This window comes from Micromonospora sp. NPDC023869, from assembly GCF_055559695.1.
Genome location: NZ_JBVHKD010000005.1, coordinates 196678 through 418248 on the forward strand (window position 1 = coordinate 196678; position 221571 = coordinate 418248).

The 221571-nt window shown below is 71.8% G+C and carries 203 protein-coding genes, 2 pseudogenes and 1 riboswitch (1 of these 206 only partly in view); of the genes and pseudogenes, 129 read left to right on the forward strand and 76 right to left on the reverse strand.

Going from position 1 to position 221571, the window contains the following annotated elements; translation table 11 throughout:
* The 23 genes from ACZ31C_RS17045 to ACZ31C_RS17155 all read left to right on the forward strand — a co-directional run.
* Nucleotides 1-1174 carry the 3' portion of a hypothetical protein gene (locus tag ACZ31C_RS17045; protein WP_465796086.1) on the forward strand. Its footprint begins 344 nt before the window's first position, so only the last 1174 of its 1518 coding nucleotides appear in the window; the start codon falls outside the window, past its left edge; the stop codon is at nucleotides 1172-1174.
* Between the two features lie 12 nt (nucleotides 1175-1186).
* Nucleotides 1187-1405 (forward strand): hypothetical protein, encoded by a 219-nt coding sequence (locus ACZ31C_RS17050; RefSeq protein ID WP_465796087.1) that lies wholly within the window; start codon nucleotides 1187-1189, stop codon nucleotides 1403-1405.
* Nucleotides 1406-1672: 267 nt separating this feature from the next.
* Nucleotides 1673-3091 carry a phage portal protein gene (locus ACZ31C_RS17055; RefSeq protein ID WP_465796088.1) on the forward strand — a complete coding sequence of 473 codons (1419 nt, stop codon included), beginning with the start codon at nucleotides 1673-1675 and terminating at the stop codon, nucleotides 3089-3091.
* A complete protein-coding gene (locus ACZ31C_RS17060; RefSeq protein ID WP_465796089.1) occupies nucleotides 3088-3780 on the forward strand; it encodes an HK97 family phage prohead protease in 693 nt (230 codons plus the stop codon). The genes ACZ31C_RS17055 and ACZ31C_RS17060 overlap by 4 nt, the downstream gene beginning before the upstream one ends.
* 8 nt (nucleotides 3781-3788) lie before the next feature.
* A complete protein-coding gene (locus ACZ31C_RS17065; RefSeq protein ID WP_465796090.1) occupies nucleotides 3789-5315 on the forward strand; it encodes a hypothetical protein in 1527 nt (508 codons plus the stop codon).
* Between the two features lie 62 nt (nucleotides 5316-5377).
* Nucleotides 5378-5716 carry a hypothetical protein gene (locus tag ACZ31C_RS17070; RefSeq protein WP_465796091.1) on the forward strand — a complete coding sequence of 113 codons (339 nt, stop codon included), beginning with the start codon at nucleotides 5378-5380 and terminating at the stop codon, nucleotides 5714-5716.
* A 1-nt stretch (nucleotide 5717) separates the two neighbouring features.
* Entirely contained in the window at nucleotides 5718-5942 is a 225-nt protein-coding gene (locus ACZ31C_RS17075; protein WP_465796092.1) for a hypothetical protein, read from the forward strand.
* A 3-nt stretch (nucleotides 5943-5945) separates the two neighbouring features.
* Nucleotides 5946-6581 (forward strand): hypothetical protein, encoded by a 636-nt coding sequence (locus ACZ31C_RS17080; RefSeq protein WP_465796093.1) that lies wholly within the window; start codon nucleotides 5946-5948, stop codon nucleotides 6579-6581.
* Nucleotides 6581-7009: a hypothetical protein gene (locus ACZ31C_RS17085; RefSeq protein ID WP_465796094.1), complete on the forward strand. Its 429-nt coding sequence runs from the start codon at nucleotides 6581-6583 to the stop codon at nucleotides 7007-7009. Before ACZ31C_RS17080 ends, ACZ31C_RS17085 begins: the two co-directional genes overlap by 1 nt.
* Nucleotides 7010-7017: 8 nt before the next feature.
* Entirely contained in the window at nucleotides 7018-7383 is a 366-nt protein-coding gene (locus ACZ31C_RS17090; RefSeq protein WP_465796095.1) for a hypothetical protein, read from the forward strand.
* A 3-nt stretch (nucleotides 7384-7386) separates the two neighbouring features.
* On the forward strand, nucleotides 7387-8124 hold the full coding sequence (locus ACZ31C_RS17095) for a hypothetical protein (RefSeq protein ID WP_465796096.1): 738 nt from the start codon (nucleotides 7387-7389) through the stop codon (nucleotides 8122-8124).
* A gap of 11 nt (nucleotides 8125-8135) precedes the next feature.
* Nucleotides 8136-8549, forward strand: a complete 414-nt coding sequence (locus tag ACZ31C_RS17100) for a radical SAM protein (protein ID WP_465796097.1) — start codon at nucleotides 8136-8138, stop codon at nucleotides 8547-8549.
* Between the two features lie 3 nt (nucleotides 8550-8552).
* Nucleotides 8553-9023, forward strand: coding sequence for a hypothetical protein (locus ACZ31C_RS17105; RefSeq protein WP_465796098.1), 471 nt, complete (start codon nucleotides 8553-8555; stop codon nucleotides 9021-9023).
* 2 nt (nucleotides 9024-9025) lie between these two features.
* The gene (locus ACZ31C_RS17110; RefSeq protein WP_465796099.1) at nucleotides 9026-9412 is read left to right on the forward strand and encodes a hypothetical protein; all 387 of its coding nucleotides are present in this window, start codon (nucleotides 9026-9028) and stop codon (nucleotides 9410-9412) included.
* Nucleotides 9413-9602: 190 nt separating this feature from the next.
* Nucleotides 9603-11603: a hypothetical protein gene (locus tag ACZ31C_RS17115; RefSeq protein ID WP_465796100.1), complete on the forward strand. Its 2001-nt coding sequence runs from the start codon at nucleotides 9603-9605 to the stop codon at nucleotides 11601-11603.
* Nucleotides 11603-12460, forward strand: coding sequence for a phage distal tail protein (locus ACZ31C_RS17120; RefSeq protein ID WP_465796101.1), 858 nt, complete (start codon nucleotides 11603-11605; stop codon nucleotides 12458-12460). Before ACZ31C_RS17115 ends, ACZ31C_RS17120 begins: the two co-directional genes overlap by 1 nt.
* A gap of 2 nt (nucleotides 12461-12462) precedes the next feature.
* Complete coding sequence (locus tag ACZ31C_RS17125; RefSeq protein WP_465796102.1) at nucleotides 12463-13560, forward strand: hypothetical protein; 1098 nt, start codon at nucleotides 12463-12465, stop codon at nucleotides 13558-13560.
* A 1-nt stretch (nucleotide 13561) separates the two neighbouring features.
* Nucleotides 13562-15985: an alkaline phosphatase D family protein gene (locus tag ACZ31C_RS17130; RefSeq protein WP_465796103.1), complete on the forward strand. Its 2424-nt coding sequence runs from the start codon at nucleotides 13562-13564 to the stop codon at nucleotides 15983-15985.
* A gap of 2 nt (nucleotides 15986-15987) precedes the next feature.
* Nucleotides 15988-16713 (forward strand): hypothetical protein, encoded by a 726-nt coding sequence (locus ACZ31C_RS17135; RefSeq protein WP_465796104.1) that lies wholly within the window; start codon nucleotides 15988-15990, stop codon nucleotides 16711-16713.
* A 40-nt stretch (nucleotides 16714-16753) separates the two neighbouring features.
* The gene (locus ACZ31C_RS17140; RefSeq protein ID WP_465796105.1) at nucleotides 16754-17692 is read left to right on the forward strand and encodes a peptidoglycan-binding domain-containing protein; all 939 of its coding nucleotides are present in this window, start codon (nucleotides 16754-16756) and stop codon (nucleotides 17690-17692) included.
* Nucleotides 17689-17985, forward strand: a complete 297-nt coding sequence (locus ACZ31C_RS17145) for a hypothetical protein (protein WP_465796106.1) — start codon at nucleotides 17689-17691, stop codon at nucleotides 17983-17985. The genes ACZ31C_RS17140 and ACZ31C_RS17145 overlap by 4 nt, the downstream gene beginning before the upstream one ends.
* 17 nt (nucleotides 17986-18002) lie before the next feature.
* On the forward strand, nucleotides 18003-18194 hold the full coding sequence (locus tag ACZ31C_RS17150) for a hypothetical protein (RefSeq protein ID WP_465796107.1): 192 nt from the start codon (nucleotides 18003-18005) through the stop codon (nucleotides 18192-18194).
* Nucleotides 18191-18445: a hypothetical protein gene (locus tag ACZ31C_RS17155; protein WP_465796108.1), complete on the forward strand. Its 255-nt coding sequence runs from the start codon at nucleotides 18191-18193 to the stop codon at nucleotides 18443-18445. The genes ACZ31C_RS17150 and ACZ31C_RS17155 overlap by 4 nt, the downstream gene beginning before the upstream one ends.
* A gap of 5 nt (nucleotides 18446-18450) precedes the next feature.
* Here ACZ31C_RS17155 and ACZ31C_RS17160 read toward each other — a convergent pair whose 3' ends face one another.
* The 4 genes from ACZ31C_RS17160 to ACZ31C_RS17175 all read right to left on the reverse strand — a co-directional run bounded on the left by ACZ31C_RS17160 (nucleotide 18451) and on the right by ACZ31C_RS17175 (nucleotide 19677).
* Nucleotides 18451-18810 (reverse strand): hypothetical protein, encoded by a 360-nt coding sequence (locus tag ACZ31C_RS17160; protein ID WP_465796109.1) that lies wholly within the window; start codon nucleotides 18808-18810, stop codon nucleotides 18451-18453.
* A gap of 323 nt (nucleotides 18811-19133) precedes the next feature.
* Nucleotides 19134-19343, reverse strand: a complete 210-nt coding sequence (locus tag ACZ31C_RS17165) for a hypothetical protein (RefSeq protein WP_465796110.1) — start codon at nucleotides 19341-19343, stop codon at nucleotides 19134-19136.
* Nucleotides 19334-19549, reverse strand: a complete 216-nt coding sequence (locus ACZ31C_RS17170; protein ID WP_465796111.1) for a hypothetical protein — start codon at nucleotides 19547-19549, stop codon at nucleotides 19334-19336. Before ACZ31C_RS17170 ends, ACZ31C_RS17165 begins: the two co-directional genes overlap by 10 nt.
* Nucleotides 19549-19677, reverse strand: coding sequence for a hypothetical protein (locus ACZ31C_RS17175; protein ID WP_465796112.1), 129 nt, complete (start codon nucleotides 19675-19677; stop codon nucleotides 19549-19551). The genes ACZ31C_RS17170 and ACZ31C_RS17175 overlap by 1 nt, the downstream gene beginning before the upstream one ends.
* A gap of 67 nt (nucleotides 19678-19744) precedes the next feature.
* Here ACZ31C_RS17175 and cutA point away from each other — a divergent pair, with 67 nt between their 5' ends.
* Entirely contained in the window at nucleotides 19745-20056 is a 312-nt protein-coding gene (gene cutA, locus ACZ31C_RS17180; protein ID WP_465796243.1) for a divalent-cation tolerance protein CutA, read from the forward strand.
* Here the strand turns inward: cutA and ACZ31C_RS17185 are convergent.
* Together ACZ31C_RS17185 and ACZ31C_RS17190 are read right to left on the reverse strand one after the other, a co-directional pair.
* Nucleotides 20010-21230, reverse strand: a complete 1221-nt coding sequence (locus ACZ31C_RS17185) for a helix-turn-helix domain-containing protein (RefSeq protein ID WP_465796113.1) — start codon at nucleotides 21228-21230, stop codon at nucleotides 20010-20012. The two genes, cutA and ACZ31C_RS17185, sit on opposite strands and share 47 nt — an antisense overlap.
* Before the next feature lie 100 nt (nucleotides 21231-21330).
* On the reverse strand, nucleotides 21331-21654 hold the full coding sequence (locus ACZ31C_RS17190) for a hypothetical protein (RefSeq protein ID WP_465796114.1): 324 nt from the start codon (nucleotides 21652-21654) through the stop codon (nucleotides 21331-21333).
* 80 nt (nucleotides 21655-21734) lie between these two features.
* On the opposite strand from ACZ31C_RS17190, the gene ACZ31C_RS17195 reads away from it, so the two are divergent.
* Both ACZ31C_RS17195 and ACZ31C_RS17200 read left to right on the forward strand, forming a co-directional pair.
* Nucleotides 21735-22106, forward strand: coding sequence for a hypothetical protein (locus tag ACZ31C_RS17195; RefSeq protein WP_465796115.1), 372 nt, complete (start codon nucleotides 21735-21737; stop codon nucleotides 22104-22106).
* Nucleotides 22107-22131: 25 nt separating this feature from the next.
* Nucleotides 22132-22458, forward strand: a complete 327-nt coding sequence (locus ACZ31C_RS17200; protein ID WP_465796116.1) for a hypothetical protein — start codon at nucleotides 22132-22134, stop codon at nucleotides 22456-22458.
* A gap of 53 nt (nucleotides 22459-22511) precedes the next feature.
* On the opposite strand, the gene ACZ31C_RS17205 is transcribed toward ACZ31C_RS17200, so the two are convergent.
* The 15 genes and pseudogenes from ACZ31C_RS17205 to ACZ31C_RS17275 form a co-directional block, all read right to left on the reverse strand.
* Complete coding sequence (locus tag ACZ31C_RS17205) at nucleotides 22512-24545, reverse strand: hypothetical protein (RefSeq protein WP_465796117.1); 2034 nt, start codon at nucleotides 24543-24545, stop codon at nucleotides 22512-22514.
* A 21-nt stretch (nucleotides 24546-24566) separates the two neighbouring features.
* A complete protein-coding gene (locus ACZ31C_RS17210; RefSeq protein WP_465796118.1) occupies nucleotides 24567-25925 on the reverse strand; it encodes a hypothetical protein in 1359 nt (452 codons plus the stop codon).
* Nucleotides 25922-26212 (reverse strand): hypothetical protein, encoded by a 291-nt coding sequence (locus tag ACZ31C_RS17215; protein WP_465796119.1) that lies wholly within the window; start codon nucleotides 26210-26212, stop codon nucleotides 25922-25924. The genes ACZ31C_RS17210 and ACZ31C_RS17215 overlap by 4 nt, the downstream gene beginning before the upstream one ends.
* Before the next feature lie 92 nt (nucleotides 26213-26304).
* A complete protein-coding gene (locus tag ACZ31C_RS17220) occupies nucleotides 26305-26493 on the reverse strand; it encodes a hypothetical protein (protein ID WP_465796120.1) in 189 nt (62 codons plus the stop codon).
* Nucleotides 26494-26514: 21 nt separating this feature from the next.
* On the reverse strand, nucleotides 26515-26706 hold the full coding sequence (locus ACZ31C_RS17225) for a hypothetical protein (RefSeq protein ID WP_465796121.1): 192 nt from the start codon (nucleotides 26704-26706) through the stop codon (nucleotides 26515-26517).
* 15 nt (nucleotides 26707-26721) lie between these two features.
* The gene (locus tag ACZ31C_RS17230; RefSeq protein WP_465796122.1) at nucleotides 26722-27921 is read right to left on the reverse strand and encodes a hypothetical protein; all 1200 of its coding nucleotides are present in this window, start codon (nucleotides 27919-27921) and stop codon (nucleotides 26722-26724) included.
* Nucleotides 27918-28451, reverse strand: coding sequence for a DUF6907 domain-containing protein (locus ACZ31C_RS17235; RefSeq protein WP_465796123.1), 534 nt, complete (start codon nucleotides 28449-28451; stop codon nucleotides 27918-27920). The genes ACZ31C_RS17230 and ACZ31C_RS17235 overlap by 4 nt, the downstream gene beginning before the upstream one ends.
* Before the next feature lie 81 nt (nucleotides 28452-28532).
* Nucleotides 28533-28805 carry a hypothetical protein gene (locus ACZ31C_RS17240; protein ID WP_465796124.1) on the reverse strand — a complete coding sequence of 91 codons (273 nt, stop codon included), beginning with the start codon at nucleotides 28803-28805 and terminating at the stop codon, nucleotides 28533-28535.
* The gene (locus ACZ31C_RS17245; protein WP_465796125.1) at nucleotides 28802-29020 is read right to left on the reverse strand and encodes a hypothetical protein; all 219 of its coding nucleotides are present in this window, start codon (nucleotides 29018-29020) and stop codon (nucleotides 28802-28804) included. Before ACZ31C_RS17245 ends, ACZ31C_RS17240 begins: the two co-directional genes overlap by 4 nt.
* A gap of 11 nt (nucleotides 29021-29031) precedes the next feature.
* Nucleotides 29032-29595, reverse strand: coding sequence for a DUF6907 domain-containing protein (locus tag ACZ31C_RS17250; protein ID WP_465796126.1), 564 nt, complete (start codon nucleotides 29593-29595; stop codon nucleotides 29032-29034).
* A gap of 32 nt (nucleotides 29596-29627) precedes the next feature.
* Nucleotides 29628-29831, reverse strand: a complete 204-nt coding sequence (locus ACZ31C_RS17255; RefSeq protein WP_465796127.1) for a hypothetical protein — start codon at nucleotides 29829-29831, stop codon at nucleotides 29628-29630.
* Complete coding sequence (locus ACZ31C_RS17260; RefSeq protein WP_465796128.1) at nucleotides 29828-30571, reverse strand: hypothetical protein; 744 nt, start codon at nucleotides 30569-30571, stop codon at nucleotides 29828-29830. The genes ACZ31C_RS17255 and ACZ31C_RS17260 overlap by 4 nt, the downstream gene beginning before the upstream one ends.
* Entirely contained in the window at nucleotides 30568-30834 is a 267-nt protein-coding gene (locus ACZ31C_RS17265) for a hypothetical protein (RefSeq protein WP_465796129.1), read from the reverse strand. Before ACZ31C_RS17265 ends, ACZ31C_RS17260 begins: the two co-directional genes overlap by 4 nt.
* A 101-nt stretch (nucleotides 30835-30935) precedes the next feature.
* Nucleotides 30936-32369, reverse strand: a pseudogene (locus ACZ31C_RS17270) (YifB family Mg chelatase-like AAA ATPase); the annotation flags it as partial.
* Nucleotides 32370-32520: 151 nt separating this feature from the next.
* Entirely contained in the window at nucleotides 32521-32880 is a 360-nt protein-coding gene (locus ACZ31C_RS17275) for a YraN family protein (RefSeq protein ID WP_350693687.1), read from the reverse strand.
* A gap of 228 nt (nucleotides 32881-33108) precedes the next feature.
* Between ACZ31C_RS17275 and ACZ31C_RS17280 the strand changes: the two genes are divergently transcribed.
* The 8 genes from ACZ31C_RS17280 to ACZ31C_RS17315 all read left to right on the forward strand — a co-directional run bounded on the left by ACZ31C_RS17280 (nucleotide 33109) and on the right by ACZ31C_RS17315 (nucleotide 42206).
* A complete protein-coding gene (locus tag ACZ31C_RS17280; protein WP_465796130.1) occupies nucleotides 33109-34140 on the forward strand; it encodes a hypothetical protein in 1032 nt (343 codons plus the stop codon).
* Between the two features lie 328 nt (nucleotides 34141-34468).
* Nucleotides 34469-35365 carry a 30S ribosomal protein S2 gene (gene rpsB / locus ACZ31C_RS17285; protein ID WP_465796131.1) on the forward strand — a complete coding sequence of 299 codons (897 nt, stop codon included), beginning with the start codon at nucleotides 34469-34471 and terminating at the stop codon, nucleotides 35363-35365.
* Nucleotides 35366-35500: 135 nt separating this feature from the next.
* A complete protein-coding gene (tsf, locus tag ACZ31C_RS17290; protein ID WP_350693691.1) occupies nucleotides 35501-36328 on the forward strand; it encodes a translation elongation factor Ts in 828 nt (275 codons plus the stop codon).
* A gap of 150 nt (nucleotides 36329-36478) precedes the next feature.
* Nucleotides 36479-37246 (forward strand): UMP kinase, encoded by a 768-nt coding sequence (pyrH, locus tag ACZ31C_RS17295; RefSeq protein ID WP_350693692.1) that lies wholly within the window; start codon nucleotides 36479-36481, stop codon nucleotides 37244-37246.
* Between the two features lie 84 nt (nucleotides 37247-37330).
* On the forward strand, nucleotides 37331-37888 hold the full coding sequence (gene frr / locus ACZ31C_RS17300; RefSeq protein WP_131057263.1) for a ribosome recycling factor: 558 nt from the start codon (nucleotides 37331-37333) through the stop codon (nucleotides 37886-37888).
* A 295-nt stretch (nucleotides 37889-38183) separates the two neighbouring features.
* Nucleotides 38184-39584, forward strand: a complete 1401-nt coding sequence (locus ACZ31C_RS17305) for a phosphatidate cytidylyltransferase (RefSeq protein ID WP_465796132.1) — start codon at nucleotides 38184-38186, stop codon at nucleotides 39582-39584.
* Between the two features lie 104 nt (nucleotides 39585-39688).
* The gene (gene rlmN / locus ACZ31C_RS17310) at nucleotides 39689-40840 is read left to right on the forward strand and encodes a dual-specificity RNA methyltransferase RlmN (RefSeq protein ID WP_465796133.1); all 1152 of its coding nucleotides are present in this window, start codon (nucleotides 39689-39691) and stop codon (nucleotides 40838-40840) included.
* A 31-nt stretch (nucleotides 40841-40871) separates the two neighbouring features.
* Complete coding sequence (locus ACZ31C_RS17315) at nucleotides 40872-42206, forward strand: DivIVA domain-containing protein (protein WP_465796134.1); 1335 nt, start codon at nucleotides 40872-40874, stop codon at nucleotides 42204-42206.
* A 93-nt stretch (nucleotides 42207-42299) separates the two neighbouring features.
* On the opposite strand, the gene ACZ31C_RS17320 is transcribed toward ACZ31C_RS17315, so the two are convergent.
* A complete protein-coding gene (locus ACZ31C_RS17320) occupies nucleotides 42300-42521 on the reverse strand; it encodes a DUF2631 domain-containing protein (RefSeq protein WP_396752420.1) in 222 nt (73 codons plus the stop codon).
* Between the two features lie 228 nt (nucleotides 42522-42749).
* Here ACZ31C_RS17320 and ACZ31C_RS17325 point away from each other — a divergent pair, with 228 nt between their 5' ends.
* A complete protein-coding gene (locus ACZ31C_RS17325; RefSeq protein ID WP_465796135.1) occupies nucleotides 42750-44327 on the forward strand; it encodes a Rieske 2Fe-2S domain-containing protein in 1578 nt (525 codons plus the stop codon).
* A 131-nt stretch (nucleotides 44328-44458) separates the two neighbouring features.
* Nucleotides 44459-45361 (forward strand): pyridoxamine 5'-phosphate oxidase family protein, encoded by a 903-nt coding sequence (locus ACZ31C_RS17330; protein ID WP_465796136.1) that lies wholly within the window; start codon nucleotides 44459-44461, stop codon nucleotides 45359-45361.
* A 124-nt stretch (nucleotides 45362-45485) separates the two neighbouring features.
* Here ACZ31C_RS17330 and ACZ31C_RS17335 read toward each other — a convergent pair whose 3' ends face one another.
* Together ACZ31C_RS17335 and ACZ31C_RS17340 are read right to left on the reverse strand one after the other, a co-directional pair.
* Complete coding sequence (locus ACZ31C_RS17335; RefSeq protein WP_465796137.1) at nucleotides 45486-47081, reverse strand: phytoene desaturase family protein; 1596 nt, start codon at nucleotides 47079-47081, stop codon at nucleotides 45486-45488.
* A gap of 50 nt (nucleotides 47082-47131) precedes the next feature.
* Nucleotides 47132-47986, reverse strand: coding sequence for a YhjD/YihY/BrkB family envelope integrity protein (locus ACZ31C_RS17340; RefSeq protein ID WP_465796138.1), 855 nt, complete (start codon nucleotides 47984-47986; stop codon nucleotides 47132-47134).
* Nucleotides 47987-48080: 94 nt separating this feature from the next.
* On the opposite strand from ACZ31C_RS17340, the gene ACZ31C_RS17345 reads away from it, so the two are divergent.
* The 3 genes from ACZ31C_RS17345 to ACZ31C_RS17355 all read left to right on the forward strand — a co-directional run bounded on the left by ACZ31C_RS17345 (nucleotide 48081) and on the right by ACZ31C_RS17355 (nucleotide 52218).
* Nucleotides 48081-48635: a GNAT family N-acetyltransferase gene (locus tag ACZ31C_RS17345; RefSeq protein WP_465796139.1), complete on the forward strand. Its 555-nt coding sequence runs from the start codon at nucleotides 48081-48083 to the stop codon at nucleotides 48633-48635.
* 90 nt (nucleotides 48636-48725) lie between these two features.
* Nucleotides 48726-51293, forward strand: a complete 2568-nt coding sequence (locus ACZ31C_RS17350) for a M14 family metallopeptidase (protein ID WP_465796140.1) — start codon at nucleotides 48726-48728, stop codon at nucleotides 51291-51293.
* Between the two features lie 202 nt (nucleotides 51294-51495).
* Nucleotides 51496-52218 (forward strand): endonuclease V, encoded by a 723-nt coding sequence (locus ACZ31C_RS17355; RefSeq protein ID WP_465796244.1) that lies wholly within the window; start codon nucleotides 51496-51498, stop codon nucleotides 52216-52218.
* Here the strand turns inward: ACZ31C_RS17355 and ACZ31C_RS17360 are convergent.
* On the reverse strand, nucleotides 52188-55370 hold the full coding sequence (locus tag ACZ31C_RS17360; RefSeq protein WP_465796141.1) for an FG-GAP repeat domain-containing protein: 3183 nt from the start codon (nucleotides 55368-55370) through the stop codon (nucleotides 52188-52190). The two genes, ACZ31C_RS17355 and ACZ31C_RS17360, sit on opposite strands and share 31 nt — an antisense overlap.
* A gap of 448 nt (nucleotides 55371-55818) precedes the next feature.
* On the opposite strand from ACZ31C_RS17360, the gene ACZ31C_RS17365 reads away from it, so the two are divergent.
* Together ACZ31C_RS17365 and ACZ31C_RS17370 are read left to right on the forward strand one after the other, a co-directional pair.
* On the forward strand, nucleotides 55819-63624 hold the full coding sequence (locus tag ACZ31C_RS17365; RefSeq protein WP_465796142.1) for a ricin-type beta-trefoil lectin domain protein: 7806 nt from the start codon (nucleotides 55819-55821) through the stop codon (nucleotides 63622-63624).
* A gap of 10 nt (nucleotides 63625-63634) precedes the next feature.
* Entirely contained in the window at nucleotides 63635-64012 is a 378-nt protein-coding gene (locus ACZ31C_RS17370; protein ID WP_465796143.1) for a hypothetical protein, read from the forward strand.
* Between the two features lie 316 nt (nucleotides 64013-64328).
* Here the strand turns inward: ACZ31C_RS17370 and ACZ31C_RS17375 are convergent, their stop codons facing one another.
* The 3 genes from ACZ31C_RS17375 to ACZ31C_RS17385 are packed head-to-tail and all read right to left on the reverse strand — an operon-like array spanning nucleotide 64329 to nucleotide 65094.
* Nucleotides 64329-64589 carry a hypothetical protein gene (locus ACZ31C_RS17375; RefSeq protein ID WP_465796144.1) on the reverse strand — a complete coding sequence of 87 codons (261 nt, stop codon included), beginning with the start codon at nucleotides 64587-64589 and terminating at the stop codon, nucleotides 64329-64331.
* Complete coding sequence (locus ACZ31C_RS17380; RefSeq protein WP_465796145.1) at nucleotides 64586-64843, reverse strand: DivIVA domain-containing protein; 258 nt, start codon at nucleotides 64841-64843, stop codon at nucleotides 64586-64588. Before ACZ31C_RS17380 ends, ACZ31C_RS17375 begins: the two co-directional genes overlap by 4 nt.
* Nucleotides 64840-65094 carry a hypothetical protein gene (locus ACZ31C_RS17385; RefSeq protein ID WP_465796146.1) on the reverse strand — a complete coding sequence of 85 codons (255 nt, stop codon included), beginning with the start codon at nucleotides 65092-65094 and terminating at the stop codon, nucleotides 64840-64842. The genes ACZ31C_RS17380 and ACZ31C_RS17385 overlap by 4 nt, the downstream gene beginning before the upstream one ends.
* 212 nt (nucleotides 65095-65306) lie before the next feature.
* On the opposite strand from ACZ31C_RS17385, the gene ACZ31C_RS17390 reads away from it, so the two are divergent.
* On the forward strand, nucleotides 65307-66188 hold the full coding sequence (locus ACZ31C_RS17390) for a helix-turn-helix domain-containing protein (protein WP_465796147.1): 882 nt from the start codon (nucleotides 65307-65309) through the stop codon (nucleotides 66186-66188).
* A gap of 4 nt (nucleotides 66189-66192) precedes the next feature.
* Nucleotides 66193-66375, forward strand: coding sequence for a DUF397 domain-containing protein (locus ACZ31C_RS17395; RefSeq protein WP_396745473.1), 183 nt, complete (start codon nucleotides 66193-66195; stop codon nucleotides 66373-66375).
* Nucleotides 66376-66587: 212 nt separating this feature from the next.
* Here ACZ31C_RS17395 and ACZ31C_RS17400 read toward each other — a convergent pair whose 3' ends face one another.
* Both ACZ31C_RS17400 and ACZ31C_RS17405 read right to left on the reverse strand, forming a co-directional pair.
* Nucleotides 66588-66920 (reverse strand): helix-turn-helix domain-containing protein, encoded by a 333-nt coding sequence (locus ACZ31C_RS17400; RefSeq protein ID WP_396745375.1) that lies wholly within the window; start codon nucleotides 66918-66920, stop codon nucleotides 66588-66590.
* Complete coding sequence (locus ACZ31C_RS17405; RefSeq protein WP_396745372.1) at nucleotides 66917-67285, reverse strand: type II toxin-antitoxin system RelE/ParE family toxin; 369 nt, start codon at nucleotides 67283-67285, stop codon at nucleotides 66917-66919. The genes ACZ31C_RS17400 and ACZ31C_RS17405 overlap by 4 nt, the downstream gene beginning before the upstream one ends.
* A gap of 126 nt (nucleotides 67286-67411) precedes the next feature.
* Here ACZ31C_RS17405 and dxr point away from each other — a divergent pair, with 126 nt between their 5' ends.
* Genes dxr through ispG form a run of 3 tightly spaced genes read left to right on the forward strand, consistent with a single transcriptional unit; the run spans nucleotide 67412 to nucleotide 71055 of the window.
* Nucleotides 67412-68623: a 1-deoxy-D-xylulose-5-phosphate reductoisomerase gene (gene dxr / locus ACZ31C_RS17410; RefSeq protein WP_465796148.1), complete on the forward strand. Its 1212-nt coding sequence runs from the start codon at nucleotides 67412-67414 to the stop codon at nucleotides 68621-68623.
* Entirely contained in the window at nucleotides 68623-69873 is a 1251-nt protein-coding gene (locus tag ACZ31C_RS17415; protein WP_465796149.1) for a M50 family metallopeptidase, read from the forward strand. Before dxr ends, ACZ31C_RS17415 begins: the two co-directional genes overlap by 1 nt.
* Before the next feature lie 9 nt (nucleotides 69874-69882).
* Nucleotides 69883-71055, forward strand: a complete 1173-nt coding sequence (ispG, locus tag ACZ31C_RS17420) for a flavodoxin-dependent (E)-4-hydroxy-3-methylbut-2-enyl-diphosphate synthase (RefSeq protein ID WP_131052779.1) — start codon at nucleotides 69883-69885, stop codon at nucleotides 71053-71055.
* A gap of 319 nt (nucleotides 71056-71374) precedes the next feature.
* Here ispG and ACZ31C_RS17425 read toward each other — a convergent pair whose 3' ends face one another.
* Complete coding sequence (locus ACZ31C_RS17425; protein ID WP_396745363.1) at nucleotides 71375-71953, reverse strand: PadR family transcriptional regulator; 579 nt, start codon at nucleotides 71951-71953, stop codon at nucleotides 71375-71377.
* A 185-nt stretch (nucleotides 71954-72138) separates the two neighbouring features.
* On the opposite strand from ACZ31C_RS17425, the gene ACZ31C_RS17430 reads away from it, so the two are divergent.
* Nucleotides 72139-72978, forward strand: coding sequence for a GNAT family N-acetyltransferase (locus ACZ31C_RS17430; RefSeq protein ID WP_465796150.1), 840 nt, complete (start codon nucleotides 72139-72141; stop codon nucleotides 72976-72978).
* A 124-nt stretch (nucleotides 72979-73102) separates the two neighbouring features.
* The gene (locus tag ACZ31C_RS17435; protein WP_465796151.1) at nucleotides 73103-76774 is read left to right on the forward strand and encodes an ATP-binding cassette domain-containing protein; all 3672 of its coding nucleotides are present in this window, start codon (nucleotides 73103-73105) and stop codon (nucleotides 76772-76774) included.
* Nucleotides 76775-76826: 52 nt separating this feature from the next.
* On the opposite strand, the gene ACZ31C_RS17440 is transcribed toward ACZ31C_RS17435, so the two are convergent.
* From ACZ31C_RS17440 to ACZ31C_RS17450, 3 genes are all read right to left on the reverse strand, one after another.
* On the reverse strand, nucleotides 76827-77894 hold the full coding sequence (locus ACZ31C_RS17440) for an NADH:flavin oxidoreductase/NADH oxidase (protein ID WP_465796152.1): 1068 nt from the start codon (nucleotides 77892-77894) through the stop codon (nucleotides 76827-76829).
* A gap of 72 nt (nucleotides 77895-77966) precedes the next feature.
* Entirely contained in the window at nucleotides 77967-78719 is a 753-nt protein-coding gene (locus ACZ31C_RS17445) for a DUF998 domain-containing protein (protein ID WP_465796153.1), read from the reverse strand.
* Nucleotides 78712-79677: a glutathione S-transferase family protein gene (locus ACZ31C_RS17450; RefSeq protein ID WP_465796154.1), complete on the reverse strand. Its 966-nt coding sequence runs from the start codon at nucleotides 79675-79677 to the stop codon at nucleotides 78712-78714. The genes ACZ31C_RS17445 and ACZ31C_RS17450 overlap by 8 nt, the downstream gene beginning before the upstream one ends.
* A gap of 105 nt (nucleotides 79678-79782) precedes the next feature.
* On the opposite strand from ACZ31C_RS17450, the gene pcaF reads away from it, so the two are divergent.
* The 8 genes from pcaF (at nucleotide 79783) to ACZ31C_RS17490 (ending at nucleotide 92653) form a co-directional block, all read left to right on the forward strand.
* Complete coding sequence (pcaF, locus tag ACZ31C_RS17455; RefSeq protein WP_465796155.1) at nucleotides 79783-80985, forward strand: 3-oxoadipyl-CoA thiolase; 1203 nt, start codon at nucleotides 79783-79785, stop codon at nucleotides 80983-80985.
* A gap of 115 nt (nucleotides 80986-81100) precedes the next feature.
* On the forward strand, nucleotides 81101-81919 hold the full coding sequence (locus tag ACZ31C_RS17460; protein WP_465796245.1) for an SAM-dependent methyltransferase: 819 nt from the start codon (nucleotides 81101-81103) through the stop codon (nucleotides 81917-81919).
* A gap of 4 nt (nucleotides 81920-81923) precedes the next feature.
* Complete coding sequence (locus tag ACZ31C_RS17465; RefSeq protein ID WP_465796156.1) at nucleotides 81924-84083, forward strand: putative bifunctional diguanylate cyclase/phosphodiesterase; 2160 nt, start codon at nucleotides 81924-81926, stop codon at nucleotides 84081-84083.
* 169 nt (nucleotides 84084-84252) lie between these two features.
* A complete protein-coding gene (locus ACZ31C_RS17470) occupies nucleotides 84253-84753 on the forward strand; it encodes a DUF456 domain-containing protein (protein ID WP_465796157.1) in 501 nt (166 codons plus the stop codon).
* A 403-nt stretch (nucleotides 84754-85156) separates the two neighbouring features.
* On the forward strand, nucleotides 85157-86521 hold the full coding sequence (locus ACZ31C_RS17475) for a glutamine synthetase family protein (RefSeq protein WP_465796158.1): 1365 nt from the start codon (nucleotides 85157-85159) through the stop codon (nucleotides 86519-86521).
* Between the two features lie 195 nt (nucleotides 86522-86716).
* Entirely contained in the window at nucleotides 86717-88072 is a 1356-nt protein-coding gene (locus ACZ31C_RS17480) for an aldehyde dehydrogenase family protein (protein ID WP_465796246.1), read from the forward strand.
* A gap of 3 nt (nucleotides 88073-88075) precedes the next feature.
* On the forward strand, nucleotides 88076-88840 hold the full coding sequence (locus ACZ31C_RS17485; RefSeq protein WP_465796159.1) for a 3-oxoacyl-ACP reductase: 765 nt from the start codon (nucleotides 88076-88078) through the stop codon (nucleotides 88838-88840).
* A 174-nt stretch (nucleotides 88841-89014) separates the two neighbouring features.
* Nucleotides 89015-92653, forward strand: coding sequence for a SpoIIE family protein phosphatase (locus tag ACZ31C_RS17490; protein WP_465796160.1), 3639 nt, complete (start codon nucleotides 89015-89017; stop codon nucleotides 92651-92653).
* An 18-nt stretch (nucleotides 92654-92671) separates the two neighbouring features.
* On the opposite strand, the gene ACZ31C_RS17495 is transcribed toward ACZ31C_RS17490, so the two are convergent.
* Entirely contained in the window at nucleotides 92672-92986 is a 315-nt protein-coding gene (locus ACZ31C_RS17495; protein WP_396745331.1) for an STAS domain-containing protein, read from the reverse strand.
* 94 nt (nucleotides 92987-93080) lie between these two features.
* On the opposite strand from ACZ31C_RS17495, the gene map reads away from it, so the two are divergent.
* On the forward strand, nucleotides 93081-93938 hold the full coding sequence (map, locus tag ACZ31C_RS17500) for a type I methionyl aminopeptidase (protein WP_465796161.1): 858 nt from the start codon (nucleotides 93081-93083) through the stop codon (nucleotides 93936-93938).
* The gene (locus ACZ31C_RS17505) at nucleotides 93935-94651 is read left to right on the forward strand and encodes a VIT1/CCC1 transporter family protein (protein ID WP_396745325.1); all 717 of its coding nucleotides are present in this window, start codon (nucleotides 93935-93937) and stop codon (nucleotides 94649-94651) included. The genes map and ACZ31C_RS17505 overlap by 4 nt, the downstream gene beginning before the upstream one ends.
* A 12-nt stretch (nucleotides 94652-94663) precedes the next feature.
* On the opposite strand, the gene ACZ31C_RS17510 is transcribed toward ACZ31C_RS17505, so the two are convergent.
* The 7 genes from ACZ31C_RS17510 to ACZ31C_RS17540 all read right to left on the reverse strand — a co-directional run bounded on the left by ACZ31C_RS17510 (nucleotide 94664) and on the right by ACZ31C_RS17540 (nucleotide 101216).
* Nucleotides 94664-95383, reverse strand: a complete 720-nt coding sequence (locus ACZ31C_RS17510) for a nucleotidyltransferase domain-containing protein (protein ID WP_465796162.1) — start codon at nucleotides 95381-95383, stop codon at nucleotides 94664-94666.
* 69 nt (nucleotides 95384-95452) lie between these two features.
* Complete coding sequence (locus ACZ31C_RS17515) at nucleotides 95453-95971, reverse strand: nitroreductase/quinone reductase family protein (protein ID WP_465796163.1); 519 nt, start codon at nucleotides 95969-95971, stop codon at nucleotides 95453-95455.
* 63 nt (nucleotides 95972-96034) lie between these two features.
* Nucleotides 96035-98752, reverse strand: coding sequence for an FtsX-like permease family protein (locus ACZ31C_RS17520; RefSeq protein WP_465796164.1), 2718 nt, complete (start codon nucleotides 98750-98752; stop codon nucleotides 96035-96037).
* Nucleotides 98753-98775: 23 nt separating this feature from the next.
* On the reverse strand, nucleotides 98776-99489 hold the full coding sequence (locus tag ACZ31C_RS17525) for an ABC transporter ATP-binding protein (RefSeq protein ID WP_465796247.1): 714 nt from the start codon (nucleotides 99487-99489) through the stop codon (nucleotides 98776-98778).
* Between the two features lie 92 nt (nucleotides 99490-99581).
* Complete coding sequence (locus ACZ31C_RS17530; RefSeq protein ID WP_396745313.1) at nucleotides 99582-100163, reverse strand: PadR family transcriptional regulator; 582 nt, start codon at nucleotides 100161-100163, stop codon at nucleotides 99582-99584.
* Between the two features lie 82 nt (nucleotides 100164-100245).
* Nucleotides 100246-100707, reverse strand: a complete 462-nt coding sequence (locus tag ACZ31C_RS17535; protein WP_465796165.1) for a ferritin-like domain-containing protein — start codon at nucleotides 100705-100707, stop codon at nucleotides 100246-100248.
* Nucleotides 100704-101216, reverse strand: a complete 513-nt coding sequence (locus tag ACZ31C_RS17540) for a hypothetical protein (protein WP_465796166.1) — start codon at nucleotides 101214-101216, stop codon at nucleotides 100704-100706. The genes ACZ31C_RS17535 and ACZ31C_RS17540 overlap by 4 nt, the downstream gene beginning before the upstream one ends.
* Nucleotides 101217-101390: 174 nt before the next feature.
* Between ACZ31C_RS17540 and rimP the strand changes: the two genes are divergently transcribed.
* The 10 genes from rimP to ACZ31C_RS17590 all read left to right on the forward strand — a co-directional run bounded on the left by rimP (nucleotide 101391) and on the right by ACZ31C_RS17590 (nucleotide 111334).
* Nucleotides 101391-102047 carry a ribosome maturation factor RimP gene (gene rimP, locus ACZ31C_RS17545; protein WP_350693760.1) on the forward strand — a complete coding sequence of 219 codons (657 nt, stop codon included), beginning with the start codon at nucleotides 101391-101393 and terminating at the stop codon, nucleotides 102045-102047.
* A complete protein-coding gene (nusA, locus tag ACZ31C_RS17550; RefSeq protein ID WP_465796167.1) occupies nucleotides 102044-103087 on the forward strand; it encodes a transcription termination factor NusA in 1044 nt (347 codons plus the stop codon). Before rimP ends, nusA begins: the two co-directional genes overlap by 4 nt.
* A gap of 49 nt (nucleotides 103088-103136) precedes the next feature.
* The gene (locus ACZ31C_RS17555) at nucleotides 103137-103373 is read left to right on the forward strand and encodes a YlxR family protein (protein WP_465796248.1); all 237 of its coding nucleotides are present in this window, start codon (nucleotides 103137-103139) and stop codon (nucleotides 103371-103373) included.
* 153 nt (nucleotides 103374-103526) lie between these two features.
* On the forward strand, nucleotides 103527-106517 hold the full coding sequence (infB, locus tag ACZ31C_RS17560; RefSeq protein ID WP_465796168.1) for a translation initiation factor IF-2: 2991 nt from the start codon (nucleotides 103527-103529) through the stop codon (nucleotides 106515-106517).
* A gap of 90 nt (nucleotides 106518-106607) precedes the next feature.
* Entirely contained in the window at nucleotides 106608-106901 is a 294-nt protein-coding gene (locus ACZ31C_RS17565) for a DUF503 domain-containing protein (RefSeq protein ID WP_350693767.1), read from the forward strand.
* A gap of 142 nt (nucleotides 106902-107043) precedes the next feature.
* On the forward strand, nucleotides 107044-107550 hold the full coding sequence (gene rbfA, locus ACZ31C_RS17570; RefSeq protein ID WP_465796169.1) for a 30S ribosome-binding factor RbfA: 507 nt from the start codon (nucleotides 107044-107046) through the stop codon (nucleotides 107548-107550).
* A gap of 194 nt (nucleotides 107551-107744) precedes the next feature.
* The gene (locus ACZ31C_RS17575) at nucleotides 107745-108740 is read left to right on the forward strand and encodes a bifunctional oligoribonuclease/PAP phosphatase NrnA (protein ID WP_396745458.1); all 996 of its coding nucleotides are present in this window, start codon (nucleotides 107745-107747) and stop codon (nucleotides 108738-108740) included.
* 65 nt (nucleotides 108741-108805) lie between these two features.
* On the forward strand, nucleotides 108806-109213 hold the full coding sequence (locus tag ACZ31C_RS17580) for a hypothetical protein (protein ID WP_350693770.1): 408 nt from the start codon (nucleotides 108806-108808) through the stop codon (nucleotides 109211-109213).
* Nucleotides 109213-109422: a DUF6186 family protein gene (locus ACZ31C_RS17585; RefSeq protein ID WP_396745455.1), complete on the forward strand. Its 210-nt coding sequence runs from the start codon at nucleotides 109213-109215 to the stop codon at nucleotides 109420-109422. The genes ACZ31C_RS17580 and ACZ31C_RS17585 overlap by 1 nt, the downstream gene beginning before the upstream one ends.
* A gap of 562 nt (nucleotides 109423-109984) precedes the next feature.
* Nucleotides 109985-111334, forward strand: coding sequence for an MATE family efflux transporter (locus ACZ31C_RS17590; RefSeq protein ID WP_465796170.1), 1350 nt, complete (start codon nucleotides 109985-109987; stop codon nucleotides 111332-111334).
* Nucleotides 111335-111352: 18 nt separating this feature from the next.
* On the opposite strand, the gene ACZ31C_RS17595 is transcribed toward ACZ31C_RS17590, so the two are convergent.
* Nucleotides 111353-111673, reverse strand: coding sequence for a hypothetical protein (locus ACZ31C_RS17595; RefSeq protein ID WP_465796171.1), 321 nt, complete (start codon nucleotides 111671-111673; stop codon nucleotides 111353-111355).
* 142 nt (nucleotides 111674-111815) lie between these two features.
* On the opposite strand from ACZ31C_RS17595, the gene truB reads away from it, so the two are divergent.
* The 6 genes from truB (at nucleotide 111816) to dapB (ending at nucleotide 119061) form a co-directional block, all read left to right on the forward strand.
* Nucleotides 111816-112700, forward strand: a complete 885-nt coding sequence (truB, locus tag ACZ31C_RS17600; RefSeq protein ID WP_465796172.1) for a tRNA pseudouridine(55) synthase TruB — start codon at nucleotides 111816-111818, stop codon at nucleotides 112698-112700.
* Between the two features lie 52 nt (nucleotides 112701-112752).
* Nucleotides 112753-113682, forward strand: a complete 930-nt coding sequence (locus tag ACZ31C_RS17605) for a bifunctional riboflavin kinase/FAD synthetase (RefSeq protein WP_396745273.1) — start codon at nucleotides 112753-112755, stop codon at nucleotides 113680-113682.
* Between the two features lie 170 nt (nucleotides 113683-113852).
* Complete coding sequence (gene rpsO, locus ACZ31C_RS17610) at nucleotides 113853-114122, forward strand: 30S ribosomal protein S15 (RefSeq protein WP_117226670.1); 270 nt, start codon at nucleotides 113853-113855, stop codon at nucleotides 114120-114122.
* A gap of 225 nt (nucleotides 114123-114347) precedes the next feature.
* Nucleotides 114348-116708 carry a polyribonucleotide nucleotidyltransferase gene (locus tag ACZ31C_RS17615; RefSeq protein WP_465796173.1) on the forward strand — a complete coding sequence of 787 codons (2361 nt, stop codon included), beginning with the start codon at nucleotides 114348-114350 and terminating at the stop codon, nucleotides 116706-116708.
* Nucleotides 116709-116808: 100 nt separating this feature from the next.
* Complete coding sequence (locus tag ACZ31C_RS17620; protein WP_465796174.1) at nucleotides 116809-118218, forward strand: M16 family metallopeptidase; 1410 nt, start codon at nucleotides 116809-116811, stop codon at nucleotides 118216-118218.
* 69 nt (nucleotides 118219-118287) lie between these two features.
* Nucleotides 118288-119061, forward strand: coding sequence for a 4-hydroxy-tetrahydrodipicolinate reductase (gene dapB / locus ACZ31C_RS17625; protein ID WP_465796175.1), 774 nt, complete (start codon nucleotides 118288-118290; stop codon nucleotides 119059-119061).
* Nucleotides 119062-119396: 335 nt separating this feature from the next.
* On the opposite strand, the gene ACZ31C_RS17630 is transcribed toward dapB, so the two are convergent.
* A complete protein-coding gene (locus ACZ31C_RS17630) occupies nucleotides 119397-120020 on the reverse strand; it encodes a GNAT family N-acetyltransferase (RefSeq protein WP_465796176.1) in 624 nt (207 codons plus the stop codon).
* A 35-nt stretch (nucleotides 120021-120055) separates the two neighbouring features.
* Between ACZ31C_RS17630 and ACZ31C_RS17635 the strand changes: the two genes are divergently transcribed.
* The gene (locus tag ACZ31C_RS17635) at nucleotides 120056-121363 is read left to right on the forward strand and encodes a glycosyltransferase family 87 protein (protein WP_465796249.1); all 1308 of its coding nucleotides are present in this window, start codon (nucleotides 120056-120058) and stop codon (nucleotides 121361-121363) included.
* On the opposite strand, the gene ACZ31C_RS17640 is transcribed toward ACZ31C_RS17635, so the two are convergent.
* A complete protein-coding gene (locus ACZ31C_RS17640; protein ID WP_396745258.1) occupies nucleotides 121262-121813 on the reverse strand; it encodes a GNAT family N-acetyltransferase in 552 nt (183 codons plus the stop codon). The two genes, ACZ31C_RS17635 and ACZ31C_RS17640, sit on opposite strands and share 102 nt — an antisense overlap.
* Nucleotides 121814-121892: 79 nt before the next feature.
* On the opposite strand from ACZ31C_RS17640, the gene ACZ31C_RS17645 reads away from it, so the two are divergent.
* From ACZ31C_RS17645 to ACZ31C_RS17670, 6 genes are all read left to right on the forward strand, one after another.
* Complete coding sequence (locus ACZ31C_RS17645) at nucleotides 121893-123122, forward strand: winged helix-turn-helix domain-containing protein (RefSeq protein ID WP_465796177.1); 1230 nt, start codon at nucleotides 121893-121895, stop codon at nucleotides 123120-123122.
* Nucleotides 123119-123811 (forward strand): DUF2752 domain-containing protein, encoded by a 693-nt coding sequence (locus ACZ31C_RS17650; protein ID WP_465796178.1) that lies wholly within the window; start codon nucleotides 123119-123121, stop codon nucleotides 123809-123811. The genes ACZ31C_RS17645 and ACZ31C_RS17650 overlap by 4 nt, the downstream gene beginning before the upstream one ends.
* 184 nt (nucleotides 123812-123995) lie before the next feature.
* Complete coding sequence (gene thyX / locus ACZ31C_RS17655) at nucleotides 123996-124739, forward strand: FAD-dependent thymidylate synthase (protein ID WP_396691897.1); 744 nt, start codon at nucleotides 123996-123998, stop codon at nucleotides 124737-124739.
* A gap of 81 nt (nucleotides 124740-124820) precedes the next feature.
* Complete coding sequence (gene dapA / locus ACZ31C_RS17660) at nucleotides 124821-125747, forward strand: 4-hydroxy-tetrahydrodipicolinate synthase (RefSeq protein WP_465796179.1); 927 nt, start codon at nucleotides 124821-124823, stop codon at nucleotides 125745-125747.
* 52 nt (nucleotides 125748-125799) lie between these two features.
* On the forward strand, nucleotides 125800-127491 hold the full coding sequence (locus ACZ31C_RS17665; protein ID WP_350693796.1) for a ribonuclease J: 1692 nt from the start codon (nucleotides 125800-125802) through the stop codon (nucleotides 127489-127491).
* 71 nt (nucleotides 127492-127562) lie between these two features.
* Nucleotides 127563-128747 carry a S1 family peptidase gene (locus ACZ31C_RS17670; protein ID WP_396745245.1) on the forward strand — a complete coding sequence of 395 codons (1185 nt, stop codon included), beginning with the start codon at nucleotides 127563-127565 and terminating at the stop codon, nucleotides 128745-128747.
* A gap of 57 nt (nucleotides 128748-128804) precedes the next feature.
* Here the strand turns inward: ACZ31C_RS17670 and ACZ31C_RS17675 are convergent, their stop codons facing one another.
* Nucleotides 128805-130514 (reverse strand): YbjN domain-containing protein, encoded by a 1710-nt coding sequence (locus ACZ31C_RS17675; RefSeq protein ID WP_465796180.1) that lies wholly within the window; start codon nucleotides 130512-130514, stop codon nucleotides 128805-128807.
* Nucleotides 130511-130978 carry a type III secretion system chaperone family protein gene (locus tag ACZ31C_RS17680; RefSeq protein WP_465796181.1) on the reverse strand — a complete coding sequence of 156 codons (468 nt, stop codon included), beginning with the start codon at nucleotides 130976-130978 and terminating at the stop codon, nucleotides 130511-130513. The genes ACZ31C_RS17675 and ACZ31C_RS17680 overlap by 4 nt, the downstream gene beginning before the upstream one ends.
* 113 nt (nucleotides 130979-131091) lie before the next feature.
* Between ACZ31C_RS17680 and ACZ31C_RS17685 the strand changes: the two genes are divergently transcribed.
* Nucleotides 131092-133545, forward strand: a complete 2454-nt coding sequence (locus ACZ31C_RS17685) for an FtsK/SpoIIIE family DNA translocase (RefSeq protein ID WP_465796182.1) — start codon at nucleotides 131092-131094, stop codon at nucleotides 133543-133545.
* Nucleotides 133546-133656: 111 nt separating this feature from the next.
* On the opposite strand, the gene ACZ31C_RS17690 is transcribed toward ACZ31C_RS17685, so the two are convergent.
* Nucleotides 133657-133899 carry a hypothetical protein gene (locus ACZ31C_RS17690; RefSeq protein WP_131057160.1) on the reverse strand — a complete coding sequence of 81 codons (243 nt, stop codon included), beginning with the start codon at nucleotides 133897-133899 and terminating at the stop codon, nucleotides 133657-133659.
* A gap of 82 nt (nucleotides 133900-133981) precedes the next feature.
* Nucleotides 133982-134296, reverse strand: coding sequence for a DMT family transporter (locus tag ACZ31C_RS17695; protein WP_350693802.1), 315 nt, complete (start codon nucleotides 134294-134296; stop codon nucleotides 133982-133984).
* A 60-nt stretch (nucleotides 134297-134356) separates the two neighbouring features.
* A riboswitch (guanidine-III (ykkC-III) riboswitch) is annotated at nucleotides 134357-134422 on the reverse strand.
* A gap of 93 nt (nucleotides 134423-134515) precedes the next feature.
* Between ACZ31C_RS17695 and ACZ31C_RS17700 the strand changes: the two genes are divergently transcribed.
* The 7 genes from ACZ31C_RS17700 to pspM all read left to right on the forward strand — a co-directional run bounded on the left by ACZ31C_RS17700 (nucleotide 134516) and on the right by pspM (nucleotide 140801).
* Nucleotides 134516-135439: an ornithine cyclodeaminase family protein gene (locus ACZ31C_RS17700; protein ID WP_465796183.1), complete on the forward strand. Its 924-nt coding sequence runs from the start codon at nucleotides 134516-134518 to the stop codon at nucleotides 135437-135439.
* Nucleotides 135440-135574: 135 nt separating this feature from the next.
* On the forward strand, nucleotides 135575-137110 hold the full coding sequence (gene rimO / locus ACZ31C_RS17705; protein WP_465796184.1) for a 30S ribosomal protein S12 methylthiotransferase RimO: 1536 nt from the start codon (nucleotides 135575-135577) through the stop codon (nucleotides 137108-137110).
* 56 nt (nucleotides 137111-137166) lie between these two features.
* Nucleotides 137167-137760: a CDP-diacylglycerol--glycerol-3-phosphate 3-phosphatidyltransferase gene (pgsA, locus tag ACZ31C_RS17710; protein ID WP_465796185.1), complete on the forward strand. Its 594-nt coding sequence runs from the start codon at nucleotides 137167-137169 to the stop codon at nucleotides 137758-137760.
* 49 nt (nucleotides 137761-137809) lie between these two features.
* Nucleotides 137810-138334, forward strand: a complete 525-nt coding sequence (locus ACZ31C_RS17715; protein ID WP_465796250.1) for a CinA family protein — start codon at nucleotides 137810-137812, stop codon at nucleotides 138332-138334.
* Between the two features lie 125 nt (nucleotides 138335-138459).
* Nucleotides 138460-138918: a helix-turn-helix domain-containing protein gene (locus ACZ31C_RS17720; RefSeq protein WP_131057730.1), complete on the forward strand. Its 459-nt coding sequence runs from the start codon at nucleotides 138460-138462 to the stop codon at nucleotides 138916-138918.
* A 204-nt stretch (nucleotides 138919-139122) separates the two neighbouring features.
* On the forward strand, nucleotides 139123-139995 hold the full coding sequence (locus ACZ31C_RS17725) for a PspA/IM30 family protein (RefSeq protein WP_350693812.1): 873 nt from the start codon (nucleotides 139123-139125) through the stop codon (nucleotides 139993-139995).
* 23 nt (nucleotides 139996-140018) lie between these two features.
* The gene (pspM, locus tag ACZ31C_RS17730; protein ID WP_465796186.1) at nucleotides 140019-140801 is read left to right on the forward strand and encodes a phage shock envelope stress response protein PspM; all 783 of its coding nucleotides are present in this window, start codon (nucleotides 140019-140021) and stop codon (nucleotides 140799-140801) included.
* A 467-nt stretch (nucleotides 140802-141268) separates the two neighbouring features.
* Here pspM and ACZ31C_RS17735 read toward each other — a convergent pair whose 3' ends face one another.
* Both ACZ31C_RS17735 and ACZ31C_RS17740 read right to left on the reverse strand, forming a co-directional pair.
* Nucleotides 141269-145048, reverse strand: a complete 3780-nt coding sequence (locus ACZ31C_RS17735; protein WP_465796187.1) for a hypothetical protein — start codon at nucleotides 145046-145048, stop codon at nucleotides 141269-141271.
* Nucleotides 145049-145294: 246 nt separating this feature from the next.
* Nucleotides 145295-146128 (reverse strand): zinc finger domain-containing protein, encoded by an 834-nt coding sequence (locus ACZ31C_RS17740; RefSeq protein WP_465796188.1) that lies wholly within the window; start codon nucleotides 146126-146128, stop codon nucleotides 145295-145297.
* Between the two features lie 111 nt (nucleotides 146129-146239).
* Here ACZ31C_RS17740 and ACZ31C_RS17745 point away from each other — a divergent pair, with 111 nt between their 5' ends.
* Nucleotides 146240-147457 carry a hypothetical protein gene (locus ACZ31C_RS17745; RefSeq protein ID WP_465796189.1) on the forward strand — a complete coding sequence of 406 codons (1218 nt, stop codon included), beginning with the start codon at nucleotides 146240-146242 and terminating at the stop codon, nucleotides 147455-147457.
* Nucleotides 147458-147509: 52 nt separating this feature from the next.
* On the opposite strand, the gene ACZ31C_RS17750 is transcribed toward ACZ31C_RS17745, so the two are convergent.
* Nucleotides 147510-147752 carry a CPCC family cysteine-rich protein gene (locus ACZ31C_RS17750; protein WP_465796190.1) on the reverse strand — a complete coding sequence of 81 codons (243 nt, stop codon included), beginning with the start codon at nucleotides 147750-147752 and terminating at the stop codon, nucleotides 147510-147512.
* Between the two features lie 24 nt (nucleotides 147753-147776).
* Complete coding sequence (locus ACZ31C_RS17755) at nucleotides 147777-148610, reverse strand: SAM hydrolase/SAM-dependent halogenase family protein (protein WP_465796251.1); 834 nt, start codon at nucleotides 148608-148610, stop codon at nucleotides 147777-147779.
* 114 nt (nucleotides 148611-148724) lie between these two features.
* On the opposite strand from ACZ31C_RS17755, the gene ACZ31C_RS17760 reads away from it, so the two are divergent.
* Complete coding sequence (locus ACZ31C_RS17760) at nucleotides 148725-149285, forward strand: hypothetical protein (RefSeq protein ID WP_465796191.1); 561 nt, start codon at nucleotides 148725-148727, stop codon at nucleotides 149283-149285.
* Between the two features lies 1 nt (nucleotide 149286).
* On the opposite strand, the gene ACZ31C_RS17765 is transcribed toward ACZ31C_RS17760, so the two are convergent.
* Nucleotides 149287-153870: an ATP-dependent helicase gene (locus ACZ31C_RS17765; RefSeq protein WP_465796192.1), complete on the reverse strand. Its 4584-nt coding sequence runs from the start codon at nucleotides 153868-153870 to the stop codon at nucleotides 149287-149289.
* 178 nt (nucleotides 153871-154048) lie between these two features.
* Here ACZ31C_RS17765 and ACZ31C_RS17770 point away from each other — a divergent pair, with 178 nt between their 5' ends.
* The 11 genes from ACZ31C_RS17770 (at nucleotide 154049) to ACZ31C_RS17820 (ending at nucleotide 166507) form a co-directional block, all read left to right on the forward strand.
* Nucleotides 154049-154387 carry a hypothetical protein gene (locus ACZ31C_RS17770; RefSeq protein WP_465796193.1) on the forward strand — a complete coding sequence of 113 codons (339 nt, stop codon included), beginning with the start codon at nucleotides 154049-154051 and terminating at the stop codon, nucleotides 154385-154387.
* Between the two features lie 535 nt (nucleotides 154388-154922).
* Nucleotides 154923-157760 (forward strand): Na+/H+ antiporter subunit A, encoded by a 2838-nt coding sequence (locus ACZ31C_RS17775; protein WP_465796194.1) that lies wholly within the window; start codon nucleotides 154923-154925, stop codon nucleotides 157758-157760.
* Complete coding sequence (locus tag ACZ31C_RS17780; protein WP_131053514.1) at nucleotides 157757-158227, forward strand: Na(+)/H(+) antiporter subunit C; 471 nt, start codon at nucleotides 157757-157759, stop codon at nucleotides 158225-158227. Before ACZ31C_RS17775 ends, ACZ31C_RS17780 begins: the two co-directional genes overlap by 4 nt.
* Before the next feature lie 37 nt (nucleotides 158228-158264).
* Nucleotides 158265-159767, forward strand: a complete 1503-nt coding sequence (locus ACZ31C_RS17785) for a Na+/H+ antiporter subunit D (protein ID WP_350693827.1) — start codon at nucleotides 158265-158267, stop codon at nucleotides 159765-159767.
* Nucleotides 159764-160372: a Na+/H+ antiporter subunit E gene (locus ACZ31C_RS17790; RefSeq protein ID WP_465796195.1), complete on the forward strand. Its 609-nt coding sequence runs from the start codon at nucleotides 159764-159766 to the stop codon at nucleotides 160370-160372. Before ACZ31C_RS17785 ends, ACZ31C_RS17790 begins: the two co-directional genes overlap by 4 nt.
* Nucleotides 160369-160632, forward strand: coding sequence for an MrpF/PhaF family protein (locus tag ACZ31C_RS17795; RefSeq protein WP_131053511.1), 264 nt, complete (start codon nucleotides 160369-160371; stop codon nucleotides 160630-160632). The genes ACZ31C_RS17790 and ACZ31C_RS17795 overlap by 4 nt, the downstream gene beginning before the upstream one ends.
* Before the next feature lie 47 nt (nucleotides 160633-160679).
* Complete coding sequence (gene mnhG / locus ACZ31C_RS17800; protein ID WP_465796252.1) at nucleotides 160680-161015, forward strand: monovalent cation/H(+) antiporter subunit G; 336 nt, start codon at nucleotides 160680-160682, stop codon at nucleotides 161013-161015.
* Between the two features lie 164 nt (nucleotides 161016-161179).
* Nucleotides 161180-162733, forward strand: a complete 1554-nt coding sequence (locus tag ACZ31C_RS17805) for a M28 family metallopeptidase (protein ID WP_465796196.1) — start codon at nucleotides 161180-161182, stop codon at nucleotides 162731-162733.
* Nucleotides 162734-163152: 419 nt separating this feature from the next.
* Complete coding sequence (locus ACZ31C_RS17810) at nucleotides 163153-164502, forward strand: hemolysin family protein (RefSeq protein WP_465796197.1); 1350 nt, start codon at nucleotides 163153-163155, stop codon at nucleotides 164500-164502.
* Nucleotides 164499-165566, forward strand: coding sequence for a hemolysin family protein (locus ACZ31C_RS17815; protein WP_465796198.1), 1068 nt, complete (start codon nucleotides 164499-164501; stop codon nucleotides 165564-165566). Before ACZ31C_RS17810 ends, ACZ31C_RS17815 begins: the two co-directional genes overlap by 4 nt.
* 11 nt (nucleotides 165567-165577) lie before the next feature.
* Nucleotides 165578-166507, forward strand: coding sequence for a sporulation protein (locus ACZ31C_RS17820; RefSeq protein ID WP_465796199.1), 930 nt, complete (start codon nucleotides 165578-165580; stop codon nucleotides 166505-166507).
* Nucleotides 166508-166638: 131 nt separating this feature from the next.
* On the opposite strand, the gene leuE is transcribed toward ACZ31C_RS17820, so the two are convergent.
* Complete coding sequence (leuE, locus tag ACZ31C_RS17825) at nucleotides 166639-167301, reverse strand: leucine efflux protein LeuE (RefSeq protein WP_465796200.1); 663 nt, start codon at nucleotides 167299-167301, stop codon at nucleotides 166639-166641.
* On the reverse strand, nucleotides 167298-168542 hold the full coding sequence (locus ACZ31C_RS17830; protein ID WP_465796201.1) for a bifunctional pyridoxamine 5'-phosphate oxidase family protein/GNAT family N-acetyltransferase: 1245 nt from the start codon (nucleotides 168540-168542) through the stop codon (nucleotides 167298-167300). Before ACZ31C_RS17830 ends, leuE begins: the two co-directional genes overlap by 4 nt.
* Before the next feature lie 34 nt (nucleotides 168543-168576).
* Between ACZ31C_RS17830 and ACZ31C_RS17835 the strand changes: the two genes are divergently transcribed.
* The 9 genes and pseudogenes from ACZ31C_RS17835 (at nucleotide 168577) to rny (ending at nucleotide 179166) form a co-directional block, all read left to right on the forward strand.
* Complete coding sequence (locus ACZ31C_RS17835; protein WP_465796202.1) at nucleotides 168577-169917, forward strand: aminotransferase class I/II-fold pyridoxal phosphate-dependent enzyme; 1341 nt, start codon at nucleotides 168577-168579, stop codon at nucleotides 169915-169917.
* A gap of 83 nt (nucleotides 169918-170000) precedes the next feature.
* A complete protein-coding gene (locus ACZ31C_RS17840; RefSeq protein ID WP_465796203.1) occupies nucleotides 170001-170702 on the forward strand; it encodes a UdgX family uracil-DNA binding protein in 702 nt (233 codons plus the stop codon).
* A 27-nt stretch (nucleotides 170703-170729) separates the two neighbouring features.
* Nucleotides 170730-171869, forward strand: coding sequence for an acyl-CoA dehydrogenase family protein (locus tag ACZ31C_RS17845; protein ID WP_465796204.1), 1140 nt, complete (start codon nucleotides 170730-170732; stop codon nucleotides 171867-171869).
* 66 nt (nucleotides 171870-171935) lie between these two features.
* Complete coding sequence (locus ACZ31C_RS17850) at nucleotides 171936-173321, forward strand: MFS transporter (RefSeq protein WP_465796205.1); 1386 nt, start codon at nucleotides 171936-171938, stop codon at nucleotides 173319-173321.
* A gap of 5 nt (nucleotides 173322-173326) precedes the next feature.
* Nucleotides 173327-173527: a DUF3046 domain-containing protein gene (locus ACZ31C_RS17855; protein WP_131053787.1), complete on the forward strand. Its 201-nt coding sequence runs from the start codon at nucleotides 173327-173329 to the stop codon at nucleotides 173525-173527.
* Nucleotides 173528-173712: 185 nt separating this feature from the next.
* Nucleotides 173713-173925: pseudogene (locus ACZ31C_RS17860) on the forward strand (recombinase RecA); the annotation flags it as partial.
* Between the two features lie 9 nt (nucleotides 173926-173934).
* The gene (gene recA, locus ACZ31C_RS17865) at nucleotides 173935-176049 is read left to right on the forward strand and encodes a recombinase RecA (protein WP_465796253.1); all 2115 of its coding nucleotides are present in this window, start codon (nucleotides 173935-173937) and stop codon (nucleotides 176047-176049) included.
* Nucleotides 176050-176057: 8 nt separating this feature from the next.
* On the forward strand, nucleotides 176058-176807 hold the full coding sequence (locus tag ACZ31C_RS17870) for a regulatory protein RecX (protein ID WP_465796206.1): 750 nt from the start codon (nucleotides 176058-176060) through the stop codon (nucleotides 176805-176807).
* A gap of 592 nt (nucleotides 176808-177399) precedes the next feature.
* A complete protein-coding gene (gene rny / locus ACZ31C_RS17875) occupies nucleotides 177400-179166 on the forward strand; it encodes a ribonuclease Y (RefSeq protein ID WP_465796207.1) in 1767 nt (588 codons plus the stop codon).
* 71 nt (nucleotides 179167-179237) lie between these two features.
* Here rny and ACZ31C_RS17880 read toward each other — a convergent pair whose 3' ends face one another.
* The 4 genes from ACZ31C_RS17880 to ACZ31C_RS17895 form a co-directional block, all read right to left on the reverse strand.
* Nucleotides 179238-180230 carry an amino acid ABC transporter permease gene (locus ACZ31C_RS17880; RefSeq protein WP_465796208.1) on the reverse strand — a complete coding sequence of 331 codons (993 nt, stop codon included), beginning with the start codon at nucleotides 180228-180230 and terminating at the stop codon, nucleotides 179238-179240.
* Nucleotides 180227-180934 carry an amino acid ABC transporter permease gene (locus tag ACZ31C_RS17885; RefSeq protein ID WP_396745147.1) on the reverse strand — a complete coding sequence of 236 codons (708 nt, stop codon included), beginning with the start codon at nucleotides 180932-180934 and terminating at the stop codon, nucleotides 180227-180229. The genes ACZ31C_RS17880 and ACZ31C_RS17885 overlap by 4 nt, the downstream gene beginning before the upstream one ends.
* 23 nt (nucleotides 180935-180957) lie before the next feature.
* On the reverse strand, nucleotides 180958-181836 hold the full coding sequence (locus ACZ31C_RS17890) for a glutamate ABC transporter substrate-binding protein (RefSeq protein ID WP_396745144.1): 879 nt from the start codon (nucleotides 181834-181836) through the stop codon (nucleotides 180958-180960).
* Nucleotides 181837-181900: 64 nt separating this feature from the next.
* Nucleotides 181901-182668: an amino acid ABC transporter ATP-binding protein gene (locus ACZ31C_RS17895; RefSeq protein ID WP_396745141.1), complete on the reverse strand. Its 768-nt coding sequence runs from the start codon at nucleotides 182666-182668 to the stop codon at nucleotides 181901-181903.
* 170 nt (nucleotides 182669-182838) lie between these two features.
* Between ACZ31C_RS17895 and selD the strand changes: the two genes are divergently transcribed.
* Both selD and ACZ31C_RS17905 read left to right on the forward strand, forming a co-directional pair.
* The gene (selD, locus tag ACZ31C_RS17900; protein WP_465796209.1) at nucleotides 182839-183828 is read left to right on the forward strand and encodes a selenide, water dikinase SelD; all 990 of its coding nucleotides are present in this window, start codon (nucleotides 182839-182841) and stop codon (nucleotides 183826-183828) included.
* Nucleotides 183829-184088: 260 nt separating this feature from the next.
* Nucleotides 184089-184568: a hypothetical protein gene (locus ACZ31C_RS17905; protein WP_396745135.1), complete on the forward strand. Its 480-nt coding sequence runs from the start codon at nucleotides 184089-184091 to the stop codon at nucleotides 184566-184568.
* 176 nt (nucleotides 184569-184744) lie between these two features.
* Here the strand turns inward: ACZ31C_RS17905 and ACZ31C_RS17910 are convergent, their stop codons facing one another.
* Nucleotides 184745-184963, reverse strand: coding sequence for a DUF2277 family protein (locus tag ACZ31C_RS17910; RefSeq protein WP_117226614.1), 219 nt, complete (start codon nucleotides 184961-184963; stop codon nucleotides 184745-184747).
* Between the two features lie 51 nt (nucleotides 184964-185014).
* On the opposite strand from ACZ31C_RS17910, the gene miaB reads away from it, so the two are divergent.
* On the forward strand, nucleotides 185015-186520 hold the full coding sequence (gene miaB / locus ACZ31C_RS17915) for a tRNA (N6-isopentenyl adenosine(37)-C2)-methylthiotransferase MiaB (RefSeq protein ID WP_465796210.1): 1506 nt from the start codon (nucleotides 185015-185017) through the stop codon (nucleotides 186518-186520).
* Between the two features lie 46 nt (nucleotides 186521-186566).
* On the opposite strand, the gene ACZ31C_RS17920 is transcribed toward miaB, so the two are convergent.
* The gene (locus ACZ31C_RS17920) at nucleotides 186567-188000 is read right to left on the reverse strand and encodes a pectate lyase family protein (RefSeq protein WP_465796211.1); all 1434 of its coding nucleotides are present in this window, start codon (nucleotides 187998-188000) and stop codon (nucleotides 186567-186569) included.
* 419 nt (nucleotides 188001-188419) lie between these two features.
* Nucleotides 188420-189628 carry a DUF349 domain-containing protein gene (locus ACZ31C_RS17925; RefSeq protein WP_396745124.1) on the reverse strand — a complete coding sequence of 403 codons (1209 nt, stop codon included), beginning with the start codon at nucleotides 189626-189628 and terminating at the stop codon, nucleotides 188420-188422.
* A gap of 258 nt (nucleotides 189629-189886) precedes the next feature.
* Between ACZ31C_RS17925 and ACZ31C_RS17930 the strand changes: the two genes are divergently transcribed.
* Genes ACZ31C_RS17930 through dapF form a run of 3 tightly spaced genes read left to right on the forward strand, consistent with a single transcriptional unit; the run spans nucleotide 189887 to nucleotide 192410 of the window.
* Nucleotides 189887-190654 (forward strand): class III extradiol ring-cleavage dioxygenase family protein, encoded by a 768-nt coding sequence (locus tag ACZ31C_RS17930; protein WP_465796212.1) that lies wholly within the window; start codon nucleotides 189887-189889, stop codon nucleotides 190652-190654.
* Entirely contained in the window at nucleotides 190651-191568 is a 918-nt protein-coding gene (miaA, locus tag ACZ31C_RS17935; protein ID WP_465796213.1) for a tRNA (adenosine(37)-N6)-dimethylallyltransferase MiaA, read from the forward strand. The genes ACZ31C_RS17930 and miaA overlap by 4 nt, the downstream gene beginning before the upstream one ends.
* A gap of 8 nt (nucleotides 191569-191576) precedes the next feature.
* Nucleotides 191577-192410 carry a diaminopimelate epimerase gene (dapF, locus tag ACZ31C_RS17940; protein WP_465796214.1) on the forward strand — a complete coding sequence of 278 codons (834 nt, stop codon included), beginning with the start codon at nucleotides 191577-191579 and terminating at the stop codon, nucleotides 192408-192410.
* Between the two features lie 181 nt (nucleotides 192411-192591).
* Here the strand turns inward: dapF and ACZ31C_RS17945 are convergent, their stop codons facing one another.
* Nucleotides 192592-194064 carry an NAD-dependent malic enzyme gene (locus ACZ31C_RS17945; RefSeq protein WP_396745111.1) on the reverse strand — a complete coding sequence of 491 codons (1473 nt, stop codon included), beginning with the start codon at nucleotides 194062-194064 and terminating at the stop codon, nucleotides 192592-192594.
* A 174-nt stretch (nucleotides 194065-194238) separates the two neighbouring features.
* On the opposite strand from ACZ31C_RS17945, the gene hflX reads away from it, so the two are divergent.
* Nucleotides 194239-195687, forward strand: coding sequence for a GTPase HflX (hflX, locus tag ACZ31C_RS17950; protein ID WP_396745108.1), 1449 nt, complete (start codon nucleotides 194239-194241; stop codon nucleotides 195685-195687).
* Nucleotides 195688-195739: 52 nt separating this feature from the next.
* Nucleotides 195740-197722, forward strand: coding sequence for a hypothetical protein (locus ACZ31C_RS17955; protein ID WP_465796215.1), 1983 nt, complete (start codon nucleotides 195740-195742; stop codon nucleotides 197720-197722).
* A gap of 61 nt (nucleotides 197723-197783) precedes the next feature.
* On the opposite strand, the gene lexA is transcribed toward ACZ31C_RS17955, so the two are convergent.
* Nucleotides 197784-198563 carry a transcriptional repressor LexA gene (gene lexA / locus ACZ31C_RS17960; RefSeq protein WP_396745102.1) on the reverse strand — a complete coding sequence of 260 codons (780 nt, stop codon included), beginning with the start codon at nucleotides 198561-198563 and terminating at the stop codon, nucleotides 197784-197786.
* Nucleotides 198564-199129: 566 nt separating this feature from the next.
* On the opposite strand from lexA, the gene nrdR reads away from it, so the two are divergent.
* The 3 genes from nrdR to ACZ31C_RS17975 all read left to right on the forward strand — a co-directional run bounded on the left by nrdR (nucleotide 199130) and on the right by ACZ31C_RS17975 (nucleotide 203074).
* The gene (nrdR, locus tag ACZ31C_RS17965) at nucleotides 199130-199618 is read left to right on the forward strand and encodes a transcriptional regulator NrdR (protein WP_350693877.1); all 489 of its coding nucleotides are present in this window, start codon (nucleotides 199130-199132) and stop codon (nucleotides 199616-199618) included.
* A 69-nt stretch (nucleotides 199619-199687) separates the two neighbouring features.
* Nucleotides 199688-202564 (forward strand): vitamin B12-dependent ribonucleotide reductase, encoded by a 2877-nt coding sequence (locus ACZ31C_RS17970; protein WP_465796254.1) that lies wholly within the window; start codon nucleotides 199688-199690, stop codon nucleotides 202562-202564.
* 270 nt (nucleotides 202565-202834) lie between these two features.
* Nucleotides 202835-203074: a DUF5522 domain-containing protein gene (locus tag ACZ31C_RS17975; RefSeq protein WP_465796216.1), complete on the forward strand. Its 240-nt coding sequence runs from the start codon at nucleotides 202835-202837 to the stop codon at nucleotides 203072-203074.
* 4 nt (nucleotides 203075-203078) lie between these two features.
* Here ACZ31C_RS17975 and ACZ31C_RS17980 read toward each other — a convergent pair whose 3' ends face one another.
* Nucleotides 203079-203768 (reverse strand): metal-dependent transcriptional regulator, encoded by a 690-nt coding sequence (locus ACZ31C_RS17980; RefSeq protein ID WP_350693881.1) that lies wholly within the window; start codon nucleotides 203766-203768, stop codon nucleotides 203079-203081.
* Between the two features lie 97 nt (nucleotides 203769-203865).
* Here ACZ31C_RS17980 and ACZ31C_RS17985 point away from each other — a divergent pair, with 97 nt between their 5' ends.
* From ACZ31C_RS17985 to ACZ31C_RS17995, 3 genes are read left to right on the forward strand one after another with little or no spacing between them, the layout of a single operon-like run.
* Nucleotides 203866-204720, forward strand: coding sequence for a sulfurtransferase (locus ACZ31C_RS17985; protein ID WP_465796217.1), 855 nt, complete (start codon nucleotides 203866-203868; stop codon nucleotides 204718-204720).
* A 37-nt stretch (nucleotides 204721-204757) separates the two neighbouring features.
* Nucleotides 204758-205939: an acetoin utilization protein AcuC gene (locus ACZ31C_RS17990; protein ID WP_465796218.1), complete on the forward strand. Its 1182-nt coding sequence runs from the start codon at nucleotides 204758-204760 to the stop codon at nucleotides 205937-205939.
* A gap of 25 nt (nucleotides 205940-205964) precedes the next feature.
* Nucleotides 205965-208517, forward strand: coding sequence for a bifunctional acetate--CoA ligase family protein/GNAT family N-acetyltransferase (locus tag ACZ31C_RS17995; protein WP_465796219.1), 2553 nt, complete (start codon nucleotides 205965-205967; stop codon nucleotides 208515-208517).
* Between the two features lie 48 nt (nucleotides 208518-208565).
* Here the strand turns inward: ACZ31C_RS17995 and ACZ31C_RS18000 are convergent, their stop codons facing one another.
* Nucleotides 208566-208982, reverse strand: coding sequence for a VOC family protein (locus ACZ31C_RS18000; RefSeq protein WP_465796220.1), 417 nt, complete (start codon nucleotides 208980-208982; stop codon nucleotides 208566-208568).
* Nucleotides 208983-209148: 166 nt separating this feature from the next.
* A complete protein-coding gene (sigB, locus tag ACZ31C_RS18005) occupies nucleotides 209149-210159 on the reverse strand; it encodes an RNA polymerase sigma factor SigB (protein WP_465796221.1) in 1011 nt (336 codons plus the stop codon).
* Between the two features lie 274 nt (nucleotides 210160-210433).
* On the opposite strand from sigB, the gene ACZ31C_RS18010 reads away from it, so the two are divergent.
* Complete coding sequence (locus ACZ31C_RS18010) at nucleotides 210434-211222, forward strand: sporulation protein (protein WP_465796222.1); 789 nt, start codon at nucleotides 210434-210436, stop codon at nucleotides 211220-211222.
* Nucleotides 211223-211279: 57 nt separating this feature from the next.
* On the opposite strand, the gene dtd is transcribed toward ACZ31C_RS18010, so the two are convergent.
* Together dtd and ACZ31C_RS18020 are read right to left on the reverse strand one after the other, a co-directional pair.
* Nucleotides 211280-211702 (reverse strand): D-aminoacyl-tRNA deacylase, encoded by a 423-nt coding sequence (dtd, locus tag ACZ31C_RS18015; protein ID WP_465796223.1) that lies wholly within the window; start codon nucleotides 211700-211702, stop codon nucleotides 211280-211282.
* Nucleotides 211702-213186: a DUF7782 domain-containing protein gene (locus tag ACZ31C_RS18020; RefSeq protein ID WP_465796224.1), complete on the reverse strand. Its 1485-nt coding sequence runs from the start codon at nucleotides 213184-213186 to the stop codon at nucleotides 211702-211704. Before ACZ31C_RS18020 ends, dtd begins: the two co-directional genes overlap by 1 nt.
* A 178-nt stretch (nucleotides 213187-213364) precedes the next feature.
* Here ACZ31C_RS18020 and ACZ31C_RS18025 point away from each other — a divergent pair, with 178 nt between their 5' ends.
* Nucleotides 213365-214585 (forward strand): S8 family peptidase, encoded by a 1221-nt coding sequence (locus tag ACZ31C_RS18025; protein WP_465796225.1) that lies wholly within the window; start codon nucleotides 213365-213367, stop codon nucleotides 214583-214585.
* A 115-nt stretch (nucleotides 214586-214700) separates the two neighbouring features.
* Here ACZ31C_RS18025 and ACZ31C_RS18030 read toward each other — a convergent pair whose 3' ends face one another.
* From ACZ31C_RS18030 to ACZ31C_RS18040, 3 genes are all read right to left on the reverse strand, one after another.
* On the reverse strand, nucleotides 214701-215759 hold the full coding sequence (locus ACZ31C_RS18030) for an ABC transporter ATP-binding protein (RefSeq protein WP_465796226.1): 1059 nt from the start codon (nucleotides 215757-215759) through the stop codon (nucleotides 214701-214703).
* 106 nt (nucleotides 215760-215865) lie between these two features.
* On the reverse strand, nucleotides 215866-217401 hold the full coding sequence (locus ACZ31C_RS18035) for an ABC transporter permease (RefSeq protein ID WP_465796227.1): 1536 nt from the start codon (nucleotides 217399-217401) through the stop codon (nucleotides 215866-215868).
* A gap of 65 nt (nucleotides 217402-217466) precedes the next feature.
* Nucleotides 217467-218528: an iron ABC transporter substrate-binding protein gene (locus tag ACZ31C_RS18040; RefSeq protein ID WP_465796255.1), complete on the reverse strand. Its 1062-nt coding sequence runs from the start codon at nucleotides 218526-218528 to the stop codon at nucleotides 217467-217469.
* A gap of 134 nt (nucleotides 218529-218662) precedes the next feature.
* Between ACZ31C_RS18040 and ACZ31C_RS18045 the strand changes: the two genes are divergently transcribed.
* The gene (locus ACZ31C_RS18045; RefSeq protein WP_465796228.1) at nucleotides 218663-219244 is read left to right on the forward strand and encodes an HhH-GPD-type base excision DNA repair protein; all 582 of its coding nucleotides are present in this window, start codon (nucleotides 218663-218665) and stop codon (nucleotides 219242-219244) included.
* A gap of 136 nt (nucleotides 219245-219380) precedes the next feature.
* Here ACZ31C_RS18045 and ACZ31C_RS18050 read toward each other — a convergent pair whose 3' ends face one another.
* The 3 genes from ACZ31C_RS18050 to ACZ31C_RS18060 form a co-directional block, all read right to left on the reverse strand.
* Nucleotides 219381-219524: a hypothetical protein gene (locus ACZ31C_RS18050; RefSeq protein WP_465796229.1), complete on the reverse strand. Its 144-nt coding sequence runs from the start codon at nucleotides 219522-219524 to the stop codon at nucleotides 219381-219383.
* A 154-nt stretch (nucleotides 219525-219678) separates the two neighbouring features.
* Complete coding sequence (locus ACZ31C_RS18055; RefSeq protein ID WP_350694095.1) at nucleotides 219679-219873, reverse strand: DUF397 domain-containing protein; 195 nt, start codon at nucleotides 219871-219873, stop codon at nucleotides 219679-219681.
* A gap of 38 nt (nucleotides 219874-219911) precedes the next feature.
* The gene (locus tag ACZ31C_RS18060) at nucleotides 219912-220634 is read right to left on the reverse strand and encodes a DUF5753 domain-containing protein (RefSeq protein WP_465796230.1); all 723 of its coding nucleotides are present in this window, start codon (nucleotides 220632-220634) and stop codon (nucleotides 219912-219914) included.
* 457 nt (nucleotides 220635-221091) lie between these two features.
* Between ACZ31C_RS18060 and ACZ31C_RS18065 the strand changes: the two genes are divergently transcribed.
* Nucleotides 221092-221433: a hypothetical protein gene (locus ACZ31C_RS18065; RefSeq protein ID WP_350693907.1), complete on the forward strand. Its 342-nt coding sequence runs from the start codon at nucleotides 221092-221094 to the stop codon at nucleotides 221431-221433.
* Nucleotides 221434-221571: the final 138 nt, after the last annotated feature.

Consider the following 221571-nt stretch of genomic DNA (forward strand, 5'->3'; position numbering starts at 1 on the left):
GCTTGAGCGGATCATCCGCCGATCGAAGCATCTGCTGCGCCTGGTCGAGCAGTTCCGGCAGGGCAGCGGCGAACAGAAGATCGTGCTGCGCGACGGCCGGATGCTGGAGTATTCGACCCGGTCCGCGTCGGCGATTCGTGGTTTCTCGTCCGGGAAGATCGTGCTGGACGAGGCGCAGGCGTTGAACAGCGAGCAGATGGCCGCGATCCTGCCGGCCGCCTCGGCGATGCCCAACTGGCAGGTGTGGTTCTTCGGCACGCCGCCACACGACCCGGAGGCGTGGGCGTACGGGCTGCGCGCCGACGGTGAGGCGAGCGAGAAGCGGCTGGCGCACTTCGACTGGGGCGCCGACCTGGACCCGACGAAGCCCGCCGACCGGGAGAAGGCCAAGGATCCGGAACTGTGGTACGCCACCAACCCGGCGCTCGGAACGACACGAGCAGACGGCAGCGGCATCGAACTCGAAACCGTCGAAGACGAGTGCAAGCCGTCCGGGCTGGGTGACAAGTTCCTGATCGAGCGATGCGGCGCGTGGCTTCCCCGGCTGGTGGGCGGCGGCGTGCTGGATCCGCAGCGGTGGTCGGACATGTTCGACGCCACGTCGAAGCGTTCCGGCGACATCGCGGTGATGGTCGACGTGACGCCGATGCGCGACCACGCGTCGATCGGCATGGCTGGTGTCCGCGACGACGGCCTGGAACACCTGCAACTGCTCGACTACCGGCCGGGCACCGACTGGATCGTGGACCGCCTGGTGGAGCTGCGGCGGGTGCTCGATCCGGCGGTGTTCGTGGTCGACGCGAAGAACGGCGCCGCCGCCCTGCTCGACGACCTGGCCGAGCACGGGATCCGGGTGGCTGAGGATCCGGAGCGGGTGCAACGCGGTGAGGTGCTGGTGCTGGACGCGGCCGGGATGGCGGCGGCGGTCGGCCAGTTCATCGACGCGTTCCGCCGGCCGCAGTCGGTGCTGCGGCACATCGGCCAGGATCCGCTGAACACGGCGGTCCGGAACGTGCGGACGCGGCAGATCGGCGACGCCGGGCAGATCGCGTGGGGCCGGAAGGTGTCGGAGGTCGACATCGGCCCGATCGTGTCGGTGACAGGCGCCCGGTACGGGCTGCGGCAGTGGAGCACGAACCGGGTTGTGGAGCTGACCGGCTCGCTGATGGCGTGAGGGGTGGTCGCGGTGACGACGTTGACGGCGACAGTGGACCGGATCAACGAGCGGGCCGGGCAGGTGGACTGGCGGCGTGTGCTGCTGGTGGCGCTGATGGTGCTGCCGTTCGCAGTGTTCTACGCGGCCCGCCTGGTGGTTCGGTCGGTCGGCTGGATGCTGGCGTGGCTGTGGGCTGCGGGCATGGTCGGCTGGGAGGCTGCCGGCTCGAAGCGTGACGGGGCCGGCTGATGCAGGAGACGGTGCGCAGTGCACAGAGGCCGCCTCGGGTCGAATCGTCGCCTCACTCCGGCCTGTGCGCGGTCATCGACCGGGTGGGCCGGTGGCGGCACCTGGTCTATCTCGTCGAGAACGATGTCCGGCAGTCGACTGGCCCCACCGGGGGCGGCTGGACCGTCTGGGGTGCGCGGCTTGCCCACCGGGTGGCCCTGAGGTCGCTTGCGGCGGAGGTACGTCGCCGTGACGGCCAGGTGCCGAGGGAGAGGCGAGTGATCCGCCATGGCGGGTAAGGGGCTGTTGGAGCGCATCCAGGCGCGGCGGCGCGGCGACCACCAGCGTGCGTGGCCGGTCGGCAAGGGTGAGCTGATCGCCCCCGACTACGCGTTCGGACACGACGACTCCCGGTTCTCGCCGGAGGAATACGGCGACTATCTGGCCACCAGCAACGACATCTATTCGGTGGTGGCGCAGAGGGCGCGGCTCATGTCCGGGCTGCCGCTGCGGTTCTTCCGGGGGCGCGGCTCCGACAAGACGGAGGTCGACCGGCATCAGGCGGTCGACCTGTACTGGAAGGTGAACCCGTTCTGGTCGGCGGAACGCCTGGCCCGCATGGACGAGATGTCGATGGGGGTGTGGGGCGAAAGCTACTGGGCGCTGGAAGGTCCGAAGGGCCGTCCACACGAAATCTGGTGGTTGAAGCCGAGCAGGGTGCGGCCGGTGCCACACGAGACGGGGTACATCGCCCGGTTCGCGTACCACTCGGTGTCGGGCGAGATCCTGTACTTCGAGCCACACGAGATCGTATGGCACCGGTACCCGAACCCCGTCGATGAATTTTCGGCGCTGTCACCGCTGGCGGCGGCCCGCCTCGCGGCGGACACCAGCCAGGCGATGATGCGGTCCAACTCGAAGATGTTCAAGCAGGGCATGCAGGTTGCTGGCCTGATCGTGCCTGCGTCGGACAAGGTGACGTTCTCACCGGAACAGGCGACCGACCTCGAACGGCAGCTTGAACGGCGGCTGACCGGAGAAGAGAAGGCGCACCGGTGGGCTGTGCTGCGGTACGAAGCCCAGTTCAAGCAGCTCGGCATCACGCAAAAGGACGCCGAGTATGTGGCCGGGCTCGGGCTGACGTTCCGGCAGGTGTGCCGGGCGTACGGCATGCAGCCGGCGCTGCTCGGCGACTTGGACAACGCGACGCTGGCGAACGCGACCGCGTTCGAGCGGATCGAGTGGACGCGGGCACTTCGCCCCGACGCCGAGTTCCGGGCAGCCGAGATCCGCGAGCAGTACCTACCCCGGTTCCGGGGCGGCGGCGCACCCGACTGGTGCGAGTTCGACTTCTCGCAGGTGCCGGCGTTGCAGGAATCCGCGTCTGAGGCGTGGGCCCGTGAGGCGCAGATGCTCGACCGGGGCGCCCTGACGATCAACGGGTGGCGCAAGTCGAAGGGTTGGCCGCCGGTGCCGTGGGGCGACGTGTGGTGGGCGCCGGTCAACAAGGCGGCCGTCGACTCAGCCGACTCGGCACCGAACAACAACCCGGACCTGCCGGACCATCCGAATCTGCCGGACGACGAAGTCAACCCGGTCAACCAGGCGCCGCAGGTGTCCGGGGAGAAGTCGCATCCGGTCGATCACATGAAGGCGCGGGAGCTGCTGGCCGCGTTCGCGGTCCCGATCAACGGAGTGAAGCTATGACGTTCCACCGGGCGAGCGGATACATCGTCCGCGAATCCATCCGCGACGGGGCACCTCTGCGGGTCGTCATGGCCAGCGAGGGCGAGCAGGCCGACGGCATCGACCTGCGCATGTCCGGCGCCCAGTACGACCGGTTCCGGAGCAACCCGGTGCTGGGCTACGGCCACTCGTACTGGGGCCGGACGAACCTGCCGATCGGCCGGGTGATCCCCGAGTCGATCGCCATCGAAGGGTCGACGTCTGTCGGTGAGCTGGAGTTCGACCAGGACGACGAGTTCGCCCGCGAGGTCGAACGGAAGATGCGCAAGCGGTTCCTCAACGCGGTCAGCATCGGGTTCGACGTGCTCCAGTGGGAGTCGGCCGACCAAAACTACTGGCGCGGCGGAGTGGCCACAAAGTGGGAGCAGACCGAACTGTCGGTCACGCCGATCCCGATGGACGCGAAGGCGCTGGTCACCTCCGGCCGCGCCGCGTTGACCGATCCGGCGCTGCTCACCGCCGTGCGTGACATCTCGCCCGCCGACTTCGATCAGATGCTCGAACGGCTTCGCGCCGTCCGGGACGTACTGGTTCCCGACCTGGGCGCCACCGACCCGGCCGACGCCGGCCGCACCAACTCCCCGACGCCGCCGGTGTCCGGGGTCAACCAGGACAAGGCGCGGGACTTCCTCGCCGCCTTCCACCTCTGAGGAGAGAGATGAGCGACCAGCTCACCCTGGAGGCGCTGGGGACCGAGGTCCGGCAGCGCATGGACGCGGTGTCGAAGGACATCGCCGACCGGACCAGCGACGAGAAGCTGACGGAGATGATCCGTGGCGTCGTCGACAGTCTCACCGAGGACACCGAGTTCGTTCGCAAGCTGCGGTTCGGGCAGGGCCCGGCCGAGCGTCAGCTTGTCGGCACCAAGTACGCCCGGTGGGGCCTGACCGTCGCCGACGTCGAGTTCCTGTACGACCTCCAGAACAGCCTGCGCGGCATGCCGTCGAAGAAGCACGGCGTGCACCCCGGCCCGTCCGAGGAACTGACCCGGACCTTCGGTGCCATCTCGGCGGCCCGGTACCTGCCGGCCGACAAGGTCCGCGAGATCGACCGCAAGGCCATCGACGACCTGTTCCCCCGTATCCCGGCGTCCGAGTTCCACGGCGAGGACAAGGAGTTGGCGGCTCGGGGCGCGTTCGAGCTGACCGGCGCCTACCAACGGGCCATCCGCGCGATGGACACCGCCGAGGCCGGGTACGGCCAGCAGCTCATCGGCGCCCAGTACGTCGGCGAGCTGTGGGAGGCGCCGCGCCGTTTCGGCCGCGTGTTCCCGCTGATCGACTCGTTCGAGATGACCGACCCGACCGCGTACCTGCCGGTCGAGGTGGACATCCCGGAGATGCTGTTCGTGTCGGAGTCGACCGCGAACAACAGCCCGAACTTCGCCACGGTGAAGACCGGTTCGCAGCGCGTCCAGGTCGACGCGAAGAAGTTCGTCATCCACCAGATGTGGTCGGGCGAGATGGAGGAAGACTCCATCATCCCGTACATCCCGTTCCTGCGGCGCCAGGCGGCCCTGTCGGTGGCGCACTACTCCGACTCGCTGGTGCTCAACGGCGACACGACCAACAGCGCGACCGGCAACATCAACCTGGACGACGCCGACCCGGCGGACACCAAGCATTACCTGGCGTTCGACGGCATCCGGCACGCGTCGCTGGTCGACAACACCGGCAACGCGGTAGACGCGGCCGGATCGCTCACCTACGCGGGGCTGCACGGTCTGCGCGGCCGGATGATCGACACCGCGCGGCTGGTCGACTGGGGTCACCCCGTCGACCCGAACGACCTGGTGTACCTCGCCGACCCGGAGACCGCCGACAAGGCGGCCCTGCTCGACGAGCTGATCACCGTCGACAAGTACGGCAGCCAGGCAACGGTGATCAACGGGGAGATCGCCCGCATCGGCCGCAACCCGTTCGTGTCGACCATCGCCATGAGCAAGACCGAGGCCGACGGCAAGGTGTCCAACACCCCGGCGAACAACACCAAGGGCCAGGTGACCGCGTTCAACCGGCGCGGCTACAAGGTCGGCTGGCGGCGGCGCGTCCAGGTCGAGACCGAGCGTCTGCCCGGTTCGGACCAGTGGCGCGTCGTCTACTCCATGCGGCTCGGCATGGGCCGGTTCACGCCGACCGGCGCGGCCGGCGGCATCGAGTCGACTTCCACGCTCTACAACATCTGACCGAACCACCCGTAGGTGCCCCGGACCCGTGCTGGTCCGGGGCACCTGGCTTGGAGGAAGCCATGCCACGCGAGTCCATCGCGACGGCGCCGAATGGCCGCGCCAACCGCTGGTCGGTGAAGCCGTCGGAAACCCTGTCCGGACACCGGACGCTGTCGTACGACGAGATCGAGCGATTCAACGCGGTGGCGTTCAACTGCAACGGCGCCGCCCGCAACCTGATCCTGCCGGCCGAAGAGGTCAGCGCGGGCGTGTACCTGCATGTCCGCAACGCCACGGCAGCCACCCACGCGCTGACGGTGCAGAACGACGCCGCCGGCACGGTCGTGGCGATCCCTGCCGTCACCGGGGCGATCGTGTGGTGCGACGGCACCGCCTGGCACAGCATCCTGGGGTCGTGACATGGCCCGATACGAGGTGCAGCGCCCGTACACGGCGGCCCGGGACGGCCTGAGGTTCGGTCCCTGGGTCGAAGGCGACCAGGTGGAGCTGGACGGCGCCGACGCCGCATGGATCGAACGCGACTCGCCCGGCGTGCTCGGCGAGGTGAAGCCCGCCAAGTCGGAGCGGCAGAAGCCGGCCGGCGCGGACCGGCAGCATCGCGGCGGCGCAAACCGTAGCGGGTGACCGATGACGGTCGTCAACGGCTACTGCACCACCGACGAACTGCGGGAACACTTCGGCGACGACCCGAACCCGGAACTGGCGAAGCTGCCTGACGCGGCACTGAATCGGGCCATCAACGCCACATCGCAGGCCATCAACCTGCACTGCGGTCGCCGGTTCTGGCGCGACCCGGAGAACGCGTTGACGACCCGCACCTACCGTGCCGATGACCTGCACGAAGTGGATGTCGCCGACATCTCCACCCGACAGGGGCTGGTGGTGGCCACCGACCCGGGCAGCGACGGATCCTGGTCGACCACCTGGGCGCTGTCCGACATCCAGTTGGAGCCGTTGGATGTCGACCTGGAGTACCCGGAGGCGCACGCCTGGACGCGGCTGGTCGCTGTCGGTGCCTCCACGTGGCCGGTCCACCGTCGCCGCGCCACGGTGCGGGTGACGGCCCGGCACGGCTGGTCGGCGATCCCGGCTGGCGTCAACCAGGCGTGCATCCTGCGCGCGGCGGCCATCTTCAAGCGGCGTGAGGCCGTGTTCGGGGTGACCGGGCTGAACGGGTTCGGCGAGGTGCGGATTACCCGCCGCGACCCCGACGTCATCGAGCTGCTGCACAACTACGTGCGTATCCGGGTGGGGGCGGTCTGATGGCGTCACTCACCGAGATACGCAAGGCGGCCGGCGAGACGTTGGAAGCCGCGATCTCCGGGTTGAAGGCGCACCGGACGGTGCCCGGCTCGGCGGCCGGCGACGTGGTGGTGGTGCAGCCGGCCGAAGACTTCGCCGACTTCAACGTGGCCATGGGCCGGGGCTCGGTCACCTACCACCTGGATCTGCTGGTGCTGGTGCCGAACCGGGACATGGAGTTGGCGCAGGACGCCCTGGACGCGTACGTGAACAGCTTCGGTTCCCAGTCGGTGCAGCAGGCCATCTGGAACGCCCGCACGTTGGGGCTGCCCCACACGAACGCGCACGTGACCGGCGGTGGCGCGTACGGCATGGATCACACGCTCGGCGAAACCCGGTATCTCGGCGCGTCGCTGCGCCTGGTCGTGCACACCAAAGGCACCGAGTAGGAGAACCAATGGACATCAAGCTTTGCGGGCGGAACGGCGACGGCTGCTACGAACCCGCCGTCGGCACCGGCAAGCGTCCGGTGCGGCACTGCCGCCCCCACTACCTGGACGAGATCGCCGATCAGATCGTGCGCGTCGAGGTGGTCGGCGACGTGAAGGTCACCGACGTGCGGACCGGTGAGAGCGTTGGCCGGGGTGGTGTGGTCGAGCTGGATCCGGCGGAAACGAACATCACGCAACTGGTGTACGCCCGGCACGTCAAGGTGCTGCCGAAGTCGGGCGGCCCGGTGCCGGCCGGATCCACGGAGACGGTGGGCGCGGGTGAGGCGGTCGTGAAGCCGGCCGGGTCGAAGCCGGCCGCCCGGAGGGGCTGACCGGTGGAGACGTTCGCCGCGAACAACATCTGCACCTGGTTCGGCGGCTTCGACCTGACCACCGACCTGTCGCAGACCACGATGCCGATCGGGTTCGACGGCCTGGACGCGACCACCTTCGGTCCGCTCGGCCAGCGCACCGCCCGGTCCCGGGTGGCCGGACTCGAAGACACGTCCAGTCAGGTGGCCGGGTTCTGGCAGGCCGCCAACGGCCTGGACGAAACCGCGTTCACGTCGCTGCGCGGGGCACCTCAGGTCATCACCCACTCGCATGACGGCGCCGAAGGCTCACCGGCGTACTTCTACCGGGCTGCCGCGTTCACCTACCAACTGTTCGGCAACATCGGGGAGCTGCTGCCGTTCAACCTGACCGCGCAGGCGGCCAAGGGCAACGGGGCGACCGGCGTAGTGCGCGGGTTCGTGCTCAAGACGCTCGGCGAGGTCGACGCCACCGGTGCGACCGGGACACCGATCGAACTGGGTGAGGTCGCCGAGGGCCAGTACCTGTACGCGGCGCTGCACGTCACCGACCCGGGAACCACGGTCACCGCCGTGTTGGAGTCCGACGAAGACGACGGGTTTGCCTCCGCAACGACCAGGGCCACGTTCGGGCCGATCACCACCGCCAGCGGCGTCTGGGCCGCCCGGGTAGCCGGTCCGATCACCGACACCTTCTACCGGCTGCGCGTGTCGGCGCTGACCGGCGCCGCCACCGTCGCCTGCGTCGCAGGCATCAAGTAGGGAGCACCAGGATGGGCACGCTCGCGTTCATCGACGCCCGCGTTGAGGTCAACTCGGTCGACCTGTCGCCGTGGGTCACGTCGGTGCAGTTGCCGATCGAGTTCGAGGCGTTGGAAAACACGGCCATGGGTCAGACCGCGCGCACGCGGCAGGTGGGCCTGGAAGACGGCACCGTGACGATCAACTTCAATGACGATTTCGCCCCGTCTGCGGTCGACGCCACGCTGTGGGCCGCCCGCAAGACGGGCGTCGTCGTCAAGGTACGCCCCACCACCGACGCGATCAGCACCAACAACCCGGAGTACGTGGGCACCTATCTGGTGAACCAACTCAACCCGTTCGGCAACAGCGTCGGCGAGTTGGCCACCCGGTCGGTGTCGTGGCCACTGTCCGACCCGGACGGCGTCGCCCGCAACACCGCCTGACCGATGGGGTTCGGCGTCCAGGTGTCCGGCGGTGCCGACCTGGCCGCCGTACGCCGCCAACTGCGGGCGGCCGGCGACCGGCAACTGTCGCAGCGGATGGCGCGCGGTCTGTCCCGCGCGGCGAAGCCACTGAAACCGGCGGTGCAACAGTCGGCGGTCAAGGTGCTGCCCAGCGGCTACGGGCCCACCATGTCCCGGTCGGTGCGGGTACGCACCACCACCCGGGAGCGGCGCGGCGCGGCCACGGTCAGCGTTCGCGTGTTCGGCAACGGGAAGCGGGAGAACCGCGACGTGAACCGCATCAACGCGGGCACGTTGCGCCACCCGGTGTTCGGCCGCCGCCGCAAGGCGTGGGTGGCGCAAAGGGTGCGGCGTGGCTTCGTGGACCGGCCGGTGGACCGGCTGGTGCCGGAGGTGTCACGGGAGATGCGACAGGTCGTGGACTGGGTCGCCGACGTAATCACGAAGGGTTGACGATGGCGCGTGTTCTTCCCCCCGTTCGGTTCAGGTTCGGCGAACCCGACCGGGAACAGTACGGCGACGGCTGGTACGAGTTCGACGAGGCGAAGCTGAACGAGCTGCGTGCCCGTGAGCTGGTGGCCATCGACAAGGAGTTGGGTGCCGAACTGGGCCTCAACGTGTTGACCGCGTTGGAGTCGTTCATGCGCGGCGAGACGGCCGGTGGGCTGGCCATCATGTGGCTCGGCCTGCGACTCAACGGCACGACGGTGCCGCTCGCCGACTTCGATCCGCTGCCGATGCTGGCCGAAACGAAGGTCGTCAAGGACACGTCGACCGAGGCGGCTGATGTCGACCCCCCGGACTCACCTTCCTCTGGCTCGGATACGAGCACGGAGGACTAGCCGCACTACTCGCCGAGGTGGGGCCGATCCTGTCTCGCTCATATGTGGCGCTGCACCCAGCCGCCCAGCGGGAGATGACGTTGCGGGACATCCAGGCGCACCTGGACGCCCTGGCGGCACCAGCCGACGAGCCAGCCGACGAGCGTGAGGCCGCAATGCGGCAGCACCCGGCCCTGCGAGGGAGGTCACGGTGAGCATCCGCAGCGTCCGCGACATCATCGTCAACCTGCTCGGCCGGGAAACCATCTCCGGTGCGGCCAAGAAGGCTGACGACGGGCTGGGCAAGCTCGGCGACCGGATGAAGGCGACCGCCGCCGACGGCCACCGGCTTGACGCCGAGATCGGCAAGGCGGAGAAGAGTCTCAAGGATCTTGCGCTCCAATACTCGCGCACCCAGGACGCGGCCGAACGTGTCGACCTCAGCAAGGCGATGCGTAAGCAGCAGTCGGAGATTCGTCGGCTGACGAAGGCGCGGGATCTGCTGCCGCCGTTCGACGTGATGGGCCGCGAGTCCGCCGACAAGTTCGGTGTCAGCTTCGCCGGCCGCATCGGGCCGGTGCTGGCGAAGGTGCCGATGGGGCCCGCTGGCGCGGCGATCGGTGCCGGCCTCGCTGCCGGAATCCTGCCGCCGCTGTTCGCTGCGCTCGGCGGGGCGACGCTCGGCGCCGGTGTGGCCGCCGCTGTGGCTGGTGGTGTGGTGGTCGCGTCCCGCGACGCGCGGGTGCAGTCGGCCGGCAAGGCGCTGGGGTCGGCGGTACTCACCGATCTTGAGAACGGCGTCGGGGCGGTGTTCGTCGGCCCGACGCTCGACGGCATCCGGATCATCCGGCAGGGGTGGCAGGACGTCCGGTCCGACGTCAAGGGCGTCGCCCGGGAAGCCTCCCAGTTCGTGGCCCCGCTGGCGCGGGGTGTCGTCGGGCTGGTGCGGGAGCTGATGCCGGGCCTGCGCGAGGGGCTGTCGAAGGCTGGCCCGGTGGTGCGGGAACTGGAACTGGGTCTGACCCGCATCGGCCGGTCGCTGGGCGACTTCTTCCGGCTGCTGGGCGACAACGCCGACGAAGGCGCGGCCGGTCTGCGCTGGCTGTTCATGGCCATTGACGACGGCATCGGCGTCGTCGGTGGCGCCATCGACGTGTTTGGCGACTTCTACCGGGTGCTGCTTGAGATCAATTCGGTGGCGGAGTCCGTGTCGTCGATGTGGAGCTGGGTGCCGGTCGTCGGCGGCTGGATCGACAGCAATCGGGCCAAGCTCGACGAGCAGCGGCAGGCGATGGAGGCGGGCGGCGAGGCCGGCGAGGAAGCTGGCAACCGAACCGCGACTGGTTTCCAGCGGGCGGGACAGGCGGCGGCCGACTCTGCGCGGGAAGTCCAGACGTGGGCGCAGGTGTTGGAGGAATCGCGACTACGGGCGTTCGAGTCCGAGCAGGCGCAGATCGGTTTCGAGCGGGCGATCCGTGAGGCTGGCGAAGCGGCGAAGGAAGGTGCCCGCAAGGGCATCGACCCTGCCACCGAGGCGGGCGAACGCAACCGGCTGGCGCTGCTGGGGTTGGCGGAAGCCGCGAACCGGGCGTCCGCCGACATCATGAAGACGACGGGATCGCAGGAACTGGCGTCGGCGGCGACCGAGCGCGGGCGGGCCAAGTTCCTGGCCACTGCGGCGGCGATGGGTGTGAAGGCGGGCGAGGCTCAGGCACTGGCCAACAAGCTGTTCGGGATCCCGAACGTCGACCGGAAGGTCAAGGTCGACACCAAGGGCGCCATGTCGCAGGTGGAGGCGTACCGGCGGTGGCTGCAATCGGTGAACCTGGACAAGACGTCCACGGTGTATCAGCGGACCGTCGCTGAAAGCCGCACGTCACGGGGCGGGCACCGAGAGTTCAGCGGCGGCGGCTACGTCGATGGCGCGGGACCGAAGGGCATCGACAGCGAGTGGGCGAAGGTCGCCCCGGGCGAGGGCATCCTGACGTCCCGCGAGGTGGATCGGCTGGGCGGCCGGTCCGGGTTCGAGCGGCTGCGCAACATCATCCGCAGCGGCGGACGTCCGGCCACGCCTGCCACCGGACACAGCCGCATGTCCGTCGGCCGGGGCGGCGCGGGCATCACGGTGGAGAACCTCACCATTCAAGCCTGGTCGGAGCGGTTCAGCCTGCGTCAGGTCCAGGACGAGTTTGCCATGTACGGGGCGGTGTGATGGCGCTCGACGAGGGGCAGTGGCAGATCCGGGACTTGGTGCTCGGTCCGGGCACGTTCTACGGCGTCATGGACACCACCAACCCGTTCAACTGCCAGGTGCGCGCGGATCAGGGCGGCGACCGGGCGTGGGCGCACGGCGGCTGGTCCGGTGTGGAGTGGCAGGCCGAACGGGTGGTGCCGATCACGGTCCTTATCGACGTCGGCGCCGAAGACGTCGGCGCGGCGATCGACGCCCGGCACGCGCTGGCGGCGGCGTTCCGCGCGTCGCACACCGACCTGCCGCTGACGTTCAAGCTCGGCGGCCGGGAGTACCTGCTGTGGGGGCGGCCACGGATGGCCGAGGCGGGCGTGGACCTGCTCGGCCTCGGCCGCTCCTACGTCCGGTGCGCCTTCGTCGCCTTGGACCCGATGATCTACAGCGCGCAGGAACACGAGGTCGGGCCGGTGGGTCTGCCGACGTGGTCGGGCGGGCTGACGGTGCCGTTCACGGTGCCGTTCACGGTGCCGGCGATCCAGACCGGCGGCATCGACGAACTGTCTACTGCCGGCACGGCGGAGGTCGGTCTGCGGCTGCGGGTCGACGGCCCGGTGCCGCAGCCACGCATCAGCATCACCGACCCGGACGACGTGGCATCGACGCTGCGGGTCGACATCACAGTGCCGTCCGGGCAGTGGCTGGACATCGACACGCAGGCACGGACGGTGCTGCTCAACGGCGATCCGGCCGCCAGTAGGCGCGGCCAGGCGGTGGGCGACTTCCCGCTGCTGCAACCAGGTGTGAGCACCCTGCGGTTCGCCGCAGCGGAAGAGGCTGCCGGCACGCTGCGCGTGCGGTGGCGGGATGGGTGGTGGTGACAATGCCAGCAGATCCGCTGTTCATCAACGCGTCGAGCGGCGCACCGTCTTACACCAGTGCCGAGCTGCGTCGCGGCCTCGGCGTGCTCGTGTCGCAGGCGGGCACCGCCGACCGGTTTGGTGCCCGCTCGGGTGTGCACCCGTCGGGGTCGGCGGCGCTGACCTTGTCCGGGTTCACGCTGACGGTGCAGCACATCCAGGCGGTGGTGTATCCGGCGGCGTCCGCGACGCAGGGCCCGTACCTGGTGCAACTGCCCGCGCACACCTACACGGTGCCGGCCGCATCGGCGCAACCCCGCAAGGACATCGTCGTGATGCGGGTCCGTGACAACGACGAGGACGGCTCGGGGGAGCGCGACGCCGACAGCGTGTATCTGACGGGCACGGCGGCGCCGTCGCCGGTCGAACCGTCTGTGCCGGCCGGCATGTTCCGGATGGGCACGATCGACGTTCCGGCGACCGGCGGCGGCAACCCGACGCTCACCTTCAACAGCCCGTACACGGTCGCACTCGGCGGGATCCTGCCGGTGCGGGTGGCCGGCGAGCTGCCCACGACGGGCCTGCACGAGGGTTCGTACGCGGACCGGTGGGACAACGACACCCTGTACCGGTGGACCGGGTCGGCGTGGCAGGCGGTCGCCTCGAACGCCGCCTACAACGCCGCGTTCGAGCCGGACGCGCTCGGCTACGCGGGCACGGGCACGAACGTCACCGGGGTCACCAGCACCACCTTCGAGCCGGGCACGTCCTTCGGCACGTCGTTCGTGGCACCAGCCTCAGGCAGCGTGCTCATCACCTTCGGTGGCCTGGTCCGGATCACCGCGACCACCGATGAGACGGTGCTGCTCGGCATGCAGGTGCGTACCGGCGGCACGGTGGGTTCGGGAACGGTGTTCTCGGCGGCGTCGGACGTGGACACGGTCCGGCATCGCAAGTCCACCACGGCGTCGAACAGCATCGGCGAGACGCAGGCGTCGTACCAGACGCGGGTGACTGGCCTGACGGCCGGATCCACCTACAACGTCCAACTCTTGCACAGGGTGACCGGCGGCACCGGGACCATTTCCAACCGGCGGGTGTCGATCCAGAGGTGGAACTGACGTGCCTGTCATCAACATGATGGTGGGCGCGGTCACCCCAGGCTCGGCGTGGGTGCGTGCCCGTGTGTCGGGTGCGTCGTCGGTGCGGCTGATCGTCGCCGACAACCCCGCCTTCGCCGGACCCGCCTACTACGGGCCGGTCGCCCCGACCGGGCAGGGTGTCGCGTCGATCGAGGCTACTGGGCTGGCACCGAACACCCGCTACTGGTATCAGATGGAGCTGGACGGCAGCCCGGAGGCGCCGACGGGCCGGGTGCGGACCCATCCGCCGGTCGGTTCACCGGCCACGTTCACGTTCGCGGCGATCGGCGATGCGGGCCTGTCGCCGACCAGCCGGGGCGTCGGCGCGGTCCTCAACTCCAACAAGGTGTCCAACCATCCGGCGTTCGCCAACGTCGATGCCCATGATCCGCTGTTCACGGCGCACCTTGGCGACCTCCACTATTACGATCTTGGCTCGGGCAATCACGGCATCGGCGGAGGTGCGAGTCTCGCCAACTATCGGCGGGCGTACGACGACGTCTTGTTGCAGCCCAACCAGGCGCAGCTTTACCGCAACCGCCAGCTCGTCTACATCTGGGACGACCACGACGGCGGCCCGGCCGACTGGGACGGCACCCACGCCAACAAGGGCAACGCGGCGGCCGTCTACCGCGAGAGGATCCCGCACTACGAACTGCCCGAGTCCGGCGCCATCTACCACAGTTTCCAGGTGGGTCGGGTGCTGTTCGTGGCCACCGACTCCCGCTACTACCGCTCCCCGTCGAGCAACACCGACAACTCAAGCAAGACCATGCTCGGGTCGGCGCAGAAGGAATGGCTGGCGGGACAGCTCCAAGACAGCCCGGCCGAGTTCCTGGTGGTGCTCACCCAGAACAGGTGGGCACAGAACGCGGCGCCCGACATCGAGTCATGGGGCGGCTACTCGACAGAGCGCGAAGAGTTGGTCCAGATGTTCGGCGACTTCGGGTGGCTGAACCGGATGCTCATGCTCGGCGCCGACACCCACGCCATGGGCCTGGACACCGGCGCCGGGAACCGGTGGGGCGGCTTCCCGATGTTCTTGTGCGCGCCGATCGATGCCACGCCGTCGCCCAGCAACCTGAGCCAGTATTACAACCTCGGGTTCAGTGCGACCCGTGGCCAGTACGGTCTGGTGACCCTGACCGACTCGGGCACCCAGATCGGTGTGACCTGCACCGGGTACATCAACGCCACCCGCTGGCGCACCCACCAGTTCACGATCCTCACCGGCTCGGACCCGGACCCGGATCCCGACCCGGAACCCCCGCCCCCCGGTGGGGAACCGGTGCCGCCACAGACCCCGTCGTCGATCGCCGACCGGGTCCGCTGGCTGGGCTGCGACCTGGTCACCGGTCAGGTCATCGCCGAGCTGCCCGACATCACCGGCCGGGTGTCCCGGATCCTCGGCGGCTACACCACCACCGCCCTGTCGATGCCCATCCCGCTCGGCGGGCCGGGTGCGCTCGGCCCGGTCGCGTTCGAGGCCACCCAGCCGGGCACCACGATGATCGTGGCGGTCGTCAACGACGTCCCCGAATGGGCGGGCATGGTGGTCACCCGCAAGGGCGGCACCGACGGGCGTCTGGAACTGGCCTGCGCCACGCTGGAAGCGTTCCTGGACCGGCGGTACGTCGCGGACCACACGTGGACGCAGCAAGACGAGTCGGTGATCGTCGCTGGCCTGGTCGCTGACGCGCAGGTCGACGGCATCGGCCTGGCCGTGGACGCGCCGCCGACCGGAGTGAAGCGGGACCGCACATACACCACCGACGCCGACGCCTCGGTGTACTCGCGGCTGCGGGAACTGATGGCGGTCGACGGCGGCCCGGAATGGACGATCGACCTGGACTGGACGGATGGCACCCGCACCGCCGTGTCCAAGATTCTGCGGCTGCGGCGGCGGATCGGTGCGGCGGCGTCAACCCCGGCGGCGATCTGGACTTCCGGATGGTCGTCGGAGGGCGCATCGGATGCCCAGTACAACCTGGTCGAGGACTACAGCGACGGGCGCGGCGCCAACCACATCACCGCCACCGCACCCGGCGAGGGTGACTCTCGGCCGCAGTCAACGCCGGCCGTCGACATCCTGCCGGGCTGGCCCCGCTACGAACACCGCTACACGCCGTCAACGTCCATCACCACCCCGTCGGTGCTGAACGCGCACGCCCGCGCCGAGCTGGCGAACCGCAAGGGCGGCACCCACACATGGCTGGTCGACGCCCGCTGGGACGCCTACCCCCGTCTCGGCGTGGACTGGCGCATCGGTGACGACGTCGGCTGGGAACTGCGCGGCCATCGCCACCCGGACGGTGTGACCGGCTCGGGCCGGGTCATCGGCTTCGAGTTGGACATTGCGGCAGGCCGGGTGCGGCCGGTCCTGTGGTCACCGGAAGGGATCTGATCGTGGGCGTGATCGGCGACAACGCAGTGTCCAGCGGCGACGTCATGCGCCGTATCCGCACCCTCGAAAGGAAGATCGAGGAACTGACCGCCGGGCGTCGCCTCGAAGCCGCATCCATCGGCCGTGGCGGGATCACGGTCAAGGACGGCGGCGAAGTGGTGGTCCTCAACGACGCCGGCCGCCGCCTGGTGCGGCTCGGCCAGGTGAGTTTCGCCGACGGGTCGCTGCGGCCGGGAATCGTGGTCTTCCGGGGCGACGAAGACAACACCGTCGCGTTCTCGATCTTCGGTGGACTGGTGGCCGTGTGGGACCGGCAGGGCAACCTGGTGTTCGGCACCGACGAAGACTCGGGGCAGGGCCTGTCCCGCCCGTGGCTGCCCGCCCCCTGGTCGAGTGCGGATCCGTCGGTATGGCCGGGCACCACCAGCGGCAGCTTCACAGCGGTCGCCGGCACTGCGATACCCCGCCAGCAGCCCAGACTCTTCGCCCGGATCGGCTACGACACGTCCGTGTCGGGAACCACCGGCGAGCTGCGGCTGATGTGCAACGACCAGCAGCTTGGCGACACGCTGACGGTCGGATTCGCTGTCGGCTACACCGACATCCAGGCCGAACTTCCACCCGGCCCGTACGGCGAAATCCTCGGCCTGTCCGTGGACTGTCGACGGACGGCCGGGTCGGGGTCGGTGCGGGCCATGGTGACTGCGTGTTGGACGCAGCAGTCATAGGTCGACGCGCTCACCCGTTCGCGAGAAAGGAACACGAACTGTGACACGCGTACCCGCGAACCTGTCGGCTGCCCGGAAGCTGCTCATCGACCACCTGGGCCCGGACTCCACACCGCCCGCCGGGGTGACGATCCTGGATCCGCTCGGCGACCCGGTGTGGGAAGTCGGCATCGTCGGGTCGGCCGCACACAAGGCGGCCGGCACCAGTTACCACCTGGGTTCCTCCGACCTGAAAATGTCGAAGAACCCCTACTCGGTGGTCGAGTCGCCCCGGGACCGAAACGGGCTGACGGACGACGCCGCCGCCCTGGACATCGGCATGTTCCGGGTGCGAACCCCAACCGGCACCTACGACCTGCGGCACTACTCCATCTGGCTGGTGCGGCAATGCGAGGCGGGCACCGCCGACACCCAGCACATCCGCGAGGTCATCTATTCGCCCGACGGCAAGCGGGTGCTGCGCTGGGACCGCCTCGGCCGCCGCAGCACGGGCGACAACAGCCACCTGACGCACACGCACGAGTCGTCGTTTCGTGACGCCATCAAGGCGGGTGTCGACGTGTCGGCGGTGAAGCGCCGCTACCTGGCCGAGATCGGCGTACTCAACACCTCGGAAGGGATGGGCAGCATGAGCATGCTCTGCAAGAAGGGCGACCGCAGCCCGGTCGTCGAGGCCATGCAGCGGCTGCTGGTCATCGCGGGCCACTCGCCCGGCGAGATCGACGGCTACTACTGGGACAAGACGTCCGCCGCGTTGTTGGCCGCCCGGCAGGAAATCGGGACCGTGGCCACGTCCGGCGACAACTTCTCGCCGGCCGCGTACGCGCAACTGATCCAGCTCGTGGCCCGCAAGCAGGGCGGCGGCAAGCCCGGTGCCGACGGCAAGGACGGCAGAGACGGCAAGGACGCTGTCATCGACTACAAGCTGCTGGCGTTGGAGGTCATCGCCGTGGCTGCGCAGCAGTCCGCGAAGTCGTGACCGAGCCGCTTGGGCCAGTTCACATCACCGCCCGCGACATCTATGACGCCCTGATCCGGCTCACCGAAACCGTGAACCGGCTCGTGGACCAGGGCGTCGGGCACGCCGACGACATCCGCGACCACGAACTGCGGATCCGGCTGTTGGAGGACGTTCGCCCGGCGCCTCGCCTCAAGCGGCTGGAAGAACAGGTCGACAGCCTCAAGGCCAGCCGGTGGCCGCTGCCGTCGATTGCGGCGCTGGTCGGTCTGGCGGGCCTGGTCGTGGCTGTGATCAGCATGCTCACCCGATGAAGGACAAGGAGACCCGCATGATCGCTCGTATCCGCAAGGCTGCGGTGGCCGCCGGTGGTGCCGGAGTTGCCGCGTTCGTCGCCGCACTCGTCCAGGCCGGCACCGAGGGTGGGCTGACCGAGGAAGCCGTGTCGAAGGCGATCGGGCTGGCTGTGGCAGCCGGCGCCAGCGTCGGCTGGGCCACCTGGCGTGTGCCCAACGCGAAGTGACCGGCGGCGTCTGGACGTGGGCGTGGCTCGGCTGGTTCGCCTACTTCCTGGTCGTGGAAGGCATGGCCCTGTTCAACTCCCGGCCGGGTGACACCCTGTCGGAGCATGTGTGGGCGTGGTTCGGCACCGCACGACGTGCGCCGGGTGAGCCTGACCGGCCGCGTTCGGGATGGACTCAGCTTCGCCGCGTGGTGCTACTCGCGTTCATGGCGTGGTTGAGCATCCACTTCCTGACCGGCGGATGGGCGTAGACGGTCTACCAGGGCCCGTCGCCGAACTTCGCCCGGCACGCCCGCGCCACCGCGATCTGGGCGTACCCGATCGCCACGTTGTCGGCGTTGCGGGCCGCCTCCGCCAGTTCCTCACCGGCGCCAGCGATCCCAGGATCCGTCGCCTGAGCGGCCTTGAAAGCGGCGTCGGCGTTCGCCACCGGATCGAAGTCGAGGTCGACCGCCTGGACGGCCTGGCACCCGGCCCGGTTGCTGTCAGCACCGGAAGGCACGGCACTGGTCGGGGCGGCCGAGGTGGGTGCGGAGGCGGCGGGTTCGTCGGATCCGCAGCCGGCGAGGGCGGCGACCAGGGCGACGGCAACAAGCATGTGTCGGGTGCGACTCATGCCGGGCACCGTACCGGGTTCGACCAACACGAATGGCGTTCCTGATCCGTCAAGTAGGCGACACTGCACGTCCCGCTGACCCCAGCGGCGGGACAAAGGGCCGCCCCGCGTCTCCCTATCCGGGAGACTGCGGGGCGGCCCTTTCTTCGTCTCCACGCATGTGCGGCGGCACCCACCGATGCTGGTCGACCAGCCGCAGATAGCCGTACGCGGCGACCGTGGGCGGGCACATCCAGTCGCAGTGGCAGATAGGGCACCAGTCACGGCGGCCAGGGCGCGGATAGTGGTCGGTGATGATGACGCGGGCGGCGAGGATCAGCCGGTTACGAACCTGCGCGAGTGTCCACACCGCGCGCCTCCAACCACGCCCGACGGGCCGCCCGGTGTTCGTCCAACACCACCGACGCCCATCCGATGCGGGGGCAGCCGTCCGGGGTGCAGTCGGCGCACCGCAGCCCGTGCGCCTCCACGGCGATAGCGGCCACCGTCACCACCGGCGGCGCCGACCACTCGCGTACATCGGTCACCGCCACCAGCCGCCCCGCTGGTTCTGCGCCGGTGTGTAGAACGGCAGCAGTTGCGTGTCGGCGCACCACCGGTACCCGGGCCGTGCCCGCGCTTCCGGCTCGCCGGCCGGGGCGGCAGCGAACGCGCCCGCCTGATTGGTGAAGCGGATGGCCGCCCCCGTCCGGTCGATGGGCGTCACCTCACGGCGACGGTTGAACGGCCACACCCGCATCACGCACCTCCGACGTCGACCCGGTGGGTGGCGGCGGCGGTCGAGTACATCGCGTTCGGGTCAGGATGTTCACCACCGCCACCCACCGCCAGCGTCACGGCCAGCAGCAGCCGCAGTCCATGCGACACCCGTCCGCCATCTGTCCGCCCCGTCTGCGGACAGCCGGCCGCTAGGGTGTGCCGGGTGAGCGACTACATGCAGGTCAGCACCGCCGCGCCCAGCCGTGAAGAGGGAATCCGGCTCGCCGAGGGTGCCGTCACCCGGCGCCTGGCCGCCAGCGGGCAGGTGCTCGGGCCGGTCACGTCGGTGTTCTGGCACCTCGGCGAGCAGGGAACCGGCGAAGAGTGGCAGGTGCTGCTCGTGACCACCGCCGACCGGTACCCCGACCTGGAACGACACCTGATCGGCGACCACCCGTGGACGAATCCGCAGGTGACCGCCGTGCCGCTCGCTGCTGCGTCTACGGACTATCTGGCGTGGGTGCGGCGGACAGTTGACGGCGGGTAGACACCTCGGCGGCCAGCGTCCGCAGCTCGACGACGCACGGCAGACCGGAATGCGGTTCCAGGCGCCGCAGGAGGGCGTCGACTCGCTGCCCCGGTCGGGTGGATCCGACCCCGGCCGCGAGGCGCACCGCAGCGGCGGCGACCGTGCACGCCTGTTCGATCTCGTTGGCGTCCACGTACGCGTCGGCCAGCCACGACAGGTAGAGGGCCTTGTCTCGGGCGTGGGTGTCATCGAATCCGGCGAGGGTGCGTGTCAGCACCGGGATGGCGCGCATCGGCCGGTGCAGCACCGTCCAGCAGCGGCCGGTCATGATCTCGCCTTCGGTCTGGTCGACCCAGTACACCCAGTCGGGTTCGGGCCGGTCGTCGTGTTCGGTGAGGCAGGTGGTGCCGGTGCCGAGGTGCCTGTCAGCGGCGGGGGCGTCGCCAGCGACGGCGTACGCCCATGCGGCCCGCAGGTGCAGTAGCGCCCGCACACCGGGGGTGGCGCTGCTGCCGGCCGTGTCGCAGGCTGCCGCCGCCGTGTCGACGGCCGCCCGGCCTTGGCTGAGCTGCTGGTAGGCGAGGAACGCGAGCGCGTTACCGGCCAGCGCGCGGTGGTTGGCGTCGTCGGCGGCGGCACGGCTGGCCTGCCACATGTGGGCGGCGTCGGTGTGCTGGCCGGCGTCGAATGCCGCCCAGCCGGCTAGCTGCGCCTGCTCGGCGAGCACCGCCAGCAGTTGCCGTCCCACCGTCTCGTTGTAGGCGCCTTCCCGCACCAGCCGGGTAGTGGCATCCACTTCCGCCGCGAACAGGCGGTGGGTGTCGGCACCGCCGAGGTAGTTGTCGAGTCGCCGAAGCCGGGCGGTGCGTTCGGCAAGCTGCGCGGGAACGGGAGCGCCGATGCGGCGTCCGTGATCGAGCAGGGTGTGAGGTAGGGCGGCGGCGAGGCCAGCGGCGGCCACGAACTCGCGGCGGCCGATGCGGGGCTTGTCGGCAAGCATCGACAACTCTCCGTCTGCGTCAAGGGCGGCGTCGATACGGGCGGCAGTGTCGCGGGTGGGCCGCTTGGTGCCCTTCTCCAACTCGTGGAGGTGCGACTTGCTGTAAAAGGTGAGCTTGGCCAGGTCACGCAGCGACAGGTTGCGCCCGTGGCGTAGCTGGCGCATCCGCTCGGGGAATGACGGCTCGGTCATGGTGGGCCATCCCAGGTAGAGGACCGGTGGCGGCTTTCCGGCCTCTGTCCTTCCGGCCGCCTAGTGGCGCGGTGCGCCCGCCACAAGGCGGAATATAGCGTCACCTATTTGTAGTGTTTATGTAGCGCCGCATGACTTCGGTGTGTTCGCCCAGCGCGCGTACGAGCTGAGAGTTGATGGTCTGACTGTCCGAGAGCGCATTCGTCAGGGCAGACACTGACCGTTCAGTGGATGTGTCGGTGGCAAGGGTCGCCTGATGCCGAAGCTCCCAGTAGATGGCGAGCAGGGCATGGACGGTGGCGACGCTGGGGTTGAGTTCGGCGCCACCGCCGCTCTCGTTCTCATGGTTCTTGATGACGAACCCTGCTCGGGTGGCTTCCATGTCGCCACGCGCTCGATGGTCCGCACGATTCATGTCAGCCACATCTACCCCTCCCTGACGGACTGTCGTAGTCTCGCCGCGCAGAGTGATTGATCGCAATGGCGTGGCGAGGAGGATGCTTCGTGTCGTCGGATCCCATGTGGCGCACCATCGACTTCCAGCCTGCTGCTGTTCATGGGTGGCGGGCCCTGTGGGTACACAGCAAGGGCAACGTTGAAGCGGCGCCCGTCGTGGGGTGGCTCGTGCAGGAACTCATCGGCTTCGTCGACGACGACGGCGAGCGTCTGATGAAGGAGCCATCGACCGGTTACGAGCGGCGGGTGGTAGCTGCTGTCTATGTCGCAGCGTGGGGGCCGACGGCTGAGCGGGTGGACTTGGAAGGTGCGCCCTGGAAGCTTCTACCGCCCGGCGCGCTGGACCCGACACCGGACGAAGTCGCTGAGCAACACGAGCGACAGAAGGCGCGACAGGTCGTGGCCGAATCGATGAAGTAGGAAGACGCTGTGAAGGTGCCGGTGCGTGTTGATGTGGCTGATCAGCGGGGCGAGTGACTGTGTGGAGTCGGTGTGGGACAGTGGAGAGATGATGACGCTGAGCACCCCGCCCGCGAAGCAGCGTGACGTGGACGCCGCGCTCGCTGACCCCGCCCGCGTGCAGCGGTCCAAGGACGACCACGCCGAGGGCCTGCGGAAGCTCGCCACCGCCGCCGAGGTTGCCGTGGGACGTGGCGCGACCCGGGACGAGATCATGGAAGCCGTGACCCGGGCTGTTGACGCTCTCGCCCAGACGTCCACGCTCGCCGCGACCGCCCGCGCCCGGGTGCACGACGGCGACGACAGGTTCTGACCGCTACAGGAAACGGCCCCCACCGGCGTGGTGGGGGCCGTTTCGTTGATCCGTCAGGCCGTGTACTTGCCGCCGTCGAGTTTTCGCAGCTTCCCGTTCTTCGCGTAGTCGGCCACCCACTTGTTGATCGTCTTCATGCTGACCTTGACGCCCCGGCCGTCCAGGGTGCGCTGCATGTCGGTCGGTCCGATCCCTGCCGCACCCGCGTCGCGGGCAAGGTCGATCAGCAGTTCCGGACGCCACCCGGCGCCGTCCTGATCCTGGGCGGCCGGGCGCAGGTCGGCGACCAGGGCACCGAACGCGTCGTCCAGGCGGTCCTTCGGCATCTGGCTAACCTCGGCGCGGGCCGTGAACCGGCGCAGCTTGTCCCGGGCCGCCTGCCGGCGCTCATCCCGCTCGGCTGGCGTCAACGTCTCCCCGCTGTCGACCGGAATCGACGGGGTGGCAGCAGCGGCAGCGGTCGGCTTCTCCGGGGTGTGCGCCACCCCCGCCGCAACCTTCACCGGCTGAACCTGCGTCGCCCGGCCCGCCATGCTGTCCAGCCACGGCCGGAGACGCTGCATCCGCTCCGCGTACGCCTTGCCGCCGACCTGCTGCCCGGCGGCGTCCAGCGTCGGCCGCAGCGACTCGGTGGCCAGCACCGTACGGCGGATCATGTCCGGCAGGATCCGAAACACCTTCACCTGCCGCACCGCCTTACCCGTCTCCGCTCGCCGCATGAACACGGTGCCCGGGTGAACGAGGTCATCGGCGCGAACCTTCGCCCCCGGCAGCACGTATTCGATCTCCGTTTCGTCCTCCACCTGGCCGCAAATCTTGAGCGTGGTCTGCTTGCGGGTCATCACCGGCACCGTCTCCTGCGTGGCCCGCAGCGCGGAGAACAGCACGTTCACCGCCTCGGCCCGGCCGATCCGCAGCACCTCCTGCAACCCCTCCATCGCCTTGCGGGCTACCGGGTTGCTCTCCACCTCTGCCGACTCGTCCACGATGATCGTGATCTGCGGCAGGTCGTGGGTGACCGGCAGCAGGTCACCGCCGGACCGGGCCGTCAACGCCCCGTAGCGGGCCTTTCGGTCCTTGGCGATAGCCGCCGCCACCTGCGCCATGGTGACCGCCTCTTCCGGCGTGGCTGCCACCCAGTCGATCGGCGGCGTCGACACGTCGCCATCGGCGTACGGCAGCATGAACGGCACCGCGCTGCCGCCGCCGTTCAGGTCGACCACCCACACGAGCGAATCGCGGCACCGCAACACCTGGCTGATGAACACGCGCAGCAGGTTCGTTTTGCCGCCGCCCCGCCGCCCCGCGAACAGGCCGGCGGCCTGACGGATGTTCACCAACGCCGGGGTGGTGTCCTCGAACCCGCCGATGGGGAAGTCATCCCACACCGACAGCGCCGACACGTCGGCGGGCAGCGGCAGATCCTTGTCGAACGTGTACACGGTCGAGATCCGCACCACGGCGGTGCCCTGCCGGCGTCCCTGCGCCACACTGATCACGCACCCGTCATCGAGCTGCGCAGCCGCCGCCAACGCGTGCTTCGCGTCGTCGATCTTCTTCCACGTCTCGCCCGACTCCGGCGCCATCGTCACGTACAGGGTGAACCCGGCACCGTTCGACCAGTCCTCTTCGCGCGTGATGACGATCGGCTGGCAGCGGGCAAGCCGCTCGATGCGTGCCTTCCACGCCGCCGCCCGGCTGGCCGACTGCACGGACGCCGGATCCACTACCGGCGAGGTGGTGAGGATGGGCGCATCCTCACCGACGAACGCTGGTGCGATGAACAACCCGAACAGGGCCGCCGCCCCGCCCGCCACCAGGTTGGGCAGGTGCCACGGGTCGGTGATGGTCGACCACGTGGTCCATGCGCCCGCCGCCACACCGGTGGTGAGCCGGAAAATCCGCTCCGACCACGGCCTACCCACCCGCCGGTCCCGCACCACCATGCCGGCCACCGCAGCGGCGGCCAGGGCGCCGGGCACCACCGCTGGCACATCCAACGCCGAGCAGGTGGCGGCGCCGACCAGCGGGCCGACCGTGGCGATGACCCCGGTTGCGACGTTGTCCCAAGAACCCTGACCGCTCACTGCGTGTCCCTCCCTACCGGCTCAGACGTTCCACTTGCGCTCGACAGACACCGACCCGTGCCGGGGTGCCTCCCCGCGCTCGATGTCGGTTTCGTTCTCCCGGCGGACGGTGCCCCGGGTTTCCTCCGCCGTGCCGGCACCGGCCTTGATGTCGTCGGCGATCGACCGCAGACCCTCGGCGACCGGGGCGGCAACCGGCCACTCCGACTCGGCGCGGGACGCAACCTGACGGAAACCCTGCTGGATGTCGTTCAGCGCCTCGCCGAGCTGCGGCATCTCCCGCACCATCTGGTGCATGTCCTCCGGGTCGTACTCGCGCAGTGCGGCGGCGAACTCTTCCGCCGCAGCGCGGATCTTCTGCATGTTGGACATGTCGGTTCCTCCAACCGTTGGTGGTGCGGCCACGACCGGGGCGACCGTGGCTGCCTTCTTGACCTCTTCCTTGACCAGCCGTTCGTCGGTGACCGGCTGGGGCTTCACCTTGGGGGCGGGCGTGTCCTGTTTGCCCTCGTCCGCCTTGTCCTTCGACGCTGCCGGGGTGTCTGCCTTCTGCGGCTTGCGACCGGCGGCGTCGAATCCGCGTTTGAACTCGCGGGTGAAGTCGGCGAGCGGGTTCCATCCCTTCTTCTTGCTGCGGCTCGGCCCGCTGGCCGCCGTCTTGGCTGCCGCCTGCGGCTTGCCGCCGCCGGGGGTGGACGTCTTCGGCTGGCGTCGGAACAGCGACGGGATGCCCCACGGCGTCTTGCCGGCACCGCCCGACCTGCCCGCCTTGCGGCTGCTGCCGGACGGCCCGGATCCGCCCCCGTTCTTCGCGTTCCGGGGCTTCTTGCCGAACCGCCCGAGCAGACCGCCGGTCTTGCCGCCGCCTTTCGGGTTCCGTCCGGGGCCGAGTCCGGGGATCCGGCCGAGCAGTCCACGGCGTCGACCGCCGGTGCTGGTGCCGCCGCCCCGGCTGCTGCCCTTCGGCCCGGCCGGGCTGCGTCCGGGAAGCCGAAGCATCCGGGCGAGCGGGGAGCGGGGGGTGCGGCTGGTGTGGTCGACGCGCCGTGCGGCACGGTTTCCGCGCGACCGACGGCGGCGCCGACGCCACACGATGACACCGGCCAGCACGGCGAGGATCAGACCACCGATGGCGGCGTGTACGAGGATTCCCCAGAACACGCCGCCTACCTGCCACAGCAGCAGCTCGGCGGCGGCGGCGACGAGCAGCACCGCGACGATGACCTTCGGCGGCGGCATCCGCAGCGGCCGGCGGGTTCGCCGAGGCGTGTCCGGTTTGGTTGCGGTCGGCTCGGTGCTGGGTGCTGGCGCCGGGGCGGGCGCGGGCACGGGTTCGGGGTGACTCACCGGGGGGTGACTCACCGGCTGGTCGGTCTTCATTTCTGCACCTCAGAGGGGGTGAGAGAAGGGGTGACGTGGGGGTGAGTCACCTGGGGTGAGTCACCTGCGGGCGGGCGGTGCCGGTCGGCGAGGACGTAGCACAGGACGGCGGTGGCGGCGGTGCCGAGCAGGGCGACGGACATCCACGTGTGCAGCGGCGTCCACCTGCTGGTGCCGGCCGTGGCGGCGGTAACCCAGCAGGCGAGTGCGATGGACGCGGCCAGGGCGATGTTGCCTCGGATGGTGAGCGCCCGGGTTCGCGGCGTGGTGCGCTTGGCGTTTGCCATGATGGGGGTTCCTCCTGGGTTCCTTCGGGAATCTCGGGTGACCCGGGGCGGCGGACATCGCTTTGGTCGGTTGAGGCCGCCGCCCCGGGGGCTTATCTGCTGGTCAGGTTGATGTCGAGGCGCTTCCACCAGGGCAACGCCCGCTTCGCGTCGGCCACCTGCTGCGCGGCGAACGCGTAGGCGGCGGACTCGCGGCCGTCACGCTTCCGAACGGTCCTCAGGGCGCCCCGCCGGACCCGCAGCCGAAACCGGGCCAACCTGGTCTGCTCGCTCATCAACATGGGTTCGTGTCCTTCCGCTGGTCAGTCGGTGAGCTTGGTGCCGTTGGCGATGCGCTGCCGGTCGTCGGCGGCCATGCCGTGGATCTCGCCCTGTACGTCCGCCGGCAGGCTGCGGAAGGCGCCGCGACCGGCGTCGCTGCGTCCGGCCCGTTCGACCGCCAGACGGGCGACTACGTTCGCCAAGTCCTGTCGGGTTGCCTTGCGGTTGCTCATCTCGTCCTCGTCCCCTCAGGCCATCTCGTGCGAGCGGCCGTTGACCCGGTTGTCCTGTCCGCTGTCCGGCGTCTTGTCCCGGACGGCCTTCCAGACGGCGGCGAGCGTGTCCCCGCCCACCCGATGTCCGCGTGCCCGCAACTCCTGTCCGAGCACCGAACGGTTGACCGGCAGACCCTGCCCGGACAGGTCGTACAAGATGCCGTGAGCAACGGACATGAGCTTGTCCGGACCGCTGCCCGCACCGTTGTTCACCTGCGCGGACTCCTTGTCCTGCCCTTGTCCGCCCGCGCTGTCCGACGTGTTGTCCGGGCGACGCTGCCCGCTGTCCTGCTGCTTGTCCTGCCCGGCGGACAAGTCGTCGGTCCGCTTGTCCGGACCGTTGTCCGCCCGCTTGTCCTGTCCGCCGGACAGCCGGTCCGGGACAGCCACGACCTGGCGGCCGAACATCGTTTCCTGCATCCGCACGCCCTGCTGGTATCGCTCGGCGGCGGCCATCACACCCGACTCGTCCAGCGACTCACCGAGGCGCTGCAACCGGGCCGCCAGCCGTGCCGCGCGAGCAGGGGACGCGGACCGCATCCGCCGCGCGGTACGCACCGCCTTGTCCACCCGGCGCCGCTGGAACAACTGGTCGAGGTCGTCGCCGGTACCCGGCTGCACCAGACCGAGGTGCACGCCGAGACGGCGGGGCGTCCAAATCCACGTCGACACCTGCTCGACGGCGCTACCGCGCTTCTCCCGCAGCGTCTCCACGAGGTCGGCCCACCACTGGGCGGCGACCAGCAGAGGCGCACCGAAGCGGATCAGGGTTTCGGTCAGGTTGGGTGCGTTGGTGGCGGCGATCAGCCCGGCCGCCACGGCGATCGTCCAGACCAGCACCCCGTATTGGCCGGGGGTCTTGCCCTTGTCGACCTTGCCCTTGGCGCGGCGGGCGGCACGCAGCATCGCCAGTTCGGCGAACGCGAACAGCAGCAGCGCCTTCCACGGTTCGAGTTGGAGGCGTTCGGTGGCGGCTTCCCACATGCCCTCAGCGGACAGGGCGATGGCGACGACCACGGCGGCGTTGTCGTAGATGGCGCTGCTGCCGCCCCGCTTGCGTGCCCAGATCCGCAGCGCGATCAGGGCGACCAGCAGTGCGGCGGCGGACATGAGGATGGCGTCTCGGTATTCGGTGAGGAACACCAGCACCGCCTGCACGTCTTCGGTGCTCATTCGGCACTCTCCTGGGTGTGTTCGCGGCGCACCTTGACGGGGTGGCCGAGCGGGAAGCGGTGCGCGTCGTCGGCCTGCTGGTGGGCGACAGTGCCGATGGCGACCGCGTTCGGGTTCGGCTGACGGCCCCAGCCGTCGACCTCGATGCCGTCGACCGTCTGCCAGCCGTCCGGCGTGTGGATCTGGTCGTCGAGGCGCACCAGCTCGGCGGGCATGTCGACACCGTCCGGACCGGCGGCGGTCAGGGTGTGCTGCCGCAGCGTCTCGATGAACGCCAGCGTCTGCGCCGGGGTCATGCCCACCGTGCGGTCGTTGGCGATGGCGAGGTCCACGGTGGCCTGCCCGGTGGTGTCCTCGTCGTCGAGCCGCGACACGGCCACGTCCAGCAGGGTCGTGGCGGTGGCGCCTTCGCGGACGGCGTCGACCATGACGGGCGTGGACATGTGGAACACGGATCCGTCGTGCCGGTCCGGTTCGCAGGCCGGCGGCGGGCACCAGGGCGGGCAGTCCGCCTGCGGCTGGGTGTCCATCGGGGTGTTCCTCCGGTAGTTCGTGGTGGGTGGTGCCGCCCGCCCCGTGTTCAGGCCGGGGCGGACGACACCGGGGGTGGGTCAGTACGGGGGGTGCTCGGCGGTGGGCCGCACAGTCCTGCCGGTCGACACGGGCCGTTCGATGCGGTCGGCGGCGGCGAGCTTCATCGCGCGGATGGCCTGCCGTTGGGTGAGTCCGTCGGCGACCAGGCGGCCCCCGGCGGCGACCTTCCACCCGGTCGGGCCGGTCATGGCCACGGCCAGGTTGCCGCCGTGCGGGTTGTCGGCGTCCGACATGGCGTAGGCGCGGTTCTTGGCGACCTCGCGGGAGAGCAGCACCGGCTTCACCTTCACCGGGCCACCACCCGACGTGCCCCGAACTGCGACATGCGCTGGCAGGCGCCGGAGAAGATGGGACGTACCGCCTCGCCGGGAAGTCCCAACATGCGGCTGGTGTCCATCACCGACCGGTGCTCGGCGGCGTACAGCACGAACACCTGCTGCTGGGTGACGGTCAGGGACCGGAGAGCGGCGCGCATACGCGGCGTCATCCGGAACCCGGACCGCATCGGCCGACGCTTCACCGGGCCACCGCCCGCCGCACCGTGACCGGGCTGCCCAGGGCGAACGTCCACCCTTCGCACACCTCGTCGTCGCGTTCGGGGGTGAACGCGGCGGCGTGGTTGGCGGACTCGTCGATCATCACCATGTAGACCCGCTGCCAGCCGTCGCCGGTGAGCAGCACGTCACCGATGCGCAGATCACGGGCGAACGTCGCCAGTTCGCCGGTGGGCAGCGGCTCGGCGTCGTCGGCGGCGTTCAGCAGGGCCGCCGCCATCTTCCGGGCCTCGGTCGGCGTCAGCCGCCAGTCGTCGTTCAGGATCCGCTCGGTGCCGGTGAGGAGGTGCACCACCGGCTTGCCCGCCCCGGTCAGGGCGTCCAGTCGGGTCAGCGAAACGCTGATGCCCTTCTGGCCGGTTTCCTCTTCGGTGGCTTCCACCTCGGCGTAGTCGGCGGCGTGGTAGCGGGTGCCGCCGATGTCGTCCACCCATCCCTCGCAGTCGTGGTCGCACCACGCGGGGCAGGGGATGTCGGCGGCTCGGGTCTGACGCACCGCGTCAGAGTCGATCGTGATGGCGTTCATGTGTCTGCTCCCCAGCAAGACGAAGATCAGCATCAGGAGTTGGAGAAGGCGCGAACGGTCGCGTAGAACGTCTGACCGCCGCAGCCGTCGGACTGGAACACCTCGGCGTACGCGGCGCCCGTGCCGGCCACATCGGCGCGGGCAACCTGCTGCGCGTCCAGTCCGTCGGCGGCCGACGTCACGTGGGTACCGATGAGGTGCCCCGGCCCGTCGAACAGCTCGATCAGGTACGTCACGAAGCCGCCACCTCGGCCTGGTCGCGCTGCGCCAGAACGGCGGCCCGCGCCATGAGCGCGATCACCTGCGTGGTGGCGTCGGGGGTGAACGTCAGGCGCTCCCGCCGGGACTCGTCCACCACCGTCACCCGCGCCACCCCAGGGCGGCCCTTGTCGTCGGAACGCTCCACCCAGACCGCGTACTCTTCCGGGTCGCCGTCGACCGACTCGCAGTAGACGGTGCCGATCAGGGTGCCGTGGGTGGGCGAGTTCCCCACCTCGTCCGGCAGGCAGTCGTCGCACCAGTCGGGGCACAGCATCAGGGCAATGACCTTGGCCACCCGCTCGTCGGCCATCCAGCCGCCCGACCGGATGACGTTCTCCACGCGGGCGAGGGTCTGCGCGGCGATGGCGTCACCGGCCAGCCGGCGCACCTCCCGGCGCATCTCGTCCTTCACCTGCGGCAGAACGTTGGCGGCCTGGATGGCGGCGCCGATCTCCATCAGCATCTCGGGGATGCTCATGGTCTCCGGCACGTCCGCCAGCAGCGGGCCGCGCAGACGCTCCAAGGGGTTCTCGGGCTGGTGCTGGGCGGAGGGTCCGGACACCCGGTCGTCGATCTTCGGCTGTGCCAGCGACGGCGGGTTGATCACCGGGAACGTCTCGACGGAGGCGGTGCCCCGGTAGACGTTCGGGCTGGACGGCTGCGGCCGGGTGATCCCGGTCGGGAGGATGAGGGTAGGGCCGTCGATGTTGTTCACGCGGCACCCCCGGCGATGGTCGCCTGGGCGTCGTACGCCCGGTCCTTCCACGCCTGGAACAGGTCGGCGGACCGGCGCAGAGTCGTGTCGTCCGGGTACCTCTCGGCGGCGACCCGGATGGACTCGCCGAAGTAGCCGGCCAGGTAGGCGGGCGCGAAGTCCATCGCGGCGGCCTGGTCGATGGCGTCGGCGGTGATCGGGTCCACGGTCGGCGTGGCGTGCGTCTCGTTGGTGTTCGGAGTGAGCGTCTGGGACGATCCCATCGGTCCCGTTCCCTTCGTTGCAGGGTTCGTGGGCAAGGGTCCGGTTCGGGGTTGCACCCCCGAGTCGGACCCGTCTTGCTTTCCGACTTCCGTACCTAGTCTGTACTCCCGAGCCGGATGACCCGGTCGAAGCCCCGGGCGGACAGCGACCCGGAGTCCAGCCGGGCCCGCAGGTCGGCGGTGACCGGGTTGGGCAGCCGCCACGGTGCCCGGCGCAGATTCGGCCCGGGTATCTCGGAGTTGAGCCGGCGTCCCAGCGCCGCCCACCGCTCGGCGGCGGCCTCCTGTGCGGCGGCGACCCGCACGGCGACGACCGCCGAGGACTCGTGGGCCGCCGGTTCCATCAGCTCGGCCGCCCGCATCGGTTGCAGGCGGACCTGGAGGTCGATCCGGTCGAGCAGCGGACCGGAGAGCCGGGCGAGGTAGCGGCGGCGGGCCGCCGGAGCGCACTCGCACCGGTCGTCGCCCGCCGGGTTCGCACACGGGCACGGATTGGCGGCCAGCACCAGTTGGGCCCGGGCTGGGTATTCGGCGCCGCCCCGGCTGCGGGTCAGCAGCACCCGACCGTGCTCCAACGGCTGGCGTAGCGCCTCCAGCGCCGGCTTGCTGAACTCGGGGGCCTCGTCGAGAAAGAGCACTCCACGGTGTGCGAGGGAGATCGCGCCCGGCCGGGCCAGTCCCGCGCCGCCGCCGACGATGGAGGGCACGGTGGCGGTGTGGTGCGGGGCCTGGAACGGTGGCCGCCGGATCAGCCGACCGCCGGCCGGCAGCAGGCCCGCGACCGAGTGCAGCGCGGTCACCTCCAGCGCCGCGGCGTCGTCCAGCGTCGGCAGGATCGACGGCAGACGTTCGGCCAGCATGGTCTTGCCGGCGCCGGGCGGCCCGATCAACGCCAGATGGTGTCCACCGGCGGCGGCGACCTCCAGCGCCCGTCGGCCGAGCCCCTGCCCGGCGACGTCGGCGAGATCCGGTCCGGTGACCGCCTCCGGCGCGTCGTCGACCGGCGGTTCGATCAGCGGTCGGCCGTCGCGGACGAAGCAGACCAGCCGATGCAGGCTGTCCACGCCCCGCACCCGCAGGCCGGGCACGACGGCGGCCTCGGCGGCGTTGCCCACCGGCACGATCACCCGGTCGATGCCGGCCCGAGCCGCCGCGGCCACCATCGGCAGGACGCCCCGGACCGGGCGTACCGCGCCGTCGAGACCCAGCTCGCCGAGGATCGCCACGCCGTCCAGCGGGAGCAGCGGCAGCTCACCCGAGCCGCCGAGCAACGCCACCGCGATCGCCAGGTCGAACGTCGACCCGAACTTGGGCAGGGTGGCCGGCAGCAGGTTGAGGGTGATCCGCCGGTTGGGCCAGCGCTGGCCGGAGTTCACCACGGCGGCGCGGACCCGGTCGCGGGCCTCGTGCAGCGCCGTGTCGGGCAACCCGGAGATGACCACTCCGGGCAGGCCCGGTGCGAGATCCGCCTCCACCTCCACCAGGTGTCCCTCCACCCCGACCAGGCCGACGCAGAGCACCCGGGCATAGCTCATCGCGGACCCACCGGACACTCGTACGGCGACACGACCCCGCCGGTCGACGGGGGCACCTCGATGCCGGTCGGCGGGCGTGCTCGACCGCCAGTCGGCGGGCGTGTCCCACCGCCGGTCGGTGGCGGCGCGCTTCGTCCGGCGTCGCGGGGCATCAGAAGGCACCCTTGAGGTGTTCGACCCGGGCCCGGCCGGCTGCGGGCAGCAGGACCGAGAGGACGTCGAAGCGGATCTCGTCGGCAGTGGTGCCGGTGCTCGCGAGCCAGGCGGCGGCGAGCCGGCGCAGGCGGCGCGCCTTCCGGGCCACCACGGCCTCGGCGGGACTGCCGAAGCGGGTGGTGCGACGCGTCTTCACCTCGCAGAAGGCGAGCACCGGCCCGTCCCAGGCGATGATGTCGATCTCTCCGGAGGGGCAGCGCCAGTTCCGCTCCACCGGCCGCAGGCCCGTCTCGATCAGGTGTCGGACGGCGCACCGTTCCCCGTAGCCGCCGACCGCCTGGTTCCGCTTGGTCATGCCGGCACCCTGCGCCCGTACGTGGTGCCGGGGCGACCCCGCCGACGCGACCTGTGGACAACCGCAGGGGCTGTGGACGAACAGACGATCATGCCTTTCGTGTGCTAGGCGTGCGCTAATCCACGAATCCGGCCGTTACTCTGCGTACCTGGTCGAAAGGGGACAGGGCCTCTGGCCAGGCGCGGGACGGGAATGGCGTACGCCCTGCCCGTCGCATACGGTGCCGACGTGGACGGAAGACGCAGCTTTGCCGATGACCAGGAGTCGCGCTGGTACCCGGGTGAACGCGACCGCGGCTACGGCGACCCGGATTGGCGCAGTACCTCGGAGGCGCGGTACCGCGACGAGGATCCCCTGACCGCTCCCGAGCAGCGGGCGGACGACGACGACCGGTACGGCTCGCCACGGCGCTTCGGCACCCCTGATCCGCTCGGCGATGCCCCGGCCGAGACCGAGCGCTACCGGGCGTCGCGCTTCCGGCGGCCGGACGCGGCCATCGATCCGGAGATCTCCGGTGAACTGCCCACCGACCGTCCCGGTCGTCGGGCCGCCCGGGAATCGGCGCCGACCTCCGGCGGAGCGCTGCCGGTGACCGATCCGACCCGGCCGGCCCCGCTGGGCGGGTACCCGATCGTCGAGGCCAAGCGGTCGACGGAGACGCCGAACCCGTTGGAGATGCCGACCGGCTCGATGCCGTCGGTGGCACCTCGAACGGACCTGCCGACCGCCGACCACTCGTATCCGGCGAGCGGCGACACCGGGTACCAGGCCGGCAGCGACCCCGAGCCGTCGGCGGCGGGCGCCGTACACCAGTCCGGTGTCGCCGGTACCGGCTTGCCGGCCGGCGGTGCGGGCACCAGCTTCCCGGCGGGCGGTGCGGGATCCGCGTACCCGGTCGACGCCGCGACCGCCGGCTACCAGGCGCTTGCGACGCAGCCGGGGCTGCCGGCGGGTGACGGTGTCTACCGGTCGCGTCGTCCAGTGCTCGCGGTGCTGTTCGCCGTGCTGGTCGCGATCTTCGAGGTGCCCGCGCTGCTGGTGCTGCTGCACGGCGTCACCGCGGATCCGGTCTCCGCCGCCGACGTGCTGACCGGCATGCTCCTGATGATCGGTCTGCCGATCTTCGCGGCCGGCCTGTACGGGCTGCGGACCACCGGCTTCTCGCTCACCGACGGGGCACGAGGCTGGCTGCGGCCGCCCACCGCGTACCTGACCGTCGGCCTGGCGCTCTTCCTCACTGCCGCGCTGGCCGCCGGCTGAACCACCGGCGGCACCCGCCCGCGCCGTCGCGGCGTCGGGCGGACGTCGGCGTCCCGAGGATGTTAGGAGGGGACCCTTCCTATACCGCAGGCGTTAGTAGGGGGCCCTTCCTTACACCCGGGCGTGGCGGGGTGGGGAGGGCGCGTACACTGGGCGACTGGCGACCGCCTCGCGCGGTCGACCTCGCGTGCCCTCTCCACGAATCGTCGTGGGGCGACGGCCTCCCTGGTCCCGACCCTGTCGGGCCCGTCATGGCCGGCGACCGGGCGCCAGGACGCCCGACCGCCGGTCGGGCGGCACAACCAGGGACCGCAAGGAGTAATCAACCATGGCCGTCGTGACCATGCGTCAGCTGCTGGAGAGTGGTGTTCACTTCGGGCACCAGACCCGGCGCTGGAACCCGAAGATGAAGCGCTTCATCTTCACCGAGCGTAACGGCATCTACATCATCGACCTCCGTCAGACTCTCGACTACATCGAGAAGGCGTACGAGTTCGTGCGCAACACGGTGGCGGAGGGTGGCAGCATCCTCTTCGTCGGCACCAAGAAGCAGGCCCAGGAGGCGATCTCCGAGCAGGCGACGCGGGTCGGTCAGCCGTACGTCAACCACCGCTGGCTCGGTGGCATGCTGACCAACTTCCAGACGGTGTACAAGCGGCTGCAGCGGATGAAGGAGCTGGAGGCCCTCGGTGACCTCAGCGGCACCGCCGCGGGGTACACCAAGAAGGAGACCCTGCAGCTTTCCCGCGAGAAGATCAAGCTGTCCCGCACCCTGGGTGGTCTGCGGGACATGCAGAAGCTTCCGGCCGCGGTCTGGGTGGTCGACACCAAGAAGGAGCACATCGCCGTCGACGAGGCCCGCAAGCTGGGCATCCCGGTGATCGCCGTGCTCGACACCAACTGCGACCCGGACGAGGTCGACTTCCCGATCCCGGGCAACGACGACGCGATCCGCTCGGCTGAGCTGCTGACCAGGGTCGTCGCCGCCGCCGTCGCCGACGGTCTGATCGCCCGCTCCGGCCGTCGCCGGGGCGGCGACGAGAAGCCGGAGGCCGGCGTGGCCACCGACGAGCCGCTGGCCGAGTGGGAGCGCGAGCTGCTCGAGGAGCCGAAGAAGGCCGACGAGCCGCAGGCGGCTGCCGAGCCGCAGCAGCCCGCCGAGCCGCAGCAGGCCGACGAGTCGCAGCAGCCCGCCGAGCAGCCGGCCGCCGTCGCCGGTCAGTGACCGCACCGCCGCCGGCCACCGTCCGTCCCTGACGGCGGTGGCCGGCGGCGGGCAGACCGGGCACGAACCTCTCGGAACCGGGTAATCGTCACCTCAGTCCATTTCACCCGCAGTCCCAACACCGAAGAGAGAGCCATGTCCCAGATCACCGCGGCGGACGTCAAGAAGCTCCGCGACCTGACCGGCGCCGGCATGATGGACAGCAAGAAGGCCCTGACCGAGGCCGAGGGCGACTTCGACAAGGCCGTCGAGATCCTGCGCGTCAAGGGCGCCAAGGACGTCGGCAAGCGGGCCGGTCGGACGGCCGCGAACGGCCTCGTCGCCCACTCCGGTCAGGCGCTGCTGGAGCTCAACTGCGAGACCGACTTCGTCGCCAAGAACGACGCCTTCATCGCGCTCGCCCAGCAGCTGGTCGAGCACGGTGAGCGCTCGGGCGCGAGCAACGCCGAGGAACTGCTGGCCAGCGAGATCGACGGCCGTCCGGTCGCCGACGTGGTCCAGGAGCAGTCCGCCAAGATCGGCGAGAAGCTGGTGCTGAACCGCTTCGCCAAGCTGGACGGCACGGTCGCGGTCTATCTGCACCGCAAGGCCCAGGACCTGCCCCCGGCGGTGGGCGTGCTGGTGCAGTACGCCGGCAAGGCCGACGAGGCCGGCGACGCCGACGCCCGTGGCGCAGCAATGCAGATCGCCGCGATGCGTCCGAAGTACCTCACCCGGGACGAGGTGCCGGCGGAGATCGTCGAGTCCGAGCGGCGGATCGCCGAGCAGACCGCCCGCGAGGAGAACAAGCCCGAGGCCGCTCTGCCGAAGATCGTCGAGGGCCGGGTCAACTCCTTCTTCAAGGACTTCGTGCTGCTGGAGCAGTCGTCGGTCACCGACAACAAGAAGTCGGTGAAGCAGGTGCTGGCCGAGGCCGGCATTGAGATCACCCGCTTCGTGCGGTTCGAGGTCGGCCAGTCCTGACCTTCGGCCGGGCGTACGCGCCCGTGCTGGGCAACGACACGACGAGGAGGCCGCCGGTGTACGCGACACACACCGCGGTCTCCTCGTCCCATAAGGTCGGCAACGGCAGATGCGCGCACCCGGGCGCGGCAGTGGGGGAAGGACGGGCGGATGACGCAGGTTGTGAGTGACCCGACGCTGGCGGTGGACGACCCGACGGCACCACCGCCCGGCCGGGCCCGACGGGTGGTGCTGAAGCTTTCCGGCGAGGTGTTCGGCGGCGGCGAGATCGGCGTGGACCCGGACGTGGTCCAGGCCATCGCCCGGCAGATCGCCACCGTGGTCCGCCGCGGTGTGCAGGTCTCGGTGGTGGTCGGCGGCGGCAACTTCTTCCGCGGCGCGGAGTTGCAGAAGCGCGGCATGGACCGGGCCCGGGCCGACTACATGGGCATGCTCGGCACCGTGATGAACTGCCTCGCCCTGCAGGACTTCCTGGAGAAGGAGGGCATCGAGACCCGCGTGCAGAGCGCGATCACGATGGCCCAGGTGGCGGAGCCGTACATCCCGTTGCGGGCGATCCGGCACCTGGAGAAGGGCCGAGTCGTCATCTTCGGCGCCGGCGCGGGTATGCCGTATTTCTCCACCGACACCACGGCCGCCCAGCGTGCGCTGGAGATCCACGCGGACGTGGTGCTGATGAGCAAGAACGGCGTGGACGGCGTCTACAGCGCCGACCCCCGGATCGACCCGACCGCCAGCAAGTTCGACTCGATCACCTTCTCCGAGGTGCTGCGCCGCAACCTGCGGGTCGCCGACGCGGCCGCCTTCAGCCTCTGCATGGAGAACGGACTACCGATGCTGGTCTTCGGCGCGCAGGGCGACGACACCATCGTCCGCGCGGTGGGCGGCGACAAGATCGGCACGCTGATCACCACCTGAGCTGACCGTCGACGGTGACCTCGGCGGTCCGTCCCGGTGACCCGACAAGCCCACGACGAGCACAAGAAGGAGGCGAGGAGAGCGGTGATCGACGACACCCTCCTCGAGGCCGAGGAGAAGATGGAGCGTGCGGTCGAGCACGCCAAGGAGGAGTTCGGTGCCATCCGCACCGGTCGCGCCACTCCGGCCATGTTCTCCAAGATCATCATTGACTACTACGGCAGCCCCACGCCGCTGACCCAGATGGCGTCCGTGGGCGTTCCCGAGCCGCGCATGGCCATCATCAAGCCGTACGACAACTCGCAGATCAACGCCATGGAGAAGGCGATCCGCGACTCGGACCTCGGGGTGAACCCGAACAACGAGGGTAACCAGCTGCGCATCCTGCTCCCGCAGATGACCGAGGAGCGCCGCCGCGACATGATCAAGGTCGCCCGGAACAAGGGCGAGGAGGCGAAGATCGCCATTCGCAACATCCGTCGCAAGGGCAAGGAAGAGCTGGACCGGCTCGTTAAGGACGGCGAGGTCGGCGAGGACGACGGCCGTCGCGCGGAGAAGGAACTGGACGACGTGACCCAGCGCTACGTGGCGCACGTCGACGAGTTGGTCAAGCACAAGGAAGCCGAGCTGCTGGAAGTCTGATCCGCCGCCACCCTCGCCACGTACGCCCGGCTCGTCGATCATGACGTTGTCGTCCTCCGGCTCTCCGCCCGGTACGGCAAGCTCATGATCGACGAGGCGGGCGGTGGGTACTGGTGCGTCCTGCGGAGCCTCCGGGTGCAGTAGGCTCGGCACGATTCCCGGCGACCCGGGGGTGAACGGTGGAGATCAACCGGCTTACCGGCCGGCGAATCAGACGGAGCGCCTCGCGCGGGTAGGGGATGGTAGTGGCTGTGCGTCAAGTGGTTGATCTCGTACCGCTGTCGTCCGGTGCGTGATGTCCCACCTCGACCCCTACGGTGGCGCCGAGGCCCGCGGCTGGGACCGCCCGGATCGGCCGACCTCGTTGCCCTGGCCCGACCCGGACCTCGAACCCGGCCCGTGGTCGCGCGGCCCGCACCCCGGCGCTGAACTCTCCGCCGAGCCGCGTACCCGCCCGCGTCCGCCGGCCGACAACCCGTACGCCCGGCCCGTCGAGGACCGGGGCGACCCGGTCGGAGCCGGCTTCGGCTCCCGACCCGACCCGTTCGACGACCGTGACGTCCCCGGACGGTACGACGACTCGGCCGGTCCGTACGACCGGGACCAGCCGCGTGACGCCCCCGACGCTGTTCCGCGACGCACCGAGGGCAACGGACACCGCGACCTGGAGCACGAGGACGCGCCGACGGCGCAGTTCGCACCGGTACGCCCCGACGACGGCCGGGACCACGACGACGCGCCGACCACGCAGCTTGCTCCGGTGCCGGCGGACGACGCCCCCGAGCCCGAGCCCGAGCCCGACGCCGACCCGGCCCAGGCCCGACGCCACCGTGGGCGACGGCGGGCCGGTGCCGGTCGTCCGGCGAGCCAGCCGACGCCGAGCCGCGCCGGCCGGAACCTGCCGGCCGCCATCGCCGTCGGGGCCTGCCTCGGCGCCGCCGTCCTGTTGCCGCTGTTCCTGTACACCCCGGCGTTCCTGTTGCTGATCGCGGCGGCCTACGGCGTGGGCATCTGGGAGATGTCCCGGGCGGTACGCCGTGGCGGTGCCCGGGTCCCGCTGGTCCCGCTGATCTCCGGTGGCGTGCTCACCGTGACCCTGGGCTGGTTTGCCGGCCTGGACGCGCTCCTGCTCGGCCTGCTGGTCACCCTCGCGGGCACCCTGGTCTGGCGGCTCGGTGACGGCGTCGCCGGCCTCCGGCGGGACATGACCGCGGCCACCCTCATCGCGGTGTACGTGCCCTTCCTCGGCGGCTTCGCCGCACTGCTCGCCTCCTCGCCCGGTGACGGCCCGTTGCGGGTGCTGGTGACCCTGGTCGCGGTGGTGCTCTCCGACACCGGCGGGTACGCGGCCGGCGCCAACTTCGGCAAGCACCCGATGGCGCCGACGATCAGCCCGAAGAAGTCCTGGGAGGGGCTGGTCGGCTCGCTGGGCGCCGCGGCGCTGGGCAGCGCCGTGCTGCTCTGGCTGCTGTTCGACGTAGCCCCCTGGTGGGGTGCCGTGTTCGGGATGGCGATCTCGGCGGCGGCGGTCATCGGTGACCTCGCCGAGTCCATGATCAAGCGGGATCTGGGCGTGAAGGACATGAGCAACCTGCTGCCCGGGCACGGCGGTCTGATGGACCGGCTCGACTCGGTCCTGTTCGCGGTGCCGACCGCGTACCTGCTGCTGGTGGTCTTCGTGCCGGCGGTGAACTGAGGCATGGACCACGCCGGCGTGCCCGGGTCACGCAGGGGGTCGGAGGGGATGCGCTGCCTCCGGACGGGTGCGTTCCTCGGCGGGCGTGCCAGACTGGACGGGCCATGACGAGTCTGCCCCTGATCCCGGTCGACCCGGACGCGCCCGGCGCGCGTCGGGCGGCGATGCCACCGCAACACCTCGCCGACCTCGACCTGAACGGTCGCAAGGAGTTGGTGACGGAGCTGGGCGAGCCGGCTTTCCGAGCCCGCCAGATCTCCACCCACTACTTCGGTCGCCTGGTGCGTGACCCGGCGCTGATGACCGACCTGCCGGCGGCGTCCCGTGACCGGCTGGCCGACCGGCTACTGCCCCGGCTACTCAACCCGGTACGCGAGCTGGCCTGCGACGACGGGGCGACCCGGAAGGCGCTCTGGCGGCTGCACGACGGCTCGATGGTGGAGAGCGTGCTGATGGGGTACCCGGACCGGGTCACCGTCTGCATCTCCAGCCAGGCCGGATGCGGCATGGCCTGCCCGTTCTGCGCCACCGGCCAGGCCGGGCTGACCCGCAACCTGTCGACCGCCGAGATCGTCGACCAGGCGGTCTACCTGGCCGGGGTGGCCGCCTCCGGCGCGGTCGCCGGGTCACCGCCGAGGCTCTCGCACGTGGTCTTCATGGGCATGGGGGAGCCGCTGGCGAACTACAACCGGGTGGTCGCGGCGATCCGTCGGTTGGTCGCGCCGGCCCCCGAGGGTCTGGGTCTGTCGCAGCGCCACATCACCGTCTCCACGGTCGGCCTGGTGCCCGCCATCAACCGGCTGGCCAGCGAAGACCTGTCGGTGACTCTTGCGTTGTCGCTGCACGCGCCCGATGATGAGCTGCGCGACGAACTCGTGCCGGTCAACCAGCGCTGGAAGGTTTCCGAGGTGCTGGCGGCGGCCTGGGCCTACGCGGCCCGGACAGGGCGTCGCGTGTCGATCGAATACGCGATGATCAAGGACGTGAACGACCAGCCGTGGCGAGCGGATCTGCTCGGGCGGCTGCTGGCCGGCAAGCTGGCCCACGTGAACCTGATTCCGCTCAACCCGACTCCGGGCAGCCGCTGGGACGCCAGCCCGAAGCCGGTCGAGCGGGAGTTCGTCCGGCGGTTGCGCGACGCCGGGGTGTCCACCACGGTGCGGGACACCCGAGGTCGCGAGATCGACGGGGCGTGTGGGCAGCTGGCCGCCGCGGAGGACAGGGGCACCGACCCGGCCGGGGAGATGTCAGCGTGACCGGGCGTGGCGAACGAGACCAGGAGACATAGTGGCGAGTCAGGGTCAGCGTTTCCGGCGTAAGGCGCTCCGCCGGGGCTACAAGGTTGACGAGGTGGACGCTTTCCTGGACCGGGTCGAGGCGACTCTCGCGGGTCAGCCCGTCGGCGCCCCGGTGGTCTCGCAGGAGGTCCACGACGTCGTCTTCCGGGTCCGCTTCAACGGCTACGACGAGTGGCAGGTCGACCTGCACCTCGACCGGGTCGAGCGGCAGCTGGCCGAGTTGGAGGAGCGCGGCGGTACGGGTGGCGTCCGGGGCAGCGACTCCGGGATGGGCTCGTCGGACCGGATGGCGCCCCCGGACCGGATGGGCCCGCCCGATCGCATGGGTCCGCCGGACCGGATGGGACCCCCGGACCGGATGGGACCCCCGGACCGCATGGGTCCGCCGGTGCGCGACGAGCGGGGCATGGCCCCGGTGCCGCAGCCGCCGATGCCGCCCCGGTCGATGCCGGCACAGGCCGGCCCCTACGGCCGCTACGACGAACCGACGGGAGCCTTCGCCGGCGGGTACGACTCCCCGCGCGGCGGGTACGACGGACCGCGCGGTGGCGGTCCGATGGGGCCCGGTGGCCAGATGGGGCCGCCCGGCGCGCAGATGGGTCACGGCGGCCCGCCGCCGCGCGGCCTGCCCGCCGGTCCCGGCGGCTACGGCCCGCCGGATGGTCCGGGCGGGTACGGCCCGCCGGAGGGTCGGGGTGGCTACGGCTCGCAGGACGGCCCGGGCGGGTACGGCCCGCCGGAGGGCCGGGGTGGCTACGGTCCGCAGGACGGCCCCGGTGGGTACGGCTCGCCGGACTACGGTCCGCCGGACGCTCCGGGCGGGTACGGCCCGCCGGAGGGCCGGGGTGGCTACGGTCCGCCGGACGAGCAGCGGTTCGACGGCTTCGAGGCGGGACGCCACGGCCGGACCGACATGACCGCGGAGATCCGGATGCCGGACCGTGAGCAGCGACGCGGCCCGCAGGGGAGCCCGCCCGGGCTGCCGCAACAGGCGATCGGCGGTCCGTCGATGGGCGTGCCCTCGCTGGGTGGCCCGCCGGCCATGGCCGGCCCGCCGATGGCCGGGCCGCCCGGCAGCGACCTCTACCGGGTGGACGAGATCCGGCGCAGCTTCCAGGTGCGTCGCTTCGGCAGCGGGTACGACCCCGACCAGGTGGACCGGTTCTTCGACACCCTGCTCGGTGGGATGGCCGGCCGGAACCCGATGCCGGTCAACCCGAAGGACCTGGACACGCTCCGGTTCGGGCTGGTGCAGGGCGGCTACTTCGAGGCCGAGGTCGACGCCGCGCTGAAGAACGTGCAGGACATCCTCTTCGGCCGTTGAGCCACCACGACGAGAGCCGCCCACCGGGCGGCGCGACGAGGGCCCGCCCCTTCCGGGACGGGCCCTCGTCGTACGTCGTGTCGTCTGCTCGGCTCAGGAACGCAGGCCGTTGCGCCGCAGTACCGTGTCGCCGATCACGATGAGCAGCAGGAGCGCGGCGACCCCGACCAGCCAGAGGTCCTCGACCCTGCCCTCGTGGTTGCCGCAGAGCATGGCCAGCATCGCGAACGCGGTGAGGACCGCGCCGATCCGCCCGGCCTTGCGGTGCCCGGGCTTGTGCTGGTCTGGCGACGTTACCGGCTCGCTTCCCGCCACTGTCGGTCCTTCCTCGCGTTCGGATCTCCGGTTAGTCTGGCACGCCACCCGGGAGGGGACCTGCGGTGGGGCGGATACGCGGGGCCGACGCCTGCTGCGCCGACCTCGGGACCTTCGGCCCGGCCGGGTGGGGCGGGCGACTATGGCGGCGTCGCGGGGCGCAGACCAGACTGCCTCCGGTAGCGTTCTGACGTACACCTTGATTGTCTTTTTTGAGGGGGAACTGCGGTGCGAGTGACCGGTACCGGGCACGCCAGCATGCGGATCGACACGGCTGCGGGCAGCATCCTGTGCGACCCGTGGGTCAACCCGGCCTACTTCGCCTCCTGGTTCCCGTTCCCGGACAACTCGTTGCTCGACTGGGAGACCCTCGGCGACGTCGACTACCTGTACGTCTCGCATCTGCACCGGGACCACTTCGACGCGGCCCACCTCAAGCGGTACGTGTCGAAGAAGGCCACCGTGCTGCTGCCGGATTTCCCCACCTCCGAGATGGAGGACGAGTTCCGGGCGCTGGGCTTCACGAAGTTCCTGAAGACCCGCAACGAGGAGGTGTACGAGCTGGACGGTGGCCTGAAGATCATGATCCAGGCGCTGACCAGCCCGACCGACGGTCCGATCGGTGACTCCTCGCTCTGGGTGGAGTACGACGGTGTCCGGCTGCTGAACCAGAACGATGCCCGCCCCACCGACCTGACCACCTTCGCCGAACTGGGTCACGTGCACGCGCACCTGCTCCAGTTCTCCGGCGCGATCTGGTACCCGATGGTGTACGAGCTGCCGCAGTCGGCGAAGACCGCGTTCGGCAAGCAGAAGCGGGACCGGCAGTTCGACCGCACCTGGCGCTACATCGACGACCTCAAGGCCGACCACGTCTTCCCGATCGCCGGCCCGCCGTGCTTCCTCGACGACGAGCTGTGGCAGTTCAACGACATCTTCGGTGACGAGGGCAACATCTTCCCCGACCAGTCGGTCTTCCTGAGCGAGTACGCCAAGGTCGGCGGCACCAACGGCATCGTGCTGCTGCCCGGCAGCGTCTCCGAGGTGACCACCGAGGGGGCGACCACCACCCACCCGGTGCCGATCGAGGAGTTCTTCGCCAACAAGGCCGCTCACCTGGAGGAGATGCGCGAGCGCAAGCGGCCGGTGATCGAGGCGGAGAAGGCGTCCTGGCGGCACCCCGAGGTGGACGTGCTCAAGGAGATGAAGCGGCGGATCGAGCCGTTGCTGGACGAGTCGATCTATCTCGCCAAGGGCGTCGGCGGCCCGGTCCGCTTCGACCTGGTGGGCTACGACGGCGAGAGCATCGAGTCGATCGTGGTCGACTTCCCCGGCAAGCAGGTCCGGCCGTACGCGGACGAGAAGGTGCGTTACCGGTTCCGCACCGAGCGGGCGCTGGTCGAGCACCTGCTGCACATCGGTGAGGTGGACTGGGTCAACTCGCTCTTCCTCTCCTGCCGCTTCTCGGCCGCCCGGATCGGCCAGTACAACGAGTTCGTGTACGCCTTCTTCAAGTGCCTCTCCACCGAGCGCCTCCAGTACGCCGAGGGCTGGTACGACGAGCACGAGCGGGCGGTGGACGCCGAGGACATCACCCTGGGCGACTGGGTGGTGCAGCGGCGCTGCCCGCACCTGAAGGCGGACCTGAGCCGGTTCGGCATCGTCGAGGGCGACCAGCTCACCTGCCAACTGCACGGGTGGCGTTTCGACCTGCCCAGCGGCCGCTGCCTGACCAGCGTCGGGCACAAGGTCCGCGCCCACCGGGTCGGCGAGGAGGCTCCGGAGAGCCCGCAGCCCGCGAGCTGACTGATGTAAGGAGGGGTCCCCTGCTAACGCCTCGCGTATAGCAGGGGACCCTTCCTAACATTCCAGGCGAGCAGCCGAGGTGCGATGGGTGCCGTAACCGTCGAATTGCGACGCTGACTACGATTCCGGGCATGCAATCGTCCCCTGGCGTCATCGTGCCCGAATCCGCGCTCGGCTCAGCGATCTCCGCGTACCGCACCTGCGAGCTGGCGACGCTCACCAAGGACGGCACACCGGTCGCCTGGCCGACGTCCGGGCTGCTCCGTCCGGACGGCACGATCATGCTCACCACCTCGTTGGGTTACCCGCAGAAGGCGTTCAACGTGCGCCGCGACGGCCGGGTGGCGCTGCTCTTCTCCGACCCGACGGCCAGTGGGCTGACGCAGCCGGAGCAGATCCTGGTACGCGGCACGGCGCACTGCCCCGACGAGGTGCACACCGATCCGACCGGTGACCTGGCCGACTTCTGGACCCGGATGTTCCAGCGTCAGCCGAACTGCCGCAAGTACCTCGACTGGCCGGCGACCATGTTCACCGACTTCTACTTCATGCGGCTGCTGATCACCGTCACCCCGACCGAGGTGACCACCCGCCCGCTACCGGCCACCCCGGAAGCGGGCGAGTCGTCGGCCGAGGACGGGTCGCTGGTCGGTGCGGAGGTGCTGGCGGCGTACCCGAGTGTGGTGCTGGCGGCCCGGGACGGCACCGGCGCACCGCTGCTGGTGCGGACCACCGCAACTGCCGGCGCGGACGGCTACCGGGTGGTGGTGCCGGACGGGGTGGACCCCGTCGAAGGCGCGGCGACCCTGCTGGTCCACCGGCACGACGCGCAGTTGTGGAACCTGCACAACGCCAGCGTGCGCGGTGAGCTGGTCCGCAGCTGCGCACGGTGCGTACCACCCGGGCCGCGACTCGTCGCTACCTGGACCGGCGAGGCTGGCCGCGTCCCACCGTCCCGTGGGCGGCCTACCGCGCCCTGCGCCCGGCCGACTGAGCCGTGCGGGTGTGCACGTGTGCACGTGTGCACGTGTTAGGAAGGGACCCCTCCTATACACCAGGCGTTAATAGGGGGCCCTTCCTTACACCGCGCCCTTCCTTACACCGCGCCCTTCCTTACACTGCACCCTTACACCGCGCCCTTCTTGCGCCGTATCGCGCTCAGCGGCCCAGGTCGGCGAGGATGCGTTGGGCGGCGTTGTGTCCGGCGGCGCCGATCACGCTGCCCGCCGGGTGGCAGCCCGCGCTGCCCGCGTACACCCCGTCGACACCCGTGGCGTACGGCATCCGGTCGGTGAACGAGATGGTGTTGTCGACGTGGTGGATGTGCCCGCCGGTGATGCCGAAGTGCGCCTCGATGCCGGGCGGCGGCAGCGGCACCGCGTCGGCGATCAGGTCACCGGTGCCGGGGGCGTACCGTTCGCAGATCTCCACCAGCCGGGCGACGTATCCGGGCAGCGCCGCGTCCCAGGTGGTGCCGGCCAGCTCGTACGGCACGGACTGCACGAACAACGCCGACGAGTGGTGCCCGTCCGGGTCGGCCAGCGACGGGTCGACGGTGGTGTGCAGATACCACTCGATGGTCGGCTCCTGCGGCAGCCGTCCGGCCTGCACGTCGGCCCACATGGCGCGCAGCGCCGCCATCGGCGACTCGCCGCCGCCACCGGCCAGTGACGCCGACCCGGGCAGCAGGTGGATGGTGGACCCGAACGGGCTGGGCGCGTCCGGCGGCAGGCAGGAGAAGCGGGGCAGGTCGCGTAGCGCCAGGTTGAGCTTGAGCGTGGTGCCGGTGCGCCGGACCGCCGTCATCCGCTCGCCGAGTTCGGTCGGCAACGCGCCGTCGGGCAGCAGCGCCATCAGCCGGTACGGGTCGCAGGCGCCCAGCACCACCTCGGCGTCGACCTGCCGTCCGTCGGCGAGGACGACACCGGAGGCGGCCCCGCCGTCGAGCGTGATCGCGGTGACCGGGGTGCCGGTGACGATCCGGGCGCCGGAGGCGCGTGCCGCGTCGGCGAAGGTACGCGACACGGTGCCCATCCCGCCTTCGGCGATCATCCAGGTGCCGTCCGAGCCGGGCAGCCGGCACATGTTGTGCACCAGGAAGTTGTGCCCGGTGCCGGGGTCGTCCGGGCCGGCGTTGAGCCCGGACAGGCCGTCGGTGACCGCGTACATGCTGACCAGCAGCTCGGAGTGGAAGTCGAAGCGGGCGAGGTAGTCGGCGACCGAGCCGCGTACCAGGTCGACGAAGACCTGGCGCAGCTCGGGCCGGACGTAGCGGTCGGCGGTCTCCTCGGCGGGCAGCGGCTCGGCCAGCCAGACGGGGGCGAGGTCCGTGCGCAGGGCGGCCAGCTCGGCCTGCAACGCGTCGTCGGCGGCCACGTCGGCGGGGGAGAAGAACTCGGCGAGCTGGGCCCGGGTGGCCGTGGCGTCGGTGCCGAAGAGGAGGTACGGCGATCCGACGCCGCCGGGGGTGGGCAGGAAGTAGTGCGGGTCCCGGCGTCGCACCGGAATGCGGACGTCGAGCGCCGCCAGCAGTTCCGGGGGCATCAGGCCGAGCAGGTACGAGCCGGTGGAGTGGCGCAGCCCGGGCACCTTGGGGAAGGGGTTCTCGGTGCGGGTGGCACCGCCGATCACGTCGGCGGCCTCCAGCACCAGCACGTCCAGGCCGGCTCGGGCCAGCAGGATGGCGGAGACCAGCCCGTTGTGTCCGGATCCGACGATGACCACGTCCGCGCGTCCTGGAACCTCACCCCTCATCCCCGCACCCTAACCCGTCCGCACCTGCTCCGGGACCGTGTTGATCATGGTCAGGCCGGCGACCCGTCGTCCGCGCGTGCGGCACGGCGGATACGCCAGTCGGCCAGCGCCAGGGTGGCGGAGTAGCCGGCCAGCACGATCACGTGGAAGAGATAGAGCCAGAGCAGCACGGCCACGGCCGCACCGACCTCGACCAGACCGCCGAAGGGCAGGCCCAGGTCGAGCGGGAGCGAGGCGAACAGCACGAAACCGTGCAGGAAGCCGGAGAGGTTGGCGGCGGTGAACGACCCGACCGCCAGCGTGGAGAGCCAGTCCGGCGACGCCGGACCGACCACCCGGAAGACCCACACCAGCACCGGGGTGAGCACCAGCCAGACCGCCAGGAAGGACAGCACCACGCCGAGCGCGCCGGCCCAGCCGCCCCGCCGCACCAGCTCGGTGGTGGTCGGCAGCGCCAGCAGGATCGACAGCAGCAGGGCCGGGGCCGGGGCGAGCAGCGGCAGCAGCAACACCCGGCCCCGCCAGCCGACCAGGTGCTCGTCGGTGCGGGGCGCGGCCACCGAGACGAAGGCCCGGCGCAGCCCCTCGCCGTAGAGCGACGCGGGCAGCAGCGCGGCCAGCGCCAGCCAGGGCGTCAGACCCACCCCGGCGTCGACCAGGGCGGCCACCGCGTGGGGCGCGCCGATGGCGTCCGGCAGGGTCTCCACGGCGTACCCGGTGAGCCGGCGTACCCGGTCGCCTCCGGCGAGCAGGGAGGTGAGCCAGATCGCCAGCAGCGCCACCGGCACCACCGCGATACCCCCGTAGAAGGTGATCGCGGCGGCGTGCAGGGACAGGTCTCGTCCGCGTACCGGGCGGAAGGCGGCCCGGGTGATCCGTCTGGTTCGTCGCCACGCACCGCCCATCCCGCTTCTCTTCCCCCTCGCGACTCCGCCCACGCCTGGTGTCACCGGCAGCACACCCAACGCGTGGTGGTCGGCGTCGTTACGATCGGCGGCCATGACCGTGGACGTGACCGAGCGGCTGCTGCTGCGCGAGTGGCAGGACACGCCGGAGGACCTGGGCCGGCTCTACGACCTCTACTCCCGAGAGGAGGTGATGCGCTGGCTGGGCGGGGGAGCGGGACGGCTGACCGAGCCCGACCAGGCGGCCCCCCGGCTGGCCGCCTGGCGGGAGCGGTACGCCCCGTACGCCGGCCGGTACGGACTCTGGGCGATCGAGGTCCGCCGGACCGGGGTGGTGGCGGGCAGCGTACTGCTCAAGCCGTTGCCCGGGGCCGACGGCATGACGCCGACCGACGACATCGAGGTGGGCTGGCACCTGCACCCCGACTCCTGGGGGCACGGCTACGCCACCGAGGCGGCGCGGGCGGTGCTGGCCCGCGAGTTCGCCACCGGCACCGAGCGGGTGTACGCCGTGGTGCTGCCGGGCAACGAGCGGTCCACGGCGGTCTGCCGCCGGCTGGACATGACCCACCTGGGCCGGCGCACCGACTGGTACGGCGGCATCGAGGTGGAGACGTTCGCGCTGACCCGCCGCGAGCTATCGACGTAGCACTGTCGCCGCTGGTAGAACAGCCAATCATCACGGTGCCGGCGATCACGAGTCCCCGGCACCCCACCTCCCTCGAGACGAGGTACCTGCGTGGCTGTTCGACGACCACTCATGGCACTGCTCGCCGCAGTGCTCCTCTTCGGACCGGCCCCCGCCGCCGTGGCGGCTCCGGCCGCCCCTGACCCCACCGGCGCGTCGGTCCAGTCGCCCCGCGGTCAGTCCGACACCGACCTGCCGTTCACCGTCGGGTCGCCGCAGCAGCGGGGACGCTCCGCCGACGCCCCCGGCCGGCAACCCGCCCAGCCGGCCCCGTCGGCGAAGCTGCCCGGCAAACCACGGAACGACGTGATCCAGGACGTGCCGGTGGAGCTGACCGACGCGTCCATCCCGCTCAACCTCATCCCGTACCACGACATCCCGGCCGCGCTGCGCGGCCTGCAGCGCAGCGACCGGATCAGTGTGGAGGTCATCGGGCAGTCCGTGCTCGGCCGTGACCTGCACCTGGTGGTGGCCACCTCGCCGATGTCCGACGCCGCCTGGACGTCCTGGCAGAAACTCTCCGACCTGCGGTTCAGTGACCCGGTCGCGGCGCGGGCCACGATGGCGGCCGGCGGCTACGACACCTGGCGGACCCCGTTGTTCGTCAACAACAACATCCACGGCAACGAGTGGGAAGGCACCGACGCCAGCCTCCAGGTTCTCCAGGAGTTGGCCTTCTCCACCGACCCCGAGGTCGTCGGGATGCTCGACCGCCACGTGATCGCCTTCGTGGTCACCAGCAACCCGGACGGCCGGGTCGCGGCGACCCGGGCCAACGCCAACGGCTTCGACATGAACCGCGACTTCATCACGGCGTCGCAGCCCGAGGTCCGCGCCGTGCGCGCGCAACTCGTCCGCTACAGCCCGCTCACCATGGTGGACATCCACGGGTACGTCTCGTGCACGCTGATCGAGCCGACCACCGGTCCGCACGGCGACAACTACGAGTACGACCTCTACATCAAGCACGCGCTGCGCAACGCGCTGGCGATGGAGCAGGCCGTCCTCGCCACCGGCGAGACCCGCGCCTCGTGCGCGGACGGCAGCGGCGGCCGGCGTACCGACATCCCGTTCCGGGACCGGGCACAGGGCTGGGACGACTGGCCGCCGATCTTCACGCCGATGTACTCGATGTACCACGGCACCATCGGGCACACCATCGAGGTGCCGCTCAACCCGCGCGGCAACCTGACCGAGGCGGAGCGGCACGAGCGCACCCGGATCAACACCGCCGTGGCCCGGGCGTCGATCGAGGGGAACCTCCGGTACGCCACCGAGAACCGGGCGGCGCTGCTGGACAACCAGCTCGAATGGTTCCGGCGGGGTGCCGCCGGGGAGCCGACCCGGCCCATCGACGACCCGCTCGCCCTCTCGCTGGCCCGGGGGGACAACGCCAAGACGCACCCGCAGAGCTTCCCCCGCGCGTACGTCATCCCGGCCGGTACCGGTCAGCGCAGTGAGACCGCGGCGGCCCGGCTGGTGCAGTTCATGCTCGACAACGACGTCGTCGTGCACCGCGCCTGGCGTCCGTTCACGCTCGACGGCACGCGCCACGAGGCCGGCGCGTACGTCGTCGACATGCGTCAGGCCAAGCGTGGCCTGGTCAGCGCGCTGCTCGACGTCGGGCGGGACGTGACCCAGGACTTCAACGCGATGTACGACATCTCGGCCTGGAGCCACGGTCACCTCTGGGGCGCGACCGTGCAGCGGGTGACCCGGAACGTCACGCTCGACGACAAGGTGTTGCGTTCGGTGACCGAGGCCCGTGCCACGGGCTCCGTCGCACCCGGCAACCGCACCCAGTACGGGCTGGTCGTCGACTCGGTCGCCGGCATCCAGGCGGTCAACCGGCTCCTCGACGACGGCGTGACGCTGGGACGGACCCCCGACGGGACGTTCGTGGTCTCGGCCCGCGCCGCCGTGGTCGGTCCGGTCGCCGAGGCGTACGGCGTCGAGTTCACGAAGATCACGCCGCCGCAGGCACGGACCGCCACGCCGGTGTCCCGGGTCCGGCTCGGGGTCGCGGCCAACGCCGGTGAGATCCACGCCTTGCGGCAGATGGGCTTCGCACCGATCTCGGTGACGCACACCGCGTTCAACAGCGGGGCGCTCTCCTTCGCCGACTTCGACGCGCTGTTCGTCTCCACCACCTCGTTCAACCCGCTCAGCCTGGACGCCACTCGCGGTGCGGAGTTCACCCGGTGGCTGGGCGACGGCGGGACCGTGGTGGGCCGGGGCAGCAGCGGCAAGCTGTTCAACGACCGCGCCGGGCTGCTCGACGTGACGATCGCGGCGGGCCGCAGCGACGCCAACGGCATCGTCGCGGTGCGCAACGATCCGGCCTCGCCGATCACCGGTAACGCGCTGCCGACCGCGTTCGTCGACGCGCCGCAGTACTTCACCCGGGTCGGCGACGGCGTACGCGTCGACCAGCGTCTGGCCGCCGAGGGCTTCTTCCTCGCCGGACACTGGGGTGGCCAGGAGGCCGCCGCCGGTCACGCGGTGGTGGTCAGCGGTGTGGCCAAGGGCGCGAACGTAACCCTGTTCGGCACCGAACCGCTGTTCCGGGCCCACCCCGAGGGCCTCTTCCCGCAGGTCGCCAACGCCCTGTGGCAGTGACCTGACCGACGATCGCCCCGGCCGGTGCCGCCAGCGCCGGCCGGGGCGATCGCGTTGCGCGGTCACCGGCCGCCGTTACGATTGCGGATCATGGCGATCCTCTCCCCGCACCGGCCCGCCTGACATGCCCTCCGACCCGGCTCTGACCTCCGACCCGGCTCTGACCTCCGACCCGGCTCTGCCCTCCGTCGAGGCGCGTACCGTGGCCGAGGCCGAGCGCGTCCAGCAGGAACTGCGGCAGCACCTGGACCTGACCGGCGGCCCGGTGGCCCCGCCGAGGCTGGTGGCCGGTGTCGACGTCTCCTACGACAAGACCTCCACCCGGCTCACCGCCGCCGCCGTGCTCGTCGACCTGACCACCGGCGTCGAGGTGGAGACCGTCGTCGTACCCGGCGAGGTGACGTTCCCGTACGTCCCCGGGCTGCTGGCCTTCCGCGAGGTCCCGATCCTGCTCACCACGCTGGGCAGGCTGAGCCGTCGCCCCGACACCGTGGTCTGCGACGGGTACGGCATCGCCCATCCACGGCGGTTCGGGCTGGCCTGCCACCTGGGCGTGGTGACCGGCCTGCCCACGTTCGGCGTGGCCAAGACCCCGTTCGTCGGCACGTGCGCCGCACCCGGGTCGCGTCGGGGCGACCGGTCGGTGCTCTCCGACGGCGACGACGTGCTCGGCCACGCCCTGCGTACGCAGACCGACGTCAAGCCGGTCTTCGTCTCCGTGGGTCACCGCACCGACCTGGACCGGGTGACCGAGTTGACGCTGACGCTGAGCCCGCGCTACCGCCTGCCGGACGTGATCCGACGCGCCGACTTCCTGTCCCGCGAAGCCCTTCGCCGAGGCGGGGCTGCTTCCCGGCCCGGGCTCCGGGCTCCGGGCTCCGCGGGTGTGACAGGTCAGCCGAGGATCCGGAACATGGTGTTGTAGTTCCCGGAGAGGACGACCTGCACCGACGCGTCGATGTTGGTGAGGGACGGTCGATGCAGTTGGATCTTCCCGTCCACGCCGGCCCGCACCCAGAGGTCCGGGATCCCGTCGCCGCTGACGTCGGGGATGCCGACGACCGCGTTGTACGTCGTCTCGGTCCAGCCCGTGCCGATCCGCACGTCGCCGTCGCGGGAGTTGGCCGCCTGCTTGAGCGAGTCCAGGTTGACGCTGTTCGGGCCCGACCCGGGCCGTCCGTGGCGGACATAGAGCGTGCCGGCGTCCAGGTTGCGCCAGAGCAGGTCCGGCGTGCCGTCCCGATCGAAGTCGGTGATGTTCAGGATCTCCCGACGGGCCCAGGCGGTGCCCTCCATCAGCGTCGCCTCCTGGAAGCTCGCCCCGGTGTAGCCGGAGAGCACCCAGAACTGGGTCCCGGAGCGCAGCGCCAGGTCGGGCTTGCCGTCACCGGTGATGTCGCCGAGCGCCTTGATCTGGGTCCAGGTCGACGGGGCCGGCACGGTGGCCGGCAGCAGGATCCGCAGCCGCTTGTCCACGTTGAAGCTGCCGTATCCGTCACCGGGGTAGAGCCAGAACCCACCGTCGGGGGTGCGGGCGAACAGGTCGGTGAGCCCGTCTCCCGGGTACGCGTCGGAGTGCTTGGTGATCAGTGCGGCCTGGCCGGTGGCGGGGTTGTACCAGTGCCCGGGCGGGCTCTGCTCGCCCTTGTCGTTGTAGGAGGCGGCGAGGTGGTCGTACAGCTCACCGCCCTCGTCGCCGACGTAGGTGCGCAGGTTTCCGTCGCTGTTGATGATGAGCAGGTCGGGTCGTCCATCACCGGTGATGTCGGCGGGCCCGTCGGCCTCGTCCCGTGGTGGCACGAAGAAGGTGTAGTCGGTGCGGACGCTGCGGTTGCCGACCGCGTCGTAGGCGTACACGTGCAGGGTGGTGGGCCCGGCGTGCCGTGGTCTGAGGTCGGGCACGGTGACGGTGCCGTTGGTGGCGTTCACGGACGTGGTGCCGATGGACTCGAATGCATAGGTGAAGCGGACCGCGCCGGTGGCGGTGAAGGTGATCGGACCGGTTCCGCCGAACTTCACCGTCGCCCAGGTGTCGCCGTCGTGGCTGCCCTCCAGCCACACGTCACTGGTCACCGTCGGGGCGGGCGGCGCGGACGCGTCGACGTTCAGCCGGCAGGGTTCGCTGCCGGGCGGGAAGTACGTCGACGTGGCGCCCACCTGGTCCTCGGCCTGGACGTCCCAGGAGTAGGTGGCCTTGTCCTCCAGGCTGCTGGACGGGATGGTCAGCCGTGCCTCACCGCTGCTGGTGGCGGTGACCAGGGTGCCGGCGGGCACCGTCGAGCCGGTCTTCCAGAAGCGGAACCGCAGCGCCTTGAGGTTGTTGTCGGGGTCGGTGGCCTTCGCGTACAGCTCCAGGTTGGTCCTCGCGACCGTGACTCCGCTGCCGGGGCCGGGCACACAGTTGCCGCCGGGGGTGCTCCTGCCGCCGGTCGGCTCCTTGGGCGGCGAGTTGTACTCGACCGTCAGTTGGGCGGTGCTGACCCGGAACCGGCGCCAGGTCAGCGTGTCGGACTCGCTGGTCGCCTGCATGCCCAGGGTGAGGGTGGAGTCGCTGCTGTCGGCGGCCGACTTGGCGGCGGCCGCCACGTCGAAGCGGGCGTAGTCGTTGTCGCAACTGCCGTCGTAGCCGTAGGCGAAGGACTGCTTGTCCTGCACCGAGCGCCAGGTCGGCTGCTTCTTCCAGGTGGTGCCGGACGAGATCGCCGCCGTGTGCCACAGCTCCATCTGGCGGCGCGTGCAGTTCCAGGAGTGGACGTTGAGCACCCGGAAGGTGGCGGTCTCGATGTCCGGGCCCTTCAGGGTGCTCTTGAAGCCCATCCGCCAGAAGGAACGAGCCGTCAGCGGCGTGTTCTGCTCGTGACCGACCCGTGCGTCCGTGCTGCCGGAGTTGAAGTTGGTGCCGTTCCAGGTGTTGGTGCTCGGGTGCTGCTTGTAGACGGTGGCCCAGGCCTGCGTGGTGGTGTTCAGGGTGGGGTCGAGGAAGATCGGGAAGATCGCGTCGGCGTCGTCGAGCAGCCCGCTGGCGGCGGCGTCGAGGTGCAGGCGTACCTGCCCGGAACCGTCGCCGTCGAGGCGGGTGGGCATCCGCGCGTGGCGGGCGCCCGGCTCCACGCCGCTGAGACCGGAGAGGTTCAGCACGTCGGCGTCGGTGGCCACGGCGGTGCGGGGCGCGGCCGGTGGCGCTTCGGGTTCCTGGCCGGCGGAGTCCCAGGCGAAGGGGGTGGGGATCGAGCCGATCTCCGCCCCGTCGACGGAGTCGAGGATCCGGACGCCGCCGGTCTCCCGGTCGTGGCGGAAGGTCGCGGTCGGGGACTCAAGGCCGTAGACGAGGGACCGGACGGCGTCGATCGTGCTGCTCGCCCGGGTCTTGACGATCAGCAGTTGGCCGAAGCCGCCGTCGTCGCGGGCGACCAGGAGCAGGTCCACGCCGGGCCGGACCTCGGGATAGAGGGCGCGCGGGCCGTCGAGCACCGGCTCGGGCAGCGCACCGGGCCACAGGTAGGTGACCTTGTGGCCGTCGATCTCCACTTCGGCCAGCGGCGTGTCGGCCGCTTCGGTCCGCGTGTTGGCGACCAGTCGCAGCGCGTGGCGGGAGGGGCTCGGCTCGGGGCTGGCCCCGGGGCTGTTCGGTTCGCTGCCGCCGGCGAACCGTACCGGCACCGCGGCGTTGACCGGGCGGATACCGAGGCCGTCGGGGGCGGTGCCGGTACGGGTGAGCGTGGTGTCGATCGGTGCCCACTGCCCGGTGGAGTCCTTGGCGCGCTGTGGCACCGCGTGGGACGTGGAGCGCCATCGACCGCTCGGCAGTGCCCAGGTCAGCGAGGTGGGCGTGGTGGCGGTCTCCACCAGCACCTCCTTGCCGGTGCGCAGCGCCTCGGCCATCGCGGTGGCCTCGTCGATTGGGGGAGTGGACACCGGAACGGCCGGGGTGGCGGTGGCCGGCCGGGAGTCGGGTCCGTCGAATCCGGGCCACCACGGCAGCGTCGCCGCGACGACGGCGGCCAGCAGAAGGCCCATGGTGCACAACAGCCGGGTGCGCGTACGCACGAGTGGGCTGAGCAGGCGAGGCACAGTCACGGCGGTCTACTCCCGTGGGGCCGGGCGGACAGGAAGACGGCGCGCAGAACCGCCCCTGTCGGCGGGCCGTGGGGCAGAAATGCGGGCACACGATCGCACGCCACCGGTACGTCCCGTCTATCCCGTCAACGTTATCAAGCCGTGATCTTCACTCCTTGAATATGTGCCGTAACGCCGGAATTTGATCTTGTGTCTGGATTTGCGGGTCCGGCCTGTCGGACATGGCGGATCTGTGCGTTTAGATGACCTTCGGGATGATCGGAGATCCACTGCGCCAATGGCGGCGTGACGGGGATCACTCCAACTCGATGTTGATCACTTTAGGTGACCTTGAGCTACTCAGCGCTCTGACGGAAGGTGCTCACGCACGGGCCGCACCTGGCATGTGCCCGGTGCGGTCTCCGCACCGTCCTCTTTCGTCTTGACGCCTGGGTGGGAGTCGACGCGCATGCGTGGTACCGGTTTGCTGGCTCGGCGGTGGGGTCGCCCCGCCCGTACGACCTTCGTCCTGGCGCTCACCATGACCATGGCGGTGACGACACTGCCCGCGCCCGCCTTCGCGAAGCCCGGACCGGGTATGAGCCGTGGCGCCATCGAGCTGCCGGAGATTCCGGAGGTCGATCAGGTCTCGCCCGACGAGGAGGCGGTGACGAACCTGCTCACCGACGAGCCGGAACCGTCGGAGCTCTACGAGCCCACGGCCGTCGAGGCATGGGAAGAGGGCAGCGGCACCGTCGACCTGACCGGGGTGACGCCCGGTGAGACGCTGCCGGTCGACGACCTGCCGGTCGCGCTCGGCGTGCCGGACGGCGGCGATCCCGCTGCCCTCGCCGGCACCTGGGCCGTCGACCTGGCCGCACCCGAGGCGTCCCACGACGCCGGGGTGTCCGGCCTGATCATGAAGATCACCCCGCCGGCCACCGCCGACCCGGAGGCCGAGGTCGCCCTCACCGTCGACTACACGCCCTTCGCCGACTTCTACGGCCCGCAGGCCGCCGACCGGTTCGGCGTCATGCTGCTGCCCGACTGCGTCTTCGACGACCCCGACGGTGGCGACTGTGCCCCCGACGACGCCGCCCGAGGAACGGCGGACCCCGCGAGCATCGCCGGTCAGACCGTCTCCAGCGAGGTGGAGCTGGTCCCGGTCGCCGGCTCCTCCGCCCGCAGCGCACGGGTCGCCGGGGTCGAGGAGGGTGCTCCCGCCCGCCGCATGGTCACCAGCAGCCTGCCGGTCGGCGCGCTGCTCGGTGACGCCACGCCGGTGGCGGGTCGATCGGCGATCGGCGCCCAGTCCGCCGCGTCAGGCAGCAGCGTCGTCGGCGTGCTCGACACCGGCGCCTCGGCGGCCGGTGACTTCACCGCCACCCCTCTGCTCTTCTCCGGCTCGTGGGCGGCGGGTTCGTCCTCCGGCGCGTTCACCTACTCGTACCAGGTCCAGGTGCCCGAGACGGCCGGCGGTCCGACGCCGAAGGTCGCTTTGTCGTACTCGTCGCAGTCGGTGGACGGGCGTACCTCGGCGACCAACAACCAGGCGTCCTGGATCGGCGACGGCTGGGACTACGCCGCCGGCTCGATCACCCGGACCTACGTCAACTGCCGTCAGGACTCCAAGAAGGCCGGCTCCAACAACGCCACCCACCGGACCGCCGACCTCTGCTGGGGCTCGAAGAACGCGACGCTCTCCCTCGGCGGCATGACCACCGAGCTGGTCTGGAGCGAGTCGGCCGAGACGTGGACCACCGCCAACGGCGACGGCTCCAAGGTGGAGCTGCTCAAGAACGCGAATCTCGACAACGGCGACGAGGACGGCGAGTACTGGGTCGTCACCACCAGGGACGGCACCAAGTACCACTTCGGCCTGCACCGCCTGCCCGGCTGGACCACCGGAACGCCGGTCACCAACTCGGTCCTGGCCGTGCCGGTCTACGGCAACCACGCCGGTGAGGACTGCTACAAGGCGGGGAACTGGGCCGGCTCGGCCTGTGAGCAGGGGTGGCGGTGGTCGCTGGACTACGTCGAGGACATCCACGGCAACGTGATGACCCTCTGGTGGAAGAAGGAGAGGAACCGCTACGCGCAGAACTTCAACTTCACCAAGCCCGTCCCGTACGACCGCGGCGGCCACCTGCTGAACATCGACTACGGCCAGCGCAACACCAACAACAACGTCTTCGCGACCCCGCCGTTGGCCCGAGTCAAGTTCGACGTCGAGGAACGCTGCTACAACCAGGGTTCGCTGACCTGCTCCGACGAGAACTTCAACAGCACCATCCCGCACGACTACCGCATCTGGTACGACACCCCGGCCGACCTCAACTGCGTTGCGGGCAAGAAGTGCTGGAACGCCTCGCCCTCCTTCTTCACCCGTGTGCGGCTCGAGAAGATCACCACCTTCGCGCAGCGCCGCAGCGGCTCCACCGCCCTGCAGAAGGTGGACGAGTACCAGCTCAGGCAGTCCTTCCCGGTGGAGTGGACCGGGACGAACACCGCGCTGTGGCTGGAGTCCATCGAGCGCACCGGGTACGGCGTCGGCGGTGACACCAAGTCGCTCAACCCGGTGCGGTTCGTACACAATTCCGAGGACATGCCCAACCGGGTCCGCAAGGACAACCGGCCCGGCTTCTCCCGGCTGCGCATCGCCCGGGTCGTCAACGAGTACGGCGGCGAGACCGTCGTCACGTACAAGAAGCCCACCGGCGCCTGCGCGGACGGCACCGGCCTACCCGGCAAGACCGACACCGCCGGGCTGAGGTCGAACACCCGGCTCTGCTACCCCAACTTCTGGCACCCGGACCCGGCCAACGACGACGAGATCGACTGGTTCCACAAGTACGTGGTGGAGTCCGTCGAGGAACTGCCCGCCATCGACGGCGCCTCCAGTTCCACCGTCACCACCTACCAGTACGCGAACGCCGGCTGGAAGCTGGCCGAGGCGGAGTTCACCAAGAAGTCCAGCCGCACCTACTCCCAGTTCGCCGGCTTCGAGCAGGTCACCGTGCTCACCGGCCCGCCCGTCGCCGAGATGGGCAGCGAGCGGACCAAGTCCGTCACCCGCTACTTCCGGGGCATGGGCGACACCGTGTCCGTCAAGGACAACGTGGGCAGCGGCGAGGAGATCGCCAAGGACCGGGAGCCCTTCGCCGGCCGGGTCGCCGAGGAGCTGACCTACGCCAGCGCCGGTGACGCCGACGCCAACTGGCTCACCCGCAGCGTCACCTACCCGACGGCGACCGAACTCGCCTCCCGCCCCCGCGACGACGGCCTCAGCCCGCTCAAGGCGTGGCGGGTCACCGACACCCGGCAGAAGGCGGTGGCCCGGTCGTCCGGCACCGGCGACGACACCCGCACGTTGCGGACCGTCGAGACCAGGACCACCTACGAGAGCACCCACGGCCTGCCGGAGCGGATCGAGTCCCTCGGCGACACCGGCCGCACCGGCGACGAGTCCTGCACCTTCGTCGAGTACGCGCACCACACCAACAAGCATGTCATCGGCCTGACCCGGCAGATCCGCAGCAGCGCCACGACCTGCGCCGCCGCGACCTTCGACGACCTGACTTCGCTCGCCTCCGCCGGCCGGGTCGCCTACGACGGCACCGCCTACGGCGCGGCGCTGCCCGCGAGCGGTCGCGGTCTGGCCACCCAGACCTGGTCGCTGAGGGCCGACGGCTCCGGTTTCCAGAACGACGGCACCACCAGCTTCGACGCCGTCGGTCGGGTGCGGACCCGCACCGACCCGGACGGCAAGGTCTCCCAGATCACCTACACCCCCGCCAGCGGGCAGGCGTACTCGGTCACCGAGGAGAACTCCCTCGGGCACAAGCAGACCCGTGAGCTGGATCCGGGCCGGGGCGTCACGCTCAAGACCACCGACCCGAACGACCGCGTCAGCCACGCCGAGTACGACGGGCTGGGCCGTTTGGTCGAGGCGTGGGGCGCCGGGCGTACCCCGTCGACCTCGTCGGTGCCGGACTTCCGCGCCGAGTACGCCCTGCCGCCGATCGCCCCCGACCCGGACAACCCGGGCGAGAGCATCCGCAAGCCCCCGTACGTCACCACCTTCGCCCGTGGTCACGAGGACCGCATCCAGACCTCGGTCACCATCTACGACGGACTGGGCCGGGAACGGCAGTCCCAGGTGCAGGCGACCAACGGTGGTCGACTGATCACCGACACCCTCTACAACTCGGCCGGCGAGGTCTGGCAGACCAACAATGCCTACTTCGCCGAAGGCTCGCCGATCGGTCAGCTCTTCACGCCGCTGTCGGACACGGTCATGCCCAACGCCACCCGCTACACCTACGACGGCCTCGGCCGGGTGATCAAGGAAATCCCGCTGCTCAACGGCGAGCCGAACGAGGAACGCGCCACCAAGTACAGCTACGGCCTCGACCACTCCACCGTGACCAACCCCGGAGGGGCCGCGTCGTACCGCCTCTTCACCGACGGGCTCGGCCGCACCACCCGGGTCGACACCTTCCGCGACACGGCCCAGACCGACTTCACCTCGATGCGCTACGAGTACGACTCGCGCGGCCAACTGGTGAAGGCGAACCACTCCGCCAACCCTCTGCCATGGACCTGGACGTACGACCAGCGCGGCCGGCTCACCCGGACCACCGACCCGGACACCGGCCTCACCACCATGACCTACGACCACCGGGACCGGCCGCTCACCACGACCAACGCCCGTGGCGTGACGGTGTGGAACGGGTACGACGAGCTGTCCCGTCCCACCCAGCAGCGCCTTGGTGGTAGCGGCGGCACCCTGCTCTCCCAGTTCACCTACGACACGGTGGCCGGCGGCAAGGGCCTGCCCGCGACGTCGACCAGGTACACCGACGGCCTGCCGTACACCCAGTCGATCGGCGGCTACACCCAGGACTACCAGCCGACCTCGACCACGCTGACGCTGCCGCAGTCCATCGCCACCACCTGGGGCCTGAGCCAGCAGTACCGCTACGACTACACGTACACCGACACCGGTCTGCCCGAGTCGAGCACCATGCCGGCGGTCGGGCCGCTGCCCAGCGAGAAGCTGCTGGTCCGCTACACCGCCGACGGCCTGCCGTTGTCCGTCTCCGGCAAGGACTGGTACGGCTCAGAGACGATCTACTCGCCGTACGGACAGGTGCTGCGCTCCACGCTGGGCACCCAGCCGTACCGGGTGTGGACGATGGCCGACTACGACGACGCCAGCGGCGCGCTCACCCGCCAGCAGGTCTTCCGCGAGGTCACCGGCAACCATCTAGTCTCCAACCGCTCCTACGGTTACGACGACGCCGGCAACGTCACCTCGATCCGCGAGCACGCGACCCCGATCGCGGAGCGCCAGTGCTTCACCTACGACCCGCTCGGCCAACTCCGTAACGCCTGGACGTCCAACAGCCAGACCTCCTGCGACGCCGGCCCCGGCACCGCGACCGCGCCCAATGCGGCGGTCGGCGTCGACGGCACCGGCTACTGGCAGGAGTACGAATACGACCTGCTCGGCAACCGCACCAAGCTGGTCGAGCGGGACCTGACCGGTCGCACCTCCGCCGCGCCGCTGGAGACCACCTACGGCTACGGCCGGGAGGGCGGGGCCCAGCCGCGCACCCTCTCCGCCGTCACCAAGACGTACACCACCCCGCAGGGCGCGGCGATCGTCTCCGAGGCCGCCCGGCTGTACGAGCTGACCGGCGAGACCAAATCGGTCACCTCCACCAGCAACGGCGACCAGCAGGAACTGACCTGGACCTACGACGGCCAGATCGAGCGGATCACCGGCTCGGGCAGCAAGGGCCGCAGCCCGTACGTCGGCCTGGCCGCCAAGTGCATCGACCTCAGTTCCGGCACCTCGGAGCCGAACCGGCCGATCCAGCTCTACACCTGCAACAACACCCAGGCCCAGCGGTGGAGTTTCCTCCCGGCCCCGGGTCAGAACAACGCCAACCTGGGCACCCTGTCCGGCTACGACGACTGGTGCGTCCAGCCGGCCGCCAACACCGTGGGCTCGGCCCTGCGGTTGCAGCGGTGCGACGGCACGACCAACCAGCGCCTGGAGCGGATGTCGACCGCGCAGCTGAAGCACGTCGCGTCCGGCCTGTGCCTCGCCGTGCAGGGAGGCACCACGGCGAACGGTACGCCGATCGTGCTGGCCACCTGTGCCGGTGGGTCGGCGGCCCAGCAGTGGAACGCGCAGGACGAGACCCGGCACATCTACGGTCCCGGCGGCACCCGCCTGCTGACCGTGCAGGGCCAGCAGGCCACGCTCAACCTGGGCGAGGCGCAGCTGACCGTGCAGCCGGGCGGCATGCCGATCGACGTCCAGCGCACCTACTCCACCCCGGGTGGCGCGGTGGCCCGTCAGGTGCACGGCACCGTCACCCAGGTGCTGACGGCCCTGGCTGGTGACCACCAGGGCAGCCCGTTGGCCGAGGTGGTGCTCGCCGACGGCATGACGACCCGGATCCGGAAGCAGGACCCGTTCGGCAACCAACGGGGTACCGCGTCCGTGGGCGCGAACATGCACACCAACAGAGGTTTCCTCGGTGCGGTACGCGACGACTCGTCAGGCTTCGTGCCGCTGGGCGCGCGTCTGTACGACCCTGAGGTGGGCCGGTTCATCTCCGCCGACCCGGTCCTGGACCTGACCGACCCGGTCCAGAACAACGGCTACACGTACGCCCACAACAACCCGGTGACCCACTCGGACCCGTCCGGCCTGTCGGTGGCGTTGACCGCGTCGGAGACGGCGGCGGCCCTGGCCGGTGCGGGACTGTCGGCGGCGATGATCTCTCAGGCGCAGGCCAACATGGGCCGGTCGCTGATGTCGGTGGTCCTGGACTCGGCCTGGTACATCCTCAAGGAGTTCATCGGCATCAACGACGCCATGAACTGCTTCGGCGGTGACATGTGGGCGTGCGGCAGCCTGATCATCGGGGCGATCCCGTGGGCGAAACTGGGCAAGATCCCGGCGGTGATCCGAGCGATCGACCGAACGATCGCCGCGATCCAGGCATGGCAGGCTGCGAAGCGGGCCGCGGAGATCGTGCTGGCCGCGGCGCGGGCGGCGGAGGCTGCTGCGTTGCAGGCCAAGAAGCTGGCCATCGAACGGGCCAAGAAGGCCGCCCAGGCAGCCAAGAAGAAGGCTGCTGACAAGGTCAACTCGACAAGCAACAAGGCAACGCAGTCGGCGAAGAAGACGGGTAACCCGGCACAGAAGCAAGCCCAGGCCAAGTCCAACCCGAAGGGCTCGTCCGCAGCCTCCGGCGGTGCCGGTGGCAAGGGCGCCGGTGGTGGCGGCAAGGGTGACTCGAAGCCGGGCGGCTCGTCGGGTGGGTCGAGCCGCAGCAACGGCGGCACCAGCGGTGGCGACGCCCGCTCGTCCGGCGGCGGCGATTCCTGCGCCGTCCCGAACAGCTTCGTGCCGGGCACGAAGGTGCTGATGGCCGACGGCTCGACCAAGGCCATCGAGGACGTCAAGCCGGGCGACAATGTGGTGGTCACCGACCCCGAGTCGGGTCGCACCGAGGTGGACACCGTCACCGCCGCGATCACCGGCGATGGTGTGAAGAAGCTGGTGAAGGTCACCATCGACACCGACGGTGACCAGGGCTCGGCAAGCGCCGACGTCACCGCCACCGACGGTCACCCGTTCTGGGTGCCCGAGCCGGGCGAGTGGATCGACGCCATTGACCTACAGCCGGGCCAGTGGCTACAGACCAGCGCCGGCACGTACGTCCAGATCACCGCCGTCGACCGCTGGGACGTCCCCCGCGCCACCGTCCACAACCTGACCGTCGCCAACACCCACACGTACCATGTGGTGGCTGGCGAAGCTTCCGTACTCGTTCACAACTGCACTACGTCGTATCAGCTATCGCTTGATACGCGGCCGGCAGTTGGTAGCGGAGGTGCGCAAGCTTATCAAATCGCACAAACGGGAGCGACTGAATACCGTGCAATTGGTGGCGGTGAAAGAGTGTGGGCAGACGGTTTCGACAGAGGAACCGGAGAGCTCCTCGATGCGAAGTTCGTTGACAAGCCTGGGCGAAGTCCTTTCATCCCTGGGTCGGGTATTCCTGACTTCATCCGAAATAAGATCTCCGTCAAGACCAACGATGAGTTCAGAAGGTATGCAGCTGTAATCAATGACCCTTCCAATCCGCTAACGGGTCTGCGTGTCATCACGAACCACGCCGACGCTGTGCCATACTTCCAAGGGTTGATGCAGCAGCACGGCATACCAGGGTCGGTTGTGTTGAGATAGGAGTTAATTGGTGACGTACCTTGCCGTCTTCGAGAGTGATAAGTGGCGGCTAGAGCGGGATGCCTTAGCGCGCGCGCTTGCTGACGACTGGCCGCAAGCTCAGGTGAAGCTGGCTGTCCCTGGTTCTGCGGGATCTGAAGTGCGTGACGTGGAATGGCTCTATCGCACAGGGCGCGGTGAGTTGGAGGGGTACGCCCACGCTGACGGGCAGGGAATCTATCTAGAGGGCCCGATCGACGTTGTTGCCGACTTCGTTGTCTGGTACCGACGGATAGTTCCAGCCGAAGAGCAAGTCATATTCTGTGATGAAGCATACAGTTTTGATGGCTTGGTTCCGTTGGATGCCACAAAGGAGGACGTTATTGCGGTGGCGGAACGGTCCTTCTAAAGGATGATTTGTGCTGCGCGGCACTCCGGGAGTCGTTGAAGTGCTGGAGATGGCCGTGTGCGGCGACCGAGCCGGGCTGCGTTTGAGTTGAGGGGTGGGCTTCTTTTTGAATGGTTGTGCCTTCCGGTGAAAGGTTGCGCAGAGTGGTCTGCGTGAGTTGCGAGATGAGTACGGGGCGTAGGTGCTGGTGTGCCGAATTGCCGTAGAAGTGCTGTTGCGGCCTCGTCGGTGAGATCAGTCAACCATGCGCAGGTGGCGTGCGGTGGGCGGTCCTGACTCTGTTCAGCGCGCTGCTTTGGCGTTGCCGCAATGACCGCTACAGGTTGGCAGTGTCGTGGAAACCCGCACATTGGCCGTCGTGTTCCTTGGGACGGCGGCAGCGGACACTGTCGAGTGGGGTGTCGCACCAGACTCGGTGGCGGAGGAACTGGCGGTCTTCTTCGCTGAGTGTCGTCTCGCCGAAGTCGATGGTCGTGAGGTGACCGAGGGAGTCGCGCAGGGCCACGGCGAGGGCGGTGGCATCGTCCAGGGTGGTCAGCCTGGTGGGCAGGTGGATGATCCAGAATGGCGCGCTCATCGTGCCTCCCGATGGTGAGTGGTGTCCGCGTGGCGGCCGACGCTCTGTCGGGACTGCCATTGGCGTAGTGCCTGGCGGATGCGCTCGGCTTCGGTGGTGGCGGTGGTGAGTTCGCGGCGTAGGCGTTCCATCTCGTCGGCGAGTCGATCGAGGTAGGCGTACACCTGGGCGGGGTCGAGGCCGCGTCGACGGGTGTCGAAGGTGGCCGCGCGGACCTGTTGGGGGAGCGGTCGCTCTCCGGTTTTGTGAATCATGGTCGTGACGTCTCCTGCTCGGCGAGCATCGTCTGGATGTCGTGGTCGGTGAGGCCGCGTTCGGCGAGCACCCGGCGGCCCCAGCGGTGTAGCCGGCACGGATGTGCTGCCTGGTCGTTGCGGCAGCGCGGCCCGTCGGGTTGTTGCTCGGCGGCGTGCACCCGGACGGCTCGGAGCGCGAAGGTGACGTCCTCGGCGGTGACGTACGGCGGGAGCGGGATCTCGCCGGGGCTTTCGTCGATCGAATCCACGGGCCGGTCCTCCCTCTGCTGATTGGTGACGTGCCGGGGCGGACGCCGGGATGAGGTTTTGGGGAAGGCGTCCGCCCCGGTCGTGACCGGCGAAAGGGGGTTCGACCGGTTATCTACGATCGTCATTTCGCTATTGGCTGCGCGCAATCATCTGCGGGAGAATGCGGCCCAAGGGATGAGGTGCCTTACGCGACAACAGCGAGGGAGATGACGTGGACGACCCGGGAAGCACCGTCCCGCGTAGGCAACTCGGTAGGTATTTGAGAGAGCTTCGGGAAAGCGCGCACGTGACGGCGGTCGCGGCGGCCAAGGAACTGGAGTGGTCGGCGCCGCGCGTCTGGCGGTACGAGACCGGTCAGGTCCCGATGCACCCGAACGACGTGGAGGCCATGTGCCGGCTGTACGGCGCGACGCCGGAGACCATCCAGACCATGCGGGCCCTGGCCAGGGAGACCAAGGCGCACGGTTGGTGGCACAGCTACGGGGAGGCGATCAAGGACTGGTTCAAGGTGTACGTCGGCCTGGAGGCCGCCGCGACCAGGATCCGGAAGTACGAGTCCAATCTGGTGCCCGGCCTGTTGCAGACCGTCGAGTACATGCGCGAGGTGATCGCCGTTGACCACCCTGATCTGAGCGAGGCGGAACGGCAGGCCAAGGCCGATGTGCGGCTGCATCGGCAGCGGCTGCTGGCGCGGGCGGTGCCGCGAGCCCCGTACTACGACGTGATTCTCAACGAGGCGGTGCTCCGTCGGCCGCTGCGCGACCCGGCCGCGATGGCCCGGCAGCTCGACGCCCTGGTGGTGGCCGGTGGGCAGCACAACATCACCATCCGGGTGTTGTCCCTGCGCGCCGGGCTGTTCCGCTGGGCTGAGACCGGCACCTTCACTGTGCTCGACTTTCCCACCGACGTGCGGGAGCCGGAGCCGACCACCGTCTACATGGACGGTCCGTGCGGGGCGGTCTACCTCGACAAGACGCACGAAATTCAGACCTACGAGGACGCCTGGCGTTCGCTCGGCGAGCGGACACTCGACGTCGACGACTCCCGTGAGCTGATCACGGCGATTGCGAAGGAGATGAACCATGAGACGTGACGGAGTGTGGCGCACGTCGTCCCGGTCCGGCGGGAACGGCGAATGCGTCGAGGTGGCGGGGTTCGCTGACGCGGTCGGCGTACGCGACAGCAAGGACCGGCAGGGCGCGGAGCTGGCCTTCGACGCGACGAGCTGGACCCGGTTCGTCGCCGCCACCCGCGCGGGCCGCTTCGACACCCACGCCTGAGCCCGACGTGAACGGTTCCGGTGCCGGCCCCCCACGGGCCCGCACCGGAACCACACACCTGACGCCCGATCTATCCACTGCCAACACGGTGATGGGCGGGTGAAGCCTCCCCGCCGTCGGCTGGAGTGGCGGGCGTGGCTTCCATGCGGTGCCGCGAAGCTGGGGCAGTCGTGACCTTCAGCAGACGGGGCAAGTGGAGCTGGAGGCGCTGCTCAGGCGACGTTGAGGTGGATGTTGCCGATGCGCGCGACGACGTCGAGGTGTCCGCCAAGTCCTGCGACGTAGGCGCGTAGCGTCTCCAGGTTGGTCACAGTGCCGTTCTCGATCTGACTGATGCGTGCCTGAGATAGTCCCGCCGCCTCGGCGAGCTGCGTCTGGGTCATGCCGAGCTGCTTACGGATCTCGGCCAGCTGAGCGCCGCTGACCGAGGCGAGCATCTGCTCCCGCATCCGGGTGCGCTGGGCGACCCGTTCCTCGGTGTCCCACTCGGGATCGGCCGCCCGGGCCTTGGCCTTCACGTCACGCCAGTTCGTCGCCTCGCTCATCGTTGCTCTTCCTTCAGCCTTGTCAGATGCTCCTCGAAGCGGGCGTCGGCGATCGGGATGGCGCTCTGATACCAGCTCCGCCACTGCCCGGACTTGTCGCCGGCGACGAGAAACACTGCCTCCCGAATCGGGTCGAACGCGAAGATCACGCGGACCTCGGTGGTTCCCGTCGATCCTGGCCGCAGCTCTTTCATGTGGTGGAACCTGCTGCCCTTCAAACGATCCACAAGCGGGCGGCCCAGCGCCGGGCCGTGCTCGACGAGCAGATCGATTGCCTCGGAGACGAGGTCAGCGGTGGTGGGGTCGGTGCGGCAGAGGTCCAGGAACCATGCCTCGACCTCGGAGTGCAACCTCACTTCCCACACGCTGCAACTATAAGCCCTGCTTATTTCCGGCGTGGTGCGGGTTGTCAACGCGCGCCGCTTCCGCTGCCTCAGGGGTAGGGAAGGTGCCCTTCCGTGCACCCGGTCCGCGTGGGGAAGAATGGGCGCGTGACCTCCCCCCGCGATCTTGTGCTGTTGGGTTGTACCGGGTCGATCGGTACCCAGGCCATCGACATCGTGCGGCGAAATCCTGACCGCTTCCGGGTGGTGGCGCTCGGTGCCGGTGGTGGCAACGTCGCGCTGCTCGCCGCCCAGGCGCTCGAACTCGGTGTCGAGGCGGTCGGGGTGGCGAAGGCGTCTGCCGCGCAGGATCTCCAGCTCGCGTTCTATGCCGAGGCGAGTCGACGGGGCTGGACCAGCGGTGACTTCAAGCTGCCCAAGATCGTGGCCGGGCCGGACGCGATGAGCGAGTTGGCGCAGTGGCCGTGCGACGTGGTGCTCAACGGGGTGGTGGGGTCGCTGGGGCTCGCGCCGACGCTGGCCGCGCTGCGCGCCGGGCGTACGCTCGCGCTGGCGAACAAGGAGTCCCTGGTCGCCGGTGGCTCGTTGGTCAAGGCGGCGGTGACGCGGCCGGAGCAGATCGTCCCGGTGGACTCGGAGCACTCGGCGCTGGCGCAGTGTCTGCGCGGCGGCAGTCGGGGTGAGGTGCGGCGGCTGGTGGTGACGGCCAGTGGCGGGCCGTTCCGGGGGAAGCGACGCGACGAGTTGACGGCGGTGACGCCGGAGCAGGCGCTGGCGCACCCGACCTGGAACATGGGGCCGGTGGTCACGATCAACTCGGCGACCATGGTCAACAAGGCGCTGGAGGTGATCGAGGCGCACGAGTTGTTCGACGTGCCGTACGCCGACATCACCGTGATGGTGCACCCGCAGTCGGTGATCCACTCGATGGTCGAGTTCGTGGACGGCTCGACGTTGGCCCAGGCCAGTCCGCCGGACATGCGGTTGCCGATCGCGCTGGGTCTGGGCTGGCCGGATCGGGTGGCCGACGCCGCCGCAGCCGTCGACTGGACCACGGCGCACACCTGGGAGTTCACGCCGCTCGACGACGAGGCGTTCCCGGCGGTGGCGCTGGCCAAGGCGGCCGGCGAGACGGGGCGCTGCCGGCCGGCGATCTACAACGCGGCCAACGAGGAATGCGTCGCGGCGTTCGTCGCCGGGCGACTGCCGTTCCTCGGCATCGTGGACACGCTACAGCGGGTGTTGGAGGACGCTCCCGATTTCGACGAACCGGGTACCGTCGAGGACGTACTCGAAGCCGAGTCGTGGGCGCGCGGGCACGCGCAGGAGATCATCGCTGCTGCGGTGGAAGGAGCTTGATGTCGTTCGCGTTCGGGGTGGTGCTGTTCGCCCTCGGCATCCTCATCTCGGTGAGCCTGCACGAGGCGGGCCACATGATCACCGCCAAGGCCTTCGGGATGAAGGTCACCCGCTACTTCGTCGGTTTCGGCCCCACCATCTTTTCCTTCAAGAGGGGCGAGACCGAGTACGGCCTCAAGGGCATCCCGCTCGGCGGCTTCTGCAAGATCGTCGGCATGACGCCGCAGGACGACGACGTCGAGCCCGGTGACGAGAAGCGCGTGATGTGGCGCTACCCGGTGTGGAAGCGCACGATCGTGATGTCCGCCGGCTCGATCACCCACTTCGGGTTGGCGATCTTCGCGGCCTGGCTGGCGGCGATGACGTTCGGCCTGCCCAACCCCAACTTCCCGAGCACCGAGGAGCAGATCCGCGCCGAGCCGGCGGTGATCGCGATTCAGGAGTGCGTCCTGCCGGACACCACCTATCGGGTCTGCGAGGCCGGTGACGCGCCGAGCCCGGCCGGTGCGGGCGGGTTGCAGAACGGTGACCGGATCACCTCGATCAACGGCACCCCGATCAACAGCTACGGCGACCTGCTGACCACCCTGCGCACCACCACGCCGGGCAGCACCGCCACCCTCGGGTACGTCCGCGACGGTCAGCCCGGCACCGCCGAGACCACCCTGGCCACCACCAAGCGCCCGCCGATCGACGACCCGAACGGGCCGGTCACCGAGGTCTCCGCGCTCGGCGTGGGCCTGGTCGTCTCGACTCCCGGCCTGGTCTCCCACGGCCCGATCGACGCGATCGGTGCGACCAGCACCTTCATCGGTGACATGGCCGTCGCCACCGCGCAGGCGTTGCAGCGGCTCCCGGAGAAGATCCCCGCCCTGTGGACCGCCATCACCGGCGGCGAGCGGGACATGGACACCCCGATCAGCGTGGTCGGCGCCAGCATCCTCGGTGGCGAGGCGGTGGCCAACGACGCCTGGGAACTGTTCATCATGCTGTTCATCTCGTTGAACTTCTTCATCGGGGTGTTCAACCTGTTGCCGCTGCTACCACTGGACGGTGGGCACATCGCCATCGCCTGGTTTGAACGCGTCCGTTCCTGGGTGTACGCGCTGCTGCGCAAGCCCGACCCGGGCCGCGTCGACTACTTCAAACTGATGCCCGTCACGTACGCGGTGATCCTGATCGGTGGCGCGTTCACGCTGCTCACGATCACCGCGGACGTCGTCAACCCGATCTCGATCTTCTCAAGGTGAGTGCTTGAAGTGACCGCTGTCAGTCTCGGTATGCCCGCCGTGCCGCCGCCACCGCTCGCGCCCCGACGGGCGAGCCGTCAGATCATGGTCGGCTCGGTGCCGGTCGGTGGTGGGGCACCGGTCTCCGTGCAGTCGATGACCACCACGCTCACCTCCGACGTCAACGCGACCCTCCAGCAGATCGCCGAGCTGACCGCCTCCGGCTGCCAGATCGTCCGGGTGGCGGTGCCCAGCCAGGACGACGTGGAGGCGTTGCCGGCGATCGCCCGCAAGTCGCAGATCCCGGTGATCGCCGACATCCACTTCCAGCCGAAGTACGTCTTCGCCGCGATCGACGCCGGGTGCGCGGCGGTGCGGGTGAACCCGGGCAACATCCGGCAGTTCGACGACAAGGTCGCCGAGATCGCCAAGGCGGCCTCCGCTGCCGGTACGCCCATCCGGATCGGCGTTAACGCCGGCTCGTTGGACAAGCGTCTGCTGACCAAGTACGGCAAGGCCACCGCGGAGGCGCTCGTCGAGTCGGCGCTCTGGGAGTGCTCGCTGTTCGAGGAGCACGGCTTCCGGGACATCAAGATCTCGGTCAAGCACAACGACCCGGTGGTGATGATCCGGGCCTACCGGCAGCTCGCCGAGCAGTGCGACTACCCGCTGCACCTGGGCGTGACCGAGGCCGGTCCGGCGTTCCAGGGCACCATCAAGTCGGCGGTCGCCTTCGGGGCGCTGTTGGCCGAGGGGATCGGCGACACCATCCGGGTGTCGCTCTCCGCGCCGCCGGTCGAGGAGATCAAGGTCGGCGCGCAGATCCTGGAGTCGCTGGGGCTGCGTGAGCGCGGCCTGGAGATCGTCTCCTGCCCGTCCTGCGGCCGGGCCCAGGTGGACGTCTACAAGCTGGCCGAGGAGGTCACCGCCGGGCTGGAGGGCCTGCCGGTGCCGCTGCGGGTCGCCGTGATGGGGTGCGTGGTGAACGGCCCCGGTGAGGCCCGTGAGGCCGACCTGGGTGTCGCCTCCGGCAACGGCAAGGGTCAGATCTTCGTCAAGGGTCAGGTCATCAAGACCGTGCCCGAGGGGCAGATCGTGGAGACCCTGATCGAGGAGGCCCTGCGGCTGGCCGACGAGATGGGTGCCGAGCTGCCCGAGGAACTGCGCGGCCTGCTGCCCGGCGCCACCGTCAGCGTCCACTGACCCATCAACTCCACCGTCAGCGTGCACTGATCCATCGACGACACCGAGGGGCGGCCACCTGAGTGGCCGCCCCTCGTGCTGTCCGGCGAGTGCCCTACCACCGCCCAGGGACTGCCCTGTCGCGTGTCGCCGCCCGTCCCGGGCACCACGGCGAGATCATGCTCGATCCGGGATCGAGGTGTCTCGTCGCGCCGCTGAAGCCACTCGATCCAGGATCGAGCGTGATCTTGGGAAGGATCCCTGCGACACGAGGCCGACCACTCGCTGACTGCCTCACGTCGGCCGACGGGGCGGTGGATCCGCGTGGGGCGGACGGCGGTCACTCGGATTCGGCGAGGATGGCGTACAGCTTGCGGCGGGTCTCGTCGAGCACCTGGGCGGCCCGCTCGCGCTGGTCGTCCGTACCGGTCATCATGACCTGGCGTAGCGCGTTCATGGCCTGCGCGCCGGCGTCCCGGATGTCGTGCCAACTGTTGATCGTATCCTCGGCGACCTCCGCCCAGGGGGGCGTCTGGGCCGCCGTCTCGGCCTCGGGCCGACCCTGTTCGGTGAGGGTGAACCGCTTGCGGCCGCCGCCGGACTCCTCGGTGGCGACGATGACTCCCTCGTCCTCCAGGAGTTGGAGCGTGGGGTAGATCGAGCCGGGGCTGGGCCGCCAGCCGCCCCCGGTGCGGGAGTCGATCTCCTGGATCATCTCGTAGCCGTGCATCGGCCGCTCGGTGAGCAGCGCGAGCACCGCGCCACGGACGTTCGGGCGGCGTCCCCGACCCCGTCCGCGTCCGCCCCGGCCGTGACCGTGCCCGCCGGGCGGGAAGGGCGGACCGGGCGGGAAGGGCGGGAAGCCGAATCCGCGCATCCGGGCCTCGTGCAGGGCGTGTGCCCGTCGGTGGAACCTCATCAGACTGTCTCCTTCGTAGAACTGTCGCTGATGCGTCGACGATATATCGGAAACACATCGGCGACAAGTCACCCGAGGGGCGGTGGGGAGTTTTGCGACACGTCGTCCGGTAGCGGGTTGTCCAGCCGTCGAGCACCGGTCACTGTCCGCCACCGCGCTCCGGACACATCTGGCAGGCTGTAAGCGTGTTGACGGCGCCGGTGCGGCAACTGGGGGAGTCGGAACGTCGCGCGGTCGAACGGTTGCTCGACTCCGACCCGTACGCGAGCGCGCAGGTCGCGGAGCGGGTCGCCGCGCGCGGACTGGCGTGGTGGCGGGCCGAGGGCCGGGTACTCGGCTACGGCTCCCGCCGCCATCTCGAATCGGTCTGCTGGCTCGGCGGCAACCTCACCCCGGTCCTCGCCTCGTCGCAGGCCGTGGCCGCCTTCGCCGAGCTGCTCGCAGGCGAGGAGCGGCTCTGCTCCTCGATCGTCGGGCGTGCCGACGCGGTCCTCGGACTGTGGGACCAGCTCGCCGGCACCTGGGGGCCGGCCCGCGACGTCCGCCCCAACCAGCCGCTGCTGGCCACCGAGGCGATGCCCGAGGTCCGCGCCGATCCGCAGGTACGCCTGGTCCGCGGCAGCGAGGTCGACCTGCTCTTCCCGGCCGCGGTGGCGATGTACACCGAGGAGGTGGGCGTCTCGCCGCTGGCCGAGGACGGTGGGCGCGGGTACCGCCGTCGGGTCACCGAGATGATCCGCTCCGGCCGGGCGTACGCCCGCTTCGTCGACGGCCGGGTGGTCTTCAAGGCCGAACTCGCGGTCGTCACCCGGCGCACCGCGCAGGTCCAGGGGGTCTGGGTGGCGCCGGAGTGGCGCGGCCGGGGGATCGCCACGGCGGCGATGGCGGCGGTGGTCCGCGACGCGCTGGCTCGGGTCGCCCCGAGCGTCAGCCTGTACGTCAACGATTTCAACCTGCCCGCCCGGCGGGTCTACGAACGCTGCGGATTCCGGCCCGTCGGCACCCTCGCCACCGTGCTCTTCTGACCTGGCCCGCTGCCGTCCGGCAGCCGCCGCCACCAGGTGATCTGCCTCCGGCAAAAATGCGTTGAGCTGCGCGGGCGCGCGACGCAGGCTGGAACCTCCGCCACGAAACCGGAGGAACCGACCCATGCGCCTGCTCCGTGATCTGTGGGTCACCTCGTCTCGCCGGATGACCCTGGTGGTGGTCCTGATCGTGCTCGGCGGGATCGGCCAGGCGGGCACCGCCGCGCTCGCCGGTCCGGTGCTGGTGAACCGCTCCGTCGAGTTCTTCGTGCTGCTCGCGGTGGCCCTGGTCCTGGTGGTCGCCAGCGATCTGGTGGTCAGCCTGGTGATGGCCGGGGTGACCGCCGACTGGGCCGCCGACCTGCGACGTCGGCTGTGCCGGGTGGCGATGGGCCAGCCGATTCCCGCCCTGGAGACCACGCCGGTCGGCGAGATGCTCGACCGGATCGACGGCGACGTGTACGACGTCGCCTCCGGCGTACGCGGTCCCGGGGTGCGCCTGGCCCAGTCGCTGGCGGTGGGTCTGCTCTCCACGCTGGTCGCGATCACCGTCTGGTGGCCGGCCGGGATCGGCATGCTGCTGCTCTGCGTCCTGCTCGCGGTCACCATGCGCCGGCCGGCGAGCCGGATCGCCCCGGCCCGGATGCACGAGGAGGCGGCCTGGTCGGACCTGGCGGCGGTGATGGAGGAGTCCATCCACGGCCAGGACGACGTCCGCACCAGCCTGGCCCGCCCGTACGTGCTGCGGCTGTACGCCGCCCGGGCGGCCGAGGTGCTGCGGCGCGGCTGGCGGGTGTGGCGGTTGTCCGCCCAGGTCAACACCGTGGCCGCCGGGGTGACCCGGGTCGGTGTCGCGCTGGTCGTGCTCGGCGGGGTGTGGGCGCTGACGACCGGCCGGGTCGACTCCGCCCGACTGACCGCGATCTGGCTGCTCGCCCTCTCGCTGGGGATGACCGTCGAGCACGTCAGCCGGATGGTCCCCGAGGTGCAGTACGCCCTCGGCGCGTGGGGCCGGGTACGACTGCTCCAGGCCGCCGCACAGGAACCCGTCGGCGGTGCCGCCCCGGTCGACGGGGACCTGGTCATCCGCGACCTGACCTTCCACTACCCGGCCGCCGACGCCGACCGTGGCCCGGCGTTGCGCGAGGTCGACCTGACCTTCGCCCGAGGGCGCTCGTACGCGCTGGTGGGACGGACCGGCTCGGGCAAGTCGACGCTGGCCAAGCTGCTCACCCGGGCGGTGGACGTACCACCCGCAACGGTGCTGCTCGGCGGGCGCGACGTGCGCGACCTGGACGTCGACCTGCTGCGCCGGTGGATCGCCGTGGTGCCGCAACGCACCGAGATCCTCGCCGGCACGCTCGCCGAGAACGTCGCGTTGTTCGACCCCGAGCTACTCGACGCCGCCGCGCGGGCCCTGCACGAGCTGGGCCTGGCCGGGTGGATCGCCGAACTGCCCGCCGGGCTGGACACCCGGCTCGGCGAGGGCGGGCACGTGCTCTCCGCCGGGCAGGAGCAGCTCGTCGCGTTCGCCCGCATCCTGGTCCGCGACCCGCACGTGGTGATCCTCGACGAGGCCACCGCCCGGCTCGACCCGGTCACCGAGGCGCGGGTGCAGCAGGCCACCGAACGGCTGCTGCGGGACCGGATCGGCATCGTCATCGCGCACCGGCTCTCCTCGGTGCGGCAGTGCGACGAGGTGGTGGTGCTGGCCGACGGCGCGGTGGTCGAGGCCGCCCCGCTGGCCCGGTCGCGTCGCTTCGCCGAACTCCTCGCCGCCGGTGACGCCGACCTGCTCGCCGACCCGGACGCCGACACCGCCGACGCGGCCGACCTGCTGGCCGACCCGGGCGCCGACCGCCTCCGTGGCGAACCGGCGCTGGTCGGCGTCACCGGTGCGGTCACGGAGGGCCACCGCCTCACCGGGTCGCCCGGGCTGACCACCGTGGTGGATCCCGCGCCCGTCGTCGGGCCCGAACCGGTCGCGCCGACCGACGGGCGGGAGATCACCGCCCGGGAGGTCGGTGGACGCGAGGCGGCCCGTACCACCACCGTCGCCGACGAGCCCGCCCCGGCCGCCACCGAGGGAACGGACCGGGCCGGCGACCGGAAGCCCGCGTCCCGGGCGCGGACCCTGCGGGAGATCTTCCGGCTCTGCCTCAACGACCCCCGGTACGGCGCCGCCGCGGTGGGCATCTTCGCCGTGGTGGCCGTGCTGAGCCTGGACGGCCCGATCCTGGCCTGGCTCTGGGCGGACGTGGTCGACGGCACCGGTGACCCGTGGCTGCCCGCGCTGGGCATCGCCGCCGGGCTGGTCCTCGCCATTCCCACGCACTACTGGACGCACCTGTGGTTCCCGGCCTGGTGGGTCCGGCAGATGCTGCGGATCAGCGCCCGCCTGGTGTACGGCCAGACCGGCCCGCGCCGGGTCAGCCGGCACACCCCGGCCGAGGTGGTGGCGCAGGGCGGCGACACCGAGCGGGTGGTGCAGCTCGCCGACCACGTGCTGGACCAGACCGTCGGCGTGCTCCTGCTGGTCAGCATGACCCTGATCACCGGCAGCGTGGTGCCGGGGCTGTTCTTCCTCGGCACGATGGTGCTCTCCGGCTTCGCCGCTACGGCGTTCGGTCCCCGGCTGGAACGCGCGGCACGGGAGACCGTCACCGCCCGTGCGGCGTTCGCCACCGCACTGGTCTCGGCGCTGTCGGCGGCCCGGACGGTGAAACTCGCCGGGGCGACCCGGCCGGTGCTGACCCACCTCGCCGACCTGGACACGGTGCGCAGCGACCGGCAGCGCCGGGAGATCGCCGTGCAGGTCTGGGCCCGCTCCACCCCGTCGATGGCCAGCGGTCTGCTGCCGATCGCGGTGTGGGCGCTGTTCCTGGCCGGCACGATCTCCGCCGGGGCGGCCCTGGTCTCGGTCGCCACGCTGGGCGCGGCGCGCTGGTTCGCCTGGACCACCGCCTCGCTGATCTCCCAGGTGCCCTCGGCGCGGGTGTGGACACGGCGGACGGCGGAGATGACCGGCATCGAGGCGTACTCGGCGCGGGTGCCCGGGATGGACCTGGTGGCCGGTACGGCACCCGCCCCGGCGGTGACTCCGCGTACCCCGTTGCGGCGGCTGGAACTGGTCGGCTTCGGCGTACGCCACACCGACGGCACGGTCGCCGTACGCGATGTCGACCTGACCGTGAACCGTGGACAGTTGGTGTTGGTGGTGGGCCCGGTCGGGGCGGGCAAGTCCTCGCTGCTGCGGGCCCTGGCTGGCATCGCCCCGCACACCGGGTCGATGACCTGGAACGGGGAGCCGGTGACCGAGCCGGAGCTGTTCCTGCGCCCGAACCAGGTCGGCTACGTCGGCCAGTTGCCCCGGGTGCTCTCCGGCACCGTGGCCGACAACATCACCCTGGGGCACCCGGTAGATCCGGCGCACGCGGTGGCGACCGCCCAGCTCGACCACGACCTGGCCGCCACCGGCAGTGGCCTCGGGCTGCTCATCGGGCACAAGGGCACCCGGCTCTCCGGCGGGCAGTTGCAGCGCCTGGCGTTGGCCCGGGCGCTGGCGCCGCGTACCGAACTGCTGGTCGCCGACGACGTGTCGTCCGCCCTGGACGTCACCACCGAGCTGGCGCTCTGGCAGGCGTTGCGTGAACGCGGCGTGACCGTGGTCGGGTCCACCTCCAAACGGGCCGCCCTGGTGCGGGCCGACCACGTGGTGGTGCTCGTCGACGGTGCGGTGCGGGCGCAGGGGCCGTGGCGCGAACTGGCGTCGCGCTGGGGCCACCTGGCCGGTTGATCCGGCACGGCCGTGCCGGATCAACCAGCCCGAGGGGACGGCGGGGGCCGGGTCAGAGTGCCCGGCGGTACTGGTGCGGCCAGTCCGCGTCGGCGCCCAGTTCGGCGGCGGCCCGGCGCGGCCAGTACGGGTCGCGCAGCAGTTCCCGGCCGAGCAGCACCAGGTCGGCCGCGCCGTCGGTGACGATCGCCTCGGCCTGCGCGGGCTCGACGATCAGGCCGACCGCGCCGGTGGGTACCCGCGCCTCGCGGCGGATCCGGGCGGCGGCCGGCACCTGGTAGCCGGGGCCCACCGGGATGGCGGCGTTCGGTGCGGCGCCGCCGGAGGAGCAGTCGACGAGGTCCACCCCGGCCGCGGCCAACTCGGTGGCGAGCACCACGCTGTCGTCGACGGACCAGCCGCCGTCGACCCAGTCGGTGGCCGAGATGCGGGCCAGCACCGGCACGTCCGCACCGACGGCGGCCCGCACCGCGCGGACGACCTCCAGGGTCAGCCGCATCCGCCCGGCCCGGTCCCCGCCCCAGTCGTCGGTGCGCCGGTTGGTCAGCGGGGAGAGGAACTCGTGCAGCAGGTAGCCGTGCGCCGCGTGCACCTCGACGGCGGCGAAGCCCGCCTCCAGCGCGCGGGCGGCGGCGGTCGCGAACGCCTCGACGACCCCGGCGATCCCGGTCGGGTCCAGCGCGGTCGGCTCCCGATACTCGGGCACGAAGGGCTCGGCGGTCGGCCCGACCGGCGTCCAGCCGCCCTCCGCGTCGGGCACGCCACCGCGCTGCGGCGCCCACGGCCGGTACGTCGACGCCTTGATCCCGGCGTGCGCGAGCTGCACGACGGGCACCGCGCCGTGCGCGGTCAGGAAGCGGGTCACCGGACGCCAGGCGTCGACGTGCCGACCGGACCAGAGCCCGGTGTCCTGCGGGCTGATCCGCCCCTCCGGCACCACGGCGGTCGCCTCGGTCATCACCAGCCCGGCCCCGCCCACGGCCCGAGTGCCGAGGTGCACCAGGTGCCAGTCGGTGGGCAGGCCGTCGGGCCCGGCACTGTACTGGCACATCGGCGCCATCGCGATGCGGTTCGGCAGGGTCACGGTGCGCAGCGCAAGGGGCGTGAACAACGAACTCATCGCGCCATCCTCTCCCGGCCGTCGGGCGCGCGACCCGGGCGCGGGCTGTGGGGTCGGGCACTCCCGCGCCGGTCAGCTCCGGTCGGGCCGTCTGCCGGAGGCCAGGGTGAGCGCGGTGGTCAGACCCCAGAGCACGGCGACCGCCAGCAGCAGCCGCTCCAGCACGCCGACCAGCGAGCCCCGTCCGACGAACAGCATGGCGGCGGCCACGGCCCCGGCGAGCGGCAACGCGACCACCGCCGCGATCACGGCCGGCCGACGCAGCCGCCGGTCGGCCTGCGGGGCGAGGGCGAGGGCGATCATCGCGAACACCACCGCTGCGGTCGCGGCGACGCTCGCCCCACCGTGCACCAGGTCCGCCACGGTGGCCGGTTCGAACGGCGGCAGCGGGCAGCCGGCGCTACAGGTCACCGCCCCGGACAGCAGCGTGCACAGCGCACCCGCGACGAGCAGTGCCACCGCGCCGGGCAGCGTCGCCACCTGCCGCAGCACCGCCGCGACCCGGTGTCCCGCGAGCCGCCGCACCACGGCCACGCCCGGGTGCGCCACCCGCGCCGGATCGGGTCGCCGGTCCTCGTCGTGCAGCGACACCGCGAGCAGCAGCAGCGCCGTGGCCAGGGAGAACACCCCGATCCGGTACGTCCACGCGTACCCGCTCTCGGCCACACCGGCCTCGCTGACGTATCCGGTCAGGCCCGGTCCCGGACCGGCGACCACGGCGAGGACCACCAGGGCCGTCCCGGTGACCACGCCCAGCGCGGCACCCGCCGCCGCGACCCCGACCCGTCCCGACGCCCGGCGGTTCGCCGTCGACGGCTCAGTCACGTCCGTGCGGGGTCGTCCAGCCGTGCAGGTCCGGACCGAGCGGCACCACCCCGGTCGGGTTGATCTGGTGGTGCGTCGCGTAGTAGTGCCGCTTGATGTGGTCGAAGTCCACGGTCTCGCCGAGACCCGGGGTCTGGAACAGGTCCCGCGCGTACGCCCACAGCACCGGCATCTCGGTCAGCTTCTGCCGGTTGCACTTGAAGTGCCCGTGGTAGGCCACGTCGAAGCGGACCAGCGTGGTGAACAGGCGTACGTCCGCCTCGGTGATCGTGTCGCCCATCAGGTACCGCCGGTCGGTCAGCCGCTGCGACAACGCGTCCAGCCGGTCGAACAGCGCCCGGTACGCCTCGTCGTACGCCTCCTGGGAGGTGGCGAAGCCGCACCGGTAGACGCCGTTGTTGACGTCCCGGTGGATCTCCGCCATCAGCGTGTCCATCTCGGGGCGCAACGGCACCGGGTACAGGTCCGGTGCGTCCGGTGCGTGCAACCGTCGCCACTCGGTGGACAGGTCCAGGGTGAGCTGCGGATAGTCGTTGGTGACCACCCGGCCGGTGAGCGTGTCCACCAGCGCGGGCACGGTGACCCGGCCGGAGTATTCGGCGTCGGTCGACAGGTACGCCTCGGACAGGTGACCGATGCCCAGCACCGGGTCGAAGCCGTCCTGGTCGAGCGTGAACCGCCAGCCCCGGTCGTCCCGGATCGGGTCGACGGTGCCCAGCGAGATGGCGTCGCCGAGCCCGAGCAGGTTCCGCACGATCAACGCCCGGTGCGCCCACGGGCAGGCGCGGCACCAGATCAGCCGGTAGCGGCCCGCCTCCAACGGCCAACGGTCCTGCGCGTCCGGCCCGCCGCCGGGCGGCGAGGTGGAGTGCGGGGTGACCCGCCCGGTGAACCGGTTGGGCTGCCGGACGAACGCGCCCGCGTCACTGGTCTCCGCGCGGAACTGAGGTCGGGCCATGCCGACAACCTATCGGGATACGCCGGGGATATCCTGGCCGCCGGACGTCCGGCGGGACCCGAAGGGCGGCCGGTGCCCGCCCTTCCCACCCCCGAAGGACTCGCGATGACCGTGGCTTACCTGGTGGCCGGTGTGCGTACCCCGATCGGCCGCTACGCCGGGGCCCTGGCCGGCGTACGCCCCGACGATCTGGCCGCGCACGTGATCCGTGAGCTGGTGGCCCGCCACCCGACGGTGGACTGGGCGCGTACCGACGACGTGATCCTGGGCTGCGCCAACCAGGCCGGCGAGGACAACCGCAACGTGGCCCGGATGGCCGCCCTGCTCGGCGGGCTGCCCGAGCAGGTGTCCGGCACCACGATCAACCGGCTCTGCGGCTCCGGCCTCGACGCGCTGGCCACCGCCGCCCGCGCGGTCGTCGCCGGTGAGGCCGATCTGGTGGTCGCGGGCGGCGTCGAGAGCATGAGCCGGGCCCCGTTCGTGATGCCGAAGGCGACCACCGCCTACTCCCGGGCCGCCGAGGTCCACGACACCACCATCGGCTGGCGACTGGTCAACCCGCTGATGCGGCAGGGCTGGGGCGTCGACTCGATGCCGGAGACCGCCGAGAACGTGGCCGAGGAGTATGGCGTGGATCGCTCCGCGCAGGACGAGTTCGCGTACCGGTCGCAGGCGCGGGCCGCCAGGGCCCAGGCCGACGGGCGGCTGGCCGAGGAGATCGTGCCGGTGACCGTGCCGGTCGGGCGGCGCGAGACGCGGCTGGTCGAGGTCGACGAGCACCCCCGGCAGACCTCGCTGGAGAAGCTGGCCGCCCTGCCCACCCCGTTCCGCGAGGGCGGCACGGTGACCGCGGGCAACTCGTCCGGCGTCAACGACGGCGCGGTGGCGCTGCTGGTCGCCTCGGAGGCGGCGGTCGCCGCGTACGGCCTGACTCCGCTGGCCCGGGTCTCCGGTGCGGCGGCGGCCGGCGTGCCGCCCCGGACCATGGGCGTCGGCCCGGTCCCGGCGACCCGGCGGCTGCTGGACCGGCGCGGGTTGGCGCTGGCCGACCTCGACGTGATCGAGCTGAACGAGGCGTTCGCCGCGCAGGCCGTCGCGGTGCTGCGTGAGCTGGGTTTGCCGGAGGACGCCGAACACGTCAACCCGAACGGCGGGGCCATCGCGCTGGGTCACCCGCTGGGCGCCAGCGGCGCCCGGCTGGCGCTCACCGCCGCGCTGGAACTGCGCCGCCGGGGTGGTCGGCGGGCCCTGGCCACCATGTGCGTCGGCGTCGGGCAGGGCATCTCGCTGCTGCTGGAAGCCGCCTGACCGGCGGCGTCGGCAGGCGCGGCGCGACGCGTACGGGAAAGGTGTTCGTGGATCTCCCTCGGGCGTGACCGACCGGCCTAGAGTGGTCAGCATCACGCGACGAGCTGAGGTGCCAGTGCAGACCCCCGACGGACTCCCCTCCGAGATCGACCTCTCGCGGCCCAGCGCGGCCCGGGTGTACGACTACTTCCTGGGCGGCGCTCACAACTTCGAGATCGACCGTCGGCTGGCCGAGCAGATCGCCGCCACCACACCCCACCTGCCGGCGACCATGCGGGCCGGTCGGGAGTTCCTGCGCCGGGCCGTACGCGTGCTGCTCGACGCCGGCATCGACCAGTTCCTCGACATCGGCTCCGGCATCCCCACCGTCGGCAACGTGCACGAGGTGGCCCGGGCCGCGAACCCGAAGGCCCGGGTGGTCTACGTCGACATCGACCCGGTGGCGGTGGCGCACAGCCGGGAGCTGCTGGCCGACGACGAGTTGACCGGTGTGCTGCACGGCGACCTGCGCGACCCGGCGCGGCTCCTGGCCGACGCCCGGGCGTTGCGGCTGCTCGACTTCGACCGCCCACTGGGCGTGCTGCTCGCCGGGGTGGTGCACTTCGTGCCGGACACCGACCGTCCCGCCGACGTCCTGGCCACCCTGCGAGCCGCCGCCGCGCCCGGCAGCCACCTGGTCGTCTCGCACTCCACCTTCGAGGACCAGCCACCAGAGATGTTGGACGCGCAACGACTGTCGGCACGGACCGCCACCGAGATCACGCTGCGCTCGCGGGCCGAGATCACCGGCTTCTTCGGCGACTGGACGCTGCTGGCACCGGGTGTGGTGCACATGGAGTTGTGGCGTCCCGACGCGCCGTCCGACGTGGCCGCGAACCCGCAACGGTTCGGTGCGTTCGGCGGCGTCGCCCGGAACGACCGGTCCGCCGGCTGACCTGATGTCCGCCGTCGGCGACTCCGGCGGGAACGCCGTGGACCAGACCGGTGCCCAGCGGTACGCGGCCGACTGGGCCCGTGCCGTACGCGGGCTCGGGTTCGTGCCGTTGAGCCCGACCGAGACCGAGCGGCTGTTGCTCGGGCACACCGTGCGGCTGGCCCGTGCGCTGCTCTCCGGTGAGCCGGTGGCCCCGGCCGCCGAGGAGGTCGGGCGGGCGCTGGTGGCGGCCCATCTGATCGCGCCGGGGGTGATCGGCTGGGCGGTGCGTACCCTCGCGGCCCGGTTCCCCACCGAGGTGCTGGACGTCCGGGCGGACCGGCCCGACCTCGCCGACCGGGTCTCGGCGGCCCAGGCGGGCCTGGCCGCCGGCTTCGCCGGTGCGCTGCGCGACCGCACCTTCGCCCAGCAGGAGGGGATCGCACGCTCGGCGTGGCAGGCCCGGGACACCGTGGAGCGGGCGTTGCGCGACAGCGAGGCGCGGTTCCGGGCGGTCTTCAGCGGGGCGGCCATCGGCATCGGCATCGCCGGGATCGACGGCACGATCATCGACGTCAACCAGAGCTTCGCCGAGATGCTCGGCTACGCCATCGAGGAACTGCGGCAGACCAACGTGGCGTCGCTGTTCCACGCCGACGACGCCGCCGGGATGTGGGAGCTGTACCAGGAGCTGATCGAGGGCAAGCACGAGGCGGTCCGGGTCGAGAAGCGTTACTACCGCAAGGACGGCACCGCCGTCTGGACGGACCTGGCGGTCTCGCTGATCCGCCACGACGACGGCCGTCCCCGGTTCACCGTCGCCGTGGTCGAGGACATCACCGAGCGGTACGAACTCCAGCAGCGGCTGCGGTTCCAGGCGCTGCACGACCCGCTCACCGGCCTGCCCAACCGGACGCTGTTCTTCGAGTCACTCGGTCGGCTGGTGAACCGTACGCACCCGCCCGGCCGGGTCGGCGTCTGCTTCCTGGACCTGGACGGCTTCAAGGCGATCAACGACAACCTCGGTCACGACCTCGGTGACCGGTTGCTCGTGCTGATCGCCCGGCGGCTGGCCGACTGCGTGGCCGATCGCGGCTACCTGGTCGCCCGGATGGGCGGCGACGAGTTCGTCATCCTGGTCGACGGCATCGCCCGGATCGAGGACGTGACCGCGGTGGCCGAGACGGTGCTGGCCGCCGTCGCCGCCCCGGTGCACATCGGTGACCAGCAACTCGCCGTGTCGGCGAGCATCGGCATCGTCGACTCGGACCTCGCCGGCACCAGCGCCACCGAGTTGATGAAGGCCGCCGACACCACGCTCTACTGGGCCAAGGGAGAGGGGCGGGGCCGGTGGGCGGTGTACGACCCGGAGCGCAGCGCGCGGGACATCGCCCGGTCGGCGCTCGCCGCCGAACTGCCCACCGCCCTGGACCGTGGTGAGTTCGTGGTGCACTACCAGCCGATCGTGTCCCTGCTGGACGGCCGGATGCTGGCCGTCGAGGCGCTGGTCCGCTGGCAGCACCCGGAGCTGGGCCTGGTCGGGCCGGACCGGTTCATCGGGCTGGCCGAGGAGACCGGCCTGATCGTCCGGCTCGGTGAGTGGGTGCTGCGGCAGTCCTGCCGGGACGCCCAGCGGTGGCACGCCGACTTCCCGGAGGCCCGGCTGGTGGTCAGCGTCAACCTGGCCGCCCGCCAGGCCGACGCCCCGGCGATCGTGGACACCGTGGCCGACGCCCTGGCCGAGAGCGGACTCCCCGCCGAGCTGCTGCAACTGGAGCTGACCGAGAGCGCGGTGATGGGTTCCGCAGGCGAACCGCTGCGGACGCTGTACCGGCTCGCCGCGCTCGGCCTACGGCTGGCGGTCGACGACTTCGGCACCGGGTACTCGAACCTGGCGTACCTGCGCCGCCTGCCGATCACCTGCCTGAAGCTGGCCGGGCCGTTCGTGGAGGGTTTGCGAGGCGACGAGCCGTCCGTCGCCGACCACCGCGACGTGCGGATCGTGGACGCGTTGGTCCGGCTGGCCCACGCGCTGGAGCTCTGGGTGACCGCCGAGGCGGTGGAGACCGAGGCACAGGCCGAGCGACTACGCTCGCTGCGCTGCGACTCCGCGCAGGGCCGGCTCTTCGGCGCACCCGGCCCGGCGGAGGCGATCGTCGCCCGACTGCGCGGCGAGCCGTCATGAGCGGAGACGTCCTACTCGCGGTGTCGCGCCGTACTACTCGCGGTGGCGCGGCGTCCTGCGTGCGGTGTCGTGGCGTGCTGCGTGCGGTGTCGTGGCCCGGCGCGGCCCGGTGGCGGCGCTGGGGCACGATCTCAGGCGACGTGGGCGAGACGATCTGGGGGGAGTCGACGTGGATCTGACGGACACCAGCGGCGTGGTGTCGGTGGTCGCCGCCCTGGCCATCCTCGCCGGGCTGGCCGGGGTGGTGGTGCCCGGCCTGCCGGCGCTGCCGCTGTGCTGGGGTGGCGTACTGGTGTGGGCGCTGTTCGGCGGGGCCGGCGCCGGCCGGTGGCTGGTCCTCGCCGCAGCCACCCTGGTCGCGCTCGGCGGCACCGTGGTCAAGTACGCCTGGCCCGGCCGCAACCTCAAACGCGCCGGGGTACCCACCACCTCACTGCTCGCCGGTGCCGTACTCGGGCTGATCGGCTTCTTCGTGATCCCGGTCGTCGGACTGGTGATCGGTTTCGTCGGCGGCATCTTCGCGATGGAACGGCTGCGGTTGGGCGACACCCGGCTGGCCTGGCCGGCGACGAAGCAGGCGGTCGGCGCGGCCGGTCTGTCGATGCTGATCGAGTTCCTCTCCGGCATGGTGATCGGCATGCTCTGGGTGACCGGCCTGGTCCTCACCTGAGCGGTCGGCCGGGCGTGGTGCTCGGTCGGGCCGTCCGCCCAGCGTCGTGCTCGGCCGGGCCGTCGGACCGCCGGGCGGCGGCGTGGTCGTGGTGGGCCCGTGGCGGAACGGCGGTGGGTGCCGGGTGGCGGGGACGAGTCGATGGGCACGGCGGATGGACGTACCGGTGAGAGAGAGGTGACTCGCCCCGCGCCACCGCGGCTGCCGGGCCGGCCGAGGGCCCGGCGGTGGTCCCGTTCCGGACCAGGTCACCGCCCCAGGATGCGTCCGGCCGGACCCGTCGGGCAACGCATTTACCCACCCGCCCGCCGGCGCATGTTAGGAAGGGACCCCTTTAATACTCCAGGCGTTAATAGGGGTCCCTTCCTTGCACCGAGGGCGGGGCGGTGGTTCGGTGATGCTCATGACGAGAGCCCCGCTGACGCTGGAGCAGTTGCGGGTCGCGGTCACCGAGGGCGAGATCGACACGGTGGTCCTGGCCCTGGTCGACATGCAGGGCCGACTACAGGGCAAACGGTTCCACGCGCCGTACTTCCTCGACCAGGTGGTCGGGCACGGCAGCGAGGGCTGTGACTACCTGCTCGCGGTGGACGTCGACATGAACACCGTCGACGGGTACGAGATGTCGAGCTGGTCGCGCGGCTACGGTGACCTGGCGATGACGCCGGACTTCGACACGCTGCGGCGGGTGCCGTGGCAGCCCGGTACCGCCCTGCTCCTGGCCGACCTGCACTGGCCCGGCGACACCGGCCCGGTGACCGTCTCGCCCCGGCAGATCCTGCGTCGGCAATTGGACCGGCTGGCCGCGCACGGACTGACCGCGTACGCGGGCACGGAGCTGGAGTTCGTGCTGTTCCGCGACTCGTACGAGCAGGCGTGGCAGCGCGGTTACCGCGAGCTGACCCCGGCCAACCAGTACAACGTGGACTACTCGCTGCTCGGCACCGCCCGGGTGGAGCCGCTGCTGCGGCGCATCCGCAACGAGATGGCCGGCGCGGGACTCACCCCGGAGAGCGCCAAGGGTGAGTGCAACCTCGGCCAGCACGAGATCGCCTTCCGCTACGACGAGGCGGTGCGCTGCGCCGACCACCACGTGATCTACAAGAACGGGGCGAAGGAGATCGCGGCCCAGGAGGGCATGTCGATCACGTTCATGGCCAAGCCGAACGCCCGGGAGGGCAACTCCTGCCACATCCACTTCTCGCTGCGGGACGCCTCCGGCGGGTCGGCGATGCTGGGCGACGGGCCGGGCCACCTGAGCGTCACCGGGCAGCGGGTGCTGGCCGGGCTGCTCGCCACGATGCGCGAGTTCAGCCTCTTCTTCGCGCCGAACATCAACTCCTACAAGCGTTACCAGCCGGATTCGTTCGCCCCGACCGCGTTGCGCTGGGGCACCGACAACCGCACCTGCGCGCTGCGGGTGGTGGGCCACGGTCAGGGGATGCGGGTGGAGAACCGGGTACCGGGGGCGGACGTCAACCCGTACCTGGCGATCGCGGCGCTGGTGGCGGGCGCGCTGCACGGCATCGAGCAGGAGTTGGAGCTGGGCGAGGAGTGCACCGGCAACGCGTACGACGACGCGGCGGCCGAACGCGTCCCCGGCACCCTCCGGGACGCGCTGACGCTCTGGGAGTCCTCCACCGTGGCCCGGACGGCCTTCGGTGACGACGTGGTGGCCCACTACACCAACATGGCCCGGGTCGAGCTGGCCGCCTTCGACGCTGCCGTCACCGACTGGGAACTCGCCCGTGGTTTCGAGCGCCTCTGACCGGCCGCCTGTCCTCCGGCAGGGCGACCCACGCGACTGTTCCACTCCGCTGCACGCCGTCCACGCCGGAGTGCGCCGATCATGGAGTCGTGGCGCCTGACCTGTCCGCTTCTACAGTTTTTGCGGGGGGCCACAACTCCATGATCGGCGTGCAGAGGGTGGACGGTGACGAGGGCGAGGGGAGTACGGGTGGGCGTGGGTGAGGTGCGGGATCCGGCCAGCGGGGCGGTGCTGCGCGAGGTCGTGGGAGCGTCGGTGGACGAGGTCGACGCGGCGGTGGCGCGGGCGGCGGTGGCGTACGAGCGGTGGCGTCAGGTGGCGCCGGGGGAGCGGGCCCGGCTGTTGCGGCGGTTCGCGGCGGTGGTGGACGCACACGTGGAGGAGCTGGCCCGGCTGGAGGTCGAGAACGCCGGGCACACCATCGGCAACGCCCGCTGGGAGGCGGGCAACGTACGCGACGTGCTGGACTACTACGCGGGGGCGCCGGAGCGGCTGACCGGACGGCAGATCCCGGTGGCGGGCGGGTGGGACGTGACGTTCCACGAGCCGCTCGGCGTGGTCGGGGTGATCGTGCCGTGGAACTTCCCGATGCCGATCGCCGCCTGGGGGTTGGCTCCCGCGCTCGCCGCCGGCAACACGGTGGTGCTGAAACCCGCCGAGCTGACTCCGTTGACCGCGCTGCGCCTCGGCGAGCTGGCCCGGGAGGCGGGGCTGCCCGAGGACGTGTTCACGGTGTTGCCGGGGCGGGGCGACGTGGTGGGTGAGCGCTTCGTCAGCCATCCGGCGGTACGCAAGATCTGCTTCACCGGTTCCACCGAGGTCGGCACCCGGATCATGGCCGGCTGCGCCGCCCAGGTGAAGCGGCTGACCCTGGAGTTGGGCGGCAAGTCGGCGAACCTGGTCTTCGCCGACGCCGACCTGGAGCAGGCGGCGGCGGCCGCCCCGGCCGGTGTCTTCGACAACGCGGGCCAGGACTGCTGCGCCCGCTCCCGGCTCCTGGTGCAGCGCCCGGTCTACGACCGTTTCCTGGAGTTGCTGGAGCCGGCGGTGCGGGCGTTCCGGGTACGCCACCCGGCCGACGAGGCCGCCGAGATGGGCCCGCTGATCTCCGCCGGGCACCGGGACCGGGTCGCCGGGTACGTCGACGGCGCGCGGGTCGCCTTCACCGGCTCCTGCCCGGACGGCCCCGGCTACTGGTACCCGCCGACCGTGCTGCTCGCCGACTCGTCGGCCGACCGGCACTGGCGCGAGGAGGTCTTCGGCCCGGTCGTCTCGGTGCTGCCGTTCGACGACGAGGCGGACGCGATCCGGCTGGCCAACGACACCGAGTACGGCCTCTCCGGCTCGGTCTGGACCCGTGACGTGGGTCGGGCGTTGCGGGTGGCGCGGGCGGTGGAGGCGGGCAACCTGAGCGTCAACTCGCACTCCTCGGTGCGGTACTGGACGCCGTTCGGCGGGATGAAACGCTCCGGTCTCGGCCGCGAGCTGGGCCCGGACGCCCTGCACGCGTTCACCGACGTCAAGAACGTCTTCATCAGCACGGAGGAGTGAACGATGCAGCGGTTGCAGGACCGGGTGGCCGTGGTGACCGGCGCGGCCAGCGGGATCGGGCTGGCCACCGTACGCAGACTGGCCGCCGAGGGGGCCCGGGTGGTCTGCGTCGACGTCGACACCGACGGCGGTGTCCGGGCCGCCGAGGAGGTCGACGGGACCTTCGTCGCCGTCGACGTGACCGACGAGAGTGCCGTCCGTGACCTCTTCGACGGGGTGGTCGAGCGGTACGGGCGGGTGGACGTCTCGTTCCACAACGCCGGCATCTCGCCGCCGGACGACGACTCCATCCTGGAGACCGGGCTGGACGCCTGGGAGCGGGTGCTGCGGGTGAACACGACCAGCGTCTACCTGTGCTGCAAGTACGTCATCCCGCACATGCGCCGGCAGGGCCGGGGGTCGATCATCAACACCGCCTCGTTCGTGGCGCTGATGGGTGCGGCGACGTCGCAGATCGCGTATACGGCGAGCAAGGGCGGGGTGCTGGCGCTGAGCCGGGAGCTGGGCGTGCAGTTCGCCCGCGAGGGCATCCGGGTCAACGCCCTGTGCCCCGGTCCGGTGGCCACGCCGCTGCTGCGGGAGCTGTTCGCCGCCGATCCGGAGCGGGCCGCACGCCGCCTGGTGCACGTGCCGATGGGGCGGTTCGGCGAACCGACCGAGATCGCCGCGGCGGTGGCCTTCCTGGCCAGTGACGACTCCTCGTTCATGACCGCCGCGCAGTTCGTGGTCGACGGCGGGATCACCGGCGCCTATGTCACGCCGCTGTGATGTTCCCGACACTTCTGGTGATTGATCGGGCGAATCGTATCGGTTGATCGACAAGTGTCGTGGGCTAATCAGCGTCGCCGTCGGCTGATGCGTTACGTTCCTGGTGCGGCGGGGTAGAAGTCCGGTCACGGCAGCGATGATCAGGGCACGTCGCGCACAGGCCGGGGAGGCTGCATGAACTCGGCCCAGGGGGGCGTGGACGGAGGCGATCCGTCGGCGACGCGTGGTGTGGTTCCACCGCTGCTCGCGGCGGCGTTCGCGGGTGGTGGCGAAATGGGCACGCTGCTGCGTGACCGGGACTGGTCGACCAGTCCGCTCGGCGCACCGGAGAACTGGCCCACCGCGCTCGGCAACGCGGTCAGCACGATGCTCGCCTCGAAGGCGCAGATCGTCGTCTTCTGGGGCGAGGACCAGCGTGCCTTCTACAACGACGCCTACCGGCCGACGATAGGAGACAAGCATCCCGCCGTCATCGGGCAGCCGGCCCGCGACCACTGGGTCGAGACCTGGGACGTGCTCGGGCCGCTGCTCACCGACGTCGTACGCACCGGTGAGGCGTACCAGGCGCGGGACCACCACTTCCTGCTCGACCGGTACGGCTTCGTGGAGGACGTCTACTTCGACGTCTCGTACGACCCGATCCGGGACACCGACGGCTCGATCAGCGGGGTGCTCTGCGTCTGCAGCGAGACCACCGGTCGGGTGCTCGGCGAGCGGCGACTGCGTACGCTCGCCGAACTCGGCTCCGAGCTGGCCGACGTGGTCAGCAGCGCGGAACTCGGCCGGGTGGCCGCGGCCGTGCTCGATCGGCACCGGCAGGACGTCCCCTTCGGGCTGCTCTATCTGGGCGGCCTCGACGGCGGCCTGCGGCTGGCCGGGACGAGCGGCCCGGTGACCGGTGCCGAGGAGCTTGCCGCCGGGCTCGCCGAGCTTGCCGCCGCCGGGGGCGGCACGGTGTCCACCGCCGACCTGTTCGGTGAGGTGCCGGCCGACGCCGCCGACGAGGCGCTGCTGCTGCCGATCACCGCCACCGCGGAGCAGGCGGGCGTGCTGGTGCTGGGGGTGGCCCGCCGGCTGCCGCTCTCCGACGACTACCGCACCTTCCTCGAACTGGTCGCCGCACAGGTCTCGCGGGCCGTCGGCAAGCAGCGGGCGTACGAGCAGGAGCAGGCCCGGGCCGCCGAGCTGGCGGCCCTGGACCTGGCGAAGACCAACTTCTTCGCCAACGTCAGCCACGAGTTCCGCACCCCGCTGACCCTGGTGCTCGGCCCGCTGGAGGATCTGCTCGCCGACCCCGGCCTGCCGGAGCCGTACACCCAACGGCTGACGATGATGCACCGCAACGCGCTGCGGCTGCTCAAGCTGGTCAACACGGTGCTCGACTTCTCCCGGCTGGAGTCCGGCCGGTTGGCCGCGCACTACGAGCCGATCGACCTGGCCGACTACACGGCCCGACTGGCCAGCACGTTCCGCTCGGCCACCGAACGCGCCGGGTTGCGGCTGACGGTGGACTGTCCGCCGCTGCCCGAGCCGGTCTACGTCGACCAGGAGATGTGGGAGAAGATCGTCCTCAACCTGGTCAGCAACGCGGTGAAGTTCACTTTCGACGGGGAGATCCGGATCGAGGTCCGGGCGGTCGACGGGATGGCCCGCCTGGAGGTCGTCGACACCGGCGTGGGCATCGTCGCCGAGGAACTGCCGCACGTCTTCGAGCGGTTCCACCGGGCGCCCGGGGTACGGTCGCGCAGCCACGAGGGCACCGGGATCGGCCTGGCGCTGGTCCGGGAACTGGCCGAGATGCACGGCGGCGGAGTCCACGCGACCAGCCGGGTCGACGAGGGCAGCCGCTTCGTCGTCACCGTCCCGTTCGGCTCCGGGCACCTGCCGGCGGACCGGGTGGCCGAGACCGGCACCGACCGCGAGCCCCAGCAGAGCGCGCTCTTCGTCGCCGAGACCGAGCGCTGGAGCGACGGCCGGTCCGGGGCGGGAGAGACGCGCCACCCGGGGTCGGCGGGCCGCATCCTGGTCGTCGACGACAACCCGGACCTACGCGAACACGTCACCCGGCTGCTCGCGTCGACCTGGGAGGTGTTCACCGCCACCGACGGCGTGGACGCCCTGCGACTGGCCGCCGACACCGACTTCGACCTGGTGCTGACCGACGTGATGATGCCGCGGCTGGACGGCTTCGGCCTGGTCGCCGCGCTGCGCGCCGACCCGCGCACCCGGTACGTGCCGATCGTGCTGCTCTCCGCCCGCGCCGGCTCGGCCGAGGAGGTGGCCGGCCTCGCGGTGGGTGCCGACGACTATCTGACCAAGCCCTTCTCCGGGCAGGAACTGGTCGCCCGGGTACGGGCCAACGTCGAACTCGGCCAACTGCGCGGCCAACTCATCCGGCGGTTGGCCGCACTCGCGGACGCCGCCGTGGCGGTGAACACCGCGCGCTCCACGGACGAGGTGCTCCAGGTCGCGGCGCGGCACGCGTTGAGTCTCGCCGAGGCGGTCCGGGTGTCCGTCACCGCCGGTGACGCCCGGTTCGAGGCCGACGGCGGCGGCACCAGCGCCGCCGACCCGGCCTTCGTCCTGCCGCTGACCGGCGTGGGTGGCAAGCGCCTCGGCGAACTGCGGGTGTGGCGTGCGGTCGCCGAGCCGGCCGGCACGGACGAGGCGGCATTGACCCAACTCGCCCGGCTGGTCGGCGTACGACTGGAGAACGCGCAGCTCTACGAGGTGGAGCACCGCATCGCCACCACCCTGCAACACAGCCTGCTGCCGCGCACCCTGCCCCAGTTGCCCGGTGCCGTGGTGGCCAGCCGCTACCTGCCCGGCAGCGACGACGTCGAGGTCGGCGGCGACTGGTACGACGTGGTGACCCGCGAGGACGACGAGATGGTCCTGGTCATCGGCGACGTGGTCGGCAAGGGGGTGCCGGCTGCGGCGGCCATGGGCCAGTTGCGCAACGCGCTGCGGGCGTACGTGCTGGAGGGGTTCGATCCGGGGGAGTCGTTGACCCGGCTCAACCGACTGGTGGGCTCGACCGAGTCCCGCTCCTTCGCCACGGTCTTCTGCCTGTGGTTCAGCCCGCGTACCGGGCGGCTGCGGTATGCCAACGCCGGACATCCGTCCCCGCTGCTGATCCGAGGAGGCGACGTGGCGTTCCTGCACGACCGGGCGCTGGGTCCGCCCGTCGGCGCGATCCCCGGTGCGGAGTACGAGACGGTCACCGGCGAGCTGTGTCCCGGCGACCGGCTGCTGCTCTACACCGACGGCCTGATCGAGGACCGGAACGTCGACATCGACGACGCGCTGGCCCAGCTCCGCGCCGACGCGACCCGGCCGGGGGAGCACGTGGTGGACCTGGTCGACGCGGTCGTGCAGCGGGTCGTCGACCGGCCCCGCCGTGACGACGTGGCGGTGCTCGCGTTGGAGGCCGCCGAACTCAACCGGTTCGCGCTGCGGCTGCCCGCCGACCCGACTCGGCTGAGCGTGCTGCGCAAGCGCCTGGAGGACTTCCTGGTCGCGCACGGGGTGAACGAGACCGACCTGTTCGACCTCACGGTGGCGGTCTCCGAGGCGGCGGCGAACGCCATCGAGCACCCGGTCGACCCGGTGGAGCCGACGATCGGCATCGAGGTGACCGTGGAGGGCCGGACGGTGACCGCGACCGTACGCGACAGCGGACGCTGGCGGGAGTCGACCGGGTCGGGCTTCCGGGGACGGGGACTGTCGCTGATCCAGGCACTCGGGGAGCTGTCGGTCAACCGCACCGCGGAGGGCACGGAGGTGACCCTGCGTCGGGAACTGGGCGCCTGAGCCGGTGGGCGCAGCGGGTCAGACCGGCCGCAACCAGTGCTGCTCGCCCAGGCCGGCGATGTGCAGCACACGGCTGACCTGCCGGGACGGCAGCACCGCCAGGGTGTCCGGATAGTGACGGGCGAGCCGCACCACCGCGTGGATCGCCGCCGAGTCGAAGAAGCTCACCGCGCGCAGGTCGAGGGTCAGCCGGGTGGCCGGCTCGCGCAGCGCGGTCTGCAGCATGGTGTCCGCGGTCGCCATGTCCACCTCGCCGGTGACCACCACGCGGAGGTGATCACCGTCGATCTCCGCGCTGGCGGAGAAGACGGGCGGTGCTCCCCCTTGATCCACGCTGACACCTTGACACAGCACTTGTGGTAGGGCAACAACCGTGGGCGACCGACGGTGGTGGGGGTCGCCCGGAGCGCGGCGATAGGCTTGCCGCATGACCGTCCGTGCGCCGTTGACCCCAGGCACGCTCTCCCCGTGGCGGCCGGTGCCCGCCCACATCGTCCGACCGGAGTACGTCGGCAAGAAGGCCCCCCGGCCGTGGCAGGGGTCGCACGTGCAGACGCCGGAGACGATCGAGAAGATGCGTGTCGCCGGGCGGCTCGCCGCGCAGGCCACCCAGCTCGCCGGTGAGCACTGCAAGCCCGGTGTGACCACCGACGAGATCGACCGGGTGGTGCACGAGTTCCTCGTCGACCACGGCGCGTACCCGTCGACGCTGGGTTACCGGGGCTTCCCGAAGTCCTGCTGCACCAGCCTCAACGAGGTGATCTGCCACGGCATCCCGGACACCACCGTGCTGGCCGACGGCGACATCATCAACGTCGACGTGACCGCGTACATCGGCGGGGTGCACGGCGACACCGACGCCACCTTCTGCGTCGGCGAGGTCGACGAGGAGGTCCGGCTGCTGGTCGAGCGGACCCACGAGGCGATGACGCGGGGCATCAAGGCCGTCGCGCCGGGCCGGCAGATCAACGTCATCGGCCGGGTCATCGAGTCGTACGCGAAGCGGTTCGGCTACGGCGTGGTCCGCGACTTCACCGGCCACGGCATCGGCGAGGCGTTCCACAGCGGCCTGTACGTGCCGCACTACGACAGCCCACGGCCCACCGACGTGATGGAGCCGGGCATGACGTTCACCATCGAGCCCATGATCACCCTCGGCACCCACCAGTACGACATGTGGGAGGACGGCTGGACGGTGGTCACCAAGGACCGCAAGTGGACCGCCCAGTTCGAGCACACGGTGCTGGTGACCGAGGACGGGTACGAGATCCTGACGCTGCCGTGACCGACACCCCTGCGGCCCTGCGGGAGCACCACCACGCGGACGTCTCCGGCGGGTGGCTGCGACCCGCCGTCTTCGGTGCCATGGACGGCCTGGTGACCAACATCGCCCTGATCGCGGGCGTCGGCGGTGGCGGCGTCTCGCCGCAGGCCATCGTGCTGACCGGCACCGCCGGTCTGGTCGCCGGCGCGATCTCGATGGCGCTCGGGGAGTACACGAGTGTCCGCTCGGCCAACGAGCAGATCGCCGCCGAGGTGGCCAAGGAGCGGCGCGAACTGGAACGCCACCCCGAGGAGGAGGCCCGGGAACTCGCCGAGATGTGGATGGCGCGGGGATTGCCCGAGGATCTTGCCGTCCAGGTGGCCGAGGCGGTCCGCCAGCATCCGGAACAGGCGTTGCGGATGCACGTCCAGGAGGAGTTGGGCGTCAACCCGGACGAGCAACCCAACCCGTGGGCGGCGGCGCTGTCGTCGTTCCTCTGCTTCTCGGTCGGCGCGTTGGTGCCGCTGCTGCCGTACCTTCTCGGCGCGACCAGCCTGGCGCTGGCCCTGGCGGTGGGCGGGCTCGGGCTCTTCGTGGCCGGCGCGGTCGTCTCGCGGTTCACCAACCGGCGCTGGTGGACCGGCGGGATGCGGCAGTTGCTCCTGGGCGCCGCCGCCGCGGCGGCCACCTACCTGGTCGGTGCGTTGATCGGCGTGCAGGGCGGCCTGGGCTGAGCCGACGCACGGTCAGCCGGCGAACAGATCGTCGACGGTCCCGTCGACCGGCCGGCCCCGGGCGGTCAGCTCCGCCGACTGGCGGGCCAGCACCGCGCCCACCTCGGTCATGTCCGCCCCGGCCAGCCCGGTCCGCCGGACCGCGTCGCCGGAGTCGCGGAAGTAGGTGCGGCTGAGCAGCCCGGTGACGGTCGCGGCGGCCAGCCGCGCCTCGCCGAGCATCAGCAGGGCCTGGTCTGTCTCGTACCACTCGGCCAGCCGGACCGCCCGCGCGTGCGCGGCGCTGCCTCGATACCACGCCCGGCGGGCGGCACCGCTGAACTCGGCCGGACGGGCCCTCGCCAGCCGCCCGAGGTGCTCGTCGCGCAGGGTGCGCAGCCACCCGGTCGGATCGTGCAGCGGCCGGGTCGTCACGTACCGGTCGGCGGTCAGCGGCCACCGCGAGGTGAGCTGCCGGGCCTGACGCAGGCGCTCCTCGGCGGCGGCCACGGTCAGGTCGACGAGCACCCCGTCGACCCGCCGGGTGGCCGAGGGCGGCCCAGTGCCGGGTCGGTACGTGACCACCAGCAGCCCGACCTCGCTGTCCCCTCCGCCGTCGTCGTCGCCGTGCGCGAGCGGCCCGTGCACCGCGACGGCGAGCACGTCGGCGGGGAAGCGTCGACGGACCGCCTCGGCGACGCGTTCGGCCACGTGCCACCGGGGATCGTTCCGGTGCTCCTGGGCACCGTCCACACCGACCACCCCACGATCGCGCCACCGTGCGGACCGTCGCCGGCAGCGACGGCCCGGTCACCGCACACCCTAGTGCGGCGCGGGCGGCCCGTCCGGCGCGTCCGTGCCGTCGGGCGTGCCGGAGGCCGTCGGCACCAACCGGAAGACCCGGATCTCCCGGTCGCCGGCCCGCCGCACGTACGCCTCGTACGCGGGCCAGGCGTCGACCAGCAGTCGCCACAGCCGCTCGCGTTCGGCACCGGTCGCCGGTTCGCCGCGGACCGCGATGCGACGCCCGGACACGTCCACCTCGGCGCGCGGTTCGGCGAGCAGGTTCAGCGACCAGGCGGGCTGCTGGGCCTGGCCCCAGTTGGAGCCGACCACCACGTACCCGTCGCCGTCGCGCACATAGAGCAGCGGGTTGCTGCGCGGCTTGCCGGAGCGGCGGCCGGTGGTGGTGATGATCAGGGACGGCACCAGCCCGAGCGCGACCACTCGACCCTTGGTCAGCCGGCCGACCGCCCGGTCGAGCGGCACCAGCAGCCGGGCCGTGGCGCCGAACCAGGGGTGGTGGCCGATCCGGCGGGTCACGTTCCGCACTATGGACATCGGGACATTCTGCATCCACCGGCGTCGGTACGACAACGCCGCCGCCGCTCCGCCCGCGTCCCTTCAGTCCAGGCGGCGTTCCACCGGCAGCCGGGATCGGGTCAGCAGCGCCGCCCCGGCCATCGCGACCAGCGGCACCACGACCAGCACGCCGAGGGTGAGCCAGGGCACCACCAGCGGGTACGGCGACTCCACCGGCCACCCCTCGGTCAACCGTCGGTTGGTGAAGGTCAGGATGATCGCCGCCGAGCCGAGCCCGGCGACGATGCCCAGCAACGAGCCGAGCACGGCGATCACCCCGGCCTGGCAGAGCGACAGCAGTCGTCGCACGCCCGGACCGGCACCGACCGACGCGAGGGTGGACAGGTCGGCCCGCCCCTCGGCGGCGGCGAGTCCGGTGGCGATCCCGGCGGCCCCCACCGTCACCAGCGCCGAGACTCCGGCGAGCAGGAGCAGGAACGGCTCGGCGCCGCCGAAGCCCTTGCCGACCTCGAACTGTGCGCCGACCGGACCGAGGGACTCCAACGCGTCGACGAACCGGTCCCGTTGCCGCTGCTCCGGCGGCTCGTCGGCGGCGACGGCCCAACCGGTCTGCCGGACGGTGAGGCCGAGGCGGTCGGCCGCAGCGGGCGAGAGCAGTAGCCAGGGTGGCCGCATGTCGCTCCGCGTCGCGTACCCGGGCACGGTCGTGGTGGCCGCCTCCGCCGTGCGGTCGTCCGGCTCGACCCGGAGGTGCAGGCGACCGTCGGCGAGGTAGCGCGGGTCGGTGACCACCGCGCCACCCGCGCGCAGGACGGCCGTGGCGTCGGCGACCTCGGCCGGCGCGGCACCGGTGAGCATCGGCAGCGCCGTGCCGTCGTCGACCGCCACCTGGAAATAGCCGTCGAGGTGGTCCTCGGACGGCCCCTGACAGCGTTGGTCGGCCCGGGCCCGCCGCTGGTCGGCCTCGCTCATCGTGTCGTAGGGGCGCCACGGGCAGAACTGTTCCGCTGGCGGCACCGCGCTCACCAGACAGGCGTCGAAGACCGGCCGGCAGCCGGCCGCGATCAGCGGGGCGACCGTCGCGGCACCGAGATGGTCCCGGGCCGCAGCGGTGACGGTGTCCCGGCCGAGTGAACCGTCGGCCCCCGGGTCGTGGGCGGTGACCAGCACCGTCCGGTCCGGCAGCAGCGGACGGTACTGCTCGTCGGATCGGATGTCCTCACTGGCCAGGAAGGCCCCCAGAGCGACGCTGCCGGCGACCGCCGCCATCACCGCCGAGATGGCCGGCGCGGTCGAGGAACGGTTGCGACTGGCGTCGCGTACCGCGATCCGGGGCGCCAGCGGGAGGAACCGGCCGAGCCGGGCCAGCAGCCCGACCAGCGTCGGCGTGGCGAAGACCAGCCCGAGTTCGCCGAGCACCAGCCCGGCGAGGATGATCGACGAACGGACCATCGCCGCACCGATCCCGGCGATGACCAACCCGGTGACGGCGAGCAGCACACCGAGCGCCAGCCAGCGCCGCCGGTGGGTGGGTGCGCCGCGTCGGCCGGCGAGCCCGGCGACCACGTCCTGCCGGGCGGCGGTCCAGGCCGGCGCGAGCGCGGCCAGCACCCCGGCGAGTACGGCGACGAGTGCGATCACGCCCAGCGCCGCCGGCCAGACGCGGTACCCGGCGAAGCGGTGCTGGAAGACGAACTCCTCGACCAGCGGCCGGGCGGCGAACGCGGAGAGCACGCCGAGCGCCACCCCGACGGCGGCACCGAGGCACCCCAGCAGCACGCCGTCGGCGAGCACCACGCGGCGGAGCTGCGCCGCGTCGCCGCCCGCCACCGCGACGAGCGCCAGCTCCCGCCGCCGTCGCCGGACCCCCACCGCGAAGGCCGGGCCGACCAGCAGGACCACCTCCAGCAGGCCCAGTCCGCCGATCAGCATCCCGGTGCCGATCGCCTCCGCGCCCAGGCTGTTACCGAGCGGACGGACCGCCTCCACCGGGCTCGACGGAGCCCAGACGCGGGCACCGACCACCACTCCGTTGCGGTTGAGGTGGCGGAACAGATCGTCGGTGACCGGCTCGGGCAGGTCGACCAGGAACACGGTGTCGTGGTCCAGCGAACCCGACGGTTCACCGGCGGGACGCAGGAACGCCATCGGCTCCAGCGACTCCGGCAGTTCGACCACACCGACGACGGTCCAGCTCCTCGTGCCGTCCCCGGCGTTGAGCGCGCCCCCGACGTCGACGCCGAGGGTGCGCCGAGCGGCCCGGTTCAGCGCGACCTCGTCGGCCGTGGCCGGCACCCGACCCTCGTGGACCCGAACGAGGCCGCCGGCGAGCGGATCGGTGAGGTCGACCTCGGTGGCGGATACGTCGTCGCGGATCCGGGTGCCGTCCCGGACCGGCATCGGCACCCAGCGGCGTACCGGGGAGACCTGGCTGTCCGCCGGGAGCAGCCGGAGGATGTCGTCCACGGTGACCGTCTCGGGGATCCGATCCTCCGGCGCGTTCCAAACGCTGCCGTCGGCGTTCTGGGTGACCGGCCCCTGACTGACCACCCGCAGCTCCGCGTCGGCGTTGCCGAGCCGCTGCTCCAGCTTCTCGGCGGGATCGAGCTGGGCCATGTCCGCGCTGACCGCGATGAAGGACAGGGCCAGGACGGGCAGGACGATCATCGCCAGCACCAGAGCGGTACGCCCACGGGCCCGCGTCGCCTCACGCCGGGCGATCCGCAGCGCGGCCCGCCAGGAACCGAGCGTCTCGGCCGACCGGCTCCGGCGGGGCCGCTCGGGTGGGAGGTCGTGCACCGGCCGCGGATGGGGGCGGAGGCTCACCGAGGACTGCCGGAGAGCAGCGCGTCGACGCCGGCCAGCGGGGCGGTCGAGTCGACCTCCACTCCGTCGCGCAGGAACACCACCCGGTCCGCCCAGGCGGCGTGCCGCGCCTCGTGGGTGACCAGCACGCCGGCCGCTCCGGCGTCGACCCGGCGGCGCAGCAGCCGCAGGACGGCCTCACCGGTCTGCGAGTCCAGCGCCCCGGTCGGCTCGTCGGCCAGCACCAGACGCCGTTCGCCGACCAGTGCCCGGGCGATCGCCACACGCTGCTGCTGGCCGCCGGAGAGTTGGTCGGGGAAGCGGTCGCCGAGTTCGGCGAGACCCACCTCGGTCAGCGCGTCGAGCGCCAGCCGGCGGGCCCGGCGTACGCCCGCGCCGTCGAGTTCGAGGGGGAGGGCGACGTTCTCGGCGGCGGTCAGGCTGCCGATGAGGTTGAGGTTCTGGAAGATGTAGCCGATCCGGCGACGGCGCAGCCGGGCCAGACCACGCCGGTCCAGGGCGTGCAGTGGCTGTCCCTCGACGAGCACGTGACCGTCGGTCGGGCTGTCCAGCCCGCCGGCCAGGGTCAGCAGCGTGGACTTGCCGGAGCCGGAGGGACCCATCACGGCGACCAGTTCGCCGGGGCGGACGACCAGACTCACCCCGCGCAGCGCGTGCACCGCGGCCGGGCCGCTGCCGTGCGTCCGGTGCACGTCCCGCAGCTCCAGCACCGCCTCCGGGTCGGGTCCGGCGCCGTCGGGTCGGCTGGAGTCAGGTGTCGTGGGGGTGTCGCGGGTGGCCGACGCGGGCCGGTCGTCCGCGCTCACCGCCAGGCCTCCTCACCACTGCGGCCCGCCGCCTCGGGCAGTGGCGTCGGGCCGGAGGCTGGGGGGCGATGCCGCACCAGGCTGCTCTCGCAGTGGTCGAGCCAGCGCACCTCCGCCTCGGCCTGGAAGACCATCGCGTCCAGCACCAGTCGCCACGGCAGGTCCTCGGGTCGGTCGCTGGAGTACTTCAGCCGGGTCAGTTCCTGGAGTGTCCGCATCGTCGCGGTGCGCTGGGTCTGCACCACGGAGCGAACGTCCACCCCCGGCGTGGTCAGCGCCAACGCCAGCTTGATCGCCAGTTCGTCGCGGGGCCGGTCGTTGCGGCTGATCGGGGTGGCGAACCACAGCGTCAGGTCCGCCCGTCCGGCTTCGGTGATCTCGTACGGCCGCTGCCCGGCCTCGCTCTCCGGCAACGACCGCACCAGCCCGTCCCGCTCCAGCCGGGACAGGGTGGTGTAGACCTGCCCGATGTTGAGCGGCCAGGTGGAACCGGTCGACTCCTCGAAGGCGGCCCGGAGCTGGTAGCCGTACATCTGGCCGCGTTCGAGCAGGGCGAGCAGGCCGTGACGGATGGACATGGAACCGGAGTATGCATACCTGGTATGCCATCCGCAACCGGTGCGGACCGTGATGCTGCCTACCCATCGACGGGCGTGTCCCTCAGGCGGGGCGACCCGGGAACGGCACGGTCAGCGGGGTGGTGCCGGCGCTCCGCCGCCACCGCGTCGCCCGGACCGCGTACTCGACCAGAGCGGCCAGGGCGCGTTCCCGCTCGGCGCCGGTGCTGACCGGCAGCGCCGCCCGCCAGAACGCCGCCGTACGCTCCTCCACCACGATCGCGAGCCGCAGCGCGCTGGCCCGGTCGGTCACCGGGAAGGGCAGGGCGTAGCCGGCCCGGTCCGGCGGCACGGTCCCGCCACCGGTGCTGATCTGCATCACCAGTGCGTCCCGCCGGCCCCGGTGGGCCGCCTCCGCCTCGGCGGCGGCCGCCCGTTCGTCACGGGGCAGGCGCACTCCGATCGGGCCGTAGGCCCAGATGGCCGCGTACTCGGCGGTCAACGCCCCGGCGAGCGCCTCACCGGGCCCGGCCGGCGCACCGCGCCCGGTGCTCCATCCGCTCATCGCAGCGCCTCCAGGTGGCTGGCACGGGCGGCGGCGACGGAGCCCAGCACCGCGGCCCGCTCGGCGGGCGCGGCGGCGCAGGCGGCCTTGGCCGACTCCCGGCCGGACCGCTCGGCCTGGCGCAGCGCGGCCAGCGCGGCGGTCGGCTCGCCCGACCCGACGGCGGGCGCGGACCAGGACGGCCCGGTCGGCACGGCCGAGCCGGACGGCGTCGCGGCACCGGTCAACCGGGCCAGTTCGGCCGCGTGTGCCTCGTGTGACTCGGCGAGCGGGACGAGCCGGGCGGCCAGGTCGGGGTGGGCGGTGGCGGCGGCGCGCAGCCCCGCGGCGAGACTCAGCGACTCGTCCACCAGCGGGTCCAGCGGATCCGGCTCCGGTGGCCGCTCGTCCCCGCCGAAGAGACCGCAACCGCTCAGCGGCACGGCGGCCCCACCCAGCGCCAGCAGCGCACCGGCCCGCAGGACCGTGCGCCGGGACAGCTCGGCGGACCCGTCCGATTGACTCGTCATGCCCATCACCACCGGACAAGTCAACACCATCGGCGCGGGCCGTGTGGCGCGGTGGCGCCGGTGCGCCGCCCGGGCTCTCTTCCGCCGGGCGCGTTACGCTCTGCGCAACCACCGGCGCGCCCGCACCGGTGGCGTACCGGCGTGGCGGCCGACGAGTAGTGGAAGGTCCAACAGATGACGCAGCGTGGCCGTGCCACCAGAACGACGGGGCGACCCCGTGGCGGCCAGGCTCCGCGAGGTGGTCCCGCGCCGCGCAGCGCGCAGGGTGGCCGGGGCGACCTGTCCGCCCGCCGCGAGCGGCTGCGCGCGGTGATCGCGCCGGTCGTCGCCGAGGCCGGCTACGACCTGGAGGACCTGGCCGTCTCCCGGGCCGGCCGGCGGCACGTGGTACGCGTGATCGTCGATGCCGACGGCGGCATCAACCTGGACGCGGTCGCCGACGTGTCGCGGGCGGTCTCGGCGGCGCTGGACGCGGCCGAGGAAGCCGGCGGCGACATCGTCGCCGGGGAGTACCAACTGGAGGTCAGCTCGCCGGGCGTGGACCGGCCGCTGACCCTGCCCCGGCACTGGCGGCGCAACGTCGGCCGGCTGGTCCGGGTGACCGTGCGCGGTGGCGGGACGGCCGGCGACCGGCAGGTCACCGGGCGGGTGGTGGAGGCCGACGACGAGCGCGTGGTGCTGGAGACCGACACCGAGCGCGCCGAGTGGGCGTACGCCGAGCTGGGGCCGGGCCGGGTGCAGGTCGAGTTCAGCCGCCTCGACGAACTGGCCGAATCAGAAGACCTCGACGACGATGACGATGACGATGATGTGGAGGACGAGGAGAGGTGAACATAGACCTCGCGGCGCTGCGCGCACTCGAGCGCGAGCGGGAGATCCCGTTCGACACGATCCTCGCGGCGATCGAGACCGCGCTGCTGACCGCGTACCGGCACACCGAGGGTGCGCAGCCGCACGCCCGGGTGGAGATCGACCGCAAGACCGGCGTGGCCCTGGTCTACGCCCAGGAACTGGGCGACGAGGGCACCGTTGATCGGGAGTGGGACGACACTCCGCACGACTTCGGGCGGATCGCCGCCATGACCGCCAAACAGGTCATCCTCCAGCGGTTGCGGGAGGCCACCGACGAGGTGCACTTCGGCGAGTACGCCGGCCGCGACGGTGACCTGGTGACCGGTGTGGTGCAGGCGCACGAGGCCCGGGCCGAGAAGGGCATCGTCACGGTCGACCTGGGCAAGCTGGAGGGGGTGCTGCCCCAGTCCGAGCAGGTGCCCGGGGAGCGGTACACCCACGGCGAGCGGATCCGCTGCGTGGTGGTGCACGTGGCCAAGGGGATGCGCGGCCCGCAGATCACGCTGTCGCGTACCCACCCGAACCTGGTGAAGAAGCTCTTCGCCCTGGAGGTGCCGGAGATCGCCGACGGCACGGTCGAGATCAGCGCGATCGCGCGTGAGGCCGGTCACCGTACGAAGATCGCGGTCCGCTCCACCGCTCCCGGAGTCAACGCCAAGGGCGCCTGCATCGGCCCGATGGGGCAGCGGGTCCGGGCGGTGATGAGCGAGCTGCACGGCGAGAAGATCGACATCATCGACTGGTCCGACGACCCGGCGAGCTTCGTCGGCAACGCGTTGTCGCCGGCCAAGGCGCTGCGGGTCGAGGTGGTGGACCTGGGTGCCCGGGCGGCCCGGGTGACCGTGCCGGACTTCCAGCTCTCCCTGGCGATCGGGCGGGAAGGGCAGAACGCCCGCCTTGCTGCCCGGTTGACCGGTTGGCGGATCGACATCCGGTCCGACGCCGAACAGGCCGGCTCCAGCGGCCGCCCGGGGGCCGATCACGTCCGGGAGCCAGGCGGAGCGGTCTCGGGTAGCTAGGGGTAGACTCTTTCCAGTGGCACGACGCGCGCTGCCGGAGCGCACCTGTGTGGGTTGCCGACGGCGGGCACCGGCCAGTGAACTACTACGGATCGTCGCGGTCGGTGACGAGGCTGGATTCAGCCTTCGACCCGATCCGGCCCGTAGACTGCCGGGTCGGGGAGCGAACATGCACCCAGATCCGGCCTGCTTCGCGCAGGCAGTGCGGCGTCGCGCCTTCGGGCGCGCGCTGCGCCTCGCCGGGGTTCCAGATGACGGCACCCTCGCGGAGTACCTGACGCGTTAACCACCACGTCCGGTCATCCGACCGGGTGTGGCCGCTAGCAAGGTAGGACGACCGACATGAGCACACGATGAAGTCCCAGAAATGACCAGGCTTCAAGTGCACGAGTGAGGTCGCTGCGGGTGCTGCCCGCACGACCTCGGAGTGAGGAGTGCAGTGGCAGGCAAGGCCCGCGTACACGAGCTTGCGAAAGAGCTCGGGGTCGAAAGCAAGACCGTTCTCGCCAAGCTGAAGGAAATGGGCGAGTTCGTCAAGTCCGCGTCGAGCACCGTCGAGGCGCCCGTCGCCCGGCGACTTCGTAACGCGTTCGTCGCCTCCGGCGGCTCTGGTGCCCCGGCGGCTGCGCCGTCGGCCGCACCGGCTCCGACGGCAGCACCCGCCCCGCCGTCGACCCCCGGCGAGCCCCGGGTCACCGCCAAGCCGACGCCGCCGCGGCGTCCGGCGATGCCCGGGCCGAAGCCGAAGGCGCCGGTTCCCGGCCCTCCGCCGGCGGCGGCCCCGGTCGCCAAGCCGGCGAGTGCCCACGACATCGAGGTGGCCGCCGCCGAGGCGCGCGCCGCCGCGCTGAAGGCCGAGCAGGAGGCCGCGGTCAAGGCCGCGCAGGCCGCCCGCCAGCAGCAGCGCGAGAACGTCCGCCGGGAGCCTCCGGCCGACGGTGGCGCCCGTCCGGGTCCGCGGCCCGGTCCCGGCACCATGCCGCCCCGCCCGGGTTCCCCGGCTGCGGGTCGTCCCGGTGGCCCGAACCCCGGCCCGGGTGGTCGGCAGGGTCGCCCGCCGGCGCGTGGCGCCGGTAACAACCCCTTCGGTATCCAGGGCAGCCAGCAGCAGCGGCCGCCGGCCGCCGGTGCCGGTGGCCCCCGGCCCAGCCCGGCCTCGATGCCGCCGCGGCCGAGTCCCGCCTCGATGCCGCCGCGGCCCAGCCCGGCCTCCATGCCGAGTCAGCGTCCCGGTCGTCCGGGTGGCCCGGGTGCCGGTCGTCCCGGTGGCGGCGGTGCCGGTCGTCCGGGTGGCGGCGGCGGCGGCGGTTACCGTGGCGGCCCCGGTGGTGGTGGCGGTGGCGGCGGCTACCGTGGCGGCCCCGGTGGTGGTGGCGGTGGCGGCGGCTACCGTGGCGGCCCCGGTGGCGGCGGTGGCGCCGGTGCCGGTGGTGGCTTCCGGCCGGGTGGTCCGGCCGGTGGCGGCGGTCGTCCGGGTGGCGGCGGTCGTGGCCGTGGCGGCGGTGCCGCCGGTGCCTTCGGGCGTCCGGGTGGCAAGCCGACCCGTGGTCGCAAGTCCAAGAAGCAGCGCAGACAGGAGTTCGACAACCTGTCGGCCCCGACCATGAGCTCGGGTGCTCCCCGGGGTCAGGGGCAGACGGTCCGGCTCTCCCGTGGCGCCTCGCTGTCGGACTTCGCCGACAAGATCAACGCCAACCCGGGTTCGCTGGTCCAGGAGATGTTCAACCTGGGCGAGATGGTCACCGCGACCCAGTCGTGCTCCGACGACACCCTGCTGCTGCTGGGTGAGCACCTCGGCTTCAACGTGCAGATCGTCAGCCCGGAGGACGAGGACCGCGAGCTGCTCGCGCAGTTCAACATCGACCTCGACGCCGAGGTCGCGGAGGACCGCCTGGTCAGCCGTGCGCCGGTGGTGACCGTCATGGGTCACGTCGACCACGGTAAGACCAAGCTGCTCGACGCGATCCGCAAGGCGAACGTGGTGGCCGGCGAGGCCGGTGGCATCACCCAGCACATCGGCGCCTACCAGGTCCACGTCCCGCACGAGGGCGAGGACCGGGCGGTCACCTTCATCGACACCCCGGGTCACGAGGCGTTCACCGCCATGCGTGCCCGTGGTGCCCAGGTCACCGACATCGTGATCCTGGTGGTGGCGGCCGACGACGGCGTGATGCCGCAGACCATCGAGGCGCTCAACCACGCCAAGGCGGCGGACGTGCCGATCGTGGTCGCGGTCAACAAGGTCGACAAGCCGGAGGCCAACCCGGACAAGGTCCGCCAGCAGCTGACCGAGTACGGCCTGGTCGCCGAGGAGTACGGCGGCGAGACCATGTTCGTCAACGTGGCCGCGAAGCCCGGCATCGGCATCGAGGAACTCCTCGAGGCCGTGCTGCTCACCGCCGACGCGTCGCTGGAGCTGACCGCTCCGACCGACGGGCCGGCGCAGGGTGTGGCCATCGAGGCGCACCTGGACAAGGGCCGTGGCGCGGTGGCGACGGTGCTGGTGCAGAAGGGCACCCTGCGGGCGGGCGACTCGATCGTCGCCGGTGGGGCGCACGGCCGGGTCCGGGCGATGCTCGACGAGAACGGCAACCAGGTCACCGAGGCCGGCCCGGCGCGTCCGGTCATGGTCCTCGGCCTGACCGCGGTGCCCGGTGCCGGTGACACCTTCCTCGCCGCGGCGGACGACCGCACGGTGCGGCAGATCGCCGAGCAGCGTCAGGCGCGGCGGCGGGCGGCGGCCTTCGCCAACTCCCGTGGCCGGGCCACCCTCGAGACGCTCATGGAGCAGCTCAAGGAGGGCGAGAAGACGTCGCTCAACCTCATCCTCAAGGGCGATGTCTCCGGTTCGGTGGAGGCCCTGGAGGACGCGCTGTTCAACCTGGACATCCCCGAGGAGGTCCAGCTCAAGGTCCTCGACCGGGGCGTCGGCGCGATCACCGAGAGCAACGTCATGCTCGCGAGCGCCTCGTCCGAGCCGGTCACGATCATCGGCTTCAACGTGCGGGCCTCCAACAAGGTCCGCGAGATGGCCGACCGCGAGGGCGTGGAGATCCGGTACTACACCGTCATCTACCAGGCCATCGAGGAGATCGAGGCGGCGCTCAAGGGCCTGCTCAAGCCGGAGTACGAGGAGGTCGAGCTGGGCAGCGCGGAGATCCGCGAGGTCTTCCGCTCGTCCAAGATCGGCAACATCTCCGGTTGCATCGTCCGGTCGGGCATCATCCGACGCAACGCGAAGGCGCGCCTGCTGCGCGACGGCACGGTCGTGGCGGACAACATCACGATCAGCTCGCTCAAGCGGTTCAAGGACGACGCGACCGAGGTCCGCGAGGGCTTCGAGTGTGGTCTGACGCTGTCCGGTTACAACAACGTGCAGCCGGGCGACATCATCGAGACCTTCGAGATGCGGGAGAAGGTTCGCGCCTGATCCGGTAGTGACGCACTGATCGAGGGGTTTACGCCGAATGGCGTAAACCCCTTGATCATGTGGGGTGGGGTGCGGGTAGTGTCCGCAGCGATGTTCACCGCAACCGCAGTGTTCGACCTGCTGCTGCCGGGCGACTCCCGGTCGCTGAAGGCGAAGAGATCGTACGTACGGCCGATCGTGGCGGCGCTGCGCCGCTTCGAGGTGTCGGCCGCCGAGGTGGGTGCGCTCGACCTGCACGGTCGAGCCGAGATAGGAGTGGCGGTCGTGGCCGCGGAGGCGGCGCACGCCCGTGAGGTGCTCGACTCGTGCGAGCGCCTGGTGGCCGGTCGACCGGAGGTCGAGTTGCTGTCGGTGCGCCGCCGACTGCACGGCGCGGAGGACTGACCGGTGGCGGTCGCGGCCACCTGCCGCCCCGCGCGCCGGAGCACGTGGCGCGGGTAGGGTTTCCAGTGTTGGGGTCGGTGCGGGCTCCGGTGACGGCGTCGCCGGTTCCGGCCGGCAGCGGGACGCCGTGGAGGTGGCGGAGATGACGGATCCGGCCAAGGTACGTCGGCATGCGGAGCGGGTGCGTGAACTGGTCGCGTCGGTGGTGCGGAGCCAGATCAAGGACCCGCGGCTCGGCATGATCACTATCACCGACGCCCGGATAACCGCCGACCTGCGCGACGCCACGGTCTTCTACACCGTGCTCGGTGACGCGGCGGCACAGGCAGGCACCGCCGCCGCGCTGGACAGCGCCAAGGGCATGCTGCGCAGCACCGTCGGCAAGGCGCTCGGGCTGCGCCACTCGCCGACCCTCACCTTCGTCCTGGACGACGTGCAGGACCAGGTGAAGCACATCGACGATCTGCTCGCCGCGGCCCGGACTGCCGACGCGGAGGTGCAGCGCCTCGCCGCCAAGGCCGAGTACGCCGGTGAGGCCCAGCCCTACCGGCTCGACGACGAGGAAGACGAGGCCGACGAGGCCGCCGAGGCCGAGAACCAGCCCGGCACCGGTGACACGGACGAGACCCGGAGCGGGGAACGGCGGTGACCGCCCCCTCCGGCGGTGCGCTGACCGAGTCGGGCCCGGGCGCGGCGCTGCCGAGTCCGGCCCGCCCCGGCGCGGCCGAGGGGCCGGCGGTCTCCGCCGACCCGGACGCGGCGACCACCGGAGTCTCGACGGACGCGGCGACGTCGTCGTCCCCGGGCGGGTCCGCGCCGAGCGAGGCCGACTGGGCCGCGGCGGTGGCGGCGGTACGCCAGGTGGTGCCCGCCGGGCGGGTGCTGCTGATCTGCCACGTCAACCCGGACGGCGACGCGCTGGGCAGCATGCTCGGGTTCGGGCTCGGGCTGCGGCAGCTCGGCGTACGCCGGTTGCAGGCGACCTTCCCCGGGCCGCCGGAGGTGCCCGAGCCGTTCCGCGGCCTGCCCGGGCTGGAGCTGCTGGTCCCGGCGACCGAGGCCGACCCGGAGCCGGACCTGGTGATCTGCTTCGACGCGGCCAGCGACTCGCGCCTCGGCGACCTGGCCGACCGGCTGGCCGGCCCGGGCACCGCGCTGGTGCTCGACCACCACGCCTCCAACTCCGGCTTCGGTGACGTCAACCTGGTCGACCCGGCGGCGGCGGCGACCTCGGTGGTCGCGGAGGAGCTGCTGGCCCGGCTCGGCGTCCCGCTGGACGCCGGCATCGCCGAGTGCCTGTACGTGGCGTTGAGCACCGACACCGGCTCGTTCCGGTTCGACGCGACCACTCCGGCCGTGCACGAGATGGCGGCCCGTCTGCTGTCCACCGGCATCCGGCCGGGGGAGATCTCCCGGCGGGTGTTCGACAGCCGCCCGTTCGGCGCGGTGCGCCTCTTCGGCGAGGTGCTCGGCCGCGCCCGGCTGGAGCCCGAGGCGGCGTCCGGGCACGGCCTGGTCTGGACGTACGCGACCCTGGACGACCTGGCCCGGCACGACCAGCGACCGTACGTTCTGGAGGCGCTGATCGATCCGGTGCGGTGCACCGCCGAGGCCGACGTGAGCTGCGTGGTGAAGCAGACCGGGCCCCAGGAGTGGGCGGTGTCGCTGCGCAGCAAGGGTGCGGTGGACGTGAGCCGGGTGGCGGTCGCGCTGGGCGGTGGTGGGCATCGACTCGCCGCCGGGTTCACCGGCCGGGGCAGTGTGGACGAGGTGGTCGACCGGGTACGCGCCGAGTTGGTGGCGCCCGGGCCGGGAAGCGGTGTCGACCCCGAGGGGTGATTTCAGGGGTGGCTCGGGGGAGTGTTGCCATACCGCCGCCGGGAGATGACGGGGAGAATCGAGTGATGGAGCAGCCCCACGACCTCACGATCGACGCCCCCCGTACGTGGGAGAGACCGGTCGTCTGCGTACCGGTGCTGGTGGCCCTATCGCTGGTCGGCGGGCGGTTCCCGTCGTTCTCCACGGAGGCCAACCTCTATGTGTTCGGCACCGGCGGGCTGTTGATCTGGCTGGGCCTGACCAAGCGGGTGCAGGCCCGTCCGGCCCCGCAGCGCCTGGGTTCCGGCGCGGTCTGGTGGACGCTGCCGGTGGTGGTGTTCGGGGTGTTCGAGGGGGCCACGTTCTTCGCGGCGGCCGGTGACGACTTCCCCACCTTCTCGCTGCTGGCCGACCCGTTGTTGGAGGACCGGCTGGTCCGTTCCGCCGCCTGGCTGGTCTGGCTGTCGGCGTTCTGGGGGTTGGTGCGTCGATGATGCGGTATCTGGCGATCGGTGGGTTCCTGGTCGGCCTCGCGCTGTTCGCGGTGGTCGAGTGGATGGCGCGGCGGGAGGGCTCGCGCATTCCGACGCTCGGCGAGATGTGCGCCTACGTGATGCGCTACGAGGTCGGTCCGGTTCCGGTGGGCCGGATCGGGATGTTCGGCTTCTGGTGGTGGGTGGGCTGGCACTTCCTGGCCAGGTGACCGGGATTCCACCGGTCCAGATGGCGGGAACAGCACGCACCATGTGGACCTGAACGATAGCTTGGGAATAGACCGGTGCTGCTGTGGCGCGGGTCACGGGAGCGGAGCCCTACCCGGCGTCGCTTCCCCTCCAGGGTCGACCGACCCGGGCCAACCACCACACCACCCGTCCATAGCTCCGGTGATCCTGGGGCCGGTTCCGGGTGTCTGTCGTACACCGCCCGTGCTGCCGTCGCGCCAGTCGGCGCGCGCCCTGGAAGGGGTTCGCCATGCCCGCCAAGCCCAAGCCCGAGACCACCGACGAGGCCCGCGAGCAGGCCCGCCGCGCCCTGCAGACCTCGATGGACACCCGTCAGTGACCGTACGCGCCCGGCGGTGACGCCGAGCCGCATCGCGCGTACGGCGTCACCGCCTCGGATCGCCTGACGATCCCGGCGCGGCCCGCGCCACCGGCCGCGTACCGACCATCACCCGCCCTCCCGCCGTCCTGGCCGACGCCCGCGACGGGTAAGTGGCGCAGGAGCTTGCTCTCCTTACACATCGCGTGCCAGGATCGGCGGCGATGAGCCAGACCACCGTTGCCAGCCGTGTCGCCTCGCCGCGCCGGTTCGCCGCGCTCGCCCTGCCCGCCCTCGTGGTGCTGGCCGCCGAGCCGATCTATGTCCTCGTCGACACCGCCGTCGTCGGCCACCTGGGCCGCGTGCCGCTGGCCGCGGTGGCCGTCGGCGGCACCGTGATGACCCTGACCGCCTGGCTGGGCACCGTGGTCGCCTACGGCACCACCGGCCGGGCCGCCCGCCGCTTCGGCGCCGGTGACCGGGCCGCCGCCGTGGCCGAGGGCGTGCAGTCCTCCTGGCTGGCGTTCGGGGTGGGAGTGCTGGTCGTGGTCGCCATGCAGTTCGGTGGCGGCGCGCTGGCCGGCGCCCTCGCGGGCGGTGGCGAGGTGGGTGAGGCCGCCGGGCAGTGGCTGAGGGTCGCCGCCTTCGGTGCGCCCGGTCTGCTGCTCGCCGCCGCCGGCAACGGCTGGATGCGGGGCGTGCAGGACACCCGACGGCCGCTGTTCTTCGTGGTCGGCCCGAACCTGCTCTCCGCGGTGCTCTGTCCGGTGCTGGTCTATCCGGTGGGGATGGGGATGATCGGCTCGGCGGTGGCCAACGCGGTCGCACAGACCCTCGGCGGCGTGCTCTTCGTCGGCGCGCTGATCTCCGAGCGGGCCCCGCTGCGCCCGCACCTGCGGGTCATCCGCCAGCAACTCGTGCTCAGCCGGGACCTGCTGATCCGGGGCGTGGCGTTCCAGGTCAGCTTCCTGTCGGCGACCGCCGTGGCGGCCCGGTTCGGTGCCGCCGTGGTCGGTGCCCACCAGATCGCCGTGCAGCTCTGGTTCTTCGCCGCGCTGGTGCTCGACGCGTTGGCCATCGCCGCGCAGGCGCTGGTCGGTGCGGCCCTCGGCGGCGGTGACGCGGCGGTGGCGCGGGCCCTGGCCCGCCGGGTCGCCTGGCTGGGCGCGGTCTGCGGCACCGCCTTCGCAGTGCTGGTGGCGGCCGGTGCCGGTGTGGTGCCGGCACTGTTCACCCCGGACACCGCCGTGCACGCGCAGGCGATGGTGGCCTGGCCGTGGTTCGTCGCGATGCTGCCGCTGGCCGGGGTGGTGTTCGCCCTGGACGGCGTGCTGATCGGTGCCGGTGACATCCGCTATCTGCGCAATCTGACCATGGCCGGTGCGCTGGGCGGGTTCCTGCCGGCGATCTGGCTCGCCTACGCCTTCGAGCTCGGCCTCGGCGGGATCTGGGCGGGCCTGATGCTGTTCGTCGTCGTCCGGCTGGTCGGTCTGGTGCTGCGGCTGCGCAGCGGTGCCTGGGCGGTGACCGGCGCGGTCCGGGACGAGACGCGGACCGCCGACGCCGTCGCGTGACGGCGATGCGGCGGCGGTTCAGATCAGACTGAAGATCCCGTAGGCCGCCAGCACCAGGACCAGCGCGAGCGTCCAGGCGACGACCATCATGACGATCTTGGCGGTGACCGGATAGCGCTGGTAGAGCCGTTGCCGTCTCTGCCACGCCCACCATCGGACGCGCAGCCACCGCGCTCCGGGCAGCGCGGCGAGGCGGTCGCCGACCCGGGTCCCCAGGGTGCGTCGAGGCGGGGGCGGGTCGCGCATCCAGTCGGGCAACATGCTCGGCTGTTCCGGAGTCCGCAGGCCCACCGGGCGCTCGGGACCTCGCTTGCGGACGGTGCCGTCGCTCGTGGCCATCTCGTCTCCTCGCGATCCGCCGGTGGCACCTCGCCGCCATCGGCGCACCATCCTGGCAGGGCCGCCACCGGCGCGTACATCCGATTTCCGGCCGGTCGTCCGGTGTCGGGCGGGCGCGGGCGGTCTGGCAGGCTTGCACGTCGTGAGCACTGACGGTCTGATCGTGGTGGACAAGCCCGGCGGCATGACGTCGCACGACGTGGTGGCGAGGATCCGCCGGTTCGCGCGGACCCGGCGGGTCGGCCACGGCGGCACACTCGACCCGATGGCCACCGGGGTCCTGGTGATCGGCGTGAACCGGGCCACCCGGCTGCTGACGTACGTGATCGGGGCGGACAAGAGCTACACCGCCACCGTCCGCCTCGGCCAGTCCACGGTCACCGACGACGCGGAGGGCGACGTGATCGCCACCACGCCCGCCGGCACCGTCACCGACGCGGCGATCCACGCCGCGCTGGCGGACCTGACCGGCGAGATCGACCAGGTGCCGAGCGCGGTGAGCGCCATCAAGATCGACGGGCAGCGGGCGTACAAGCGGGTGCGCTCGGGGGAGAGCGTCGACCTGCCGCCCCGGCGGGTCACCGTGTCCCGCCTCGACGTGCTGGCGATCCGGCGCGACCAGCCGGACGTCGTCGACGTCGACGTCGACGTGTCCTGCTCCACCGGTACGTACATCCGGGCGATCGCGCGCGACGCGGGCCTGGCGCTCGGGGTCGGTGGGCACCTGACCGCGCTGCGGCGGACCGCGGTGGGCGGCTTCACCCTGGCCGAGGCCGCCACCCTCGACGAGCTGGAGCAGCGCGCGCCCGACGTGGTCGGGGTGCCGCTGGCGGCCGCCGCCGACCGGTTCTTCCCCCGCCGGGACGCCGGACCCGACGAGGCGAAGGTGCTCTCCCACGGTGGGCCGCTGGAGCCGGTCGGGCTGGCCGGACCGTACGCGGTCTTCGATCCGGCCGGCGGGTTGATCGCTATCGTCAGCGAGCGGGGTGGCCGGGCCCGCGCGGAGATCGTGCTCGCCCCGGCCTGACGGCGGATGCCGGCCCGGTCGGTACGGGCGGGCGGACTAGCGGAGGAACAGCATGCAGCGGTGGCGGGGCTTCGACGCGGTGCCCGGCGGGTGGGGGCGGTCCGTCGTCACCATCGGCGTCTTCGACGGCGTGCACAAGGGGCACCAGGCGACCATCGGCCACACCGTCGCCCGGGCCCGTGAACTGGGCGTGCAGTCGGTGGTGGTCACCTTCGACCCGCACCCGGCCGAGGTGGTCCGGCCCGGCTCCCACCCGGCGGTGCTCACCGAACCGGCCCGCAAGGCCGAGCTGATCGAGTCGCTCGGCGTGGACGTGCTCTGCGTGGTGCCGTTCACCGCCGAGTTCTCCCGGCTGCCCGCCGAGGCGTTCGTGCACGACATCCTGGTCGCGCACCTGCACGCCGCGCTGGTGGTGGTGGGGGACAACTTCCGGTTCGGGCACCGGGCCGCCGGGGACGTCGCCCTGCTCGACCGGCTCGGCCGTACGTTCGGTTTCGCCGTCGAGGACGCCCCGCTGGTCTCCGAGGCGGGCACGGTCTTCTCGTCCACGTACATCCGCTCCTGCGTCGACGCGGGGGACGTGGCCGCTGCTGCCGTCGCGCTCGGGCGACCGCACCGGCTGGAGGGGGTCGTGGTCCGGGGTGACCAGCGCGGCCGGGAACTGGGCTTCCCCACCGCGAACCTGCTCTGCCACCGGTACGCGGCGGTCCCGGCGGACGGCATCTACGCCGCCCGGATGATCCGTCGGGGGCAGCCGCACCCGCTGGCCGCCGCCGTCTCGATCGGCACCAACCCGACCTTCTCCGGCCGGGAGCGGCGGGTCGAGGCGTACGCGCTGGACTTCGACGGCGACCTGTACGGCGAGCGGCTCGCCCTGGACTTCGTGTCCCGCCTGCGCGGGCAGGTCCGGTACGACGCGATCGAGCCGCTGGTCGCCCAGATCACCGAGGACGTCGCGCAGACGCGCCGGGCGCTGGGCTGAGGGCTCGTCAGGGCGATCCCGACCAGGTGCTGGTAGGCTGGCGTGGACGTCGGCTGACCGACGTGGGGCCTCGCTGCCTGCTCGACGCCGCGGGCGCGAAGGCCGTTCGTCGCCGGTGCCCTAGCCCGGCCCGACGAACCGTATCGACAACCCACCAGAACAGGGAGAACATGGCGCTCGACCAGCAGGCCAAGGCCAAGATCCGCGAAGAGTACGCGACCGCCGAGGGTGACACCGGGTCGCCCGAGGTGCAGGTCGCGGTCCTCACCAAGCGGATCGCCGAGCTCACCGAGCACCTGAAGGTGCACAAGCACGACCACCACAGCCGCCGTGGGCTGCTGCTGCTGGTCGGCCGTCGCCGCCGGCTGCTCAACTACGTGCAGAAGAAGGACATCAACCGCTACCGGTCGCTCATCGAGCGACTCGGTCTGCGTCGGTGACGTGACGGGGGGAGCGGCCCAGCGGGTCGCTCCCCCCGTCCGCGTCCCACCCGAGACACGGGCCGCGCGCACCTGAGACAAGGGGAGCCGTCGGCGTACCGGTCTCCGGTAGTGGCCTCCGGAGGCCCCGGCAGTCGCCGGTGGTACCGGGCGCTTCGATCGAAGACCGGCCGTCCGTACAGCTCCCGCGTCGTGGCCCCCGATGCGAAGGAGCACTACAGCACCATGACCGAGACCAAACTCGGCACCGAAACCCGCACCGCCGTGATCGACAACGGGTCGTTCGGCACTCGTGAGATCACCTTCTCCACCGGTCGGCTGGCCCGTCAGGCCGCCGGCTCCGTCATCGCCCAGCTCGGCGAGACGGTCGTCCTCTCCGCCACCACCGCCGGCAAGCACCCGAAGGAGCAGTTCGACTTCTTCCCGCTGACCGTCGACGTCGAGGAGCGGATGTACGCCGCGGGCCGGATCCCCGGCTCGTTCTTCCGCCGGGAGGGTCGCCCCAGCGAGGACGCCATCCTCACCTGCCGCCTGATCGACCGGCCGCTGCGCCCCTCGTTCGTCAAGGGCCTGCGCAACGAGGTGCAGGTCGTCGAGACCATCCTCGCGCTCGACCCGCAGCACCCGTACGACGTGGTGGCGATCAACGCCGCCTCGATGTCGACGAAGCTCTCCGGCCTGCCGTTCTCCGGCCCGATCGGGGCCACCCGGATGGCCCACGTCGACGGCCAGTGGGTCGCCTTCCCGACCCACGAGGAGCTGAGCCGCGCCACCTTCGACATGGTGGTGGCCGGTCGCGCCCTGGCCGACGGCGACGTCGCGATCATGATGGTCGAGGCCGAGGCCACCGAGCACACCGTCAAGCTGGTCGCCGACGGTGCCCCGGCCCCCACCGAGGAGGTCGTGGCCAGCGGTCTGGAGGCCGCCAAGCCGGCCATCCGTGAGCTGTGCCGCGCGCAGAGCGAGCTGGCCGAGGTGTCCGCCAAGCCGGTCGCCGAGTTCCCGGTCTTCCTGGAGTACCAGGACGACGCGTACGACGCCGTCGCCGAGTTCGCTCGCGCCGACGTCGCCGAGGCCCTGCAGATCGCCGGCAAGGCGGACCGCGAGGAGGCCCTGGACGCGGTCAAGGCCCGCCTGCTGGAGGAGCTCGGCCCGCGCTTCGAGGGTCGGGAGAAGGAGCTGTCGGCCTCCTTCCGCTCGCTGACCAAGTCCGAGGTGCGCGGTCGCGTGCTGCGGGAGCAGGTCCGGATCGACGGCCGTGGCCCGCGCGAGATCCGTCCGCTGAGCGCCGAGGTCGGCGTGCTGCCCCGGGTGCACGGCTCGGCGCTGTTCGAGCGCGGCGAGACCCAGATCCTGGGCGTCACCACGCTGAACATGCTCCGCATGGAGCAGGCGCTGGACACCCTCTCCCCGGAGAAGTCCAAGCGCTACATGCACAACTACAACTTCCCGCCGTACTCGACCGGTGAGACCGGCCGGGTCGGCTCGCCGAAGCGCCGCGAGATCGGGCACGGCGCGCTGGCCGAGCGGGCGCTGATCCCGGTGCTGCCGTCGCGCGAGGAGTTCCCGTACGCGATCCGGCAGGTCTCCGAGGCGCTCGGCTCCAACGGCTCCACCTCGATGGGTTCGGTCTGCGCCTCGTCGCTCGGTCTGCTCTCCGCCGGTGTGCCGCTGAAGGCGCCGGTGGCCGGCATCGCCATGGGCCTCATCTCCGACGAGGTCGACGGCAAGACCCAGTACGTGACGCTGACCGACATCCTCGGTGCCGAGGACGCCTTCGGTGACATGGACTTCAAGGTCGCCGGCACCCGGGACTTCGTCACCGCCCTGCAGCTCGACACCAAGCTCGACGGCATCCCGTCGGACGTGCTGGCCGCCGCGCTCCAGCAGGCGTACGAGGCCCGGCAGACCATTCTCGACGTGATGCAGCGGGCGATCGAGGCCCCGGCCGAGATGTCCGACTACGCGCCGCGGGTCACCACGGTGAAGATCCCGGTCGACAAGATCGGCATGGTGATCGGCCCGAAGGGCCAGACCATCAACGCCATCCAGGACGAGACCGGCGCCGAGATCTCCATCGAGGACGACGGCACCATCTACGTCGGCGCCACCAACGGCCCGTCGGCGCAGGCCGCGGTCGAGCGGATCAACGGGATCGCCAACCCGACCCTGCCCAAGATGGGCGACCGCTTCCTGGGCACGGTGGTCAAGACCGCGCCGTTCGGCGCGTTCGTCTCGCTGCTGCCGGGCCGCGACGGCCTGCTGCACATCTCCAAGGTGGGCGACGGCAAGCGGGTCGAGAAGGTCGAGGACTTCCTCAACGTCGGCGACAAGGTCGAGGTCGAGATCGCCGACATCGACCAGCGCGGCAAGATCTACCTGGACAAGGTCCGGCCGGAGGGCGCCGAGGCACCGGCCGCCGAGGCCGGTGGCGAGCGGCCGGCCAGCCGCGACCGGGGCGACCGGGGCCCGCGTGACCGGGGCGACCGCGAGCGCGGTGGCGACCGGGGCGGGCGTGGCCCGGAGGGTGGCGAGGGCGACGGCGGCGGGGACTCCCGTCCGCGGCGCCGCACCCGGCACAGCTGATCGCCGTTTGGTAGTACCGCACCGCTGACCGGCCGGGCGACACCGTCGCCCGGCCGGTTCGTGATCCACCACCCCTCGTCGTACTGGGAAGCAGGTTGCCGTGAGTCGGACCCGCCGTTCGTCCTTGCCCGCGGCGCGACCGGGAGGAACACCGTCCGGCAGCCGGCACGCCGCCGCGACGACCCGGTCCGCCGGAGCGGCCACCCGGGCGGTGACCAGGACGCTGAGTGACGACCCGCTGGGCGGTACGGTGCGCCGCACGGTGCTCCCCAGCGGGCTGCGGGTACTCACCGAGGCGATCCCGGCGATGCGCAGCGTCTCGTTCGGCATCTGGGTGGCGGTCGGCTCCCGGGACGAGACCGGGCCGCAGGCCGGCGCCGCCCACTTCCTGGAGCACCTGCTCTTCAAAGGCACCCACAAGCGGGACGCCCTGGAGATCTCCTCGTCGATCGAGGCGGTCGGCGGCGAGACCAACGCCTTCACCACGAAGGAGTACACCTGCTACTACGCCCGGGTGCTGGACGAGGACCTGCCCCTGGCCATCGACGTGATGTGTGACCTGGTCGCCGATTCGGTGCTGGAACCGGCCGACGTGGAGACCGAGCGGGGCGTCATCCTCGAAGAGATCGCCATGCACGACGACGAGCCCGGCGACGAGGTGCACGACCTGCTCACCCGGGCCGTCTACGGCGACCACCCGCTGGGCCGGCTGATCTCCGGCACCGCGGAGACGGTCACCCCGATGACCCGCCGGCAGATCCAGAGCTTCTACCGCCGCCGCTACGTCGCGCCGCAGATCGTCATCGCCGCCGCCGGGAACCTCGACCACGCGACCGTGGTCCGGCTGGTCCGGTCGGCACTCAAGGGCAGCCCGCTGGACACCGACCCGGCGACGCCCGCGTCACACCGGCCGACCACCCCGGAGGTACGCACCCAGCCCCCCACCGTGGTCGTCCACGCGAAGGAGACCGAGCAGGCGCACGTGGTGCTCGGCTGCCCCGGCATCGACCGGCTCGACGAGCGGCGCTTCGCCCTCGGCGTGCTCAACAACGTGCTCGGCGGCGGCATGTCCAGCCGCCTGTTCCAGGAGATCCGCGAGCGGCGCGGCCTCGCGTACTCGGTCTACTCCTACGCCAGCCAGTACGCCGACACCGGCCTGTTCGGCGTGTACGCCGGCTGCGCACCGGGCCGGGTGCAGGAGGTGCTGGAGCTGACCCGGGCCGAGTTGGCGCGTACCGCCGCGCAGGGCGTCACCGAGGCCGAGCTGGCCCGGGGCAAGGGGATGAGCAAGGGCTCGTTCGTGCTCGGCCTGGAGGACACCGGCTCGCGAATGAGCCGGCTGGCCAAGGGCGAGCTGCTCTACGGTGACCTGGTCCCGGTCGACGAGCTGCTGCACCGGGTCGACGCGGTCACCCTGGACGACGTCAACGCCCTCGCCGCCGACCTGCTCAGCCGACCCATGTCGTTGGCCGTGGTCGGCCCGTTCGGCGAGTCGGACTTCATCGCCTGATCCGGCCGCGCGGGTGGGGCCGTCGTACCCCCGGGGTGCCGGCGTCCCGATTGGGATAGGTTGTGCCGCGTGACTGACGAGCAGGAGAAGGGCGCGACCGGGCCGATCCGGGTCGGTGTGCTGGGCGCCCGGGGCCGGATGGGCCTCGAGGTGTGCAAGGCCGTCGACGGCGCCGCCGACATGGAGCTGGTCGCCAGCGTCGACCAGGGCGACCCGCTGTCCGCCGTCGCGGACGCCGGGGCGCAGGTGGTCGTCGACTTCACCACCCCGGACGTGGTGATGGACAACCTGCGCTGGTGCGTCGACCAGGGGGTGCACGCGGTCGTCGGCACCACCGGCTTCACCGGGCAGCGGCTGGACCAGGTGCGGGAATGGCTGGGCGGCACGCCGGAGCTGGGCGTGGTGATCGCCCCGAACTTCGGCATCGGCGCGGTGCTGATGATGCAGTTCGCCACCCGCGCGGCCCGGCACTTCGAGTCCGTCGAGATCATCGAACAGCACCACCCGCGCAAGCTCGACGCGCCCAGCGGCACCGCCACGCACACCGCCCGGCTGGTCGCGGCGGCCCGTGCCGAGGCCGGGCTGGGCCCGATGCCGGACGCCACCGCCGACGAGGTCGCCGGTGCCCGGGGCGCCGACGTCGACGGGGTCCGCGTGCACGCGGTCCGGGCCACCGGCCTGCTCGCCCACCAGGAGGTGATCTTCGGCACCACCGGCGAGACGCTGACCATCCGGCACGACTCGTACGACCGGGTGTCGTTCATGCCCGGCGTGCTGCTGGCCGTGCGCGCGGTGCCCGGCCGACCCGGTCTGACGCTCGGCCTGGATCCGCTGCTCGACTGAGCGCGACCCGGGCGGCCGCCACGCCCGACGCGGACTCCTCCCGGGCCGGGCCTGCCGCGACGGGCCGAGCCTGCCGCGACGGGCCGAGGCGGTGTCCTACCCCTGCTTCGGGCACTGTCGAGCTGAACCGTCTGCGCTATCGCGGCCGGTCGGCCGCCCGGCACCGTCGGTCGGCTACGTGTGACCCGTCGCAGCCGGACGAGCCGTCGCTGGCTGCTCGCTGCCGAGTGGGCCGTCGGTGATCCGTCTCTGCTCTCAGCTCGACAGGCACCGGGGTGACAGTACATCTCCGTCGTGGTGCTGCCGCAGCACCGGCCGGGCCGTTCGACGGCGGCTCAGTCCGCCTCGGCGGGCGGGGCGGCGGACGGGTCAGCCGGTTCGCCGGGTTCGCCCGCCTCGGTGGGCACCGCCACGTGCAGCCGGAGCTGCGGCACCAGCATGTCGTCCACGTCCAGCGCCCGGCCCGCGCCGTCGGGCTCCCAGCCGGCCGCGCCGAGGAACTTCCGGGACGCCTCGTCGCCCTCGAAGACCCAGGAGACCGCCCGGGTGAAACCGGACTCGCGCCACAGGTCCACACTGGCGGCCAGCAGCCGGCTGCCGTGCCCGCGCCGGCCCCAGCGCGGCTCTACCAGCAGGTCGGTCACGGCCACCACGTCGGCGCCGAGCGCGTCGGCCGGCTCGTTCGGGGCCAGCGCCTCCGCGTCGGCCGGCCCGGAGGCGGCGAAGCCCACCAGATACGATTGTTCGGCCTGTTCGACGGCGACCAGCACCCGGTGGGTGTCGCCGGGCGGCTGGCGTACCGCGGCGTCCCACCGCCGCGCGAGCCACGCCTCGTCGAGGTTCTCCAGCACGTGCCGGGGCAGCAGCCGCCGGTAGGCGACCCGCCAGGTCGCGAGCTGGATGCGGGCGATCTCGGCGACGTCCTCCGGACGCGCCGGGCGGACAAACCCCAGAGCCATGGGACGACAGCCTACGCAGGGTGAGGGAGGCGGCGGTGGCGCAGGGTGCCAGGCGGACGGTCGGACAGGTCGTCGCAGTGGTCGTACTCGCCGTCGCGGTGACCGCGTTCCTGTCCGTGGCGGCGGTCCGGCACGGCTTCTTCGACCTGCACGTCTATCGCGGCGCGCTGGTCTGGTGGGTGCACGACGGCGGCGAGATCTACGACTACCTGAAACCCGGCACCCAGTACGGCTTCACCTACCCGCCGTTCGCCGCGCTGGTGATGCTGCCGATGGCGTACCTGTCCTGGCACGGGGCGATCGTGGTGAGCGTGGCCGCCGGGGTGGCCGCCGCCGCGGTGCTGATCTGGTGGCTGCTGGACCCGGTGTCCCGGCGGGTCGGCTGGACCCGCTGGTTCGCGTTCGCGGTGGCGCTCTGCCTGGCCGCCGCGTTCGAGCCGATGCGCGAGACCATCAACTTCGGCCAGGTCAACACGCTGCTGCTGTTCCTGGTCGCGGTGGACCTGCTGCGGTTGCTGCCACGCGACAGCAAGTGGGCCGGCGTCGGCATCGGCCTGGCCACCGCGATCAAGCTCACGCCCGGCATCTTCCTGATCTATCTGCTGGTCATCGGTCGCTGGCGGGCGGCGCTCACCGCCACCGGCACCGCCGCCGGGGCGACCGTGCTGGCCGCCGCGCTGTTCCCGGACGCGGCCCGCGAGTTCTGGACCTCCGCGCTGTGGAACACCGGCCGGGTCGGTGAGTTGGCCTTCATCTCCAACCAGTCGCTGCGCGGGGTGATGGCCCGGCTCGACCCGCAGAGCCCCAGCACACTGGCCTGGTTGGCGCTGGTGGCCGCGACGGTCGCGCTGTGGATCCGACGGTCCCGGACGGCCGCGGCGAAGGGGGACTCCGCGGCCGGTCTGGCGCTGACCGGCGCGGTGATGTGCCTGGTCAGCCCGGTCACCTGGGTGCACCACCTGGTCTGGCTGCTGCCGGGGCTGTTGCTGCTGGTGGACCACGGCATGGCCGCGCCACCGCGCAGCCGTCGCCGTCGGCTGCTGTTGGCCGCCGCCACCGTCGGGTACGGCTTCCTGACCAGCCGGATCGTCTGGGCGTGGGAGCAGGACTTCAGCGGGATCGACGGCTTCCTGTTCGGCAACACGTACGTCTGGATCAGCCTGGCGCTGCTGGCCTTCCTGCCGCTGGGCCGCCGGGGCGAGCCGCTGGGCCGGGACGAACCGCCGGCGTCGGCCGCGCGGTCAGCCGTCGAGGCGGCCGGTGTACCGCAACTCGACCAGCCCGATCGGCGGACGCCCGCCGGACAGCGGCACCGGATAGGTCGACTCCTCACCATCCGGTGACAACCCGGCCCGCTGATAGAACCGGCGGGCCCGGTGGTTGTCCGCCAGCACCCACACCCGGTACTCCGACCAGCCGCGTTCCCGCAGCCCGTCGTGCGCGGCGGCGAACAGCGCCGGAGCCGTGCCGTCGCCCCAGTGGGCGGGCGCCACGTAGAGCGCCAGCACCTCGCCGTACGTCGGGTCGAGGTCGCCCCGGTCCTGGTTGTTGCGGTACGGCCCGAACGTGGTGAAACCGGCCAACGCCCCGTCGACCTCGGCGAGCAGCGTGGTGAACGGGTGCTCCGGGTCGGCCGTGCCGACAGCCCGGCGGCGCTGCGCCCAGGCCACCGGGTTGAGCCGCCCCAGCACCTCGTCCGGCATGATCCCGGCGTACCCGGCCTGCCAGCCGCTCACGTGCACCCGGGCGATCGCCTCGGCGTCCTCGGGTTCCTCCCGACGGATGGTGGGCATGGCTCCAGTTCTAGGCGGCGCGGGGCGTCAGGTCCAGTGTCCGCACCGGTGTCGTACGGGTGACGTAGCCTGCGCTGCGATGGTCGCACCGGAATCGCTCTCGCTCGCCCAGGCCCGCCGCGTGGCGCTGGCCGCACAGGGCTTCGCCGACCCGTCGCCCACCGGGGCACCCACCCGTCGCCACCTGCGTCGGGTGCTCGACCGGGTCGGGCTGATCCAGATGGACTCGGTCAACGTGCTGCAACGCGCGCACTACCTGCCGCTCTACAGCCGGCTCGGGCCGTACCCGACCACGTTGCTGGACACCGCCGCCTACCGCCGCCCACGTGACCTCTTCGAGTACTGGGGACACGAGGCGTCCCTGGTGCCGGTCGGCCTTCACCCGGCGCTGCGCTGGCGGATGGCGCGGGCACACACCGACGCCTGGGGCGGGATGCGCCGCATCGCCCAGGAGCAGCCCGCTCTGGTGGCCTGGGTACGCGACGAGGTGGCCGCACGCGGCCCGCTGACCGTGGCCGAGATCGAGCACGACGCGCCCCGGGAGACCGGCAACTGGGGGTGGAACTGGTCGGCGGTCAAGCAGGCGTTGGAATACCTCTTCTGGGCCGGTGAGGTGTGCGCGGCGGACCGCACCACCTCCTTCGCCCGCCGCTACGACCTGCCCGAACGGGTGCTCCCCGCCGAGGTGCTCAACGCGCCCACGCCGACCGACGCCGAGGCGTACCGCACGCTCGTCGGCATCGCCGCCCGCTCGCTCGGCGTGGCCGCGGAGGTCGAGCTGCGCGACTACTTCCGGCTGCCGGTGGCCGGCGCCCGGCAGGCCGTCGCCGAGCTGGTCGAGGCCGGGGAGCTGCGTCCGGTGACGGTGCCGGGCTGGCGGCAGCCGGCCTGGCTGCACGCGCAGGCCCGGCTGCCCCGCTGGGTGCGCGGCAACACCCTGGTCAGCCCCTTCGACCCGCTGATCTGGGAACGCGCCCGCACCGAGCGGCTGTTCGGCTTCACCTACCGCATCGAGATCTATGTGCCCGCACCCCAGCGGGTGTACGGCTACTACGTGCTGCCGTTTCGCCAGGGGGAGCGGTTCACCGCCCGCGTCGACCTCAAGGCCGACCGTAAGGCCGGGGTGTTGCTGGTGCCGGCGGCCTGGGTCGAGCCGGGCGCCGACCCGGGGGAGACCGCCGTCGCCCTCGCCGCCGAGCTGTACCGGCTCGCCGGCTGGCTCGGCCTGGACGCGGTCGCCCCGCCGTCCGCCGGTGACCTGGCCGCACCGCTGGCCGCCGCGTTGCGGAGCGTGGCGGGTGTACGGTGAGCAACGTGACGAGCGTTGACCGACCGGGCGCCCAGCCACCTCTGCCCGCCCCCGATCCCCACGCGCCCGCCACCCCGGCCCACCCCGATCCGGCCGCCGTCGCGGGCGAACCGGGATCGGTCGCCACCTCGCCCGGGCCCGCCGGACACCCCGGCGCACACCCGGCTGGTTATCCGGCGGCCGGTTACCCGGAGGGCTATCCCGGCGGCTACCCGGCGGGCTACTACCCGCCGATCGCCGAGCCCGACCGGCTCACCCGCTTCGTGACGCGCCTGCACGCGCGCACCCCACGCTGGGTGGTGCCGCTGGCCGCCGTCGGGTGTGTCGCCGCCGGCATGGGCTACGCGCTGCTCAGCGATCCCACCCGCTCCGCGCCGGACGCAATCCCCAGTTGCCTGCTCAAACTCACCACCGGGCTGGACTGTCCCGGCTGCGGCGGCACCCGCGCACTCTGGTACGTCCTGCACGCCGACCTGCCGGCCGCCGCGCGGCACCACTTCCTCTTCGTCTTCGCGCTGCCCTTCCTGGCGTACTTCTTCGTCGCCTGGGCCGGCAAGCAGGCGTTCGGCTGGAGACTGCCCGAGTTGCGCGTCGGCCCGAAGCTGGTCGGCGGCTTCCTCGCCGCCTGGCTGGCCTTCACGGTGATCCGCAACCTCCCCTGGGCCCCCTTCACCGCCCTCTACGTCTAACCTCACCCCTCTGAAGTAGTTGATCAAGAGCTTTGCGCCCTCCGGCCACCTCGTTCGTGACCAAAACCTCTTGATCAACGCGGCGGCACGGGCGGCCGCACGGGCGGTGGGGGCGGTGGGGAGGGCAGTGGGGGTGGGTGGGGGTGGTTGGGTGGGGCCAACTACAGTCGCAGGAATGCCGGAGATGGTGCAGCCCCAGGTCAAGCTGATCGCGTGGACCCACTTCGACCCGCCGGAGGACGTGCCGTGGTCGACTGACGCGGACGGGGGACAGGCGCTCGCGGAGTTCGCCGGGCGGGCCTGCTACCAGAGCTGGAAGAAGCCGAATCCGGCGACCGCCACCAACGCCGGGTACCTCGCGCACATCCTGGAGGTCGGGCACCTCTCGGTGCTGGAGCACGGGTCGGTCAGCTTCTACTTCAGCGGGGTCTCCCGGTCGTTCACGCACGAGCTGATCCGGCACCGGCACTTCTCGTACTCGCAGTTGTCCCAGCGGTACGTGCCGGAGCGGGACGCGGCGATGGTGGAGCCGAGGGTGATCGCCGAGGACCCGGAGCTGCACAAGCGGTTCGTCGAGGCGGCCGAGGCGAGTGTGCGGGCGTACAACGAGTTGTTGGCGGGCTTGGAGCAGCACTTCGCCGACGAGCCCAACCCGACGTTGCGGCGCAAGCAGGCCCGGCAGGCGGCGCGGGCGGTGCTGCCGAACGCCACCGAGACGCGGATCGTGGTGACCGGCAACTACCGCGCCTGGCGGCACTTCATCGGCATGCGGGCCACCGAGCACGCCGACGTGGAGATCCGTGAGCTGGCGGTGGAGTGCCTGCGGCAGTTGCAGCGGGTGGCGCCGAACGTCTTCGCCGATTTCGTTGTCTCGACTCTCGCCGATGGCACCGAGGTGGCGGCGAGCCCGCACATCGCGGCATCCTGAGCGGGAGAGCCCTTCCGCTCACCGAGGGGTCCTGAGGCCTTCCCCGGCGGCCGACCGCCGGCCGTCCGCTAGGTTGTCACCATGACGCACGACCACCTTGACACACCGGTCCGGGCGGCCTCCCGCCCCTTCGGACGAGTGCTCACCGCGATGGTGACCCCGTTCACCGCCGACGGTGCGCTCGACCTCGACGGCGCCGCGCGGCTCGCGGAGCACCTCGTCACGGAGCAGGGCAACGACGCGCTGGTGGTCAACGGCACCACCGGCGAGTCGCCGACCACCACGGACGCGGAGAAGGAACGCCTGATCCGGACCGTGGTGGAGACCGTCGGTGAGCGGGCCCGGGTGGTGGCGGGAGTCGGCACCAACGACACCCGGCACACCATCGAGCTGGCCGCCACCGCGGAGAAGGCCGGTGCACACGGGCTGCTGGTGGTGACCCCGTACTACAACAAGCCGCCGCAGGCCGGGTTGCTGCGTCACTTCACCGAGGTGGCCGACTCCAGTGGCCTGCCGGTGATGGTCTACGACATCCCGCACCGCGCCGGGGTGCCGATCGAGACCGAGACGCTGGTCCGGCTCGCCGAGCACGGCCGCATCGTCGCGGTCAAGGACGCCAAGAACGACATCACCGCGACGAGCTGGGTGACCAGCCGTACGGACCTGGCGTTCTACAGCGGCGACGACGCCAGCACGCTGCCCGCGCTCGCGGTCGGCTGCGTCGGCGTGGTCGGCACCTCGACGCACTTCACCGGTGCCGACACCAAGCGCATGATCGAGGCGTACGACGCGGGGGACACCGCGACCGCGCTCGCCCTGCACCGTCGGCTGCTGCCGCTGTTCACCGGGATCTTCCGTACCCAGGGCACGATCCTGGTCAAGGCGGGTCTGAACGCGTCGAAGCTGCCCGCGGGGCCGGTCCGGTCGCCGCTCGTGGAAGCCACCGAAGACGAGTTCGCCCAGCTCCGCGCCGACTGCGCGGCGGCCGGGCTACCGCTGCCCGAATGATCAAACGACACGACGGACGCCGGGTGACGGCGTCGCAGAATGAGGTGAACGCGTGACCGAGGCGCACAACGAGGAGGCCCAACTTCCCCCGCCGCTGCCGGAGGGCGGACTGCGGATAACCCCGCTCGGCGGGCTCGGCGCCATCGGCCGGAACATGACCGTCTTCGAGTACGACGGCAAGCTGCTGGTCGTCGACTGCGGCGTGCTCTTCCCCGACGTGGAGCAGCCCGGCGTCGACCTGATCCTGCCGGACTTCGGTCCCATCCTCGACCGGCTCGACGACATCCAGGCGATCGTGCTGACCCACGGCCACGAGGACCACATCGGCGCGGTGCCGTACCTGCTCGCCCACAAGCCGGACATCCCGCTGGTGGGTTCCCAGTTCACCCTCGCGCTGGTCGAGGCGAAGTTGGCGGAGCGGCGGATCCAGCCGTACACGTTGACGGTGCGCGAGGGCGGCCGGGAGCGGCTCGGTCCGTTCGAGTGCGAGTTCTTCGCCGTCAACCACTCGATCCCGGACGCGCTGGCGGTGGCCATCCGTACGCCGGCGGGCCTGGTGCTGCACACCGGCGACTTCAAGATGGACCAGCTTCCGCTGGACGGCCGGATCACCGACCTGGCCGGTTTCGCCCGGCTCGGCGCCGAGGGCGTGGACCTGCTGCTGTCGGACTCCACCAACGCGGAGATCCCCGGCTTCGTCACCCCGGAGCGGGAGATCGGCCCGGTCCTCGACTCGATCTTCGCCAAGGCGCGCGGGCGGATCATCGTCGCCTCGTTCGCCTCGCACGTGCACCGGGTGCAGCAGGTCTTCGACTCGGCGCTGGAGCACGGCCGCAAGGTCGCGCTGATCGGCCGGTCCATGGTCCGCAACATGGGCATCGCCCGCGACCTGGGGCTGCTCAACATCCCGGCCGGCCTGGTGGTCGGTCTGGACGAGGCCACGTCGATGCCGCCCGAGCAGATCGTGCTGATGTCCACCGGGTCGCAGGGCGAGCCGATGAGCGCCCTGGGCCGGATGGCCAGCGGCGACCACCGGCACATCACCATCGCACCGGGCGACACCGTGGTGCTGGCCTCGTCGCTGGTGCCGGGCAACGAGACCTCGGTCTACCGAGTGATCAACCGGCTGGCCCGGGCGGGTGCCGTGGTGGTGCACAAGGACGTGGCCAAGGTGCACGTCTCCGGTCACGCGCCCGCCGGTGAGCTGCTCTATCTGCTCAACGTGGTGCGGCCCAGCAACCTGATGCCGGTGCACGGGGAGTGGCGGCACCTGCGGGCGCACGCCCGGCTCGGCATCGAGTCCGGCGTGGCGGCCGACCGGGTGGTGCTCTGCGAGGACGGCGACGTGGTCGACCTGGTGGAGGGCCGGGCCAGTCTGGTCGGTCGGGTCAAGAGCCGGTACGTCTACGTCGACGGCCTGGCCGTCGGTGACGTCAGCGAGTCGCTGCTCACCGAGCGTCGCATCCTCGGTGACGGTGGGTTCATCGCCGCGACGGTGGTGGTGGACTCGGTGACCGGCAAGGTGGTCGCCGGGCCGACCGTGTCCGCCAAGGGTTTCTCCGAGGACCAGCAGGCGTTCAACGCGGTGATCCCGTTGGTGACCGAGGCCCTGAACAGGGCCGCCGCGGACGGCATCACCGACCCCCACCAGCTCCAGCAGATCGTCCGTCGCACCGTGGGCCGGTGGGTCAACGACGCCTACCGTCGTCGGCCGATGATCGTGCCCACTGTCGTCGAAGTCTGAACCGTTCGGTCCATCCGCCCGTACTCCGATCCGGCAGGCGTGCCCCGCGCCGGCCGGGAGGAGCATGGCGGATGGACCGCAGACGATTGACAGCCATCGGTGTCGTGGTGGCGGCGCTGGGCGCGGCGGCGGCGGTGGCCCTGCCGTCCTTCGCCGGTGACGGCAGCGCGCCGAGCGCCGCGCCGACCGGTCAGGCCGTGGAGGGCGCCGACGCGGAGGTGGTCGAGGCCATGCGTCGCGACCTGGGGCTGGACCAGGCGCAGGTCGCGGCGCGGCTGAAGACCGAACGCTGGGCGAGCGGGGTCGTCGACCAGCTCCGGTCGGACCTCGGCGGGGACTACGCCGGTAGCTGGCTGAGCGCCGACGGCGGCCAGCTCAACGTCGCGGTCGCCGACGAGGCACAGGCGCAGCGGGTACGCGCCACCGGCGCGGTGCCGAAGGTCGTGGAGCGCGGCGTCGGGCAGCTCGACGCGATCAAGACCCGGATGGACCGGACCGCCGGGCGGGCCGAGAACGTCTCCGGCTGGTACGTCGACGTCGCCACCAACAGCGTGGTGGTGCTCGCCGCTCCGGGTGCCGAAGCGGCCGGCTGGCGGTTCGTGGCCCGTGCCGGCGTACCCCGCCAGGCGGTCCGGATGGCCACCGAGGAGCAGCCGCGCCTCTTCGCCGACGTCCGTGGCGGCGAACCCTTCTTCGTCGGCGCCGGCCGCTGTTCGGTCGGGTTCGCGGTGGTCGGCGGCTACGTGACCGCCGGACACTGCGGCCGGGTCGGTGCCCGGACCTCCGGTGCCGACGGCGAGTTGCAGGGCGTGTTCCGGGCCTCGTCCTTCCCCGGCGACGACTGGGCTTTCGTGCAGGTCAACCAGAACACCCGGGTGCTGCCCGAGGTGACCGACTTCCGGGGCGGCATCGCCCGGGTCGCCGGTTCGCAGGAGGTGCCGGCCGGATCGTCGATCTGCCGGTCCGGCTCCACCACCGGCGTGCGCTGCGGCACCGTGCAGGCGCGCAACGCCACCGTCCGCTACCCGGAGGGTCTGGTCAGCGGTCTGGTCCGGACGAACGTCTGCGCCGAGCCCGGTGACTCGGGCGGTTCGTGGATCTCGGGCAACCAGGCGCAGGGCGTCACCTCCGGCGGCTCGGGCGACTGCGTACGCGGTGGCACGACGTTCTACCAGCCGGTCAACGAGATCCTGCAACGTAACAACCTGACGTTGCTCACCACGCAGAACTTCGCCACGTTGGGCAGTCGACGCTGATCTCCTCCTTCGGCCCGGTCGGACGCGTCACGTCCGGCCGGGCCGTCGCATGTCCGCTCAGGGCAGGGCGGCGACCGCCTCCGCGTACGCGACCCCGGTGCGGACCGCCGCGTCGACCAGCACCGTGACCTGTGCCGGGGCGACCCCGTACGCCAGGTCGGTGGTCACCTCGCCGGCCAGCACCAGTTCACCCTCGCCCGGATCGTGCACGTACGCGCTGGGCAGCAGCCGGTCGCGGTTCCACCCGTTGCAGAACGCGTACGCCTCGGCGCGCCGGGCGGCCGGCAACCGCCGACCGGCGACCACCCGGGCGTGCAGGATCTCTCCGCGTTCCCCGGCCCGCCGGAACTGGATCACCGCGTCGCCCCAGCGCCCGAGCACGGTGCCGGTCGGATCCAGGGCGTACCCGTCACCCCTCCGGTCCAGCGCCTCGGTGATCATCCGTACGGTCAGCGCGCCGATCTCGTCCACCGCCGGACCGGCTCCGCCGCCCGTCAGGACCGTTCCGGCCTCGGCCTCGGTCCCGTCGTCGGTGGACCCGGCCGGCGTGGCGTCGCCGGGCCACGGCTCGTCGTCCGGCTCGATCCCGTCCTCGCCGGGCAGCGGCACCGGCTCGGCCAGTGGGCGTTCGGACAGCCAGGCGGCGATCCGGCCGGACTGGTGCCCGGTGCCGTTGCGGGCGTCGAAGCTGCCGGCCAGGGCGGTGGCGACGGCGAGCAGTTCGGCGCCGAGCGCGCTCACCGTGACCTGCGCGGCCGGCCGTCCCCGGTAGGCCGGTCGGCGTACCGGGTGGTCGCCGTCGGCGGCGGCGCGGACGCAGACCAGCGCACCGGCGGCGGTGAACTCCATCACCGACCGGTCGTCGTGCGGCTGGTCGAGCCGGGGCAACTGCTCGACCAGGATCGCCAGCCCGCGTCCGAGGTGCCCGCCGAGGGCACAGAAGCGCAGGTGGGTGGCGAGGTGGCCGAACCCGTCGGGCTCGACCCGGTGCCGCCGGTACGCGCGCACGTGAGCGCCGGCGGCCCGGTGCGTCTCACCGGCCCGCAGCCATGGCAGCAGTGCCCCGGTCAGGGCCGCTTCCGGCTGGGCGGTGCAGCCGCCCGGACCGTCCAGGACGGACGCGACGACGGCGAGCGCCTCGGTCCAGTCGCCCCAGCCGGCGAGCAGGTCGGCCTGGCGTACCGGCAGGCAGTCGGGACATCCGGCGGCCGGGTCGGCGGACGCGGCCTGCCACCGGCGCAGCCAGTGCCGGGCGGCGGGCTCGTCGCCGAGGTGGTCGGCGATCCGGCAGCGCACCTGCGCCACCACCGCGTCCGCGTCGTCCCCGACGGCCGCCAGCACTCCGGGGTCCGTGCTGGTGCCGAGCAGGTGGGCGGCCTGGTCCAGGCCGATGCGGGGGGTGCCGAGCAGGGCTTCGGCGGCGTACCGGCGGTAGCGGCGCAGCGTCTCGTCGTCGGGGCCGCCGGGGAGCGACCGGGCGCGGGCGGCGGCGTCGAGGCAGCGTCGGACGGGCTCGAACAGCCGCCACCGCTCGCCGCCGCGCAGGTGCGTCTCGACCAGTTCGGACCAGGCGGCCCGGGCGGTGGCGGTGTCACCGGCGGCCTCGGCGAGGGCGGCGACGCGTTCCAGTTCGGCGATCCGCGCCTCGCCGTCCGGCCTGTCCCGGGCGTCGTGCAACGCGTCGGCGGGCCGTTCGCCGGGGACCGGCCCGGTGGTGGTCCGGCTGCGCTGGCGGCCCCGTCCGGGACCGGTCGGCCAGCCGGTCACGACCGCTCCGACCCGACGAGTCGGCCGACCTCGGCGGCCAGCCGGCGACCGGTGGAGATGCCCCGGTCGAGCAGCCGGTCGAGCTGGTGCGGGGTGACGCCGCGTTCCAGGTCGGTGATCACCTCGCCGCAGACCCGGGCCCGGCCGGCGTCGTCGACGTGCACGAACGCCTTGGGCCAGAACAGGTCGTGGTTCCAGGTGTTGCAGAACTCGTGCAGCCGGGGCACCTGGTCGACGCGGAACGCGGGCGTGGCGACGGTGCGTACCTGGAGAATCTCGCCGTCGTCCCCGGCGCGCAGGAACCAGATGTGGCCCTCGGCCCACCGGCCGACCAGCGCGGCCCCGTCGGCGGTGACGGGATGCCCTCGGCGCGCCAGCACGGCCGAGACGAGGTCGTGCGTCAACGGCCGCAGCGCCGACGGATGGCCGGCCAACGGTCCGTCCTCGAACTCCGGCGACGCCATCGGGCACCCTTCCCTGGGGCGAATATCACGGCATGCGGCGGTGGCCGCGCTGCGACACGCGGACGCGACCAGTAAGACCGGCGTATCCCGGGGCCCGCCGTTACGGTGATGCTATGGCGGGCCGTACCTCTCAGGCGAGCCGCCGACGCGGCGCGTCGCCGCGCGGTGGCACGAACAACAGTCGTGCCCGCCAACCGGCGAAGAAGACCCGGACGCCGGTCCGGCGTCGCACCACGGCCCGGGGACCGGGCCCGGCGGCGTACGTCGGCCGGGCGGTCCGTGCGGTGTGGATGGGTCTGGCGCACAGCGTCGGGTGGGCGGTACGCGCCACCGGCCGGCAGGCCGCCTCCGCCGCCGACATCGATCCGGAGCACCGCCGCGACGGCGCCGGGCTGCTGGTGATCGGTTTCGCCCTGCTCACCGCCGGTGCACTGTGGTTCTCCGGGGCCGGTCCGCTGGGCGCCCAGCTCGCCGACACGATCCGGCTGTTCCTCGGCGCCATCTCCATCGTGGTGCCGGTCCTGCTCGGCATCGGCGCGTGGCGGCTGATGCGGCAACCCGGCGACCCCGAGCACCGGGGACGGGGCCTGATCGGCTGGGGTTCCATGCTGGTCGCCACCGCCGCGATGCTGCACATCGGTCAGCAGCCGGCCGATCCGACCGAACGGGACTTCGCCGGTGGCCTGATCGGCGCGGGCGTGGGCAGTCTGCTGGAGCGCGCGGTCACCGCCTGGGTGGCCGTGCCGCTGCTGCTCCTGCTGCTGGTGTTCGGGTTGCTGGTGGTGACCGCGACGCCGATCAACAAGGTGCCCGAGCGGCTCGGCCTGCTGGCCGGGACCGTGATCGGCCGCACCGACGAGGAGGACGAGGCCGAGACGCCCGCCACGCCGCCGAAACGACGGCCGGCGAAGCGGACGCCTCCACCGATCGACCCGGACGACTTCGAGGACCTGGACGGGGTGGACCTCCAGGAGACCGTGGTGCTGCCACGCAAGGCGCCGTCCCGGGTGCCGGCCAGCCGCAAGCCGGCCGAGCCGCCGGAGCACTCGCCCGCGCCGACCCGGGCCGAGCAGCTCGCGTTGACCGGGATGGCCGGGGACTACACGCTGCCTCCGGCGAACATGCTGAGCAACGGTGCCGCACCGAAGAGCCGCAGCAAGGCCAACGACGAGGTGATCGCGGCGCTGACCGGCGTCTTCGACCAGTTCGACGTGGACGCGGCGGTGACCGGCTTCACCCGGGGCCCGACGGTGACCCGGTACGAGGTCGAGCTGGGCCACGGCGTCAAGGTCGAGCGGATCACCCAGCTCTCCCGCAACATCGCGTACGCGGTGAAGTCGCCGGACGTCCGCATCCTCAGCCCGATCCCGGGCAAGAGCGCGGTCGGCGTGGAGATCCCGAACACCGACCCGGAGAACGTGGCGCTCGGCGACGTGCTGCGGTCGCGGGCGGCCACCAGCGACCACCACCCGATGGTGGTGGCCCTCGGCAAGGACATCGAGGGTGGATTCGTGGTGGCCAACCTGGCCAAGATGCCGCACATCCTGATCGCCGGTGCCACCGGCGCGGGCAAGTCGAGCTGCCTCAACACGCTGCTCATGTCCATCCTGACCCGGGCCACGCCGGACGAGGTGCGGCTGCTGCTGATCGACCCGAAGCGGGTCGAGCTGACCGGCTACGAGGGCATCCCGCATCTGGTCACCCCGATCGTGACCAACGCGAAGAAGGCCGCCGACTCGCTGGAGTGGGTGGTCCGCGAGATGGACATGCGCTACGACGACCTGGCGGCCAACGGGGTCCGGCACATCGACGACTTCAACCGTAAGGTCCGCAGCGGCGAGATCAAGGCGCCGCCGGGCAGCGAGCGGGAGATGCGCCCGTACCCGTACCTGCTGGTGATCGTGGACGAGCTGGCCGACCTGATGATGGTCGCGCCGCGCGACGTGGAGGACTCGATCGTCCGGATCACGCAGCTCGCCCGGGCCGCCGGCATCCACCTGGTGCTCGCCACCCAACGCCCCTCGGTCGACGTGGTGACCGGTCTGATCAAGGCCAACGTGCCGTCCCGCCTGGCGTTCGCCACCTCGTCGCTGGCCGACTCCCGGGTCATCCTGGACCAGCCGGGCGCGGAGAAGCTGCTCGGGCGCGGCGACGGCCTGTTCCTGCCGATGGGCGCGTCGAAGCCGGTGCGGATCCAGGGCGCCTGGGTCACCGAGCGCGAGATCGTCGACGTGGTGAAGTTCTGCAAGGACCAGCGTGAGCCGGAGTTCCGCTCGGACGTGCTGACCGCCGCCCAGGAGAGCAAGAAGAAGATCGACGAGGACATCGGCGACGACCTGGACCTGCTGGTGCAGGCGGTCGAGCTGGTGGTCACCTCGCAGTTCGGCTCCACCTCGATGCTCCAGCGCAAGCTGCGGGTCGGGTTCGCCAAGGCGGGTCGCCTGATGGACCTGATGGAGACGCGGGGTGTGGTCGGACCCTCCGAGGGTTCCAAGGCCCGCGACGTGCTGATCAAGCCGGACGAGCTGGAAGAGGTCCTGGACGGCCTGCGGGGCGCGGAGGGCTGACCCCGGTACCGCCGGGCTGACCCGTCGGCACCGCCCCTGCCGGCCGACCGACACACGAGGAAGGGCCCGCCGGACGTCCGGCGGGCCCTTCCTCGTGTGCGGTGTCGCGGATCAGCTCGCCAGCGCTGCCGCGAGGACCAGGTTGAGCAGGATCGCGGCCACGCCCGCCCCGGCGGCGTACCAGCCGAGCGGCTTGTCGCCCTGCACCGCGCCGGCGACCCCGAGCCCGACGGCGACCAGGCCGAACAGCAGCGGGAACAGGAACAGCGCGAGACCGGCGAAGACGAAGCCCGCGATCGTGCAGATGCGGGCGGCGTTGGTGCGCGGGCGGGTGCCGGCGTGCATGTTGGCCATGATCTCCTCCGGTGGTCAACTCGTCGTTGATCGGCAAGTACCCATGCCGGGGTGCCGTCCAAACAGCACGCCGGGACACGGATCAGTGATAGACCTTGAGCCCGACCACACCGGCGACGACGAGCAGCAGGCAGAGCAGCCGGGGCACGCTGGCCGACTCGCCCAACGCGAGCATGCCGACCAGGGCGGTACCGGTCGCGCCGATGCCCACCCAGATCGCGTAGCCGGTGCCGACCGGGATCTCGCGCAGCGCGTACGCCAGGCCGGCCATGCTGAGCACCAGCGTGACCGCGAAGATCGCGGAGGGGACGGGTCGGGTGAAACCGGCGCTGCGGTCCAGGGCGATCGCCCACGCCGTTTCGAGAAGTCCGGAGATCACCAGTGCGATCCAGGCCATCGGGTCACCTCTTCAGGGCCGCCCGGGCCACCGGGGCGCCGGGACGAGTCGGGTCCATCACGCGGGGCGTCTTGGCTCACCGGGTACGCCCACGACTCGTCCGGGACGACCACGCGGGCCGTCGGGACCGACCGTAGCACCGGACGCGGTGGACGGCCCGGGTGAGAACGCTCACCGGGGGTGGACCTCAAGGTGACTTCAACTTGCATGATGGCGGGCATGACGGTCCTCATCTGCGACCCGGAGGTCGCCGCCGCGCTGGACGCCGCGACCACCGTGGACGCGATGCGCCACGCCCTGCTCGCCGCGTACGAGGGACGACTGGTGGCCCCGCCCCGGGCCGCCGCGCCGCTGGGCGGGGGCCGGATGGTGCTGACCGCCGGGCACCTGCGCGACGAGTGGTACGGCTACCGGTCGTACGACACCTTCGGGCACCCGGGCGCCGAGCAGGTGGTGGTGCTGCACGACGGGCGTACCGGGGTGGTGCGTGCGGTGGCGGTGGGGGAGGAGTTGGGCTCGCGGCGGACCGGTGCGATAGGTGGGGTCGCGGTGGACGCGCTGGCCCGCCCGGACGCCGCCACGCTGGGCGTGATCGGTGCCGGCCGGATGGCCTGGACCCAGGTGTGGGCCGCCGCCGCGGTACGACCGCTGCGCGAGGTGACCGTGCACAGCCGCTCGGCGGCCCGCCGGGAGGCGTTCGCCGCCCGGGTCCGCGCCGAACTCGGCGTCCCGGCCCGCGCGGTGGACACCGTGCGCGGGGCCACCCGGGACCGGGACGTGGTGGTGCTGGCCACCACGTCCACCACGCCGGTGCTGACCGCCGCCGACGTCTCCCCGGGTACGCACGTCAACGCGGTCGGCTTCAAGCAGTGCGACCGGGCCGAGTTCGGCACCGACCTGCTGGACGCCGCCGCCGTGCTGGCCAGCGACTCCCCCGAGCAGGCCGGCGCGTACGTCCCGCCGATGCTCGCCGCCCAGCCTCCGTACGCCGGCCGCCTGCGCGACCTGGGCGCGGTGCTGGCCGGCACGGCACCCGGCCGCACCGACGCGGACCAGATCTCGGTCTTCTGCTCGGTCGGCCTGGCCGGCACCGAGGTGTTCCTGCTCGACCGCCTGGTCTCGGTCCTCGCCCCGGCCGCCTGACGTCCGGCCCTGCGATGCCCGGTCGGTCGGCGCGCACCCTGCCCGGTCGGCCCGAGCCCGCCCGGCCCGTCCGTGTCCGGTGGGGCGGGGGCCGGCCGGGCTGTCGGTCGGGGGCCGGTGGCCCGGTACCCTCGGATGGTGTCTGCCACCTCTCCTGTCGACGACTCCCAGGCGGCGCGTCCGGCGTCGCCCCGCGACCCGGAGCAGCCCGCCGACGGCCGCCGGGTCGCCCTGCTGACCCTGGGCTGTGCCCGTAACGAGGTCGACTCGGAAGAGCTGGCCGCCCGCCTGCACGCCGACGGCTGGCAGGTGACCACCGACGGCGAGGGCGCCGACGTGGTGGTGGTCAACACCTGCGGCTTCGTGGAGAAGGCCAAGCAGGACTCGATCCAGACGCTGCTGGCCGCCGCCGACACCGGGGCCAAGGTGGTCGCGGCCGGCTGCATGGCCGAGCGGTACGGCCGGGAGTTGGCCGACAGCCTCCCCGAGGCGCAGGCGGTGCTCAGCTTCGACGACTACCCGGACATCGCGGCCCGGCTGGACGCGGTCGTCGCCGGGCGGGAGTTCGCCGCGCACACCCCCCGTGACCGGCGGGAACTGCTGCCGCTGACCCCGGTCGCCCGGCGGGACAGCGCGGTGTCGCTGCCCGGCCACGGCACGGTGGCCGAGGTGGACGAGCACACGCCCGCACACCTGCGTCCGGTGCTGCGTCGCCGCCTGGACAGCGGCCCGGTGGCCTCGCTCAAGCTGGCCAGCGGCTGTGACCGGCGCTGCACGTTCTGCGCGATCCCGGCGTTCCGGGGCGCGTTCGTCTCGCGTACGCCGGACGAGCTGCTCGCCGAGGCGGAGTGGCTGGCCAAGGGCGGTGTCCGCGAGCTGGTGCTGGTCAGCGAGAACTCCACGTCGTACGGCAAGGACCTGGGCGACCCCCGCGCGTTGGAGAAGCTGCTGCCGCAGCTCGCGGTGATCGACGGCATCGTCCGGGTCCGCGTCAGCTACCTCCAGCCGGCCGAGACCCGGCCCGGTCTGGTGGAGGCGATCGCCACCACGCCCGGCGTGGCGCCCTACTTCGACCTGTCGTTCCAGCACTCCAGCGAGCCGGTGCTGCGCCGGATGCGGCGTTTCGGCTCCACCGACCGCTTCCTGGAACTGCTGGCCTCGGCACGGGCCCTGGCCCCGGAGGCCGGCGCGCGGAGCAACTTCATCGTCGGCTTCCCCGGTGAGACCCGCGCCGACTACGACGAGCTGGTCCGCTTCCTCACCGAGGCCCGGCTCGACGCGATCGGGGTCTTCGACTACAGCGACGAGGACGGCACCGAGGCCGCCGGACTGCCCGGCAAGGTCTCCGCCGCCACCATCAAGCGGCGGTACGACAAGCTCAGCGCCCTCGCCGACGAGCTGTGCTCGCAGCGGGCTGAGGACCGTCTCGGCGCCACAGTCGAGGTGCTGGTCGACTCGGTCGACGGCGGCGTGGTCGAGGGGCGGGCCGCACACCAGGCGCCCGAGGTGGACGGCTCGACCACCCTGGTCGCCCCGGACGGCGGCGGGGTCGACCTGGCCGCGCTGCGCCCCGGTGACCTGGTCCGGGCCACCGTCACCGACACCGAGGGCGTCGACCTGGTCGCCGTACCCGATGAGATGATCTCGGCGGCGCCCGGCGCGACACGGTGACCGCCGACCAGGACGAAGCGGGAGAGCGACCAGGTGTGCTGCCGGGGAACGCGCCGATGACCGGGGCGACGGAGTCCACCCCGCTGCCCGTGGTGGCCCGGGTGGTCCCGGTGGTCAACGCCGCCAACGCGCTGACCGCGCTGCGGCTGCTGCTCGTACCGGTCTTCGCCGCCTGCGTGGTGGTCTCCGGCATGACGCACGCCGGGTGGCGCAGCGTCGCCTGCGTGATCTTCGTGGTGGCCTCGGCGACCGACCTGGTCGACGGCTGGATCGCCCGCCGGTTCTCGCTGGTCACCGCGTTCGGCAAGGTGGCCGACCCGATCGCGGACAAGGCGCTCACCGGCGCCGCCCTGCTGCTGCTCTCCTGGTATGCCCAACTGCCCTGGTGGGTGACGGTGGTCATCCTCGCCCGCGAGTTGGGCATCACCGCGCTGCGTTTCTGGGTGATCCGGCGCGGGGTGATCGCGGCGAGTCGAGGTGGCAAGGTCAAGACGGCGCTCCAGATCCTCGCCATCACCTGGTACCTCTGGCCGATGCCCGACGGCCTGGCCGCCATCGGTCCGTGGATCATGGCGGCGGCGGTCGTGGTGACGGTGGTCACCGGGTTCGACTACATCGCACAGGCCCTGCGGCTGCGGCGGACCCGCTGACCGTTCGCCCCGGCGGTGCGGCGAGTAGACCGCCCGCTTGTCGGGAAGGATGCAGGGCGTGGGTGTCAGAGAAGGCGAAGGACAGATGGGCAGCGCGGCGGCCGGTGTGGTGCACCGCCTCACCGAGCGGCGGGAGACCCTCGCCACCGTCGAGTCGCTGACCGGTGGACTGCTGGCCGCCACGATCGTGGAGGTGGCCGGGGCGAGCGCGGTCTACCGGGGCGGGCTGGTGGTGTACGCGACCGAGCTGAAGGAGCAGCTCGCCGACGTACCGGCGGATCTGCTGGCGGCGCGCGGCCCGGTGGACGGCGACGTCGCCGCCGCCCTGGCCGAGGGCGGGCGGAAGCGCTGCGGTGCCGACTGGGGCCTGGCCACCACCGGGGTCGCCGGGCCGGAGCCGCAGGACGGCAAGCCGGTCGGGCTGGTCTACGTCGCGGTCGCCGGGCCCCACGGCAGCGAGGTACGCGAACTCCACCTGGACGGTAGCCGGGACCACATTCGGGGCGAAACGGTCACCGAGGCGCTTCGGATGGTCGCCGCCCACGTGCAGAAGGACGTCGCCGCCGCAAGCTAGGAGGGCGGGGCGGGATGTCGCGGCGGCCCGCAACGGGTACGGTTGCGGGAAAGCTCCGACAGTCGGAGCCGGTGCGCACCACCGGGCCGGCGGCCGGGCGAACTGTGTCCCTCAGGGGAGGTGCGATGGTCCTGCTACGCCGGGTGATCGGTGACGCACTACGGGCGCGCCGGCAGGGGCAGCACCGCACGCTGCGCGAGGTCTCTTCCGCCGCCAACGTCAGCCTGGGCTACCTGTCCGAGATCGAACGCGGCCAGAAGGAACCCTCCAGCGAACTGCTCGCCGCGATCTGCGACGCGCTCGGCGCTCGCCTGTCCGAGCTGTTGCGCGAGGTCAGCGACACCGTCGCCCTCGCCGAGCAGCTACCGGGTGTGCTGGTGCCGGTGCAGGACGAGCCGGCCGAGGCGACTCCGGTCGGCGCGACGGCGGTGCACAAGTCCACCGGTCGACCCGTACGTCAGGTCAGCTCGGACGGCTCCGTCGCGGTCGCGGTGCGCCAGGAGTCCCCGCTCAAGGCGACCCTGCGCAGCACCCGGGTCCGCTCCGCCGAGCGCACCGAGCGGGACGTGGTCTGCGCCGCCTGAGCGTGTTCCACACCGCGTGAGCCGCCGGCTGATGGTCGAGGTGGCGACCGCCGCGTAGGGTTGATCGCAGCGTCCCCCTCGCGCCGGTACGGATGCCGTGCTGGCGCTCGGCTGGGACGATGGACCCACCATCGCCGGTGGCCGAGCTGGGCCGGCCGGACATGGCGGTTGGCGCAGCGACGTGACTGAGGGGATACGGCGGAGATGGCGAACCCGTTCGTCAAGGGTTGGAAGTACCTGATGGCGCTCTTCGGCGCCCGAATCGACGAGCACGCCGATCCCAAGGTGCAGCTCCAGCAGGCGATCGACGAGGCGCACCGGCAACACCAGGCGCTCGTGCAGCAGGCGGCCGCGGTGATCGGCAACCAGCGGCAGCTGGAGATGAAGCTCTCCCGGCAGATGTCCGACGTCGAGCGGTTGCAGAGCAACGCCCGGCAGGCGTTGGTCCTCGCCGACCAGGCGCGCGCGAAGGGCGACGAGACCGAGGCCGGCCGCTACGAGCAGTCCGCGCAGACTCTCGCCAGCCAGCTCGTCTCCTCCGAGCAGGCCGCCGAGGACCTCAAGACCCTGCACGACCAGGCGCTCGCCGCCGCCGGTCAGGCCCGCCGGGCGGTCGAGAACAACTCGATGATCCTCCAGCAGAAGCTCGCCGAGCGGGCCAAGCTGCTCAGCCAGCTCGAGCAGGCCAAGATGCAGGAGACCGTGGCCTCCTCGCTGGAGTCGATGTCGGCGCTCACCGCCCCCGGCAGCACGCCCAGCCTGGACGAGGTCCGCGACCGCATCGAACGCCGCTACTCCACCGCCATGGGCCGCGCCGAGCTGGCCGGCAACTCGGCCGAGGGCCGGATGCTGGAGATCCAGAAGGCTACGCTGGACGTGGCCGGGTCGGCTCGACTCGACCAGATCCGCGCCAGCATGGCCGGTGAGCAGCTCGGCGGCACCGCCGACCAGAACGCCGTCGGTGGCGGCCAGCAGCAGGCGGCACAGACCAACGACCCGGGCGTGGCCCGTCTCGACGAGCTGCGGGCCAGCATGAACCGGGATCGCAACACCGGCGACGCCAGCGCCGCCGGCTGAACCGAGGCGTCAAGGAGACGACGGTGGCAGCAGACGAGCGCACCCGCTACTTCCGCCGGCTGGGCAAGCTCCGCCGCTCCGCCCGCCGGTGGAGCGTGCTGGCCGGCGGGCTCGGCGGCGCCACCGTCATCCTGACCCCGTACGCCGGCATCGGCCTCGCCGACGCCTTCTGGGCCGCCGCCGCAGGCGCCTCCACCGCCTTAGCCGCCTGGCGCTGGGTGGACCTGCGGGCGCTGTCCGCCCAGCCCGCCCCACCCGCCCTCGACCCCGCCCAGGCCGCCGCCCGCAGCCGCGCCCGTCTGGTCGCCGCCGTCGAACGGCTACCGGTCGGGGCCGGGGTGGTGGCCGAGGTGCGCCGGGCGCGGTCCCGTGGCGCTCTGCGCGGCACCAGCGCGGCCCAGCCGTGGGAACGGCTGGACCGGGCGGCGTCGACCCTGGCGTCGATGGGCGGCCGGCTGACCGGCTTCGCCGAACCCGCCGTCGCCGAGGCCGTCGTGGCCGAGCAGTCGCTGCGCGAACTGGCGAACCGGGTGGCGAGCGTGGAACGCGCGGTCCGCCTGGCGCCCCCGGACGCGCGTCCCGCGCTCACCGAGGCGCACGAGGCGCTGACCGGGCAGTTGGACGCCGGTGTGGGGGCGTACGAGCGGCTGGTCGTGGCGGCAGCCGGTTACCTGGCCGAGGAGTACCGGCCGACCAGCGAGCACCCTTCGGCGGCGCGGCTGACCGAGGCCACGGACATGCTGCACGGGTTCGCGTCGGCGCTGTCGGAACTGCGGGCCGTAGGCCGCCCCGCCACCACCTCCTGACCGCTGGACCCCCGTCGTCGGCGGTCCGCGCCGGTCGGACCCGTCTGTCCGGGCTGGTCACACGTCTCGTCGTCGCCCGGGTGCCACGCTGATGCCGCTGCGCCCGTGCACGCTCAGGTACGTTGGCCTGTCGATCATGGAGTCGGGGTTCGTCGCGTGCGGCAATTCGGGCGGTCGGCCATCAGGCCGTCGCGCCTGAGGACGTGGGTGGGTAGATCTGTTGTCGCTGTATCGACAACAGATCTACCCACCGCCCCTGCACGCCCGAAGCCTGCCGAGCGCGTCCTCCCCACCTGGCCGCCGTCTTCCTTGACGCGTCGATCATGGAGTTGAGGTCGTCATTCCGTGGCGAAGTGCACCTTCTGTCGCTGCCACAACTCCATGATCGGCGGCGTCGGCGGGAGGCGGCGTCGGCGGGCAGGCGGCACCGGCGGCACCGGCGGGGTGGCGGGGGCGAGGCGGGGTGGTCACACGGGGGTGGTGACCGGGATGGTGCCGGTGTACGCGGACGCGGCCACCACGTTGAACGAGCGGATCCGGTAGTGGTAGGTGACGCCTCGGGCCAGGCCGGTGTTGGTGAAGCCGCGTCCGGTGACGGTGAAGGTCGCCAGTTCGCGGGTGAACGCGGCGTCCAGGGCACGTTCCACGGTGAAGCCGGCTCCCGCGCCGGTGGGGGTGCTCGCGGCCCAACCGAGTACGACGGTCGCGGTGTCCGGGTCGGGGGTGCTGATGGCGACGCTGACCGCGGTGGGTACGCCGGGCACCGGCGGGGTGATCACGGTGGCCACGGTGGACCAGGGCGAGGCGACACCCAGGTAGGTGGTGCGTACTCGGTAGTAGTAGGTGGTGTCGGGGGCGAGTGCGGTGTCCAGGTGGTGGTCGCCGACGCCGATGGCGGTGGTGCCGGGGCCGCTGGTGAAGGTGGGGTTGGTGGCCCGCTGCACGTCGATGCCGGTGGCGAAGGAGCGGTTGGCCCAGCGCAGCGCGGCCCGTAGCGGGGCGGCCGGTGGGATGGTGGCGGTCAGGCCGGTGGGGGCGGTGAGCTGCACCGCGGCCGGGACGCTGTTCGACCAGGCGGAGCAGCTCACGGTGTTCTCCGCGCGCAGACGGTAGTGATATGTGACGCCGGGCGTGATGGTGGCGTCGGTGTAGCGGGTGGCGGTGCCGGCCACGGTGATCTCGGTGAGGCCGCCGGCGAAGGTGGAGTCGGTGGCTCGGTGCAGCAGGTGGCTGGTGGCGGCGGGCAGGCTGCCGTTGCCGGTCCAGGTCAGGTTGATCGCCGGCAGGGCGGTGGCCGAGCCGGGGGCCGGGGTGGCGTTCAGGCCGGTGGGGGAGCGGGGCGCGACGCGGACCACCAGCGGACGGCTCATGCCCTGGTCGCGCAGGCCCGCCGCGGCACTGCCCCAGCGGTACTCCCAACCCAGGTTGACCAGGCGGTTGACCACCGAGGCGGGACGCCCGTCGAGCGGGCTGATCTCGGTGGAGCCGGTGGGTACACCGGCCGGTCGGGTCGGGTCGAGCAGCCGGATGCTGTCGCCGAGCTTGAACGGCAGCGGCGGGGCCTCGGGGCGGAGCGCGACCAGCACGTCCTCGCCCGGGTCGACCCGGACGACCTGCTTCCAGCCGAGTTCGCCGGGGTGTGGTGGCCGGATCCGACCGTCGCGGCCGACCCGGCTGACCACCTGCACGTCGAGGCCGTCGAAGCGGACCGGGTGGGTGTGTCGGCCGGTGCCGCGTACCCGCCAGAGCTGCGTGCCGTCACCGGGTGCGCCGATCGGGACGGCCGGGTCGCTGACGTGCAGGGTCTCGGTGGCCGGGTCGGCGGGGCCGAGCGGCAGGGTGGGCTCGTCGAGCGGGCCGGCGTGTGGGTGGCCGACGCCGAGGCGGCCGGTGGCGCGCCCGTGCTCGGGTTCGAAGACCTGCCGGACGGCCTTGACCGCCAGCGGCAGCGTCACCGGTGCGGTGCCGCTGGTCGGGGTGAACGTGACGGCGGCGGCGTGCACCGGGAACCGGGTCGGCGCGGAGACCGTGCCGAAGCCGGCGTCGTAGGCGGGTTGCGGCACGATCGGGGGACGTTGGCTGGCCGCGTACGCGCCGGGCAGCCGCTCGCGCAGCCGGTCCAGGTCGTACGGGGACGCGGGGGAGCCGGTCACCCGGAACTGCACCAGGGTGCGGGTGTTCGGGCCGTACCCGGGACGGGTCGGTGGCGCGCCGCCCTCGGCGGTGCGGTCGGGCCCGTCGGTGTGGTGGTCGTGTCTAGGATCGAACGCGGGCAGCGGTGCCGGGGCGTCGTTGTAGAGGATCAACGTGCTGCCCGGCGCGACGGCGGCGAAGTCCACCAGCACGTCGGCGCGTTCGCCGGGGGCCAGCAGCAGGGCGTGCCCGTCGACGTTGAGCACGGTCGCCTCGCGCCGGTCGTACCGGAATCCGATCGGGCGGTTCGGGATCACCACCGGCTCGGGCAGCAGGCCGCACTCGTTGCCGATCCGGATCAGTTCCGGTCCGGCGGCGGACGGGTCCGGTACGCCACCGGGGCGGCCGTCCGTCGGCCAGCCCGTCGGCCGGCCGGGTGCCCGGACCGCGTCGACCATCGGCACCTCCCCCGCGTCGGCGTCGGCCAGCCGGCCCTCCGGTGTCCACATCGGCTCGTCCGAGGCGGCCCGGTAGAGCTGGAGGTTCAGCCACCGGTCGGTGCAGGCGTTCAGGATCCGCCACCGGTAGACCTTCGGCTCCACCTCCAGGTACGGGTACGCGGCGCCGTTGACCAGCACCGTGTCCCCATACGCGGCGGGCACTGCGCTCGGGTGCGGCACGCCCGGCGCCTCCGGCGGCTCGTCCGGGTCGGTGACCGGGTCGTGGTGCGGGTTGGCCACGGTGGCGGCGGTGACCTCCGGCCCGGCCGACACGGCGGTACGCGACCACGGGCCGTAGTCCCAGCGACCGGTCGGGTTGACGCCCTCGGGGCGGTGGGGGTCCTGCCGGGGCTGATAGACGTGCGGGTGCCAGAGGCTGCCGCGTGTCCCCCAGCGGCTGCGGTCCCAGGTGGGGTCCTGGGTGGCGAGCTGCGCGTCGTCGGGCACGAAGGTCTTGTCCTCGAAGACCAGCGGGAGCTGTTCGCACGGCAGCACCCCGTCGTCGGCGAGCCGCTCCTGCGTCTCGTCGGTGAGCAGATAGAGCGCGACCTGTCCGGAGTAGACGGTCAGTCGGGACAGCCCGGCGGTGTTGTCGTGGAACCAGAGCAGCCGCCCGCTCTGCTCGTTCGGGATGTAGAGCGTGGTGGCGCCCTGCCCCGGGTGCGGCATGTCGGGAACGTGCGTCAGCCCGATCCCGGTCGGGTACGGGGTGATCTCCCCGGCCGGAGTGATCCACTGCCACGGGTTGCCGGCGCTGGCCCAACCGGTCGACGCGCCGCTCAGGTGCAGCACCGCCCGGTTCTGCGGGTACGGTGCCGGTCCGCCGAGCGGCCCGCTCCCGGCCCCCGGCACGGTCGGGTCCACCGGCAGGAAGAGGTCGCCGGCCGGCCCGGCGGGAAGCTGGTTGATGAACTTGATCCGTACGGGTCGGCCGCGTCGGGCCAGCACCACCGGCCCGAGGTGCCAGGGCTGGCGGGGCGGGGCCACCGTGTTGTGCCCGTCGACGTCGGTGCCGAGGTTCAGTTGCCGGTAGCCCCGCATCCGGGTCGCCGGCAGGTCGCTGTGCAGGCGTTGGGTGTACTCGGCAAGACCGATCTCGTAGTAGTCGCAGCCGGGGTAGCTGATGGTGTCCGGCACCGCGACCGGCAGGTGCGCGCCGAGCGGCGTACGCCCCAGCGGGCCGAGACCGGGCAGCGGGTCGACGAACTTGCGGATGCCGGTGCCGCCCACCACCGCGCCGTCGGAGTCGACCACCGGCAGCGGACTGTACGCGTGGTTCGGCACCGCTCCGAAGAGCCGGGGCGCCGCCGCCGGGTCCAGGCTGGCCGGTGCCGACGGTCGCTCGCCCGGCGCGCTCCGGGTCGGCGCGTGCGGTGCCGTCCGGCCGGGCGGTGACGCCTCCGCCGGGGGTGCGCTCCGGGCCGTGGCGGATCGCGTACTCCGTGGCGGGGCGGGCGGTGCCGGGGAAGCCGATGCGCCCTGCGGTGCCGGGACGGAGCCGGGGTCCGCGTGGTCCGGGTCGGTGCGGGCTTCGGGGACGGCCCCCGGGCTCGACTCGCCGTTGCGGGTGGCGCGATCCCGCCAGGTCGACCGGAATCTGCGGAACACGGCCATGGCTCTCCCCGGGGTCGGGGCGCGGCGGCCACCACCGCGATGTGGCAGGCTCGGCGCGCGACTTTGACGATCCGTGAGCGCTCAATCGCAGCATGCGACGACCGGGGGTCGGTTAGGAAGTACCCAATCGTCCCTATCTGCCGACCGCCCGGCGTGTCGACTGCGCCACTCCGACCCGGCCCGTCACCTGCGCAGACGTACGTGGAACTTGCGTCCGGAGCGGCGGAACTTCCACGCCGTCGGGAGTCAGGCGGCGGGCTGGCAGACCGGGCACCAGTAGGTGACCCGTTCGCCCAGCTCCTCCTTGCGGATCGCGGTGCCGCAGCGGCGGCAGGGCTGTGCCCGGCGGCCGTAGACGTAGCTGGTCTGGCCCCGCCGCAGCGAGCCGGTGCTGCTCTGCGTCCACCGCCCCCGGTTCGCGGCCAGCAACTCCTGGGCCAGCCGGACCAGGCCGTCGAGGTCGGGCACCTCGCGGACCGGGGTACGCGGATGCACGCCGCGCAGGAACAGCACCTCGCACTTGTAGAGGTTGCCGACCCCGGCCAGGTTGCGCTGGTCGAGCAGCGCGACACCGATCGCGGTGTCCGGGTGCGCGCCGATCCGGCGTACCGCCTCGGCCGGATCCCAGTCGGTGCCGAGCAGGTCGGGGCCGAGGTGCCCGACCAGTCGGTCCTCGTCGGCGGTGGGCACCAGTGTCACGTCGTGCAGGTGGTAGCCGACGGCCGTCGCGGCGGCGGCCCGCAGCACCACCCGGATCAGGTGCGCCGGCCGGGCCGTCCAGCGTTCCCCCGGGGCGTACGTCCGCCAGGTGCCGTCCATCCGCAGGTGCGAGTGCAGCGTCCAGTGTTCCTGGGTGGGGCCGGCGGGGGCGACCCTGGCCGTGGCGGGGGCGGCGCTGGTGGGCGCGGTCAGGCGGAGTAGCAGGTGCTTGCCTCGGCTGGCGCACTCGCGTACCGCCCAGTCGGTCAGGTCGGTGGTGGCCAGTCGGGGCACCCGGAAGTCGCTGCCGGTCAGCCGGGCGCCGGCCAGGGCGCGGTCGAGGACGCGGGCGGTGTTCCAGACGGTGTCACCTTCGGGCACCCCACCATCCTCCCTCACCCGAACCGAATTCGCATGTATCGCTATTTGTATGTCACTTCGGTTCGATCTCCTTATATGAGCATTATCGGGGAGATCTGAGGAGGAAAACGAATGAATCGCATTCGTCTATCGCGACCGGCGATCGCGCCGGCCGCTGTCCTGTCCGCTGTCCTGGCCGTCACCCTGGCGCCCCCCGCGCCCGCCTCGGCCGCCCGCGCCGACACGTGGAACGCCGCCCTGTCCACCGTCGACGCCGACGACGTCAACGTCCGACACACCCGGTCCGGGCTGCGGCTGACCGACGCGCGGCCACCCGGCGTGCCGGCCCGCCGCAGCGCCGTCGCCGAAGGGATGCTGGTGGCCGCGCCGCGTACCCTGAGCAGCCCGGCCACCCGGTTCCGGGCCGAGGTGACCGCCACCGCCCGGGCCGGTGCCACGGCGAGCGTCCAGGTGCGCGGCTGGCACGACACCGGCTGGACCGAATGGCGCGACGCCGTACCGGCGGCGGTGTTCGACCGGCCGATCGGGCGGGTGCAGACCCGGGTGGTGCTCACGGGTGGCCCGGCCGGCGCCACCGCCGAGGTCCGCGCCGTCCGGATCACCGCCGACACCGGCGGGGTGGCCGTCGCCGCCGCCACGCCCGGCCGCATCTACCGGGTCTACACCACCCGGATCGGCCTGGTCGGCGAGGTGACCGCCAACGGGCACACGGTCGCGCCCCGCGACCACTTCGTGGCGCTGCCGTCGCGGCGGAGCCTCTCCCCGCGCAACAGCGGCGACTACACCGTGCGGGTCTGCACCACCAACGGCAGCCGCTGCACGTACGCGCCGGTCTGGGACGTCGGACCGTGGAACACCCGGGACGACTACTGGAACCCCAGCGCCGTCCGGGAGAACTGGAAGGACCTGCCGCAGGGGCGTCCGCAGGCACAGGCCGCCTACCAGAACGGCTACCACGGCGGGCGGGACCAGTTCGGGCGTACGGTGCTGAACCCCGCCGGGATCGACCTCGCCGACGGCACCTTCTGGGACGGGCTGCAACTGACCACCAACACCTGGGTCGACGTGGCCTACCTGTGGACCGGCACCGGCAGCCGGGCGGTGATCGGTGACGGGCCGCTGAACATCCGCGCCGGAGCCGGCACCGGCTACGCCAGCCGGGGACTGGCCGCCCGCTACTCCCACGTGCCCGTCGAGTGTTACGTGACCGGGCAGACGGTGGCCGGGCCGTACCGCACCACCAACCGATGGAACCGTCTCGCCAGCGGGCAGTTCGTCAGCCACGCGTACGTCTCGGCGGTCTGGGGCCCCACGGTGCCGCGCTGCTGAACTCCGCGCGCGGAGCCGGGCCGGTGTCCTCCCACGCCGGCCCGGCCTGGGTTCAGGGCAGTTCGTCCGGCCGAGGAGCCCGGACCGCGTCCTGGTAGCGAGGGTGGCAGGCGCCGTAGACGGCGAAGTTCAGCCGGGCGTGCGACAGGCTCAGGTCCCCGTTCGGGCCGCCACGGACCACGTCCGCGTCGGCGTCGCCCTGACCGTCGTCGGTCCAGAAACAGACCGGACAGGTGCCGCCGCCGGTCCGGTACGCGCAGCAGGGGCAGGCGGCGGGAACCCAGCGATCGTTCACCGGAACAGCTTTCCACAGTAGACGTTACGGCCGTGTGGCGCGGGGCACCTCGTCGGCGGGGGCCGCCCACACCCGCAGCAGCGTACCCGGTACCACCCCGAGCAGGTCCACCGCGCGTCCACCGTTGACCGACAGCGCCACCAGTCCGGCAGAGTCGGCGTGCGCCACCAGCCCACCGACGGGCGCGTCACCGAACGTCCGCCCGTGCACCGCCACTCGCGCCGACTCGGTGTCCTGCGGGCGTACGTGCAACCGGCCCGGCAGCGGAGCGAGCAGGTGGGCCGACGCGGCCACCTGCACGTTGCCGAAATGGTCCACGCTCAGCACCTCGGCGACGAAACCGTCTGACGTCGACTCGACCACCGGCTCCGGCAGGCGTACCAGCGTTCCCGGATCGACCGCCGGACCGGCCTGCGCCATCGGCGCTCCCGTGGCCAGCCGGGCCGCCACCGGCGCGAACACGTCCCGGCCGTGGAACGTGGCGGAGACCCGCGCGGCCAGCCACGCCGGATCGGTCAGCTCCACGGCGGCACGCACCCCGCCCAGCGCGTCGGCCGCGTCGCACAACAGGCCGTTGTCCGGCCCCACCAGCAGGCCCCCGGGCGTGGCCAGCGCGACGCCCCGCCGGGCCGTCCCCACGCCGGGGTCGACCACCGCCAGGTGCACCCCGCCGCCAGGCAGGTACGGCACCGTCTGGGCGAGCACCGTCGCGCCCCGCCGGACGTCGCCCGGCGGCACCAGATGCGTCACGTCGATCACCCGCACCGTCGGGGCGAGCCGTGCGATCACCCCGTGGCAGGCCGCCACGAATCCGTCGGTCAGGCCGTAGTCGGTGGTGAACGAGACGACGCGGTCCACGCTGCTGGTCACGGCACCGCATCGTACGGTCCGGTGCGGGTGCCGGATAGGTGACAGGCCGCCTGACCGACCGGCCACTGCACAGCGCGCCGCCCGCCCGGCAGACTGCTCAAAGTGAGCCACCGGATCTTGCCAGCCCTCGTCCTCGTCGCGGTCACCGCCGCCCTCACCGCCTGCGGTGGTGGGGAGAAGGAACAGCCGTCCGCCGCCGACCCGACGAGCGCGCCGCCCACGGCCAGCGCGCCGGCCACCGCGCCGGCCCCGTCGGACGCCCCGTCGAGCGGGCCGTCCACCGCCGAGCCGACCGTCACCGGCAGCACCGAACGCCGTCCGCCCAGCCCGCCCCCGGTGGAACTGCCGCCTCGTAAGGCCGGTGAGCCCAGCGCGCGGGAGGTCGTCGCCGCGTTCCGGAGCGCCGGGCTCAAGGCGGGCAAGTCCAAGGACCGCTCCGTCGACTGTGGGCCGGACGGGCTCGGCCTGGGCTGCTCGGAGATCGTGGTCACCGACGGGGTGGCCGTCTACGTCTTCCCCGACGAGGTCAGCGCCACCGACATGGCCGAGGTGTGGGCCGGTGCCTCGTTCCGCTCCGGCACCGTCGTGCTCAACTACCTGGAGGCCAAGACGCCCCGCGCCGACCGCCCCGCCTACGAGAAGGCGCTGACCGAGCTCGACTGAGTCAGGCGCGGAGCCGCAGGCCGCGTGGAGTGGTGCGGAATCCGGCGGCGGTGAGGGCGTCCCGCAGTGGCGACGAGCGAACGGCCTCACCGTCGGCGCGTTCCACCGACATCGGGCCGAGCGCACCGGAGTGGACCGCGTCGGCCAGCGCCTTGCCGGCGGCGGTCAACGCGTCGGCGTCGTCGGTGAAGCTGAGGATCGTCCGGCCGCCACGCTCGACATAGAGCACCAGGTCACCGGAGACCACCACGACCAGGGCACCGGCCTTGCGCCCGGCGCGGTGCCCGGTGGGCGCCGGTGTCGACGCGTCACCGGAGTCCACCACCCGCTCCGGCCAGGGCAGCGCCGCGCCGTACGGGTTGGCCGGGTCGGTCGCGGCCAGCACCACCGCCGGGGCACCTCGGCTCGCCCGCCCGCCGTCGAGCGGCTCCGCCAGGGCCCGGATCCGGTCCACCGCGCCGGGCACCGCGAACTGCGCGGCGCCCAGCCCGTCGACGAAGTACCCCCGTCGGGCCGCGCCGCGCTCCTCCATCGCCGCCAGCACCGGATACACCGCGGCGAACCCGCCCGGCACCTGCTCGGCGACGACCGCGCCCCGGGTCACCACACCGTGCCGCTCCAGCAGCACGTCGGCCAGGGCGGCGGCCCGCCGGGTCGGGTCGGTGTCCCGCTCCGGCAGCCGGGACCAGCGCCCCGCCACTGTCGGCGGGCCACCCCGGGCCGGCAGGGCCACCCGCCCCGGCCGCCGGTAGCGGCCCCGCGCGGCGGTCGGTCGGGACCGGTGCGCGCCACCGCCGCCGAGCAGCGCCCGCAGCGGTGCCAGCGTGTCGTTGGTGAGATGACCGGACCAGACCAGTTCCCAGATCACCGCTGTCAGCGCGGCGTCGTCGGTGGACCCGACCCGGTCGGCCAGCGGGCGGAAGAACATCGCCTGTCCGTCACCGAGCGCGTCCAGCACCGCGTCGTGCAGGGGCGTACGCGCCAGCGTGTCGTCCGTCGGCGGCAGCAGCAGCGCGGCGGCGTCCGCGTACGCCAGGCCGACCCAGCCGTCACCGCCGGAGATCGCACCCGCGCCGGCCCACAGCACCTCGCCACTGGCGCACAGCTCGTCGAGGTGGGCGGGGGAGTAGTCGGCCACCCGGGCCGGCAGCACCAGGCGTTCCAGGGCCGAGGCGGGCACCGAGACGCCCTGCAACTGCTCCACGGCGGCGGCCACCGCCTCGACTCCCCGCGCCGACGAGCCGACCTGCTGCCAGCGGGGCAGGAAGGTGGCCAGCGCCCGGGGCGGCACCGGCTCGATCTCGCGGCGGAGCGCGGCGAGGGAACGGCGGCGCAACAGGCGCAGCACCTCGGCGTCGCACCACTGGGTGCCGACCGACTCCGGGGTGAACTCGCCGGAGACCACCCGGCCGAGGGCCCCCAGCCGACGTAACGCCTGCTCCACCACGAAGACGCCCAGCGCGAACCGGGCCGCGCAGGTGCTCGCCGCGAACGGCGCGTGCGTACGGGCGTAGCGAGCGACCAGGTCACCGAGCGGATCGGCGACCGGTTCGAGGTACGCCTCGGCGACGCCCACCGGCAGGGCCACGCCCAACGCGTCCCGGAGCCGGCCGGCGTCCTCCACCCCGACCCAGCGGTCCTGCCCGGCGATCCGGACCCGCAGTACCCGCCGGGCGGCGGCCAGCTCGGTCAGCCAGTCCACCGGTACTCCGCGTTCGGCCAGCTCGTCGTCGCTCAGGTCGCCGACCTGGCGCAGCAGCTCGACCACGTCCTCGGCGTCGCGGGGACGGCGCTGCGGGGTGAGCCAGCGCAACTGCCGTTCGGTCTCGGCGAGCACCTCGGCGTCGAGCAGCTCGCGCAGGTCGACCCGACCGAGCAGCTCGCCGAGCAGGGCCGAGTCCAGCGCCAGCGCCGCCGCCCGGCGCTCCGCCAGCGGCGAGTCGCCCTCGTAGAGGAAGGCGCCCACGTACCCGAAGAGCAGCGAGCGGGCGAACGGCGACGGGCGCGGGGTCTCCACCTCGACGAGCCGCACCCGGCGACCGGCCAGGTCCTGCATCACCTGGGTCAGCGCGGGCAGGTCGAAGACGTCCTGGAGGCATTCCCGGGCGGCCTCCAGGGTGACCGGGAAGTCGGCGTACTCGCGGGCGACGTCGAGCAGTTGGGCGGCGCGTTGCCGCTGCTGCCAGAGCGGCTGGCGGCGACGCGGGTCGCGGCGGGGCAGCAGCAGCGACCGCGCGGCGCACTCCCGGAACCGGGCCGCGAACAGCGCCGAGGTGCCGACCGACTCCTCCACGAGCTGAACGATCTCCTCGGGGTCGAAGGCCACCACGTCGGCGCCCGGCGGCGTGTCGGCGGTGTCCGGCAGGCGGACCACGATGCCGTCGTCGGCGGGCAGCACCTGGGCGTCCACGCCGTACCGCTCCGACAGCCGTCGCCCGACGGCCAGTGCCCACGGCGCGTTGACCCGCGCGCCGAGCACGCTGTGCACCGCCAGTCGCCAGTCGCCCAACTCGTCGCGGAACCGTTCGACCACCACCGTCCGGTCGTCGGGCAGGGCCCGGGTGGCGGCCTGCTGCTCTCGCAGGTATGCCATCAGGTTGCCGGCGGCCCAGTCGTCCAGGCCGGTGGCGCGCAGCGCGGCGGTCGCCTCCTCGTCGCCCTGGCGCAGCAGGCCACGTACCCGGGCGCCGATGGCCCGGCCCAGCTCGACCGGACGGCCCGGTTGGTCGCCCTTCCAGAACGGCATCTTCGCCGCCTGTCCGGGTGCGGGGGAGACCAGCACCCGGTCCGGCGTGATCTCCTCGATCCGCCAGGACGACGAACCGAGCAGGAAGACGTCGCCCACCCGGGACTCGTAGACCATCTCCTCGTCCAGCTCGCCGACCCGGGCGGCGCGTTCGGCGCCGGCCAGGAAGACGCCGAACAGACCCCGGTCGGGGATGGTGCCGCCGCTGGTCACCGCGAGCCGTTGGGCGCCGGGCCGGCCGGTCAGCAGGTCGGTGGCGCGATCCCAGACCAGGCGGGGACGCAGCTCGGCGAAGGCGGTCGTCGGGTACCGGCCGGAGAGCATGTCGAGCACGGCGTGCAGCGCGGAGTCGGGCAGCTCGGCGAAGGGCGCCGCCCGGCGGACCACCGTCGCCAGGTCGGCCACCGGCCACTCGTCCAGCGCGACCATCGCCACGATCTGCTGGGCGAGCACGTCGAGCGGGTTGCGCGGATGGTGCAGCTCCTCGATCGCGGCGTCGCCCATCCGTTCGGCGACCACGGCACAGGAGAGCAGGTCACCCCGGTGCTTGGGCAGCACCACGCCACGGGACACCGCGCCGACCTGGTGCCCGGCCCGGCCGACGCGTTGCAGGCCGGCGGCCACGCTGGGCGGCGCCTCGATCTGCACCACCAGGTCGACCGCGCCCATGTCGATGCCGAGTTCGAGGCTGGAGGTGGCGACCACGGCCGGAAGCTGACCGGCCTTGAGCGACTCCTCGATGTGCCGTCGCTCCTCGCGGGAGACGCTGCCGTGGTGCGCGCGGGCGATCACCGGTGGGACACCGGCCACCGCCCCGGCCTGGGCCATCATCTCCGCCGGTGTCCGCACCGGACGCCCGCCCGGCGGGATCGCCCCGTCCGTGGTCTCCTCGCTGCTCTCCTCGACGGCGAGCTCGTTGAGGCGGGCGCAGAGCCGCTCGGCGCTGCGCCGGGAGTTGGTGAAGACGATGGTCGAGCGGTGGGCCCGGATCAGCGAGTAGACGCGTTCCTCGACGGCGGGCCAGATCGACGCCGACCGGGGGCGGCCGAGGTCGTCCTCCGGCTGCTCCTGCTCGTCGAGGCGGGTCATGTCCTCCACCGGGACCTGGACGCTCACCTCGATCGTCTTGGCGCTGGCCGGGGCCACCACGTCGACCGGGCGGGCCCCGCCGAGGAAGCGGGCGCACTCGTCGACCGGTCGGACCGTGGCGGAGAGCCCGATCCGCTGCGCCGGGGTGGGCAGCAGCTCGTCGAGACGCTCCAGGGAGAGCGCGAGGTGGGCGCCGCGTTTGGTGCCGGCGACCGCGTGCACCTCGTCGACGATCACCGTCTCGACGCCCCGCAGTGCGTCCCGCGCGGCGGAGGTGAGCAGCAGGAACAGCGACTCCGGGGTGGTGATCAGGATGTCCGGGGGAGTCCGGGCGAAGGCCCGCCGCTCGTCGGCCGGGGTGTCGCCGGTCCGCATGCCGACGGTGATCTCCGGCGGAGGGAGCGCGAGCCGGGTGGCGGCCTGCCGGATGCCGGCCAGGGGGGCGCGCAGGTTCCGTTCGACGTCGACCGCGAGCGCCTTGAGCGGGCTGACGTAGAGCACCCGGCACCGGTGTCGGGGGTCGTCCGGGGCCGGCTCGCGGGCCAGCCGGTCGAGCGACCAGAGGAAGGCGGCGAGGGTCTTGCCGGACCCGGTCGGTGCCACCACCAGGGCGTGCCGCCCGGCCGCGACCGCCGTCCAGGCACCGGCCTGCGCCGCCGTGGGTGCGGCGAAGGCCGCCCCGAACCACTCCCGGGTCGCCGGACCGAAGCGGGAGAGCACCCCGGTCGACCTGCCGCTGGAATCCGCCACGACCCCATCCTGCCTCCGGAGACCGACATCCTCGGGGTACGCCGGCGGAGAGTATGTCTGTTTAAGGCGTTGCAGGCGTCATGACCGTAGAATCCGTTAAGTCTTACTTAACTGCTTGCTTGCGTACTGCAACATAAAGTAACTTCACTCGCGGTGTAGTGCACGGCGAGGAGGTCGGATGGACGTCGAGGAGCGGAGCCCAGCGTCCGGCACCGACGTCCTGATTCGCAAGGTCGACAGTCATGTCGCCACTCTGCGCGCCGGCCTGCACGGCCCCGATCTGGAGCTCGCCGAGCGTCTCGCCGGTTGCCTGCGAGAGCTGATCGCCTCGACGGCCCAGGCCAGCGCCGCCGACCGGGCGCGGGTGCGGGTCGCCGTGCACTATTTCGTGCTCCGCCGGGAGAGTCGAGGGCGGCTACTCTCCGTGCGCTCGCTCGCCGCCGCGCAGCGACTGGTCAACAAGGCGGCACGGCAACTCGGTCGGCCGGACCTGACGGTCGAGACCCGCGCCGGATAGGACGGAACCCCTCGCGTCGCCTGTGGCGCGGCCCGGCCGCGTCCGAGCGTCACCGAACTTCTTCCGGTCGAGCGCGGTCGCCCCACGTGATCGACCGCGGCCGATCACTTTTCGTGGCTGCCCCGAGTCGACTCCGAGTACTCTCGCTCGCCTTTGCTCTGCTTCAACCCGCGCAATGGCCTCTGACCTGCGCTGCTCTGGCCACCGTCGCGCGATGTCGACCTGGATGATCGACACGAAGGGTGACTGTTGCGTGGGTTGAAGCAGAGCAAAGGGGGCCAAGAGGGGGTGGGCGAGCTCCCGCACCTGTGGCTGTCCTGCCGGGTGACCCCCTGGTCGGGCCCGGAGTGATGCCCGCTCCGCCGGACTCTCAGTGGGGGTGGCACCGGACTGTCGTGCCACGTCGCACCGGACAAAGGTGAATATGGGCTTTTTTCGGCAAAACCGTCTATTGCGCCCCGGAGATGTCGTCTGATCGCAGGTAGGCGCCGTGCACGCGGAACGGGCGCCGCTGCCACCTCGACCGGGAGCGCGCGTGCTCGTACTGCTGATCCTGCACTTCGCGGCGGCGCTGGCGGCACCGCTGCTGGTCCGTCGGTGGGGTGCGGACGCCTGCTACCCGCTCGCGCTGGCACCGGCCGCCGCGTTCGGCTGGGCGGTGTACCGCACCCCCGACGTGGTCGACGGCGGTGCGGTGGTCGAGACGTACCCGTGGATCCCGAAGCTCGGGCTCGACCTGGCCTTCCGCACGACCACCCTGTCCTGGGTGATGACGCTGCTGATCGGCGGCGTCGGCGCGTTGGTGCTGGTCTACAGCGCGCGGTACTTCCCGCCGCCGGCCGTCGGTACGGCCCAGTTCGCCGGGGTGATGGTCGGCTTCGCCGGGGCCATGCTCGGCCTGGTCTTCGCCGACGACCTGCTGCTGCTCTACGTCTGCTGGGAACTCACCACGGTCTTCTCGTACCTGCTGATCGGGCACAGCGCCGAGCGGCGTTCCGCCCGCTGGGCCGCCGCCCAGGCGTTGACCGTGACCACGTTCGGCGGCTTGGCCATGCTGGTCGGGTTCATCATGCTCGGGCACCACGCCGGCACCTACCGCCTGTCGGAACTGTCGCAACACCCGCTGCCCGACGGGGCGTACCTGGTCGTGGCGGTGGTGCTGATCCTGCTCGGGGCGCTGTCCAAGTCGGCCCTGCTGCCGTTCACCTCGTGGCTGCCGGTGGCGATGGCGGCGCCGACGCCGGTCAGCGCGTACCTGCACGCGGCGGCGATGGTGAAGGCCGGCGTCTACCTGCTCGGCCTGCTCGCCCCACTGCTCGCGCAGGTGGGTCCGTGGCGTCCGGTGGTGCTGGTCGCCGGGCTGGCCACGATGGTGATGGGCGGCTGGGCCGCGCTGCGGCAGAACGACCTGAAACTGCTGCTGGCGTACGGCACGCTCAGCCAACTCGGCCTGGTGGCGGTGGCGGTCGGGCTGGGCACCCCGGACGCCGCGTTGGCCGGCGTGGCGATGCTGGTGGCCCACGCCCTGTTCAAGGCGGCGTTGTTCCTCGTCGTCGGCATCATCGACCACGGCGCGCACACGCGTGACCTGCGCAAGCTGTCCGGCCTGGGTCGGCGTACCCCGTTCCTGGCGGTGGTGGCCGGACTCGCTGCCGCCTCTATGGCCGGGGTGCCGCCGCTGTTCGGCTTCGTCGCCAAGGAGGCGATCTTCGCCTCCTTCACCGACCGGCCGGTGGCGCTGGCCGTCCTGGTGGTCGGCACCGTCCTCACGGTCGCCTACAGCATCCGGTTCCTCTGGGGCGCGTTCGGCACCCGTCCCGGGCTGGCCCCGACCGAGGTGGACCGGATCCCGGCGGCGATGCTGTGGCCGCCGGCCGTGCTCGCCGGGGCGGGGCTCGTCGCCGGGCCGGCGGCCGGCGCGATCGACCACCTGATCCGCCCGTACGCGCGCCTGCTCGGACCGGTCCACGCGCACCTGACCCTCTGGCCCGGCGTCAACCTCGCGCTCGGCCTCTCCGCGCTGACGCTCACCGGCGGCGCGGTGCTGTTCCTGCTGCGTGGTCCACTGTCCCCGGTGCTGGCGCGGCTGCGGTCCCCAGCCACCGGCCAGCAGGGCTACGAGTGGCTCATCCACCGCTTCGACCGGACCGCCGTGGACGTCACCAGCGTCACCCAGCGGGGTTCGCTGCCGCAGTACCTCGGTCTCATCCTGATCGTGCTGTCTGCCGTGCCGGGCGGAGTGCTGCTGGTGATCCGGCCGTGGGAACAGTCCCTGAAGCTGTGGGGCTCGCCCGCGCAACCGGTGGTGCTGCTGGTGATCGCGATGGCGGCGCTGCTCGCCGTCGGGGCCCGCCGCCGGCTCACCGCGATGCTGCTGGTCGGGGTGACCGGCTACGGCACCGCGATGTTCTTCGTGCTGCACGGCGCGCCCGACCTGGCGCTCACCCAGTTCCTGGTGGAGACCGTGACCATCGCGGTCTTCGTCCTGGTGCTGCGTCGCCTGCCGGAGCGCTTCTCGGTGCGTCCGTTGCGCCGCAGCCGCTGGATCCGCCGGTCCATCGGGCTCCTGGTCGGCCTCACCGTGGCCGGGCTCGCGCTGACCGCCACGGCTGCCCGGCACACCCGCACCATCTCCGAGGACTTCCCCCGGCTCGCCGTCGAGCAGGGGTACGGCCGCAACGTGGTCAACGTGACGCTCGTCGACATCCGGGCCTGGGACACGTTGGGCGAGCTGGCCGTGCTGGTGGCCGCGGCGACCGGGGTGGCCAGCCTGGTCTTCCAGCAGTCCCGCACCGGCCCCCGGCCCCGCCGCCTGGACGCCGACCGGGGGGAGAGCCTGGCCGGGCGGCCGGTGTGGCTGCGCGGCGGCGCCACGCTGATCGAACGCAACCGCTCGATCGTGCTGGAGGTGGTCACCCGGCTGATCTTCCACACCGCCGTACTCTTCTCCTTCTATCTGCTGTTCTCCGGCCACAACGCGCCCGGCGGCGGCTTCGCCGGTGGCCTGGTGGCCAGCCTGGCGCTGACCATGCGCTACCTCGCGGGCGGCCGGTACGAGTTGGCCGAGGCCGCGCCGGTCTCCGCCGGCACGGTGCTCGGCGCCGGGCTGGGCCTGGCGGTCGGCGGCGCGGTGACCTCCCTGCTGGCCGGCGGCGCCGTGCTGCAGAGCGCGCGGATCGACCTCTGGCTGCCGGTGATCGGCGACTTCTATCTGATCACCTCGCTCTTCTTCGACGTCGGCGTCTATCTGGTGGTGATCGGGTTGGCGCTGGACGTGCTGCGCAGTCTCGGCGCGGAGGTGGATCGGCACATCGAGGCGGCCGGTGGGCCCGAGGGCGGGCTCGCCGTCGAGCGTCGGGGCGGCACCCGATGAGCGCCGGGGCGAACCTGGTTTCGTTCGTGGCGATCGGAGTGCTGGTCGGCTGCGGGGTGACGCTGCTGCTGGAGCGCAGTCTGAGCCGGATCCTGCTCGGCATCATCCTGATCGGCAACGGCGTCAACCTGCTGATCATCTTCGGTGGCCGGTCCGGGCGGGCTCCGGTCGCCGGGGTCACCGAGCCGGATCGGATGAGCGACGCGCTGCCCCAGGCCATGGTGCTCACCGCCATCGTCATCACCTTCGGGTTCACCGCCTTCCTGCTCGCCATCAGCTACCGGAGCTGGTATCTGACCGGTGACGACGAGGTGCCCGACGACCTGGAGGACCAGCAGATCGTGCGCCGCGCGGCGCGCCGGGAGGTCTCCACCGCAGACCTCGGCGGGGAACCGCCGGAGAGCGACCCCGAGCAGGTCGACGCGCCCGCGCCGTGGCAGCGCCGCCGCGAGGGGGGCCCGGGATGAGCCGGTACGCGTCGATCCGCCCACGTCGGGGGCACCGATGACCGCCCTCGTGCCGTTGCCGGTGCTGCTGCCGTTGCTGGGCGCGGCACTGACCCTGCTGCTGGCGAAGTGGCCGGTGCCGCAGCGCATCGTCAGCGTGTTCTGCCTGGCCGCCACGCTGGTGGTGGCGGTGCTGCTACTGCTGCACGCCTACCGGCACGGACCGCTGGTGGTGCAGATCGGCGCCTGGCCGGCACCGGTGGGCATCGTGCTGGTCGCCGACCAGTTGGCGGCGTTGATGCTGGTGGTCTCCTCGGCGGTGACCCTGTGCGTGCTGCTCTACTCGATCGGCCAGGGCCAGGCGGAGACCGGCGAGTCCGCGCCGCTGGCCATCTTCCACCCCACCTATCTGGTGCTGACCGCCGGCGTGACGAACGCCTTCCTCGCCGGGGACCTGTTCAACCTCTTCGTCGGCTTCGAGATGCTGCTCGCCGCCAGCTTCGTGCTGATCACGCTGAACGGCACCCGGCTGCGTATCCGCACCGGCTCGACGTACGTGGTGGTCAACGTCCTGGCCTCGATGATCTTCCTGATCTCGGTCGGCCTGGTGTACGCGGCCACCGGCACGCTCAACCTGGCCCACCTGGCGGCCCGCTTCGACGGGCTGCCCGAGGGGGTACGGCTCAGCCTGCAACTGATGCTGCTGCTGGCCTTCGGCATCAAGGCGGCGGTCTTCCCGCTGTCGGCCTGGTTGCCGGACAGCTACCCGACCGCCCCGGCCCCGGTCACCGCCGTCTTCGCGGGCCTGCTCACCAAGGTCGGCGTGTACGCGATCATCCGGACCCAGACCCTGCTCTTCCCCGGCGAGCAGGCCGACCGGGTACTGATGGTGGTGGCCGGGCTGACGATGCTGGTCGGCATCCTCGGCGCGGTGGCCCAGTCGGACCTGAAGCGGCTGTTCTCGTTCACATTGGTCAGCCACATCGGCTACATGATCTTCGGCGTGGGGCTCAGCACCGTCGCCGGGCTGGTCGGGGCCATCTTCTACGTGGTCCACCACATCACCATCCAGACCACGCTGTTCCTGGTCGCCGGCCTGATCGAACAACGCACCGGCAGCACCGACCTGCGTCGGCTCGGCGGACTGGCCCGGCTGACGCCCCTGCTCGCCGTGCTCTTCTTCGTCTCGGCGATGAATCTCGCCGGTATCCCGCCGTTCTCCGGGTTCCTCGGCAAGCTCGGGTTGCTCCAGGCCGGCGTGGCCGTCGGCGGCGCCCTGCCCTGGACGCTGGTGGCGGTGGGCACGCTGACCAGCCTGCTTACCCTGTACGTGGCCAGTCGGGTGTGGAACCTGGCCTTCTGGCGTACGCCCTGCCAGACCGTCGAGTCGACCGCCCCGCTGCCCGCGCTGACCGTCGGCGCCACCATCGCCCTGGTGGCCCTCGGGGTGTCCCTGACCGTGGTGGCGGGCCCGCTGTTCGACGTCACCACCGGCGCGGCCGTCGACCTGCGCGACCGGACCCCGTACATCCACGCCGTACTTCCGGACGGCCCGCCGTGACCGGGACCGACCTCGACGGCGGGCCGGCCGACGGACCGGGTCGGGACGTACGCGGCCGGGCGGGCCGGTGGCGGGACCAGGCCATCGCGGTCGGCTGGCTGGTGCTGGTCTGGAACCTGCTCTGGGGCGAGTTCAGCTGGGGCAACCTGTTGGGCGGGATCCTCGTCGGCGTGGCGGTGCTGGTGTTCTTCCCGCTCCCGCCGGTGACCTTCGCCGGGCGGCTCCGGCCCCGGGGTCTGCTGGTGTTCGGGGGCCGTTTCGTCGTCGAACTGGTCCGGGCCAGCCTGCACGTCGCCCGGATCGCGGTGCAGCCCGGGTACGTGCCCCGCTCGGCCATCGTGGCGGTACGCCTGCGGGTCCGCACCGACCTCAACCTGGCCCTCACCGCCGAGGCGCTCTCGCTGGTGCCGGGCACGTTGATCGTGGACGTGGAACGGGCCAGCGCGACGCTCTACGTGCACGTGCTGGACGTACGCCGACGCAGCGACCTCGCCGACGCGCGCGAGCAGGTACGCGCCGTGGAACAGCGGATCATCGAGGCGGTGGGGTCGACGGCAGAGGTCCGCCGCCTGCGCGCCGACCCGGCCGACAAGGAGTCCCCGTGAACACCGTGCTCATCGTCGTACTCGCCGGTCTGCTGTCGGTGACCGCGCTGCTCGCCCTCGCCCGGCTCTATCGGGGACCGTCGCTGCTGGACCGGGTGATCGCCGCCGACATGCTGCTGGCCACCATGATCGGCGCGGTCGGTGCGGAGGCGGCGATCAACCGGCACGCCACCACGCTGCCGGTGCTGGTGGCACTCGGCCTGCTCGGCTTCGTCGGTTCGGTGTCGATGGTCCGCTTCGCCGTCCGGGAGAAGCCGTGACGGCCGCCGGGTGGGCCGGGGTGTCGGCGGCGACCTGGCTGGACGGGGTGACGCCGGGAGCGGTCGCCGACTGGCTGGGCGCGACCAGCCTGATCGCCGGCGCGCTGCTGAGCCTGGCCGCCGCGATCGGGGTGGTGCGCTTCCCGGACGCGCCGACCCGGATGCACGCGGCCACCAAGCCGCAGGTGCTCGGCGTCCTGCTCCTGCTGCTGGGGGTCGGGCTGCGGCTGCGGACCGTCTCCGACATCGGGATGATCGCGCTGGTCGGGGTCTTCCAGTTGGCCACCGCGCCGGTCGCCGCGCAGATGATCGGTCGGGCGGCGTACCGCAGCGGACGACTGGACCGGCAACTGCTGGAGGCGGACGATCTCGCCGACCGGTGACACGCCGGATTTCGGACGGAGTGATCAATCCGGCACCTTGCGTCTTGCCCGCCGGGGCTGGGCCCAGCAACCTCTCGCAATGACGGGCATCGATCAAGTGGCCGTCCTTCGGCCACCCGTGCACCCACGGTCGGCCGATGCTCGCCCCCGAACCGGGAGGACCCATGAGACCCCGCACCCTCCGTACCGTCGGGCTCGCCGTGGTCGTCGCCACCGCGACGGTCGCCGCGTCGGCCCTCGCGGGCGCGCCCGTGGCCGTCGCCGCGCCGATCACCGCCGCCGTCGCCGCGCCCGACATCTCCCTGACGAACGTCAAGGGACACCTCACCCAGTTCCAGTCGATCGCGACCGCCAACGGTGGCAACCGGGCACACGGCCGACCCGGCTACCTCGCCTCGGTCAACTACGTCCGGGCTCAGCTCGACGCGGTCGGTTACACCACCGCCGTCCAGTCGTTCACCTACAACGGCGCCACCGGCTACAACCTGATCGCCGACTGGCCCGGCGGTGACCCCAACGCGGTCGTGATGACCGGGGCGCACCTGGACAGCACCACCGCAGGGCCCGGCATCAACGACAACGGCTCGGGCTCGGCGGCGATCCTGGAGGTGGCGCTCGCCGTCGCCCGGACCGGGTTCACGCCCGACCGGCACCTGCGGTTCGCCTGGTGGGGCGCGGAGGAGTTGGGGCTGCGTGGCTCGCAGTACTACGTCAACAACCTGCCCACCGCCGAGCGGAGCCGGATCAAGCAGTACCTGAACTTCGACATGGTCGGCTCGCCCAACGCCGGCTACTTCGTCTACGACGGGGACAACTCCGACGGGGTGGGTTCCGGGCCCGGCCCGGCCGGCTCGGCCCAGATCGAGCAGACCATCCAGGCCTACTTCACCTCGATCGGCGTACCGACCCGGGGCACCGACTTCGACGGACGCAGCGACTACGGCCCGTTCATCAGCGTGGGCATCCCGGCCGGCGGCACCTTCACCGGTGCCGAGGGCACCAAGTCCAGCGCCCAGGCGTCACTCTGGGGCGGCACCGCCGGGCAGGCCTTCGACCCCTGCTACCACCGGGTCTGCGACACGCTCACCAACATCAACGACACCGCGCTGGACCGCAACGCCGACGCCATCGCGTACACCGTCTGGACGCTGTCCCAGGTGGCGACCCCACCGCCCGGCACCACGGTCTACAGCGACACCTTCGAGACCGCCACCGGCTGGACCGTCAACCCGGCCGGTACGGACACCGCCACCGCCGGCCGGTGGGAGCGCGCAGACCCCGCCGCCACCAGTAGCTCCGGTGTCGCCACCCAGCTCGGCACCACGGTCAGCGGCAGCTTCGACCTGGTCACCGGCCCGCTCGCGGGCAGCAGCGCCGGAGACCACGACCTCGACGGCGGCGTCAGCACCGTCCAGTCCCCGACGATCACCCTGCCGTCGACCGGCACGCTGACGCTCTCGTTCTCCTGGTACCTGGCCCACCTGAACAACTCCAGCAGCGCCGACTACCTACGGGTACGCGTCGTCGGCATCAGCACGGTCACCGCGCTCAGCGCGACCGGCGCGGCCACCAACCGGGCGGCGTCCTGGCAGACCGGCGGCGCGGATATCTCGGCCCTGCGCGGACAGACCGTCCGAATCGTGATCGACGCCGCCGACGCCAGCACCGCCAGCCTGGTCGAGGCCGCCGTCGACGACGTCCGCATCGTGCAGAGCTAACCGCCCGGGTGTAAGGAAGGGCCCCCTGTTAACGCCTCCGGTATAGCAGGGGTCCCCTCCTAACATCCGAACAGCGGACCGATCGGAAAGAGCGTGGCAGCGCAGCTGTTCGACACGCCGTGCGCACAGCAGCTGCACTGCCACGCACGCCGAGCACCGCACGCCGCACGCCACACGCCGCACGCCGCACGCCACACGCCGCACACCGGGCGCTGAGCTCCGCGCGCTGCGTCGGGTGGGGCGGCCCGACGGTGGCGTGCCACGCGGTCGGGACAGTGCCTCCACAGCCCGCGAGTGGGGCGTCCCCGCCGGTAGAATGACGGGATGATCGACTCTTCTGCCCAGGAGGGCAGCAGTAGCCAGCCGGGTAAGCCCCGGCATCCACACGACCCGACGACCCCGGGAGCCCTGAGCCTCCCGTGTTGATCACCGTCGGTCTCGTACTGATCATCGTTCTGACCATCGCGACGGGCTACTTCGTCGCGCAGGAGTTCGGCTACGTCGCGGTCGACCGGGGCAAGCTCAAGCAGAGCGCCGACGAGGGTGACCAGGCGTCGGCCCGCGCACTGGAGGTCACCGGACGGCTGTCGTTCATGCTCTCCGGCGCGCAGCTCGGCATCACCGTCACCACCCTGCTGGTCGGCTACCTGGCCGAGCCGTACCTCGGCGCGGGCCTGGCCGAGCTGCTCGGCGTCTCCGGCGTCTCGACCGCGGTCAGCCTGCCGCTGTCGGTGGCGCTGGCCCTGGTCATCGCGACCGTGGTGCAGATGGTGGTCGGCGAGTTGGCCCCCAAGAACCTGGCCATCGCCCGGCCCGAGCCGGTGGCCCGGGCCCTGTCCCGTTCCACCCTGGTCTACCTGGCCGTCGCCGGGCCGGTCATCAAGCTGTTCGACCGGGCCGCGGTACGCCTGCTGCGCCGGGTCGGCATCGAACCGATCGAGGAGCTGCCCAGCGGTGCCACGCCGGAGGACCTGGAGCAGATCATCGCCGAATCCCGGCAGGGCGGTCACCTCGACGCCGAGATGTCCGAGCTGCTGGACCGGGGGCTCGACTTCCGGCAACTGACCGCCGGTGAGGCCATGGTGCCCCGGGTCGACGTGCACACCGTCCTGGCCCACGAGCCGATCAGCCGGGTGGTCGAGCTGCTCGACACCGGCCGTTCCCGTTTCCCGGTACGCGGCACCGAGGGCGTCGACGACCTGGTCGGCGTGATCGGCATCGCCGACGTACTCGGGGTGCCGCCGGCGCAACGCGCCACCACCCCGGTCAGTACGGTCGCCGGTCCGCCGCTGCTCGTACCCGAGACGTTGCCGTTGCCCATCGTGCTGGACCGGCTGCGGTCCGGGCACCGGCAGCTCGCCTGCGTGGTCGACGAGTACGGCGGCTTCGCGGGCGTCATCACGTTGGAGGACATCGCCGAGGAGCTGGTCGGCCCGATCCGCGACGAGGACGATCCGCCGGAGCGGGCCCCGGCGCGGCAGGAGGACGGCTCGTGGGTGGTGCCGGCACGCTGGCGCATCGACGAGGTCGCCGACAGCACCGGCATCGCTCTGCCCGAGGGCCCCGAGTACGACACCCTCTCCGGGCTGGTGATGCGGGAGCTGGGCCGGGTACCCGAGGTCGGTGACCGGCTGGAGATCAGCCTGTTGGCCGACGGTGAGCACGGGCCGGGGCCGCGTGCCCTGGTCGAGGTGCTCGCGGTGGACCGGCACGTGGCCGACTCGGTCCGGCTCCAGCTCGCCGGCGGGCCCGAGGAGGTGGGCGCGTGAGCACCGGATTCGCGCTGATCACCTCGGTGGTCCTGCTGGCACTCAACGGGTTCTTCGTCGCCGCCGAGTTCGCGCTGGTGGCGAGCAAGCGGTACCGACTGGAGCAGGCGGCGGCCGGCGGCGGCCGGGCGGCGAAGGCCGCCCTCGACGGCGTACGCGAACTGTCGCTCATGCTGGCCGGCGCGCAACTCGGCATCACCCTGTGCACGCTGGGCCTCGGTGCGTTGGCCGAGCCGGCGATCGAACGGCTGGTGGGGCCGCTGCTGCACGCCGTCGGTCTGCCCTACGGCGCCAGCCACGTGATCGCGCTGATCTTCGCGCTCAGCCTGGTCACCTTCCTGCACCTGGTGGTCGGCGAGATGGCGCCGAAATCCTGGGCGATCACCCACCCGGAGCGGTCCGCGTTGCTGCTGGCCCTGCCGTTCCGGGCCTTCGCCCGGGTGGCCCGGCCGGTGCTGTCGGTGCTCAACGCGGTGGCCAACGCGATGCTGCGGCTGTTCAAGGTCAACCCGCAGGACCAGTTGGCCCAGGTGCACGGCCCGGACGAGTTGCGCATGCTGCTGGAGCAGTCGCACGAGCACGGGCTGCTCGGCGCCGCGCAGCACGAGCTGCTGACCAGCATGCTCCAGTTGCAGGCGACCACGGTGGCGCAGGTGATGGAGCCCTTCGACCGGATGGTGACGGTCCGTCGGGAGGACCCGGTGGACCGGATCGAGCAGGTCAGCCGGGACAGCGGCCGGTCCCGGATGGCGGTCCTGGACGCCGCCGGTGACGTCTGCGGCCTGGTGCACGTACGGGAGGCGGTGCGTGCCACCGCGGTCCGGCCGGACGCCCGGGCGGTGGACCTGATGAACGAGGCGATCACCCTGCCCGGCACGGCCACCGTGACCGAGGCGGTGGCCGTGATGCGGGCCCGCCGCTCGCAGCTCGCGCTGGTGCGCAACGGCGGGGGGCCGGCCCGGCCGGTCGGCTTCGTCGCCCTGGAGGACCTGCTGGAGGAGGTCATCGGGGAGTTCGACGACGAGACCGATCCGATCCCGCGTGCGGTACGCCGCCTGAGGTAGGAGCGACACGGATGCGGCTGACGGGGGTGTCACCAGAGTCGGGCGGTACGGGCCTGACGGTGCAGACCGCGCTGGCCAATCCGAGCACCCGCCCCGGCCTACGCCTGCCGGGGCGGGTGAACCTGATCGCCGGGGCGGTCGACGTACCGGTCCTGCACGTCCGGCTCGGCCTGGTCAGCTCGGTCGAGCCGGACGACCCGGAGGCCCCTCGACGGTTGGTGCAGTTCCACCAGGCACAGGTGGCCGACGCGCTGGTGCTGCGGGCGGGCCGGGCGCGGTCGATCCCGTTCGAGTTCCCGCTGCCGTGGGAGACGCCGGTGACCACGTACGGCGGGGTGCCGCTGCTCAGCCTGCGGATGGGGCTGCGTACCGAGGTGGCGCTCGACCCGGCGCTGGACCAGGGAGCGATGGTGCCGGTCTTCGTCCACCCGCTGCCCACCCAGCAGCACATCCTGGCCGCGCTGGACACGCTGGGGTTCAGCGTGCGCCAGTCGGGGCTGGTCGACGGGCGGCTGCCCGGGGTGGAGCAGACCCTGCCGTTGCACCAGCGGTGGGGTTTCTGGGTCGGGCCGCTCTACGCCGGGCCGATCACCGAATTGGAGGTGATCTTCGTGGCCAACTCCGCCGGCCTCGAGGTGATCCTCTGGTGCGACCGTCGGCTGGCGCTGGCCGGGGTCACTCACACCAGCATCAGCCGGTTCCGCATCTGGCACGCCGACGCCGATCAGCGCGACTGGATCTCCGTCGTGGACGGTTGGCTGCGTCAGACGATCAACCGGCACGCGGCAGCGGCCGCACAGGCCGACTGGTCGGCCACCATCACCGACTCCGCCCACGTCAGCCGCCCGCCCGACCGGCCGATCGCCCCCGGGTTCGGCCTGGGCGGCACGGCCGGCGGCGCGGGTGTCGGTGGCGGTGGGGGCGGCGGCGACGGCACCTGACGCCCGTCGCGTCATCCCACGCACGTTCCCGTATCGGGGCACCTCGCGCCCGTCGGTGTGAGGAGGGGTCCCCTGCTATACCTCAGGCGTTAGCAGGGGACCCCTCCTTGCACAAACCCCGCCCAGAGCGGTCAGCCCTGCGCGAGCTTGAAGCCGAAGCCGAGGAACAGCGCGCCCACAGCGCTGGTCGCCCCCGCGGACAGTCGGCGTCGTCGACTGAACTGGGCGGCCAGGAACGTGCCCGCGAAGATCAGCGCGGTCAGGTACAGCAGGCTGGTCACCTGCGCGATCAGGCCGAGCAGCAGGAAGGACAGCGCCGGCCAGGCATACGTGGGGTCGACGAACTGGATGAAGAACGAGACGAAGAAGAGGATCGCCTTCGGGTTGAGCAGGCTGATCATCATGGCCTTGCGGAACGGGCTGCGCATCTCCGCCGGCTTCGCGGCGTCGATCAACCGCGGCGTGTCCGGGTCGTTGCGGTCCCGCCAGCGCCGCCAGGCGCCGCGCAGCATGGTCACCCCGACATAGGCCAGGTACGCGGCACCCGCGTACTTGATCACGAGGAAGACCGGTGGGTACGCCTTGAGCAGCGACGCCACCCCGGCGGCGGAGAGGACCATGAGCACCGCGTCGCCGACGAGCACCCCGCCCGCGGCCCGGTACCCGACGCCCACCCCGCGCCGGGCGGCGGTGGAGAGGACGAAGAGCGAGTTCGGTCCGGGCAGCAGGATGATGGCGACCGTGCCCAGCACGTAGGTCCAGATGTCGGTGATCCCCAGCACGCTCGACATCATCCGGCCGCGCTGGCCCGCGAGAGAAGCCTTTCCCGAAGCCTGACCTGTGCGTTCGGCCACTCGTCGGCGGTCATCGAGTACTGCACGGTGTCCCGCCACGAGCCGTCCGGCCGCTGCCGGTGCTTGCGCAGCACGCCTTCCCGGGCGGCGCCGAGCCGTTCGATGGCCCGCTGCGAGCGCTCGTTGCGGATGTCGGTGTGCCAGACCACCCGGATCGCGCCGAGGTCGTCGAAGGCGCGGCCGAGCAGCAGCAGCTTCGCCTCGGTGTTGATCCCGGTACGCCACCAGGGCCGTCCGAGGTACGTGTAGCCGATGGCCAGCGACCGCCGGTCGTCGTCGATCTCGTAGTACGAGGTGGAGCCGACGATGGCCCCGGTCACCGCGCACCGTTGCGCCCAGGCGACCCGCTCACCACGGTGCTGGGCGGCCAGCGCCGTCGCGATCTCGTCGCGCAGCGCCTCCGGGTCGGTCGGCTGGGGGACGCCCAGGTGCCGCCAGACCTCCGGGTCGACGGTGGCCGCGTACAGCTCGTCGGTGTGCGACAGGTCCAGCGGTTCCAGCCGGACGTGCGTGCCGCGCAGGTCGGCCGCCTGGTGCCACGGCGTGCCGGCCGGTCGCAGGTACGCCGGCACCGGCGCGGTGACCCCGGCGTCGGGTTGCGGCGGCCCGGCGGTCAGCCGCAGCGGCACCACCCCGGCCCAGTGGGGCAGCGCCAGGTCGGCGGGTTCGTCGCGGACGCCGCCGGTACGCGTGCGGACGGAGACCTCCCGCAGCGGCAGCGCCATCAGCGCGGTCTCGGCCAGTTCCCGTCGGCTCGGCGGGCGGCTCTGCGCGGCGCGGCCGGTGCCGATCTTCTCCATCAGGGCGGTGAAGACCTCGGCCCGCCGGTCGGTGTCGGTGACCAGGTGGGCGGTGCCGTGCGCGATCACCGAGCGGTAGTTGGCGCTGTGGTGGAACTGCGACCGGGCATAGACCAGGCCGTCCAGCAGGGTGACCGCCACGCACACCGGCAGGCCGTCGCCACGGGCGGCGAGCAGCGGCCGGCTGCCGGTGGAGCCGTGCAGATAGAGGGTGTCGCCGACGCGGACGTGCAGGGTGGGCAGGACGCGGGGCTCACCGTCCACGGTGAAGGCGAGCGCGCAGTGGTACGCCTCGTCGAGCACCGCGTGCGCGGCGTCGCGGTCGTAGCTCATCCGCTCCCGGGAGCGACTGGCGGTGGTGCGGGGGGTCGGCGAGTACATGCTCCCACCTTTGTTCTAGTACAATCTCTTGTTTGTGTCAGCACGCTATCAGGTGACCGGTGCGACGGCCGCCGAGATCTCGGCCAGCATCGAATCGGGCATCCGCCATGCCGCCCTCGTCCCCGGCGATTCGCTGCCGCCGGTCCGCACGCTCGCCGCCGACCTGGCGGTCAGCCCGGCCACTGTCTCCCGCGCCTACGCCGACCTGCGCCGACGCGGCCTGGTCGCCACCGCCGGCCGACACGGCACCCGGGTACGCCCCCGCCCGCCGGTGGCCGCCCGCCGCGCCGCGCTGCGTCCACCTCCCGCCCCCGGGCTGCGCGACCTGTCCGCCGGGCAGCCCGACACCCGGCTGCTGCCCCCGCTCGGCCCGCACCTGGCCCGGCTGGCCGAATCCGCCGGTACGCCGGTCGGCTACCCCGACGTCGGCGTGCTGCCGGAGGTCGCCGAGGCGGCCCGGGCGCGACTCGTCGCCGACGGGGTCCCCCCGGCCGAGGTGACCCTCACCGGCGGCGCACTGGACGGCATCGAGCGCCTGCTCGGCGCGCACCTGCGCCCCGGAGACGCGGTGGCCGTGGAGGACCCGGGCTGGGCCAGCCTGCTCGACCTGATCGCCGCGCTGGGGATGCGGCCGATCGGCGTACCGGTCGACGACGACGGGCCGATGGTCGCCGGGGTGGCCGCCGCGCTCGCCGCCGGAGCGCGGGCGCTGGTGGTGACCAGCCGGGCGCAGAACCCCACCGGCGCGGCCGTCTCCGCCGACCGGGTCGCCGCGCTGCGCGCCCTGCTCGCCGAGTACGCCGATCTGCTGCTGATCGAGGACGACCACGCCGCCGAACTGGCCCGGGTGCCGCTGCACCCGCTGGCCGGCGCGACCGGAAGTTGGGCGTTCCTCCGCTCGGTGAGCAAACCGTTCGGTCCCGACCTGCGGCTGGCCGTGCTGGCCGCGGACGAGACCACGGTGGCCCGGGTCGCCGGGCGGGCCCGGGTCGGCGCCGGCTGGGTCTCCACCGTGCTGCAACGACTGGTGCTCTCGCTCTGGCACGACCCGGCGGTGACCGCCTCGGTCGCGCGGGCCGCCGACAGCTACGAACGGCGGCGCGACGGGCTGATCGCCGCCCTCGCCGCCCGGGGCCTGCCCGCCCACGGACGTAGCGGCATCAACGTGTGGCTACCGGTGGCCGACGAGACCCTCGCCGCGACCCTTCTGCGGGACGCCGGCTGGCTGGCCGCCCCGGGCGCGCTCTACCGCATCGCCGGCCCGCCCGCGCTGCGGATCACCGTCAGCCCGCTGGACGAGGAGGACCTGCCGGCACTGGCCGACGCACTGGCCCGCGCCGCCCGCCCCGCCCCACCCGCCGGTTTCAGCGCCTGACCGATGTGCCCGGGACCTGCCCGTACGGTCGAACTGCCGGCCTCGTTCGCGTGGCCCGCGCCACACCGGGTAGAACAGTCGACATGTCCGACACCGACACCGCGCCCGGCGCTCAACGGTTCATCCCGCCGCAGGCCGACACGCTCGACGACCTGCGCGCCGCCGCGGCCGGCTGCCGGGGGTGCGAGCTGTACCGGGACGCCTCGCAGACCGTCTTCGGTCGGGGCGACGCCGGAGCCCGGGTGGTCTTCGTCGGCGAGCAGCCCGGCGACCTGGAGGACCAGAAGGGGCTGCCGTTCGTCGGTCCGGCAGGTCGGCTGCTCCGCAGGGCGGTCGACGACGCGGGGCTGGACCCTCGGCAGATCTATCTCACCAACGCGGTGAAGCACTTCCGCTTCGAGCTGCGCGGCAAGCGGCGCATCCACCAGACGCCGGACCGGGTGCACATCACCGCCTGTCGGCCCTGGCTGGTCGCCGAGTTCGCCCGGCTGCACCCGGAGATCGTGGTGGTGCTCGGGGCGACGGCCGCGAAGGCGCTGCTCGGCCCGACGTTCCGGGTCACCCGCCAGCGTGGCGAACTGCTGCCCTGGCCGGCCGCCGCCCAGCACCCCGAGGACTTCCAGCGGGTCCCGGTGGACAGCGTCGGGCACACCGCCGACGCTCCCGCCGCCCGGCTGCTGGCCACCATCCACCCGTCGGCGGTGCTGCGCGCCGACAACCAGGACGTCGCCTACGACGGCCTCGTCGCCGACCTGAAGGTGGCGGCCCGCGCACTCACCCGGTGACCGTCCGGCGGTGCCACACTTGCCGCCATGCGTCAGCATCTCTACGAACGCGACCACGACGAGTTCCGTGAGCTGTGTCGGGCCTTCCTGGCCCGGGAGGCGGTGCCGCACCACGACCGGTGGGAGGCGAACGGGATCGTCGACCGGGAGGTCTGGCGCAAGGCCGGAGCGGCCGGGCTGCTGGGCACCGACGTGGACGAGGCGTACGGCGGTGGCGGCCAACGCGACTTCCGGTACAACGCGGTCCTGGTCGAGGAGATCGTCGCCGCCGGGTGTTCCGGGCTCGGCTTCGGCCTGCACAACGACGTGGTGGCGCCGTACCTCAGCGAGTTGACCAGCGACGAGCAGCGGCAGCGCTGGCTGCCCCGGTTCTGCTCCGGCGACCTGGTCACCGCCATCGCGATGAGCGAGCCGGGCGCCGGGTCCGACCTGGCCGGCGTCCGCACCACGGCGGTACGCGACGGCGACTCGTACGTGCTCGACGGACAGAAGACGTTCATCACCAACGGCGAACTGGCCGACCTGGTGATCGTGGTGGCCCGGACGGCCGACGAGGGCGCGCACGGGCTGAGCCTGCTCGTGGTGGAGGCCGGTACCCCCGGCTTCTCCCGGGGTCGCCGGCTGGCCAAGGTCGGTCTCAAGGCCAACGACACCGCCGAGCTGTTCTTCGACGCCTGTCGGGTGCCGGTGGCGAACCTGATCGGCAGCGAGAACCAGGGCTTCTACCACCTGATGGCCAACCTGCCCCGGGAGCGGCTGAGCATCGCGGTCGCCGCGGTCGCCGCCGCCGAACGGCTGCTCGCGATCACGCTCGACCACGCCCGCACCCGGGAGGCGTTCGGCCGTCCGATCGGGCGGTTCCAGCACAACCGGTTCGTCCTGGCAGAGCTGGACACCGAGGTCACCATCGCGCGGACCTTCGTCAACCACTGCGTCGCCGAGTTCGGTGCCGGCCGACTGACGGTGGCCGACGCGGCGAAGGCCAAGTGGTGGACCACCGAGTTGCAGAACAGGGTCGCGGACCGGTGCGTGCAACTACACGGCGGCTACGGCTTCATGCTGGAGTACCCGGTGGCCCGGGCCTGGCTGGACAGCCGGGTGCAGACCATCTACGGCGGCACCACCGAGATCATGAAGGAGATCATCGGGCGTGAGCTGGGGCTGTGACGACGCCCGGGCGATCGCCGTCGTAGGGTGCGTCAGGATCGGCACCCCTCACCGAGGAGCGGTTCGTTGGCCACCGACCTGAGCACACCGGCGACGGCCCCCGTCGACGTCGCGTCGCTCCAGCGGCGCACCCTGCGCCTGCTCTGCAGCACCCAGGTGCTCGGCGGGATCGGGGTGACCATCGGCTTCGCCGTCGGGGCGCTGCTCGTCGCCGAGATCGCCGGCACCGCCGCGGCCGGTCTGGCGCAGAGCGCCGCCGTGGTCGGCGGTGCGCTGCTGGCCGTACCGATCACCCGGATCATCACCGGGCACGGCCGTCGGCCGGGCCTGGCCGTCGCGTACGGCGTCGGCGCGCTGGGCGGGACGCTGATCGTGGTGGCCGCGGCGACCCGGTGGATCCCGCTGCTCTTCCTCGGCATGCTGCTGTTCGGCGGCGGGTCCGCGGCCAACCTCCAGGCCCGTTACGCCGCCGTCGACCTGGCCGCGCCGGCTCGCCGCGCCCGGCACCTGTCCCTGGTCGTCTGGGCCACCACCGTCGGCGCGGTGGCCGCCCCGAACTTCGCCGCGCTGGCCGACCGCGTCACCGGTGGCTGGGGGCTGCCCGCGCTGTCCGGCCCGTTCGCGTTCAGCGCCGTCGCGTTCGTGCTCGCCGCCGGCGTACTCCTGGTGCGGTTGCGGCCCGACCCGCTGCTCACCGCGCGCCGTCTCGCGGCGGCCGTCCCCGACGGTCCCGGTGAGGTCGGTCCCGAGGCGGCCGGTGCGCGGTCCACCCCCGCGCCGCCGCCAGGTGACCCGGTGACGGCCGAGCCCGTGCCCGTGCCGGCGCCGTCGGCCCGGCGCGGCGCGGGGATGCGCGCCGCCTGGTCGGTGGTACGCGCACGCCCGGCCGCCCGACTCGGCGTGGCCGCCGTGGCCGTCGGCCACCTGGTGATGGTGGCCGTGATGGCGATGACCCCGGTGCACCTGCGCGAGTTCCACCCGGTGGACGAGGTGCTGCCGGTGGTGGGGCTGGTGCTGAGCCTGCACATCGCCGGCATGTACGCGCTCGCGCCGGTGGTCGGCTGGCTCGCCGACCGGCTCGGCCGCCGCGTGGTGATCCTCGGCGGGGTCGGCACGCTGCTGGCCGCCTGCGCGGTCGCCGGCACCGCCGGGCACCACACCCCCCGACTGGTCGTCGGACTGGTGCTGCTCGGGCTCGGCTGGTCGGCGACCATGGTGGCCGGCTCCACGCTGCTGTCGGAGTCCGTGCCGGACGCGGTACGCCCCAGCGCCCAGGGCCTGTCCGACCTGCTCATGGGGCTGGCCGGTGCGCTGGCCGGCGCGGTCAGCGGGTTTGTCGTGCAGGTGTCGGGATATCCCGTGCTGACCCTGCTGGCGGCGGTCGCGGTGGCCCCCCTGCTGGCGCTAGCGTTGCGTCCGGTGCCGGTGGGCGCACCGGACGAGGAGGACTGATCGACGTGCGGCTGACCGACTTCTGGACGCGGCTGGAGGAGGCGTTCGGCCCCGGGTACGCGGCCAGCATCGCCCGTGACCAGGTGCTGGCGCAGCTCGACGGGCGGACCATCGAGCAGGCGCTCGCGGCCGGAGCCCAGACGCACGTGGTGTGGCGTGCGGTGGTCGCCGCCTACCCCGACCGGGTGCCCGCCCGGCTACGCTGAGCAGCCGATTCGTTACTTCCGCGTGTCCCTTGCCGACTCGTACACCTGTTCGGCTATTGTCCACAGCGGGGTGCTCGTCCACAGATCACGGCCCGTCGGCTGGTTTTCTGTCGGACCCAGCGCCTAGCGTGTCCCGCGTGACGCGAAGCTCAGGAAAGACGCCGGCGAAGGCAGGGGTGGCAACGATGGCGGCAGGGCCGGACCGGGAGAAGGCACTCGACCTTGCTCTCGCTCAGATCGATAAACAGTTCGGCAAGGGCTCGGTGATGCGGCTGGGGGAGCGGCCGGTCATCCAGACCGCGGTGATCCCCACCAGCTCCATCGCCCTCGACGTCGCGCTCGGTGTCGGCGGTCTGCCCCGAGGCCGGGTCGTTGAGATCTACGGTCCGGAGAGCAGCGGTAAGTGCCTGACCGCTGACACGCACCTCTGGACGGACATGGGCCTCGAGACCGTCGAGGAACTCTTCGCGCGATGCGGTCAGCCGACGAGTTGCACCAGTCGAGTCACCGACATCCGGGAACTCGGCGTGAGAATGGTCAACGAGCGTGGTGAGCTCGAACCTGTCGCGGCGTTGACGCACAACAACCGTAAGCCGGTGATCAAGCTCAGGCTGCGATCTGGGCGGACCGTGACCGCGACGAAGAATCATCCGCTACGGGTGGTCACCGAGCGCGGATTCATCGCATGGCGGACGGTCGGGAGCATTCGGCCGGGCGACTACCTCGTGTCGGCCGCCTTCGGCGCATCAGAGGCTGCTCACGGCGAGGGCCTTTCCGAGGATGAGGCCGTGCTCCTAGGTTATCTCGTCGCTGAGGGCTCATTGGGTTATCAGCACAGCGTCCGGTTCACCAACTGGGATCCTGAGGTGAGCGGTGAGTACTCCCGCCTCATGGAGCAGACTTTCGGTGTCGACGTCCGCAACTACGACAACAAGGAGTTCGTCGTCTCGGGCGGGGCGTTCCGCAAGCGCCTTTCCGAGGAGTACGGCCTCGACTACGTGACCGCGCACGGCAAGAGTGTCCCCTACCGGGTGCGGACCGCTGGCCACAAGGCGCAGCGCTCGTTCCTGTCGGCGCTGTTCGAGGGCGACGGATGGATCGACGAGAGCTCCACGATCGGGCTCGGTACCGCATCCGAGCAACTGGCCCGTGAGGTTCAGTTGCTGCTCTACGGGCTCAACATCCCGAACACCGTCTCCGCCAAGTGGAACGAGAAGTATCAGCGCGACTACTGGACCGTGACGGTCAACCCCTCGGTCGCGCACCGGTTCGTTGACGAGGTCGGGTTCCGATCCGCCCGACGCCGCGCGCAGGTCGAGCGCTGCTTCCGGGTTAGCACACGTGACGCCCAGTTCGAGAACATCCCGCATCTCAAGGGGCTCATCCAGGATCTTCGCGACGACTGCGGAGGTGACCGGGCGTTCGACCGGGCCGCCGGAGACCTCTTCCGCGCGGACGTCGATCTGGCCTGCTCCCGCAGCCGCCTGATGAAGATCGTGGAGTGGGCTGACCGGCGCGCGGACCGACTGTCGGCGTCGGGCCAGGCGATTCTGGCGCACCTCAGGCACCTGACGACCTCCGCCTACACCTATGAGAAGGTCGTCGAAGCTATCGATGCGGGCACCCAGCCCACGTTCGATGTGATGCTCCCGGGAACGCACAGTTTCCTGGCGAACGGGGTACTCTCCCACAACACCACGGTCGCCCTGCACGCGGTGGCCAACGCCCAGCGGGCCGGCGGCATCGCCGCGTTCATCGACGCCGAGCACGCGCTCGACCCGGAGTACGCCAAGGCCCTCGGTGTCGACACCGACGCCCTGCTGGTCTCCCAGCCGGACACCGGCGAGCAGGCGCTGGAGATCGCGGACATGCTGGTCCGCTCCGGCGCCATCGACATCATCGTGATCGACTCGGTCGCCGCGCTGGTGCCGCGCGCCGAGATCGAGGGCGAGATGGGCGACAGCCACGTGGGTCTGCAGGCCCGGCTGATGAGCCAGGCGCTGCGGAAGATCACCGGTGTGCTCAACAACACCGGCACCACCGCGATCTTCATCAACCAGCTCCGCGAGAAGATCGGGGTCATGTTTGGATCTCCCGAGACGACGACGGGTGGCCGGGCGCTGAAGTTCTACGCCTCGGTCCGGCTCGACGTGCGCCGCATCGAGAGCCTCAAGGACGGCACCGACGTGGTCGGTAACCGCACCCGGGTCAAGGTCGTGAAGAACAAGGTGGCCGCGCCGTTCAAGCAGGCCGAGTTCGACATCATGTACGGCAAGGGCATCTCCCGCGAGGGATCGCTGATCGACGTCGGCGTCGAGCAGGCGATCATCCGCAAGTCCGGCGCCTGGTACACGTACGACGGTGACCAGCTCGGCCAGGGCAAGGAGAAGGCCCGCGAGTTCCTCCGGGAGAACCCGGACGTGGCCGCCGAGATCGAGAAGAAGATCCTGGAGAAGCTCGGCGTCGGGGCCGGCGCGGGCGATGCCGCCGGTGGCCCGGAGCTGCCGCCGGTCGACTTCTGATCTGACTCATGGCAGGACGACGCGCGCGTACGGGGCGAGGCTGGGATGCCAGTCCGCCCCGTACGGCCGATGGCACCCCTCGCCCCCGCCGAGGTCGCCGCGCCGCCGGTGACGAGTCCGGCCCGACCGCCGGTCCGCTCGACGACGAGACGGGCTCCGGCACGCCGTCGGGCGACGAAACGGCGGGTGGCCGAGGAACGACCCCACCCCGCGACGAGTCCGAGGTGGCTCGGGAGATCTGCCTGCGGCAGCTCGCGGTGCGCCCGCGCACCCGTGCCGAGCTGGCCACCGCGCTCGCCCGACGGGGCATCTCCGAGGAGACCGCCGTCGGAGTCCTCGACCGGTACGACGAGGTCGGCATCATCGACGACGCCGCGTTCGCCCGGGCCTGGGTGAGCAGCCGGCACGCCGGCCGTGGGTTGGCCCGCCGGGCGCTCGCCAACGAGCTGCGTCGACGCGGCGTGGACGGCGACACCGCCAGCGAGGCGCTCGACGAGTTGGACGAGACCACCGAGGCGGAGACCGCGCGGGCTCTGGTCGAGCGGAAGCTGCGCACGGCCCGGGGCGAGCCGGACGCGGTGTTCCGACGGCTGGTCGGCATGTTGGCCCGCAAGGGCTATCCACCGGGTGTGGCGATCCGGGCGGTGAAGGACGCCCTGGCGGCGCAGAGTGCCGAGGCGGCCGAGTTCGCCGAGCGGCTCGACGCGGACGCCCTGATCGACGCCGAGGGGGACGCGGCGGGCGGTCCGGGCGACTGACCGCAGGTTCGGCCGGTCATCGGCGGCGTTTGTCCGTTGAAGTCCGACTCTTCCGTGGCTCAGGGTGACTGTGCAACTTCTCTCCGTCCGGGTGGTTTGATCATGACTTCTTGACCGGACGGCGTTGGAGTCCTAGCCTCGCCATAAAGGCTCACATTGCCCGACCGGCGCAGGCTAAGCGCACAACATAGATCTCGTAACAGAACAGCATCACTTTGGCCGGTATCACCGGCTGCATACGTCGACTGCGGACAGGCCGGTCCGGGTCGACGGGACAACTGCACCCGGCCCGCCGACGGTCCCAGCGACCGTCGGCGGAGGAAGCCATCCCACGGCCATGCGCTCCGGTCGGGCGTCCAGAGCCGTAGGAGCGTGCCCACCGGCATGCTGCTGCGGCGCGACGTTCAGGGGAGGCGCGCCATGTCGAGGCGGTATGGGTCCATCGGGTGGCCGGCATGAGCGGGGGAACGGGCGCACCCGCCGAGGCGGGTGCGGGGGCCACCGACGACGGTGAGCAGAGTTCGGGGTCGTCAGGAGAGCAGCCGACGTGCCGCATCGCGGCGACCGGTGACGCAGCCTGGGGGGCCGCCGGATGAGGGGCCTGGACGTGGTGCTCCTGGTCGCCGTCCTGCTGCTGACCGTGGTGGTGCTCGGCGCGGCCTTCCTCGGGCTGCGGGTGCTGCGCGGCATGCAGTCACGTCCGGCACCGGAGGATCCCGCGTACATCGCGGAGAAGGACCGTCGGGAGCAGTCGCTGGCGGCGTTGCGGACCGCCGCCGACGAGGTGAACAGCACCATCGACGTGGCCAAGTCGGCGGCGTCCGCGGCGCGCGCCGAGGCGGCGGGGGCCAAGGCGGAGGCGAAGTCGGCCCGGGCGGAAGCCCGCCGGGTGCTCGACGACGCCCGCGCCGAGGCGGACGCCGTCCTGGAACGGGCGCACAAGCAGGCCGAGGCGGACGCCGAGCAGTTGCGCACGGCGGCCCGGCGCAGCGGTGAGCGGGAGGTGGCGGTGCTCGCCGCGACCACCCGGGAACAGGCCGCCGAGGTCGAGCGGCGGGCCACCCGGATGGACGAGCGGGAGCGGCTGCACACCGAGGAGGTGGAACGGCTCGCCGAGCGGGAGCGCCAGCTCACCGCCGCGAATGCGGCGTTGGCGACCCGGGAGGCGGCGCTGGCCGCCCGGGAGGCGGAACTGGCCGAGGCGGAGAAGCAGCGGCGGCGGGAGTTGGAGCGGGTGGCCGGACTGACCGCCGACGCGGCCCGGACCGAGCTGGTCGAGGCGATCGAGACCCAGGCCAAGCGGGAGGCCGCGCTGCTGGTGCGGGACATCGAGTCCGACGCCCGGTCCACGGCCGAGCAGCGGGCCCGGCACATCGTGGTCGACGCGATCCAACGGGTGGCCAGCGAACAGACCGCGGAGAGCGTGGTCAGCGTGCTGCACCTGCCGGGCGACGAGATGAAGGGTCGGATCATCGGTCGGGAGGGCCGCAACATCCGGGCCTTCGAGTCGGTCACCGGCGTCAACCTGATCATCGACGACACCCCCGAGGCGGTGCTGCTGTCCTGCTTCGATCCGGTACGCCGGGAGGTGGGCCGGCTGACGCTGGAGAAGCTGGTGCTCGACGGCCGGATCCACCCGCACCGGATCGAGGAGGTGCACGACCTGGCCCGCCAGGAGGTGGACCAGCTCTGCCGGCGGGCCGCCGAGGACGCCCTGGTCGAGGTCGGGATCACCGAGATCCACGACGAGCTGGTCACGCTGCTCGGACGGCTGCGCTACCGCACCTCGTACGGGCAGAACGTGCTCAAGCACCTGGTGGAGACCGCGCACATCGCCGGGGTGATGGCCGCCGAGCTGCGTCTGGACGTGCCGCTGATCAAGCGTTCGGCGTTCCTGCACGACATCGGCAAGGCGCTCACCCACGAGGTGGAGGGCAGCCACGCCATCATCGGCGCCGACGTGGCCCGCAAGTACGGCGAGAGCGAGGACGTGGTGCACGCCATCGAGGCGCACCACAATGAGGTGCCGCCGCAGACCGTCGAGGCGGTGCTCACCCAGGCCTCCGACGCCTGTTCCGGGGGACGGCCGGGGGCCCGGCGGGAGAGCCTGGAGGCGTACGTGAAGCGGCTGGAGCGGATCGAGGAGATCGCGGCCGGCAAGCACGGCGTGGAGAAGGTCTTCGCGATGCAGGCGGGCCGCGAGATCCGGGTGATGGTCAAGCCCGACGACGTGGACGACATCGGCGCGGCGGTGCTGGCCCGTGACGTGGCCAAGCAGGTCGAGGAGGAGTTGACCTACCCGGGGCAGATCCGGGTGACGGTGGTACGCGAGTCCCGGGTCACCGAGATCGCCCGCTGACGCCGATGGCCGGTCGGTGGCTTCTCGCCTCCGACCGGCCATCCGGTTGGGGTGGTGCTTCCTGATCGGGGTCAGGTGGCCGTGCCGGCGACCGCCACGTCCTGGCCGAGGCCCGGCTCGGCGCGGTTCGGGGTCGCGTCGTCCTTCGGCTTGTTCTTGATCGCCCGACGGCCCTGGGCGAGACGCCGCTGGGCGTACTCGGCGAGCTTCGACAGCAGGTAGTTGACGGCGATGTAGATGACGCCGACGACGAAGTACACCTGGATCGGGTTGTCCAGCACCTGGATGATGAAGCTGCTCTTCCGGAGCACCTCCTCGTAGCTGATGATGAAGCCCAGCGAGGTGTCCTTGAAGACCACGACGAGCTGGCTGATCAGCGCCGGGAGCATGATCCGGAACGCCTGCGGCAGCAGGATCATCCGGGTCGCCTGGAACGAGGTCAGACCGATCGCGTCGGCCGCCTCGCGCTGGCCGCCGGGCAGGCCCTCCATGCCGGAGCGGAGGATCTCACCGATGACCACACCGTTGTAGATGGTCAGGCCGATCACCAGGTACCACAGGATGCTGCCCAGGTCCACGCCGAGCACCGGCAGGCCGCTGGCGCAGAAGAAGATCGTGATGACGACCGGCAGTCCCCGGAACACCTCGACGAAGAACTTGGTCACGCCGTTGAGCACCCAGCTCAGCCCGCGTACGGCCAGGGCCACCGGCGGCGCCAGGGTGGTGAAGCGGCGGCGCATCAGCGCCTTGAGCTGCACCCGCAGGATGGCGAGCAGGGTGCCGAAGACCAGCGAGCTGACGATGGCGAGCGCGGCGGCGATCAGGGTCGCCCGGAAGCCCTGGCCGAGCTGGGTCCACACCTGACCGAAGACCTCGTTGCTCGGGTCGATCAGCGGTCCCCACTTCTCCATCGCGAACTGCTCGCGCTCGTCGAGCGGCCGGTAGACGAGGAAGTAGGCACCGGCGACGGCCGCGACGGCGGCGAGCACGCTGGAGATGATGGTGACCCGGCGGGCGCGGGGACCCGGAGCGTCGTAGAGGACGGACATCGTCTGGTTGCTCATCGGGCCACCGCCTGCCGGCGCTCGATCCGGTCCAGCATCAGGCCGAGGGGGACCGTGAGGATCAGGTAGCCCAGGCTGATGCCGATGAAGACGGGGATGATCGGCAGGCCGCCCACGCTCGTGAGCGCCTGGCCGCTGGCGGAGAGGTCTCCGGCGACGCCGAAGAAGCCGGCCAGCGCCGAATTCTTGATCATGGCGATCAGCACGCTGCCGAGCGGCACGATCGCTCCTTTCCATGCCTGGGGCAGGACGACGAAGCGCAGGTTCTGCGTGAAGGTCAGTCCGATGGCCCGAGCCGCCTCGGCCTGGCCGCTCGACACACCGTTGACACCGCTGCGGACCGCCTCGGCCACGAAGGCGGCCGTGTAGACGCTCAGCGCGATGAACGCGAACCGGAAGTACGGGAGATCGGTGCCCATGCGCTGGAAGATCGAGTCCAGCCCCGGGATCCGGAGGAAGTCGGCGTTGGACCCGAGTGCCGGGAGACCGAACGCGGCGAAGAACATGACGATCGTGAGTGGACAGTTGCGCAGCACCGTGACATACGTTCCGCCGAGCCATCGCAGTGGAGGCACCGGCGAGATCCGCATGACGGCCACGAGGACGCCGAGGATCAACGCCCCCGTGGCCGACAGGATGCAGAGCTGAAGAGTGACAAAGAATCCACTGCGAAAGACGTCGAAGTTGTCGACGAGGACGTTCACGAAATCACCCTTCAGCTAAGGGATCAGTAGCGGTTGACGGTCGGGATCTTCGGGTCGGCCGAGTCGACCTTGCCCGCGGTGTTCTTCCAGGCCTCCAGGTAACGGCCGTCGGTGAAGGACGCCTCGAGGGTGTCGTTCAGGAAGGTGCGGAAGTCGTTGTCGCCCTTCTTGAGGCCGATGCCGTACGGCTCCTCGGTGAAGGTCTCACCGGCGAGCTTGAACTGGCCCTCGTTCTGCGACATGTAGCCGGTCAGGATCACGTTGTCCGTGGTGATCGCGTCCACCTGGCCGCCCTTGAGGGCGTCGAGGCACTTGGTGTACACGTCGAAGACGACGAGCTGCTCGGCGACGTTGCTCAGGTACGGCTCGATGTTCTTGGCCGGGGTCGAACCCTGCACCGAGCAGACCTTCTTGGTGGTGGTCTTGAACGAGTCGGGGCCGGTGATCTCGCTCTCGTCGGCCCGGACCAGGATCGTCTGGCCGGCGATGTAGTACGGCCCGGCGAAGTCGATCCGCTCCTTGCGGGTGTCGTTGATCGTGTAGGTCGCGATCACCAGGTCGACCGCCGACTCCTCGATCCGCTGCTCGCGGACCGCGGACGGGGTCTCGACCCACTCGATCTTGCTCTCCGGGATGCCCAGTTCGGCGGCGATGACCTTGCCGATCTCGACGTCGAAGCCCTGCGGGTCGCCGTCGAGGCCCTTGAGGCCGAACAGCGGCTGGTCGAACTTGGTGCCGATCTTGATGGACTGGGCCTTGTTGAGGCGCTCCATCGTGCTGCCGGCGGCGAAGTCCTTGGTCTCGCCGGTGGCGGCCTCGTCAGCGTCGTCCCCGCCACAGGCGGTCATGCCGAGGGCGAGGGTGGCTGCCGCGGCAAACGCCGCTATGCGCTTAATACGCATTTTTCATCTCCTTCTTCGACAAAGCTCCGCCGCCGGGGGGACGACGTGCTCTTATTCGGTCGGACTAGTGAGTGAGGATCTTGGAGAGGAAGTCCTTGGCCCGGTCGGTCTTCGGGCTGGCGAAGAACTCGTTCGGGGTGGACTCCTCGACGAGCTTGCCGTCGGCCATGAAGATGACCCGGTTGGCGGCGTGCCGCGCGAAGCCCATCTCGTGGGTGACCACGACCATGGTCATGCCGTCGCGGGCCAGCGAGGTCATCACGTCCAGCACCTCGCCGACCATCTCCGGGTCGAGTGCGCTGGTGGGCTCGTCGAAGAGCATCGCCTTGGGCTGCATGGCCAGCGCGCGGGCGATCGCGACGCGCTGCTGCTGACCGCCGGAGAGCTGGGCCGGGTACTTGTCGGCCTGGTTCGCGATGCCCACCCGGTCGAGCAGGGCCAGACCCCGCTCGCGGGCCACCGCCGGCTTCTCCTTGCGCACCTTGACCGGGCCGAGAGTGACGTTCTCGAGGATCGTCTTGTGCGCGAAGAGGTTGAAGGACTGGAACACCATCCCGACCTCGCTGCGCAGCTTCGCCAGGGCCTTGCCCTCGGCCGGCAGCGTCTGGCCGTCGAACGTGATGGTGCCGGAGTTGATCGGCTCAAGTCGGTTGATCGTGCGGCACAGGGTCGACTTGCCGGAGCCGGACGGGCCGATCACCACGACCACCTCACCCCGGTTCACCGACACCGAGACGTCGTCCAGTACATGCAACGGCCCGAACCACTTGTTGACCGAGTCCAGCACGATGAGCGGTTCGCCCGTCGTCACGTCGTCCACCGTCCCCCTCATTGCTTTGAGGGCCGGATGACCCTCGGTTAGCGGCCACTGTAGGCGGGGCGACATGTCGGTAGACAACTCAGTTGGTCACGGAGCGGTAACACCGACCCGGATCCTGACCTGAAGTCCGAAATTGCCGGTCAGCGGTGGTGCTCACGCGCAGTGACGGAGATCATGTGCTCATGGCTGAACGAGTACGGCTGACGAGGTACGCCCGCGGCGGCGGATGTGCGTGCAAGATCCCGCCCGGCGAGCTGGAGGCGATGGTGGCCGGGCTCGGTCCCGTAGCCGGCGCGGCCGACCTGCTGGTCGGGCTCGATCACGGCGACGACGCCGCAGTGGTCCGGCTGGACGAGCGGACCGGTGTGGTGACCACCGCCGACTTCTTCACCCCGGTGGTGGACGACGCGTACGACTGGGGACGGATCGCCGCCACCAACGCGCTCTCCGACGTGTACGCGATGGGCGGCACCCCGTTGGTGGCACTCAACCTGCTCTGCTGGCCCCGTGACGTCCTGCCGCTGGATCTGGCCCGTGAGGTGCTGCGCGGCGGCCGGGACGTGGCCCAGGAGGCCGGCTGTCACCTGGCCGGCGGCCACAGCGTCGACGACGACGGCCCCAAGTACGGGCTGGCCGTCACCGGTCTGGTCCGGCCGGAGGAACTGATCACCCTCGACGGCGGGCGGGCCGGGCTGCCGCTCTCGCTGACCAAACCGCTCGGCGTCGGCGTGCTCAACACCCGGCACAAGAACACCGGGGAGAGCTTCCCCGAGGCGGTCGCCGCGATGACCACCCTCAACCGGGACGCGGCCCGGGCGGCGGTGGCGGCCGGGGTGCGCTGCGGCACCGACGTGACCGGATTCGGTCTGCTCGGCCACGCGTCGAAACTGGCCCGGGCCAGCGAACTGACCGTGGTGATCGACACCGCCCGGGTGCCCTATCTGACCGGTGCCGCCGAGGCGGTGCGCGACGGGTACGTCAGCGGCGGCTCCCGCCGCAACCTCGAATGGGTGACCCCGTGGACCGACTTCGGCGCGGTCGGTGAGGCCGAGCGACTGCTGTTGGCCGACGCGCAGACCTCGGGCGGTCTGCTGGTGGCCGGCGAGGTGCCGGGCGCCCCGGTGATCGGCGAGCTGCGGCCGCGCAGCGAGCATCGGATCGTCCTGCGCTGACGGTGGGCCGAGGCCCAGAGTCCTGGGCTGATCCGCGCCGAGCACCGGGTGTGCCGGCCCGGCGAGCCGCTGCGTGGGAGCGCGGACCATACCCGATAAACTGTCACCTTCCCGCTACCCGAAGTGATCCGGCGACGGGAAATTCTGCCCAGAATGGTCACAGACCGGTAACTTGCCCCCGCCTTGGGGCAAATGCCCCCCACCATCGTCAGTAAGGCCCGATCCGGAGGCCGGTGGAACGAGCACAGCGAGGAGGCGGCATGACCGAGCTGTGGAACTGGAGAATCGACCAGGTGCGACCGGCGGAGGTCTACCCGGCACTGGCCGAGGCACTCGGTCGGGTGGTGATGCCCCTGGCCGTGGCCGATCCGGCCCGGTTGCCAACGTACGCGGTGATCTGCGACGTGTGGCAGGCACCGGGGGAGTTCGCCACGATCGTGGACTGTTACGGCGTACCCGACGGTTTGCCCGAGCTGCCCAGCGTCGCGGCGCTGGCAAGGCTGCTCGACCGCAACTGCCTGCTGCGCGACGACACTCTCGACGAGACCCGGCACCTGCTGGTCGCACCCGACGGAAGTATCCGCCCGGTGCACTTCGACGTGCGGGAGACCGACGACGGAGAGGTGCTCAGCGAGCGTCGCCTCTGCACCGAGGCCGACGCGCGCTGCCGGGGCTGGTCCCGGTGCCGGGGCTCGCGGTGGACCCCGGACTCGGTGAACCCCGCCCTCGCCGCCGCCTGAGGTGTAAGGAAGGGCCCCCTGTTAACGCCTCGTGCATAGCACGGGCCCCCTCTTAACGGCACGAGCCGCCAGCGCGAGGGTTGGCGTTAACAAGGGACCCTTCCTCTACCGCAGGCGTTAATAAGGTGCCCTTCCTTGCACTGCCGGCTGCCGGCTGCCGGCAGCGACGTGCGGCGTCAGCTCGGGCGGGCGCCGCGGACCACGAGTTCGTCGAGCAGCGTGCGGGTGGCGGCGGCGACCGCGGCCACCGCGGCGTCGAAGGCGGCGGCGTTGTGCGCCGCCGGCGCCCGGAATCCGGAGATCTTCCGGACGTACTGCAACGCCGCGGCCTCCACGTCCGCGTCGGTCACCTGCGGGGTGTACGGCTCACGCAAAGTCTTGATGCTCCGGCACACGGCTCCTCCTCGTTCCGACCGTTCCACGGGTCCGGCTACGCTTTGCACGTCATGACTACCGCAGCGGCGGGCGGCCCGCGCACCTACCAGGTGCGCACCTACGGCTGCCAGATGAACGTGCACGACTCCGAGCGCATTTCCGGCCTGCTCGAACAGGCGGGCTACGTCCGTGCGGGCGGAGCCGACGACAACCCGGACGTGGTGGTGTTCAACACCTGCGCGGTCCGCGAGAACGCCGACAACCGACTGTACGGCAACCTGGGGCACCTGCGGCCGGTCAAGGACCGGCACCCGGGGATGCAGATCGCGGTCGGCGGCTGCCTGGCCCAGAAGGACCGCGGCGACATCGTCCGCAAGGCGCCCTGGGTCGACGTGGTCTTCGGCACCCACAACATCGGCTCGCTGCCGGTGCTGCTGGAACGGGCCCGGCACAACACGGCCGCCGAGGTGGAGATCCTCGAAGCCCTCGACGTGTTCCCGTCGACGCTGCCGACCCGCCGCGAGTCGACGTACGCCGGGTGGGTGTCGATCTCGGTGGGGTGCAACAACACCTGCACCTTCTGCATCGTGCCGTCGTTGCGGGGCCGGGAGAAGGACCGCCGCCCCGGCGACATCCTCAGCGAGGTACGCGCGCTCGTCGACGAGGGCGTGCTGGAGGTGACGCTGCTCGGGCAGAACGTCAACTCCTACGGCGTGGAGTTCGGCGACCGCTACGCCTTCGGCAAGCTGCTGCGTGCCTGCGGGGAGATCGACGGGCTGGAGCGGGTCCGGTTCACCAGCCCGCACCCGAAGGACTTCACCGACGACGTGATCGCCGCGATGGCCGAGACGCCGAACGTCTGCCACTCGCTGCACATGCCGTTGCAGTCCGGCTCGGACGAGGTGCTGCGCGCGATGCGCCGGTCGTACCGGTCGGAGAAATACCTCGGGATCATCGAGAAGGTGCGCGCCGCCATGCCGGACGCGGCGATCACCACGGACATCATCGTCGGGTTCCCCGGCGAGACCGAGGCGGACTTCGCGCGCACGCTGGACGTGGTCCGCGAGGCGCGGTTCTCCTCCGCCTTCACGTTCCAGTACTCCAAGCGCCCCGGCACGCCGGCCGCGACGATGGACGGCCAACTGCCCAAGCAGGTCGTGCAGGAGCGGTACGAGCGGTTGATCGCCTGCGTCGAGGAGATCACCTGGGCGGAGAACCGCAAGCTGGTCGGCGAGACCGTCGAGGTGCTGGTCGCCGTCGGCGAGGGCCGCAAGGACGAGCGCACCGGCCGGATGTCCGGCCGGGCCCGTGACGGCCGGCTGGTGCACTTCGCGACCGGTTCGGTCGAGCCGGGTGTGATCCGGCCGGGCGACATCGTGCACACCGCGATCACCTACGCCGCCCCGCACCACCTCAACGCCGACGGGGAGCCGCTGTCGCACCGACGTACCCGGGCTGGTGACGCGGCCGAGGCGGGTCGCTCGCCGCGTACCCCCGGGGTGTTGCTCGGGCTGCCGTCGGTGGGCGCGCCGGCTGCGGTGCCCGCGCCGACGGGCGGCTGCGCCGTCGCACCCTGAGAGCCGGTCGGGGCCCGGCCTGCCGCGCCCCGACCGACCCGCGCGGTCAGACCGAGATCCGTCCGGCGCCCGCGCCGCCCGTCACGATCGACTTGACGTTGCTCGGCGTGTCCAGGGTGTACGCGTACGGGATGCCGGCCACGCTGCCGCCACTCTGTCCGCTGCCCGAGTTGACGAAGTGGTTGTTGCGGGCCACCAGGGAGCCGGGGCCGGAGTCGCCCTCACCACGGTGGAACGGGTCGGGGGTGTTCTCGAAGTAGTTGCCCTCGACCAGTACACCGGCGTTCATCGTGGACGCCACGCCGTAGCCGCGCACGTTGCTGTAGAAGTTGTTGTAGACGTGCACCGGGTTGCCGAAGCGGACCCGGGGGTTGCGCTGGTTGCTGCCGTCGAACCAGTTGTGGTGGTACGACACCCGCAGCTTGCCGACGTCCTGGCCGGCGTTGTCGTCGCTGTGCCCGAGCAGCATGGTCTTGTCGTGGCTGAAAACCCGGTTCCACGACACGGTGATGAAGTCGGAGCCGCGCTTGATGTCGACCGCGCCGTCGTACCCCGCGCTGAAGGTGTTGTGGTCGACCCAGATGTTGGTGGCCGACTGCTCGATGTTGATCGCGTCGTCGCCCCAGTTGCGGAACGTCAGGTTCCGGATGATGACGTTGCGGTCACCGTTGATGGTGAAGCCGCACCCGGCGATCGTCGCGCCCGCGTTGCCGAGAATGGTCTTGTTGGACCGGACCCGCAGCATCCCCGAGCAGTTGATGGTGCCGGAGACCCGGATCACCGCCGCGCTGCTGGAGCCGAGCGCGCTGGTCAGCGCCGAGGCGGTGGTCACCGTGGTGGTGCCGGCGCTGCCGCCGCCGCTGGTGCCGCCGTTCTGGGTGGCCCAGCCGACCAGTCCGGTCTGCGGGCCGGGGTTCGGCGGGGGCGTGGTGCCGCCACCGAGCCGGACCAACTGCCAGCGCTGGTTGGCGCCGTCGATGTCGGCGTACTGCGAGACGATCCCCCCGTCGGCGGTGGACCACTGCCACACTTCGAGGGCCTTGTTGCTGTGCCGGCTGACGAACCGGACATCGCCGTTGGCGGAGTCGACGAGCCGGAAGTGCTGCTTGGTGTCGCTGCTGGCGGTGACCTGGGTGACCTGCGCGCCGTCGTTCGAGTTGGGGATGCTCACGACCTTGCCGGAGTGCCGGTTGCGGAGCTGGTAGTAGCCGCTGCCCACGTCGACGAACTGGAACTGCTGGTTGTTGCCGTCGGCGCGGGTGAACTGCCGGATCTCGCCACCGTCGGCGGTGGACCAGTTCCACAGGTCCATCGCCTTGCCGCTGTTGCGGTTCACGAACACGTAGTACGCACTGGTGTCGACGGTCGCCGCCGTGGCCGGGGCGGCCGTCACCGCGACGAGCGCCGTGGGCAGCGCGACCGCCGTGGCGGCCAGCGCCGCGAGTCGCCGGGTCAGGCGACGCGTGACGAATGCAAGCACGGAGATTTCTCCTCATCCTCGGGTACGCGGAACGGGCCGGACGACGCGTGGTGTTCGCGGATCGACTGTCGCTGCCCGGACGCGTCCGCGATGCGGCCCGCCACGAACGGGTGCCGGTGGTGCGTCCCGTGGCGTCGGCCTCGATGCGTCATCCGGTCGGCAGGGGGTACGCCCCGGCGCCGGTGACTGCCCTGCCCAGTGGCAGCGGTGCCGTGGTGTTCGCGGAGTGCGGCCTGCCGTCGGACGAAGTGGGTCGGAGTGGCTCGGCGTGTCTGGCCCCGGAGGGCAAACGCTTTCCCCAGGTAACCATAGAATCAGCTCGATGTAAATGTCGTACGTTCACATCGCCCTGACCAGGAGGTTCGGCGACGGAAAAACCCCGGCTCCCACATCGGGAACCGGGGTTGTCCGAGCTGCGCTCAGCCGGCCTGTTCGGCCAACTGGAGGAACTGCCGCTTGGAGGCGAGCGCCTGCTCGGCCTCCTTGATTCGTCGGGCGTCGCCGGCCGCCTGGGCGCGGGCCAGCCGCTCCTCGGCCTCGGCCACCTGGGACCGCATCTGGGCCAGCAGCGGGTTGTCCTCGCGGGTGGTCCGGCGCCAGGCCGAGTCCATCACCTCGCGGACCTTCTCGTCGATCGCCCGCAGTCGGCGCTCCAGCCCGGCCGCCGCCTCCCGGGGGACCCGGCCGGCCTCGTGCCACTGCGCCTGGATGTCCCGCAGCTTGGCCTGCGCGCCCTTCGGGTCGCCCTCGACGTCGAGCGCCTCGGCCTCGGCGAGCAGCGCCTGCTTGCGCTCCAGGTTGGCGCGCTGTTCGTTGTCGCGGGCCGAGAAGACCTCACTGCGCCGGGTGAAGAAGGCGTCCTGCGCGGCCCGGAACCTCTCCCACAGCCGCTGCTCGGCCTCCTTGGAGGCGCGCGGCGCGGCCTTCCACTGGTTCATCAGCTCCTTGAGCTGGTTGGCCGTGGACGCCCAGTCGGTGGAGTCGGAGATCTTCTCGGCCTCGGCGACCAGCTCCTCCTTGACCGTCTGCGCCTGCTTGCGCTGCGAGTCCAGGGAGGCGAAGTGGGCGCCCCGGCGGCGGGTGAAACCGTCCCGGGCGGCGGCGAACCGCTTCCACAGCTCACCGTCGGTCTTCTTGTCGACCCCCCGGATGGTCTTCCACTCGTCGAGGATCTCCTTGAGCCGGTCGCCGGCGGTCTTCCAACCCGTCGACTCGGCGGCCAGCTTCTCCGCCTCCTCGACCAGCGTGGTCTTGCGCGCCAGCGCCTCGGTGCGGGCGGCCTCCTTGGCGGCCCGCGCCTCGCCGGCCTTCTCCTCGGCCACCGTGGCGAGCTTGTCGAGCCGCGCGGCGAGGGCGTCGATGTCGCCGACCACGTGCGCCTCGGCCAGCGACCCGCGGATGCGCCGGATGGTGCTCAGCGAATGGTTGGCATCCGCCGCGCCGGAGTTGAGCCGCGCCTCGGTCAGATCCACCTCGGTCACCAGGTCGGCGAAGCGGCGCGCGAAGTGCGCCAACCCCTCCTCCGGTGCTCCCGCCTGCCAGGATCCGACCACCCGCTCGCCCTCGGCGGTCTTGACATAGACGGTGCCGTCCGCGTCCACCCGTCCGAAGGCAGTCCAGTCGCTCATGTGCCCATCCTCGATCTCCCGGTGCCCAGGGAGCAGCCTCCCGGGCCCGCCACGGCGCAGTCAAAGTTCTCCGGGCATTGTCACAGGTCCGCCCCGGTCCGCGTCGAGCGCCTATCGCCGACCGTGACCATACGGTGTCCTAGCCCTCTGTCGTCACCGTCCGAACCGGCGTGCCGCTTTTCGCCGAACGGCGTACGGCAGAGGGCCCGCCGGCCGGTGCGCGGCGGTCCCGGCCGGCCCGCCCGATACGGTTGCCTGGTGCCACTGGTCGCCGCCGCCGTCTGCCCCCACCCACCGCTGCTGATCCCCGAGGTGGCCGGTGCCGCCGCGCCCGAACTGGACGATCTGCGCGCCGCCTGCGACGCCGCCGTCGCCCGGCTGCTCGACTCGGGCGCGCGCGACGTGCTGGTGGTCGGTGCCGGCGATCACACCGCCGACCTCGACCCCCCGTTCCGGGGCAGCCTCGCGCCCTGGGGCCTGCCGCTTGCGGTACGCCTCGGCGACCTCCCCGATGACCGGCCCGGCACCGACCCCCTACCGCTCGGCCTGCTCGTCGGTGCCTGGCTGCTGAACCGCCACCCGTCGCCCGCGACCGGTGACGCGCTGAACCGCCACCCGTCACCCGTCACCGGCGACGCGACGTGGCACATGTCGACCGTGGCCGCCGACGCGCCGGTCGAGACGTGCGCCGACCTGGGTGCCCGCCTCGTGTCCGGCCGACCGTGGGCGCTGCTGGTGATGGGCGACGGGTCGGCCTGCCGGGGTGAGAAGGCACCCGGTTATGCCGACCCGCGCGCCGAGGCGTACGACGAGACGGTCGCCCAGGCCCTCGCCGACGCGGACGCCGACGCGCTGCTCGGCCTGGACCCCGCCCTGTCCTCGCAGCTCAAGGCCGCCGGTCGGGCGCCCTGGCAGGTGCTCGCCGGTGCGGCGCGGGCGAGCGGCGGCGACTGGCGCGGCGAGCTGCGCCACCACAGCGCCCCCTACGGCGTGGCCTACCTCGTGGCCAACTGGGAGCGGGCATGAGTGCCCCGGGCCCGGTCGTCGCGGTGGTCGGGCCGACCGCGGCGGGCAAGTCGGCACTGAGCATCGCGCTGGCGCACGCGCTCGGCGGCGAGGTGGTCAACGCCGACTCGATGCAGCTCTACCGGGGTCTGGACATCGGCACCGCCAAGCTCACCGTCGCCGAACGCGAGGGCGTGCCGCACCACCTGCTGGACCTCTGGGAGGTGACCGAACCGGCCAGCGTCGCGGAGTACCAGCGGCTGGCCCGCGCGGCGATCGACGACATCTCGGCCCGGGGCCGGGTGCCGCTGCTGGTCGGCGGCTCCGGGCTGTACGTGCGGGCGGTGCTGGAGCGGTTCGAGTTCCCCGGCACCGACCCGGCGCTGCGGGAACGTCTGGAGGGTGAACTGGCCGCCGTCGGCCCGGCACCGCTGTACGCGCGGCTGCGCGCGGCCGACCCGGCGGCGGCGGCCGGCATCCTGCCCGGCAACGGCCGGCGGATCGTCCGGGCGCTGGAGGTGATCGAGCTGACCGGCCGACCCTTCACCGCCGCCCTGCCGGAACCGACGCCTTACTATCCGGCCGTCCAGGTCGGCGTCGACCTGGACACCGCCCTGCTGGACGAGCGCATCGCCGTGCGGGTGGACCGGATGTGGGCCGACGGCCTGGTCACAGAGACCCGCGAACTGGTCGGCCAGGGCCTTTCGCAGGGGCGTACGGCCAGCCGGGCGCTCGGTTACCAACAGGTGCTGCGCTTCCTCGCCGGTGAGTTGACCGAGGCCGAGGCCCGCGACGAAACGATTCGGGCCACCCGTCGCTTCGTCCGCCGCCAACGCTCCTGGTTCCGCCGCGACCCCCGCGTACGCTGGCTCGACTCGGCCGATCCGGGACTGATCGAGGCCGCCCTCGGGACGGTCCGCGCCGCTGCGCCATGATGGAAGGCGTGGAGTTCACCAAGGGACACGGCACCGCCAACGACTTCGTGATCCTGCCCGACCCGGACGGCGCGCTCGACCTGACGCCCGAGCTGGTGGCGACGATCTGCGACCGGCGACGCGGCCTCGGCGGGGACGGCGTGCTGCGCGTGGTCCGCGCCGCCAAGCACCCCGACGGCGTCGCCCTGGCCGGCGAGGCCGAGTGGTTCATGGACTACTGGAACTCCGACGGGTCCTTCGCCGAGATGTGCGGCAACGGCACCCGGGTCTTCGTCCGGTACCTCCTGGAGACCGGGCTGGCCGCGCCGAGCGGCGGCGACCTGCCGGTGGCCACCCGCGCCGGCATCGTGCGCGCCCGGGTTGACGGCGACACCGTCGCCGTCCAGATGCGGCGTCCCCGGTTGTACGCGGCCTCGACGGCCGCCCTGGGCGGACTGGCCCTGCCCGGCACGGCGGTGGACGTCGGCAACCCGCACCTGGTCTGCCCGCTGCCCGCCGGCCTGGACCTCGCCGGCCTGGACCTGACCCGGGCGCCCCACGTCGACGAGGACCTCTTCCCGCATGGGGTCAACGTCGAGTTCACCGCCGCCGGTGACGCCGTGGACGGCGGTGAACCGCACGTGTTGATGCGCGTCTACGAGCGCGGCTCGGCCGAGACCCTCTCCTGCGGCACCGGCGCGTGCGCGGTCGCCGCCGTCGCCCTGCACGAGGCCGGCCGGGAGACCGGCACGGTCGCGGTCGACGTGCCCGGCGGCCGCCTCACGGTGACCGTCGACGAGGACTCCTGCTGGCTCTCCGGCCCCGCCGTCCTCGTGGCCACCGGCACCCTCACCCTCGCCTGACCACTCCCGGCACCTCCGCCACCCGCCCACGCCTCACCCACTCACCGCGTCGATCATGGAGTTGTGGTTGACGTTGTGCCCTACTTGGTGGGCTTTGTCTGCGCCACGACTCCATGATCGGCGAACCAGGCGGCCTTCGGGGGCAGCGTGCGATGCCGGGCGGCCGTGTCAGCGACGGGCCTCAGGGGGTGGCGGAGGCGCTGGCGGCGATCTCGGGGAGGTCGGCCGGGCCCGGGTCGGCGGCGGGCGGCGGGGTGACGGCCGGATTCTGGGCGGCGGCGCGGACGGCGGCGGCCACCGCCGGGGCCACCCGTGAGTCGAAGACGCTGGGCACGATGACCGTGGGGTTGATCTTCTCCTCGCCGACCACGTCGGCGATGGCCCGGGCAGCGGCCAGCGCCATCTCCTCGGTGAACTCCTCGGCGTGCGCGTCGAGCATGCCGCGGAACACGCCCGGGAAGGCGAGCACGTTGTTGATCTGGTTCGGCTGGTCGGAGCGGCCGGTGGCGACCACGGCGGCGTGCTTACGCGCCTCCCGGGGGTCGACCTCCGGGTCCGGGTTGGCCAGCGCGAAGACGATCGAGTCCTTGGCCATGGTGGCGACGTCGTCGCCGGTGAGCAGGTTCGGCGCGCTCACCCCGATGAAGACGTCCGCGCCGTTCAGCGCCCCGGCCAGGTCGCCCGAGTAGCCGTCCCGGTTGGTGTTCTCGGCCAGCCACTGCCAGGCCGAGTTGAGACCGGTCTGGCCGCGGTGCAGGGCGCCCTGCCGGTCGCACGCGATGATGTCGCCGACGCCCTGGCGCAGCAGCAGCTTCATGATCGCGGTGCCCGCCGCGCCGGCTCCGGAGACCACCACCCGCACGTCGGCGAGCTGCTTGCCCACGACGCGCAGTGCGTTGGTCAACGCGGCGAGTACGCAGATCGCGGTGCCGTGCTGGTCGTCGTGGAAGACCGGGATGTCCAGCGCCTCGCGCAGCCGCGCCTCGATCTCGAAGCAGCGCGGCGCGGCGATGTCCTCCAGGTTGATCCCGCCGTACGCGGGCGCGATCGCCTTCACGATGGCGACGATCTCGTCGGTGTCCTGGGTGTCCAGCACCACCGGCCAGGCGTCCACCCCGCCGAACCGCTTGAACAGCGCCGCCTTGCCCTCCATCACCGGCAGGGAGGCGGCCGGGCCGAGGTTGCCCAGCCCGAGCACGGCCGAGCCGTCGCTGACCACGGCGACCGTGTTGCGCTTGATGGTCAGTCGTCGGGCGTCGGCCGGGTTCTCCGCGATCGCCTGGCAGACCCGCGCCACCCCCGGGGTGTACGCCCGGGACAGCTCGTCCCGGGTCCGCAGCGCCACCTTCGAGCTGACCTCGATCTTGCCGCCCAGGTGCAGCAGGAAGGTCCGGTCGGAGACCTTGCGCACGTCCACGCCGTCCAGCGCGGTGAGCGCGTCCACGACCTGGTCGGCGTGCCCGGCGTCGGCGGTGTCGCAGGTGAGGTCGACGATCACGTGGGTCGGGTCGGAGTCGACCACGTCCAGCGCGGTGACGATGGCCCCGGCCTCGCCCACGGAGGTGGTCAACCGGCCGATCGAGGACGCATCGGCGGGTACGGCGATCCGGATCGTGATCGAGAATCCGGCACTGGGCAGTCGGGTGGTGGGCACGCGGATCCCCTCCGTCGGCGCTGAACGGCTCGCCCATTTCTACTCGCCCTGGTTGGGAGGCTGGCAGCCGCCCCCGCCTTTGCCCGTTCCCGCGATGGGCATATAGCAGGTGCACCGCGCGTTGACACATGTCAGGATTGCTCGGTACATGCACAGAACGGACAGGAGAGACGCTTGCGCGACCAGGAGACCCACGTTCCATTTCCCGACGACGAGCTCGACGCCACCACCGGTGATTACGAGCTCTCCGAACGGCAGGCACTGCGACGGGTCCCCGGCCTCTCCACCGAGCTGACCGACGTCACCGAGGTCGAATACCGCCAGCTCCGGCTGGAGCGGGTGGTCCTGGTCGGCGTCTGGACCGAGGGCAGCCAGACCGACGCGGAGAACTCCCTGACCGAGCTGGCCGCGCTGGCCGAGACCGCCGGTTCGCAGGTGCTCGAAGGGCTGATCCAGCGGCGTACCCGGCCGGACCCGGCCACCTACATCGGGCGGGGCAAGGTCGACGACCTGGGCTCGGTGGTGCTCTCCGCCGGCGCCGACACGGTCATCTGCGACGGTGAGTTGTCCCCGTCCCAGCTTCGCAACCTGGAGCAGCGCACCAAGGTCAAGGTGGTCGACCGGACGGCGCTGATCCTCGACATCTTCGCCCAGCACGCCAAGAGCAAGGAGGGCCGAGCCCAGGTCGAGCTGGCCCAGCTCGAATACCTCCTGCCCCGCCTGCGCGGTTGGGGCGAGACGCTGTCCCGGCAGACCGGTGGTTCCGGCCGTGGCGGCGGCGCCGGTGGCGGCGTGGGTGTGCGTGGTCCCGGTGAGACCAAGCTGGAGACCGACCGGCGGCGCATCCGCCACCGCATCGCCCGGCTCCGCCGCGAGATCAAGGCCATGCGGACGGTACGCGAGACCAAGCGCGCCCGCCGTTCCCGTAACGCGGTGCCGGCGGTGGCCATCGCCGGCTACACCAACGCCGGCAAGTCGAGCCTGCTCAACCGGCTCACCGGTGCCGGCGTACTGGTCGAGGACGCGCTCTTCGCCACGCTCGACCCGACCACCCGCCGCGCCACCACCGCCGACGGGCGGGTCTACACGCTGTCGGACACGGTCGGGTTCGTCCGGCACCTGCCGCACCAGATCGTCGAGGCGTTCCGCTCGACCCTGGAGGAGGTCGCCGAGGCCGACCTGGTGGTGCATGTGGTCGACGGTGCCCACCCCGACCCGCAGGAGCAGGTCCGGGCCGTCCGCGAGGTGCTCGGCGAGGTCGGTGCCGACCGGCTGCCCGAGCTGCTGGTGGTCAACAAGACCGACGCCGCCGACGAGGAGACCCTGCTGCACCTCAAGCGGCTCTGGCCGGAGGCGATCTTCGTCTCCGCGCACCGCGGTCGTGGCATCGACGAACTGCGGACGGCGATCGAGCAGCGGCTGCCACGCCCGGCGGTGGAGTTGCGGGTGGTGCTGCCGTACGAGCGGGGTGACCTGGTGGCCCGTCTGCACCGACAGGGCGAGGTACTCAGCACCGCGCACCTGGCCGAGGGCACCATGCTCCACGTACGCGTCAACGAGGCGCTCGCCGCCGAACTGTCCACGTACGTCGACGCGACGCAGGCGGTTCGTGCCGCGCGGTGACCGCCCAGGCGCGTCACCCGAAGGAAACGTGGGGCGTGCGACACTTCCTTTCATGCACCGCACTGTTTCCTCGGTCACGGTTGCGCTCGGCCTGTTCGGGGCCACCGTGGCGGTCACCGGCGTCACTCTCGCCGCGCCCGGGTCGTCGCCACCCGCGTACGCCGCATCGCCGGTGACCGATGTCGGCCCGCCGACCGTGTCGACCGACGTGGGGCCGGTGCTCGCCGCTGGCGCCGTCGCTCCGGCGGCGGCGCCGATGGCCGCCGCGCCGCTCGCGGCGGCACCCAAGAAGCAGTGTTCGGTCACCGACTCGCGGCTGCGGGAGATGTCCGGCCTGGTGGTCACCCGCAACGGGTACATCGTGATCAACGACAGCACCGAACAGGACAGCCGCAAGCGGGTCTTCTACCTCAATAAGGACTGCGACGTCACCCGCGAGGTCCGTTACTCGGGTGCGGGGCCGTTCGACACCGAGGACCTCGCCGTCTCGCCGGACGGCAACACGTTGTGGATCGCCGACACCGGTGACAACATCACCAGCCGGGAACGCCGGAAGCGGGTCGCGGTCTGGAGCATGCCGATCAACGGCAGCAAGTCGCCGGTCCTGCATCGGCTGGCGTACCCGGACGGCAAGCCCCGCGACGCCGAGGCGCTGCTGATCGGCGACGACAACCTGCCGTTGATCATCACGAAGGTCACCTCCGGCAAGGCGGAGATCTTCACCGCCGACGGTGCGCTCAAGACCGGCGACACCGAGCCGGTGCCGATGAAGAAGCTCGGCGACATCGAGCTGCCCAAGACCGACACCGAGAACCCGCTGAGCACCTTCGGGCGAGTGGCGATCACCGGTGCGGCCCGGTCCCCGGACGGTGCCCGAGTGGCGCTGCGCACGTACGCCGACGCCTTCGAGTACGACGTGCAGAACGGCGACATCGTCACCGCGCTGACCACCACCACGCCCCGGGTGACTCCGCTGGCCGATCCGTTCGGTGAGGCGATCGCGTACTCGACCGACGGCAAGACCTTCCTGACCGTCTCCGACGCAGGGCATCTCGACGACAACGAGCCGGTCGACATCCTCAGCTACACGCCGTCCACCGAGGGCCCTAAGAACCTTGCCGACGACCCGGACGCGGTGAAGAACGCGGCCGGCCGGTCGTGGTTCGACGGGCTGACCCTGGACGACATCACCTACCTGATCGCCACCGTCGGTGTGCTCGGCGCGTTGCTGGTGGGCGCCGGCATCTTCGGCATCCTGCGGGCCCGCAAGCGTCCGGTGCCGGCGGGCAAGAGCCGCGACGGCGACGATGACGACGACCCGAGCCGCAAGGACGACGGCTTCGGCCCGAAGGACCGGGGGCGGGGCGCGGTGTACGGCGGCGCCCAGTCCGGTCCCGTCTACGGCGGGTCGGCGAAGGGCGACCGGCCCGAGGGCGCCCGGTCGGGTGCGGTCTACGGCGGTGGCCGTCCGGCCGGTGCCAACGGCTCCCGCCCGGCTCAGGGCGGTGGCGTCTACGGCGGCGGAGGTGGCGGTGGCCGCTCCGGCGACCAGGGTGGCCGGTCGGGTGGTGAGGGCGGCCCGGTCTACGGCGGCGGCCGTCCCGGCGGCGGTGGCCGCCCGGCTCAGGGTGGCGGTGGCCGCCCGGCTCAGGGTGGCGGGAGCCGCTCCGGTGGTGGGGTCTACGGCGGTGGCGGCGGCGGTGGCCGGGCCGGCGGACCGCCCGGTGGCGGTGGCCGCAGCGGCGGTGCCCCCGGTGGCGGTGCCTCGGGCGGTGGCCGTGGCGGCGGGATGCCCGGTGGCGGCGGCCGGGGAGGTGGCGCGCCCGGTGGCGGCGGTGGCCGCGCGGGCGGGATGCCCGGTGGCGGGCGGGGTGGACAGCCCGGTGGAGGCCGTGCCGAACCGCCCCGGCGGGGTGGGCCCGGCGGCGAGCCGGACCACCGGGGCCGGCGTTCCGGCCGCTACCGCGAGAACGGCGACGAGCCGTACGGTCAGATGCCGGGCGGCAACTACGGATACCGAGGCGACCGGTACTGACGGCGACCGGTACTGACGGCGACCGGTACTGACGGCGGGTCAGCACCGGCCGCGTAGTCGTTCAGATCCGGCGCAGCACCGCGACGACCCGGCCCATGATGGTGGCGTCGTCACCCGGGATCGGGTCGAAGGCCGGGTTCTGCGGCATCAGCCAGACGTGGCCGTCGCGCCGCCGGTAGGTCTTCACGGTCGCCTCGCCGTCCAGCATGGCGGCGACGATCTCGCCGGAGTCGGCGGTCGGCTGCTGCCGGACGACCACCCAGTCCCCGTCGCAGATCGCCGCGTCGAGCATCGAGTCGCCCTTGACCTGGAGCATGAAGACCTCGCCCTCGCCGACCAGCTCGCGAGGCAGCGGGAAGACCTCCTCCATCGACTGCTCGGCGAGGATCGGCCCACCGGCGGCGATCCGGCCGAGCATCGGCACGTACGCCGGGGTGGGGCGTTGCGAGCGGGTCAGCTCGTCGTCGACGCTGGGGGAGCGGACGTCAACCGCGCGCGGGCGGTTCGGGTCGCGCCGCAGAAAGCCCTTCTTCTCCAGCTCCTTGAGCTGGTAGGCGACGCTGGACGGGGAGACCAGCCCGACCGCCTCGCCGATCTCGCGCACGCTCGGCGGGTAGCCGTGCCGCTCCACCCAGGTGCGGATGAAGTCGAGGATGCGTCGCTGACGGGCGGTCAGGTCGACGGTCGCCGGGTCGGGAAAGCCGCTGACCACCGGGGTCACCGGGCGTACGGCGGGCTGCCCGGAGCGGGCGCGGGTGACGCTGCGGCGACGGGCGGCCGGCGGACCCGCCTCGATGCTCTGCTGCGGGCTCTGCGGCCGGTTGGCCCGGTCCTCGGTCACGTCCGTCCTCCCTGGTCGGCGCTGGGGTGCCTCGGCGGCTCGTGGTGCGCACGGTGATCTGTCGGCCGGTGCGGCGACCATGGTCACCTCCGGCTGTTCATGACCGTATCGGTGGGATCGGTCATTTTCAAACATCTGTACGACCTATCTCCGCGTGTCGGGCCGGAAAAGCGCGACAGTCGTACGTCCGTTCTGATAAATGGTACGCGGAGTCGAACGCGTGTTCGACCCGGTACGGATAGTCGGTGATCCTGTCCGGCCGGACGGTAACTCCCGCCACCGGTCCGCGTTGGGTTCTCGGATCGGTTGGAGAGGAGGGAGGGGTGGGTTGTCGGGTGACGCGCCGGACACGCCGGCCAACTTGACCTCGGATCGCCAGCGGCATAGGTTCGACCCCTAGATGTAGTAGTCACATGGGCGTAAGTCGCCTACAGGTTGGGTTCGACTACCCACCGCACTTTCCGCACCGCCGAGCCGGCGGCCGTCCTGCGGGGCGGCTCCGCCGTCCCTGCGTGTGCCCGGAGGCGGATGGGGGCGTACCCGAAGTCGATCAAGGAGGTCGGGCGATGCGGTGTCCGTACTGCCGGCACGCCGACTCCCGGGTGGTCGACTCGCGGGAGGCGGACGACGGTCAGTTGATCCGTCGGCGGCGCTCCTGCCCGGAGTGCGGCAAACGGTTTACCACCGTCGAGGAGGCGGTGCTGGCGGTGGTCAAGCGCAGCGGGGTGACCGAGCCGTTCAGCCGGACGAAGATCATCGGCGGAGTGCGCAAGGCGTGCCAGGGACGGCCGGTCGACGAGGACTCGATCGCGATCCTGGCGCAGCGGGTCGAGGAGACCATTCGCGCCAAGGGGGCCGCCGAGATCCCGAGCCACGATGTCGGGCTGGCCATCCTGGGTCCCCTGCGGGACCTGGACGAGGTCGCCTACCTGCGGTTCGCAAGCGTCTACCGGTCGTTCGACTCGCTCGCCGACTTCGAGCAGGAGATCGAGACGCTGCGGGCCGCCGCGCGCGCCCGGGAGGGTGCTGGGGCCGAGACGGCCCACGCGCAGTGAACGTCTGAGCAGCAGCAGTAGTGACAGTCGGATCGCGCGGGTGCCCGCGTGAGCGAGGGGGCGGATGAGATGCCGGGGGACGGTGTGACAACAAGCAGGTCACGGAACAAGACGAACGCAGGCCTCAAGGTGGACCGGGTCTGGACCACCGAGGGCGTGCACCCGTACGACGAGGTCGCCTGGGAGCGCCGCGACGTCGTGATGACCAACTGGCGGGACGGCTCGATCAACTTCGAGCAGCGCGGGGTGGAGTACCCGGAGAGCTGGAGCGTCAACGCGGCCAACATCGTGACCACCAAGTACTTTCGGGGCGCGGTGGGCACCCCGGAGCGGGAGTGGTCGCTCAAGCAGCTGATCGACCGGGTGGTCACCACCTACCGCACCGCCGGTGAGGAGTACGGCTACTTCGCCTCCCCGGCCGACGCCGAGGTCTTCGCCCACGAGCTGACCTGGATGCTGCTGCACCAGGTGTTCAGCTTCAACTCGCCGGTCTGGTTCAACGTCGGTACGCCGTCGCCGCAGCAGGTCAGCGCCTGCTTCATCCTCGCCGTCGACGACTCGATGGACTCCATCCTCGACTGGTACAAGGAGGAGGGGCTGATCTTCAAGGGAGGCTCCGGCTCCGGGGTGAACCTCTCCCGGATCCGTTCCTCCCGGGAGCTGCTCTCCTCCGGCGGGACCGCCTCCGGTCCGGTCAGCTTCATGCGCGGCGCGGACGCGAGCGCCGGCACCATCAAGTCCGGCGGCGCCACCCGGCGGGCGGCCAAGATGGTGATCCTCGACGTCGACCACCCGGACATCGAGGAGTTCGTGGTCACCAAGGCGCGCGAGGAGGACAAGATCCGCGCGTTGCGCGACGCCGGGTTCGACATGGACCTGGGCGGTGCCGACATCGTCAGCGTGCAGTACCAGAACGCCAACAACTCGGTCCGGGTCTCCGACGAGTTCATGGCGGCGGTCGAGCAGGGCGGCGGCTTCGACCTGCGTGGCCGGCTCGACGGCGCGGTGATCGAGACCATCGACGCGCAGAAGCTGTTCCGCACCATCTCCCAGGCCGCCTGGGAGTGCGCCGACCCCGGCCTGCAGTACGACGACACCATCAACGACTGGCACACCTGCCCGGAGACGGGCCGCATCACCGCGTCGAACCCGTGCTCGGAGTACCTGCACCTGGACAACTCCTCGTGCAACCTGGCCTCGTTGAACCTGATGAAGTTCCTCCGCGCCGACGGCGGCTTCGAGGTGGAGAAGTTCGTCCGCAGCGTCGAAATGGTCATCACCGCGATGGACATCTCGATCTGCTTCGCCGACTTCCCGACCGAGAAGATCGGGGAGACCACCAGGGCCTACCGGCAGCTCGGCATCGGGTACGCCAACCTCGGCGCCCTGCTGATGGCCTCCGGCCTGCCGTACGACTCGGACCAGGGCCGTTCGCTGTCCGCCGCGATCACCTCGCTGATGACCGGCACGGCGTACCGTCGCTCGGCCGAGCTGGCCGGCATCGTCGGCGCGTACGACGGGTACGCCCGCAACGCCGAGCCGCACAAGCGGGTCATGCGCAAGCACGCCGCCGCCAACGACCAGATCAAGCCGGCCGGCACGGTGGCCACCGCGGTGGTGCGCGAGGCCACCAAGCAGTGGACCCAGGGCAACAAGATCGGCGACAAGTTCGGCTGGCGGAACTCGCAGGCCAGCGTGCTCGCCCCGACCGGCACCATCGGCCTGATGATGGACTGCGACACCACCGGTGTCGAGCCGGACCTGGCGCTGGTCAAGTTCAAGAAGCTGGTCGGCGGCGGCTCGATGCAGATCGTCAACCAGACCGTGCCGCGCGCCCTGCGCAGCCTCGGATACCCCGAGGAGCAGGTGGAGGCGATCGTCGAGCACATTTCGGACCAGGGACACGTGGTGGACGCCCCCGGCCTCAAGCCGGAGCACTACCCGGTCTTCGACTGCGCCATGGGCGAGCGGTCCATCGCCCCGATGGGCCACGTGCGGATGATGGCGGCGGTCCAGCCGTTCATCTCCGGCGCCATCTCCAAGACGGTCAACATGCCGGAGCAGGCGACCGTCGCCGACGTCGAGAAGATCTACTTCGAGGGCTGGAAGCTCGGCCTCAAGGCGCTGGCGATCTATCGGGACAACTGCAAGGTCGGTCAGCCGCTGTCGGTGGCGAAGAAGAAGACCGCCGAGCCGGAGGAGACCGTCACCGCGGTCGAGCCGGTGGTGGAGAAGGTCGTCGAGTACCGCCCGGTACGCAAGCGGCTGCCGAAGAAGCGGCCGTCGGAGACCATCTCCTTCTCGGTCGGTGGCGCCGAGGGCTACCTCACCGCCTCGTCCTACCCGGACGACGGCCTCGGCGAGGTCTTCCTCAAGATGTCGAAGCAGGGCTCCACCCTGGCCGGAGTGATGGACGCCTTCTCGGTGGCCATCTCCATCGGCCTCCAGTACGGCGTCCCGCTGGAGACGTACGTCAGCAAGTTCACCAACATGCGCTTCGAGCCGGCCGGTATGACCGACGACCCGGACGTGCGGATGGCCGCCTCGGTGATGGACTACATCTTCCGTCGCCTGGCACTGGACTTCCTGCCCTACGAGCGCCGCGCCGAGATCGGCATCTTTACTGCCAAGGAGCGGGCCGCCCAGCTCGCCGCCGAGGCCGAGGCGGAGGCCAACGGCACGGACCTCACCGCCATGGCCGCGTCCGCCCCGGTGGAGGCTCCCACCGAGCCGAGGGTCGGCCCGGTCGCCCAGCCGGCCCAGGAACTCGCCGACGCCGCCGCGATCAAGCCGGCACCGTCGGTCGGTTCCAGCACCGAGCTGCTGGAGGCCGTGATCGGCAAGGCCGCCGACGCACCGCTCTGCTTCACCTGCGGTACGAAGATGCGCCCCGCCGGTAGCTGCTACGTCTGCGAGGGCTGCGGCTCCACCAGCGGCTGCAGCTGACGACGAGCACCGAGGAGCCCCGGACGCACACGGCGTCCGGGGCTCCTCACGTCCCCCACCCAGCCGCTCACCCCCGCGCCCGTCCCGTTGATCATGGAGTCGTGGCGGTGACGAAACAGGGCAAACAGGTGCTTTCCGAGTGCCACAAGTCCATGATCGCCGAGCTCACGGCGGGTCGGGCGGCGGCCTGAGAAGCGGCGGGTGGGTCAAGGTGCAGCAGGGCGGCGGGCGGGGCCGGGTGGAGAGCGGTGGCTGCCTAGACTGCGCGGGATGAGTGGAGAGCGAAAGCCCCTGGCGGCGCGGCCTCTGAGCGAGCCGCACCCGTCTCGGCTGTCGCCCGAGCACCCCGGTCGTGCGCGGATCATCGCCGCGCACGACGCGGCCCTGGCCGCCGGGGACGCCGGCTACCTCGACCCGGACACCGGGCTGTTCGTACTCAGTGCCGGCTTCCTGGCCCGCCGGGGAACCTGCTGCGGCCGGGGTTGCCGGCACTGCCCGTACGTGAAGTGAACGGTCAGGCGGCGGCGACGAATACCCGGGAGGCGACCTCGCGGGGCAGTCGGACGCTCTCGCCGGAACGGTCGATCGACACCCCGTCCCGCTCCTGCGCCACCGTGACGGTGGCCCCCGGGTCGACTCCGGCGGCGTGCAGTTGGCGGAGCACCTCGGCGTCGGTCTGCACGCTCTCGCAGATCCGCCGGACGATCACCTTGCCACTCAGGCCGGGGAAGGCGAGGTTGCGCTCGCTCTCGGCGGTCTCCGGCTCGGTCTGGGTGGGCGGACCGAGTTCGTCCAGGCCCGGGATGGGGTTGCCGTACGGCGACCGGGTCGGCCGGTTGAGCAGGTCGTAGACCCGCTTCTCGACCGCGTCGCTCATCACGTGTTCCCAACGGCAGGCCTCCTCGTGGGCCTCCTCGTAGGGCATCCCGATCACGTTGACCAGCAGCAACTCGGCGAGCCGGTGCTTACGCATCACCGAGACGGCGGTGGCGCGGCCGAGGTCGGTGAGGGTGAGGTGCCGATCGCCCTCCACGGTCAGCAGGCCGTCGCGTTCCATCCGGGCGACGGTCTGGCTCACGGTGGGGCCGCTCTGGCGCAACCGTTCAGCGATCCGGGCGCGTAGCGGCGGCACTCCCTCCTCTTCGAGTTCGAGGATGGTGCGCAGGTACATTTCGGTCGTATCGACCAAGTCGTGAGACTTCATGGTGTCAGCGGCCCTCCGGCATCGATGGTACCCTGCCGCACCCCGATCGATGGTCACCGAACCGCCGCCGTCGTCACTGATGGTGTTGACTGGGTGCATGTCCGGTACAGACGATCTTCTGGTCGAGGCGCGATCGCTCGCCGCCGAACTCGACGGGCCCGAGCCGCCCACCCTGCTCGACGTGCGGTGGCGTCTGGCCGGCCCACCCGGCCGGGACGACTACGCGGCCGGGCACCTCCCGGGCGCGGTCTTCGTCGACCTGGACACCGCGCTCTGCGGCCCGCCCGGTCCGGCCGGCCGGCACCCCCTGCCCGACCCCGAAGCCCTGCAGGCGGCGCTGCGGGCCGCCGGGGTCCGCGACGGTCACCCGGTGGTGGTGTACGACGGCGGTGACGGCATGGCCGCCGCCCGTGCCTGGTGGACGCTGCGCTGGGCGGGCCACCGACCGGTACGCCTGTTGTCCGGCGGCTATCCGGCCTGGTCGGCCGCCGGCCTGCCCACCAGTGACGAGGTGTCGACGCCCGAGCCCGGCGACGTGACCGTCCGTCCGGGAGCGCTGCCGGTGCTCGACGCCTCGGCCGCCGCCCGGCTGGCCGCCGGTGACGGGGTGCTGCTCGACGTACGGGCCGCGCCGCGCTACCGGGGCGAGCAGGAGCCGATCGACCCGGTCGCCGGGCACGTCCCCGGCGCGGTGAACGTGCCCGCCCCCGAGTACGTCACCGAGGGCCGCTTCCCCGCCGTCGAGGTGCTGCGGGACCGCTTCGCGGCGGCCGGGGTGACCACCGGGGCGCCGGTCGGCGCGTACTGCGGCTCCGGGGTGACCGCCGCGCAGGCCGTGCTCGCGTTGCACCTGGCCGGTCGTCCGGACGCCGCCCTCTACGTCGGATCGTGGAGCGAGTGGGTGGCCGACCCGGACCGGCCGGTGGCCACCGACCCGGGCACGGACGCCTGACCAGGCCCACTGTGCGGTCGCGTGCGACCATGGGCAGATGTCCGACGACACGGTGGTGATGTGGGACGAGTCGCTGCTCGCCTACGACCTCGGCGACCACCCGCTCGATCCGGTCCGGGTGGAGTTGACTCTCGCGCTCGCCTGGGAACTCGGCGTGCTGCACCGACCCGGCGTCCACATGGTCAAGCCCTACCCGGCCGACGACGAGTTGCTCAGCCGGGTGCACGACCCGCGCTACCTCGGCGCGGTCCGGATGGCGCCGCGGGAACCCTTCTTCACCGGCTTCGGTCTGGGCACCTCGGACAACCCGGTCTTCCAGGGGATGCACGAGTCGAGCGCGTTGATCGCCGGAGCGACGGTGGCCGCCGCCGAGGCGGTGTGGCGCGGTCAGGCCCGACGCGCGGTCAACGTGGCCGGCGGCCTGCACCACGCCATGGCCGACCGGGCAGCCGGCTTCTGCGTCTACAACGACCCGGCGGTGGCCATCGCCCGGCTGCTCGACCTGGGCGCGGAGCGCATCGCGTACGTCGACGTCGACGTGCACCACGGCGACGGGGTGCAACAGATCTTCTGGGACGACCCTCGGGTGCTGACGGTCAGCCTGCACGAGACCCCGCTCGCGCTCTTTCCCGGCACCGGGTTCCCCGACGAGACCGGTGGCCCGAACGCCGCCGGCACGGCGGTCAACGTCCCGTTGCCGCCCGGAGTGGAGGACGCCGGCTGGCAACGCGCCTTCCACGCGATCGTGCCGTCGGTGCTGCGCGCGTTCCGCCCGCAGGTGCTGTTCACCCAGTGCGGCGCGGACGCCCACCGCGTCGACCCCCTCGCCGACCTGCACCTGTCAGTGGACGGGCAGCGCGCCACCTATCTGGCGTTGCGGGCGCTCGCCGACGAGCTGTGCGACGGCCGGTGGGTGGCCACCGGCGGCGGCGGGTACGCGCTCGTCGAGGTGGTGCCCCGGGCCTGGACGCACCTGCTCGCGGTGGCCACCGGCGCGCCGCTGGACCCGGCCACGCTGACTCCGCCGGGCTGGCGTGACCTGGCCCGGGCCCGGCGACCCGGCACCGACATCCCGCTGCGGATGACCGACGACGTCGACCCGAGCTACGAACCGTGGCAGCCCACCGGCGAGCCGAATCCGGTGGACCGGGCCATCGCGGCCACCCGGAAGGCCGTCTTCCCGCTGCTCGGCCTCGACCCGCACGATCCACGCGACTGAGTCGGCCGGGGGAGGGCCGCCCGAGGTGACCACAACCGAACCAGCCGTGGACGTGCTGCTGAGCGACGGCAGCACCGTCCAGTTGCGACCGATCCGTCCCTCTGACGCGCCGGGGATCGTGGCGATGCACTCCCGCTTCTCCGAGCGCACCCGATACCTGCGGTACTTCTCGCCGTACCCACGGATCCCGGAACGGGACCTGCAGCGCTTCGTCAACGTCGACCACCGGGACCGGGAGGCGTTCGTCGTGCTGGCCGGCGACCGGATCGTCGCCGTCGGCCGGTACGAGCGGCTCGGCCCGGCCTCGCCCGACGCCGAGGTCGCGTTCGTGGTGGAGGACGCCTACCAGGGGCGCGGCATCGGCTCGGTGCTGCTGGAACATCTCGCCGAGGCCGCCCGGCGCAGCGGGATCGTCAACTTCGTGGCCGAGGTGCTGCCGGCCAACGGCGCGATGCTGCGGGTCTTCGCCGACTTCGGCTACCAGATCCAGCGCCAGTTCGCCGACGGCGTGGTGCACCTGACCTTCCCGATCGCGCCCACCGAGGCGACCCTGGAGGTGCAGCGCGGGCGGGAGCACCGCACCGAGGCCCGGTCCATCGCCCGGCTGCTCGCCCCGCGTGGCGTGGTCGTCTATGGGGCCAGCGCCACCGGGCAGGGCGTCGGCGCGGCGGTGCTCGGGCACCTGCGCGACGGCGGGTACACCGGATCGGTGGTGCCGGTGCACCCGACCGCCGCCCGGGTCGCCGGGCTGCCCGCGTACCCGTCGGCGGTCGACGCCGATCTGCCGGTCGACCTGGCGGTGGTGGCGGTGCCGCCGGAGTCGGCGTCCGAGGTGGTCGCGGACGCCGCCGCGGCCGGCGTACACGGGCTGGTGGTCATCTCGGCGGGCTTCGCCGAGGCCGGGATGGCCGGTGCCGCGGCGCAGCGCACGCTGGTGCGCGCGGCGCACGCGGCGGGCATGCGGGTGATCGGCCCCAACTGCCTCGGGGTGGCCAACACCGACCCGGCGGTACGCCTCAACGCCACCCTCGCGCCACGGCTGCCGGAACCGGGCCGGGTCGGCATCTTCAGCCAGTCCGGGGTGTTCGGGGTGGCGCTGCTGGCCGAGGCGGACCGACGTGGGCTGGGCGTGTCCAGCTTCGTCTCGGCCGGCAACCGGGCCGACGTCTCCGGCAACGACCTGTTGCAGTACTGGCAGGACGACCCGGACACCGACGTGATCATGTTGTACCTGGAGACCTTCGGCAACCCGCGCAAGTTCGCCCGACTGGCCCGGCGGATCGGCCGCGACAAACCGGTGGTGGCGCTGGCCTCCCCGGCGCGCCCACCCGGTCTGGGCGACTCCGCCGGCCCGGACGAGACGGCGGTGAGCGCCCTGTTCGCCCAGTCCGGGGTGATCCGGGTGGACACCGTCGCCGAGCTGCTCGACGTCGGGGCGCTCCTGGCCAACCAGCCGCTGCCGGCCGGGAACCGGGTCGGCGTGGTCGGCAACTCCTCGGCGCTGACCGGGCTGGCGGCCACCGCCTGCGCGGCACAGGGCCTACGGGTCGCACCGGGTTACCCGGTCGACGTCGGCCCCCGGGCCGGTGCCGCCGAGTTCGGTGCGGCGCTCGCCGACGCTGCCGCCGACGACTCGGTCGACGCGCTGGTGGTCCTCTTCGCGCCGCCGTTGCCGGGGCAGCTCACCGACACCGAGGCGGACTTCGCCGCCGCGCTCGCCGCGCCCACGGCCGACAAGCCGACGGTGGCCACCTTCCTGGTCGGTCGGGCCCCGGCGGGGACACCGGCCTACCCGAGCGTGGAGGAGGCGGTACGCGCGCTGGCCCGGGTCACCGCGTACGCGCACTGGCGGCGTCGTCCGGCCGGCGTACTGCCCGAGCTGCCCGACGTCGATCCGGTGGCGGCGCAGGTGGCGCTGCGGGCGGACGGTGGCGATCCGGAGGCGCTGCTCGCCGCGTACGGCATCGACGTGGTCGAGTCGGCGCGGGTCGACTCGGTCGACGCGGCGGTCGACGCGGCGACGCGGTTCGGTTTCCCGGTGGCGCTCAAGGCTGCCGCCGGTGGTCTGCGGCACCGCCTCGATCTCGGTGCGGTCCGCCTGGACCTGCCGGACGCCGACACGGTCCGCCGCGCCTACGCCGAGCTGGCCGCCGCGTTCGGCGCGGACGTGCTGGTGCAGCCGATGGTGCCGCCCGGCGTGGCCTGCGTGGTGGAGCTGGTCGAGGACCCGGCGTTCGGGCCGGTGGTGGGCTTCGGCCTCGGCGGGGTCGCCACCGACCTGCTCGGCGACCGGGCCTGGCGGGCGGTGCCGTTGACCGACCGGGACGCGACCGAGCTGGTCGACGCCCCACGCGCGGCCCCTCTGCTGCGGGGCCACCGGGGTGCCGCCCCGGTGGACCGGGCGGCCCTGGCCGACCTGCTCCTGCGCATCGGGCGGCTCGCCGACGAGCAACCCCGGGTACGCGCACTGACGCTCAACCCGGTGCTGGCCCGCCCGGACGGGTTGTCCGTGCTGCACGCCTCGGTCCGCACCGGCTCGGCCGCCCCCCGCCCCGACACCGGCCCCCGCCGTTTGTGAAAGGAGGGGTCCCCTACTAACGCCTCGTGTATAGCAGGGGACCCCTCCTTACATCCCGGTCGCGCGGGCGGAGATCTGCTGGACCGCCCAGGAGTTGCCGTCCGGGTCGTCGAAGAAGACGAAGCCGACGTTGTCCAACGGGTGCGGTGTCGGGCTCGGGTTCTGCCCGAGCACCTGGATCTCGCTCACCTCGACGCCGCGCTCGCTCAGCTCGGCGCGGGCCTTCTCCAGGTCCGGCACGACGAGCTGGATACCCTTGAGCGAGCCGGGCGGCATGTACGGCAGCGGCCCGGTGCCGATCACGATCGAGCAACCCGAGCCGGGCGGCGTGAGCTGCACGATGCGGGCGTCGTCGCCCATCACCGTGTCGTGGTCGACGATGAAGCCGACCCGATCGGCGTAGAACGCCTTGGCCCGGTCCACGTCGGAAACCGGCACGACGACCGCTTCCAGCGTCCAGTTCACGATCAGTCCTCCTGATTGCCTGCGTCGACGGCTCGACGCCGTGCACCCACTCTGGACGATCCGCAGCCCTTTCGGCCTCCGTGACACGAGCCGCGCACGAAAACCGCCCCGGCACACACGACATCGGCCCCGGCGCACCGCCGGGGCCGATCGCACACCAGTCACGTCAGGAGGCGTACGCCTCCAGCCGCTGCGCCCGCTCCGGGGCCCGCAGCTTGAGCAGCGTCACCTTCTCGATCTGCCGGATCCGCTCGCGGGACAGTCCGAACTCGCGGCCGACCTCGTCCAGGGTACGCTGCCGGCCGTCGTCGAGGCCGAACCGCAGCCGGATCACCGCCTGCTCGCGCTGGGAGAGCGTGGCCAACACGATGCTCACCTCGTTGCGCAGCTCGCCCTGGGCGGCGGTGTCGCCCGGCCCGCCGGTCGGGTCGGCGGCGGCGACGAAGTCACCCAGTGCGCTCTCCCCGTCCTCGCCGACGGCCTGGTCCAGGCTGACCGGCTCCCGGTCGTACGAGATCAGCTCGATCACCTGGAACTCGGGCACGTCCAGCGCGCGGGCGACCTCGGCCACCGTGGGCTCCCGACCCAGCGAGACGGACAGCTCGCGGCGGGCCCGGACCATCCGGTTGACCTGCTCGACCATGTGCACCGGGATGCGGATGGTGCGGGCCTGGTCGGCCATGGCGCGGGTGATGGCCTGGCGGATCCACCAGGTGGCGTAGGTGGAGAACTTGTAGCCCTTGGTGTAGTCGAATTTCTCGACGGCGCGGATGAGGCCGAGGTTGCCTTCCTGGATGAGGTCGAGGAAGGCCATGCCACGGCCGGTGTACCGCTTGGCGATGCTCACCACGAGGCGCAGGTTCGCCTCCAGCAGGTGGTTCTTGGCGGCCCGACCCTGCTGCGCGACCACGTCCAGGTCGGCGTGCAGGTCGGCCGAGAGCGGGGTGCAGGTGGACAGCTTCTCCTCGGCGAACAACCCGGCTTCGATCCGCTTCGCCAGGTCCACCTCTTCGGCCGCCGTGAGCAGCTTGGTCCGGCCGATCCCGTTGAGGTACGCGCGAACCAGGTCGGTGGAGACGCCACGCTCGTCGGTGGCGTCCAGGTCGGTAAGGGTGTCGACGCCGTGCTCCGCCTCGGTGCCGGCGCGCATCCGGTGCTCCATCATCTGCAGGGCCATCTCTGTCTCTCCCCGTGTCCACGTCCGTGCCGTGTCGCCCCGGCCCATGTGGCAGCCGGTGACACACAGCTTGGCGGGTGAGGCGTAAAACGGGAGTGAGGCGATCGGAGAACCGACAGTGACCGTTCCGTTACCCCCTCCTTGCGGGCGGGTGTGCTGGTTCGGCAGATGCGACTTGGCGGTGCCGGTTACCGTGCCAGCGGTCGGCCGTCGGGCCGACGCAACCCCGTACCCCGGGTGCCCGGGGTCGGGCGACCAAGCGACGGAGGCAATGGTGGTCTTCAAGCGGCTCATGCAGGCGATGGGAGTCGGCGGCCCGTCCGTGGAGACGGTGCTGACGAACCCGAACTGCCGGCCGGGCGGCGAGCTCACGGGCAGCATCGCGGTGACCGGAGGCGAGCACGGGGTGGACATCTCGTACGTGGCTCTGGGGTTGATGACCCGGGTCGAGGTGGAGAGCGGCGACAACGAGTACAACACGAATCAGGAGTTCCACCGGCAGCAGGTGACCGGCCCGTTCCGTCTGGAGGCCGGGCAGCGCTACGACGTACCGTTCCGGTTCCCGGTGCCCTGGGAGACCCCGGTCACCCAGCTGTACGGGCAGCACCTGCACGGGATGACGATGGGGCTGCGTACCGAGCTGGAGGTGGCCCGCGCGCTCGACAAGGGTGACCTGGACCCGGTGGCGGTGCACCCGCTGCCGGCGCAGGAGAAGCTGCTGGAGGCGTTGCTGCGGCTCGGTTTCCGGTTCGCCCGGGCCGACGTCGAACGGGGGCACATCTACGGCGTGCACCAGACGCTGCCGTTCTACCAGGAGATCGAGTTCTACCCCGCGCCGCAGTACGCGGGTGCGATGAAGCAACTGGAGGTCACCTTCGTCGCCGATCCCCGGCAGATGCAGGTGGTGCTGGAGCTGGACAAGCGCGGTGGCCTGCTGACCGAGGGCCGGGACGTCTTCGGTCGGTTCACCGTCGACTACGCCATAATGGACCGTACGGACTGGGCGGCGCAGCTCGACGGCTGGCTGCGGCAGTCCCTGCAACGTCGGGGACTCTTCGGCTGACCGGTGACCACGAGGTGGGCGGGCGTCGTGATCCGGGCCCGTCCACCTCGTGAGGCGTCACAGGTCGAGGAGGATGGTGCGCGGCCCGACGTTGACGCTCTCCACCAGCATGTGCGCCCGGAAACGGCCGGTGGCGACCGTCGCGCCGCGTTGGCGCAGCGCCTCGACCACCGCGTCGACCAACGGCTCGGCCACCTCGGCGGGAGCCGCCGCGGTCCAGCTCGGACGGCGTCCCTTGCGGGCGTCGCCGTAGAGCGTGAACTGGCTGACCACCAGGATCGGCGCGCCGACGTCGGCGGCGGACCGCTCGTCGTCCAGGATGCGCAGCTCGTACACCTTGCGGGCCATCGTCCGGGCGGTCTCGGTGGTGTCCGTGTGCGTCACCCCGACCAGCACCAGCAGCCCGTCGTCGATCGCGCCGACCACCTCGCCGTCGACGGTGACGCCGGCCCGTGCGACGGTCTGCACCACAGCCCGCATCAGGACCGCACCGGCTCGATGAAGCCGCGCTCGACCAGGTGCGCCACGATCGGTCCGGCCGCCTCGGCCAGCTCGTCCGGCGTGACATCGTGCGCGACGGCGAGCAGTGCGATCTGGTCGCGCAGCGGCAGGCGCCCGTCGGCGCCACCCACCAGCGCGAGTACCAGTGGATCGATCTCCTCGGTCCAGCGCAGCCCGTGCGGCATGGTGAGGACCTGTCGGTCGACGCCCCAGCCGTCCGCGCCCATGGTCGCCTCCTGCCGCAGCTGGAGCCCGTCGGCGGCCCGGTAGCGGGCGTCCAGCAGCCCGTCGCCGCCTTGCTGGCGCAGCCAGTCCTGTCGGTCGAACCAGGTCGCGACCCGGTCGCCCATCGGGGCCTGGACCCGTTGCCGCAGGTCCTCCACCCGCAGCACCGGATCGTCGTGTCCGCCCCGGCGCAGCGAGACGATGCCGAAGCCGATCGCCTCCACCTTGTGGGCGTCGAACCAGTCCAGCCAGTCGGCCATCCGCTGCGGGTCGGCCGCCTCGCCGACGTCGGTGAGCCAGAGGTTGACGTACGCCATCGGGTCGGCGACCTCGCGCTGGATCACCCAGGCGTCCAGACCGGTCCCGGCGAACCAGCCGGCCACCCGCTCGCCCCAGTCCTCCCCGGCGACGTGCACCCAGTTCGCCAGGTACTGCATGGTGCCGCCCTCGGTGAGCAGGCCGTCGGCGGCGGCGGCCAGTTCGGCGCCGATCGCGTCACCGACCCGCCCGGAGTCGCGGTAGACGTGCGTGGTGGTGCCCGGCCCGACCACGAAGGGCGGGTTGCTGACCACCAGGTCGAAGCGCCGTCCGGCGACGGGCTGCACCATGTCGCCGCGCAGCAGCTCCCACTGCTGGTCGTTGAGCGCGGCCGTGGTGGCGGCGAACCGCAGCGCCCGCCGGGAGACGTCGGTGGCGGTCACCTGCCGGGCGTGCGTACTCAGGTGCAGGGCCTGGACGCCGGAGCCGGTGCCCAGGTCGAGCGCGCTCTGCACCGGCTGCCGGACGGCCGCGCCGATCATCGTCTGGGTCGCCCCGCCGATGCCCAGCACGTGCTCGGTGTGCAGGGGCCGACCGGGACGGGCGCTGGCCGGCACGTCGGCCAGCACCCACCAGTCGTCGCCGTACGGTTCGAGGTCCAGCCCCATCCGCAGCCCGTCGCCGTACCGTTCGACGATTCCGGCGGCGAGCGCCTCGTCGATCGACAGCGGCGCGAGCGCGGCGGCGACGGCGGCCTCCGGCTCGGTCTGCTCGCAGATGAAGACCCGGATCAGGGTGGCGAGCGGGTCACCGTCGGCGGTGGCGCGCAGCGCGGCCCGGAAGTCGTTGCGGGCCACCCCACCGGTGGCCTGCGGGCCGAGCCGGGTGGCGATGCCGTTGGCGGTGAAGGCGGCTCGCGTCAACGCGGTCCGCAGCGCCTCGACGCCGGCGGGGGAGAGCAGCATGTCGTGTCCGTCCACACCGCCATCCTGCCTGGTGACGACGGAGCGGGGAGCGGGTGCCCGTGACAATCTCAATCAATCGACGAACATCTCTGTCATATTCATCGATCTAAGGCTAGCATCTCCTCCATTCGAGTCCATGGGATGCGCCGTCCGGCCATGACCCGGTCGGCCGTTCCGGTTAGGGAGGCAGACGATGTCCTCAGGGTCCATCGCGCGACGGCACGTCATCCGGGCGCTCGCCGTCGTCGCCACCGCGGCGGCCGTCTCAGCGGCCAGCACCACCGCGGCGGTCGCCGCACCCACCGGCGAGATCCGCGGCGCCGGCGCCGCGAACGCCGTCAGCGGCAGCTACCTCGTCGTCCTGCGCTCCGACGCGGTCGGTGCGGCCGGTTCGTCGGCGGCTCGCACCGCAGTGCCGGACCGGGCCACCGCCCTGGTCCAGCGGTACGGGGGCAGCGTCTCCGACACCTACTCCGCCGCGCTGACCGGCTTCGCCGCCAAGATGACCGCGAAGCAGGCGGCCCGGCTCGCCGCCAACTCGGCGGTCGCGTACGTCGAGCAGGACCAGGCGTTCACCGTCCAGGCCACCCAGACCAACCCCACCTGGGGCCTGGACCGCATCGACCAGCGGAACCGCCCGCTGAGCGGCACCTACACCTACCCGAACACGGCCTCGAACGTGCGGGCCTACATCATCGACACCGGCATCCGCACCACGCACAACGAGTTCGGCGGTCGGGCCACCTGGGGCACCAACACGGTCGACACCAACAACACCGACTGCAACGGCCACGGCACCCACGTCGCCGGGACCGTCGGCGGCGCGACGTACGGCGTGGCCAAGTCCGTCCGCCTGGTCGCGGTGAAGGTGCTCAACTGCTCCGGTGGCGGCACCACCGCCAGCGTGGTCAACGGCGTCAACTGGGTGACCGCCAACGCGGTGAAGCCGGCCGTGGCGAACATGAGCCTCGGCGGCGGGGCCAGCAGCACGATCGACAACGCGGTGGCCAACTCGATCGCCTCCGGCATCAGCTACGCGGTGGCGGCCGGCAACTCCAACGCCAACGCCTGCAACTACTCGCCGGCGCGTACCTCGACCGCCATCACCGTCGGCTCGACGACCAGCACCGACGCCCGGTCGTCCTTCTCGAACTACGGCTCGTGCGTGCACATCTTCGCGCCCGGGTCGAGCGTGCTGTCCGCGTACCACACCAGCAACACCGCGACCAGCACGCTGAACGGCACCTCGATGGCCTCCCCGCACGTGGCCGGCGCCGCCGCGCTCGTGCTCTCGGCCAACCCGTCCTACACCCCGGCCCAGGTCAAGAACTACCTGACCAGCAACGCCACCACCGGCGTGGTGACCAGCCCGGGCAGCGGCTCGCCGAACCGCCTGTTGTTCGTGGTCAACTGACCCTGACGCACACCGGCCCGGCGGACGGCACCACCGTCCGCCGGGCCCCCGCATGAGCAGGCAGAGCCAGGCCGACCGACGGCGGCGGGCCGGGCCGACTCACCGCCGGCCGAGGTCAGGCGGCGAGGTCGACCGGCACCCGGCGGTCGGTGTCCACCGGGAAGACCCGCGCCGCGCCGTCCACCCGTACCCCGACCTCGCCGTCCATCGGTACGGCGGCGCCGTCGAGCACCCGCGCGGTGATCGCCGTACCATCGCCCAGCCGCAGGCCGACCAGCGCGTCGTGACCGTGGAAGTCGTGCCGCAGCACGGTGCCGGTGACCCCGCCCGCTCCGGCGGCCAGGCGGATCTGCTCTGGTCGGAGCAGCACGGTGACCGGCCCGTCGGCCACCGCACCGGCGACCGGCAGCACCCCCAACGCGGTCCGGGCGGTCCCGCTCTCGACGATCGCCGGCAGCAGCACCGCGTCACCGACGAAACCGGCCACCCAGGGATCGGCCGGCTCCCGATAGACCGTGGTCGGCGCGGCGGCCTGCACCACCCGCCCGTCGCGCAGCACCACCACCTTGTCGGCCACCGACAGCGCCTCACCCTGATCGTGGGTGACCAGCACACCGGTCGCCCCGTCGGCGCGCAGCGCCTCGCGTACGTCGTGCCGCAGCCCGGCGCGCAGCCCCGCGTCCAGGGCGCTGAACGGCTCGTCCAGCAGCACCACCGATGGCCGGGGCGCGAGCGCCCGGGCCACCGCGACCCGCTGCTGCTGCCCGCCGGAGAGCTGGTGCGGCATCCGGTCGCCGTACCCGGCCAGCCCGACCAGCGCCAGCACCTCCTCGACCCGGTCGGTCCGTCGGGTGGCCCGGTCCAGCCCGTAGCCGACGTTCTCGGCCACCCGCAGATGCGGGAAGAGAGCACCCTCCTGGGGCACCACTGCGATGCGGCGTCGGTGCGCCGGCAGGTGCCGACCGCCGCCCGCGACCACCGCGCCGTCGATGCGGATCTCGCCGCCGTCGAGCCGCTCGAAGCCGGCCAGGCAGCGCAGCAACGTGGTCTTGCCGCAGCCGGACGGCCCGAGCACCGCGGTCAACTGCCCGGACGGCACGCTGAGGTCGGCGCCGGCCAACGCGGTGACCCGCCCGTACCGCTTCACCACACCGTCGAGCACGACCTCACTCATGCCACCCCTCCACTTCGTTGCGTGGTGGCATGGTCTGCTGCGCTGTTGATTCGTTCGCTGCGCTCACTCATGCCACCCCTCCACTCTCGTTGCCTGCGTTCTTCGTTCATGTGCCGCGTTCCCGGTCGAGCAGGCCGCTGCGGGCGACCAGCAGCCAGGTGGGTACCGCCGAGATCAGCACCAGCAGCGCCGCGTAGGGGGCCGCTGCCGCGTAGGCGCCGACGGCCGTACTCGTCCACAGCTCGGTGGCGAGGGTGTCCGTGCCGGTGGGGCGCAGCAGCAGGGTGGCCGGGAGTTCCTTCATGCCGGTGAGGAAGACCAGCGCGGCCCCGGCGCCGATGCCCGGCAGGGTGAGCGGCAGGGTCACCGTGCGCAGCACGGTCCAGGGGCCACGGCCGAGCGACCGGGCCACCTCCTCCAGACCGGCGGGGGACTGGGCGGCCGCGCCGGCCACCGCGCCGACCGCCAGCGGCAGGAAGAGCGTCGCGTACGCCAGGGCGAGCAGCCACCGGGTCTGATAGAGCGGGTACGCCACGTTGATGCCGAAGAAGATCAGCGAGAGTCCGATCACCACGCCGGGCAGGGCGTGGGCCAGGTACGCCAGCCGGTCCAGCACGGTGGTCAGCGGACCCGGTGCCCGCGCGACGAGCAGCCCCAGCGGCAGCGCCAACAGCATGGTGAGCGCGGCGCCGGCCAGCGAGACGGTCAGCGAGTTCCCGGCGGCGGTGAGCACCTCGGGCAGGGCGCCCGGGCGGGACACCCCGGCGGCGAGCCGCCGACCGAGGCTGACCGCTGGCAAGCCGAGCGCCAGCGCGGCGACGCCGGTCAGCACGGCGATGGCCGGCCAGCGGGCCGACCCGAGCGCCAGTCGGGGTGCGGGACGTCGGGTGCCGCCGAGCCGCGCGTACCGGGCACCCCGGCGGCGGGTCGCGGTCTCGCCGGTCAGCAGCACCACCGTGAGCACCACCAGCACGCTGGAGAGCACCAGCGCGCCGGTCCGGTCGAAGCCGAGGTCGAAGGCGACGAAGATGGCCCGGGTGAAGGTGTCGGCGCGCAGGATGGAGACCGCGCCGAAGTCGGAGAGCACGTAGAGGGCGACCAGCAGCGCACCGGCGGCGGTGGCCGGGCGGATCTGCCGCAGCGTCACCGCGGTGAAGGTCTGCCACCCACTGCGCCCGAGCGACCGGGACACCTCCTCCTGCGCCGGGTCCGCGCCGCGCAGCGCCGCCGCGACCGGCAGCAGCACGTACGGGTAGGAGCAGAGGGTGAGCACCAGCGCCGCCGGCCAGAATCCCTCCAGCCGGGGCAGCGCGGAGACCCAGGCGAAGGCGGCGATGTAGGTGGGTACGGCCAGCGGCAACGCCGCCAGCACGGCGAAGGCCCGGCGGCCGGGCAGGTCGGTCCGGGTGACCAGGAACGCGGTGCCCACGCCGAGCAGGACGCATGCCGTGGTGACCACGGCGGCCAGTCCGAGGCTACGCAGGGCGAGCAGCGCGACCCGTTCGGTCCACAGCTCGGCGACGACCGCGTCCCAGCCCGCCTCGGCGGTGCGTACCCCGAGGTAGGCCAGCGGGATCAGGGCGACGGCCACCGCGGCGGTCGAGGCCGCGAGCAACGCCGGCCGTGGCGCGAGTCGCCGCATCCCGCCGGGTACGCCGGACAGGGCCGACCCGGATCGGGACGGCCCTGCGACGGAGGGTGGTGCGGTCAGGGCACCAGGCCCGAGTTCTTGATCATGGTGACGGTGGCGTCGAGGGTGTCCAGGTCGTTCAGGTCGATCTGCGGCACCGCCAGCTCGGACAGGGCCGGCACGTACGCCGGGGACGGCACGCCGTCGATCACCGGGTACTCGTAGGTCTGCTCGGCGAAGAACGTCTGGGCCTCGGTGCCGAGCAGGAAGTCCACGAACTTCTGCACGTCGGCGTTCTCGGCGGCCCGCTTGAGCACGCCGACCCCCGCGACGTTCACCAGCGCACCGGTGTCACCGCCGGAGAAGAAGTGCAGCTTGACCTTGAGCGCGTCCGGCGTGGTGCCCTGCTCCTTGGCGATCTCACCGAGGTAGTAGTGGTTGACCAGGCCGGCCGGGATCGTGCCCGCGCCGACGTCTTCGAGGATCTTGCCGTTGCCGTCGCGGATCTGCGGGTCGTTGGCCTTGAGGCCGCTGAGGAACTGCTCGGCCTTGGCGTCGTCGTGCTGCACCCGGATGGCGGTGACGAACGCCTGGAACGAGGCGTTGGTCGGGGCGACGCCGACCTTGCCCTTCCAGGCCGGGCCGGTCAGGTCGAACACCGAGGCGGGCAGCTCCTCGGCCTTCACCAGGTCGGCGTTGTACGCCAGCACCCGGGCGCGGGCGCTCACACCGACCCACTGGCCGTTGCCGGCGCGGTAGGACGCCGGCACCTTCGCCGTGGTCTCCTCGGCGAGCGTGGTGAACATGCCCTGCTTGGCCACGGTGCCCAGGGCACCCGCGTCCTGCGCGAAGAACACGTCGGCGGGGGACCGGTCGCCCTCCTCCACGAGCTGGGCGGCGAGCTGCGCGGTGTTGGCGTACCGGGCGTTGACGGTGATGCCGGTCTGCTCGGTGAACTTGTCCAGCAGCGGCTTGACGAGCTGCTCGTTGCGTCCGCTGTAGACGGTGATCGACTTGTCGGTCGAATGGCCCGAGTCTGCCGCCGCGTCCTCCTCACCTGATCCGCAGGCGGCCAGCCCGACGGCGAGCAGGCTGGCGGCGAGCAACGCGCCGGTGGTACGGCGGGTGAGAAGCACGATGAACCCTTTCCTCTGCGGCCCGGGGCGACCGAGGCGCCGAAGTTAGCACAGCCTAACCTAATCGCGGAATCGAGCTGAGGGTGAGATCACGTGCCGGAGGCCAGGGCGAGGGCCGCGACGGGCAGGATGAGGGCATGACACTCGCGCTGCCCATCGATCCGGAGGCGAACCGGCTGCTCATGCAGAGTCCGCTGGCGTTGCTGACGGGAATGGTTCTTGATCAACAAGTCTCGATGGAGAAGGCGTTCTCCTCGCCGTACGTGCTGGCCCAGCGGCTCGGTCACGACCTGGACGCCCGGGAACTCGCCGAGTACGACCCGGAGGCGCTGGTGGCCCTCTTCGCCCAGCCGCCGGCGCTGCACCGGTTCCCGAAGGCGATGGCGGCCCGCGTGCAGGAGGTCTGCCGGACGCTGGTCGACCGGTACGACGGCGACGCCGCCCGGCTCTGGGCCGACCCCGCCGACGGTGCGGAACTGCTCGCGCGGATCACCGCCCTGCCGGGGTTCGGCCGACAGAAGGGGCAGATCTTCCTCGCCCTGCTCGGCAAGCGGTTCGGCGTACGGCCGCCGGGCTGGCGGGAGGCGGCCGGCGGCTACGGCGAGCCGGAGGTCCACCGGTCGGTGGCCGACGTCACCGACGCCGAGTCGTTGCGCCTGGTCCGGGAGTACAAGCAGCAGCAGAAGGCGGCGGCGAAGGCGAAGGCCACCGGGGGCTGAGCGGTCCGGCGAGGGAGCTCAGGCGGCGGCGCTGGGCTGGGCCAGGGAGGCGATGGCCCGGCGGACGTCGGCCAGCGAGAGCCGCCGAGCTGAGCCTCGACGAGCTGCTGGCATTCCTGGCGTTCTATCAGACCAACTACGCCGACAACGCGCCCAGCTTCACGGCCGGTGTTCCGCCCGGCCGGGGCGTGGGCGCCACCGCCGAGAGCATCCGGCGGTGGCTGCGCCACATGAAGGGCACGAACAGCATGGTCAGCGGCACCCGGCCGCAGCCCCTCACGAGGCGATCACCGAGGCCGAGTGCGAGGCGGCCAGGCGTCCCTGGTGGCCGATGGCGTGGACGAGGACTGCACCTCGGGAGCATGCCCGGTCAGATGGCAGGCGGCACGAAAGAGCCCCCAGCATCGCGCTGGGGGCCTTCTGCGTCGGAGGCGTCAGCCCACGGGGCCGATCTGCTTGGCCAGGCTGACGAAGCCCTTCCAGTTGCTCGGGCTGAAGTGGAGGGTGCCACCGTCACGGTCCTTGGTGTCGCGGACCAGAACGACGCCGGGGAGATTGTCGGCCACCTCCACGCACGAGCCGCCGTTGGCCCCCGAGTAGCTCGACTTACGCCAGTTGGCTCCGGTCATGTCCATGTCTGCGCCGCTTCCTTGATCAGGTCGAGTGACTACCTGCGCGAGAGCGCTTCGCCCCTGATGATCTCCCACACGCGCTGGAGAGTGGCGATCCGATCCGGCGTGGACACCACCTGCGCGTCCACCTGATGATCGAGATGCGCCACCGACGAGCCGTCGCCGAGAGTCGCCAGGATGAAACCTCCCTGAAGTCCAGGGTAGATCCCCGCGTCCTCTGGCACCACGAGGATCTGCACGTACGGCAGCTCCGCCATCCTCGCCAGGTGCTCGACCTGCTCACGCATGACGCCGGGGTGTCCATGAACCGGACGGCGCAGCACCATCACGTCGAGGACGGCCAGAAGCAGTGGAGGGTCGTCGCGGTCCAGGATCTCCTGCCGCTTCAGCCGCGAATGCACTCGCTGCTCGATCTCGTCAGGCAGGAGTAGCCCATCGGCGAGCGTGGCCCGCGCGTACGCCTCGGTCTGAAGGATGCCCGGCACGTACGCCGGCTCGTACCACCGAATGGCGGTCGCTTCGCGCTCCCAGTCAACCCAGTCGCGCAGCCAGTCGGGCTCGCCGCGAACGGCACTCGGCCACAGATCCGCGACCTCCCGCTCAAGGATGGCCGCCACGGCGGCACGGCACCGGGGGCGAGGCGTGCGCCCCGGCGACACCCACCGCCCAGCAGTCTTCGGGTCGACGCCAACGCGGGCGGCAAGACTTTCGGCGGTTTCGCCAGCCTGCACCATGGCCTGCTGAAGTGCGTGGTTCATTCCCACCTCCTCTCGGACGTCCCGAACGTCCCCAGAGATTAACGAACGTCGTGTACCGGTCCCATCACTGATTGGCAGTGTGTCCCCAGGACGGCGCGGCCGGTGGAGGGACATCCACAACCCCGGCGGTTGCGTCTGCTGAGGGACGCGCATCCAACGGGATGATCGAGGCACGGGTGCGCGTCCCTCCCCCAGAAACCTTTCGAGGGGGTTCAATGTCGGGACGTCACAGGCGGCGGCGCGGGCACAAGTGCATTTGTCCCGGCTGTGAACCGCCGCGAATGCGGACGGTACCCGGCATTCCAGCCCCCGGCCCGGTCCCGAGGATGAGTCCTCCGCCCGACCTGGCCGCGCGACTGACGCTGCGGCCAGGGGATGACTCGACGGCGATCCTCTGGGACCGGGCCGGGGAGCTACTGACCCTCGGCCAGACGCTTCGCGGCCTCGGAGGTGCATCGTGAGCCGCGAGCACGTTCCCAGCCGGCCGCTCTGGCGGTGCCGGGCCTGCGGAGCGCACTGGCCTTGTGGCCCGGCGAAGCTGGCCCTCCTCCGTGAGTACGCGGGCCACACGCTGGCGCTGGTCTTCTACCTCGCGCATTCGATGCGGGATGCCGTGGACGACATCGTCATGCTCGGCTTCACTCCCGACCTCGCCGCGCTCAACAACCGGTTCATGCGATGGGTCAACCAGCCGATCGACCTCAACGAGGGAGCACCCCATGGACGCGCGACTTCCTGCTGGCCCGGCAGGACCGGCATCTCCCCGCTGGTGCGGTCCGGACGAGAACGCCGCCGCTGATTCGGCCGCCGCTGCGCGCCCACCCGAGCGGCGGGTGAGGGGCGGTCGCGTCCGCGCGAGTGGTGTAAGAGACGGCCATCGCGGGATCCGGTTTGATGTTATGCGGCGATCGGGGTGGGGTCGGTCTGATCGGTGTGG

Coding starts and splice junctions, on each gene's coding strand:
- ACZ31C_RS17055 (WP_465796088.1), top strand. CDS start 1,673: ATGGCGGGTAAGGGGCTGTTGGAGCGCATCCAGGCGCGGCGGCGCGGC.
- ACZ31C_RS17060 (WP_465796089.1), top strand. CDS start 3,088: ATGACGTTCCACCGGGCGAGCGGATACATCGTCCGCGAATCCATCCGC.
- ACZ31C_RS17065 (WP_465796090.1), top strand. CDS start 3,789: ATGAGCGACCAGCTCACCCTGGAGGCGCTGGGGACCGAGGTCCGGCAG.
- ACZ31C_RS17070 (WP_465796091.1), top strand. CDS start 5,378: ATGCCACGCGAGTCCATCGCGACGGCGCCGAATGGCCGCGCCAACCGC.
- ACZ31C_RS17075 (WP_465796092.1), top strand. CDS start 5,718: ATGGCCCGATACGAGGTGCAGCGCCCGTACACGGCGGCCCGGGACGGC.
- ACZ31C_RS17080 (WP_465796093.1), top strand. CDS start 5,946: ATGACGGTCGTCAACGGCTACTGCACCACCGACGAACTGCGGGAACAC.
- ACZ31C_RS17085 (WP_465796094.1), top strand. CDS start 6,581: ATGGCGTCACTCACCGAGATACGCAAGGCGGCCGGCGAGACGTTGGAA.
- ACZ31C_RS17090 (WP_465796095.1), top strand. CDS start 7,018: ATGGACATCAAGCTTTGCGGGCGGAACGGCGACGGCTGCTACGAACCC.
- ACZ31C_RS17100 (WP_465796097.1), top strand. CDS start 8,136: ATGGGCACGCTCGCGTTCATCGACGCCCGCGTTGAGGTCAACTCGGTC.
- ACZ31C_RS17105 (WP_465796098.1), top strand. CDS start 8,553: ATGGGGTTCGGCGTCCAGGTGTCCGGCGGTGCCGACCTGGCCGCCGTA.
- ACZ31C_RS17110 (WP_465796099.1), top strand. CDS start 9,026: ATGGCGCGTGTTCTTCCCCCCGTTCGGTTCAGGTTCGGCGAACCCGAC.
- ACZ31C_RS17120 (WP_465796101.1), top strand. CDS start 11,603: ATGGCGCTCGACGAGGGGCAGTGGCAGATCCGGGACTTGGTGCTCGGT.
- ACZ31C_RS17125 (WP_465796102.1), top strand. CDS start 12,463: ATGCCAGCAGATCCGCTGTTCATCAACGCGTCGAGCGGCGCACCGTCT.
- ACZ31C_RS17150 (WP_465796107.1), top strand. CDS start 18,003: ATGATCGCTCGTATCCGCAAGGCTGCGGTGGCCGCCGGTGGTGCCGGA.
- ACZ31C_RS17160 (WP_465796109.1), bottom strand. CDS start 18,810: ATGAGTCGCACCCGACACATGCTTGTTGCCGTCGCCCTGGTCGCCGCC.
- ACZ31C_RS17170 (WP_465796111.1), bottom strand. CDS start 19,549: ATGCGGGTGTGGCCGTTCAACCGTCGCCGTGAGGTGACGCCCATCGAC.
- cutA (WP_465796243.1), top strand. CDS start 19,745: ATGCAGGTCAGCACCGCCGCGCCCAGCCGTGAAGAGGGAATCCGGCTC.
- ACZ31C_RS17185 (WP_465796113.1), bottom strand. CDS start 21,230: ATGACCGAGCCGTCATTCCCCGAGCGGATGCGCCAGCTACGCCACGGG.
- ACZ31C_RS17210 (WP_465796118.1), bottom strand. CDS start 25,925: ATGAAGACCGACCAGCCGGTGAGTCACCCCCCGGTGAGTCACCCCGAA.
- ACZ31C_RS17215 (WP_465796119.1), bottom strand. CDS start 26,212: ATGGCAAACGCCAAGCGCACCACGCCGCGAACCCGGGCGCTCACCATC.
- ACZ31C_RS17220 (WP_465796120.1), bottom strand. CDS start 26,493: ATGTTGATGAGCGAGCAGACCAGGTTGGCCCGGTTTCGGCTGCGGGTC.
- ACZ31C_RS17225 (WP_465796121.1), bottom strand. CDS start 26,706: ATGAGCAACCGCAAGGCAACCCGACAGGACTTGGCGAACGTAGTCGCC.
- ACZ31C_RS17230 (WP_465796122.1), bottom strand. CDS start 27,921: ATGAGCACCGAAGACGTGCAGGCGGTGCTGGTGTTCCTCACCGAATAC.
- ACZ31C_RS17235 (WP_465796123.1), bottom strand. CDS start 28,451: ATGGACACCCAGCCGCAGGCGGACTGCCCGCCCTGGTGCCCGCCGCCG.
- ACZ31C_RS17245 (WP_465796125.1), bottom strand. CDS start 29,020: ATGCGGTCCGGGTTCCGGATGACGCCGCGTATGCGCGCCGCTCTCCGG.
- ACZ31C_RS17250 (WP_465796126.1), bottom strand. CDS start 29,595: ATGAACGCCATCACGATCGACTCTGACGCGGTGCGTCAGACCCGAGCC.
- ACZ31C_RS17265 (WP_465796129.1), bottom strand. CDS start 30,834: ATGGGATCGTCCCAGACGCTCACTCCGAACACCAACGAGACGCACGCC.
- ACZ31C_RS17275 (WP_350693687.1), bottom strand. CDS start 32,880: ATGACCAAGCGGAACCAGGCGGTCGGCGGCTACGGGGAACGGTGCGCC.
- rpsB (WP_465796131.1), top strand. CDS start 34,469: ATGGCCGTCGTGACCATGCGTCAGCTGCTGGAGAGTGGTGTTCACTTC.
- tsf (WP_350693691.1), top strand. CDS start 35,501: ATGTCCCAGATCACCGCGGCGGACGTCAAGAAGCTCCGCGACCTGACC.
- pyrH (WP_350693692.1), top strand. CDS start 36,479: ATGACGCAGGTTGTGAGTGACCCGACGCTGGCGGTGGACGACCCGACG.
- ACZ31C_RS17305 (WP_465796132.1), top strand. CDS start 38,184: ATGTCCCACCTCGACCCCTACGGTGGCGCCGAGGCCCGCGGCTGGGAC.
- rlmN (WP_465796133.1), top strand. CDS start 39,689: ATGACGAGTCTGCCCCTGATCCCGGTCGACCCGGACGCGCCCGGCGCG.
- ACZ31C_RS17330 (WP_465796136.1), top strand. CDS start 44,459: ATGCAATCGTCCCCTGGCGTCATCGTGCCCGAATCCGCGCTCGGCTCA.
- ACZ31C_RS17335 (WP_465796137.1), bottom strand. CDS start 47,081: ATGAGGGGTGAGGTTCCAGGACGCGCGGACGTGGTCATCGTCGGATCC.
- ACZ31C_RS17340 (WP_465796138.1), bottom strand. CDS start 47,986: ATGGGCGGTGCGTGGCGACGAACCAGACGGATCACCCGGGCCGCCTTC.
- ACZ31C_RS17345 (WP_465796139.1), top strand. CDS start 48,081: ATGACCGTGGACGTGACCGAGCGGCTGCTGCTGCGCGAGTGGCAGGAC.
- ACZ31C_RS17365 (WP_465796142.1), top strand. CDS start 55,819: ATGCGTGGTACCGGTTTGCTGGCTCGGCGGTGGGGTCGCCCCGCCCGT.
- ACZ31C_RS17375 (WP_465796144.1), bottom strand. CDS start 64,589: ATGAGCGCGCCATTCTGGATCATCCACCTGCCCACCAGGCTGACCACC.
- ACZ31C_RS17380 (WP_465796145.1), bottom strand. CDS start 64,843: ATGATTCACAAAACCGGAGAGCGACCGCTCCCCCAACAGGTCCGCGCG.
- ACZ31C_RS17400 (WP_396745375.1), bottom strand. CDS start 66,920: ATGAGCGAGGCGACGAACTGGCGTGACGTGAAGGCCAAGGCCCGGGCG.
- ACZ31C_RS17415 (WP_465796149.1), top strand. CDS start 68,623: ATGTCGTTCGCGTTCGGGGTGGTGCTGTTCGCCCTCGGCATCCTCATC.
- ACZ31C_RS17425 (WP_396745363.1), bottom strand. CDS start 71,953: ATGAGGTTCCACCGACGGGCACACGCCCTGCACGAGGCCCGGATGCGC.
- ACZ31C_RS17435 (WP_465796151.1), top strand. CDS start 73,103: ATGCGCCTGCTCCGTGATCTGTGGGTCACCTCGTCTCGCCGGATGACC.
- ACZ31C_RS17440 (WP_465796152.1), bottom strand. CDS start 77,894: ATGAGTTCGTTGTTCACGCCCCTTGCGCTGCGCACCGTGACCCTGCCG.
- ACZ31C_RS17450 (WP_465796154.1), bottom strand. CDS start 79,677: ATGGCCCGACCTCAGTTCCGCGCGGAGACCAGTGACGCGGGCGCGTTC.
- pcaF (WP_465796155.1), top strand. CDS start 79,783: ATGACCGTGGCTTACCTGGTGGCCGGTGTGCGTACCCCGATCGGCCGC.
- ACZ31C_RS17465 (WP_465796156.1), top strand. CDS start 81,924: ATGTCCGCCGTCGGCGACTCCGGCGGGAACGCCGTGGACCAGACCGGT.
- ACZ31C_RS17475 (WP_465796158.1), top strand. CDS start 85,157: ATGACGAGAGCCCCGCTGACGCTGGAGCAGTTGCGGGTCGCGGTCACC.
- ACZ31C_RS17485 (WP_465796159.1), top strand. CDS start 88,076: ATGCAGCGGTTGCAGGACCGGGTGGCCGTGGTGACCGGCGCGGCCAGC.
- ACZ31C_RS17490 (WP_465796160.1), top strand. CDS start 89,015: ATGAACTCGGCCCAGGGGGGCGTGGACGGAGGCGATCCGTCGGCGACG.
- map (WP_465796161.1), top strand. CDS start 93,081: ATGACCGTCCGTGCGCCGTTGACCCCAGGCACGCTCTCCCCGTGGCGG.
- ACZ31C_RS17515 (WP_465796163.1), bottom strand. CDS start 95,971: ATGTCCATAGTGCGGAACGTGACCCGCCGGATCGGCCACCACCCCTGG.
- ACZ31C_RS17530 (WP_396745313.1), bottom strand. CDS start 100,163: ATGTCCATCCGTCACGGCCTGCTCGCCCTGCTCGAACGCGGCCAGATG.
- ACZ31C_RS17535 (WP_465796165.1), bottom strand. CDS start 100,707: ATGAGCGGATGGAGCACCGGGCGCGGTGCGCCGGCCGGGCCCGGTGAG.
- ACZ31C_RS17540 (WP_465796166.1), bottom strand. CDS start 101,216: ATGACGAGTCAATCGGACGGGTCCGCCGAGCTGTCCCGGCGCACGGTC.
- rimP (WP_350693760.1), top strand. CDS start 101,391: ATGACGCAGCGTGGCCGTGCCACCAGAACGACGGGGCGACCCCGTGGC.
- ACZ31C_RS17565 (WP_350693767.1), top strand. CDS start 106,608: ATGTTCACCGCAACCGCAGTGTTCGACCTGCTGCTGCCGGGCGACTCC.
- rbfA (WP_465796169.1), top strand. CDS start 107,044: ATGACGGATCCGGCCAAGGTACGTCGGCATGCGGAGCGGGTGCGTGAA.
- ACZ31C_RS17580 (WP_350693770.1), top strand. CDS start 108,806: ATGGAGCAGCCCCACGACCTCACGATCGACGCCCCCCGTACGTGGGAG.
- ACZ31C_RS17585 (WP_396745455.1), top strand. CDS start 109,213: ATGCGGTATCTGGCGATCGGTGGGTTCCTGGTCGGCCTCGCGCTGTTC.
- ACZ31C_RS17590 (WP_465796170.1), top strand. CDS start 109,985: ATGAGCCAGACCACCGTTGCCAGCCGTGTCGCCTCGCCGCGCCGGTTC.
- ACZ31C_RS17595 (WP_465796171.1), bottom strand. CDS start 111,673: ATGGCCACGAGCGACGGCACCGTCCGCAAGCGAGGTCCCGAGCGCCCG.
- ACZ31C_RS17605 (WP_396745273.1), top strand. CDS start 112,753: ATGCAGCGGTGGCGGGGCTTCGACGCGGTGCCCGGCGGGTGGGGGCGG.
- rpsO (WP_117226670.1), top strand. CDS start 113,853: ATGGCGCTCGACCAGCAGGCCAAGGCCAAGATCCGCGAAGAGTACGCG.
- ACZ31C_RS17615 (WP_465796173.1), top strand. CDS start 114,348: ATGACCGAGACCAAACTCGGCACCGAAACCCGCACCGCCGTGATCGAC.
- ACZ31C_RS17630 (WP_465796176.1), bottom strand. CDS start 120,020: ATGGCTCTGGGGTTTGTCCGCCCGGCGCGTCCGGAGGACGTCGCCGAG.
- ACZ31C_RS17640 (WP_396745258.1), bottom strand. CDS start 121,813: ATGCCCACCATCCGTCGGGAGGAACCCGAGGACGCCGAGGCGATCGCC.
- ACZ31C_RS17645 (WP_465796177.1), top strand. CDS start 121,893: ATGGTCGCACCGGAATCGCTCTCGCTCGCCCAGGCCCGCCGCGTGGCG.
- thyX (WP_396691897.1), top strand. CDS start 123,996: ATGGTGCAGCCCCAGGTCAAGCTGATCGCGTGGACCCACTTCGACCCG.
- dapA (WP_465796179.1), top strand. CDS start 124,821: ATGACGCACGACCACCTTGACACACCGGTCCGGGCGGCCTCCCGCCCC.
- ACZ31C_RS17670 (WP_396745245.1), top strand. CDS start 127,563: ATGGACCGCAGACGATTGACAGCCATCGGTGTCGTGGTGGCGGCGCTG.
- ACZ31C_RS17680 (WP_465796181.1), bottom strand. CDS start 130,978: ATGGCGTCGCCGGAGTTCGAGGACGGACCGTTGGCCGGCCATCCGTCG.
- ACZ31C_RS17685 (WP_465796182.1), top strand. CDS start 131,092: ATGGCGGGCCGTACCTCTCAGGCGAGCCGCCGACGCGGCGCGTCGCCG.
- ACZ31C_RS17690 (WP_131057160.1), bottom strand. CDS start 133,899: ATGGCCAACATGCACGCCGGCACCCGCCCGCGCACCAACGCCGCCCGC.
- ACZ31C_RS17695 (WP_350693802.1), bottom strand. CDS start 134,296: ATGGCCTGGATCGCACTGGTGATCTCCGGACTTCTCGAAACGGCGTGG.
- ACZ31C_RS17700 (WP_465796183.1), top strand. CDS start 134,516: ATGACGGTCCTCATCTGCGACCCGGAGGTCGCCGCCGCGCTGGACGCC.
- rimO (WP_465796184.1), top strand. CDS start 135,575: ATGGTGTCTGCCACCTCTCCTGTCGACGACTCCCAGGCGGCGCGTCCG.
- pgsA (WP_465796185.1), top strand. CDS start 137,167: ATGACCGGGGCGACGGAGTCCACCCCGCTGCCCGTGGTGGCCCGGGTG.
- ACZ31C_RS17715 (WP_465796250.1), top strand. CDS start 137,810: ATGCAGGGCGTGGGTGTCAGAGAAGGCGAAGGACAGATGGGCAGCGCG.
- ACZ31C_RS17720 (WP_131057730.1), top strand. CDS start 138,460: ATGGTCCTGCTACGCCGGGTGATCGGTGACGCACTACGGGCGCGCCGG.
- ACZ31C_RS17725 (WP_350693812.1), top strand. CDS start 139,123: ATGGCGAACCCGTTCGTCAAGGGTTGGAAGTACCTGATGGCGCTCTTC.
- ACZ31C_RS17735 (WP_465796187.1), bottom strand. CDS start 145,048: ATGGCCGTGTTCCGCAGATTCCGGTCGACCTGGCGGGATCGCGCCACC.
- ACZ31C_RS17745 (WP_465796189.1), top strand. CDS start 146,240: ATGAATCGCATTCGTCTATCGCGACCGGCGATCGCGCCGGCCGCTGTC.
- ACZ31C_RS17770 (WP_465796193.1), top strand. CDS start 154,049: ATGGACGTCGAGGAGCGGAGCCCAGCGTCCGGCACCGACGTCCTGATT.
- ACZ31C_RS17780 (WP_131053514.1), top strand. CDS start 157,757: ATGAGCGCCGGGGCGAACCTGGTTTCGTTCGTGGCGATCGGAGTGCTG.
- ACZ31C_RS17785 (WP_350693827.1), top strand. CDS start 158,265: ATGACCGCCCTCGTGCCGTTGCCGGTGCTGCTGCCGTTGCTGGGCGCG.
- ACZ31C_RS17805 (WP_465796196.1), top strand. CDS start 161,180: ATGAGACCCCGCACCCTCCGTACCGTCGGGCTCGCCGTGGTCGTCGCC.
- ACZ31C_RS17820 (WP_465796199.1), top strand. CDS start 165,578: ATGCGGCTGACGGGGGTGTCACCAGAGTCGGGCGGTACGGGCCTGACG.
- leuE (WP_465796200.1), bottom strand. CDS start 167,301: ATGATGTCGAGCGTGCTGGGGATCACCGACATCTGGACCTACGTGCTG.
- ACZ31C_RS17830 (WP_465796201.1), bottom strand. CDS start 168,542: ATGTACTCGCCGACCCCCCGCACCACCGCCAGTCGCTCCCGGGAGCGG.
- ACZ31C_RS17840 (WP_465796203.1), top strand. CDS start 170,001: ATGTCCGACACCGACACCGCGCCCGGCGCTCAACGGTTCATCCCGCCG.
- ACZ31C_RS17845 (WP_465796204.1), top strand. CDS start 170,730: ATGCGTCAGCATCTCTACGAACGCGACCACGACGAGTTCCGTGAGCTG.
- ACZ31C_RS17870 (WP_465796206.1), top strand. CDS start 176,058: ATGGCAGGACGACGCGCGCGTACGGGGCGAGGCTGGGATGCCAGTCCG.
- rny (WP_465796207.1), top strand. CDS start 177,400: ATGAGGGGCCTGGACGTGGTGCTCCTGGTCGCCGTCCTGCTGCTGACC.
- ACZ31C_RS17880 (WP_465796208.1), bottom strand. CDS start 180,230: ATGAGCAACCAGACGATGTCCGTCCTCTACGACGCTCCGGGTCCCCGC.
- ACZ31C_RS17890 (WP_396745144.1), bottom strand. CDS start 181,836: ATGCGTATTAAGCGCATAGCGGCGTTTGCCGCGGCAGCCACCCTCGCC.
- ACZ31C_RS17895 (WP_396745141.1), bottom strand. CDS start 182,668: ATGAGGGGGACGGTGGACGACGTGACGACGGGCGAACCGCTCATCGTG.
- selD (WP_465796209.1), top strand. CDS start 182,839: ATGGCTGAACGAGTACGGCTGACGAGGTACGCCCGCGGCGGCGGATGT.
- ACZ31C_RS17905 (WP_396745135.1), top strand. CDS start 184,089: ATGACCGAGCTGTGGAACTGGAGAATCGACCAGGTGCGACCGGCGGAG.
- miaB (WP_465796210.1), top strand. CDS start 185,015: ATGACTACCGCAGCGGCGGGCGGCCCGCGCACCTACCAGGTGCGCACC.
- ACZ31C_RS17925 (WP_396745124.1), bottom strand. CDS start 189,628: ATGAGCGACTGGACTGCCTTCGGACGGGTGGACGCGGACGGCACCGTC.
- miaA (WP_465796213.1), top strand. CDS start 190,651: ATGAGTGCCCCGGGCCCGGTCGTCGCGGTGGTCGGGCCGACCGCGGCG.
- ACZ31C_RS17955 (WP_465796215.1), top strand. CDS start 195,740: ATGCACCGCACTGTTTCCTCGGTCACGGTTGCGCTCGGCCTGTTCGGG.
- nrdR (WP_350693877.1), top strand. CDS start 199,130: ATGCGGTGTCCGTACTGCCGGCACGCCGACTCCCGGGTGGTCGACTCG.
- ACZ31C_RS17970 (WP_465796254.1), top strand. CDS start 199,688: ATGCCGGGGGACGGTGTGACAACAAGCAGGTCACGGAACAAGACGAAC.
- ACZ31C_RS17975 (WP_465796216.1), top strand. CDS start 202,835: ATGAGTGGAGAGCGAAAGCCCCTGGCGGCGCGGCCTCTGAGCGAGCCG.
- ACZ31C_RS17980 (WP_350693881.1), bottom strand. CDS start 203,768: ATGAAGTCTCACGACTTGGTCGATACGACCGAAATGTACCTGCGCACC.
- ACZ31C_RS17985 (WP_465796217.1), top strand. CDS start 203,866: ATGTCCGGTACAGACGATCTTCTGGTCGAGGCGCGATCGCTCGCCGCC.
- ACZ31C_RS17990 (WP_465796218.1), top strand. CDS start 204,758: ATGTCCGACGACACGGTGGTGATGTGGGACGAGTCGCTGCTCGCCTAC.
- sigB (WP_465796221.1), bottom strand. CDS start 210,159: ATGGCCCTGCAGATGATGGAGCACCGGATGCGCGCCGGCACCGAGGCG.
- dtd (WP_465796223.1), bottom strand. CDS start 211,702: ATGCGGGCTGTGGTGCAGACCGTCGCACGGGCCGGCGTCACCGTCGAC.
- ACZ31C_RS18025 (WP_465796225.1), top strand. CDS start 213,365: ATGTCCTCAGGGTCCATCGCGCGACGGCACGTCATCCGGGCGCTCGCC.
- ACZ31C_RS18030 (WP_465796226.1), bottom strand. CDS start 215,759: ATGAGTGAGGTCGTGCTCGACGGTGTGGTGAAGCGGTACGGGCGGGTC.
- ACZ31C_RS18035 (WP_465796227.1), bottom strand. CDS start 217,401: ATGCGGCGACTCGCGCCACGGCCGGCGTTGCTCGCGGCCTCGACCGCC.
- ACZ31C_RS18045 (WP_465796228.1), top strand. CDS start 218,663: ATGACACTCGCGCTGCCCATCGATCCGGAGGCGAACCGGCTGCTCATG.
- ACZ31C_RS18055 (WP_350694095.1), bottom strand. CDS start 219,873: ATGACCGGAGCCAACTGGCGTAAGTCGAGCTACTCGGGGGCCAACGGC.
- ACZ31C_RS18060 (WP_465796230.1), bottom strand. CDS start 220,634: ATGAACCACGCACTTCAGCAGGCCATGGTGCAGGCTGGCGAAACCGCC.